At 70.2% G+C, this 230,686-nt stretch carries 206 protein-coding genes, 3 tRNA genes, 5 pseudogenes and 2 riboswitches (1 of these 216 running past the window's edge); of the genes and pseudogenes, 156 read left to right on the top strand and 58 right to left on the bottom strand.

Annotation, left to right across the window (positions count from 1 at the left end; all coding sequences use genetic code 11):
- Positions 1–82 precede the first annotated feature (82 nt).
- Positions 83–1,822, bottom strand: a complete 1,740-nt coding sequence (locus HC028_RS01975) for a DEDD exonuclease domain-containing protein (protein ID WP_168072272.1) — start codon at positions 1,820–1,822, stop codon at positions 83–85.
- A 230-nt stretch (positions 1,823–2,052) separates the two neighbouring features.
- On the opposite strand from HC028_RS01975, the gene HC028_RS01970 reads away from it, so the two are divergent.
- The 4 genes from HC028_RS01970 to HC028_RS01955 all read left to right on the top strand — a co-directional run bounded on the left by HC028_RS01970 (position 2,053) and on the right by HC028_RS01955 (position 6,139).
- On the top strand, positions 2,053–3,378 hold the full coding sequence (locus HC028_RS01970) for an NYN domain-containing protein (RefSeq protein ID WP_239075341.1): 1,326 nt from the start codon (positions 2,053–2,055) through the stop codon (positions 3,376–3,378).
- 66 nt (positions 3,379–3,444) lie between these two features.
- Entirely contained in the window at positions 3,445–3,717 is a 273-nt protein-coding gene (locus tag HC028_RS01965) for a hypothetical protein (protein ID WP_239075331.1), read from the top strand.
- A 44-nt stretch (positions 3,718–3,761) separates the two neighbouring features.
- Positions 3,762–5,018, top strand: coding sequence for a M48 family metallopeptidase (locus HC028_RS01960; RefSeq protein ID WP_168071950.1), 1,257 nt, complete (start codon positions 3,762–3,764; stop codon positions 5,016–5,018).
- Positions 5,015–6,139 (top strand): glycosyltransferase family 4 protein, encoded by a 1,125-nt coding sequence (locus HC028_RS01955; protein ID WP_168071949.1) that lies wholly within the window; start codon positions 5,015–5,017, stop codon positions 6,137–6,139. Before HC028_RS01960 ends, HC028_RS01955 begins: the two co-directional genes overlap by 4 nt.
- Before the next feature lie 52 nt (positions 6,140–6,191).
- Here the strand turns inward: HC028_RS01955 and HC028_RS01950 are convergent, their stop codons facing one another.
- The 3 genes from HC028_RS01950 to HC028_RS01940 all read right to left on the bottom strand — a co-directional run bounded on the left by HC028_RS01950 (position 6,192) and on the right by HC028_RS01940 (position 10,330).
- Entirely contained in the window at positions 6,192–6,860 is a 669-nt protein-coding gene (locus HC028_RS01950; protein WP_168071948.1) for a response regulator transcription factor, read from the bottom strand.
- Positions 6,861–6,888: 28 nt separating this feature from the next.
- The gene (locus HC028_RS01945; RefSeq protein WP_168072270.1) at positions 6,889–8,472 is read right to left on the bottom strand and encodes a sensor histidine kinase; all 1,584 of its coding nucleotides are present in this window, start codon (positions 8,470–8,472) and stop codon (positions 6,889–6,891) included.
- Between the two features lie 64 nt (positions 8,473–8,536).
- Complete coding sequence (locus HC028_RS01940) at positions 8,537–10,330, bottom strand: AMP-dependent synthetase/ligase (RefSeq protein WP_168071947.1); 1,794 nt, start codon at positions 10,328–10,330, stop codon at positions 8,537–8,539.
- A gap of 189 nt (positions 10,331–10,519) precedes the next feature.
- On the opposite strand from HC028_RS01940, the gene HC028_RS01935 reads away from it, so the two are divergent.
- The 6 genes from HC028_RS01935 to HC028_RS01910 all read left to right on the top strand — a co-directional run bounded on the left by HC028_RS01935 (position 10,520) and on the right by HC028_RS01910 (position 15,603).
- The gene (locus HC028_RS01935) at positions 10,520–10,972 is read left to right on the top strand and encodes an SRPBCC family protein (protein ID WP_168071946.1); all 453 of its coding nucleotides are present in this window, start codon (positions 10,520–10,522) and stop codon (positions 10,970–10,972) included.
- Positions 10,969–11,664, top strand: a complete 696-nt coding sequence (locus HC028_RS01930) for a hypothetical protein (RefSeq protein WP_168071635.1) — start codon at positions 10,969–10,971, stop codon at positions 11,662–11,664. The genes HC028_RS01935 and HC028_RS01930 overlap by 4 nt, the downstream gene beginning before the upstream one ends.
- A gap of 19 nt (positions 11,665–11,683) precedes the next feature.
- Positions 11,684–12,628 (top strand): ROK family glucokinase, encoded by a 945-nt coding sequence (locus HC028_RS01925; protein ID WP_168071945.1) that lies wholly within the window; start codon positions 11,684–11,686, stop codon positions 12,626–12,628.
- The gene (locus HC028_RS01920; RefSeq protein WP_203981180.1) at positions 12,625–13,332 is read left to right on the top strand and encodes an endonuclease/exonuclease/phosphatase family protein; all 708 of its coding nucleotides are present in this window, start codon (positions 12,625–12,627) and stop codon (positions 13,330–13,332) included. Before HC028_RS01925 ends, HC028_RS01920 begins: the two co-directional genes overlap by 4 nt.
- A gap of 67 nt (positions 13,333–13,399) precedes the next feature.
- Entirely contained in the window at positions 13,400–14,803 is a 1,404-nt protein-coding gene (locus HC028_RS01915) for a flavin-containing monooxygenase (RefSeq protein ID WP_168071634.1), read from the top strand.
- The gene (locus HC028_RS01910) at positions 14,800–15,603 is read left to right on the top strand and encodes an alpha/beta hydrolase (protein ID WP_168071943.1); all 804 of its coding nucleotides are present in this window, start codon (positions 14,800–14,802) and stop codon (positions 15,601–15,603) included. The genes HC028_RS01915 and HC028_RS01910 overlap by 4 nt, the downstream gene beginning before the upstream one ends.
- A gap of 5 nt (positions 15,604–15,608) precedes the next feature.
- On the opposite strand, the gene HC028_RS01905 is transcribed toward HC028_RS01910, so the two are convergent.
- Positions 15,609–16,511, bottom strand: a complete 903-nt coding sequence (locus HC028_RS01905; RefSeq protein ID WP_168071942.1) for a DUF308 domain-containing protein — start codon at positions 16,509–16,511, stop codon at positions 15,609–15,611.
- 212 nt (positions 16,512–16,723) lie between these two features.
- Here HC028_RS01905 and HC028_RS01900 point away from each other — a divergent pair, with 212 nt between their 5' ends.
- The gene (locus HC028_RS01900) at positions 16,724–17,458 is read left to right on the top strand and encodes a lysophospholipid acyltransferase family protein (RefSeq protein ID WP_168071941.1); all 735 of its coding nucleotides are present in this window, start codon (positions 16,724–16,726) and stop codon (positions 17,456–17,458) included.
- 3 nt (positions 17,459–17,461) lie between these two features.
- Here HC028_RS01900 and HC028_RS01895 read toward each other — a convergent pair whose 3' ends face one another.
- Complete coding sequence (locus HC028_RS01895; protein WP_168072268.1) at positions 17,462–21,028, bottom strand: ATP-binding protein; 3,567 nt, start codon at positions 21,026–21,028, stop codon at positions 17,462–17,464.
- Between the two features lie 181 nt (positions 21,029–21,209).
- On the opposite strand from HC028_RS01895, the gene HC028_RS01890 reads away from it, so the two are divergent.
- Positions 21,210–21,473 carry a hypothetical protein gene (locus tag HC028_RS01890; protein ID WP_168071940.1) on the top strand — a complete coding sequence of 88 codons (264 nt, stop codon included), beginning with the start codon at positions 21,210–21,212 and terminating at the stop codon, positions 21,471–21,473.
- Between the two features lie 102 nt (positions 21,474–21,575).
- Here the strand turns inward: HC028_RS01890 and HC028_RS01885 are convergent, their stop codons facing one another.
- Positions 21,576–22,268, bottom strand: a complete 693-nt coding sequence (locus HC028_RS01885; RefSeq protein WP_168071939.1) for a Crp/Fnr family transcriptional regulator — start codon at positions 22,266–22,268, stop codon at positions 21,576–21,578.
- A 227-nt stretch (positions 22,269–22,495) separates the two neighbouring features.
- On the opposite strand from HC028_RS01885, the gene HC028_RS01880 reads away from it, so the two are divergent.
- The 5 genes from HC028_RS01880 to HC028_RS01860 all read left to right on the top strand — a co-directional run bounded on the left by HC028_RS01880 (position 22,496) and on the right by HC028_RS01860 (position 26,834).
- Positions 22,496–23,005: a polyadenylate-specific 3'-exoribonuclease AS gene (locus HC028_RS01880; RefSeq protein WP_168072266.1), complete on the top strand. Its 510-nt coding sequence runs from the start codon at positions 22,496–22,498 to the stop codon at positions 23,003–23,005.
- A gap of 226 nt (positions 23,006–23,231) precedes the next feature.
- Positions 23,232–24,257, top strand: coding sequence for a 6-phosphofructokinase (locus HC028_RS01875; protein WP_168071938.1), 1,026 nt, complete (start codon positions 23,232–23,234; stop codon positions 24,255–24,257).
- 69 nt (positions 24,258–24,326) lie between these two features.
- Positions 24,327–25,133 (top strand): pyrroline-5-carboxylate reductase, encoded by an 807-nt coding sequence (gene proC, locus HC028_RS01870; RefSeq protein ID WP_168071937.1) that lies wholly within the window; start codon positions 24,327–24,329, stop codon positions 25,131–25,133.
- Between the two features lie 199 nt (positions 25,134–25,332).
- The gene (locus HC028_RS01865) at positions 25,333–26,421 is read left to right on the top strand and encodes an FHA domain-containing protein (RefSeq protein ID WP_168071936.1); all 1,089 of its coding nucleotides are present in this window, start codon (positions 25,333–25,335) and stop codon (positions 26,419–26,421) included.
- 41 nt (positions 26,422–26,462) lie between these two features.
- Positions 26,463–26,834, top strand: a complete 372-nt coding sequence (locus HC028_RS01860) for an NTP pyrophosphohydrolase (protein WP_168071935.1) — start codon at positions 26,463–26,465, stop codon at positions 26,832–26,834.
- Between the two features lie 58 nt (positions 26,835–26,892).
- On the opposite strand, the gene HC028_RS01855 is transcribed toward HC028_RS01860, so the two are convergent.
- Entirely contained in the window at positions 26,893–27,729 is an 837-nt protein-coding gene (locus tag HC028_RS01855) for a patatin-like phospholipase family protein (protein ID WP_168071934.1), read from the bottom strand.
- Entirely contained in the window at positions 27,726–28,178 is a 453-nt protein-coding gene (locus HC028_RS01850) for a MaoC family dehydratase (protein ID WP_168071933.1), read from the bottom strand. The genes HC028_RS01855 and HC028_RS01850 overlap by 4 nt, the downstream gene beginning before the upstream one ends.
- A 26-nt stretch (positions 28,179–28,204) precedes the next feature.
- Between HC028_RS01850 and HC028_RS01845 the strand changes: the two genes are divergently transcribed.
- The 5 genes from HC028_RS01845 to HC028_RS01825 all read left to right on the top strand — a co-directional run bounded on the left by HC028_RS01845 (position 28,205) and on the right by HC028_RS01825 (position 33,184).
- Complete coding sequence (locus HC028_RS01845) at positions 28,205–28,798, top strand: TetR/AcrR family transcriptional regulator (protein WP_239075330.1); 594 nt, start codon at positions 28,205–28,207, stop codon at positions 28,796–28,798.
- Between the two features lie 38 nt (positions 28,799–28,836).
- Complete coding sequence (fabG, locus tag HC028_RS01840; RefSeq protein ID WP_168071931.1) at positions 28,837–29,586, top strand: 3-oxoacyl-ACP reductase FabG; 750 nt, start codon at positions 28,837–28,839, stop codon at positions 29,584–29,586.
- Positions 29,587–29,676: 90 nt separating this feature from the next.
- Positions 29,677–30,651 (top strand): magnesium transporter CorA family protein, encoded by a 975-nt coding sequence (locus HC028_RS01835; RefSeq protein ID WP_168071930.1) that lies wholly within the window; start codon positions 29,677–29,679, stop codon positions 30,649–30,651.
- Positions 30,652–30,732: 81 nt separating this feature from the next.
- Positions 30,733–32,124, top strand: a complete 1,392-nt coding sequence (locus HC028_RS01830; protein ID WP_168071929.1) for a class II 3-deoxy-7-phosphoheptulonate synthase — start codon at positions 30,733–30,735, stop codon at positions 32,122–32,124.
- 40 nt (positions 32,125–32,164) lie between these two features.
- Positions 32,165–33,184, top strand: coding sequence for a threonine aldolase family protein (locus tag HC028_RS01825; protein WP_168071928.1), 1,020 nt, complete (start codon positions 32,165–32,167; stop codon positions 33,182–33,184).
- A gap of 44 nt (positions 33,185–33,228) precedes the next feature.
- Here the strand turns inward: HC028_RS01825 and HC028_RS01820 are convergent, their stop codons facing one another.
- The 3 genes from HC028_RS01820 to HC028_RS01810 all read right to left on the bottom strand — a co-directional run bounded on the left by HC028_RS01820 (position 33,229) and on the right by HC028_RS01810 (position 36,867).
- Positions 33,229–34,116: a deoxyribonuclease IV gene (locus HC028_RS01820; RefSeq protein WP_373313845.1), complete on the bottom strand. Its 888-nt coding sequence runs from the start codon at positions 34,114–34,116 to the stop codon at positions 33,229–33,231.
- On the bottom strand, positions 34,104–36,143 hold the full coding sequence (gene pknB, locus HC028_RS01815) for a Stk1 family PASTA domain-containing Ser/Thr kinase (protein ID WP_168071927.1): 2,040 nt from the start codon (positions 36,141–36,143) through the stop codon (positions 34,104–34,106). Before pknB ends, HC028_RS01820 begins: the two co-directional genes overlap by 13 nt.
- Before the next feature lie 61 nt (positions 36,144–36,204).
- Positions 36,205–36,867, bottom strand: a complete 663-nt coding sequence (locus tag HC028_RS01810; RefSeq protein ID WP_168071926.1) for a hypothetical protein — start codon at positions 36,865–36,867, stop codon at positions 36,205–36,207.
- A gap of 98 nt (positions 36,868–36,965) precedes the next feature.
- Between HC028_RS01810 and HC028_RS01805 the strand changes: the two genes are divergently transcribed.
- From HC028_RS01805 to HC028_RS01795, 3 genes are read left to right on the top strand one after another with little or no spacing between them, the layout of a single operon-like run.
- Entirely contained in the window at positions 36,966–37,313 is a 348-nt protein-coding gene (locus HC028_RS01805) for an Rv2175c family DNA-binding protein (protein WP_168071925.1), read from the top strand.
- A 12-nt stretch (positions 37,314–37,325) separates the two neighbouring features.
- On the top strand, positions 37,326–37,649 hold the full coding sequence (locus HC028_RS01800) for a lycopene cyclase domain-containing protein (protein WP_168071924.1): 324 nt from the start codon (positions 37,326–37,328) through the stop codon (positions 37,647–37,649).
- Positions 37,646–37,948: a lycopene cyclase domain-containing protein gene (locus tag HC028_RS01795; RefSeq protein WP_168071923.1), complete on the top strand. Its 303-nt coding sequence runs from the start codon at positions 37,646–37,648 to the stop codon at positions 37,946–37,948. The genes HC028_RS01800 and HC028_RS01795 overlap by 4 nt, the downstream gene beginning before the upstream one ends.
- Here HC028_RS01795 and HC028_RS01790 read toward each other — a convergent pair.
- Together HC028_RS01790 and HC028_RS01785 are read right to left on the bottom strand one after the other, a co-directional pair.
- Entirely contained in the window at positions 37,945–39,000 is a 1,056-nt protein-coding gene (locus HC028_RS01790; protein ID WP_239075340.1) for a polyprenyl synthetase family protein, read from the bottom strand. The genes HC028_RS01795 and HC028_RS01790 overlap by 4 nt on opposite strands.
- 32 nt (positions 39,001–39,032) lie before the next feature.
- On the bottom strand, positions 39,033–39,467 hold the full coding sequence (locus tag HC028_RS01785; RefSeq protein ID WP_168071921.1) for a helix-turn-helix domain-containing protein: 435 nt from the start codon (positions 39,465–39,467) through the stop codon (positions 39,033–39,035).
- Between the two features lie 184 nt (positions 39,468–39,651).
- On the opposite strand from HC028_RS01785, the gene metF reads away from it, so the two are divergent.
- Positions 39,652–40,578, top strand: coding sequence for a methylenetetrahydrofolate reductase [NAD(P)H] (gene metF, locus HC028_RS01780; RefSeq protein WP_168071920.1), 927 nt, complete (start codon positions 39,652–39,654; stop codon positions 40,576–40,578).
- Position 40,579: 1 nt separating this feature from the next.
- Here the strand turns inward: metF and HC028_RS01775 are convergent, their stop codons facing one another.
- From HC028_RS01775 to HC028_RS01765, 3 genes are all read right to left on the bottom strand, one after another.
- The gene (locus HC028_RS01775; RefSeq protein WP_168071919.1) at positions 40,580–41,134 is read right to left on the bottom strand and encodes a GNAT family N-acetyltransferase; all 555 of its coding nucleotides are present in this window, start codon (positions 41,132–41,134) and stop codon (positions 40,580–40,582) included.
- A 97-nt stretch (positions 41,135–41,231) separates the two neighbouring features.
- On the bottom strand, positions 41,232–41,720 hold the full coding sequence (locus HC028_RS01770) for a YbaK/EbsC family protein (RefSeq protein WP_168071918.1): 489 nt from the start codon (positions 41,718–41,720) through the stop codon (positions 41,232–41,234).
- A gap of 34 nt (positions 41,721–41,754) precedes the next feature.
- Entirely contained in the window at positions 41,755–42,720 is a 966-nt protein-coding gene (locus HC028_RS01765; RefSeq protein WP_203981168.1) for an EamA family transporter, read from the bottom strand.
- A 566-nt stretch (positions 42,721–43,286) separates the two neighbouring features.
- Here HC028_RS01765 and HC028_RS01760 point away from each other — a divergent pair.
- The 4 genes from HC028_RS01760 to HC028_RS01745 all read left to right on the top strand — a co-directional run bounded on the left by HC028_RS01760 (position 43,287) and on the right by HC028_RS01745 (position 49,663).
- Positions 43,287–43,763: an SAV_6107 family HEPN domain-containing protein gene (locus tag HC028_RS01760; RefSeq protein ID WP_239075329.1), complete on the top strand. Its 477-nt coding sequence runs from the start codon at positions 43,287–43,289 to the stop codon at positions 43,761–43,763.
- 185 nt (positions 43,764–43,948) lie between these two features.
- Positions 43,949–44,791 (top strand): hypothetical protein, encoded by an 843-nt coding sequence (locus HC028_RS01755; protein ID WP_373313844.1) that lies wholly within the window; start codon positions 43,949–43,951, stop codon positions 44,789–44,791.
- Positions 44,792–44,797: 6 nt separating this feature from the next.
- Positions 44,798–46,327: a DNA polymerase Y family protein gene (locus HC028_RS01750; RefSeq protein ID WP_239075328.1), complete on the top strand. Its 1,530-nt coding sequence runs from the start codon at positions 44,798–44,800 to the stop codon at positions 46,325–46,327.
- Between the two features lie 12 nt (positions 46,328–46,339).
- Positions 46,340–49,663 (top strand): error-prone DNA polymerase, encoded by a 3,324-nt coding sequence (locus HC028_RS01745; RefSeq protein WP_168071916.1) that lies wholly within the window; start codon positions 46,340–46,342, stop codon positions 49,661–49,663.
- Between the two features lie 64 nt (positions 49,664–49,727).
- Here the strand turns inward: HC028_RS01745 and HC028_RS01740 are convergent, their stop codons facing one another.
- Positions 49,728–50,708: an aldo/keto reductase gene (locus tag HC028_RS01740; RefSeq protein ID WP_168071915.1), complete on the bottom strand. Its 981-nt coding sequence runs from the start codon at positions 50,706–50,708 to the stop codon at positions 49,728–49,730.
- 86 nt (positions 50,709–50,794) lie between these two features.
- A riboswitch (TPP riboswitch) is annotated at positions 50,795–50,905 on the top strand.
- Between HC028_RS01740 and thiE the strand changes: the two genes are divergently transcribed.
- The 11 genes from thiE to HC028_RS01685 all read left to right on the top strand — a co-directional run bounded on the left by thiE (position 50,899) and on the right by HC028_RS01685 (position 60,337).
- A complete protein-coding gene (gene thiE / locus HC028_RS01735) occupies positions 50,899–51,525 on the top strand; it encodes a thiamine phosphate synthase (protein ID WP_168071914.1) in 627 nt (208 codons plus the stop codon). Its footprint overlaps the riboswitch before it by 7 nt.
- The gene (gene thiO, locus HC028_RS01730; RefSeq protein ID WP_168071913.1) at positions 51,522–52,595 is read left to right on the top strand and encodes a glycine oxidase ThiO; all 1,074 of its coding nucleotides are present in this window, start codon (positions 51,522–51,524) and stop codon (positions 52,593–52,595) included. The genes thiE and thiO overlap by 4 nt, the downstream gene beginning before the upstream one ends.
- On the top strand, positions 52,586–52,786 hold the full coding sequence (gene thiS / locus HC028_RS01725; protein ID WP_168071912.1) for a sulfur carrier protein ThiS: 201 nt from the start codon (positions 52,586–52,588) through the stop codon (positions 52,784–52,786). Before thiO ends, thiS begins: the two co-directional genes overlap by 10 nt.
- A complete protein-coding gene (locus HC028_RS01720; RefSeq protein ID WP_275408219.1) occupies positions 52,779–53,555 on the top strand; it encodes a thiazole synthase in 777 nt (258 codons plus the stop codon). The genes thiS and HC028_RS01720 overlap by 8 nt, the downstream gene beginning before the upstream one ends.
- Positions 53,549–54,112: a thiamine phosphate synthase gene (locus tag HC028_RS01715; protein ID WP_168071911.1), complete on the top strand. Its 564-nt coding sequence runs from the start codon at positions 53,549–53,551 to the stop codon at positions 54,110–54,112. The genes HC028_RS01720 and HC028_RS01715 overlap by 7 nt, the downstream gene beginning before the upstream one ends.
- Positions 54,109–54,900 (top strand): bifunctional hydroxymethylpyrimidine kinase/phosphomethylpyrimidine kinase, encoded by a 792-nt coding sequence (gene thiD / locus HC028_RS01710; RefSeq protein ID WP_168071910.1) that lies wholly within the window; start codon positions 54,109–54,111, stop codon positions 54,898–54,900. The genes HC028_RS01715 and thiD overlap by 4 nt, the downstream gene beginning before the upstream one ends.
- On the top strand, positions 54,897–56,525 hold the full coding sequence (gene thiC, locus HC028_RS01705; protein ID WP_168071909.1) for a phosphomethylpyrimidine synthase ThiC: 1,629 nt from the start codon (positions 54,897–54,899) through the stop codon (positions 56,523–56,525). The genes thiD and thiC overlap by 4 nt, the downstream gene beginning before the upstream one ends.
- A gap of 65 nt (positions 56,526–56,590) precedes the next feature.
- Positions 56,591–57,322 (top strand): methyltransferase domain-containing protein, encoded by a 732-nt coding sequence (locus HC028_RS01700; RefSeq protein WP_168071908.1) that lies wholly within the window; start codon positions 56,591–56,593, stop codon positions 57,320–57,322.
- A 1-nt stretch (position 57,323) separates the two neighbouring features.
- Complete coding sequence (locus HC028_RS01695) at positions 57,324–58,490, top strand: alkaline phosphatase family protein (protein WP_168071907.1); 1,167 nt, start codon at positions 57,324–57,326, stop codon at positions 58,488–58,490.
- A 21-nt stretch (positions 58,491–58,511) separates the two neighbouring features.
- Positions 58,512–59,777, top strand: a complete 1,266-nt coding sequence (locus HC028_RS01690) for a DNA polymerase IV (protein WP_168071906.1) — start codon at positions 58,512–58,514, stop codon at positions 59,775–59,777.
- A 176-nt stretch (positions 59,778–59,953) separates the two neighbouring features.
- Positions 59,954–60,337, top strand: coding sequence for a DUF3040 domain-containing protein (locus tag HC028_RS01685; RefSeq protein ID WP_168071905.1), 384 nt, complete (start codon positions 59,954–59,956; stop codon positions 60,335–60,337).
- 100 nt (positions 60,338–60,437) lie between these two features.
- On the opposite strand, the gene HC028_RS01680 is transcribed toward HC028_RS01685, so the two are convergent.
- The 4 genes from HC028_RS01680 to HC028_RS01665 form a co-directional block, all read right to left on the bottom strand.
- Entirely contained in the window at positions 60,438–62,921 is a 2,484-nt protein-coding gene (locus HC028_RS01680) for a transglutaminaseTgpA domain-containing protein (protein ID WP_168071904.1), read from the bottom strand.
- The gene (locus HC028_RS01675; RefSeq protein WP_168071903.1) at positions 62,918–64,216 is read right to left on the bottom strand and encodes a DUF58 domain-containing protein; all 1,299 of its coding nucleotides are present in this window, start codon (positions 64,214–64,216) and stop codon (positions 62,918–62,920) included. Before HC028_RS01675 ends, HC028_RS01680 begins: the two co-directional genes overlap by 4 nt.
- Before the next feature lies 1 nt (position 64,217).
- Positions 64,218–65,252, bottom strand: coding sequence for an AAA family ATPase (locus HC028_RS01670; protein ID WP_168071902.1), 1,035 nt, complete (start codon positions 65,250–65,252; stop codon positions 64,218–64,220).
- A gap of 195 nt (positions 65,253–65,447) precedes the next feature.
- The gene (locus HC028_RS01665; RefSeq protein ID WP_168071901.1) at positions 65,448–68,144 is read right to left on the bottom strand and encodes an MGH1-like glycoside hydrolase domain-containing protein; all 2,697 of its coding nucleotides are present in this window, start codon (positions 68,142–68,144) and stop codon (positions 65,448–65,450) included.
- Between the two features lie 43 nt (positions 68,145–68,187).
- Between HC028_RS01665 and HC028_RS01660 the strand changes: the two genes are divergently transcribed.
- From HC028_RS01660 to leuS, 3 genes are all read left to right on the top strand, one after another.
- A complete protein-coding gene (locus tag HC028_RS01660; RefSeq protein ID WP_168071900.1) occupies positions 68,188–70,101 on the top strand; it encodes an amylo-alpha-1,6-glucosidase in 1,914 nt (637 codons plus the stop codon).
- 220 nt (positions 70,102–70,321) lie between these two features.
- On the top strand, positions 70,322–71,605 hold the full coding sequence (locus HC028_RS01655) for a glycosyltransferase family 4 protein (RefSeq protein WP_239075339.1): 1,284 nt from the start codon (positions 70,322–70,324) through the stop codon (positions 71,603–71,605).
- Between the two features lie 275 nt (positions 71,606–71,880).
- Entirely contained in the window at positions 71,881–74,748 is a 2,868-nt protein-coding gene (leuS, locus tag HC028_RS01650; protein WP_168071898.1) for a leucine--tRNA ligase, read from the top strand.
- A 135-nt stretch (positions 74,749–74,883) separates the two neighbouring features.
- Here the strand turns inward: leuS and HC028_RS01645 are convergent, their stop codons facing one another.
- Positions 74,884–75,594: a type 1 glutamine amidotransferase gene (locus HC028_RS01645; RefSeq protein WP_168071897.1), complete on the bottom strand. Its 711-nt coding sequence runs from the start codon at positions 75,592–75,594 to the stop codon at positions 74,884–74,886.
- Complete coding sequence (locus HC028_RS01640; RefSeq protein ID WP_203981166.1) at positions 75,584–76,816, bottom strand: MurT ligase domain-containing protein; 1,233 nt, start codon at positions 76,814–76,816, stop codon at positions 75,584–75,586. Before HC028_RS01640 ends, HC028_RS01645 begins: the two co-directional genes overlap by 11 nt.
- A gap of 428 nt (positions 76,817–77,244) precedes the next feature.
- Between HC028_RS01640 and mraZ the strand changes: the two genes are divergently transcribed.
- From mraZ to HC028_RS01510, 26 genes and pseudogenes are all read left to right on the top strand, one after another.
- The gene (gene mraZ, locus HC028_RS01635; protein ID WP_168071896.1) at positions 77,245–77,676 is read left to right on the top strand and encodes a division/cell wall cluster transcriptional repressor MraZ; all 432 of its coding nucleotides are present in this window, start codon (positions 77,245–77,247) and stop codon (positions 77,674–77,676) included.
- A 214-nt stretch (positions 77,677–77,890) separates the two neighbouring features.
- Positions 77,891–79,024 (top strand): 16S rRNA (cytosine(1402)-N(4))-methyltransferase RsmH, encoded by a 1,134-nt coding sequence (gene rsmH / locus HC028_RS01630; protein WP_168071895.1) that lies wholly within the window; start codon positions 77,891–77,893, stop codon positions 79,022–79,024.
- A gap of 48 nt (positions 79,025–79,072) precedes the next feature.
- Positions 79,073–79,654, top strand: coding sequence for a cell division protein FtsL (ftsL, locus tag HC028_RS01625; RefSeq protein WP_168071894.1), 582 nt, complete (start codon positions 79,073–79,075; stop codon positions 79,652–79,654).
- Positions 79,655–79,657: 3 nt separating this feature from the next.
- Positions 79,658–82,015 carry a peptidoglycan D,D-transpeptidase FtsI family protein gene (locus tag HC028_RS01620; protein WP_239075326.1) on the top strand — a complete coding sequence of 786 codons (2,358 nt, stop codon included), beginning with the start codon at positions 79,658–79,660 and terminating at the stop codon, positions 82,013–82,015.
- A 65-nt stretch (positions 82,016–82,080) separates the two neighbouring features.
- Positions 82,081–83,649, top strand: coding sequence for a UDP-N-acetylmuramoyl-L-alanyl-D-glutamate--2,6-diaminopimelate ligase (locus HC028_RS01615; RefSeq protein WP_168071893.1), 1,569 nt, complete (start codon positions 82,081–82,083; stop codon positions 83,647–83,649).
- Positions 83,646–85,046: a UDP-N-acetylmuramoyl-tripeptide--D-alanyl-D-alanine ligase gene (locus HC028_RS01610; RefSeq protein ID WP_168071892.1), complete on the top strand. Its 1,401-nt coding sequence runs from the start codon at positions 83,646–83,648 to the stop codon at positions 85,044–85,046. The genes HC028_RS01615 and HC028_RS01610 overlap by 4 nt, the downstream gene beginning before the upstream one ends.
- Entirely contained in the window at positions 85,043–86,164 is a 1,122-nt protein-coding gene (gene mraY, locus HC028_RS01605; protein ID WP_168071891.1) for a phospho-N-acetylmuramoyl-pentapeptide-transferase, read from the top strand. Before HC028_RS01610 ends, mraY begins: the two co-directional genes overlap by 4 nt.
- Positions 86,161–87,555: a UDP-N-acetylmuramoyl-L-alanine--D-glutamate ligase gene (gene murD, locus HC028_RS01600; protein WP_168071890.1), complete on the top strand. Its 1,395-nt coding sequence runs from the start codon at positions 86,161–86,163 to the stop codon at positions 87,553–87,555. The genes mraY and murD overlap by 4 nt, the downstream gene beginning before the upstream one ends.
- 90 nt (positions 87,556–87,645) lie before the next feature.
- Positions 87,646–89,010: an FtsW/RodA/SpoVE family cell cycle protein gene (locus tag HC028_RS01595; protein WP_203981176.1), complete on the top strand. Its 1,365-nt coding sequence runs from the start codon at positions 87,646–87,648 to the stop codon at positions 89,008–89,010.
- Positions 89,011–89,035: 25 nt separating this feature from the next.
- Positions 89,036–90,139 (top strand): undecaprenyldiphospho-muramoylpentapeptide beta-N-acetylglucosaminyltransferase, encoded by a 1,104-nt coding sequence (murG, locus tag HC028_RS01590; protein WP_168071889.1) that lies wholly within the window; start codon positions 89,036–89,038, stop codon positions 90,137–90,139.
- Positions 90,140–90,170: 31 nt separating this feature from the next.
- Positions 90,171–91,637 carry a UDP-N-acetylmuramate--L-alanine ligase gene (gene murC / locus HC028_RS01585; RefSeq protein ID WP_239075325.1) on the top strand — a complete coding sequence of 489 codons (1,467 nt, stop codon included), beginning with the start codon at positions 90,171–90,173 and terminating at the stop codon, positions 91,635–91,637.
- Positions 91,638–91,642: 5 nt separating this feature from the next.
- Complete coding sequence (locus HC028_RS01580) at positions 91,643–92,398, top strand: cell division protein FtsQ/DivIB (protein WP_168071888.1); 756 nt, start codon at positions 91,643–91,645, stop codon at positions 92,396–92,398.
- A 314-nt stretch (positions 92,399–92,712) separates the two neighbouring features.
- Positions 92,713–93,825 (top strand): cell division protein FtsZ, encoded by a 1,113-nt coding sequence (gene ftsZ, locus HC028_RS01575; protein WP_168071887.1) that lies wholly within the window; start codon positions 92,713–92,715, stop codon positions 93,823–93,825.
- A 74-nt stretch (positions 93,826–93,899) separates the two neighbouring features.
- Positions 93,900–94,640: a YggS family pyridoxal phosphate-dependent enzyme gene (locus HC028_RS01570; RefSeq protein ID WP_168071886.1), complete on the top strand. Its 741-nt coding sequence runs from the start codon at positions 93,900–93,902 to the stop codon at positions 94,638–94,640.
- A gap of 122 nt (positions 94,641–94,762) precedes the next feature.
- Positions 94,763–95,374, top strand: coding sequence for a cell division protein SepF (locus tag HC028_RS01565; protein WP_168071885.1), 612 nt, complete (start codon positions 94,763–94,765; stop codon positions 95,372–95,374).
- 18 nt (positions 95,375–95,392) lie between these two features.
- Complete coding sequence (locus HC028_RS01560) at positions 95,393–95,686, top strand: YggT family protein (RefSeq protein ID WP_168071884.1); 294 nt, start codon at positions 95,393–95,395, stop codon at positions 95,684–95,686.
- A 54-nt stretch (positions 95,687–95,740) separates the two neighbouring features.
- On the top strand, positions 95,741–96,535 hold the full coding sequence (locus tag HC028_RS01555; RefSeq protein WP_168071883.1) for a DivIVA domain-containing protein: 795 nt from the start codon (positions 95,741–95,743) through the stop codon (positions 96,533–96,535).
- Positions 96,536–96,655: 120 nt separating this feature from the next.
- Positions 96,656–97,393: a hypothetical protein gene (locus HC028_RS01550; RefSeq protein ID WP_168071882.1), complete on the top strand. Its 738-nt coding sequence runs from the start codon at positions 96,656–96,658 to the stop codon at positions 97,391–97,393.
- A gap of 27 nt (positions 97,394–97,420) precedes the next feature.
- Positions 97,421–97,708, top strand: coding sequence for a DUF167 domain-containing protein (locus HC028_RS01545; protein ID WP_168071881.1), 288 nt, complete (start codon positions 97,421–97,423; stop codon positions 97,706–97,708).
- A 512-nt stretch (positions 97,709–98,220) separates the two neighbouring features.
- Complete coding sequence (locus HC028_RS01540; RefSeq protein ID WP_168071880.1) at positions 98,221–98,655, top strand: TraR/DksA family transcriptional regulator; 435 nt, start codon at positions 98,221–98,223, stop codon at positions 98,653–98,655.
- 14 nt (positions 98,656–98,669) lie between these two features.
- A complete protein-coding gene (lspA, locus tag HC028_RS01535) occupies positions 98,670–99,296 on the top strand; it encodes a signal peptidase II (RefSeq protein ID WP_168071879.1) in 627 nt (208 codons plus the stop codon).
- Positions 99,289–100,218 (top strand): RluA family pseudouridine synthase, encoded by a 930-nt coding sequence (locus HC028_RS01530; protein WP_203981165.1) that lies wholly within the window; start codon positions 99,289–99,291, stop codon positions 100,216–100,218. The genes lspA and HC028_RS01530 overlap by 8 nt, the downstream gene beginning before the upstream one ends.
- A complete protein-coding gene (locus tag HC028_RS01525; protein ID WP_168071877.1) occupies positions 100,215–101,033 on the top strand; it encodes a hypothetical protein in 819 nt (272 codons plus the stop codon). Before HC028_RS01530 ends, HC028_RS01525 begins: the two co-directional genes overlap by 4 nt.
- A 321-nt stretch (positions 101,034–101,354) precedes the next feature.
- Positions 101,355–102,155 (top strand): annotated as a pseudogene (locus HC028_RS01520) (MinD/ParA family ATP-binding protein); the annotation flags it as partial.
- A gap of 71 nt (positions 102,156–102,226) precedes the next feature.
- Positions 102,227–105,511: pseudogene (gene dnaE, locus HC028_RS01515) on the top strand (DNA polymerase III subunit alpha); the annotation flags it as partial.
- A gap of 218 nt (positions 105,512–105,729) precedes the next feature.
- Positions 105,730–106,482, top strand: coding sequence for a DUF2567 domain-containing protein (locus HC028_RS01510; protein WP_168071874.1), 753 nt, complete (start codon positions 105,730–105,732; stop codon positions 106,480–106,482).
- Here HC028_RS01510 and HC028_RS01505 read toward each other — a convergent pair.
- Positions 106,397–107,110, bottom strand: coding sequence for an LON peptidase substrate-binding domain-containing protein (locus tag HC028_RS01505; RefSeq protein ID WP_168071873.1), 714 nt, complete (start codon positions 107,108–107,110; stop codon positions 106,397–106,399). The genes HC028_RS01510 and HC028_RS01505 overlap by 86 nt on opposite strands.
- Before the next feature lie 135 nt (positions 107,111–107,245).
- Between HC028_RS01505 and hisD the strand changes: the two genes are divergently transcribed.
- The 7 genes from hisD to hisF all read left to right on the top strand — a co-directional run bounded on the left by hisD (position 107,246) and on the right by hisF (position 112,718).
- Positions 107,246–108,535: a histidinol dehydrogenase gene (hisD, locus tag HC028_RS01500; protein WP_168071872.1), complete on the top strand. Its 1,290-nt coding sequence runs from the start codon at positions 107,246–107,248 to the stop codon at positions 108,533–108,535.
- Positions 108,536–108,537: 2 nt separating this feature from the next.
- Entirely contained in the window at positions 108,538–109,611 is a 1,074-nt protein-coding gene (locus HC028_RS01495; RefSeq protein ID WP_203981175.1) for a histidinol-phosphate transaminase, read from the top strand.
- Positions 109,608–110,216 carry an imidazoleglycerol-phosphate dehydratase HisB gene (gene hisB / locus HC028_RS01490; RefSeq protein WP_168071870.1) on the top strand — a complete coding sequence of 203 codons (609 nt, stop codon included), beginning with the start codon at positions 109,608–109,610 and terminating at the stop codon, positions 110,214–110,216. Before HC028_RS01495 ends, hisB begins: the two co-directional genes overlap by 4 nt.
- The gene (gene hisH, locus HC028_RS01485; RefSeq protein ID WP_168071869.1) at positions 110,217–110,828 is read left to right on the top strand and encodes an imidazole glycerol phosphate synthase subunit HisH; all 612 of its coding nucleotides are present in this window, start codon (positions 110,217–110,219) and stop codon (positions 110,826–110,828) included. It abuts the gene before it with no gap.
- 10 nt (positions 110,829–110,838) lie between these two features.
- A complete protein-coding gene (locus tag HC028_RS01480; RefSeq protein ID WP_168071868.1) occupies positions 110,839–111,156 on the top strand; it encodes a hypothetical protein in 318 nt (105 codons plus the stop codon).
- Position 111,157: 1 nt separating this feature from the next.
- Positions 111,158–111,886: a bifunctional 1-(5-phosphoribosyl)-5-((5-phosphoribosylamino)methylideneamino)imidazole-4-carboxamide isomerase/phosphoribosylanthranilate isomerase PriA gene (gene priA / locus HC028_RS01475; RefSeq protein WP_168071867.1), complete on the top strand. Its 729-nt coding sequence runs from the start codon at positions 111,158–111,160 to the stop codon at positions 111,884–111,886.
- 70 nt (positions 111,887–111,956) lie between these two features.
- A complete protein-coding gene (hisF, locus tag HC028_RS01470; RefSeq protein ID WP_168071866.1) occupies positions 111,957–112,718 on the top strand; it encodes an imidazole glycerol phosphate synthase subunit HisF in 762 nt (253 codons plus the stop codon).
- 42 nt (positions 112,719–112,760) lie between these two features.
- Here the strand turns inward: hisF and yczE are convergent, their stop codons facing one another.
- Positions 112,761–113,450 carry a membrane protein YczE gene (gene yczE / locus HC028_RS01465; protein WP_239075324.1) on the bottom strand — a complete coding sequence of 230 codons (690 nt, stop codon included), beginning with the start codon at positions 113,448–113,450 and terminating at the stop codon, positions 112,761–112,763.
- A 59-nt stretch (positions 113,451–113,509) separates the two neighbouring features.
- Here yczE and yczR point away from each other — a divergent pair, with 59 nt between their 5' ends.
- The gene (gene yczR / locus HC028_RS01460) at positions 113,510–114,958 is read left to right on the top strand and encodes a MocR-like transcription factor YczR (protein ID WP_168071865.1); all 1,449 of its coding nucleotides are present in this window, start codon (positions 113,510–113,512) and stop codon (positions 114,956–114,958) included.
- 45 nt (positions 114,959–115,003) lie between these two features.
- Here the strand turns inward: yczR and HC028_RS01455 are convergent, their stop codons facing one another.
- Together HC028_RS01455 and HC028_RS01450 are read right to left on the bottom strand one after the other, a co-directional pair.
- Positions 115,004–116,794 (bottom strand): AMP-dependent synthetase/ligase, encoded by a 1,791-nt coding sequence (locus tag HC028_RS01455; RefSeq protein ID WP_168072239.1) that lies wholly within the window; start codon positions 116,792–116,794, stop codon positions 115,004–115,006.
- A 127-nt stretch (positions 116,795–116,921) separates the two neighbouring features.
- A complete protein-coding gene (locus HC028_RS01450; protein ID WP_168071864.1) occupies positions 116,922–117,554 on the bottom strand; it encodes a TIGR03085 family metal-binding protein in 633 nt (210 codons plus the stop codon).
- Positions 117,555–117,690: 136 nt separating this feature from the next.
- Between HC028_RS01450 and HC028_RS01445 the strand changes: the two genes are divergently transcribed.
- The 3 genes from HC028_RS01445 to HC028_RS01435 are packed head-to-tail and all read left to right on the top strand — an operon-like array spanning position 117,691 to position 121,907.
- Positions 117,691–119,571: an ABC transporter ATP-binding protein gene (locus tag HC028_RS01445; protein WP_168072237.1), complete on the top strand. Its 1,881-nt coding sequence runs from the start codon at positions 117,691–117,693 to the stop codon at positions 119,569–119,571.
- A complete protein-coding gene (locus HC028_RS01440; protein ID WP_168071863.1) occupies positions 119,568–121,346 on the top strand; it encodes an ABC transporter ATP-binding protein in 1,779 nt (592 codons plus the stop codon). The genes HC028_RS01445 and HC028_RS01440 overlap by 4 nt, the downstream gene beginning before the upstream one ends.
- Positions 121,347–121,382: 36 nt before the next feature.
- Positions 121,383–121,907 carry a hypothetical protein gene (locus HC028_RS01435; protein ID WP_168071862.1) on the top strand — a complete coding sequence of 175 codons (525 nt, stop codon included), beginning with the start codon at positions 121,383–121,385 and terminating at the stop codon, positions 121,905–121,907.
- On the opposite strand, the gene HC028_RS01430 is transcribed toward HC028_RS01435, so the two are convergent.
- The 4 genes from HC028_RS01430 to HC028_RS01415 all read right to left on the bottom strand — a co-directional run bounded on the left by HC028_RS01430 (position 121,901) and on the right by HC028_RS01415 (position 124,878).
- Positions 121,901–122,494, bottom strand: a complete 594-nt coding sequence (locus HC028_RS01430) for a TetR/AcrR family transcriptional regulator (RefSeq protein ID WP_168071861.1) — start codon at positions 122,492–122,494, stop codon at positions 121,901–121,903. The two genes, HC028_RS01435 and HC028_RS01430, sit on opposite strands and share 7 nt — an antisense overlap.
- A gap of 14 nt (positions 122,495–122,508) precedes the next feature.
- The gene (locus HC028_RS01425) at positions 122,509–123,246 is read right to left on the bottom strand and encodes an ABC transporter permease (protein WP_168071860.1); all 738 of its coding nucleotides are present in this window, start codon (positions 123,244–123,246) and stop codon (positions 122,509–122,511) included.
- Complete coding sequence (locus HC028_RS01420) at positions 123,246–123,968, bottom strand: ABC transporter ATP-binding protein (protein WP_168071859.1); 723 nt, start codon at positions 123,966–123,968, stop codon at positions 123,246–123,248. Before HC028_RS01420 ends, HC028_RS01425 begins: the two co-directional genes overlap by 1 nt.
- 172 nt (positions 123,969–124,140) lie before the next feature.
- Positions 124,141–124,878: a hypothetical protein gene (locus HC028_RS01415; protein WP_168071858.1), complete on the bottom strand. Its 738-nt coding sequence runs from the start codon at positions 124,876–124,878 to the stop codon at positions 124,141–124,143.
- Between the two features lie 153 nt (positions 124,879–125,031).
- On the opposite strand from HC028_RS01415, the gene hisI reads away from it, so the two are divergent.
- From hisI to trpA, 6 genes are all read left to right on the top strand, one after another.
- Entirely contained in the window at positions 125,032–125,487 is a 456-nt protein-coding gene (gene hisI / locus HC028_RS01410) for a phosphoribosyl-AMP cyclohydrolase (protein ID WP_373313843.1), read from the top strand.
- Entirely contained in the window at positions 125,484–127,010 is a 1,527-nt protein-coding gene (locus HC028_RS01405) for an anthranilate synthase component I (protein ID WP_168071856.1), read from the top strand. Before hisI ends, HC028_RS01405 begins: the two co-directional genes overlap by 4 nt.
- Positions 127,007–127,510, top strand: coding sequence for a Trp biosynthesis-associated membrane protein (locus HC028_RS01400; RefSeq protein ID WP_168071855.1), 504 nt, complete (start codon positions 127,007–127,009; stop codon positions 127,508–127,510). The genes HC028_RS01405 and HC028_RS01400 overlap by 4 nt, the downstream gene beginning before the upstream one ends.
- Before the next feature lie 149 nt (positions 127,511–127,659).
- Positions 127,660–128,463: an indole-3-glycerol phosphate synthase TrpC gene (gene trpC / locus HC028_RS01395; protein ID WP_168072234.1), complete on the top strand. Its 804-nt coding sequence runs from the start codon at positions 127,660–127,662 to the stop codon at positions 128,461–128,463.
- Entirely contained in the window at positions 128,460–129,668 is a 1,209-nt protein-coding gene (gene trpB / locus HC028_RS26945) for a tryptophan synthase subunit beta (RefSeq protein WP_203981163.1), read from the top strand. Before trpC ends, trpB begins: the two co-directional genes overlap by 4 nt.
- Positions 129,665–130,468, top strand: coding sequence for a tryptophan synthase subunit alpha (trpA, locus tag HC028_RS26940; protein WP_203981162.1), 804 nt, complete (start codon positions 129,665–129,667; stop codon positions 130,466–130,468). The genes trpB and trpA overlap by 4 nt, the downstream gene beginning before the upstream one ends.
- Before the next feature lie 12 nt (positions 130,469–130,480).
- Here trpA and HC028_RS01385 read toward each other — a convergent pair whose 3' ends face one another.
- Positions 130,481–131,032, bottom strand: coding sequence for an NUDIX hydrolase (locus HC028_RS01385; RefSeq protein WP_168071853.1), 552 nt, complete (start codon positions 131,030–131,032; stop codon positions 130,481–130,483).
- A gap of 79 nt (positions 131,033–131,111) precedes the next feature.
- Between HC028_RS01385 and lgt the strand changes: the two genes are divergently transcribed.
- Together lgt and HC028_RS01375 are read left to right on the top strand one after the other, a co-directional pair.
- Positions 131,112–132,209 (top strand): prolipoprotein diacylglyceryl transferase, encoded by a 1,098-nt coding sequence (lgt, locus tag HC028_RS01380; RefSeq protein ID WP_168071852.1) that lies wholly within the window; start codon positions 131,112–131,114, stop codon positions 132,207–132,209.
- The gene (locus tag HC028_RS01375) at positions 132,210–133,295 is read left to right on the top strand and encodes an FAD-dependent oxidoreductase (RefSeq protein ID WP_168071851.1); all 1,086 of its coding nucleotides are present in this window, start codon (positions 132,210–132,212) and stop codon (positions 133,293–133,295) included.
- A gap of 16 nt (positions 133,296–133,311) precedes the next feature.
- Here the strand turns inward: HC028_RS01375 and bsaP are convergent, their stop codons facing one another.
- From bsaP to HC028_RS01360, 3 genes are read right to left on the bottom strand one after another with little or no spacing between them, the layout of a single operon-like run.
- On the bottom strand, positions 133,312–133,494 hold the full coding sequence (bsaP, locus tag HC028_RS01370; protein ID WP_168071850.1) for a biotin synthase auxiliary protein BsaP: 183 nt from the start codon (positions 133,492–133,494) through the stop codon (positions 133,312–133,314).
- A 2-nt stretch (positions 133,495–133,496) separates the two neighbouring features.
- Positions 133,497–134,492 (bottom strand): biotin synthase BioB, encoded by a 996-nt coding sequence (gene bioB / locus HC028_RS01365; protein ID WP_168071849.1) that lies wholly within the window; start codon positions 134,490–134,492, stop codon positions 133,497–133,499.
- A 57-nt stretch (positions 134,493–134,549) separates the two neighbouring features.
- Positions 134,550–135,488 carry an aminoglycoside phosphotransferase family protein gene (locus tag HC028_RS01360; RefSeq protein ID WP_168072232.1) on the bottom strand — a complete coding sequence of 313 codons (939 nt, stop codon included), beginning with the start codon at positions 135,486–135,488 and terminating at the stop codon, positions 134,550–134,552.
- 251 nt (positions 135,489–135,739) lie between these two features.
- On the opposite strand from HC028_RS01360, the gene HC028_RS01355 reads away from it, so the two are divergent.
- From HC028_RS01355 to bioD, 3 genes are read left to right on the top strand one after another with little or no spacing between them, the layout of a single operon-like run.
- Positions 135,740–136,087, top strand: a complete 348-nt coding sequence (locus HC028_RS01355; RefSeq protein WP_168071848.1) for a hypothetical protein — start codon at positions 135,740–135,742, stop codon at positions 136,085–136,087.
- Positions 136,084–137,280, top strand: coding sequence for an 8-amino-7-oxononanoate synthase (locus HC028_RS01350; protein WP_373313836.1), 1,197 nt, complete (start codon positions 136,084–136,086; stop codon positions 137,278–137,280). Before HC028_RS01355 ends, HC028_RS01350 begins: the two co-directional genes overlap by 4 nt.
- The gene (gene bioD, locus HC028_RS01345) at positions 137,277–137,993 is read left to right on the top strand and encodes a dethiobiotin synthase (RefSeq protein WP_168071847.1); all 717 of its coding nucleotides are present in this window, start codon (positions 137,277–137,279) and stop codon (positions 137,991–137,993) included. The genes HC028_RS01350 and bioD overlap by 4 nt, the downstream gene beginning before the upstream one ends.
- Here bioD and HC028_RS01340 read toward each other — a convergent pair.
- The gene (locus HC028_RS01340; protein ID WP_168071846.1) at positions 137,990–139,261 is read right to left on the bottom strand and encodes a serine hydroxymethyltransferase; all 1,272 of its coding nucleotides are present in this window, start codon (positions 139,259–139,261) and stop codon (positions 137,990–137,992) included. The two genes, bioD and HC028_RS01340, sit on opposite strands and share 4 nt — an antisense overlap.
- Positions 139,262–139,290: 29 nt before the next feature.
- Positions 139,291–139,379, bottom strand: a riboswitch (ZMP/ZTP riboswitch).
- 34 nt (positions 139,380–139,413) lie between these two features.
- Here HC028_RS01340 and HC028_RS01335 point away from each other — a divergent pair.
- The 5 genes from HC028_RS01335 to HC028_RS01315 all read left to right on the top strand — a co-directional run bounded on the left by HC028_RS01335 (position 139,414) and on the right by HC028_RS01315 (position 141,955).
- On the top strand, positions 139,414–140,475 hold the full coding sequence (locus tag HC028_RS01335; RefSeq protein ID WP_239075323.1) for a CapA family protein: 1,062 nt from the start codon (positions 139,414–139,416) through the stop codon (positions 140,473–140,475).
- A 9-nt stretch (positions 140,476–140,484) separates the two neighbouring features.
- Positions 140,485–141,540, top strand: a complete 1,056-nt coding sequence (locus HC028_RS01330) for a CapA family protein (RefSeq protein ID WP_239075322.1) — start codon at positions 140,485–140,487, stop codon at positions 141,538–141,540.
- Between the two features lie 135 nt (positions 141,541–141,675).
- A tRNA-Gly gene (locus HC028_RS01325) sits at positions 141,676–141,748 on the top strand.
- Between the two features lie 33 nt (positions 141,749–141,781).
- Positions 141,782–141,852: transfer RNA gene (locus HC028_RS01320), tRNA-Cys, on the top strand.
- A 28-nt stretch (positions 141,853–141,880) separates the two neighbouring features.
- Positions 141,881–141,955: transfer RNA gene (locus HC028_RS01315), tRNA-Val, on the top strand.
- Positions 141,956–141,969: 14 nt separating this feature from the next.
- On the opposite strand, the gene HC028_RS01310 is transcribed toward HC028_RS01315, so the two are convergent.
- Positions 141,970–142,725, bottom strand: coding sequence for a tyrosine-type recombinase/integrase (locus tag HC028_RS01310; protein WP_239075321.1), 756 nt, complete (start codon positions 142,723–142,725; stop codon positions 141,970–141,972).
- 96 nt (positions 142,726–142,821) lie between these two features.
- On the opposite strand from HC028_RS01310, the gene HC028_RS27245 reads away from it, so the two are divergent.
- Complete coding sequence (locus HC028_RS27245) at positions 142,822–143,658, top strand: NsdA family TPR-like regulatory protein (protein WP_239075320.1); 837 nt, start codon at positions 142,822–142,824, stop codon at positions 143,656–143,658.
- Positions 143,659–143,731: 73 nt separating this feature from the next.
- Here the strand turns inward: HC028_RS27245 and HC028_RS01300 are convergent, their stop codons facing one another.
- Positions 143,732–144,199: a hypothetical protein gene (locus HC028_RS01300; RefSeq protein ID WP_168071844.1), complete on the bottom strand. Its 468-nt coding sequence runs from the start codon at positions 144,197–144,199 to the stop codon at positions 143,732–143,734.
- Between the two features lie 206 nt (positions 144,200–144,405).
- The gene (locus HC028_RS01295) at positions 144,406–144,729 is read right to left on the bottom strand and encodes a hypothetical protein (protein WP_168071843.1); all 324 of its coding nucleotides are present in this window, start codon (positions 144,727–144,729) and stop codon (positions 144,406–144,408) included.
- A gap of 62 nt (positions 144,730–144,791) precedes the next feature.
- Between HC028_RS01295 and HC028_RS01290 the strand changes: the two genes are divergently transcribed.
- Both HC028_RS01290 and HC028_RS01285 read left to right on the top strand, forming a co-directional pair.
- A complete protein-coding gene (locus tag HC028_RS01290; RefSeq protein WP_168072221.1) occupies positions 144,792–145,397 on the top strand; it encodes a type 1 glutamine amidotransferase domain-containing protein in 606 nt (201 codons plus the stop codon).
- Between the two features lie 80 nt (positions 145,398–145,477).
- Positions 145,478–145,912, top strand: coding sequence for a VOC family protein (locus HC028_RS01285; protein ID WP_168071842.1), 435 nt, complete (start codon positions 145,478–145,480; stop codon positions 145,910–145,912).
- Between the two features lie 195 nt (positions 145,913–146,107).
- On the opposite strand, the gene HC028_RS27240 is transcribed toward HC028_RS01285, so the two are convergent.
- The 5 genes and pseudogenes from HC028_RS27240 to HC028_RS01265 all read right to left on the bottom strand — a co-directional run bounded on the left by HC028_RS27240 (position 146,108) and on the right by HC028_RS01265 (position 154,290).
- A complete protein-coding gene (locus HC028_RS27240; RefSeq protein WP_239075318.1) occupies positions 146,108–146,746 on the bottom strand; it encodes a zinc-binding dehydrogenase in 639 nt (212 codons plus the stop codon).
- Positions 146,747–146,770: 24 nt separating this feature from the next.
- Positions 146,771–147,160: pseudogene (locus HC028_RS28645) on the bottom strand (alcohol dehydrogenase catalytic domain-containing protein); the annotation flags it as partial.
- Positions 147,161–147,620: 460 nt separating this feature from the next.
- Positions 147,621–148,631 (bottom strand): NAD(P)H-dependent flavin oxidoreductase, encoded by a 1,011-nt coding sequence (locus HC028_RS01275; RefSeq protein ID WP_168071841.1) that lies wholly within the window; start codon positions 148,629–148,631, stop codon positions 147,621–147,623.
- A gap of 416 nt (positions 148,632–149,047) precedes the next feature.
- Entirely contained in the window at positions 149,048–153,880 is a 4,833-nt protein-coding gene (locus HC028_RS01270) for a DUF5724 domain-containing protein (RefSeq protein ID WP_168071840.1), read from the bottom strand.
- 5 nt (positions 153,881–153,885) lie between these two features.
- On the bottom strand, positions 153,886–154,290 hold the full coding sequence (locus HC028_RS01265; RefSeq protein WP_168071839.1) for a hypothetical protein: 405 nt from the start codon (positions 154,288–154,290) through the stop codon (positions 153,886–153,888).
- A 304-nt stretch (positions 154,291–154,594) separates the two neighbouring features.
- On the opposite strand from HC028_RS01265, the gene HC028_RS27235 reads away from it, so the two are divergent.
- From HC028_RS27235 to HC028_RS28640, 14 genes are all read left to right on the top strand, one after another.
- The gene (locus tag HC028_RS27235) at positions 154,595–154,843 is read left to right on the top strand and encodes a hypothetical protein (RefSeq protein WP_239075317.1); all 249 of its coding nucleotides are present in this window, start codon (positions 154,595–154,597) and stop codon (positions 154,841–154,843) included.
- 60 nt (positions 154,844–154,903) lie between these two features.
- The gene (locus HC028_RS01260; protein ID WP_239075316.1) at positions 154,904–155,674 is read left to right on the top strand and encodes an integrase core domain-containing protein; all 771 of its coding nucleotides are present in this window, start codon (positions 154,904–154,906) and stop codon (positions 155,672–155,674) included.
- 524 nt (positions 155,675–156,198) lie between these two features.
- On the top strand, positions 156,199–157,392 hold the full coding sequence (locus HC028_RS01255) for a flavin reductase (RefSeq protein ID WP_168071838.1): 1,194 nt from the start codon (positions 156,199–156,201) through the stop codon (positions 157,390–157,392).
- Positions 157,393–157,948: 556 nt separating this feature from the next.
- Entirely contained in the window at positions 157,949–159,418 is a 1,470-nt protein-coding gene (locus HC028_RS01250; RefSeq protein WP_168071837.1) for an ABC transporter substrate-binding protein, read from the top strand.
- A 104-nt stretch (positions 159,419–159,522) separates the two neighbouring features.
- Complete coding sequence (locus HC028_RS01245) at positions 159,523–160,839, top strand: NtaA/DmoA family FMN-dependent monooxygenase (RefSeq protein WP_168071836.1); 1,317 nt, start codon at positions 159,523–159,525, stop codon at positions 160,837–160,839.
- 209 nt (positions 160,840–161,048) lie between these two features.
- Positions 161,049–162,026 carry an ABC transporter permease gene (locus tag HC028_RS01240; RefSeq protein WP_168071835.1) on the top strand — a complete coding sequence of 326 codons (978 nt, stop codon included), beginning with the start codon at positions 161,049–161,051 and terminating at the stop codon, positions 162,024–162,026.
- 1 nt (position 162,027) lies between these two features.
- Complete coding sequence (locus HC028_RS01235) at positions 162,028–162,993, top strand: ABC transporter permease (protein ID WP_168071834.1); 966 nt, start codon at positions 162,028–162,030, stop codon at positions 162,991–162,993.
- 15 nt (positions 162,994–163,008) lie between these two features.
- Entirely contained in the window at positions 163,009–163,929 is a 921-nt protein-coding gene (locus HC028_RS01230; protein ID WP_168071833.1) for an ABC transporter ATP-binding protein, read from the top strand.
- Between the two features lies 1 nt (position 163,930).
- The gene (locus HC028_RS01225) at positions 163,931–164,746 is read left to right on the top strand and encodes an ABC transporter ATP-binding protein (RefSeq protein ID WP_168072217.1); all 816 of its coding nucleotides are present in this window, start codon (positions 163,931–163,933) and stop codon (positions 164,744–164,746) included.
- Positions 164,747–165,019: 273 nt separating this feature from the next.
- Positions 165,020–166,246, top strand: coding sequence for an MFS transporter (locus tag HC028_RS01220; RefSeq protein ID WP_168071832.1), 1,227 nt, complete (start codon positions 165,020–165,022; stop codon positions 166,244–166,246).
- A gap of 52 nt (positions 166,247–166,298) precedes the next feature.
- A complete protein-coding gene (locus tag HC028_RS01215) occupies positions 166,299–167,087 on the top strand; it encodes an HpcH/HpaI aldolase family protein (RefSeq protein WP_168071831.1) in 789 nt (262 codons plus the stop codon).
- Positions 167,088–167,130: 43 nt separating this feature from the next.
- Positions 167,131–167,640, top strand: a complete 510-nt coding sequence (locus HC028_RS01210; RefSeq protein ID WP_168071830.1) for an NADPH-dependent FMN reductase — start codon at positions 167,131–167,133, stop codon at positions 167,638–167,640.
- 59 nt (positions 167,641–167,699) lie between these two features.
- The gene (locus tag HC028_RS01205) at positions 167,700–168,731 is read left to right on the top strand and encodes a LacI family DNA-binding transcriptional regulator (RefSeq protein ID WP_168071829.1); all 1,032 of its coding nucleotides are present in this window, start codon (positions 167,700–167,702) and stop codon (positions 168,729–168,731) included.
- 186 nt (positions 168,732–168,917) lie between these two features.
- Positions 168,918–169,202: a YrhB domain-containing protein gene (locus HC028_RS28640; RefSeq protein WP_168071828.1), complete on the top strand. Its 285-nt coding sequence runs from the start codon at positions 168,918–168,920 to the stop codon at positions 169,200–169,202.
- 144 nt (positions 169,203–169,346) lie between these two features.
- Here HC028_RS28640 and HC028_RS01195 read toward each other — a convergent pair whose 3' ends face one another.
- Positions 169,347–170,036 carry an IS6 family transposase gene (locus HC028_RS01195; RefSeq protein ID WP_168072215.1) on the bottom strand — a complete coding sequence of 230 codons (690 nt, stop codon included), beginning with the start codon at positions 170,034–170,036 and terminating at the stop codon, positions 169,347–169,349.
- A 208-nt stretch (positions 170,037–170,244) separates the two neighbouring features.
- Here HC028_RS01195 and HC028_RS01190 point away from each other — a divergent pair, with 208 nt between their 5' ends.
- On the top strand, positions 170,245–171,129 hold the full coding sequence (locus tag HC028_RS01190; protein WP_168071827.1) for a hypothetical protein: 885 nt from the start codon (positions 170,245–170,247) through the stop codon (positions 171,127–171,129).
- Between the two features lie 384 nt (positions 171,130–171,513).
- A complete protein-coding gene (locus tag HC028_RS01185; RefSeq protein ID WP_168071826.1) occupies positions 171,514–171,810 on the top strand; it encodes a hypothetical protein in 297 nt (98 codons plus the stop codon).
- Positions 171,811–171,816: 6 nt separating this feature from the next.
- Here the strand turns inward: HC028_RS01185 and HC028_RS01180 are convergent, their stop codons facing one another.
- The gene (locus HC028_RS01180) at positions 171,817–172,956 is read right to left on the bottom strand and encodes an ROK family transcriptional regulator (protein WP_203981366.1); all 1,140 of its coding nucleotides are present in this window, start codon (positions 172,954–172,956) and stop codon (positions 171,817–171,819) included.
- Positions 172,957–173,150: 194 nt separating this feature from the next.
- Here HC028_RS01180 and HC028_RS01175 point away from each other — a divergent pair, with 194 nt between their 5' ends.
- The 20 genes from HC028_RS01175 to HC028_RS01080 all read left to right on the top strand — a co-directional run bounded on the left by HC028_RS01175 (position 173,151) and on the right by HC028_RS01080 (position 194,021).
- Entirely contained in the window at positions 173,151–174,113 is a 963-nt protein-coding gene (locus tag HC028_RS01175) for an ROK family protein (RefSeq protein WP_168071825.1), read from the top strand.
- A 27-nt stretch (positions 174,114–174,140) separates the two neighbouring features.
- A complete protein-coding gene (locus tag HC028_RS01170) occupies positions 174,141–175,460 on the top strand; it encodes a M20 family metallopeptidase (protein WP_168071824.1) in 1,320 nt (439 codons plus the stop codon).
- Between the two features lie 4 nt (positions 175,461–175,464).
- Positions 175,465–176,595 (top strand): substrate-binding domain-containing protein, encoded by a 1,131-nt coding sequence (locus tag HC028_RS01165; protein ID WP_168071823.1) that lies wholly within the window; start codon positions 175,465–175,467, stop codon positions 176,593–176,595.
- A 105-nt stretch (positions 176,596–176,700) separates the two neighbouring features.
- Positions 176,701–177,879 carry a substrate-binding domain-containing protein gene (locus HC028_RS01160; protein WP_168071822.1) on the top strand — a complete coding sequence of 393 codons (1,179 nt, stop codon included), beginning with the start codon at positions 176,701–176,703 and terminating at the stop codon, positions 177,877–177,879.
- Between the two features lie 61 nt (positions 177,880–177,940).
- Entirely contained in the window at positions 177,941–178,912 is a 972-nt protein-coding gene (locus HC028_RS01155; RefSeq protein ID WP_168071821.1) for an ABC transporter permease, read from the top strand.
- A 9-nt stretch (positions 178,913–178,921) separates the two neighbouring features.
- Complete coding sequence (locus HC028_RS01150; RefSeq protein ID WP_168071820.1) at positions 178,922–180,136, top strand: alanine racemase; 1,215 nt, start codon at positions 178,922–178,924, stop codon at positions 180,134–180,136.
- A gap of 2 nt (positions 180,137–180,138) precedes the next feature.
- Positions 180,139–180,927 carry an ATP-binding cassette domain-containing protein gene (locus HC028_RS01145; RefSeq protein WP_168071819.1) on the top strand — a complete coding sequence of 263 codons (789 nt, stop codon included), beginning with the start codon at positions 180,139–180,141 and terminating at the stop codon, positions 180,925–180,927.
- Positions 180,928–180,948: 21 nt separating this feature from the next.
- Positions 180,949–182,142, top strand: coding sequence for an alanine racemase (locus HC028_RS01140; RefSeq protein ID WP_168071818.1), 1,194 nt, complete (start codon positions 180,949–180,951; stop codon positions 182,140–182,142).
- 1,280 nt (positions 182,143–183,422) lie between these two features.
- Positions 183,423–183,632 (top strand): hypothetical protein, encoded by a 210-nt coding sequence (locus HC028_RS01135; RefSeq protein WP_168071817.1) that lies wholly within the window; start codon positions 183,423–183,425, stop codon positions 183,630–183,632.
- A gap of 5 nt (positions 183,633–183,637) precedes the next feature.
- Positions 183,638–183,805, top strand: coding sequence for a hypothetical protein (locus HC028_RS01130; RefSeq protein ID WP_168071816.1), 168 nt, complete (start codon positions 183,638–183,640; stop codon positions 183,803–183,805).
- Between the two features lie 147 nt (positions 183,806–183,952).
- A complete protein-coding gene (locus HC028_RS01125; RefSeq protein ID WP_168071815.1) occupies positions 183,953–185,356 on the top strand; it encodes an amidase in 1,404 nt (467 codons plus the stop codon).
- A gap of 67 nt (positions 185,357–185,423) precedes the next feature.
- Positions 185,424–185,729 (top strand): cupin domain-containing protein, encoded by a 306-nt coding sequence (locus HC028_RS01120; protein ID WP_168071814.1) that lies wholly within the window; start codon positions 185,424–185,426, stop codon positions 185,727–185,729.
- Positions 185,730–185,795: 66 nt separating this feature from the next.
- Positions 185,796–186,575, top strand: a complete 780-nt coding sequence (locus tag HC028_RS01115; protein WP_168071813.1) for an IclR family transcriptional regulator — start codon at positions 185,796–185,798, stop codon at positions 186,573–186,575.
- A complete protein-coding gene (locus HC028_RS01110) occupies positions 186,572–187,561 on the top strand; it encodes an acetamidase/formamidase family protein (RefSeq protein ID WP_168071812.1) in 990 nt (329 codons plus the stop codon). Before HC028_RS01115 ends, HC028_RS01110 begins: the two co-directional genes overlap by 4 nt.
- A 176-nt stretch (positions 187,562–187,737) precedes the next feature.
- The gene (locus HC028_RS01105; RefSeq protein WP_168071811.1) at positions 187,738–188,994 is read left to right on the top strand and encodes an ABC transporter substrate-binding protein; all 1,257 of its coding nucleotides are present in this window, start codon (positions 187,738–187,740) and stop codon (positions 188,992–188,994) included.
- A 149-nt stretch (positions 188,995–189,143) separates the two neighbouring features.
- Positions 189,144–190,007: a branched-chain amino acid ABC transporter permease gene (locus tag HC028_RS01100; RefSeq protein WP_168071810.1), complete on the top strand. Its 864-nt coding sequence runs from the start codon at positions 189,144–189,146 to the stop codon at positions 190,005–190,007.
- Positions 190,004–191,146, top strand: a complete 1,143-nt coding sequence (locus HC028_RS01095; protein WP_168071809.1) for a branched-chain amino acid ABC transporter permease — start codon at positions 190,004–190,006, stop codon at positions 191,144–191,146. The genes HC028_RS01100 and HC028_RS01095 overlap by 4 nt, the downstream gene beginning before the upstream one ends.
- Entirely contained in the window at positions 191,143–191,991 is an 849-nt protein-coding gene (locus HC028_RS01090; RefSeq protein WP_168071808.1) for an ABC transporter ATP-binding protein, read from the top strand. The genes HC028_RS01095 and HC028_RS01090 overlap by 4 nt, the downstream gene beginning before the upstream one ends.
- On the top strand, positions 191,988–192,686 hold the full coding sequence (locus tag HC028_RS01085) for an ABC transporter ATP-binding protein (RefSeq protein ID WP_168071807.1): 699 nt from the start codon (positions 191,988–191,990) through the stop codon (positions 192,684–192,686). Before HC028_RS01090 ends, HC028_RS01085 begins: the two co-directional genes overlap by 4 nt.
- Before the next feature lie 45 nt (positions 192,687–192,731).
- Positions 192,732–194,021, top strand: coding sequence for a CynX/NimT family MFS transporter (locus HC028_RS01080; protein WP_338091262.1), 1,290 nt, complete (start codon positions 192,732–192,734; stop codon positions 194,019–194,021).
- Between the two features lie 656 nt (positions 194,022–194,677).
- Here the strand turns inward: HC028_RS01080 and HC028_RS01075 are convergent.
- A complete protein-coding gene (locus tag HC028_RS01075; protein WP_168071805.1) occupies positions 194,678–196,387 on the bottom strand; it encodes a protein kinase domain-containing protein in 1,710 nt (569 codons plus the stop codon).
- Between the two features lie 137 nt (positions 196,388–196,524).
- Here HC028_RS01075 and HC028_RS01070 point away from each other — a divergent pair, with 137 nt between their 5' ends.
- From HC028_RS01070 to HC028_RS01040, 7 genes are all read left to right on the top strand, one after another.
- On the top strand, positions 196,525–197,238 hold the full coding sequence (locus HC028_RS01070; RefSeq protein ID WP_168071804.1) for an FHA domain-containing protein: 714 nt from the start codon (positions 196,525–196,527) through the stop codon (positions 197,236–197,238).
- 258 nt (positions 197,239–197,496) lie between these two features.
- Positions 197,497–197,739: a hypothetical protein gene (locus tag HC028_RS01065; protein ID WP_203981364.1), complete on the top strand. Its 243-nt coding sequence runs from the start codon at positions 197,497–197,499 to the stop codon at positions 197,737–197,739.
- A gap of 1 nt (position 197,740) precedes the next feature.
- Positions 197,741–197,977, top strand: a complete 237-nt coding sequence (locus tag HC028_RS01060) for a hypothetical protein (RefSeq protein ID WP_168071802.1) — start codon at positions 197,741–197,743, stop codon at positions 197,975–197,977.
- Between the two features lie 13 nt (positions 197,978–197,990).
- Complete coding sequence (locus tag HC028_RS01055) at positions 197,991–198,281, top strand: WXG100 family type VII secretion target (protein ID WP_168071801.1); 291 nt, start codon at positions 197,991–197,993, stop codon at positions 198,279–198,281.
- Between the two features lie 6 nt (positions 198,282–198,287).
- Positions 198,288–198,575: a hypothetical protein gene (locus HC028_RS01050; RefSeq protein WP_168071800.1), complete on the top strand. Its 288-nt coding sequence runs from the start codon at positions 198,288–198,290 to the stop codon at positions 198,573–198,575.
- A 5-nt stretch (positions 198,576–198,580) separates the two neighbouring features.
- A complete protein-coding gene (locus HC028_RS01045) occupies positions 198,581–199,861 on the top strand; it encodes a WXG100 family type VII secretion target (RefSeq protein WP_168071799.1) in 1,281 nt (426 codons plus the stop codon).
- Entirely contained in the window at positions 199,861–200,445 is a 585-nt protein-coding gene (locus HC028_RS01040; protein ID WP_168071798.1) for a hypothetical protein, read from the top strand. The genes HC028_RS01045 and HC028_RS01040 overlap by 1 nt, the downstream gene beginning before the upstream one ends.
- On the opposite strand, the gene HC028_RS01035 is transcribed toward HC028_RS01040, so the two are convergent.
- Together HC028_RS01035 and HC028_RS28040 are read right to left on the bottom strand one after the other, a co-directional pair.
- Positions 200,438–204,928, bottom strand: coding sequence for an FtsK/SpoIIIE domain-containing protein (locus tag HC028_RS01035; protein ID WP_168071797.1), 4,491 nt, complete (start codon positions 204,926–204,928; stop codon positions 200,438–200,440). The two genes, HC028_RS01040 and HC028_RS01035, sit on opposite strands and share 8 nt — an antisense overlap.
- Positions 204,929–205,281: 353 nt before the next feature.
- The gene (locus HC028_RS28040) at positions 205,282–205,455 is read right to left on the bottom strand and encodes a DDE-type integrase/transposase/recombinase (protein ID WP_203981363.1); all 174 of its coding nucleotides are present in this window, start codon (positions 205,453–205,455) and stop codon (positions 205,282–205,284) included.
- A gap of 601 nt (positions 205,456–206,056) precedes the next feature.
- Between HC028_RS28040 and HC028_RS01025 the strand changes: the two genes are divergently transcribed.
- Together HC028_RS01025 and boxB are read left to right on the top strand one after the other, a co-directional pair.
- Complete coding sequence (locus tag HC028_RS01025; RefSeq protein WP_203981362.1) at positions 206,057–206,536, top strand: aldehyde dehydrogenase family protein; 480 nt, start codon at positions 206,057–206,059, stop codon at positions 206,534–206,536.
- A gap of 60 nt (positions 206,537–206,596) precedes the next feature.
- A complete protein-coding gene (gene boxB, locus HC028_RS01020) occupies positions 206,597–208,075 on the top strand; it encodes a benzoyl-CoA 2,3-epoxidase subunit BoxB (protein ID WP_168071796.1) in 1,479 nt (492 codons plus the stop codon).
- Positions 208,076–208,110: 35 nt separating this feature from the next.
- Here the strand turns inward: boxB and HC028_RS01015 are convergent, their stop codons facing one another.
- The gene (locus HC028_RS01015; protein ID WP_239075521.1) at positions 208,111–208,992 is read right to left on the bottom strand and encodes a PaaX family transcriptional regulator; all 882 of its coding nucleotides are present in this window, start codon (positions 208,990–208,992) and stop codon (positions 208,111–208,113) included.
- A 259-nt stretch (positions 208,993–209,251) separates the two neighbouring features.
- Between HC028_RS01015 and boxC the strand changes: the two genes are divergently transcribed.
- From boxC to HC028_RS00985, 6 genes are read left to right on the top strand one after another with little or no spacing between them, the layout of a single operon-like run.
- Positions 209,252–210,919 (top strand): 2,3-epoxybenzoyl-CoA dihydrolase, encoded by a 1,668-nt coding sequence (boxC, locus tag HC028_RS01010; RefSeq protein ID WP_203981361.1) that lies wholly within the window; start codon positions 209,252–209,254, stop codon positions 210,917–210,919.
- Between the two features lie 2 nt (positions 210,920–210,921).
- The gene (locus HC028_RS01005) at positions 210,922–212,523 is read left to right on the top strand and encodes a benzoate-CoA ligase family protein (RefSeq protein WP_203981360.1); all 1,602 of its coding nucleotides are present in this window, start codon (positions 210,922–210,924) and stop codon (positions 212,521–212,523) included.
- Positions 212,520–213,542 carry an NAD(P)/FAD-dependent oxidoreductase gene (locus HC028_RS01000; protein ID WP_168071795.1) on the top strand — a complete coding sequence of 341 codons (1,023 nt, stop codon included), beginning with the start codon at positions 212,520–212,522 and terminating at the stop codon, positions 213,540–213,542. Before HC028_RS01005 ends, HC028_RS01000 begins: the two co-directional genes overlap by 4 nt.
- Positions 213,543–213,572: 30 nt before the next feature.
- Positions 213,573–213,902 (top strand): ferredoxin, encoded by a 330-nt coding sequence (gene fdxA / locus HC028_RS00995; protein ID WP_168071794.1) that lies wholly within the window; start codon positions 213,573–213,575, stop codon positions 213,900–213,902.
- 12 nt (positions 213,903–213,914) lie between these two features.
- Positions 213,915–214,787 carry an amidohydrolase family protein gene (locus tag HC028_RS00990; RefSeq protein ID WP_168071793.1) on the top strand — a complete coding sequence of 291 codons (873 nt, stop codon included), beginning with the start codon at positions 213,915–213,917 and terminating at the stop codon, positions 214,785–214,787.
- 3 nt (positions 214,788–214,790) lie between these two features.
- Positions 214,791–215,318, top strand: a complete 528-nt coding sequence (locus HC028_RS00985; RefSeq protein WP_168071792.1) for a gamma carbonic anhydrase family protein — start codon at positions 214,791–214,793, stop codon at positions 215,316–215,318.
- Between the two features lie 11 nt (positions 215,319–215,329).
- Here the strand turns inward: HC028_RS00985 and HC028_RS00980 are convergent.
- Positions 215,330–215,898: pseudogene (locus HC028_RS00980) on the bottom strand (enoyl-CoA hydratase/isomerase family protein); the annotation flags it as partial.
- A 26-nt stretch (positions 215,899–215,924) separates the two neighbouring features.
- On the opposite strand from HC028_RS00980, the gene HC028_RS28635 reads away from it, so the two are divergent.
- The 3 genes from HC028_RS28635 to HC028_RS00965 all read left to right on the top strand — a co-directional run bounded on the left by HC028_RS28635 (position 215,925) and on the right by HC028_RS00965 (position 218,123).
- On the top strand, positions 215,925–216,017 hold the full coding sequence (locus tag HC028_RS28635; RefSeq protein WP_373313943.1) for a hypothetical protein: 93 nt from the start codon (positions 215,925–215,927) through the stop codon (positions 216,015–216,017).
- Positions 216,018–216,437: 420 nt separating this feature from the next.
- Positions 216,438–216,752 (top strand): hypothetical protein, encoded by a 315-nt coding sequence (locus HC028_RS00970; RefSeq protein ID WP_168071791.1) that lies wholly within the window; start codon positions 216,438–216,440, stop codon positions 216,750–216,752.
- A 180-nt stretch (positions 216,753–216,932) separates the two neighbouring features.
- On the top strand, positions 216,933–218,123 hold the full coding sequence (locus HC028_RS00965) for an acyl-CoA dehydrogenase family protein (protein ID WP_168071790.1): 1,191 nt from the start codon (positions 216,933–216,935) through the stop codon (positions 218,121–218,123).
- Between the two features lie 10 nt (positions 218,124–218,133).
- Here the strand turns inward: HC028_RS00965 and HC028_RS00960 are convergent, their stop codons facing one another.
- From HC028_RS00960 to HC028_RS00940, 5 genes are read right to left on the bottom strand one after another with little or no spacing between them, the layout of a single operon-like run.
- Positions 218,134–218,691 (bottom strand): GAF domain-containing protein, encoded by a 558-nt coding sequence (locus HC028_RS00960; protein WP_168071789.1) that lies wholly within the window; start codon positions 218,689–218,691, stop codon positions 218,134–218,136.
- A gap of 34 nt (positions 218,692–218,725) precedes the next feature.
- Positions 218,726–219,307, bottom strand: coding sequence for a GTP-binding protein (locus HC028_RS00955; protein WP_168071788.1), 582 nt, complete (start codon positions 219,305–219,307; stop codon positions 218,726–218,728).
- Positions 219,285–219,662: a DUF742 domain-containing protein gene (locus HC028_RS00950; RefSeq protein WP_168071787.1), complete on the bottom strand. Its 378-nt coding sequence runs from the start codon at positions 219,660–219,662 to the stop codon at positions 219,285–219,287. Before HC028_RS00950 ends, HC028_RS00955 begins: the two co-directional genes overlap by 23 nt.
- Positions 219,662–220,093, bottom strand: coding sequence for a roadblock/LC7 domain-containing protein (locus HC028_RS00945; RefSeq protein WP_168071786.1), 432 nt, complete (start codon positions 220,091–220,093; stop codon positions 219,662–219,664). The genes HC028_RS00950 and HC028_RS00945 overlap by 1 nt, the downstream gene beginning before the upstream one ends.
- 37 nt (positions 220,094–220,130) lie before the next feature.
- Entirely contained in the window at positions 220,131–221,678 is a 1,548-nt protein-coding gene (locus tag HC028_RS00940) for a sensor histidine kinase (protein WP_168071785.1), read from the bottom strand.
- A gap of 726 nt (positions 221,679–222,404) precedes the next feature.
- Between HC028_RS00940 and HC028_RS00935 the strand changes: the two genes are divergently transcribed.
- Complete coding sequence (locus HC028_RS00935; protein ID WP_168071784.1) at positions 222,405–227,384, top strand: diguanylate cyclase domain-containing protein; 4,980 nt, start codon at positions 222,405–222,407, stop codon at positions 227,382–227,384.
- Positions 227,385–227,499: 115 nt separating this feature from the next.
- Here the strand turns inward: HC028_RS00935 and HC028_RS27225 are convergent.
- Positions 227,500–227,631 (bottom strand): annotated as a pseudogene (locus tag HC028_RS27225) (IS6 family transposase); the annotation flags it as partial.
- 503 nt (positions 227,632–228,134) lie between these two features.
- On the opposite strand from HC028_RS27225, the gene HC028_RS00930 reads away from it, so the two are divergent.
- Positions 228,135–230,686, top strand: partial view of an MBG domain-containing protein gene (locus HC028_RS00930; protein ID WP_168071783.1) — the 5' portion only. It continues 2,140 nt past the right edge of the window; the window shows 2,552 of its 4,692 coding nt (coding positions 1–2,552); the start codon lies at positions 228,135–228,137; its stop codon lies beyond the right edge, outside the window.

Below are 230,686 nucleotides of genomic sequence, written 5' to 3'. Positions count from 1 at the left end.
CCAGAGAGTGGGGGGTGTACCAAGCCTAGTGAGCCGACAGGCCGCCGAACGGCCATTTGAGAATGTTCGTTCGTCCGATCGGCTAATCACCCAAGTGGGTGATATGGCCGCTGGCGGCCTCGGCGGTGGTGAGCAGCTCGCGCCACCGACCGGCACCGTCCACAGGGGACGCCCATCCGGCGTCGACCTGCACCAGTCGCGTCTCTGGGCGTTCCAGCCACGCCAGCACCCGCTCGGTCTCCTCCGGACTTGCGCAGGGTACCGGACCGGGGCCGGCCTGTACGGTCTCGGCCGTCGCGAGCAGCGCGTCGAGGGTCGGTCGTGGATGTACCCGGGGCGGGGAGGTGCCGGCTGCTGCCAGCCGGCCGTGGCGGATGACCGCCAGCTCCCAGCCGCCGGTCGCGGCGGGCCGGGCGGCGACCACCTCACGCAGCGACGTCAGCGACGCCAGTCGCTGCATGCGTACGGATGCCTTCAGGAACGCCACCAGGCGCCCGCGCATCGCCGCCGCCTCCTCGTAGCGTCGCGCCTCCGACAGCGAGCGCATCCGCGCCAGCAGCCGGCGGACCACCTCGCCGGGATTGCCGCCGGTGGCGGCGCGGAACGGTTCGGCAGCAGCCGCGGTGTACTCCTCCGGCGTGATCCGGTGCTCGCACGGCGCCGGGCAGCGCCCCAACTCGGCGAGGGCGCACGCCGCCACCGTGCGGCGGGTCGACAGGCGCTGGGTGCACTGGCGTAGCGGCAGTACCTCGTGCACGCCCGCAGCCGCGAGCTCGGCGAGGCGGCGGGAGCCGAACGGGCCGAGGTAGGCCGCGGCGTCGTCGGCGAGTTTGTTCACAATGGACAATCGCGGATAGGCCTCGGTGGTCAGCTTGAGCCAGACGATCCGCTCCGGAAACTTCGACCGACGGTTGTAGGGCGGCTTGTGGGCGGCGATGAGGCGCAGCTCGCGCACCTCCGCTTCGAGGGAGTGCGCACACTCGATCGCCTCCACCCGCTCGGCGGCGGCCAGCATCTCGGTGTTGATGCGGGCCCGTTTCTCCGAGGCGGTGAAGTAGCTGCGGACCCGCGTGGCAATGGCCGAACTGGTGCCGACGTACAGCGGGCGCTCGCGGCTGTCGCGGAAGACATACACCCCCGGGGTGTTGGGCAGGTTCTCGGCGAGATGCCGTTTCTTCCGCTGGGCCGGGCTGATCGCCTTGACGAACTCCAGCGCGTCGCCGAGCGAGTGGACGCGGTGCCCACCGAGCCGGCCGATGAGGGCGTGCAGCACGTCGACGGTGGCGCGGGCGTCGTCGAGGGCCCGGTGGCACGGCTGCCGGGCGTTCCCCAGCCACCGCGCCAGGGTGGCCAGCTTGTGGTTGGGCACTTCGTCGCGGGTCAGCACGCGCCGCGCGAGCGCGGCGGTGTCGAGGACGAGCGGCTTGGGCCATGTGTATCCGTGGGCCGCGCACGCCGCCTTCAGGAAGCCCATGTCGTAGGGGGCGTTGTGGGCGACCAAGACGGCGTCCTTGGCGAACTCCAGGAAACTGGGCAGCACGCTGTCGATACGCGGGGCCGGCAGGACCATCGCCTCGGTGATGCCGGTGAGCACCGTGATGTACGGCGGGATGCGCTCGCCGGGGTTGACCAGCGTCGCGAACTCGCCGAGCTCTTCTCCGCCCCGCACCTTGACCGCGCCGATCTCGGTGATGCCGCCCCCGTCCGGTGAACCACCGGTGGTCTCCAGATCGACCACCACGAACGTGGTCGCGAACAGCGAACGGGCTCGTGCGTCGTCGACCAGCGCGTCCAGGGTCTCCTGATGGAAGGTTTCACGCACTGCTTCGGCCACGGCGGGCACGCTACGGCCTCCCTCTGACACTTTGTCGGCGCCGCTCCTTTTATGGTGATCGGGGTCTCCCGGACCTCCTCGGTCACCGGGGCGGGGCGCGGGCCGAGGCAAGATCGGCCGGCTGGTGAGGGCGATCCCGGCGTCAGCAATGCGACACTTGTCGCATGCCCGCACCGGAGCAGTTCCCCGATGACGTAGCCGAGGCTACCGGCGCTCCTATGCGGGACCAGGACTTCGAGCCGGAGCCGGCGCTGCCGGAGCCGGTGCGGCAGCGCGTGATCACCCTGGCGGCCGCCGCGATCACCGGAATGCCGAGCGACGAGCTGCCCATGGCGCTGCGGCGGGTGGCCAAGTTCGCGCCCAACCGCCGCGCCCGGCTCGGTGGGCCGATCATCGCGACCCAGCTCAGTGGGGATCCGCTCCTGCGGCAGCGGCTGGCGACGCGGGTCGTCGAGGAGGCGGGCGAGCTCGGCGCGGCCATCGCCGGCGGGACCCCGCCGGCCGCCGCCGACCCGGTCGACGTCGCCGCCCTGGCGTACCTGGCCCGGCCGGAGGGCTGGCGGGACCTGATCGTGGCGGCCAGCAGCGCGGTACGCGCCGACACCGCGAGCGCGGCGGTCGAGGAGCGGATCCGCGAGATCGAACAGCGGGTCTCGCGCGCCGAGCACGATCGCGCCGTGGCCCGCGTGGAGGCCGACAAGCTGCGCGACGAGCTGGCGAGGCTGCGCGACGAGGCCGGCGGACTGCGCGAGGAGGTCCGCGCCCTCGGCAAGGCGATGCGGGAGGCGCAGGCGCGCGAGCGCAAGGCGAGCGAGATGCTGGCCACGGAGAAAGGGCGAGCCGCCCGCGCCACCGCGGACCACGAGGCGGAGGTACGCCGGCTGAAGTCGAAGCTGGCCGAGGCCGAGTCCCTGGCCGGGGCGGCCCGGCAGACCGCCAAGGACGCCCGGGCCGTCGACGACGCGCGGCTGTGGCTGCTGCTGGAGACGATCGGCCGGGCGGCCGTGGGGCTGCGCCGCGAATTGGCGCTCGAACCGGCCGACCGGCTGCCGGCGGACTTCGTCGCCGATGTGCACGCCGAGCAGCCCGGCGCCACGGGCGGCGCGACGGGCGCCCGCGCCCTCGACGCTGATGATCCGGTCCGGCTGGACCACCTGCTCGCGCTGCCCAAGGCGCACCTGGTCGTCGACGGGTACAACGTGACCAAACGCGGGTTCGCCGAGATCTCGCTGGAGCAGCAGCGGGGCCGGCTGGTCAACGGGCTCGGTGGCCTCGCGGCGCAGACCGGCGCCGAGGTCACGGTGGTCTTCGACGGTGCCGAGCGGGTCGTCGGCCTTCCACCGGCCCCCCGCGGGGTGCGGGTGCTGTTCTCCCGCAAGGGGGAGACGGCGGACGAACTGATTCGCCGGCTGGTACGTGCCGAGCCCGCCGGCCGCCCGGTCGTGGTCGTCTCGTCGGACCGGGAGGTCGCCGACGGGGTGCGCCGCCACGGCGCGTACCCGCTCGGCGCGGACGCCCTGCTGCGCCGCCTCGCCCGCTCCTGAGGTTTTCTGTCGTACCCCTGTTCTAGCGTCTGGTTACCCACGGTGGTGGACCGCTAGGAGGAGCCGATGCTCATCGACTGCGACACGTGCAAGGTGCGCGGGCAGGCATGCGGGGGATGCGTGGTGAACCTGCTGTTCGGCCAGGCGGCGCCGACGGTCGGCCCGGACGTCGGGGCCGGCTGGGGAGACGCCACGGCCGGCCTGGCCGACGAGGAGGAGCGCCGGGCGCTGCAGGCGCTGGCCGACGCCGGTTTCGAGGTGACCGTGCTCAGCCGCGAGGACAGCCCCCCGCGGTTACGGCTGGTCCCCCCGATGCGGCGCGGGCACCACGCCGCATAGCCCCCATTAAGATTGGCTCGCCCGATCAAGCGGGAGGAGCCGCGATGACCCCTCGGTGGTGGGCCGCCGCCGCGCTCGTGGCCTTGCTCGCCGCGTTGGCCCTGATCACGGCGCTGCGGGTGCCGTGGACCAGCCCGCCCGCACCCCGCGCCGACCAGATCGCCGCGCTGCGGGAACTGCCGGCCGACGCCGTCGCCCGTGGTCGGGAGTTCCGCTCCGCCCTGCGGCCGAGCATGTACGGCGGCATGGCGATCGGGCTCGTCGCCGCGCTCGCGCTCGGGCTCACCCCGCTTGGAGCCGCACTCGTCCGGTTGGCGGGCCGGCCGTTCGGCGGACACTGGCTGGCCCAGGCGCTCCTCGGCGGGCTGCTCGTGGTCTTCGCCGGTGAGCTCGTCGGCCTGCCGTTCGCCGCGTGGCGGCACAGCGTCGTGCGCCGGTTCGGCCTGTCCACCCAAGGGTGGGGCGGCTGGGCGGTCGACCTGCTCAAGGGGTACGCGATCGCCGCGGTACTCGGCGCGATCGTGCTGGTCGGGTTCTACACGATCACTCATTTCGCGCCCCGGTGGTGGTGGGCGTTCGGCGCGGCGGGCGCCGCCGGGTTGACGGTGCTGCTCACGTTCGTGTTCCCGGTCCTGATCGAGCCGGTGTTCAACAAGTTCACGCCGCTGGAGGCCGGTCAGCTGCGCAGCGACCTCGTCGCGATGGCCGACCGGGACGGTGTGCCGGTCTCCGACGTCCTGGTCGCCGACGCGTCCCGGCGCACCAGGGCGGTCAACGCGTACGTCTCCGGGTTCGGCCCGACCCGCCGGATCGTCGTCTACGACACCCTGCTGCGGGAGGCGCCGGCCGCCGAGGTGGAGTCGGTGGTCGCGCACGAGCTCGGCCATGCCAAGGACCGGGACGTGGTGACCGGCACGCTCCTGGCCGCGCTCGGGGCAGCCGCGGCGGTCTGCGCGTTCTACCTGCTCGGTTCGTGGGCCGGGCTGCTGCGCCGGGCCGGGGTCGAGTCGCTGGCCGAGCCGCGCGCGGTGGCGCTGCTGCTCGCGATCACCACGGTCGCCGGGCTCGTCGCCGGGCCGCTGCAGAACGCGGTGTCCCGGCGCATCGAGGCGCGCGCCGACCGGCACGCCCTGGCCCTCACCCGCGACCCGGCGACGTTCGCGGCCATGCAGGCCCGGCTGTCGCAGGTCAACCTGGGCGATCCCGACCCCAACCCGGTCGAGTACATGCTGTTCGCGTCGCACCCGTCGACGGTGCAGCGGATGGCCACCGCCCGAGCCTGGGCAAGGAGCGCACGATGAGCCGGACCCTGCTGGTCACCAACGACTTTCCGCCCCGGCCGGGCGGCATCCAGCAGTTCGTCCACAACCTCGCGGTACGCCAGCCGGCGGACTCCGTCGTCGTGTACGCGTCGACCTGGAAGGGCGCGGAGAAGTTCGACGCCGACCAGCCGTTCGAGGTGGTACGCGAGGAGACCGGGATCCTGCTGCCCACCCCGCGCGTCGCGCGTCGGGCGGCGGAGCTCGCGCGGGCGTACGGCTGTGACACCGTCTGGTTCGGGGCAGCCGCGCCGCTCGGGCTGCTCGCCGACGGCCTGCGCCGGCGGGCCGGCATCCGGCGGGCGGTGGCGCAGACCCACGGCCACGAGGTCGGCTGGGCGGCCCTGCCCGGCGCCCGCGGCCTGCTGCGACGCATCGGCTGCGGCACCGACGTGGTGACCTATCTGGGGGGATACACCCACGCCCGGCTGGCCCCGGTGCTCGACGACGTGACGGAGTTGCGCCGGTTGGCGCCCGGGGTGGATACCGACGCGTACCACCCGGACGTCGACGGTTCGCAGGTGCGCCGGCGGCACGGCCTGTCCGACCGGCCGGTCGTCGTCTGCGTGTCCCGGCTGGTGCCCCGCAAGGGCCAGGACGCGCTCATCCGGGCGTTGCCGGAGATCCGCCGCCGGGTGCCCGGGGCGGCGCTGCTGGTCGTCGGCGGCGGACCTTACCGGCCGTCACTGGAGCGGTTGGCGCGTGAGAACGGCGTGGCCGAGCACGTGGTCTTCACCGGCTCAGTGCCGTGGGAGGAGTTGCCGGCGCACTACGCGGCCGGCGACGTGTACGCGATGCCCTGCCGGACCCGTCGGGCCGGCCTCGACGTGGAGGGGCTCGGCATCGTCTATCTCGAGGCGTCGGCGACCGGCCTGCCCGTCGTGGCGGGCGACTCCGGTGGCGCGCCCGACGCGGTCCGCGAGGGTGAGACCGGCTACGTGGTGGGCGGACGGGACGTCGCGGCGATAGCCGACCGGGTGGTCACCCTGCTCGGCGACCCGGACCTGGCGCGCCGGCTGGGCGTGGCCGGTCGGGCCTGGGTGGAGGCCGAGTGGGGCTGGCAGCACCAGGCCGACCGGATGCGGGAGCTGTTGTATCCGTGATCCTGTAGAGAAAGCGGGGTTATCGGTCCACTTTCTCTACAGGATCATGCAATCAGAACTTCGGGGTGTCGGGGGCCTCGAGCAGGCCGAGCCGCAGCGCGGTCATCAGCGCCTGGGCCCGGTTGGCCGCGCCCAGCTTCTCGTACAGCTTCGAGATGTGGGTCTTCGCCGTCGACTCGGACACGAACAGCTGCTTGGCGATGCCCGCGACGCTCATGCCGTCGGCGAGCAGGCGCAGCACCTGGCCCTCGCGCGGGGAGAGCTGCGGGCCGGTCGGTGCCAGCCGGCGCTTCATCGCCTCGGCCAGGTCGGCGGCGGTGAACGCGCTGGGCGCCGACGCGGCGTGGCGGGCGGCGGCGACGACCTCGTCGGCCGGCGCGGTCTTGGGCACGAAGGCGCTGGCGCCGGCTTCGAGGGCGCCGAAGAGCTGGTCGTCACCGGCGTACATGGTCAGCACGACGATGCCCATGTTGGCGCTGGTCTTGCGCAGCGCGCGGGTGGCCTCCAGGCCACTCCCGTCGGGGAGACGCAGGTCCATGATGACGACGTCGGGCTGCAGTGCGCCCGCCTGGCGGATGGCCTCGGCCGCGGTTGCCGCCTCACCGACCACCTCGAACTGCCGGTCCCGCTCGAAGGCGTGCCGAAGCCCCCGGCGGATGAGGTCGTGGTCGTCGACGAGCAGGACCTTGGTCCGTGTGGTCGAGGTGACGGGTGTGGACATATCCGGAGCTCTCCCCTTTTAGTGTGACTCACACGCTACCGCGCCGAGGCGCTGAGCCGAGCACAACGGCCACCGTCGTGCCGTTGGGAACTCGCGGTCTGATCTCCAGACGGCCCCGGATACGTTCCGCTCGTTCCGCCATGATTGCAAGACCGTATCGGCCTTCTTTGGGCTGGTCCACCATTCCATGCCCATCATCTGATACTTCGATTTCGGCAAACGGTGGATCAATGGTGCAGGTGACCCAAAGGTTCTCGGCCCCGGCGTGCTTGCGTGCGTTTGTGATCGCCTCCTGGGCGATGCGCAGTAACTCGGCTTCGGTGGCAGCGGGCAGCCGCGCGGTCGATTCGTCCAGCGACAGGTGCACCCGCAACCCGGCGGACTGCCCGACTGTACGCGCGTAGTCCGCGATCGCCGTCGCCAGTCCGCCGTACCGGTCGACCTCGCTGCGCAGTTCGAAAAGCGACAGTCGCAGTTCGGTGATGACCCGCGTGACCTCCGAACGCAGGACCCGAAGCTCCTCGGTGGTCGCGTCGACGTCCGGGAGCGCGGCCAGAGCGTTGTCGATGCCGTACCCGACCATGACCAGTTCCTGCGCGACCCCGTCGTGGATCTCGCGGGCGAGCCGTTGCCGCTCCTCCGACGTCGCGATCGACCGGACCTCGTCGAAGAGCAGCGCGGCCTCCAGGCGCAGCGCCGCCGGTGCGGCGACCTGCGCTGCCTGCGAGATCATGGCCGGCGGGTACGCGGCGGGCGCGTCGATCTCCAGCACGATCAACCCGACCGTACGGACACCAGCGATCAACGGCACCACCAGTGCCGACACCTCGGTCCCCGGGGGCACGGCCGACCGCGCCTGCGACCGGTTGGCCGTCTGCGGCTGCTGGCTGGCCCACGCGTCGGCGATCGCCGAGTCGGCGTCCAGACCGGTCTCCCAGTCGACGCGGTCGGCCCCCATCTGGGCCAGTACGACCAGTCGCCCGCCGCCGCTCGCCGACAGGACCGCAGCCCGGGACGCCGGTGCCACCGCGCGTACCTCGTCGAGCAGGTGCTCGGCGAGCCCGCCCGGGTCGAGCGTCGCCCCGGGCAGTTGCCGGGCGACGCTGCGCAGCTGAGTCAACAGGCGGGTGGCCTCCGCGTACGGCTGGGGCGAGTCGCGCTGGGACAGCAGGCTGTGCTGCAGGGCGGTGGAGACCGCCGCGGCGACGGCGGTGAGGCCGAGCCAGTGGATGCTCGAGCCGGTGAACCCGGTGCGAGCCAGTTCGGGGTCGATGAGGCGGGCCGCGACGAGGACCACGGCGGCCGCCCCGAGCAGGACGGGCACCTCGTACCGGCGGCGCATCAGGGTGGCCGCCACGACCGGCACCCACAGGTAGGACAGCACGATGGCGGCGGTGCCGACGCCCGCACCGGGCCGGTCGGCGATGTGGGTGATCGCGGCCGCGGCGAGGCAGGTCGTGATGACCTCTGCCAGGCGCGCCAGCGGTCCGATGACCCGGTGGTCGGGCATCAGCAGAGCGGGGACGGCGGCCACGGCGATCAGCGCGATCCAGCCGAGCACGCCGAGGGTCGGTGCCGCCCGCAGCGACAGGGCCGCCATGAAGGCGAGCATCACGGCCCGGACCGCGATCCCCAGCAGGCGCGGCCGGGGCAGGAGCACCGGAGCCAGCGGCCCGTCAGCCACCATAGATAGCGGCGATCTCGTCGGCGTACTGCTTCATCACCACGTTGCGCTTCACCTTCAGGGAAGGGGTCAGCTCGCCGGTGGCATCGGTGAAGTCGCGAGGCAGGATCCGGAATTGCTTGATCGCTTCGGCCTTCGAGACCGCCTGGTTAGCGTAGTTGACCGCTTCCTGGATGGTGGCCCGTAGCTGCTCGTCGTCCCGGAGGTCAGCGACACCTGCGTCGGCGGGCTTGCCGTGCTCGGCCTTCCACGCGGGCAGCGCCTCCTCGTCGATCGTGACGAGCGCCGCGATGAACGGCTGCCGGTCGCCGACGACCATGCACTGGCTGACCAGTACGTGACCGCGCAGGCGGTCTTCGAGCACGGCGGGTGCGACGTTCTTGCCGCCGGCGGTGACGATCAGCTCCTTCTTGCGGCCCGTGATGCGCAGGAACCCGTCGTCGTCGAGGTCCCCGAGGTCGCCGGTGCGGAACCAGCCGTCCGCGTCGAGCGCTTCCGCCGTCGCGGCCTCGTTGTTCCAGTACCCCTTGAAGACCTGGTCGCCCTTGACGAGGATCTCGCCGTCGTCGGCGACGCGCACGGTGGTGCCGGGTACCGGACGGCCAACCGTGCCGAGGCGGACCCCGTCGTCGAAGTTGGCCGCGACGACCGGGGAGGTCTCGGTCAGGCCGTACCCCTCGCGGACGTCCAGGCCGATGCCCCGGTAGAAGTGGGCCAGCCGGGTGCCGAGCGGCGCCCCGCCGGAGATCGCGTGCCCGCACCGCCCGCCGAGGGCGGCGCGCAGTTTCCCGTACACCAGCTTGTTGAACAGCGCGTGCTGGGCGCGCAGCAGCAGGCCGGGGCCGCCGGCGTCGAGCGACTCGCTGTAGGCGATGGCGACCCGCTCGGCACGGGCGAAGATGCTGCCCTTGCCGTCGGCCTGTGCCTTCTGCGCCGCCGTGTTGTACACCTTCTCGAACACGCGCGGCACCGACAGGATGAAGGTCGGCTGGAACGACTGCAGGTCGGCGACGAGATTCTTGACGTCGGCGGTGTGGCCCATCCGGGCCCGCGCCAGCACGCAGCCGGCCTGGATGATCCGGGCGAACGAGTGGGCCAGCGGCAGGAACAGCAGCGTCGACGAGTTCTCGCGGAACAGCGACCGCAGCTTGGGTACCGAGTTGGCGATGTCGAAGTACAGATTGCGGTGGGTCAGCAGGCAGCCCTTGGGCCGCCCGGTGGTGCCGCTGGTGTAGATGATCGTGGCGATGTCGTCGGCGCCGACCGCCTTGCGGCGCCGCTCCACCTCGTCGGCAGGGACGCCCGAGCCGCCGGTGACCAGCTCGCTCACGGCGCCCGCGTCGATCGTCCAGAGGTGTGCCATCGCCGGGAACTGGTCGCGGACCTGCTCGACCGTGGCGCGGTGGGCGTCGGTCTCGACGAAGCAGCCGACTGCGCCGGAGTCGGACAGGATCCAGGCGACCTGCTCGGCGCTGGAGGTCTCGTAGATCGGGACGGTCACCGCGCCGGCCGCCCAGATCGCGTAGTCGATCAGGGTCCACTCGTACCGGGTCCGGCTCATCAGTCCGACGCGGTCACCGACCTGCACCCCCGCGGCGATCAGACCCTGGGCCAGGGCGACGACCTCGTTGCGGAACTGCCCACAGGTCACGTCCTGCCACTGGCCCTCGACGCGGCGGGCGAACTGGACATCGTCGGGCGCCACTGCGGCGTTTTCCCACACCGGGTCGGTGAGGGTGGCCGAATCGTCGATGATCGCGACCGGCGGTACGGAAAACTCCCGCACGTCGACTCCTCGGAGGTATGGCTGGGGGGTATCCGAAACCTACCGGCAACGCGGATGCAACTGTATGGGGGGTTCCATCAGTCGTTCCGGGTGGCGCGAGGCAGGTCACGTGAGACGGTGGTCGACCGCTCGGCACCTGCGGCGGAGCCTCGCGCGTGCGCGCGGGCCAGCGAGGGTAGCCTGCCGTTCATGACGGACATCTCGACGCAGTCGATTGTGATCGACGCGCCGTGCGAAAAGGTCGCTGAGGTTATCTGCGACTTCCTTCGTTACCCCGAGTGGGTGTCGGCGGTCAAATCCGCCGACGTGGTGGAGGAGTACGAGGACGGCTACGCCAGCCAGGTGCGCTTCGTCCTGGACGCGGGCGTCGTAGCCGACGAGTACACCCTCTCCTACGACTATGCCGACGATCTCTCCCGCATCGAGTGGCACCTGGTCAAGCCATCGAAGATGCAGAAATCGCAGGCCGGCTCGTACGATCTGGCCGACAACGGCGACGGCACCTCCACGGTGACGTACACCTTGGCAGTGGAGCTGTCGATTGGAATGCTGGGAATGTTCAAGCGCAAGGCCGAAAAAATGATCATGGATTCTGCGTTGAAGGAGCTCAAGCGCCGCGTCGAGTCCCAGGCGTCGGCATGAGTAAGGCGACCTCCCGGCCCGGCTCCGCCCGCGAGGAGGCCGAGCGACTGGTGACGGTCGGTCTGGCCGCCGCGTCGACGGCGCTGCACGGCATGGAGGCCAATCGCCAGCTTCGCGGCCTTGCCGAACAGGTGTTCAGCTCCGACCGGGTGCACGATCTCGCATCCGGGCTGGCGGGCTTCCTCGGTGGCTCCGGGAATAGCGAGCGCGATGGTTCGGTTGGCGATGGTCCGGTGGGAGGCTCCACCGGACCATCGACGGCCGGCTTCTCGACCGGCTCGGCCGATTGCTGTGTGTGCCCGGTGTGCCGGCTGATCGCCACGCTGCGGAATCCCAGTCCCGAGTTCGCCGAACGGTTGGCGTCGGCGGCGGGTGATCTTGCCGTCGGACTCAGCGGTTTTCTGCGGGCGTTGAACGGTGCCGTGCCCCGGCCGGGCCATCACGCCGGCGACGACCCGTGGCACGCGGCGACCACGGAGGCGGCAGCCACCGAGCCGGCGGCGACGCCGGCGCCGGCTCCGGAGGCGCCGGCACCGGAGCCGGTCGCGAAGAAGACCACCGCCAAGAAGGCCACCGCCAAGAAGGCGCCGGCCAAGAAGGCGCCGGCGAAGAAGGCGCCGGCGAAGAAGGCCGTGGCGAAGAAGGCTGTCCGGAAGGCGGTCCCCGGGGACGCCGACGACAGCCCCGCATGACAGACGAAAGCAGGCACGTGTGTCGTTGACCATCGGAGTCGACATCGGGGGGACGAAGGTGCTCGGCGGGGTCGTCGGGCCTGACGGCGAGGTCCTGGCCCAGGCCCGGCGACCCACGCCCGCCCACGATCCGACCGGTACGTTGATCATGATTTTCGACGTCATCTCGGAGCTGATCGCCGCTCATCCGGTCGACGCGATCGGCGTCGGCGCGGCCGGCTGGATCGACTCCACGCGTTCGAAGATCATGTACGCCCCCAACCTCGCCTGGCGCGACGAGCCGTTGCGCGATCACATCGCCGAGCGGTTCAACCTTCCGGTCGTGATCGAGAACGACGCCAACGTGGCCGCCTGGGCGGAGTTCCGGTTCGGCGCAGCCCGCGACGCGTCCGACTCGATGGTGCTGTACACCGTGGGTACGGGCATCGGCAGCGGCATCGTCCTCGGCGGTGAGCTGGTGCGCGGCGCCTTCGGCGTCGCCGCCGAGATCGGCCACACCCGGGCCGTGCCCGACGGTCAGCTCTGCGGCTGTGGGCGTCGGGGCTGCCTGGAGCAGTACGCCAGCGGCAGCGCCCTGGTCCGCTACGCCCGGGCCACCGCGCAGGAGGCGCCCGACAAGGCCGAGCTGCTGTTGTCACTGGCCAACGGCCTTCCGCAGGCGGTCAACGGCCCGATGGTCACCACGGCCGCGAGGCAGGGCGACCCAGCCGCGATCGCGGCGTTCGAGCAGATCGGGTACTGGCTCGGCAACAGCATGGCCGACATGGTGCAGGTCCTCGATCCGCAGGTGATCGTGATCGGCGGCGGGGTGATCGACGCCGGCGACCTGCTGATCGGACCGGCCGAGGCCAGCTATCGCGACGCCCTGGAGGCGCGCGGCCGGCTGCCGGTGGCGAACGTGCTCGCTGCGCAGATGGGCAATCTGGCCGGGGTCGTCGGCGCGGCCGATCTGGCCCGCCGCTGACGGCCATGGGGGACGGCCCACGGCTGCGCCTGTTGTCGTACAACGTGCACAGCCTGCGCGACGATCTCGACGCGCTCGCCGCGGTGGTCCGAGCCGCCGACCCCGACGTGGTCGTCGTGCAGGAGGCGCCGCGCCGGTTCCGCTGGCGCAGCAAATGCGCGGCGCTCGCGCACCGCTTCGGCCTCGTCGTGGCCGGCGGCGGCCTGCCCGCCCTGGGCAACCTGGTCCTGACCAGCCTGCGGGTACGCGTCCATGAGCAGACCTGCGTCCGGTACCCGCTGACGCCCGGCCGGCACATGCGTGGGGCGGTGCTCGTCCGGTGTGACGTCGGGGGCACCCGGTTCGCCGTCGCCGGCTCGCACCTGGCCACCGACTCTCGTGAGCGGCCGGCCCAGGCGGAGCACCTGCGGCGGCTGCTCGCCCAGGCCGACGAGCCGCTGCTGCTCGGCATCGACCTCAACGAGACCCCGGACGGCGGCGCCTGGCGTACCCTCGCCGGCGCCGGCCTGATCGACGCGGCCACGACCATGGGCCGCGCGGAGATCCCGACGTTTCCGGTGACGGAGCCGCGGCGCCGGATCGATGCGATCTTCGTCGACCCACGCTGCGAGGTCGGAGACTACCGCGTCTTCGACCCGCCGGAGGCCCGGCGTGCGAGCGACCATTTTCCGTTGCTGGCCGAGGTTGCTCTGCCCGGCAGCTGATCATGCCGCGAGGGTGGACAAGACGCTTCCTCTGCGGACAAGATGCCGTGCCGGGGAGGGAGTAATTGTGGACGACCAATACACGGTCCGGCCGGACACCGCGGCGTCCGCGGCGCGGGTCTGGCACGACGGTCAACCGGTTTACGACCGCGGGGACACCGTCTGCGTGATCGGCGCCGGCGGCAGCGGCCTGACCGTGATCAAGAACCTCCGCGAGGCCGGGTTCAGCGTCGACTGCTACGAACGCGAAACCAGCGTCGGCGGCGCGTGGAACTGGCGGCACGATCGCAGCCCCGTCTACGCCAGTACGCATCTCATCTCGTCCAAGCCCTTCACCCAGTTCCCCGACTTCCCGATGCCGGACGACTGGCCGGACTACCCCCACCACTCGCAGATGTTGACGTACTTCGAACGGTACGCCGACCACTTCGGGCTGCGGGAGCACGTCTGGTTCGGCACCGAGGTGGCCCGCGTCGAACCGCTGCGGGACGGCCGGCGCTGGGACGTCACGGTCCGCGGGTCCCGGGGCGGCCAGGAGCGCACGTTGCGCTACGCCGCCGTGGTCGTCGCCAACGGCCACAACTGGTCGCCGCGCTACCCGGAGATCGAGGGCCTGGACGACTTCCGCGGGCAGGTGCTGCACGCGAGCGCGTACTCCGACGCCGCGCAGCTACGCGGGCGCAAGGTGCTCGTCATCGGGGGCGGCAACACCGGCTGCGACCTCGCCGTGGAGGCCGCGCAGCAGGCGACGCGCTGCTGGCACTCGACACGCCGCGGTTACTGGTACGCCCCCAAGTACGTGCTGGGCCGCCCCGCCGACCAGGCGAACGACCTGCTTCGCTGGCTGCGGCTGCCGCTCGCGTTGCGGCGGTGGCTGTTCACCCGGCTGCTGAGGCTGACCGTCGGTGACTTCAGCCGGCTGGGCCTGCGCGAACCGGACCACAAGCCGTACGAGTCGCACCCGGTCGTGAACAGCCAGCTCATGTACTACATCGGGCACGGTGTGATCACGCCGGTGCCGGACGTCGCGCGGTTCACCCGCGGCGGCGTCGAGTTCGCCGACGGCACCAGCGCCGATCCGGACCTGGTCGTGCTGGCGACGGGGTACCAGCCGGTGTTCGAGTTCGCCAGCCCGGAACTGCTGGGCATCGACGCCGACGGGCGGCCCCGGCTGCGGCTCCAGCTGTTCTCCCGTACCCACCCGACGCTCGCCGTCGTAGGCCTCGTCCAGCCCGGCAGCGGCATGTTCTCGATCGCGCACTGGCAGGCCGTGACGGTCGCGCGCTGGCTGCGCCGGTGGGGCGCCGATCCGGAGCGGGCGGCAGCAGCCTGGGGGCGGCGGCAGGGCAAGCCGGAGCGGCGGTTCGTCCAGGGGCGGGTCGCCGACTCCAGCCGGCACTGGTTCGAGGTCGACCACGTCGTCTACCTGCGGGCGCTCCAGCGCTCCCTCGACGAGCTGGAGGCGGCGTGACGACCAAAATCGTGCGGCAGCGGGAGTGGGCGCTTCCACCCGCGCCGGTGCGCCGCGAGGTGCTCAGCGCCGCGCCGACCGACGCGGGCGCCGCGCCGCCCGTGCTCTTCGTGCCCGGCTTCGGCCATGGTGCGTGGGCGTTCGCCGAGTACTGGCTCGAGTACACGTGCGAGCGTGGCTTCCCGGCGTACGCGATGAGCCTGCGCGGGCACGGCGAGAGCGGCTCGGCGTCCAAGGCGACCCTCCGGGCGTACGTGCACGACGTCACCCAGGTCGCCGCGAGCCTGCCCCGCCAGGCCGTCCTCGTCGGGCACGGCGCATCGGCGCTGGTCGTGGCGATGGCCCTGGCGCGGTACCCGGCCCGGGCGGCGGTGCTGGTGTCGCCGGTGTTCGGTGGTCCCGGCGCGGCGTTCTCCGCCCTGCTGCGCAACCCGCTCGCCACCGTGCCGGCCGTCTTCGGCCGTCCCCTGCGGCCACGGCGTGGACAGCTGTTCAGCCGGGAGCTACCGGTGGCGGACCGTACGCGTCACGCCGCGCGGCTGGGCGGGGCGTCGGCGCGGGCCCAGTGGCAGTTGGTGGCCCACCGGGCGCCCGAGGACCCGGTCGGTGCCCCGCCGGTACTCGTGGTCGGCAGCCCCGACGACCGCATCGCGGGCCGGGCCGCGTTGACCGCGGTGGCTCGCCGGTACGGCGGCGCGCCCCTTTTGTTCCCCGGCATGGGCCATGACCTGATGCTCGACATGCGCTGGAAGGAACCGATCGCCGCGATCCTGGACTGGCTGGACAAACCCGACCAGTAAGCCGGTCAGACGACTGCGCCGTCGTCGTCCGGGTCTTCTTCCTCGTCGCCCGGGCGCAGCCGCCAGATCAGCGTGATGACGCCGGCCAGCAGCGCGCCGAACCCGAGCAGGAGGGCGACGTCCGCATCGATCGGCAGCAGTTCGGGCTTGAAGAACAGCAGCAGGCCGCTCACGATGCCCACGAGTGCGAGGACGACCGGGGCGGGCGGCCGGGGCACCGGCGGGGGAGGTGGCGGCGTGTAGCCCTCGTCGTTGTCGTCGGGCACGTCCGCGCCGAACGTGTCGAGCGCGTCCAGCAGCGTCGGCTCGTCCGGCGTACGCCGGACCGGCCGGTCGAGCGCCTGGCCGCTCCGGTCGCCGGTGCCGTCGGCCGCCTCGGCCTTGCCGGTGTCGAGCCCGAGCCGCTGACCCAGCTCAGGGTCGGTGTCGCTCAGGTCCCGCGCGGAGATGTTCTCCGCCTCCGGCCAGGGCGCGGTCGCCGTGTCGACCTCGGCGTCGTACGCGGCCACGATGCTCGCCCACGCGGCGTCGAGGTCGGCGGTGCCGGTCGTCCCGGTCCCGGTGGTCGAGTCGTGGACCGGCCCGGCCGCGTCGTTTGACGGTGCGGTGTCCGGCGGCGTGACCGGGGCTGCGTTCTCGTCGGCCCGCAGTCGGGCGAGGTAGTCGCGTGCCGTGGCCAGACGCTCGCGGTCGGCGTACAGTCGGTCGGTCGGCCGGGCCGGCAGTGTGGTGGTCCGGGTGACGGGGTGCAGGTCAGTGGCTGGCAGCAGATAGGCAGCGATGCCTTCGCCGGCCAGCACGTCGAGCAGGTGTTCGCCCACGCGCGGATCGACATCGCCCACCGCGGCATACTCGGCCGCGCTGAGCCCGTTGTCGCGCCTTCCGCGCCGGGAGCCACCTGCTGGCACCGGCTCTGCCCTCCCTCGCGGTCAAAACCCCGGCGAAGCGTACGCCGTGGCGGGCCGCTGACCGAAATCCTGACACGGTTGCCCGCTGTTCGGGGAGTGCGTTGTGGTGTGACGTGTTGGGTTCGTAGGCTCAAGTGCAAACCAGACGGATGCGGCCGGCGGGGTCGTAGTGCGTCGGTGGGCAGGCAACCGGTGCATCTGGAAGGACGCGTGTGCTCTACTCGCTGCTCAAATACATCATCCTCGGCCCATGGCTGCGGTTGATCTTTCGGCCGGTGGTTGAGGGCCGTGAGCACATTCCCGACGAGGGGCCGGCGATTATCGCGAGCAACCACCTGTCCTTCTCGGACTCGATATTTATGCCGCTGATGGTCAAGCGTCGGGTCACCTTCGTGGCCAAGCAGGAGTACTTCACTGGGCGCGGCCTCAAGGGTTGGCTGACCAAGATGTTCTTCGTGGGTACGGGCACCGTCCCGGTCGACCGGTCCGGTGGTCGGGCGGCCCAGGCAGCCATCGACACCGGGCTACGGGTGCTCCGCGAGGGCAACCTCTTCGGCATCTATCCCGAAGGGACCCGTTCCCCCGACGGCCGGCTCTACCGGGGCAAGACCGGGGTCGCCCGGCTCGCGTTGGAGAGCGGTGCGCCGGTCATCCCGGTGGCGATGCTCAACGCCGACGAGATCCAGCCGCCCGGCAAGATCCTTCCGAAGATCAAGCGGGTGCGGATCCGGTTCGGCGCGCCGATGGACTTCTCCCGCTACCAGGGGATGGCCGGCGACCGGTTCATCGAGCGTGCGGTCACCGACGAAATCATGTACGAGCTGATGGAGCTGTCCGGCCGCGAGTACGTCGATGTCTACGCCCAGAAGGTGAAGTCCGGTCAGGCCAAGGCCGCGCGGTCGGAGCCGTCCGAGCCGGCGGAGCAGTCCGCCGCCGTCGCCGCCTGACGGTCAGCCTGCCGCCGCACCGCTCGGCCCGGACTCGTCCAGGCCGGCCAGCCGCAGCAGCCCCGGCGCCTGGTTGCGGTCGGCGAACGTGACCACCTCCCGGCGTACCGATTTGCTCCGGTCGTCGTCTTTGCTCCGGTCGTCGTCGCCGAGGTGGCGCAGGGAACGGGCGGCGGCCGCCAGCGACAGCATCCGATTGGTCGTGTGGCCCATCTCCGCGTACCGATCCGCGGCCGCGAGGTGCAGGTCCGCGGCCCGATGGTGGTCGCCGTCGGCCGCGGCGACGCCGCCGGCGACGGTGCGCGCCGCGGCCTCCACCCAGGCCGTCCGGTGCGGGACCTCGCCAAGCATCTCCCGCAGCAGCGCGGACGCGTCCCGGCCGGCGACCGCAGCCGCGTGTGACGCCGCGTCCACCCACTCGCCGCTGGTGAGCGCGCGCACCGTCCGCCATGAAGCGACCAGCTCGGACAACAGGTCGGTGGCCTCGTCGCCCCGCCCCTGCAGTGTCCGGCACAGCGCGACGTGCGAGAGCGCGGTCCACTCCAGTCGGTAGAAGCCGCTGCGGCGGCCCGTCTCCAGCAGCGCGTCAACCTCGTCGGGGTCGGCGCAGCCGACGTCCTCGCCCCGCATGATCCGCACCTCGGCGCAAAGCCCGCGGACCTGCAGGTCCCACTCCCCGCCGCTGGTGGCCAGGTCGGCCTCGGCGGCGAGCATCTTGTCCCACTCGCCGTCGACGTGGGCGCACATCGCCTCGAAGGAGTAGCCGGTCACCAGGTTGTGCCCGCCGGGCATGCCGAGGCGCACCTCTTCCAGCAGTGCGAGCGAGCCCGCGTAGTCGCCCTCTTCGCGTACGGCGCACGACAGGTTCTGGATCGCCCGGCGCAGGGCGAGCAGGTGCCGGCTGCGGCACAGTTCGGTGACGGCCTGCAGTTCGGCCAGGCCCCGGCGATCACCGGCCTCGTAGCGGGCGGTCGCCACGGTCACCCGGGCGTTCGCGGCCACCTCGACCAGGCCGAGCCGCTCGGCCATGTCGGCCGCCTGCCCCGCCGCGGCCACCGCCGGGTCGTGCTCGTGGTTGAGCATGTGCAGCCGGCCGAGCTCGGCGAACGCGTCGGCCTTCTCCGGGGTGTCCGGCAGCCCGTCGAACAGGTCGACCGCGCGGTGCAGGCAGCTCAGCGCGGCCGGCCGGTCGGCCTGCAGCCAGGCCGCCTGGCCCAGGAGAGTCCACACGCGGGCCGCGTGCGGCCGGTCGCCGGCCGCGATCAGCTCGCGAGCGAGCCGACGCAGCCGCTCCTCACCGCCGCCGGTCAGGAACTCGTCCCGGTCGGCGTAGAACGCGATCTCGGTGGCGAGCAGTTCGACGCCGAGCCGTTCGCGTACCTGCGCCTGGTCGGTCTCGTCCAGGTCGAACAGTCCCAGCGCCCGCGCGGCGTGGGCGGCCGCCATCTCGTGCGCCTGCAGCGCGTACGCTCGGCGGGCCGCGCGGCGCAGCGCGTCCCGGGCGGCCGGGGCGTACCGGTGGGCGTCGACGCCGAGGGTACGGGCGATCTCGTGCGCGGTGTACCGGTGGTGGGCCACCACTTCGGCGAGGTCGGTGGACCGGTCGCCGCTCACCCGGTCGAGCCACTCGGCGGTCCGCTCGTGGCGGGCCATCCGCTCGGTCCGGGGCAGCCGCTGGTAGCAGACGTCGCGGACGAGCACGTGACCGAAGCGGTACTCGGGCTGGTCGGCCATCGTGGAGGTGGGCTGCTCGTGGATGAGGTCGCGCTTCTCCAGCCGCCGGAACGCCCGTTCGACCACCTCGGCCGGCAGGTTGAGCGCCGCGGCGACCGCGCCCGACCAGAACTGCATGCCGACCACGGCGGCGGCCTGCAGGACGGTCCGGTCGGCCGCGGCGAGCAGGTCGACCCGGTTGGCGATGACGGCGTGCACGCTGTCGGGCATCGGCAGCCCGTCGGGCAGGATCAGCGCCTCGGCCGGACGTAGCCGGCCCTGCTCGATGAGCATCCGGGTGTACTCGTGGGCGTAGAGCGGATTGCCGTCGGCGAGTTCGACGAGCGGGTCGAACATCTCGGCCGGGAACGCCGCCCGGCCCAGCAGGTGCGCGTACATCGTGGCGATCTCGGGCCGGCGCAGCGGCGGGAGCGCGATGGTCAGCGAGCCGGAGATCGTGCCGGCCCAGCCGGGGTTGCGGTCGACCAGCTCCGGCCGGGCGGTGCACAGCAGCATCAGCGGTACGTCGCGCACGGACGCGCCGAGCAGTTCGACGAACCGGAGCATTTTCTCATCGGCCCAGTGCAGGTCTTCGAAGACGAGTACGGTCGGCCGGCGGGACGCGAGCGCGACGACGAAGCGCCGCCAGGCCGACTCGGCATCCTCGGCGCCGAGTACGGATCCGCGCAGGCCGACCAGCGGGCTCAGGGCGTCCGACAGGCGCGCCATCTCCTCCGGCCCGACGAGGTCGTGCAGGGCCCGATCGAGTCGTTCGCGGGCGACCTCGGCGCTGTCGGTGTCGAGGATGCCGGCCTCGGCCTTCACGATGTCCGCGAGGGCCGCGTACGTGACGTTCTCGCCGAACGGGGGGCAGCGCCCGGTACGCCAGGCGACCGGTGTGTCGAACAGCTGCTCGCTGTGCTGGTAGAGCTCGCGGACGAGGCGGCTCTTGCCGATGCCGGCGCGGCCCAGGAAGCTCACCAGCTGAGGCGTGCGGTCCTGTAGCGCCCGGTGCAGGGCGTTGACGAGGAGCCCCAGCTCGTGCGTGCGGTTGACCAGCGGGGCGCCGTCGGCTTCCCGGTCGGGGTGGGTGCGCTGCAGCGGGGCGACCGCGAGCCACACCTCGGTCGGCGACGACCGGCCCTTCAGCGTGACCGGCGCCTGGGCGGAGTACCGGACGGTCGACTTCGTCATCGCGTACGTGGCGCCGTCGACGACGACCCCGCCGGGCGGCGCGACCGACTGCAGCCGGGACGCGGTGGTGACGACGTCTCCGGCGACGATCGCCTGGCCGCCGTCGCGGGCCGCCGCGACGTCGACGAGCGCCTCCCCGGTCGCGATGCCCACCCGGAAGCGCCCGACGAACTTGCCGGCGCGGGCCGGCCCCGCGGCCGGGTCGTCGGGGGCGTACCGCGCCAGGACCCGCTGGAGCTCCAGGCCGGCGCGTACGCACCGCACGGCGTCGGTCTCGGTGGCGATCGGTGCGCCGAACAGCGCCATCACCGCGTCGCCGATGTACTTCTCGACCACGCCGCCGTACTGGCCGATGACCCGCCGGGCGGTGGTGAAGAAGCCCTGCTGCATCTCACGGACCAGCTCCGGATCGGACTGCTCGACGTACGGTGTGAAGTCGATCAGGTCGACGAACAGGACGCTGATGCGCCGGCGGTCCTCGCTGGGTGCCCTGCCCGGGGCGGGGGACCGGAGCGGGTTGCCGCAACCGGTGCAGAACGCGACGTCGGTGCCGAGCGCCCGACCGCACTCAGGGCAGACGAGGGTCAGTTCAGCGCCACAGCCGCCGCAGAACCTGTCGTCGGCGGCGGCTGGGCGGGCACAGCGAGAGCACGAGGTGGCGATAGTGCCGCTCCTTCGACGATGCCTCTCCTTCTGTCTGGCGCCCGCCCATCTTCACACGCCACCGCCATCGAAACAGTTGCCCGTACGGTCTGCGCAGCTGTACGGAACAAGACAGTTTTCGCGGCCGTGGCGGGTCTAGAGTTCGAGCCGATGTGATCGAGCTAACCAGTGGGAGTCATGAATGGTCCAGGTGCGACTTGCCCAAGAGTGGACAGACGGCGAAGGCTCGACACACGCCGCTGGTGAGACGGTCGACGTCGATGCGGTAATGCTGGCGGAGCTTGAAGCGAACGGCATCGTCGCGCCGACGGACAAGCTGCCGACCGACAAGCTGCCGACCGGCGAGTCGCCGACCGATGAGCTGCCGGTCGTCAAGTCCGTGGCGCTGTCCGACCCGAAGCAGCCGAAGCCGGACTGGGCGGGCATGACGGGCGTCGAGGCCTGACCCCTACCGGGGCTTGACGCCTGTCGGGCGCGACCGTGGTCTCCGGGCTGGGGGCCACGGTCGCGGTTTGTCGGGCTGTCCTGGAGCGGACCGGGCGGGCGGTCAGCGTTCGCTCATGCCGGCCCGGCGCCGGAGCGCGCCGAGGTCAGTCACGACGATGCGCCGGCCCTCGGTGCGCAGCCAGCCGCGGCCGGCGAAGGATCCGATCGCCTGGTTGACGCTCTGCCGGGAGCCGCCGGCCATCTCGGCCAACTGGCTCTGGTTGAGTTCGATCGTGACCATCGGCGCGTGCGTGTCACCGGCCAGGCGTACGAGCGTCTTGGCCACCCTGCCCGGCAGGTCGAGGAAGACGTGGTCGGCGTTCTGCTCGGTCAGCCGCCGGATCAGGCCGCCCAGCGAGCGCATCACCGCATCGAGGATGCGCGGGTTGGCGTGCACGAGTTCCAGGAACGAGCCGCGGGACAGGGCGAGGGCCTGGCAGTCCTCGATCGCCTCCGCCGACGCCGACCGGGGTGAACCGTCCAATAGCGACACTTCGCCGAGCACGTCCGGTGGCCGGATCACGGAGAGCACGGCGCGCTCACCCGTCGGCGCGGTGCGGAACACCATGACCGCACCGCGTCTCACCACGATGAGCGACTCTCCAGGATCGTTCTCGACGAACAGCAGTTGACCCTTGCGGTACGTCCGCGGCACGGCCGCGGCGATGACCCGCTGGCGCACCTCCGGCTCGAGCACCGCGAACATCTCCACGCCGGTCAACGCATCGCCGGGATCCGGCAGCCGAACCTCCACGGTCCAACCCCTCCCCGGTAACAACCCGAACAGTTGCCCCAGATCATGACTGCTCGGTTGCCGCCGTGTACACCCCTGGGGCGGACTGTCCGATTCTCGGACCGTCGCAGGTTAGCCGCCCACCCGGTGGGCGGCGAGGATCAGGTGCCAGTGATCATGACCTGTTGCACAAAAGGGCGACGGGGCGCTGGCACGGCGGTCGTGGCCAGGGTGAAGGATGGGTGACGATGCCGTACCGCTACTTCTACGACTGCGAGTTCATCGAGGACGGGCGCACGATCGACCTCGTCTCCATCGGCGTGGTCGATGAGCGGGGCCGGGAGTTCTACGCCGTGTCCACTGAGTTCGACGAGGCCAAGGCGATCCCATGGGTGCGCCGGAACGTGCTCGACAAGCTGCCCTCGCCGGCCGACCGGGCGTGGCGCTCACGGGAGCGGATCCGCGAAGACCTCCACGACTTCCTGACCGAGCCGCTGCACACCGGCGACGCCGACGAGATCGAACTGTGGGCCTGGTACGCCGCGTACGACCACGTGGCGCTGGCCCAGCTCTGGGGGCCGATGACGGCGCTGCCCCGCGACCTCCCGCGCTTCACCAAGGATCTCCGGCAGTTGTGGGACGACCACGGCCGGCCGGAGTTGCCGACCATGTCCGACCGCCACAACGCGCTGGTCGACGCCAGGCACAACCTCGCCCGCTGGCAGGCCATGGGCCCCTGCGGACAGGGGCGCAGGTAGCGCCCGCGTTACCGCTTGGTAGGGGAAGCGCCGTCCTGATTCATCGACGTCCGTCGTGGGATTGTTGCGTTCGCGGCTGTGATGCGGACTACAGTTCGCAGTTGCGGCCCGCCCCGGGTCGGCAACGATGCCGAACGTGGGGCCGGACCCTTCGGATCGCGTCCGGTCTCCGCCCACGGGGCTCGCCTGTCGTTTATGCGCAAACAATTGGGAAGGACGACCAGTTATGCGTATCGGCGTGCTCACCGGTGGTGGTGACTGCCCCGGCCTCAATGCGGTCATCCGTGCCGTGGTCCGCAAGGGCGTCTCCACGTACGGCCATGAGTTCGTAGGTTTCCGGGACGGCTGGCGCGGCCCGCTCGAGGGGCTCACCCGCCCGCTCGGTATCCCGGACGTGCGCGGGATCCTGCCGCGGGGCGGGACGATCCTGGGCTCCTCGCGTACCAACCCGTTCAAGATTGAAAACGGCGTCGAGCGGATCAAGGCCAACCTGGCCGAGAACGGCGTCGACGCGCTCATCGCCATCGGCGGGGAGGACACCCTCGGCGTGGCGTCCAAGCTGACGGACCTGGGCGTCCACGTCGTCGGCGTACCCAAGACGATCGACAACGACCTCGGCGCGACCGACTACACCTTTGGCTTCGACACCGCCGTCAACATCGCCATGGAGGCGATCGACCGGCTGCACACCACGGCCGAGAGCCACCACCGCACGCTCGTCGTCGAGGTGATGGGCCGGCACGCCGGCTGGATCGCCCTGCACGCCGGCCTCGCCGGCGGCGCCAACGTGATCCTGCTGCCGGAGCGGCACTTCGACATCGAGCAGGTGGCCGCGTACGTGGAGAAGCGCTTCCAGACGCAGTACGCCCCGATCGTGGTGGTCGCCGAGGGCGCGACCCCCCTCGAAGGGCAGATGGTGCTGCAGGACCAGGGCCGGGACGCGTTCGGCCATGTCCGCCTCGGCGGCATCGGCCAGTGGCTGGCGGGCGAGCTCGAGGAGCGCACGGGCAAGGAGGCCCGGACGGTGGTCCTCGGGCACATCCAGCGCGGCGGCACGCCGACCGCGTTCGACCGGGTGCTCGCGACCCGGTTCGGTCTGCACGCGATTGACGCCGTCAACGACGGCGACTTCGGCACAATGGTGGCACTGCACGGCACCGACATCGTGCGGGTGCCGTTGGCTGAGGCGACCCGCGAGCTGAAGACCGTGCCGATGGAGCGGTATACCGAGGCCGAGGTCTTCTTCGGCTGAGCACTTTGGCAGGGTGGTCGCGGGGGCGCGAGCGCGTCCCCGCGACCAAGCGCGGGGGAGAGGTTGGGCATGCACACGATCGCGGTGATCGGCACCGGCAAGATGGGCGAGGTGCTCCTGTCGGGGCTGCTGCGCGCCGGCTGGCCGGTCGACCGGCTGCTGGTCACGACGCGGCGCGCCGAGCGCGCGGCCGAGCTGCGCGAGCGGTACGGCGTCGAGGTGGTCGACAACGACACGGCCGTCGAACGGGCCGACGTCCTGGCCATCGCCGTCAAGCCGCAGGACGCCGAGGTGCTGATGTCCGAACTCGGACCGGGGATCCCCGCCGACAAGCTCGTCGTGAGCCTCTGCGCCGGCCTGCCCACCTCGTTCTTCGCGAAGTGGCTGCCCACGGGCACCCCGGTCGTGCGCGTCATGACCAACACCCCGGCCCTGGTCGACGAGGCGATGACCGCGATCTCGGCCGGTGCCCACGCCACGGCCGCGCACCTGGCCCTCGCCGAGGAGATGTTCCGGCCGCTGGGGAACACGATCCGGGTACCGGAGTCGCAGCAGGACGCGGTGACGGCACTGTCCGGCTCGGGCCCGGCGTACTTCTACTACCTCGTCGAGGCGATGACCGACGCCGGCATCCTGCTCGGCCTGCCCCGGCAGGTGGCACACGACCTGATCGTGCAGACCGCGATCGGCTCGGCGATCATGCTGCGCGACTCCGGCGAACACCCGGTCAAGCTGCGTGAGGCGGTGACCTCACCCGCGGGTACGACGATCAGCGCGATCCGGGAGCTGGAGAACCATCGGGTACGTGCGGCGCTGCTCGCGGCGCTCGAGGCCGCCCGGGACCGCGCGCGTGAGATCGCCGACCAGAACCTCTGAGCCGAATTCACTCACGTGTTCACGCCTTCCGCCAGCCGCTGCGCTCTGTTTACGGTTGTAGACGTTCAGTAGTGCCTCGCCTCTGGGGGTAAGACGGCCGGCGCTTCCCCTCTCGCCGGCCGGTCCGCCGCCGGCCGCATGTGCGGCTGGCGGCGGTTTCTGCACAGGTAGAGCGGTAATCGCCGGTAGATTTCTTCGCGTGCGATTCGAAGTGACGCGGGCGCTGGACGCTATCGAGCGCCGCCTGAGTACGGACCCCCTGCGCACCGGAGCCGTGATCGATCTTGGCGAGATCGTCCGGCTCGTCGACCTCGACGGCGGCCGGCCGGCGCAGCTGATACGAGTCGGCCTGGTCATCGATGCCTTGAGTCGGCAGATGGGCGACGATGGCCTGGCGCTGTACCCGGTGGCGTCGCGCGGCCTGCTCTCCGACACGGATCTCACCTCCAACGAGCGGATGGTCATCCGCCGCTGGTCCGACGACGGGCTCGCCGAGGTGGTGCCGGCCGAGGTCGCCGCCCTCGTCCGGGTCTGCGAGGTCGCCGCCTCGATCGGCCAGCCGGTGATCAGCCGGGAGCCGCTGCCCGGGTACGCCGGCATCCGGTTCGCCCCGGCGACCGCGCCCGGTGGCGCTGCGCTTGAAGGCGGTCGCGGTACGACCCCGAAGCGCCCCGCCGCCGTCGGTCGCCGCTGGCAGTGCCCGGTACCCGACTGCGCGAGCTTCGGCTCGACGGCGGGCCCGTTCTCCGGCGGCGCGGCCCGCGACGGCCGCCAGCCACCGCCCCGGCTCGTACGCGGGGTGGCGCACTGCCCGCGCCACGGCGAGCGCCTGGAGGACAAGGGGTCGCTGCCGTTCGCGGTGCCGATGGTCGCCCGCGTCGGCGGCGCGGTGCGGGAGCGGTTCGTGGTGACCGAGGGGCAGTCGACGGTCGTCGGCCGCGCGCCCGACAACGGCGTGGTGCTCGGCCCGTACCTCGACGGCGAGGCGGTGCGCCGGGTCAGCCGGAACCACGTACGCCTGGAACTGCGCGGCGACGAGCTGCGCGTGACCGACCTGAGTACCAATGGCACGGTCGTCCTGAGCCGCCCCGGGCCGCAGACGGCGCCGCGCCCGGTGGGGCTCGCCCTCGAGCAGCCGTACGTGCTCGGGGAGTGGGACCTCGTCGAGCTGTTCGAGGGCGTGGAGGTGTGCCGGGCCGACCGGCAGAGCGCCTCGGACGGGATGGCACAGCAGCAGTCGGTCATGGGTGACGCGCCGACCATGGCGATGCGGCTGCCCCGCTCCTGACCTGGGGTCTTCAACGGCACGCTGCGGGGTAGAAAAAGCCTGTGCTCATCGTTGTGGACGGCGCGAACGTGGTGGGATCCGTGCCGGACGGCTGGTGGCGGGACCGGGCCGGCGCCACCGAGCGGCTGCGTGATGCGCTCGCCGCGGCCGGCCCCGGCGCGCTGGAAGGCGCCGCCCTCGATGACGAGGTGGTGCTCGTCGTCGAGGGTGCGGCCCGTCGGGTGCCGGCCGTGCCGGGGGTCCGCGTGGTCGCCGCCGACCGGTCCGGTGACGACGCCATCGTGGACCTGCTCCGGCGGGAGGGCACCGGCGATGAAGTCGTCGTCACCGCCGACCGTGGCCTGCGGGACCGGGTGACCGAGCTGGGCGCGCGGGTCGTCGGCCCGAGCGCGCTGCGGATCAGCCGCCGCTAGGCCGCCCGCGTTGCGCATCAGCCGCCGCTATGCCGCCCGCGTTGCGCATCAGCCGCCGCTATGCCGCCCAGCTCGCGCTCAGTGCGCCGTCACGGGCCAGCGCCATGCCCTGTGCCAGCCCCGCCTCCAGGGCCGCCACCCGCCGGGACGGGTCCAGCACGTTCGGCCCGATCGCCGTCCGTGCCCCGGCGTCTGGCTTGATGAGCACGACCGAGGACCGTTCACGCAGTGCGGCCACCTCCTCGATCGGCGCGCCGAACGGGGAGGTCTCGGCCATCGGCGCGATCACGACGATCTCGCGATGGCCGGCGGCCAGGTCGGCGTTGGTACCAGACCGTAAGCCGCCGTCGATGTAGTGCCGGCCGTTGATCGCCACCGGCGGGTACACGCACGGCACCGCGCAGCTCGCCGCCACGGCGCGCACCAGCGGTACACCCGAATCCCGGTCCCAGGTCACGGCCGCACCGGTCTCGGCGTCGACGCCCGTGATGACGAGGCGCCGCTGCGGCCAGTCGGCCTGCGGCATTCGCGAGGCGAACCACTTGACCTGCCGCTCCGGGTCGCCGAGTGGCGCGCTCATGGCGATCGCGCCGACCCGCGCCCGCGCCTCCCGAGGTTCGAGCGCCGGGTCGCGCAGGATGCCGAAGGTCCGCATGGCCAGCTTGAAGTCGATCGTGGGGGGCTTCTGCTCCTCGTCCTCCCGCTGCATCGCCGCCGCGACGTCCAGGTCCAGGCCGATCGCCACCATCGTGCCGACGATCGAACCGGCCGACGTGCCCACCACCAGGTCGGTGCCGGTCAGGTCGATGCCGGCCCGGCGCAGCCCGTACAGCACGCCGACCTCCCAGGCGATGCCGGTGATCCCGCCACCGCCCAGGACGAGCGCAGTGCTCACGCGTAGAACCTCGCAACGGTTTCGGCTACGCAGCAGGGCTTGGGTGCGCCCTCCACTTCGACGGTGACGCGGGCGACCACCTGCACGCCACCTTCCACCGGGGTCACCTCGACCAGTTCGACGCCGCCGCGCACCCGGCTGCCCACCGGCAGCGGCGCGGGGAAGCGGACCTTGTTGAGCCCGTAGTTGACCGCCATGCGTACGCCGTCGACCCGGTAGACCTGGGCGTTGAGCATCGGTACGAGCGACAGGGTCAGGAACCCGTGGGCGATAGTGCTCTTGAACGGCCCCTTGGCCGCTCGCTCCGGATCGACGTGGATCCACTGGCGGTCACCGGTCGCGTCGGCGAAAAGATCAACCCTCTTCTGGTCGATCTCCTGCCAGTCGCTGTACCCGAGGTGTTGGCCTACTGCATCGGCAAGGGCAGCCAAAGATGGGAACTCTCTCATGCACTCGGAGTGTAAGTTCCTTGGCTGTGAACGTCGATGGCCGTACGGCGCGGGCGATTCGCACCCGCCGGGCGGTCGTGGACGCGTTCCTCGCGCTCCTCGCAGAGGGCGACCTGCGGCCGAGCGCGGAGCGCATCGCCGAGCGGGCCAGCGTCTCGCTGCGCGCGCTGTGGACGAACTTCGCCGATCTGGAGACGCTGTACGCGGCGGCGGGGCAGCGTCAGCTCGAGCGCCAGACCGAACTGGCCCGGCGGATAAATCCCCGGCTGTCGCTGGAGCAGCGGGTGGCCTCGCTGTGCCGGCAGCGCGCGCAGGTGCTGGAGTTCCTGGCCCCGGTGGCGCGGGCGGCGCAGCTGCGCGAGCCGTTCTCCGCCCAGTTGCGGGCCAACCGCGCCCGTCAGTACGAGATAGCCCGCGACGAGCTGGCCCGGCTCTTCGAAGCCGAGCTCGCCGAGGCCGGCAGCGGCGCCGCTGAGCTGCTGAACGCGCTCACCGCCGCGACCACCTGGCCGGCGTGGTCGGCGTTGCGCGACGATCTGGGCCTGGGGGTGACCGCGGCCCGGCAGGCGATGGTGCGCACGGTCTATTCACTACTTTCCCAACGAGTTACCGATCAGTAGAGTGCACTTCGAGTGCACGTTCTTCGAAGGGACGGACCATGGCCCGAGTCGCGATCGTTACTGGCGCAGCCCGTGGGATCGGCGCCGCAACCGCCGAGCGGTTGGCAGCCGACGGGTTCGACGTCGCCGTGCTGGACCTCGACGAGGCGGCGTGCAAGGACACCGTCGACCGGATCGCCGGGGCCGGCCGCCGTGCGCTCGCGGTCGGTGCGGACGTCTCCGACGCGGGCGCCGTGGACGCCGCCGTCAGCCGGATCGCCGAGGAGCTGGGCGCGCCGGGCGTGCTGGTCAACAACGCCGGCGTGCTGCGTGACAACCTGCTGTTCAAGATGAGCGACAGCGACTGGGACACGGTCATGAACGTGCACCTGCGTGGTGCGTTCCTGATGAGCCGGGCGGCTCAGAAGTACATGATCGAGCAGAAGTGGGGCCGCATCATCAACCTGTCCAGCAGCTCCGCGCTGGGCAACCGGGGCCAGGCCAACTACTCGGCGGCAAAGGCCGGCCTGCAGGGCTTCACCAAGACCCTGGCCATCGAGCTGGGGCAGTTCGGCGTCACGGTCAACGCGGTGGCCCCCGGCTTCATCGTCACCGACATGACCGCCGCGACCGCCGCGCGGGTCGGGATGGACTTCGAGGAGTTCCAGGCCGCCGCTACCCGGCGGATCCCGGTGCGCCGGGTGGGCCGCCCCGAGGACGTCGCGCACACGATCTCGTACCTCGCCAGCGATGGCGCCGGCTTCGTGTCCGGACAGGTGATCTACGTCGCCGGCGGACCGCTCAACTAGTCACGGACGCCACCGCGTAGTCACGGACGCCACCGCGCCCAGCTGGCCAGATCGACCGACGTGGCCAGCTGGGCGCCTACTCTAGGCGGCATGGCACGCACCCGGCTGTATCGCAACGGAGTCCTGGAGGCCGAGGATTTCCCGGTCGAGACGATCGCGGAACGCCTCTCCGACGACGAGGCCGTGGTGTGGCTGGATCTGTGCAAGCCGACCCAGGCCGATTTCGACCTGATCAGCGAGGAGCTGGGCCTGCACCACCTGGCGGTCGAGGACGCCATGAAGTTCGGCCAGCGCCCGAAGCTCGACCGGTACCGCGACCACCTGTTCATCTCCGCGTATGCGGTCCAGCTGGACGGCAGGCTCGGCCGGCTCACCACCTCTGAGATCGGGGTCTTCGCCACGCCCCGGGTCGTGGTCACCGTTCGGCGCGACGACCGGTTCGACCTGGAGGAGGTGGTCGCCCGCTGGGACGACAACGCCGACCTCGCCAAGTACGGGGTGGCGTTCCTGCTGCACGGGCTGCTGGACACCCTCGTCGACGGGCACATGGCGGCGGTCGAGGAGCTCGACCAGTCCCTGGAGAGCGTGGAGGGGATGCTCTTCGACGGTGGCCGGACGTCCGCGCACGCCGTGCAGCGGCGCTCCTTCCAGCTGCGCCGCAGCCTGGTCATGCTCCGGCGGGTCGCGCTGCCGATGCGTGAGGTCGTCAACGCGCTGATGCGCCCCACGCTGCACGTCGTCGGCGAACCGATGCTGCCGTACTACCAGGACGTGTACGACCACGTGCTGCGCGCGAGCGAGTGGACCGAGTCGCTCCGGGACCTCGTGACGACGATCTTGGAGACGAACCTCACGGTCCAGGGCAACCGGATGAACCTGATCATGAAGCAGCTGACGGGCTGGGCGGCGATCATCGCAGTTCCTACGGCGGTCACCGGCTTCTACGGCCAGAACGTGCCGTACCCCGGCTTCGGCAAGTGGTGGGGCTTCGTCGCCTCCATCACGGTCACCGTCGTGATGTCTGTTGCGCTTTACATCACATTCAAGCGCAAAGACTGGCTCTAAGACTGTTTTGTCCCTGTCCACCCACCGGGATCACAGCAGTCCTCCGGCGGGTTCGTTGTCGGCGAAAGTACCCTGGTCGTCATGCCGGAGGAGTGGCACCACTTCAGTTACCCCGGGCCGGAGATCGGCCGTCAAGCGCTGACCCAGGAAGAGATCGACGCGTTCGGTCTCGACCGATGGCGCGAGCTTCCGCGTGCCCAGACGCCGCCGTGGTCCGACCCGTCGGTGGTCGACGAGGTGGCGTCGGTGCTCAACACCGTCCCGCCGATCGTCGCGCCGTACGAGGTCGACCAGTTGCGCGAGCGCCTCGCCCTGGTCGCCGACGGCAAGGCGTTCCTGCTGCAGGGCGGTGACTGCGCGGAGACGTTCGCCGACAACACCGAGAATCACCTGCTGGCCAACGCGCGCACGCTGCTGCAGATGGCCGTCGTGCTCACGTACGGCGCGAGCCTGCCGGTGATCAAGGTCGGCCGCGTGGCCGGGCAGTACACCAAGCCCCGCTCGTCAGCCCTCGACGCTCTCGGACTGCCGGCCTACCGCGGCGACATGATCAACTCGCTGGACCCGGACCCGGAGGCGCGGGTGGCCGATCCCCAGCGCATGATCCGGGCGTACGCCAACGCGTCGAGCGCGATGAACATGCTCCGGGCGTACCTCGGCGGCGGCATGGCCGACCTGCACGCGGTCCACGACTGGAACAAGGGGTTCGTGCGCGACTCCGCGGCCGGGCAGCGCTACGAGGCGATCGGGCGCGAGATCGACCGGGCGATGGGCTTCATGAAGGCCTGCGGCGTCAACGACGACGAGGCGCTGCGCACCGTCACGCTGTACTGCTCGCACGAAGCCCTGGCGCTGGAGTACGAGCGGCCGCTCACCCGCATCGTGGGGTCGAAGGCGTACGGGCTGTCCGGGCACTTCCTGTGGATCGGTGAGCGCACCCGGCAGCTCGACGGCGCGCACATCGACTACATCTCCCGCATCGCCAACCCGATCGGCGTCAAGCTCGGGCCGACCACCACGCCCGACTACGCGATCGAGCTGTGCGAGAAGCTCAACCCGGAGAACATCCCGGGCCGGCTCACGCTGATCGCGCGGATGGGTAACGGAAAGGTCCGCGAAGCGCTCCCCGCGATCGTGGAGAAGGTCACCGCCGCCGGCGCCCGCGTGGTGTGGCAGTGCGACCCGATGCACGGCAACACGATCGAGTCGTCCAACGGGTACAAGACCCGCCACTTCGACCGGATCGTCGACGAGGTGCTCGGCTACTTCGAGGTGCACCGCCAGCTGGGCACCCACCCGGGCGGCCTGCACGTCGAGCTGACCGGCGAGGACGTCACCGAGTGCCTCGGTGGCGCCCAGGCGATCGAGGAGCTCAACCTGTCGGAGCGGTACGAGACCGCGTGCGACCCGCGCCTGAACACCCAGCAGTCGCTCGAGCTCGCGTTCCTCGTGGCGGAGATGCTGCGGGGCTGAGGGCTCGCCACGGCACGCCAAGCGCGAAGAGGGAACACCAGTGATTGACCTTCGCTCCGACACGGTCACCAAGCCGACCCCGGCCATGCTCGCCGCGATGGCCGCGGCCGAGGTCGGCGACGACGTGTACGGCGAGGACCCGACGATCAACGCGCTGCAGGCCGAGGTCGCGGCCCTGTTCGGGCACGAGGCGGCCCTGTTCGCCCCGACCGGTTCGATGGCCAACCAGATCGCGATCCAGCTCGTGGTCCCGCCGGCCGAGGAACTGCTCTGCGACGCCGATGCGCACGTCGTCACGTACGAGATCGGGGCCGCGGCGGCCATCGGCGGCGTGTCCAGCCGCACCTGGCCGGCCCGCGGCGCCGATATCGACCCCGACGAGGTCGCGGCGATGATCCGCCCCGACGGGTACTTCGCGGTGCCGACCCGCGCGATCGCGGTCGAGCAGACCCACAACCGGGGCGGCGGCGGGGTCATCCCGCTGGCCACCCTGGAGCGGCTGCGGTCGGTCGCCGACTCCGCCGGCGTCGCCCTGCACTGCGACGGCGCCCGGATCTGGCACGCCCACGTCGCCGACCAGGTGTCCCTCGCCACCTACGGGCGGCTGTTCGACACCCTGTCGGTCTGCCTGTCCAAGGGGCTCGGCGCGCCGGTCGGCTCGCTCGTCGTCGGCTCGGCGGAGAAGATCGAAAAGGCCCGCTGGATCCGCAAGCGCATGGGCGGCGGCATGCGGCAGGCCGGGGTTCTCGCGGCCGCCGGGCAGTACGCGCTGCGCCACCACATCACCCGGCTCGCCGACGACCACGCCCGGGCCCGGCGCCTCGCGTCGGCTCTGGCCCCGTTCGGTGTGGTCGATGCCGAGTCGGTGCGGACCAATATTGTGCCGCTGGACCTGACCAAGGCCCCGGTGGACGCGCTCACGGTCGCCGCCGCCGCCCGTGCGGCGGGCGTACTCGTGTCTGTGCTGGGCCCGCGCACCGTACGCCTGGTCACGCACCTGGACGTCGACGACGCCGGAATCGACCGGGCGATCGAGGTGCTCACCCGCGTCTTGTCATGATCAGCGAGAGTTTAGGGCGCTATAACGCCCCAGACTCTCGCTGATCACGGGCGAGGGGCCAGGGACCGCAGCAGCGCGATGTCGGCGGGGTGCCCCACGCCGTCGTCGTTGGGCGTCTCCACGACGACCGGTACGCCCGCAGCCGCCGGATGCGCCAGCAACTCGCCGAAGGCAGCCGCACCGATCGTGCCCTTGCCGATCGACTCGTGCCGGTCGCGGGTGGAGCCGAGGGCGTCCTTGGAATCGTTGGCGTGTACGAGCCACAGCCGGTCCGGGCCGACGGCGGACACCAGCGCGTCGAGCGTCGCGGTCATGCCGCCCGGCGTGGCCAGGTCGTGTCCGGCGGCCCAGGCGTGGCACGTGTCGAAGCAGGTGCCCAGCCAGGGGTGGCGGTCGACCGCGTCGAGGTACGGGCTGAGGTCCTCCACCCGCGCGGCGAGGGAGCGGCCGCCCCCGGCGCTCGGCTCGACCAGCAGCTTGGGCCAACCGGCCGCGGCGGCTTTGTCGAGCAGCGGCAGCAGCGTCTCGCGTACCTGGTCGGCCGCCTTGTCGGCGTGCTCGGCGTCCACCGCGCTGCCGGCGTGGAACACGACGCCGCGGGCGCCGATCGCCGCCGCCCGGGTCAGCGCGTGCTCCAGCGTGGCGACGGAGCGCTCAACCGTGGCCGGCGTGGGCGAGCCGAGGTTGACCAGCAGCGACGCGTGCACGTACGCCGCGACGCCCCGGTCGGCGCAGCCGGTGGCGAACGCCTCGTCCTGGCGCGGATCGCCGGCTGCGAGGGCCCAGCCGCGCGGGTTGGACACGTACACCTGCACGGCCTCGGCCTCACTGCGCTCCAGGTAGCGCAGACCCGCCTTGGCCAGCCCACCGGAAACCGTCGCATGGCCGCCGATCAACGACCGGGGAACCGCATCCTGATCTACCCGAAGCACCACAGCACAATCGTCGTACCCGGTGGCACCTGCTGACCCTCCGGGGGGTTCTGAATGCGAACCGTGCCACCACCGATGACCTGTGCCTGCAGGCCCAGTCCGGCGAGGACCTGCCGCGCCTCGACGGCGTTGCGGCCGACCAGGCCGGGCACGGCGACGAGCGGGGGCCCCTTGCTCACCGTGAGCGTGATCGTCGTGCCGGGCTCGACGCCCGTACCGTCGACGGGGTCCTGGGTCAGTACGGTGTTCGCCGGTTTCGGGCTGTCCTGCTGGCTGGTGACGACCTTGAGGCCCATCGAGGTCAGCGTCGCCTGCGCCTGGTCGAGCGGTTGCCCGATCACGCCGGGCACGGTGACCGGCGCCCGACCGCGGCTGACCCTGAGCACGATCTTCGCGCCGGGCTTGACGGACGTCTGCGCGGGCGGGTCGGTGCTCACGACCATTCCGGCCGGCACCACGTCGTCGTACACCTGCGTGACCTGCACGACGAGCTTGAGCTTGGTCAACTCGTTCTGCGCGAGGACGGCGTCCTTGCCCGCCTCGTCGGGCACCAGGTAGCGCTCGGGGCCCAGCGACAGCGACAACGTGATCGTGCTGCCCCCGACGACCCGCCGGCCCGCCCCCGGGTCCTGCGCCACCACGGTGTCCTTGGGGACCTTCTCGTCGTAGCGCCCCGAGTCGAAGCGCACGCTGAACCCGTTCCTCTGCGCGAAACTGATCGCGTCCGCTTTCGTCAGAGCTACCAGCTCCGGCGCGGTGGTGAAGCGGCCGATCCCGAACCACCAGCCGCCGACGGCGACGAGCAGGCCGAGTACGGCCAGCATGGCGGCGATCGTCAGCCGTCCCCGAGGGCTGCCGAGCACCCGCTTCTTGAGGTTGCTGAGGCCACCCGCGGCCGGCTCGTCGTCCTCGATCTGGACCCGGCGTGGGCGGGGCGGCTGGGGACGGGCCTGGGGCAGCCGCGCCCACTCCGGCCGGTCCTGCGCCAGCGTCGGGTCCACGTGCAGCGGGGCGGTGGCCGTCGGAGGCGGCCCCAGATGGACCGTCGCGTCCATCGACACCGTCGCGTCGGCGTTCCGGCCGGTGTCGTACCGCGGGACCATCACCGTCGGTGCGGCCTCGGGCCGCGTCCGGGCGGGCTCGGCGGCGGCGCTGACGGCGTCGCGCGCCTCCTGAACCTCCGCCAACAGCGCGCCGGCGTCGGTGGGGCGGGCGTCCGGATCCCGGCGGGTCGCGTGCGTGACGAGGTCGTCGAGGACCGACGGCAGGGCGGGCACGTACCGCGACGGGGGCGGGACGTCCCGGTCGACGTGCTGCCAGGCGACCTCGACCGGCCGCTCCGCCTCGTAGGGCACCCGGCCCGTGAGCATCTCGAAGAGGACCAGGCCGGCCGAGTACACGTCGGCCCGCGGGTCGGCGCGCCCCTCGGTGACCAACTCCGGCGCGACGTAGGCGACGGTCGCGAGGAGCTGACCGGCGCTGCTCGGCGCGTCGGTGCTGGCCTCCTCGACGGCCCGGGCCAGCCCGAAGTCGGTGACCTTGACGACGCTGTCGAGCAGGCTCTGGTTGGGTGCCTCCGCGACCAGGACGTTCTCCGGCTTGACGTCGCGGTGCACGAGTCCGGCGCGGTGCGCGGCGGCGATCGCGGAGAGCATCTGCTCCATGATCGCTAGCGCGTCGGCCGGCTGGAGCCGCCGCTTGTCGGCGAGGATCTCCCGCAGTGTCCGGCCTCGCACGTACTCCAGCACCAGGTAGGGCAGGCCCTCGTGGGTGCCCTGGTCGTAGACGGCGACCACGTTCGGGTGGGTCAGCCGTGCGATCACTTTCGCCTCGTCGGTGAACCGCTCGACGAAGCTGGGCTTGTTGGCCTGCGTCGGATGAATGATCTTCAGCGCGATGGTGCGCTCCAGGCGCTCGTCCATCGCGGTGTAGACGGTCGCCATTCCGCCACGTGCGACCCGCGCGCGAACGCGGTAGCGTCCGTCAATGAGCGCCCCGATGAGGGAGTCGGCGACTGTCGTGTCCATCGGCAGCGAGTGTACGGCGGATGTAGGCCGTATGTTTGGTGAGACGTGCCGGGGTTGCTAATCAGGGCGTCGTGGTGGCTGACGGCGTGACGGCCGGTAGCGGGGTGTGGCTGACCGTACTTGCTGGCATCGGTTCCGGCGCCGGGCTGTGCGACGGCGGCGTGGTGGTCGCCGAGGCGGACGGGCTGGGCTTCGCTGTGACGGACGGGCGGGTCGCCGGGGTTGGCGACACGCGTACCGACGCGGACGGCGACGGCCGAGGCGGCGCCGTGGTCGGGAGCTGGCGCTGTGTGGCGGACGTCACGGACTGTGGCGCGCTGGCCGGTGCCGTCTGCGGGGCCGACGGCGTCGCGGGCGCGTCCACGAGCGTGATTCCCAGACTGCCCGTGACGGCGAAGAAAGCCCCCATGGCCGAGGCGGTGATCGCGCCCGTCACGCTCAGCGTGGCCACCAACCGGCGCGGGTCGCGCAGCGGCGTCCAGATGCTCTGCCGTTCCGCATCGCGCGACTGTTCTGCATCGCGCGACTGTTCCGCATCGCGCGACTGTTCCGCATCGCGCGCCCGGAGAACGGGCAGGGCGACGGTCGGCTCGAAGTCGACCTTGGACTCGAAGTCGGCCTTGGACTCGACGCCGGCCTTGGCCTTCGAATGGTGGTCGAGGTCGTAGCGGAGCGAACGCCACACACCGGTGACCTCCCGGCGCACTATGTCCCAGGGCTTCACGACGCTGTCCCTTTCAGTACCGTCTCTGGTTCTTCGTACTGTTGCGGTTGACGGGAATCTATTGGATCTCTACATGCGGGACATGGCAGGGTGAAAGGGTGACCGATCAGAGTGGGGAGCCGCAGCGCTGGCTGGTGCTTCCGGACATCGCCGAGTTGCTGGGAATTCCGATCACCAAGGTGCACCAGTTGCTGCGGGACGGCGAACTTATCGCGGTGCGGCGTAACGGTGTGCTGCGCGTGCCTGCGGAACTCGTAGCCGGCGACACCGTGCGCAAGCACCTCCCGGGAGTACTGACGTTGCTGCGTGACGCCGGGTACAACGACGAAGAGGCCATCCGGTGGCTGTATACGGAGGACGAAACGATTCCGGGGACCCCGGCGACGGCATTGTCGGGTGACAGGGCCAGAGAAGTCAAGCGCCGCGCGCAGGCGCTGGGTTTCTGACCGGTCGAATCGGTGCGCCACCTCATCTATCTCGGCGTCCTGCTCGGCTGCTTCGCGGCGGCGATCTGGCTGGAGCCGGTCCTGCGGGTGGGCGTGCTGCGTCGTTGGCGCCGCCTGTTGTTGACGTTGCTGCCCGTCGTCGTCGTGTTCACGGCGTGGGACCTGGCCGCGATCGCCGCCGGGCACTGGACCTTCGACTCGGACCAGACCACCGGGGTACTGCTGCCGGGCGGTCTGCCGCTGGAAGAGTTCCTGTTCTTCCTGGTCGTACCGGTCTGCGCGGTGCTCGGCTTCGAAGCGGTCCGCACGGTACTGGCCCGGTGGCGCCGGTCATGACCTACACCGCCGCCGCGGCGTTCGGGGTGCTCGCCGCGCTCGTCCTCGATGTCGCGGTGCTGCGTACCCGGCTCGTGGCCCGCGGGACGTTCTGGGCCACGTACCCGATCATCTTCGGGTTTCAACTGCTGTCCAACGGCCTGCTGACCGGGCTCGGAGTGGTGCGCTACGACCCGGAGACGATCCTGGGCCTGCGGATCGCGTACGCGCCGGTCGAGGACCTCGCGTTCGGATTCGCCCTCGTGCTCTCGACCCTGTCGGTGTGGGTGTGGCTGGGGCACCGGGAGGCGCATCCCTAGGTCAAGCGACGGGTGGCGGCCGAGGCCAACTGCGTCAGCACCTCGACACCCTCGGGGTCGAGACGCACGGTGCCCAGCGCCGCCAGGGCGGACCGGGTCAGCTCGGCGATGCGCTCCTCGGTGCGGGCCAACGCCCCGGTCGTGGTGATGATCTCACGAAGCCGCTGGATGCCCGCCTCGTCGAGGTTCGGATCGCCCAGCCCTTCGCGCAACTGCCGAGCCTGCTCCCCGTCGGCCGCCTCGAACGCCGCCGCCACCAGGTAGGTGCGCTTGCCCTCCCGCAGGTCGTCGCCGGCCGGCTTGCCGGTCACCGCCGGATCGCCGAACACCCCGAGGACGTCGTCGCGCAGTTGGAACGCCTCGCCGAGCGGCAGGCCGAACGCCTCGTACGCCCGGAAGATCTCTGGCGGCGCGTCCGCGAAGGCGGCGCCGAGCAGGAGCGGCCGCTCCACCGTGTATTTGGCCGACTTGAAGCGCGCCACCAGGCTGGCCCGCTGTAGCGACGTGTCGCCGGTGGCCTGGGTGTGGATGTCGAGGTACTGCCCGACGGTGACCTCGGTGCGCATGTCGTCGAAGACGCCGCGCGCCCGGGCCAGGGTCACCGGGTCCAGGCCGCTGCTGTGCAGCATGTCGTCCGACCACACCAGGCACAGGTCGCCGAGCAGGATCGCCGAGGCCGTGCCGAAGTCGTCCGGGTCGCCGAGCCACTTCGAGCCCCGGTGCAGCGACGCGAAGCGCCGGTGCATGGCCGGCTCGCCCCGGCGGGTGTCGGAGCCGTCCATCACATCGTCGTGGATGAGGGCGCTGGCCTGGACGAACTCGAGCGCGGCCGCGCCCGCCACGACCTCGTCGCGGTCGGCCCCGCCGGCGGCCCGGTAACCCCAGTAGGCGAACGCCGGGCGAAGCCGCTTGCCCCCGCCGAGCACGAACTGCTCGATCGCGTCGGCGACCGGCAGCAGCGCCTCGTCGATGCTCTTGAGGTGGTCACGCCTGCGGGCCAGGAACGTGCCGAGGGCCGCATCCACCCGCGTACGCAGGTCCGCCCGGTCCAACACAGCCGCCGTCACGACACCCGAACCTAGTCTCATCCGGCCCGGGCCCCGGCGGCACCCCCCGGCGACCCGCCGCTCGTGGTCGGCTGTGACCTGCGCGACCGTCCAGCTATGTGCAGTACGCCGAGCACCGGCGGCACGCAGCAGCTTCCCGACCGGAACATCCGTAATGTCCAGCCACGCCCGGCACCGTCACCGCGCCGGGCCCGGGCGACGGCGGTGGCGCGTTCCAGCTCGTCGAGCGGCACGTCGAGCACCACCGCCAGCCACCGCAGCCAGCGCTGGCTCGGGATGCGCTCCTCCCGTTCCCAGCGGGAGACTTCGTGGCGGGTCAGGGTCGGCACGCCCGACGCCGCGCACAACAACTCCGCCACGCGTAACTGCGACCGGCCCGACGCCAGCCGCACCCGTACGAGTAACGCTCCGATGGACTCCGGGTCGGAGTCCAGTCGTCGCGACGGCGTCATCACGCAACCTCCGTCTGGTTGACGCCTACGGTGTCGCGACCCCCGAATCTGTGCGGACCCCCGCGAGGACAGTGGTACCGCAGGGGTCTGACGGTTCGTCAGCGCCGGTACGCGGCGGAGATCACGCTCCACCTACCGGGACAACCAGGGCGGATACCGGCCCATCTTGGGTAACGTCCCAGCCATGGCTCTCGGACTCCCATCAGTGATGCCCGGTGAGAGGCCCTCGATCGGCGATCTGGTGCGTTCTTCGGGGCCGACGTTCTCGTTCGAGTTCTTCCCGCCCAAGACTCCCGACGGCGAGCGGCTGCTCTGGCAGGCGATCCGCGAACTGGAGTCGCTGAAGCCGTCGTTCGTGTCCATCACGTACGGTGCGGGCGGCTCGACCCGTGACACCACCATCGCGGTGACCGAACGCATCGCGACGGAGACGACGCTGCTGCCGCTGGCGCACCTCACCGCGGTCAACCACTCGGTCGCCGAACTGCGCCGTGTCATCGGCAACTACGCCGAGGCGGGCATCCACAACATGCTCGTGCTGCGCGGCGACCCGCCGGGCGACCCGCAGGGGGAGTGGGTGGCGCACCCCGAGGGCCTGCAGTACGCCGATGAGCTGGTTCGACTCGTACGCTCCAGCGGCGACTTCTGTGTGGGGGTGGCCGCGTTCCCGGAGAAGCACCCGCGCTCGCCCGACCTGGAGACGGACATCGACTACTTCGTGCGCAAGTGCCGGGCCGGCGCCGACTTTGCCATCACGCAGTTCTTCTTCCGCTGGGAGGACTGGGCCCGACTGCGTGACGGGGTCGCCGCCCGGGGCTGTGACGTGCCGATCATCGCCGGTGTCATGCCGGTGACCAACGTCAAGAGCATCGAGACGATGGCGAAGCTGTCGGGCGCGGCCTTCCCGGCCGACCTCGCCGAGCGGCTCCGCGCGGTCGCCGACGACCCGGCGGCGGTACGGGAGATCGGCGTCGAGGTCGCCTCCGAACTGTCCGCCCGGCTGCTCGCCGAGGGCGCGCCGGGCATCCACTTCATCACCCTGAACCGGTCCACGGCGACCCGGGAGATCTGGCACCACCTGGGAATGGGCGCCACCCCGGCGAACCGCTAGCTCAAGCGGCGATGTGCGCGGGTAGCGGCAGGGACCGGCCCAGGATCCCGAACGCGCGGTCGTCGCCCGGGAAGTAGAAGTCACGCAGGACGTCGACGAAGCCGAAACGGCGGTACAGCCGCCAGGCGCGAGAGACGTCCTCGTCGGCTTCCGGGGTCGACAGCAGGACGGTGCGGTGTCCGACGCCGGACAGCAGTGCCCGCAGTTGCCGCTGGCCGATGCCGTGCCCCTGCGCGGCCGGCCGTACGTGCAGTTCCACCAGTTCGAAGCAGTCCGACATCCACGCCTTGCCGTCGTCCCGGCGAAGCGCGGCCCTGATCTGGTCGTGCCACCACTGCCCCGGGGTCGAGGTGTAGCCGTACCCGAAGCCGAGCAGCGAGCCGTCGTCACCGAGCGTGGCGACCCCGCGGAAGCCGGGCCGGCCGGCGTGCGCCGCCACGTACCCGCGCCTGGTCTGCAGCAGCTCGGCGTTGTAGCCCATGGCCGATCCGTAGACCTCGATCACGTCGTCGAGCCGGTGGACCAGGTCTTCGGGCTGCCACCGCACCAGCCTCATCACCGGTCGTCCCTCCCGTTCCAGCCGCGCACGTCGTGGTCACCGTCGACATGTAGGACCGTACGCGAACCCGGTGAGACCGGTGGTGGGGAGGTTCTCACGCCACCTCGGCCGGGGCGCCTGACGTGATGCGGACGAGTTCGGCGTACGTGATCGGGAAGACGGCCTGCGGGATGCCGCCGGCGGCCCAGATCTGGTCGTACCCTGCCAGCGCGGTGTCCACGAGGGTGCGTACCGGCTTGGGGTGGCCCAGCGGGGCGACCCCGCCGATGACCTGTCCGGTGTGTCGGCGCACGAAGTCGGGGGTGGCCCGGCGTACCCTCATCGCCCCGACAAGGGTGGCGACCTTCGCGGTGTCCACCCGGTGCGCGCCCGACGTCAGGACGAGCAGCGCCTCACCGTCGGCGTCGAAGATCAGCGAGTTAGCTATCTGGCCGACCTCCACACCGAGCGCCGCCGCGGCCGCCACCGCGGTGTGGACCGCGTCGGGCAGCACCCGGACCGTGCTCGGTCGGCCCTCGGCGTCGCGTGCGCTGGCCTGGTCGAGCGCGTCCTGCACCGCCTGTGCGTTGGGGTGAAGCTGCATGGGTCCATCTTGGCTGATCAGTCGGCAAACTTCTTCAGGTAGGTGGCAGTTCGGGGACGGCCTCCGGCACGGCCGTCCGGGCGGTCTCGGCGAGCACGACGCCGGTGAGGATCAATGCGGCGCCTCCCAACTGGACCGGGGTGAGCGCCTCGCCCAGGGCGAGCCAGGCGACCGCGCTGGCGAACACCGGCTCGACCATCCCGATGATGCCGGTGCTGGTGGGCGGCAGGTGCTGCAGCGCCACCGTGAGCAGCAGGTACGGCGTGATCGAGCCGAGAATCACCACGTAGCAGCACAGCAGCCAGACCGGCAGGCCGCCGCTTTCGGCGCTCAGCAGGTGGGTGGGGAAGTGCCACCACGGCCGGACGGCGGCGCCCGCGAGCGCTGCCGTCCCGTATGCCAGACAGGTCAGCGACACCGGATCACGGCGGGCCGCGCCGCGGGTGCCGACTACGTAGTAGACGGCGAGCAGGGCTGCCGCGCCGAGGCCCGCGACGATGCCGACGGGGTCCAGGCGTAGATCGCCCCAGATCTCCGCGACCCCGGCCAGCCCCGCGAGGCTCAGACTCAGACCGATCCACAACCGTGCGCGTACGGGCTGGCGCTGGCCGAACCTGGCCCACAGCGCGACGAGCAGCGGCGCCGTGTACTCGAACAGCAGCGCGATGCCCACCGGCAGCCGGCTGATCGAGATGAAGTACAGCAGGGGTACGAGCAGGAAGCCCGACAGTCCGTACCCGAGCAGCAGTGGCAGTTCGCGGCGGGTGAAGCGCAGGCGGCGGGGGTTGAGTGCGAGGGTGAGCACCAGCAGGCCAATGAACGCGCAGGTGGACCGCAGCGTGGTGAGCTGGAGCGGATCCATTCCGGCACGGAGGACGAGCTTGGAGACGGTGCCGTTGACCGCGAACATTGCGCCGGAGACGACGACCAGGACGGCGCCGAGGGCGGGACGGGCCGCGCCTCGAGTGCCGGAGGCACTCAGCGCGCGTTGGGCCGTCACGCTTCCTCGGTGGTGAGCGCGTGGACCGGGTGGAGCAGGACCAACCCCGCCGTCATTCGTGCCTCCGGTCTGCGTTCGGATCTTCGCGTACCAGAGGTTAAATCCCGCTGGATCTCACCGCGGCGCGTACCGGTCCACGGCGCGCCGGGAGTCGACCAGGCCCCTGGCCACTCGCCATTGCCCGATCGGTGCGGTTCGAACTTCTGTTCGAAAATTTTCCGCGGCTCTTGAGTTTTCGTCGGGGGTCCGGTGTAGTCTTGCGTCAAGTTCGAACACTAGTTCGATCGCCGGAAGGGGCGATTCGCGGCGTCTCTTCCGACAGCGGTTCGCGACCGCTCGAGGTCCGGTCATCGCGGGCCGGCCTCACAGCGGGACCGCCAGCCGGCGCCCCCGACCCCCGGGCGGCGGCTGGCGGTCCGCTGGCCGGGCGTGGTGTGGGGAAGCTCCACGCCCGGCCGGCACGCTGCTGCGTCTTCCTCCGCAGCAGTCTTCGACAAGCACGCGCCCCTGAGGGAGACCTGATGCCGACGAGCCGAGCGACGAGCACGACGCGCCAAGCTAAGAGAGTGCCCGGCCCCAGGTCCGCTACCGACCAGGATGGGCGTCAGGAACTGCCCGTTCCGGCGCATGCGCTGCCTCACCGCAGCCCTCGGGAGCTGCTCTCGCTGGCCCGGCAAGGGCTGGAAGAGGCGGCCGAGACCCGCAAGGACGGGCTGCGTTACGCCACCGCCCACCTCGCCGCATTGCGCGCCGCCGCCGCCGTGCTCGCCGCCCGTGCCCGCCCCGCACCGGGCCGGCGCAGCCGCCTCACCAGCGTCTGGGAGCTACTGGTCCTGGTCGCGCCGGAGCTGAGCGAGTGGTCCTCCTTCTTCGCCGCCGGAGCCTCGAAGCGGGCCGCCGCCGAGGCCGGCATTCCCCGGGTCGTCACCGCTCGGGAGGCCGACGACCTGATCCGATCCGCGGAGCAGTTCATCGCGGTCGTGGAAGTAGCGCTCGGCCTGTCCTACCAGTCGCTGTTGGACGGCCGCCGCCTGGCCAGCTGACAACACACGCGCAGCGACACCTGCGCTGACGACGCGCGCGCTGACAAACGCACGCGCGCCTCATGTCACCCGGGCTGGGGGCTCGGGAGGGATCATCAACGGGGGGAGCAGCCGCGGTGGCTGGCCTATCCACAGCTACTTCGCCAGCATCGGCTTCGCTGGCGGTAACTCCGGCGCCGGAAGTGCTGAGACCGGCGACGCGAACATCGGGCGACCGGTCCGGCAAGGGGCTGGCCATCGTACGGGCGGCCGCTCTCACCGGCACGATCCGGCGGGCCAGCGACCACGCGGCCGAGGCGTTCGGCAGTGAGCGGCTCCTGCCGGTTCTGCCCGAGTTACGAGCGCTGCTGCCCGGTCGGGGGCTGCGCCGCGGCGCCACGGTCGCGATCGCCACCGTCGGCACCGCTCCCGAGGTCTCCGTCGAGGGCCTGGCCCGCCCGACCCACCAGGCCCACCAGACCCAGCAAGCCCGGTCCACCGGCGCGACCTCTCTTCTTCTCGCGCTGCTGGCCGCCGCGTCCGGGGCCGGCTCCTGGTGCGCTGTCGTCGGGGTGCCGACGCTCGGCGCCGTCGCCGCCGCCGAGGCGGGGATCGCCCTCGACCGGCTGGCCCTCGTCCCTTACCCGGGGCCCGACTGGGCCACGATCGTCGCGGCGCTGCTCGACGGCGTCGACATCGTGGTGGCCGCGCCGCCCGGTCCGATCGCCCCGTCGACGGCAAGCCGGCTGGCCGCCCGGGCGCGGCAGCGCGGCAGTGTCCTCGTGTCGTACGGGCGGTGGGACGGCGCCGACATCACCCTCGACGCGGTACGCGGGGTGTGGCACGGCCTCGGCCAGGGCCGCGGTCGGCTGCGCTGCCGGCAGCTCACCATCATGTCTCGCGGGCGCGGGGCCGCCGCCGCGCCCAAGCGGACCGAGGTGTGGTGGCCCAAGGCGTCCGGGCCGCTGGCCGCCCACCTGGAGCGGTCGTTGGCGCCTGCGCCGTCCACGATGGGCGCCGAGGGTGCCGCTCTCCGGGCGACTGGATAACCGGGCGTGCGGACGCTGGTGCTGTGGTGTCCGGACTGGCCGGTGATAGCCGCCGAGATCGTCGAGGGCGTGCCCGCCCACGGACCGGTGGCTGTCCTGCACGCGGGTCGGGTGCTCGCCTGCTCGCCCGCGGCCCGCGCGGACGGGGTCCGTCGAGGCCTGCGCCGGCGGGAGGCGCAGGGGCGCTGCCCGCAACTGGTCATCGTCGACCACGACGCCGGTCGCGACAGCCGCGCGTTCGAGCCGGTACTGGCTGCGGTCGAGCAACTCGCCGCCGGCGTCGAGGTGGTCCGGCCCGGCGTGTGCGCGGTCGCCGCCCGCGGCCCGGCCCGCTACTTCGGCAGCGCGGAGACCGCCGCGGAGCTGCTGGTCGAGCACATCGCGCAGGTGTGCGACGTCGAGGCGCAGGCCGGCATCGCCGACGGCGTGTTCGCCGCGACCCTCGCCGCGCGGGCCGGGCGGCTGATCCCTCCCGGCGGGACCGCCCCCTTCCTCGCCGGGCTCGACGTCGCCGCGCTGGGCCGGCCAAGCCTCGTCGACCTGCTGCGCCGACTGGGCATCCACACCCTCGGAGCCTTCGCCGCGCTGCCCGCGAGCGACGTGCTCGCCCGGTTCGGGTTCGACGCGGCGCTCGCCCACCAACTCGCCGCCGGACGGGACGAGCAGCCCCTGGCGCCCCGCCAGCCACCACCCGACCTCGACGTCAGCGAGGAGTTCGACGAGCCGGTCGACCGGGTCGACGCCGCCGCGTTCGCCGCCCGTACCCTCGCCGAGCGGCTGCACCAGCGCCTCGCCGGACACGGGTTGGCCTGCACCCGGCTGGGGATCGAGGCGCGCACCGTGCACGGCGAGGAGCTGTACCGCACCTGGCGCCACGACGGGCTGCTGAGCGCCGCCGCCATCGCCGACCGGGTGCGATGGCAGCTCGACGGCTGGCTGACCACGGCGGGAAAGCGCTCCGTGGCGACCTCCGGCCTGGTCGCGCTGCGCCTGGTCCCCGAGGGGGTGGTCGAGCATGCCGGCCTCCAGTTGGGGCTGTGGGGCGAGGCGGGCGAGGAGCGCGACCGGGCGCACCGCGCCCTGACCCGGGTACAGGGCCTGCTCGGGCCGGAGGCCGTCGTGCTCGCCGAACTCGGGGGCGGGCGGTCGGCCGCCGACCGGGTCCGGCTGGTGCCCTGGGGAGACGAGCGCGGTTCCGGTGGAGCAGGTGAGCCGTGGCCGGGCCGGCTGCCGCCACCCGCCCCGGCGACGGTCCTGCCCCAGCCGCTGCCCATCGGTGTCACCGCCGCCGACGGCACGCCGGTCGGGGTCACCGGCCGGCTGGCGGTGACCGGGGAGCCGGCACTGGTCACCATCGGCGACGCCCGGCCGGTGGAGGTGTGGGGCTGGGCCGGCCCGTGGCCGGTCGAGGAGCGCTGGTGGGCGCCGGCGGAGGCCGATCGGCGGGTGCGGTTCCAACTGCTGCTCTCCGACGGCCAGGCCCTGCTGGTGGCGCTGTCCGGCGGCCAATGGGTACTGGAGGCGGTCTATGACTGACGGGGAACGCTGATGGGCTTCAACAATCCGGATGTTCCGTGGTCCCGGATGGAGCGGGTGCTGTCCGGGCGCCGCATGCCACCGGTCATCGACCCGCTCGCCGACGGCCCCGACGGCGGGGACTCGCCGGCGTGGAGCCGCAAGCGGCCCGAGTACAGCGCACCGCCGCTTCCGCGCCGCGGGGGCGCCACCCCCTACGCGGAGCTGCACTGCCACTCCAACTTCAGCTTCCTCGACGGGGCGAGCCACCCCGAGGAGCTGGTCGAGCAGGCCGCCCGGCTGGGCCTGGAAGCGGTGGCGATCACCGACCACGACGGGTTCTACGGCGTGGTGCGCTTCGCCGAGGCGGCCCGCGCGCTCGACATCAGGACGATTTTCGGGGCGGAGCTGTCGCTGGGCCTGCCCGGTCCGCAGAACGGAGAGCTCGACCCGGTCGGCCGGCACCTGCTCGTCCTGGCGAAAGGCCCGGAAGGCTATGCGCGGCTGTCCCGGGTCATGTCCACCGCACACCTGCGGGGAGAGGAGAAGGGGCGCCCGGTGTACGACCTCGAGGAGGTCGCGGCCGAGCTGCGTGACCACGTGCTCGTGCTCACCGGCTGCCGCAAGGGCCACGTGCCCGCCGCGCTGCTCACCGACGGGGTCGACGCGGCGGCCAGGGAGCTGGACCGGCTGACCGCCCTGTTCGGGGCCGAACACGTCGCCGTCGAGTTGACCGACCACGCCCACCCGGGTGACGACGAGCGCAACGACGCCCTCGCCGACCTGGCAGCCGCCGCCGGGCTGGGATGCGTCGCCACCAACAACGTGCATTACGCGGCGCCCGCGCGCCGCCGCCTGGCCGCGGCCCTCGCCGCGGTCCGGGCGCGGCGGAGCCTCGACGAGATCGACGGCTGGCTGCCTGCCGCGGGCACCGCCTACCTGCGCAGCGGCGCGGAGATGGCCGAGCGCTTCGCCGCGTACCCCGGTGCGGTCGAGCGGGCCGCCGCTTTCGGCCGCGAGCTGGCCTTCGACCTCAAGCTGGTCGCCCCGCGGCTGCCCGACTACCCCGTCGGTGAGCCGGGCCTGTCCGAGATGGACTGGCTGCGCCACCTGACCATGCGCGGCGCGGCCCGCCGCTACGGCCCGCGCGGGGAGCACCCCAAGGCATATGCACAGCTCGAGTACGAGCTGGACATGATCGAGAAGCTGGACTTCCCCGGGTACTTCCTGATCGTCTACGACATCGTCGAGATCTGCCGCCGGCTCGACATCTTCTGCCAGGGCCGGGGCTCGGCGGCCAACTCGGCGGTCTGCTACGCGCTCGGCATCACCAACGTCGACGCGGTCCGGCACGGGCTGCTGTTCGAGCGGTTCCTGTCCGAGGAGCGCGACGGGCCGCCCGACATCGACGTCGACATCGAGTCCGACCGGCGCGAGGAGGTCATCCAGGCCGTCTACGCCACGTACGGCCGGCACCACACCGCCCAGGTCGCCAACGTCATCTCCTACCGACCGAAGTCGGCGGTACGCGACATCGCGAAGGCGTTCGGGTACTCGCCCGGTCAGCAGGACGCGTGGAGCAAGCAGATAGACCGGTGGAGCGAGGTCGAAGAGAACGAGGAGATTCCCGAACAGGTCGTCGAGTACGCCAACGAACTGCTGACATTCCCCCGGCACCTGGGCATCCACTCCGGCGGGATGGTCATTTGCGACCGCCCGGTGATCGAGGTGTGCCCGGTGGAGCACGCCCGGATGGCGGGCCGCACGGTCCTGCAGTGGGACAAGGACGACTGCGCATCGGTGGGGCTGGTCAAGTTCGACCTGCTGGGGTTGGGGATGCTGTCGGCGCTGCACTACGCGTACGACATGATCGGCCTGCGCTGGGATCTGTCCACGATGGACCTGACCGATCCCGAGGTGTACGAGATGCTCTGCCGGGCCGACTCGGTCGGGGTGTTCCAGGTGGAGAGCCGGGCCCAGATGGCCACCCTGCCGCGGCTCAAGCCCCGCAAGTTCTACGACCTGGTGATCGAGGTGGCGCTGATCCGGCCCGGGCCGATCCAGGGCGGCTCGGTGCACCCGTACATCCGGCGGGCCAACGGTCTGGAGCCGCCGACGGTGCCGCACCCACTCCTGGAGAACGCGCTGGCGAAGACCCTGGGGGTGCCGCTGTTCCAGGAACAGCTCATGCAGATGGCCATCGACGTGGCCGGGTTCTCGCCGCAGGAGGCTGACGAGTTGCGCCGGGCGATGGGCGCCAAGCGCTCTCTTGCGCGCATGAGCGCCATCCGGGACCGGCTCTACAACGGCATGGGGGCCAACGGCATCACCGGTGAGCTGGCCGACGACCTGTACAACAAGCTGGCGGCGTTCGCCAACTACGGCTTCCCGGAAAGTCATGCGATGAGCTTCGCCTATCTGGTGTACGCCAGCGCCTGGCTCAAGCGGTACCACCCGGCGGCGTTCTGCGCCGCGCTGCTCAACGCCCAGCCGATGGGTTTCTACTCGCCGCAGTCCCTTGTGGACGACGCGCGCCGGCACGGGGTGACGGTCCGCCGGCCGGACATCAATGCCAGCGGTGCGAAAGCTGTCTTGGAGCCGCCGATCGACGGGGAAGCGCCGGGGGAGCGGCCGTACGAGTGGGGGCGCGGCGGGCGGGTGGTGCGGCTGGGGCTGGGTTCCGTGCGTACCCTCGGGGTCGGCGTGGCCGAGCGCATCGAAGCGCGACGGGCCGACGGCGGCCCCTATCGTGACCTGGCCGATCTCGCCCGGCGGGCGGAGTTGACCACCGCACACCTGGAGGCCCTGGCGACGGCGGACGCGTTCGCGTGCTTCGGGCTGTCCCGGCGGGAGGCGCTGTGGGCGGCTGGCGCCGCCGCTCAGGAGAGGCCGGACCGGCTGCCGGGAACGGTGACCGGGATCGAGGCGCCGATGCTGCCCGGCATGGACGCCGTCGAACGGATGGTCGCGGACGTCTGGGCGACCGGCCTGTCGCCCGACTCCCATCCGGCCCAGTTCGCGCGTTCATATCTGGACCGCATGGGGGCGATCCCGGTCGCGCGGCTGCAGACGATCGAGCACGGACGGCGGGTGTTCGTCGGCGGCATCGTCACCCACCGGCAGCGCCCCGCGACCGCGGCCGGGGTCACGTTCCTCAACCTCGAAGACGAGACCGGCATGCTCAACGTCACCTGCTCGCCGGGGTTGTGGAGCCGTTACCGGAAAACCGCCCGGACGTCGTCCGCGCTCGTCGTCCGGGGAATCCTGGAGCGGGTCGAGGGGGTGGTCAACCTGCGAGCCGACCACCTCGCGCCGCTCAAGCTCCCGGTACGCCCGGCGTCGCGCGACTTCCGGTAAGGGTTCCGAGATCTTGGAAGATTTGACATCACATGCGATGTCAAATCTTCCAAGATCCTGAAATTCAGGAGTGGCCGCGGATCGGGTGCGGCCGGTACGGCGCCTCGAGCCGCTTGATCTCCTCGTCGGTGAGTTCGAGGTCGAGGGCGCCGAGGGCGTCCTCGAGGTGCTGGAGCTTGGTGGCCCCGACGATCGGCGCGGCAACGCCCGGCCGGGACAGCAGCCAGGCGAGCGCGACCTGGGCCGGCTTCACACCACGCTCATGCGCCACCTCCACGACGGCGTCCACGACCGCGAAGTCGTCGTCGGTGTAGAGGGTGTCGCCGAACTCGTCGTTGTTGGCGCGGACGGTGCGCTTCTCGCCGCCCCGGCCGCGCGTACCGGCGAGCAGCCCCCGCGCGAGGGGACTCCACGGGATCAGGCCGACGCCCTGGTCCAGACAGAACGGGATCATTTCCCGCTCCTCCTCGCGGTACACCAGGTTGTAGTGGTTCTGCATCGACACGAACCGCGTCCAGCCCTTGAGGTCCGCGGTGTACTGCATCTTCGCGAACTGCCAGGCGTACATGCTGGAGGCGCCGACGTAGCGGGCCTTGCCGGCGCGCACGATGTCGTGCAGTGCCTCCATCGTCTCCTCGACCGGCGTCTCCGGGTCGAAGCGGTGGATCTGGTACAGGTCGACGTGGTCGGTGCCCAGGCGCCGCAGCGAGGCGTCGATGCTGGCCATGATGTGCTTGCGGGACAGGCCCCGCTCGTTGGGGCCCGGCCCCATCGGGTTGAAGACCTTGGTGGCCAGCACGTAGTCGTCGCGTTTCGGGAAGAGCGCCGACAGCAGCCGTCCGGTCACCTCCTCGCTGGCGCCCAGTGAGTACATATCGGCGGTGTCGAAGAAGTTGATCCCGGCCTCGACCGCGCGGCGCACGATCGGCTCGGCCTGCTCCTGACCGAGCACCCATTCCCGCCAGGTGCTGGTGCCGTAGCTCATCATGCCGAGACAGATCCGGGAGACCTTGAGGCCGGTCGAGCCAAGTCGTACATACCTCATCGTTCGATCTTCGCGCTCGGGGACGATTCCGGCGACCCCGTCCCCCTCGTTGTGTCGGCTGCCGGAGGTGACTTAGGGTCGGCAGAGAACACACCCACGGGAGTCCGGTGCAACCGGGCTGAGAGGGGGGCTGTCAGCCCCCGACCGTCGAACCTGATCCGGGTCATGCCGGCGCAGGGAGGGAGGACTGATGCCCCCTGTTGGGCGGCTGCACCTGATCACGGACGCGCGTCCGGGACGCGACGCGCTCACCGTCGTCGTCGCTGCGCTCGCGGCGGGTGCCGACACCATTCAGGTACGCGTACCGGACGCCACCACCGACCGGGAAGCGTACGAGCTGACCCGCGAAGTCCTGCGGATGTGCCGGGACGCCGGTGCCGCCTGCCTGGTCAACGACCGCCTGCACATCGCCCTCGCGCTGGGCGCCGACGGCGGTCACGTGGGCGCGGACGACCTGCCGGTGGCGGCGGCCCGGCGGATCCTGGGCCCGGACGCGATTCTCGGTGCCACCGCCCGAAACCCGGAGACCGCGCGGCGGGCGGTCGCCGACGGTGCCACGTACCTGGGTGTCGGGCCGGCGTACCGGACGTCCACCAAGGACGGACTGCCCGACCCGATCGGCGTGGGCGGGGTCGCGGTGGTCGCGGGCGCGGTGACCGTACCCGTGATCGCGATCGGCGGGGTGACGGCCGAACGCGCAGGCGAGCTGACCAGAGCCGGCGCCCACGGCGTCGCGGTCGTCGGCGCGGTCAGCGAGGCCGACGATCCCGGAAAGGCCGTGACCGAACTACTGCAAGCCATAGGGGAGTCGAGATGACCACGCGGGTCGCCGTCGTCGGCGGCGGAATCATCGGTCTCGCCGTCGCGTGGCGCTGCGTCCAGCGCGGCCTCGACGTCACCGTTTTCGATGCCAGCGACGAGAAGGCGACCACCGTCGCCGCCGGCATGCTCGCCCCAGCCGCCGAGATCCACGCCGGGGAGGAGGAGGTGCAGCGCCTGCTGGCCGACTCGGCCGGGCGCTGGCCGCAGTTCGCGGCGGAGCTGGAGAAGGCGACCGGCATCGAGGTCGGCTACCGCGACGAGGGCACCCTGCTCGTCGCGCTCACCGACGACGACCTGCGCGAGGTCAGGCGCCTCTGTGGCGTGTACGAGCGGGCCGGCCAGCCCGTACACGAACTGACCGCACGCGAACTGCGGGAGCGGGAGCCGCTGCTCTCACCCCGGGTACGCGGCGGCGCGTACGCCCCGCAGGACCACCAGGTGGACCCGCGCCGGGTCCTCACCGCGCTGCGGACAGCCCTGAAAGGTCGGGTCGTCACCGAAATGGTGACCGACCTGGCCGGCGTGGACGCCGACGTGACCGTGGTCGCCGCCGGGGTGGGCACGCGGGCGCTGACCGGCCTTCCGGTCCGTCCGGTCAAGGGCCAGACCGTACGGGTGACGGCGCCGCAGCCACCGCTCCGGCACATCATCCGCGGCTACGCCCGCAACCGCCCGGTCTACCTCGTACCGCGCCGCGACGGCGAGCTGGTGATCGGGGCGACCGAGGAGGAGCGCGGCTTCGACACCTCGATCACCGTGGGTGCCGTCCTCGACCTGCTGCGCCCCGCCGCCGAGCTGCTCCCCGAGGTCGTCGAGTACCCGGTGAGCGAGATCGCGGTGGGGCTGCGCCCCGGTACGCCGGACAACGCCCCGATCCTCGGCGCGCTCAAGGGAGACATCGCGGACAGCGGCCACGGCCGCATCCTCGTGGCCTCCGGCCACTACCGCAACGGTGTCCTGCTCACGCCGCTCACCGCCGACCTGGTCGCCGAGCTGGTCACCAGCGGGGTGTCGCCGCAGGGGATCACACCTTTCGCACCGGACAGGGAGGCGCTGTGGACCTGATCGTCAACGGAGAACTCCGAACCCTGAGCGGCCCGGCGAGCGTCGCCGACCTCGTCAGGGAGCTGACCGACCGCCTGACCGGCGTCGCGGTCGCGGTCAACGGCGCGGTCGTGCCGCGGTCGGCCTGGGCAGCGACGTCGCTCAACAAGGGCGACGCGATCGAGATCCTCACGGCGGTGCAAGGTGGGTAGCGGCGACGACTTCGTCATCGCCGGGGAAGCCTTCGGCTCCCGGCTCATTCTTGGAACCGGTGGCGCTCGGAATCACGCGGTGCTCGACGAGGCGATCCGCGAGAGCGGCACCGGCCTGGTCACGGTCGCGCTGCGCCGGATCGACCCGAACGCGCCCGGCACCCTGCTGGACGTGATCGAAAAGGCTGGCGTGCGGGTGCTGCCCAACACCGCCGGCTGCTACACGGCTGTCGAGGCGGTCAAGCTGGCCCACCTGGCGCGGGAGGCGTTCGACACCAACTGGATCAAGCTTGAGGTGATCGGCGACGAGGACACCCTGCTGCCGGACGCGGTCGAACTGGTGAGCGCGGCGCAGACCCTGGTCGACGACGGGTTCACGGTCCTGCCGTACACCACCGACGACCCGGTGCTGGCCCGGCGGCTGGCCGACCTCGGCTGTGCGGCCGTGATGCCGCTCGGCGCGCCGATCGGCTCCGGCATGGGCATCCGCAACCCGTACAACATCGCCTTGATCCGGGAGACGGTGAACGTACCGGTGATTCTGGACGCCGGGATCGGCACGGCCTCGGACGCGGCGCTCGCGATGGAGCTCGGCTGTGACGGCGTGCTGCTCGCCTCGGCGGTGACCCGCGCCGAACGGCCGAAGGAGATGGCCGCGGCGATGCGGCACGCGGTGATCGCCGGCCGGCTGGCCTACCGCGCCGGGCGTATCGCGCGCCGGCTGTACGCCACGGCGTCGAGCCCCCTGGAGGGGATGCCGCAGTGGTGATCGTGTTCACCGACCGGCGCCAGGCCCGCCACCCGCTGCCCGACGTGATCCGGGCCGCGGTCGACGGGGGCGCGCGGACCGTCGTCCTGCGGGAGAAGGACCTGCCCGACGACGAGCGGGCCGCGCTCGCCGCACGCCTGCACGAGGTGCTCGCGCCGGTCGGCGGCCGGCTGCTGCTGGCCGGGCGTACCGCCGGCCCCGACGGGCAACACCTCGCCGCAGCCGACCCGTGGCCGCAAACGCCGCGCGGCCTGGTCGGGCGCAGCTGCCACGACGCGGATGAACTCGCCCGGGCCGTGGCGGAGGGCTGCGACTACGCCACGCTCTCGCCCGTGTTCGCGTCGACCTCCAAACCCGGGTACGGCCCGCCACTCGGCGTCGACCGCTTCCGCGAACTGTGCGCCGGTGCCGGCCTACCCGTGTACGCCCTGGGCGGGGTCGAGTCGGCCGACCGGGCAGCAGCGTGCCGCGACGCCGGGTCGGCCGGGGTCGCCGTGATGGGTGCCGTGATGCGCGCCGACGACCCGGCCGCCGTTGTGAAGGAGCTGATGCCGTGAACCCGCCCGTGGCGTTGACGATCGCCGGTTCCGACTCCGGCGGCGGCGCCGGCATCCAGGCCGACCTGAAGACGTTCGCGATGCACGGCGTCTTCGGCACCAGCGCGATCACGGCGTTGACCGCACAGAACACCGCGAAGGTACGCGCGGTGCAGGCGGTCGAGCCGGACTTCGTCGCCGAGCAGCTCTCGGCGGTCCTCGACGATCTGCCTGTCGCGGCGGTCAAGACCGGCATGCTCGCGACGGCCGAGACCGTCCACGTCGTGGCCCGCTGGGCCCGGCGGCTGCCGCGGCTCGTCGTCGACCCGGTCCTCGTCTCCTCCAGCGGCGACTCGCTCTTCGACGGGGCTGCTCGCCGGGCGTACCTGGAAGAGCTGTTCCCGTTGGCGACCGTGGTGACACCCAACTCCCGCGAGGCGGGGGTCCTGGTGGGCCGGGAGGTGGGATGCGTCGACGACGCGATCACGGCCGCCCACGAGCTGGGCGCGACCGGCCCCACCTGGGTCGTCATCAAGGGCGGTCACCTCGACGGCGGCGGGGAGGCGGTCGACGTGGTCTGGCACGACGGCCGGGTCGAACTGCTGCGTACGCCCTGGGTCGACACCGCGAACAACCACGGCACCGGCTGCACCTTCGCGGCCGCCACCGCCGCGCGCCTGGCCCGCGGCGACGACGTGCGTACGGCGCTGGAAGGCGCGAAGTCCTATGTCCACCGTGCCTTGGTCGAGGCCGCTGATTGGCGGCTCGGGGCCGGGCACGGCCCGCTCTCCTGGGAGGCTATTCAATGAGGCGCAAGGTCTACGCGACCGGTACCCGCTCGGATGTCCGGGTGCCGTTCGCGGAGGTGACGCTGTCCGGCGACAATCCGCCGGTCCGGCTCTACGACACGTCCGGGCCCGGCAGCGATCCGGTTGTCGGCCTGCCGGAGCTGCGCGCGGAGTGGATCGCTTCGCGAGGTGATGTCGAGGTGGGGCCGGCGTCCGGCCCCGCCAACGCGGGCCGGACGGTGCGGCGGGCCGCGGCCGGCCGGACCGTCACCCAGCTGCACTACGCCCGGCAGGGGATCGTGACCCCGGAGATGGAGTTCGTGGCGCTGCGGGAAGGCCTCGACCCCGAGGTGGTCCGCGAGGAGATCGCCACCGGTCGGGCCATCCTGCCCAACAACATCAACCACCCGGAGTCCGAGCCGATGATCATCGGCAACCGGTTCCTGGTGAAGGTCAACGCCAACATCGGCACGTCCGCGGTCACCTCCTCCATCGAGGAGGAGGTCGCGAAGCTGACCTGGGCCACTCGCTGGGGCGCCGACACGGTCATGGACCTGTCCACCGGCAAGCACATCCACGCCACCCGCGAGGCGATCGTGCGCAACTCGCCGGTACCGATCGGCACCGTGCCGATCTACCAGGCGCTGGAGAAGGTCGGCGGCGACCCGCTGAAGCTGACCTGGGAGGCCTACCGGGACACCGTCATCGAGCAGGCCGAGCAGGGCGTGGACTACATGACCGTGCACGCCGGGGTGCTGCTGTCGTACGTGCCGCTCACGGTCGAGCGCGTCACCGGCATCGTCTCCCGGGGCGGGTCGATCCTCGCCGCGTGGTGCCTGGCCCGGCACGAGGAGAACTTCCTCTACACGCACTTCCGCGAGCTGTGCGAGATCTTCGCGCAGTACGACATCGCGTTCTCGCTCGGCGACGGACTGCGGCCGGGCTCGATCGCCGACGCCAATGACGAGGCGCAGCTCGCCGAGCTGAAGACGCTCGGCGAGCTGACGAAGATCGCCTGGGAGTACGACGTGCAGGTCATGATCGAGGGGCCGGGTCACGTACCCATGCACAAGATCAAGGAGAACGTCGACCTGCAGCAGGAGTGGTGCCACCAGGCGCCCTTCTACACGCTCGGGCCGCTGACGACGGACATCGCGCCGGCGTACGACCACATCACGTCGGCCATCGGCGCCGCGATGATCGCCATGTACGGCACCGCGATGCTCTGCTACGTCACCCCGAAGGAGCACCTCGGCCTGCCCGACCGCGACGACGTGAAGGCCGGCGTCATCGCGTACAAGATCGCCGCGCACGCCGCCGACCTGGCCAAGGGCCATCCGGCGGCGCAGGCCTGGGACGACGCGTTGAGCAAGGCACGGTTCGAGTTCCGCTGGGAAGACCAGTTCAACCTGGCCCTCGACCCGGACACCGCCCGGGAGTACCACGACGAGACGCTGCCCGCGGAGCCGGCCAAGACCGCGCACTTCTGTTCCATGTGCGGCCCCAAGTTCTGCTCCATGCGGATCAGCCAGGACCTGCGCAAGTACGCCGACGAACACGGCGTCGACGCGGTCGGCGCGATCGACCTCGGGCTGAAGGAGAAGTCGGCCGAGTTCGTCGCCACCGGGGGAGAGGTGTACCGGTAGGCACCCCTGTTCAACAAGAGGGGAAGAACGCCGCCCCGTGCCCAACCGCGGGTAGGCTCCTGGACGTGGAGCCCAAGGGAAGCGCCTCGCCGCGTACCGCGGTGGTCTGGGCGGTGCTGCGTGCGGAGTTGGACCGGGCCACCGGGCCGCTGACCGTTCTCGACGTCGGCGGCGGCACCGGTGGTTTCGCCGTGCCGCTCGCGATCGCTGGCCACCAGGTCACCGTCATCGACGCCAGCCCGGACGCGCTCGCCGCGCTCACCAGGCGCGCCGCCGAGGCGGGCGTCGCCGACCGGGTACGGGCGATGCAGGGCGACGGCGACGACCTCGCCGATCTGGTCGCGCCGGAGAGCGCCGACCTGGTGCTGTGCCACAGCCTGCTCGAGGTCGTCGATGATCCGGCCACGGTGGTCAAGGCGCTCGCCGCGACGCTGCGCCCCGGTGGGGTCGCGAGCGTCCTGGTCGCCAACCGGGTCGCGGCGGTGCTGGCCCGTGCGGTCGGTGGGCACCTCGGCGTCGCGGCGGCGCTGCTGACGGACCAGGAAGGCCGGACCGGCGCCCGGGACACGCTGCGTCGCCGGTTCGACCTCGACACGGCGACCCGCCTGCTCACGGACGGCGGCCTGGTGGTCGAGCAGACCAACGGCGTACGTGTGGTCGCCGACCTGCTGCCCGGCGCTGTCCTGGAGGGGCAGACCGACGCGCTGCTCGCTTTCGAGCTTGCCGCCTCCGAACTGTCGCCCTACCGGGAGATCGCCACCCAACTTCACCTGTTCGCCCGCCGGCCGGCGGACTGAGATGGACGTCGTCCATCCCAGGTACGGCGCCGAAACCATCGCTGAGGTGCTCCCCGGGGTGCTCAGCGCGTTCGGTCTGCCCGGGGTAGCCGACCCGCTCGGCCTGGCCGGCGGCCCGCTCGCCGGGGTGCGCCGGGTGGCGATGCTGCTCGTCGACGGCCTGGGCTGCGCCCAGCTTCCGCTCGCGGCCCCGTACGCGCCGACCCTCGCGGAGTTCGCGGCCGGCCGGCTGGGCACGGTACGCACCATCACGAGCGGGTTCCCGTCCACGACGCCGACGAGCCTGGTGAGTATCGGCACCGGTGCCCCGCCCGGGCAGCACGGTGTGATCGGCTTCAACGTACGGGTCCCGGCGACCGGCCGGATCCTCAACCACATCCAGTGGTGGGACGACCCGGATCCGAAGGAGTGGCAGCCGGTGCCGACCCAGTTCGACCGGGCGGCCGCCGCCGGTATCCCGGTCACCGTGGTCAGCCGGGCCGAGTTCGCTGGCAGCGGCCTGACCGTGGCGGCGTACCGCGGAGCCGACTACCGGGGCGCGGCCGGCGTGGACGCGCTCGCCACCGAGATGCTCGCCGTGCTGAACTCCGAGGGTGGCCTGGTCTACGGGTACCACCCCGATCTCGACCGGGCCGGCCACACGTACGGGTTGGCGTCGAACGAGTGGGCCGCGGCGGCCGGCGACGTCGACCGGCTGCTGACCCGGTTGATCGAGGGGCTTCCCTCGGACGCGGCGCTGGTGGTGACAGCCGACCACGGTCAACTCGACATCCCCGCCGACGGGCGGCTGGATCTCGACACCGACCCGCGCCTGCGTACGGGGGTCGAGGCGGCGGCCGGGGAGCCCCGGGTGCGCTACCTGTACACGCTGCCGGGGGCCCGCGACGACGTCATCGCCGCGTGGCGGGCGGTGCTCGGTGACGGGGCCTGGATCGTGCCCCGCGAGGAGGCGGTCGCGGCCGGCTGGTTCGGGCCCGTACCCGAAGAGCACCTCGCTCGCGTCGGCGACGTCGTCGTGGCCTGCCACGACAGCAACGTGGTGGTGGCGACCCGGTCGGAGCCGGAGTTCGTGGCCCGGATGGTCGCCTTCCACGGTTCGTACACCGCCGCCGAGATGCGAGTCCCACTCTTCGTGGCGGGTGGCGCGTCGTCGCCGAACTTGTCATAGGTCGGCAGTAGCCTCCCCGTCGTGGGGCGCAGCCAGGCATTGCCGCGGGACGGCGGGACGGGGGAGTTTGGCCCCGACGCCGACGACACCGGCTGCCCGATGCTGCACGTGGACATGGACGCGTTCTTCGCGTCGGTGGAGATCCGTCGCCGGCCCGAGCTGCGCGGTAAGCCGGTGATCGTGGGCGGTGCCGGGCCGCGTGGCGTCGTCTCGTCGGCCAGCTACGAGGCCCGCGCCTACGGCGTCCGCAGCGCCATGCCGGGCGCGCGGGCCAGGCGGCTCTGCCCACACGCGGTGTTCCTGCCGGTCGACGGCCCCGCCATCGCGGCCGCCTCGCGCGCCGTCATGGCGATCTTCCGGGACATGACCCCGCTGGTCGAGCCGGTGTCGGTGGACGAGGCGTTCCTCGACGTGTCGGGCGCCGGGCGGCTGCTCGGCCGGCCGGCCGAGATCGCGGCGGCCATCCGCCGGCGGGTGCTCGACGAGCAGGGATTGACCTGCTCGGTCGGGGTGGCGCCGACCAAGTTCGTGGCGAAGTTGGCGTCGACGCGCGCCAAGCCGGACGGCCTGGCAGTGGTGCCGGTCGACCGGGTCCTCGACTTTCTGCACCCGCTGCCGGTGGAGGCGCTGTGGGGCGTCGGCGAGCGCAGCGCCGAGGTGCTGCGCCGGCTCGGGCTGGTCCGGGTCGGTGACCTGGCGCAGGCGCCGCCCGGCATGCTGCGCTCCGCGCTCGGCGAGGCGGCGGCGCAGCACCTGCACGAGTTGTCGTGGGGCAGGGACCCGCGCTCGGTGGTCCCGGAGCACGTCGAGAAGTCGATCGGGGCGGAGACGACCTTCGACGTCGATGTGTCGGACCAGGATGTCCTCCGCCGGGCCCTGCTGGCCCTGGCCGGCAAGACCGCCGGCAGGCTGCGCCGGGCAGGCCAGATCGGCCGCACGGTGGCGATCAAGGTCCGGCTGGCTGACTTCCGTACGTTCAGCCGGTCGCGCACTCTGCCGGTGGCCACGGACGTCACCCGGGAGATCTTCGAGACGGCCTGGGCGCTGTTCCAGGCCCTGGGCACCGGCGAGCGGATCCGGCTAGTCGGCGTACGGGTCGAGGGCCTGTCACCGGTCGATGCGGCGCCCCGGCAGCTCACGCTCGGCGAGAAGGACAGCGGGTGGCGGGAGGCGGAGCGGGCGGCCGACGCGGCGGCGGCGCGGTTCGGCGCGGGGGTGGTGCGCCCGGCCAGCCTGCTCGGGGGGCGTACGGAGCCGCAGTCCGGTCGACGTCCACCGGCAGTGTGATCTGACCCCGTAACATAGGACGGGGGTCCATTGAGCGGGGAAAAACAGTACGCTTGGACGGTCGTCCGGCTTTCCGACCCGCTTAGCCGCTCGTAAACTTGCGACTAAGCAGCCGGATGGCTGTCACGGTCTGTCGATCCGTGCGGATCGGCCCTCGAGGACCGGGGAGGAGTACCGTGCCGCTCTCGGAGCACGAGCAGCGGCTGTTCGAGCAGATCGAGCGGTCGCTAGCCGAGGACCCGAAGTTCGCCTCGGCGGTGCGCGCCACCGACCCGCGCTTTCACGCGCGTCGTCGGATAGTCATCGCTGCCGTGCTGTTCCTAGCCGGCATCGCGCTGTTGATCTATGGTGCGTTCAGCAAGGTAGCCCTGGTCGGTGTGGCCGGATTTGTCGTTATGCTCGGCTCGGCAGTCTTTGCGATGCAGTCGTACCGGCAAGGGCAGAACAGGGACCTGCGGGCGGTCGGTGGAACCGCGACCCGGCGCACTCGGCCGCGCCGCTCGTCACTGGTTGACCGGCTGGAGGAACGCTGGCGGCGTCGTCCCGAGGACAATCGCTGACTTTCAGACCCACAATGAAAGGGACCCGGGCGTTTTAGCCGGGTCCCTTTCATTGACTTTGGCGCTTTTGTCCTTAACCACGTTTCTGGACCGCGCGGCTTCAACGGCGCCCGCCGGGCAGCAGCCGGCGCGGGTGCAGCACTCGAACCAGTGAGTCCCGGCGCTCGCTCACTGCCACGGTCAGCCGCGTCGTCGCTTCGCCCGCGGCGGCCCGCCAGCGGCTCAGTACCGACGCCGGCAGGAAAGCCGCCCGCAGTCGGGTGCGCCACGACACCCGCTGCCGGATCGCGTCACGTACCGCCCGCAGGGAGCCGGTCAGATCGTCGCTTCGCAGCGGTTGGCGGGCATACCGGGCGCGCTCTTCGGCCTGTCCGAGGAGCCGCGCGCCCGTCGCCGCCCATTCGTCCAACGCCGCCGTCTTGACCAGGTGCTCGGAGGTCGCCCGGGGAGTGCTGGCCAGATCGAGCGGAAGCCGGTAGTCGACCATCGTGTCGATCAGTTCGTCCCACGCCGCGTGGGCCCGCCGGCGAGCCAGGCCGGCCGCGGCGTCGTCGGCGACCACCAGATCCGCGCCGCCCGCCGACCTCGTGGCCGGCGCGGACGCACCGGTCACCCGCGGATCGGCGATCCGGTCCGGGCGCCGGCGGCGCCGCAGCAGGGCGCGCCACAGGGCGGGGACGAGCAGCAGCGCCAGGGCCGCGAGCACGCCGAGCGTGGTCGGAATCGGTACGGGCGACGCGGGCGGGGTCACCGTCGCTCCGTTGCCGTCCGGACCGAAGCGGTCCTGCCGCGGGTCGCTGGTCGGCCCGGCCGCGGCGGCCTGGTCCGGCCCGCCGGGGATCGGAAGGTCGTCGCGGGGGGCGGTGGCGCCGGGGACGTCCGCCGGCCGGTTCGGGTCGGGCGCCCACGCCGAGTCGACCCCGCCGACGAACGTGGCCGGGGTGGCGTCGAAGGGCACCCAGCCGAAGCGTTCGAAGTACACCTCGGTCCAGGCGTGCAGGTTGCGGTTGGTGAGCGTCCAGGTGTCCCCGCTCTGGCTATTGCCCCGGCTGAACCCGAAGGCCACCCGGGCCGGGATGCCCGCCGCCCGTACCAGCCAGGCCATCGCCGCCGAGTACTGCTCACAGAAGCCCTGTTTGTTGTTGAGGAAGTCGACGATCGCGCTGCCGCTCGTGCCGCTCTTGGTCTCCAGGCTGTACCGGAAGCCGTTGTTGGCGGAGAAGTAGCTGTGGATCGCGCGCACCTTGTCGTACGGCGTGAACTTGCCGGAAATGATCTGCGCGAGTCTCCGCTCGACCTCGGGGATCCTCGGCACCGCCGTGTACTGCCGCTGGATGGGGTCGTCCGCGTTGAGGGCCCCCGCCTCGCGTAGGGCCTCGGGGCTGTACTCCGCGCGCACGTAGTCGAAGCCGTACTTCTTGTCCCGACTGCTGCTCTGGCGGGAGTAGATCAACTGGTCGTTGCGGTCGTAGAACCAGGACGAGTCCAGGCTGCTGGTCCTGGTCGGCTGCAGGTAGACCGGGAGCGTGTTCATGTTCAGCGCCACGATCTGCACCTGAGCGTGGTACGGCCGCAGGGCAACCCCCGGCCCCTGCTGGGCCGTCGGCCCCGGCAGGTTGGCGGTCGCCGCCAGGCCCCCGCCCGGTCTGCGGTTGCGGAACCCGGCCGGCGTCACCTCGTCGGCCACCCCGAACCGCAGGTAGTACGGGTTGGGATCGTTGGTCTGCACCTTCACCATGTCGAAGGTGCGGTTGTTGTTCAGTTCGCCGCTCAGTACGGCGTAGAGATCCACCGACGCGCCGTTGCCGCCCCGGCCGAGGCCGTTGCCGATGCCGCTGCCGTCGGTCGGACCGAACCGGTCGAGCAGGCCGGCGTTGCTGCCCGGTACGGCCATCGGCACCGTGACGGCGATGACCACCCCCACCAGCGCGAGCCGCCTCCCGGCCGCCGCGAGGGGCGAGGGTTCCCACGCGCTGACGTCCCGGCCGTCACCGGTGAACCGGCGCCCGAACCGGCGGACCCGGTGGACGTTGTCGGTGGCCATCAGCCACAGGAACCCGGCGGCGCCGGCCGCGAACGGCAGGACGTTGACGCTGTCCTCGCGTACCGCGACCGGAACGGAGTAGATCGCGAGCATCGGCAGGCCCGCGAGGGCCGGACGGCGCAACACCATGGTGAACAGGTCGATCACGATCGCGACGGCGCCGATACCGAGGGTAGACAGGAACAGCAGGCCTTGGCGGTCGGCCACCGGTACGCCCTGGTCGCGCATGTCCGTACCGGCGCTCACCAGCAATTCGTTGAAGTGGGCGAACGTCTTGGGCGTCGGGATCAACCCGAGGAGTTCATGTCCACTGTGGAAGACCCAGGTGAGTACAAAGAGGAGCGCCAGCGCCATCGCGGCCGTCGGGATCCAGGAGGCGACGCGCAGGTTCCGTACGACGAGCGCGACCCCGGTGGTCGTGATGACGACGATGAGCGCGTCGACGAACCACGTCCAGGTGGCGAACACACTCGTCAGCGGCAGCGCCGCGAGCAGCGTGGCCGCGGCGGCCACGAGGGTGACGTGACGGCGCTGGGTCACGGTCGACCCCCCGACACCGTTTCCGCCATGGCGGCGCGGTAGGCGAAGCCCTCCGTACCCCGCGCGACCTGGGGCCAGAGAGTGGGGAGCCGGGCGCCGTGGGTGACCGGTACGACCCGCCATCCGGAGCGGAGCAGGCTCAGCGCGGCGGCGGAGTGCCGGTCCGCGGACGCCGCGCGGTCGGCCGCCGACTGGCTGAGCCAGGTGGTGCTGTCCAGGAACAGCGCCACGCAGGTCGTGCCGTTGCCACGCAGCCCGGCCAGGAGTTCCGACTCGGCCGCCGACAGCGGGCCGAACAGGCCGATGACCAGTCCGGCGTCGGAACGCCGCCGGACCCGTTCGACCAGCGTTGCGAGGTCGCTGTCCGCCGACAGCTTCACCTCGGCGAGGTGCGTCAGCAGTGCCGCCGCGCCGTCGACCTCGCTGACCTCCACGTCCACGCCGGCGCCGGTGACGAGACGGAGCTTGTACCCGCTCTGCCGCAGGTGCAGCGCGATGCTGGCCGCGGCGGAGACCGCCCACTCGAAGCTCGCCGTCGGGCCCTCGCCGCGGTGGGCGCCGGCCCGGGTGTCGAGGACGATCGTCACCCGGCTCTCCCACGGCTGCTCCTCGCGGCGCACCATCAGCTCGCCCACCCGCGCGGTCGAGCGCCAGTGCACGCGCCGCAGGTCGTCGCCGTGGCGGTACTCGCGGGTCGCCGCGTCGTCGTCCCCGTGGACGGCGACCGCGCGGGCCCGGTTCTCGCCCGTGCCCGCGTACTCGCCGGCGAGCCGGACCATGGGGAGTCCGACGATCTGTGGGATGACGGTGAGCCGGTCGACCGTGGCGAACGAGCGGGCCAGCTCGCACAGGCCGAACGGGTCGGTCAGGCGGACGACCAGCGGGCCCACCTCGTAGCGGCCCCGCACGTCGGCGCGCACGCTGTACGCCACCGAGCTGGCCTGGTGGGCGCCGAGGCGCTCCAGGACGAGGCGCGGCCGGGTGCCCAGCGCGTACGGGAGGCGGTCTTCCAGCAGCAGGGTGCCGGTCAGCAGCCGGGACAGGTTCTGCAGGCGCAGCACGACCCGGGCGGTCGCGCCCACCTGTGCCTGGGGCGGGTCCAGCGTGCGGGTGCAGGCCAGCTTGTACCGGGTACGCCCGACGTAGCCGGCCGCGAGCAGCGGCAGCACGCCCAGCAGCACGGCGACCCGCAGGAGGTCCTTTTCCCCGAGGATCAGCGACGCGAGCGCCGAGGCCAGGGCCGCGGCCACGAAACAGCGCCCACGCGTGGTCAGTCCGCGCAGCGCCTCCCGCACCTCAGCGCCTCCCGGGGTCGTACTGGCCGCGGGTGTCGTACGGGGAGCGGTGCCGGTCGGTCGGCACCGGCAGGCGGCGCACGATGTCGGCCACGATCGCGTCCGTGGTGCGCCGCGACAGCTGCGATTCTGCGGTCGGGATGATGCGGTGCGCGAGCACCGGCACCGCGAGGGACTGCAGGTCGTCGGGGAGGACGTAGTCGCGCCCGTCGAGCGCGGCAACCGCGCGGCCCGTGCGCAGCAGTTGCAGCGTGGCGCGGGGGGAGGCGCCCAGGCGGAGGTCGGGGGACTCCCGGGTCGCGGTGACCAGGTTGACCGCGTACTGCCGGACGGCGTCGGCGGCGTGTACCTCGCGCACGGTGGCGATGAGCCGGCGCACGGTGCCCGCGTCCGAGACCGGCAGGAGATCGAGGACCGGGTCCTCGGCGCCGTGCCCGTCGAGCATGGCCAGTTCGGACTTGGCGTCCGGGTACCCCATCGCGATGCGGGCGGTGAAGCGGTCGCGCTGGGCTTCGGGCAGCGGGTACGTGCCCTCCATCTCGATCGGGTTCTGGGTGGCGACCACCATGAACGGCGTCTGCAGCGGGTAGGTCACGCCATCGACCGTCACCTGCCGCTCTTCCATGCACTCCAGCAGCGCGGACTGCGTCTTCGGCGAGGCCCGGTTGATCTCGTCGCCGACGACGATGTTGGCGAACACCGCGCCCGGTTTGAACTCGAAGTCGCGCACTTCCTGGTTGTAGACGCTCACCCCGGTGACGTCTGAGGGCAGCAGGTCCGGGGTGAACTGGATGCGCCGCACCGAGCAGTCGATGGAGCGGGCGAGGCTCTTCGCGAGCTTCGTCTTGCCGACGCCGGGGACGTCCTCGATGAGGAGGTGCCCCTCGGCGAGCATCACGGCCAGCGCGAGCCGGATGGTGGCGGTCTTTCCCTCGATGACCCTTTCGATATTCGCGACGATCGCTTCGGTGGCCGCGCGGAACTCCGAAGGGGGCAGGGGCCTGCCGAGGTCATCCTGGGTGCGCTGGGTCGTCACGGGCCTCCTCCTAGGCGTACGCGGTGCGGCCACCGTCGAACATGGCGACCGGACAGCCGGTGACGGAGGCCGGTCCGTTACGTTTCCCGCAGGACGTCCGCAGTGCTCAGGTTATCCGTGTTCGCCGGAGGGTGCCGGACACCCTTTCAGCGCGGGATGCTAACAGTACCCCTGCCAGCCACCTTCGTGATCACCTCAGCTGTCGGAATTCCTGCTCGTTGTACGGCCGCCGCGCAGCTGGAGGATCAGATCGACCACGAGCGCTGTCCAGCCGGTCTGGTGTGACGCGCCGAGGCCGGCGCCCGAGTCGCCGTGGAAGTACTCGTAGAACGGCAGCAGGTCGTGCCACGCCGGGTCACGCTGGAACAGCTCCTGGTCACCGAAGACCGGGCGCCGGCCGTCGGCGTCGGAGCGGAAGATGGCGATGAGCCGGCGGGACAGGTCGTCGGCGACGTCGCCCAGGCTGTGCCGCTCGCCGCTGCCAACCGGGTACTCGACTTGGAGATCGGCGTCGAAGAAGCTGCCGAAGCGCCGCAGCGCCTCGATGAGCAGGAAGTTGACCGGGAACCAGATGGGCCCGCGCCAGTTGGAGTTGCCGCCGAACAGCCCGCTGGTCGACTCGCCCGGCTCGTACCCGACGGTGAAGTCGGTGCCGGCGAGGTGGACCGTGAACGGGTGGTCGGCGTGGCTGCGCGACAGGGTGCGCAGCCCGTAGTCCGACAGGAACTCCTCCGGCGAGAGCATCCGTTCGAGGATCCGCACGAGCTGGTCCGGGCCGACCATCGACAGCAGCCGTAGCTCCTCGCCGCCGCGCGCCCGCTTCGAGCCCACCACGTCGCCGTACTCCGGACGCTTGGTGAGGAACCAGTGGATGCGTTTGGCGAGCTCGGGCAGCCTTTCCAGCGTCGCGGAGCTGACGAGGGTGGTGGCCGCGAGGGGCAGCAGGCCCACGACCGAGCGGACCTTCAGCGGTACGGTCTCGCCGCCGTCCAGCCGGAGCACGTCGTAGAAGAACGCGTCCTCGTCGTGCCACAGGTCGTGGTAGTACGCCGCCCCGGCGATGTAGGCGAAGTGCTCGAAGAACTTGACCGCGATGTCCTGGTACACCGGGTCGTGGATGGCCAGCTGCAGCGACATGTCGAGCAGGTTGAGCGCGTACATCGCCATCCACGCGGTGCCGTCCGACTGTTCCAGGACCCCGGCCACCGGCAGCGCCGCGGACCGGTCGAACGGGCCCACGTTGTCCAGTCCCAGAAAGCCGCCCTCGAACAGGTTGTTGCCGCGCAGGTCCTTGCGGTTGACCCACCAGGTGAAGTTGAGCAGCAGCTTGTGCATCACCCGTTCGAGGAAGTCGTAGTCGGTGCCGCCGTCCAACTCGAACACCCGCAGCGCCGCCCACGCGTGTACCGGCGGGTTGACGTCACCGAACGCCCACTCGTACGCCGGGATCTGGCCGTTGGGGTGCATGTACCACTCGCGCAGCAGCAGGAGGAGCTGCTCCTTGGCGAACTCGGGGTCGAACCGCGCGATAGTGACGCAGTGGAACGCCAGGTCCCAGGACGCGTACCAGGGGTACTCCCACGGGTCGGGCATGGAGATGATGTCCCGGCAGTTCATGTGCCACCAGGCGCTGTTGCGCCCGTTCCGGCGGCCGGGCGGCGGCGGCTCGGACGCCGGGTCGCCGGCGAGCCAGCGGCGCACGTCGAAGTGGAAGAACTGCTTGCCCCACATCAGCCCGGCCGCGGCCTGCCGGACGATCTCCGCCTCCTCCGGCGGGGTGCCGGCGCCGACCACATCGGCGAAGTACGCGTCGGCGTCGGCGCGGCGGTCGGTCATCACCCGGTCGAAGCCGCCCGCGAGGTCGAGGGGGGCGGCCGGGGCGGGGGTGCCCTCCGGATCGGTCAGCGTCAGGCGCAACCGGATCTCGACACGCTCGCCGGGCGCCGCGGCCAGCAGGTAGTGCAGCGCCCCCTTGGTGCCGACGACCGCCGGGTTCACCGTGTCGGCGCCGTTGACGACGTGATCGTTGATGCCGTCCTTGGAGTACTGCGACCGGCCGGGCTTCCCCCACAGGCGCTCGGCGTTGGTCTCGTTGTCACAGCACAGCGACTGCGGCGTGCCGTCGCCGATGAGGACGAGTCGGCCGAGCGACTGGTGCTCGGCCACCAGCGACCGGTCCTTGCCGCGGATCACCGGCACGTACTCGTGCCCAGGCAGCCCCCACGACCAGGTGTTGCGGAACCACAGCGTGGGCAGGACGTGCAGGGTTGCCGGGTCGGGCCCGCGGTTTTCGGCCACGATGCGGATGCACATGTCCGTCGGGGAGGCCTTCGCGTAGTCGACCTCGACCATCCAGTACCGGTCGGAGTCGAACACGCCGGTGTCGACCAACTCGTACTCGGGCTCCGTGCGGCCCCGGCGGCCGTTCTCGACGTCAAGTTCCGAGTACGGGAACTCGTTCTGCGGGTAGTGGTAGCGCCAGCGCATCCAGGAGTGGGTCGGCGTGGAGTCCAGGTACCACCAGTACTCCTTGACGTCCTCGCCGTGGTTTCCGCGGTCGCCGCCCATCCCGAACATGCGTTCCTTGATGATCGGGTCCTTGCCGTTCCACAGGCCCAGGGCGAAGCAGAACGTCTGCAGTTCGTCGCAGATGCCGGCCATGCCGTCCTCGTTCCACCGGTACGCCCGGGAGCGGGCGTGGTCGTGCGGGAAGTAGTCCCACGCGGTGCCCCACTCGCTGTAGTCCTCGCGGACGGTGCCCCAGGCGCGCTCCGACAGGTACGGCCCCCAGGCGCGCCACGGCCGCTCGCCGGAGTTCGCCTCGGCCAGTCGGGCGCGCTCGGCACGGGGGTTGTTTTCGATCACTGTCGGCTCCTCGATCACACTGGGCATTGTCCCCAATGCCGAATACGTCCGACCACCACGGAGGTTGTCGATGGCTGTCGTCCCATCGGTCACGTTCGGCCCGCAGGTCTGCGGCGACCTTGACGCGGGTACGGCCCGCGAATGGCTGGTCGCGGACGGCTGTGGTGGCTACGCCATGGGTACGGTCTCCGGCCTACGAACGCGCCGCTACCACGCGCTGCTCGTGGTGTCGGGGGAGACCGCTGCCGCCCGCCACGTCGGCCTGGTGGCGCTCGATCCGGTGGTGACGCTCCCGTCGGGAGCGGTGATCCGCCTGGGCACCCACGAATGGGCCGGTGGTGCGGTCGCACCGCAAGGATACCGGTTTCTGGAGTCGTTTTCCCTGGTAGACGGCCTTCCGACGTGGCGCTGGCGGATTGGTGACGTCGTCGTCGAGCGCGAGTTGGCGATGGTCCACGCCCAGGCCTCGCTGGCGGTCGTGCACCGGCTGGTCGCGGGCGAGGCGACGCTGACCCTGGAGGCGCTGTGCACGTGGCGCGACGCGCACGGCGAGCGGGGCGCCGACGCCGGTGGTCTCGCCATGACCCCGGCCGCCGACGGCGTGGTGATCGCCGATGCCTACCGGCTGGCCGGACCCAACTGGCGGCCGGCCGGGGAGTGGCACTTCGGGGCGTACGCCCGGGAGGAGGCCGCGCGGGGACTGGCAGCCGTCGAGGACCTCTGGTACGCCGGACGCTTTTCCGCGGCCTTGAAGGCCGGCGAGGTCCTCGAGGTCTCGGCCTGGGCCGGCGCTCTCGCGGCGCGGCCGCCACGGCCGACGATGGTGGTCGAGGCGGCGCGGCAGCGGGCCCGGGAGGTGGTCGAGGCGGCCGAGCCCAGCAGCGGCGCGGCGGCGACCCTGGCGCTCGCCGCCGACGCGTTCGTGGTCAGGCGCGACGTCCCCGACGTCGTCGCCGGCTATCCCTGGTTCGGCGCCTGGTCACGGGACACGATGATCTCCTACGAGGGGCTGTTCCTGGCGACCAACCGGATCGACGAGGGTCGCGAGCTGCTGCGCGGGTACGCGGCGACGATCTCGGAAGGGATGTTGGCCAACACCGCCGACACGGGCGCCACCGAGTACAACACCTCCGACGCGACGCTGTGGATGCTGCACGCCGTGGCCCGGCACGTCGCGCGGACCGGCGACACCGACCTCGCTGCCGAACTGGTCGAGCCGCTCGACGCCGTGGTCGCCGCGCACCGCGCCGGCACCCGGTACGGCATCCGGATGGATCCGGCCGACGGGCTGATTGCGCAGGGCGTGCCCGGCGAGGCGTTGACCTGGATGGACGCCCGGGTGGACGGGGTGGCGATAACGCCCCGGATCGGCAAGCCAGTCGAGATCAACGCGTTGTGGATCAACGGGCTGGGCGCGCTGGCCCGACTGCGCAACCTGCTCGGCCGCGAAGCCACCGACCTGAACCGGCTCCGCGACCGTGCCAGGGCCAGCTTCGCGCGCCGGTTCCCGGCGCCGACCGGCTGGCTCTACGACGTGGTCGACGGGCCGGACGGCGACGACCCGGCGCTGCGCCCGAACCAGTTGCTGGCGTGGTCGCTGCCGCACGGGCCGATGCCCGACGGGGGCGAGATCGCGTTTCGCGCGGTCAGCGAAAATCTGCTCACCCCGCTGGGGTTGCGCACCCTTGCGCCGACCGATCCGGCGTACCGGGACGTGCACCGGGGCGGCTCCGCGGAGCGGGACCGGGCGTACCACCAGGGCACCGTCTGGCCGTGGCTGATCGGCCCGTACGTCGACGCCGCAGTGACCTTGCGCTCAGTGCCGGCAAAGTTACTAGCTGGTATCGATGTACATCTGTCAGAGTGGGGAGTTGGGTCGGTCAGTGAGACCGCCGACGCCGATCCGCCGCACCGGGCGACGGGGTGCCCGTTCCAGGCGTGGTCGGTGGCGGAGGCTCTTCGGGTTCACGAAAGAATCGGGTAACCGTTACTTCGGGGAAACGCTTTTTGCTTCGTCGGTAACCCTCACCAGGCAGGATGAGCTCCGATCCCACCGACAGTTCACCGGTACGAGGGAATAAAAATTGCCCTAAATGCCGGAGAATCACGTCCGAACGGTGATCATTGGCGACAAAAGGGGCCGCGGCGTGGACACCATCACCAGTCTCGATGATCTGAAGAACTCCCGTCCGCTGCGTGTGCTGATGCTGTCCTGGGAATTTCCGCCGGTCGTCGTCGGCGGGCTCGGGCGGCACGTCCATCAACTCTCGACCGCGCTCGTCGCGGCCGGACACGAAGTCACCGTCGTTGCCCGGCACGCGCCGGGAGCGCCGCTGGAGGAGTACGTCGACGGCGTCCGGGTGGTGCGCGCCCCCGAGGACCCGCCGCTGTTCCCCCTGTCGACGCCGTCGCTGCTGGCTTGGACGATGGCGTTCAACCACTCGCTGACCCGGGCCGCGCTACGGGTCGCCGACGCCGGGGAGTACGACCTCGTCCACGCCCACGACTGGTTGGTCGCCCACACCGCGGTGACCTTGTCCGAGCACCTCGGGCTGCCGCTGGTCGCCACGATCCACGCCACCGAGGCCGGCCGGCACCAGGGATGGTTGCCCGGCGACATGAACAAGTGCATCCACTCCATCGAGTACTGGCTGGGCCACGAGGCCACGCGGGTGCTGGTCTGCTCGGCGTACATGCGCTGGGAGGTGGGCCGCCTGCTCGAACTGGACGCGGGCAAGGTCGAGGTCGTCCCCAACGGCGTCAACGCGGCCCAGTGGCGCCCGAAGCCACGGTCGGTCGCCGCGGTCCGGTCGCGCTACGCCGGCGAGGGCCCGGTGCTCGGCTTCGCCGGCCGTCTGGTGTACGAGAAGGGCGTGCAGGACCTGATCGCGGCCATGCCCCGGCTGCGGATGGCACACCCGGGCCTGCGGCTGGTCATCTCCGGCGACGGGCCGTACTCCGACGAACTGCGCGACGAGGTACGCGGACGCCAGCTCCAGCGCGCGGTCAGCTTCACCGGCTTCCTCGGCGAGGACCGGCTGCCGCCGATGCTCGCGGCCATGGACACCGTCGTGGTACCGAGCATCTACGAACCGTTCGGCATGGTGGCCCTCGAGGCCGCCTCGGCCGGGGCGCCGCTGGCCGTGGCCGTGACCGGTGGCCTGACCGAGATCGTCGAACCCGGCGTGACGGGCGTGACGTTCCCGGCCAAGGACCCGGACGGCCTCGCCGAGGCGGTCAGCAGCCTGCTCGCCGACGCGTCGTACGCCGGCAAGCTGGCTCAGGACGCCCGCGCCATGGTCGCCGAGCGGTACAGCTGGGCGACGGTCGCCCGGCGCACGGTGGAGGCGTACGGGAGCGCGCTCCGCCAGGCACCCGGGTTCTCGGCTGTTTCGGCGGAGGCTGTTTCGGCGGAGGCGCCGGCGGCGCTCGCCCGGGTCGTGCGTCCGCGCATCGTCGTCCCCGAGGGCAACCTGCTGTCGCTCTGATCGGCACGGCTCTGTCTGCGGGGATCTTCCCCTGTTCTGCGAGGCGGGCGCCCCAAGCGGGGCGCCCTCCTTCCGTACCATGTGCCTCCACCCGCTCCGGCGCGCTACACTCGCGACCATGACCCGGCAGTTCCGGCTTCTTAGCGGGCCGTGCTGATCGCTGAAGACGGTGAATGGCACGGCGACCCCTCCTGTGTGAGGGGTTTTTTCATGCCCTCCGACCGCTTTGACATGCTGACCGCGAAGAACCGGTAGACGAAGGTGGCGAAAACGAGATGAGCGAGGCAGCCGACACGACGGCGGTGCACGCGGCCGAGAACGCCGGCGACACCCCGCCGTTCCGGTACACGGCCGCGATGGCGAACGACATCGAGGCCCGCTGGCAGGACTACTGGGCGGAGCACGGCACGTTCCACGCCCCCAACCCGACCGGCCCGCTCGCTGACCCCAGCCACCCGCGCTTCGGGGCAGAGAAGCTGTACGTGATGGACATGTTCCCGTACCCGTCCGGGTCGGGCCTGCACGTCGGTCACCCGCTGGGCTACATCGGCACCGACTCCTACACCCGCTTCAAGCGGATGACCGGGTACAACGTGCTGCACCCGATGGGCTTCGACGCGTTCGGCCTGCCGGCTGAGCAGTACGCCGTGCAGACCGGCACCCACCCGCGCACCACGACCGAGGTCAACATCGAGCGGTACCGGTCGCAGCTGCGCCGGCTGGGTCTGGCGTACGACGACCGGCGCAGCTTCGCCACCACCGACGTCGCCTTCTACCGCTGGACGCAGTGGATCTTTCTGAAGATCTTCAACTCCTGGTACGACCCGGAGCAGCGAAAGGCCCGGCCGATCGACGAGCTGGTCGCGGAGTTCGAAGCCGGTGAGCGGCCCACCCCCGACGGCCGGCCGTGGGCGGAGCTGACCGAGGTGGAGCGCCGCGTGGTGATCGACGACCACCGGCTGGCGTACGTGGCCGAGGCCCCGGTCAACTGGTGCCCCGGGCTGGGTACCGCCCTGGCCGACGCCGAGGTCACCGCCGAGGGGCGCAGCGAGCGGGGTAACTTCCCGGTCTTCCGGCGCAACCTGCGGCAGTGGATGATGCGCATCACCGCGTACGGTGACCGGCTGCTGGAAGATCTGGACAAGCTGGACTGGCCGGACAAGGTCAAGACCATGCAGCGCAACTGGATCGGACGGTCCGTCGGCGCGCACATCGACTTCCCGTTCTCCGGCGGGGCGCTGCGGGTCTTCACGACCCGGCCGGACACGCTGTTCGGCGCGACGTACATGGTGCTGGCGCCCGAGCACCCGGCCGTTGACGGCATCGTCCCGGCCGCCTGGCCGGAAGGCACGCGGCCGGCCTGGACCGGCGGTCACGCCACGCCGGCCGAGGCGGTCGCTTCGTATCGTCAGTTCGCAGCGAGCAAGTCGGACGTGGAACGCCAGGCCGACGCCAAGGAGAAGACCGGCGTCTTCACCGGCGCGTACGCCACCAACCCGGTCAACGGCGCCCAGATTCCGATCTTCATCGCCGACTACGTGTTGGCCGGTTACGGCACCGGCGCGATCATGGCGGTGCCCGGGCAGGACGAGCGGGACTACGAGTTCGCGGAGGTCTTCGACCTGCCGATCATCCGTACCGTGCAGCCGCCGGCCGACTTCGAGGGCAAGGCGTACACCGGCGAGGGCACGGCGATCAACTCCGCCGCCCCTCACGGACTCAGCCTGGACGGGCTGAGCATCGCCGACGCCAAGGCGAAGATGATCCAGTGGCTGGAGGAGAGCGGCCACGGCACCGGCGCGGTCACGTACCGGCTGCGGGACTGGCTGTTCAGCCGCCAGCGGTACTGGGGTGAGCCGTTCCCGATCGTCTACGACTCCACCGGCCTGCCGGTCGCGCTGCCGGAGTCGATGCTGCCGGTCGAGCTGCCCGACGTGGAGGACTTCTCGCCGCGTACGTTCGACCCGGACGACGCCGACACCGACCCGGAGACCCCGCTGTCGCGGGTGCAGGACTGGGTCGAGGTCACCCTGGACCTGGGGGACGGGCCGAAGAAGTACTGGCGCGAGACGAACACGATGCCCCAGTGGGCCGGCTCGTCCTGGTACGAGCTGCGCTACCTGGACCCCGACAACGACTCCGCGCTGGTCGACCCGGAGAACGAGCGGTACTGGATGGGCCCGCGCGATCGCGGTGACGTCGGCGGCGTGGACCTGTACGTCGGCGGGGTCGAGCACGCGGTGCTGCACCTGCTGTACGCCCGGTTCTGGCACAAGGTGCTGTACGACCTGGGCTACGTCAGCAGCCGGGAGCCGTTCCGGCAGCTGTTCAACCAGGGGTACATCCAGGCGTACGCCTACGTCGACGCGCGTGGCGTGTACGTGCCGGCGGAGGAGATCGTCGAGTCCGACGGCCGCTACTTCTACGGTGACCAGGAGGTCAGCCGCGAGTACGGCAAGATGGGCAAGTCCCTGAAGAACGTGGTCACGCCGGACGAGATGTGCGAGGTGTACGGCGCCGACACGTTCCGGGTGTACGAGATGTCGATGGGTCCGCTGGACGTCTCCCGCCCCTGGGAGACCCGCGCCGTGGTCGGCGCGCAGCGGTTCCTGCAGCGGGTGTGGCGCCTGGTCGTCGACGAGCAGACCGGGGCGACCCGGGTGGTCGACTCCCCGGCCGACTCCGAGACCCGCCAGCTGCTGCACCGTGTGATCGCCGGGGTCCGCGAGGACGTGGACGCGATGCGGTTCAACACGGCCATCGCCAAGTTGATCGAGCTGACCAACCGGGCCACCACCGTTTCGGCGGCCGGCGCCGCGCGGGAGGTCGTGGAGCCACTGGTGCTGATGATGTCGCCGTTCGCCCCGCACGTCGCGGAGGAGCTGTGGCGCCGGCTGGGCCACGACGAGACCGTGGCGTACGTGCCGTTCCCGGAAGCCGATCCGGCGCTGCTGGTGGCGGCGACCGTCACCTACCCGGTGCAGGTCAACGGCAAGGTGCGCGGTCGGGTCGAGGTGCCGGCGGACGCCGATCAGGACGCCGTGCGGGCGGCCGCGTTGGCCGAGATCGCCGATCACCTGGCGGGCAAGGAGCCCCGGAAGGTCATCGTCGTACCGGGGCGGATGGTCAGCGTCGTCGTCTGAGCGCAGCCCGCAACGCGCAAGATCCGCGCAGTTTGGGCGAAACTGCGGCATCCCCCGGCGGGATAGCAGCAGTTAGGCCCAAACTGCGCGGATCTTGAGGGCGCGCTCAGCGCGCGACGGCGCTTGAGGGCGCGCTCAGCGCGCGACGGCGGCCAGGCGCTCCCGGCGCAGCCGGTCGGGCCAGGTGTCGTCGATCGGTGCGAGGTCGCCGCCGGTGGCCCAGCGCAGCAGCAGATCCGCCAGGTCGGGGTTGCGGGCCAGGGCCGGGCCGTGCGAGTACGTGCCCAGAATTCGGCCGTTCCAGGCGCCCTCGGTCTGCCCGTCGTTGCCGATGCCCGTGGTGACGCGGGCGAGCGGGTGAGCGCCGGGGCCGAGGTGGGTGCGCCCGCCGTGGTTTTCGAAGCCGGTCAGCGGCGGCAGGCCGAGCCGGGGGTCGATCTCGCCGGCGATCTCGCCGACGGCCCGGGTGGGGCCGCGGTCGGAGTGCAGGTCGAGCATTTCCAGGCCGCGGCACTGGGTTCCCTTGGCGTAGAACGAGTGGCCGAGAAGCTGGTACCCAGCGCAGACGGCGAAGACGACGGCGCCGCGGTCGACGGCCCGGTGCAGCCCGCCGTCGGCGGCCAACCGCTGGGCCGCGAGCGACTGCGGACCGTCCTCCCCGCCGCCGAGCAGGTAGATGTCGCCGTCTGCGGGCATGGGCTGGTCGGAGCGGACCTCGATGCACTCGACCGGGAGACCACGCAGGGCGGCCCGGTGCTCCAGGATCAGCAGGTTGCCCCGGTCACCGTAGGTCGACAGCAGGTCGGGGTAGACCCAGACCAGCCGCAGTCGGGATTCAGTTGACACGATCGAGCTCCGCTCGGATGTCCTGGAACGCGGTGTAGTTGGCGATAACTTCCAGCCGGCCCGGCGGCACCGAGGCCAACGCCTGGCTGAACGACGGTATGTGCTCGAACGGGATCGCGTTGACGGTCAGCCGTACCGCGAGGTCCATCGCCCGGTCGCCGGAGATGAGCACACGGCGCCCGCGCAGCGGTGAGAAGTCCACGTCGTACAGCCACGAGGTGTCCAGGCCGTCGGGGTCACGCGCGTTGATGGACAGCAGGGTCGGCACCTGCTCGGCCATGTCGAAGGCCTCCAGCCAGCCGGCCGGGTTCTTCGCCAGCAGCAGCCGGATCAGGCGCCCGTCGCGCTCCACCGTGGCGTAGCGGCCCGCGACCGACTTCACTTCGGCCAGCCGGGGCAGGGCGTCTTCGACGCGTACCCGGAAGTGGGCCGCGACGGCGAGCGCGGTAGCCGCGTTGGCCCGGTTGACGCGGCCGGGTAACTGCAGCTTCACCTCGTGGTACGTGCCGGTCGGGTCGACCACGCCGTCCTGCTGGACCGTCCACTCTGGAACGGGTCGGCGCAGCGGGCAGCCGTTGCACCACCAGGCGTCGCCGTTGCGTTCGATGGCGGAGCCGCACTCGGGGCACACCCACGAGTCGTCGTGCCAGCGCTGCCCGGCCGCGACCCAGGTGACGTGCTCCGCCGACTGGGCGGCCCAGGTGACCATGGGGTCGTCGGCGTTGGCCACCACGTGAACGTCGCGCCCGACGAGGGTCTCCCGCCACAGCGCGGCCATCATGGCGACCTCTTTGGCCCGGTCCAGCTGGTCGCGGCTCAGGTTGAGCAGGGCCACCACGCGTGGACGGGTGGTGTCGAGGACCTGCGGGAGGTAGTGCTCGTCGACCTCGAGCACCGCGTACGGCGTCGGGCCGGCCTTGGCGAGCGCGGACGTGTGCCCGGTGGGCATGTTGGCGCCGAGCGCATTGCTCGCGACCTCGCCGAGCACACTGACGGCCGCGGTGGTGAGCCTCGTCGTCGTGGTCTTTCCGTTGGTGCCGGAGATCAGCACGATCCGGCGGCCGGCGGCCAGTTCGGTGAGCAGGTTCGGGTCGATCATGAGCCCGATCCGCCCGCCGATGACCGAACCGTCACCACGTCCGGTGGCTCGAGACAGGGCGGCGGCGCCGCGCGTCGCCGACGTAGCGAGTTTGGCCCGCAGTGGCAGCTTCTTCGTCGTCATCACGCTCTCACGGGGTCGGCGATACGGCGACCCTACCGTCCGCCGACCGGGCGTGCTGGATCGGGAGGGGCGGACGGGGACGGCCGATCGGCGGCCCTCCATCGCGCCGGGCCGCGCTCCACTTCACCCCACCACGGGATGGGACGATCCACGACACGCCAGGAACAAAAACCCAAAAAACGACTTTTCGCCACGGTTCGTGGGGCACCATCGTGTCGGAATAGTGACGGGTGTTCCGGTCCCCGGTGGTGCCCTCCACCGCGCTCCACCCTCCCTGAACTGCGCTTTTTCGCGGCTCGACGCCGTTACTCGGCGCCATTCTGCGTTGACGGTGGAGGGAAGTGGAGTAGAGTGGGGCGCAATGGCGGAGCGGGGGGCTCTGCCGGCCCCGGGGGGGACCGCGGAGCGCGGGAGGGGGGTAGGGGTCGATGTTTCTCGGCACCCACACTCCTCGCCTGGACGAAAAGGGCCGGTTGATCCTTCCAGCGAAGTTTCGAGATGAGTTGGCGGGAGGTGTCGTGATCACCAAAGGGCAGGAACGATGCCTCTACGTGTTTCCCGTCTCCGAGTTCGCCCGCATCGCCAGTCAGCTGCGTGAGCAGCCGATGACGCACAAGGCCGCCCGGGCCTACAGCCGGGTGTTCTTCGCCAGCGCACACGACGAGGTGCCCGACAAGCAGGGCCGGGTGACCATCCCCGCGCATCTGCGGGAGTACGCCGGGCTGGACCGCGAGCTTGTCGTGATCGGGGCGAGCACCAGGGTGGAGATCTGGGACCGGCAAGCCTGGGATACCTACCTCGCCGAAAGCGAGGAGGACTTCGCCGGCATCGAAGAGGGGGTGCTGCCCGGCGGGCTGTGACCGATCGCGCAGCAGTCCACAAGGGACGCATTTCACGCACCGGTCAAGGCGCACCGCCAGATCTCCAGCCGCTAGGACTCCTGGCTCTACTTCCCCAGTGCCAGGCGGACGAGCGGATGGGGATCTGGCGGTACGTCGACCGGCCGGCAGCACAACCGCAGGTCTGATGGTGACCGCGAATCGCCATCAGGCCTGAGGCCACGAGGGGGTCGACATGGGGGAGCAGGGTATCCACGTACCCGTTTTGCTCGAGCGGTGTCTCGGGCTGCTCTCTCCCGCCCTTGATCGGCCGGGAGCGGTGTACGTCGATGCAACCCTCGGCCTCGGTGGTCACGCGGAAGCGGTCCTCGAGACTCATCCGCAAACGACCCTCATCGGACTGGACCGGGACCCGCAGGCGCTTGCGCTGGCGGGGCGGCGGCTGGAGCGGTTCGCCGACCGTACGCACCTGGTGCACGCGGTCTACGACGAACTGCCCGAGGCGCTCGAGCGGCTGTCGCTCGGCCCGGTCCACGGGATCCTCTTCGACCTCGGCGTCTCCTCGTTGCAGCTCGACGAGGCGGCGCGGGGGTTCGCGTACGCCCAGGACGCGCCGCTGGACATGCGGATGGACCAGAGCCGGGGGCGTACGGCCGAAGAGGTGGTCAACACCTACAGCCATGGCGAGTTGAGCCGGATCCTGCGGGTCTACGGCGAGGAGAGATTCGCATCACGGATTGCGGCGGCGATCGTTCGGGAACGGACGAAGGCACCGCTGACATCCTCGGCGCGGCTGGCCGAACTGGTCCGGGACGCCATCCCGGCACCGGCGCGGCGAACCGGCGGACATCCCGCGAAGCGCACGTTCCAGGCGCTGCGCATCGAGGTCAACGAGGAGTTGGCGGCGCTCGAACGGGCGTTGCCGGCTGCTCTCGACGCGCTCGCGCCGGGTGGCCGGGTGGTGGTGATGTCCTACCACTCCCTGGAGGACCGGTTGGTGAAGCAGGCGCTGGCGACGCGTACCAGGTCGACCGCGCCCGTGGACCTGCCGATCGAGCTGCCCGGCACCGCACCGACCTTCCGGCTGTTGACCCGGGGGGCGGAGCCGCCGAGCGAGGCGGAGGTGGAGGCGAATCCGCGCGCCGCTTCGGTGAAGCTGCGCGCGGCCGAACGGGTGGACCCGAACGCGACGGGCCAGCCACAGCAGGGAACAGGAACGGCCCCACAGGGGCGCAAGGACGGAGGGCGGCGGCCGGGGCGGGAACCCCGGCCGCCGCGCCGGCCGAAGGCAATGCATCAGCCCGGTGCACCGACCGCGAATCGGCGCACCGGGGAACTGAATGGACGGTCCACATCGGATCAGGACTGAGGATCGTCCACTACGCAACCCAAAAGTTGCGAAAAGGGGTGAAACTGTATGACGACAGCACTGCCGTACCGGCGGCAGCAGGTTACACCGCGCTCGGGGGGCCGGAGCGCGGGGGATCGGCGTGCGGCCATGGATCGGGAGTACGGCAGCGGAGCGCCTGTCACGGTGGGCAACACCGCGCTGGCGCCGCAGTCGGACAGCGAGGCGGCCGCGAACCGTCCGACGCTTCCGCGACTGCGGGTGGCTCCGCCGGCGCCGGTCAGTGTTCCCAAGGCGCCCTTCGTGGCCGGCGTACTGGCCGTGGTGGTGGCCGGCGTGGTGGGCATTCTGGTGCTCAACACCAAGATTAACGAAAATGCCTTCCGGCTGGAGGCACTGCAGAAACAGCAGGGCCGGCTCGACCGTACCGAGGCGCAGCTGACCCAGGACCTGGCCGAGAAGGAGTCGCCGACCAGTCTGGCGGCAGCGGCCCGGCGGCTGGGCCTCGTGCCCGCCGACAGCCCGGCGTTCATCACGCTGCCTGACGGCAAGGTCCTCACCGTGCCTCGGCCGGCGGCGGGCCAGTCGAGCGCTGCCGGCACGAGCACGCAGAAGAACAGCGGCGCTACCGCCGGTCAGCCCCGGCGGTAACACGTGCCGTCCCGCCCGACCGACCCACGTCGCGCCCCGCGTAGCGGCGTCACCGACCCGTCGATCGACCCGACGGGGGCGCCACCGCGCGGGGCCGTGGCGCGTGGGGCCAGCCAGGGCCGTTCGGGTATCAGCGACGCGCGTCGCTACACCCCGCGCGGGCGCAGCCTCCGGGAGGCCGACGCCGAGCGGGGGCAGCGCAGCCGCGGCGGTGACCCGTTCCGGCCGGCGCTGCAGGTGGTACAGGGCGGGGCGGGTGAGCCGGTACGGCGGGGTGGCCGGGGCGTCGTGGACGAACCGCCCCGGCGGCCTTCGGCGGCACGAAACAGTGACCGGTCCCCGGCTGGGAGCGCAGCGGCGGCAGCAGCGGCCAAGGCGCCGGCGGCTAAGGCGCCGGCGGCTAAGGCGCCGGCGGCTAAGGCGCCGGCGGCCAAGGCGCCGGCGGCCAAGGCACCGTCGCCCGGCGGCCGGCGAACGCCGCGCGTGCAGCCCCCTGCCGGTCGACCGCACGCGCCCGCACGCAGCGGTGGCACGGGCGGTGTCCGCGCGGGGGGTGTCCGCGCGGCGGTGAAAGCGGCTCAGGCGAAGCGTGGCGCGCCCGCGCGGCGGCCCAAGCGCCAGGTCCGGCTGCCCGAGCCGCGCCGGCGACTGCGGCTGGCGAGCGTGCTGATCCTCGCCATTTTCGTCGTGATCAGCGGTCGGCTCGTGGAGCTGCAGCTCATCGACGCCAAGGCGTACGCGGCCCGGGGGCTGGTCAACCGGATCGAGCGGGTACCCCTGCCCGCGCCGCGCGGCACCATCTACGACCGCGACCGCAACATCCTCGCCCACAGCGTCGAGGCGCGCCTGGTCTACGCCGACCCGGGCATGGTGGAGGACCCCCAGGCGGCGGCGCGGCAACTGGCCCCGCTGCTCGGCAAGCCGGTCTCGGAACTGCTCCCCAAGCTCGTCAAGCACGCCCGCGAGGACGGCACCCCGGTGCGGTTCGAGTATCTCGCGCGCGGGGTCGACGTGGCGGTCGGCGAGAAGGTGGACGCGCTCAAGCTCGCCGGCGTCGTCGTGAACAGCGACGAACGCCGCGACGTGCCAGGCCACGACCTGGCCGCGAACCTCATCGGGTTCACCGGCTACGACCTGCGGGGCGCGGCCGGGCTGGAGTTCCAGTACGACCGTGACCTGCGCGGGGTACCGGGTGAGCGGGCCTTCGAGGTCGGCGGCGGCGAGGTGAAGGCCGAGATCCCCGGCGGCTACCGCGTCGAGACGCCGGCCCGGCCCGGTTCGTCGCTGCAGCTGACCATCAACAGCGATCTTCAGTTCCGGGTGTACTCGGTGCTGTCGCAGCAGATGAAGAAGATCAACGCCGACTTCGGCTCGGCGGTGGTGCTCGACGTCAAGACCGGTGAGGTGCTCGCGCAGGCGAGCTACCCCGGCTACGACGCCGCCGAGCCGATGAAGGCGCAGCCGAAGCAGCGCCTGGACGCCAACACCGACCTCGTCGTCGACCCCGGCTCCGTGTCGAAGGTCATCGCGCTGGGCGGCGCGCTGCAGGAAGGGGTCGTCAAGACCGATACGGCGATCCCGGTCGGCCCGGCCATCCGCAAGGGCGACACCACGTACAGGGACACGCATCCCTTCCCGGAGGGCACCCGGCTGACGCTGCCCGGCATCCTCGCGTACTCGTCCAACGTCGGCACGATCCGGATCGCCGACCAGTTGGGACCGCAGAAGCTGTACGAGTACCAGCGCAAGTTCGGCCTCGGTAAGGCGACCGGCGAAGGGCTGCCGGGCGAGGCGTCCGGGCTGATCCAACCGCCGGAGAACTGGAGCGGGTCCAGCTACGGCTCGATCCCGATCGGCATGGGCATCTCGACCACCCCGCTGCAGATGGCCGCCGTGTACGCGGCGATCGCCAACGGCGGAGTGTGGGTGCAGCCGCACCTGGTGAAGGCGAAGGTCTCAGCCGAGGGTCAGGTCACCCCGGCGCCCGCGCCGCGTACTCAGCGGGTGCTGTCGACCCAGACCGCGGATGCGCTGCGGCAGATGCTCGAGGCGGTCGTGACCGTCGAGGACGCGACCGGGCGCAAGGCGGCCGTCCCCGGCTACCGGGTGGCGGGCAAGACCGGCACCGGCCAGTTCGTCGGGCCGAACGGCAAGTACGTTTCCGGCGAAGTCGGCTCGTTCATCGGTATGGCGCCCGCCGACGCGCCGCGCTACGTCATCGCGGTGTTCGCGCATACCCCCAAGGGTGAGGGGGGCACCGTCGCGGCGCCCGCGTTCTCCGACATGATGGCCTTCGCCCTCGGCCAGAGCCGCGTCCCGCCCAGTGCCACGCCGCCGCCGTCGTTCCGGATCACCGAGTGAGGTGGATGCGGACGTGGGCCGCCTTGTCCAACTGCCCGATGCCGTAACGGGTAGGGTCTAGCCCCGTGCCCGGCTACCCCCGCCCTCGCAACGTGCCGGCGACCCCACTCGATCAATTGGGTGCGCTGTTATCCGAACCTGTCGAGCCTTCCGCTACCGCCGCTGTCACCGGGATCACCCACGCCAGCGACGAGGTCCGGCCCGGTGACCTGTACGCCGCGCTGCCCGGCGCCCGCCGGCACGGCGCCGAGTTCATCGCGGACGCGAAAGCAGCCGGCGCGGTGGCGGTTCTCACCGACGCGGGCGGGGCCGACCGCGCCGCGGTGGCAGGGCTGCCCGCCCTGGTCGTCGCGGATCCCCGCGCGGTGCTCGGCGTCGTCGCGTCGCGGATCTACGGAGACCCCACCAATCGGCTCGCCGTCATCGGGATCACCGGTACGGCCGGCAAGACATCCACTGCCTACCTGATCGAGTCCGGCCTGCGGGTGGCCGGGCGTACCACCGGGCTGATCGGGACCGTCGAGACCCGCCTCGGTGACCTCACCATCGACAGCGCCCGCACCACTCCGGAAGCGACGGATCTGCACGCGTGCCTCGCCGTCGCGCTCGAGCGCGGGGTGGACGCGGTGGTCATGGAGGTGTCCAGCCACGCGCTCACCCTCGGCCGCGTGGGCGGGGTGCGGTTCGCCGTCGGCGGCTTCACCAACCTCGGCCTGGATCACCTGGACTTCCACGCCGACGTCGAGGACTACTTCGCGGCCAAGGCGCGGCTGTTCGACGGCCGGTGCGCGGTCGAGATCGTCAACATCGACGACGAGTACGGCCGGCGCCTGGTCCGTCCGGGGACCGTGACCTACTCGCTGTCGCAGGGGGACTGGTACCCCTCGGAGATCACCGATCTGGGTTTCGCGCAGCGTTTCGTGGCGCACGGGCCAGACGAGATCGCCGTCGAGGCGGGCGTCGCCCTGCCCGGGCGGCACAGCGTCGCCAACGCGCTGCTGGCGATCTCGTCGCTGGTGGCCGTCGGCGTCGACCCGGAGGTGGCAGCAGCCGGCGTGGCCGCCTGCCAGGGCACGCCGGGACGGATGGAACGGGTCCAGGTGCCCGGCCCGGTGCTCGGCATCGTCGACTACGCGCACAAGCCCGACTCGGTGGCCCAGGTACTCGCCGCCCTGAACGGCCGGGACGGCCGGGGCGGGGACGGCCGGGGCCGGGTCATCTGCGTGATCGGCGCCGGTGGCGACCGGGACCGGTCGAAGCGACCGCTCATGGGCGCGGCCGCCGCCCGGGGCGCCGATGTCGTGATCGTCACCGATGACAACCCGCGCACCGAGGATCCGGCCATGATCAGGGCCGAGGTGCTGGCCGGTGCGTGTGACGCCACGGGCGGTTCCGCCGCTCTCATAGAGGTGGCAGGCCGCCGCGCGGCGATCGCGGAGGCGGTGGGCCTGGCGGCCCCGGGTGATGTCATCGCGTTACTCGGTAAGGGACACGAGCGCGGACAGGAGGTAGGCGGCGAGGTGTACCCGTTCGACGACCGCGACGAGTTGGCGAAGGCGCTGGCCGTGAGGTTCGGACCGACCGCTGCCGGTACGGCGGATCAGGTACCGGCCGGGACGGGAGGCCCGCGATGATCCCGCTGACGCTCGCGGAGATCGCCGAGATCACGGGGGCCGACCTCGTCGGCGCCGCCCCGACGGACCGGGTGACCGGCACCGTCGAGTACGACTCGCGCAAGGTGGGTCGGGGCGGTCTCTTCGTCGCCTTCCCCGGCGAGAAGGTCGACGGCCACGACTACGCCGGGGTCGCGATGGCCGCCGGTGCCGTCGCGGTGCTCGGCAGCCGGCCGGTCCAGGGCGTACCGATGCTCGTGGTCGGTGACGCGCTGACCGCGCTCGGGCGGCTCGCCCGTGCCGTGCGCGACCGCCTGCCCCGGCTGACCGTCGTCGGCATCACCGGGTCGTCGGGCAAGACCACGACCAAGGACCTCATCGGGCAGACCCTCGCGCACCTCGGCGAGGTCGTCGCCCCCGCCGGCAGCCTCAACAACGAACTGGGCCTGCCGCACACGGTGCTCCGGGCGACCGCGGAGACCCGGTACCTGGTCCTGGAGATGGGCGCGCGGGGCGTCGGGCACATCCGCTACCTGTGCGACATCGCCCGCCCCGACATCGGGGTGGTGATCAACGTCGGCTCGGCGCACCTGGGCGAGTTCGGCTCGGTCGAGCGGATCGCGACGGCCAAGTCCGAGTTGGTCACGGCGCTGACCGCGGACGGCCTCGCGGTCCTCAACGCCGACGACCCGCGGGTGCGGGCCATGTCGGCGCTCGCCCGGGGACGCGTGACCCTGGCCGGCGAGGCGCCGGACGCAGCGGTGCGGGCCGAAGCGGTCGTCCTCGACGAGCGCGGCCGGGCGTCGTACGACCTCGTCGCGGCGGGGCGGCGGGCCGCCGTGAGCCTCGGCGTGACCGGCCGCCACCAGGTCGGCAACTCGCTACTCGCGGCCGCCGTCGCGACCTCGCTGGGCATGGCCGTACCCGACGTCGCCGCCGCGCTGAGTGAGCTGGAGCTGATGTCGAGCCGGCGGATGGACGTGTTCGACCGTGCCGACGGCGTCACGGTCATCGACGACTCGTACAACGCCAACCCGTCGTCCATGGCGGCTGCGCTGACCGCGCTGGCCGAGATGGGCCGGGCCCGGCGCACCATCGCGGTGCTGGGCTACATGGCGGAGCTGGGCGAACACGAGCGGGCCGGGCACGAAGAGGCCGGCCGACTGGCCGCCGAACTGGGTGTCGGCCTGCTCGTGGTGGTAGGGGACGCGGCCGCGCCGATCGGCGCCGGCGCCGACTCCGTAGCAAATTGGGGAGGGAAGTCCGTGCTCGTGACCGACCAGGACGCCGCTATCGCGGTCCTGCGCGACGAGCTGAGATCGGGTGACGTGGTCCTGTGCAAGGGATCGCGGTACCGCACCTGGCAGGTGGTCGACGCCCTGCGCGAGACGGCCGAGGCGGCAGGGGTGCAAGCGTGAGAGCGGTTATCGTCGCGGCGTTCGCGGCGTTCATCCTGTCGATCCTGCTCACCCCGATCGCCATCAAGGTCTTCACGCGGTTACGGGCCGACCAGCCGATCCGGGCCGAGGGCAAGGTCCCACCCCACCTGGCGAAGAAGGGCACCCCGACGATGGGTGGGGTGGCGTTCATCCTGGCCACCGTCGTCGCGTACATCGCCGGACACCTTGTCCTGAGCACGCTGCCGGACGTGCAGTTACGACTGACCCCAGCCGGGCCCACCGCGACCGGAATCGTGCTGCTCGGCCTGTTCATCTGCACCGGTGCGCTGGGCTTCCTCGACGACTACCTGAAGGTCAGCAAGAAGAACAGCCTGGGCTTGAACAAGCGGGGCAAGCTGATCGGACAGGCGCTCGTCGGCGCCGTGTTCGGCATCATCGCGCTGTACTTCCCGAACAAGGCCGGTGGGACGGTCGGCAGTACCTACCTGTCGTTCGTCAAGGAGATCTACTGGCTGGAGATCGGCAAGGTCGGCGCGGTCCTGCTGTTCATCTTCGTGGTCATGTCGATGTCGAACGCGGTCAACCTCACCGACGGTCTCGACGGTCTGGCCACCGGCGCCTCGGTGATGGTCATCGGGGCGTACGCGCTCATCGGCTTCTGGCAGTACCGGCACTGGGAGACGGACAAGGCGTACTCGGTCGGTGCGGCGTACTCCTACAACGTCCGGGACCCGCTGGAGGTGGCGATCATCGCCGCCGCCGCGGCGGGGGCGTTGGCCGGCTTCCTGTGGTGGAACACCTCGCCAGCCCGTATCTTCATGGGCGACACCGGTGCGTTGGCGCTCGGCTCGCTGATCGCCGGGCTGGCGTACTCGACCAACACCGTGCTGCTCGTACCGATCCTGGGTCTGCTCTTCCTCATCATCACGGTCACCTGGGTGATGCAGATCGGCTCGTTCCGCCTGACCGGCCGGCGCATCTTCCGGATGGTCCCGCTCCAGCACCACTTCGAGCTGGCCGGCTGGAGCGAGGTCAACATCGTCGTTCGATTCTGGATCATCGCCGGGCTCGGCGTGGCGATCGGCATCGGCCTGTTCTACGCCGACTTCCTGCGGGTGGTGACGAAGGCACCGTGAGCGAGGCCAGGTACGAGTACGCGGGGCGGCGGGTCCTCGTCGCGGGCGCCGGAGTCGCGGGCGTCGCGTCAGCCCAGGTGCTGATCGGTGCCGGCGCCGAGGTCACGGTCGTCGACCGGGCTGACAGCGCCGCGCTCGACCGGTTGCGTGCGGCGGGCGCGAAGGTGGTCGTCGGAGACGGGCAGGACCTGCTCGCCGGGGTCACCGACGTGGTGGTCTCGCCCGGGTTCGCTCCGCACCACCCGCTTGCGGCCGCGGCCGTCGGCGCCGGGCTCGACGTGTACAGCGAGCCCGAGCTGGCCTGGCGGCTGCGCCGGCCCGACGCGGCGCCGTGGCTGGCCATCACCGGCACCAACGGCAAGACCACGACGACGACGATGCTCGCGGCGATCCTTACCGCCGCCGGGCTGCGCACGGCCGCGCTCGGCAACATCGGTGAGCCGCTGGTCTTCGCGGCCACTGAATCCGCGGCGGCCTACGACGTGCTCGCGGTGGAGCTGTCGAGCTTCCAGCTGCACTGGTCGTCGAGCCTGGCGCCGGAGGCCGGCGCGCTCCTCAACCTGGCCGACGACCATCTCGACTGGCACGGCGGCTTCAACGCGTACGCCGGGGCGAAGGCGGCGATCTGGCGGTCGGCAGGCGGCGGCGCCGCCGTCGGCAACCTCGGCGGCGTCGCCGTCGGCAACCTCGACGACGCGCGGGTCGCTGGCCTGCTGTCACGGGTGGCGGGCCGCCGCGTGGGCTTCACCCTCGCCGAGCCGGCGCCGGGACAGTACGGCGTCGCCGACGGGTGCCTGATCGCCGACGGGGTGGAGCTGATCCCGGTCGACGCGATCCGCCCGCCGGGCGCGCACAACGTTGCCAACGCCCTCGCCGCGGCGGCCCTCGCAGCCGCGTACGGGGTCGGCCCGGACGCCATCCGGGCGGGTCTGGCCGGCTACGTGCCGCAGGGGCACCGCAACGCCTACGTCGCCACGGTCGCCCACGTGGCCTACGTCGACGACAGCAAGGCGACCAACCCGCACGCGGCCCTGGCTTCGCTCACGGCGTACCCGCGCGTCGTCTGGATCGCCGGTGGACAGCTCAAGGGCGTGGACATCAGTGACCTGGTACGCAGCGTCGCCGACCGGCTCGCCGGGGCGGTCGTGCTCGGCGTCGACCGCGCCGAGGTCGCCGCGGCGCTGGCGCGACACGCCCCGGGGGTACCGGTGGTCGAGGTCGCCAGGGCCGATGATGGGGCGATGGCCGAGGTCGTACGGGCTGCGGCGACGCTCGCGAGCCCCGGCGACACGGTCCTGCTCGCGCCGGCGGCGGCATCCCTGGACATGTTCGCCAGTTACGCCAAGCGCGGGGACGCGTTCGCCGCGGCGGTCCGAACGTTGGAGAGCTAGCACGTAGGAGGGGGTGTCGTGAAGACCCAGACGACCGTCGAGGACAAGGACATCCCCGCCGCGCCCGTACCCACGCCGGTACCCACGCCGGTGCCGGCGGCCGGGCGGCTGTCCGGGCCACTCGCCGCGCTGCGCGGGCTGCTCGACCGGCCGCTCGCGTCGTACTACCTGCTGCTCGCCAGCGTCGGACTGCTGCTGATCTTCGGGCTGGTCATGGTGTTCAGCGCGACCAGCGTGGAGAACTTCGCGGTCGGCCAGAGCGCATACGCCTCGGTGGCCAAGCAGGCCGGCTGGGCGGTGGTGGGGCTGTTCGGGTTCTGGATCTGCCAGCGCCTGCCGATGCGCACCTACCGGGCGATCTGCAGGATCGCGATCATCGGCTGCATCGTACTGGTGGTCGTGCTCGACACGCTGGCGTTCCTCACAGCCCTGAACACACCGCCCAACGCCGCCCCGGTGCCGTTTCGGATCGGCCCGCTGTACGCCAGGGAACTGTGGCTCTACGTCGGCCCGCTCTCGTTGCAGCCAGCTGAACTTGCCAAGCTGGCGCTGGCGCTGTGGGTGGCCGACGTCCTCACCCGCAAGGGTACGAAGATCACCAGCTGGCGTGAGCTGTTCCTCCCGCTGTTCCCCGTAGCGTTGTCGCTGTTCGCGCTGGTCGGCTACAACGACTTCGGCAGCATGACGATCCTGTTCGTGCTCTTCCTCGGCGTGCTCTGGGCCGCGGGCGTGCGTAAGCGCGTGTTCGCGGCGCTGTTCGCTCTCGCAGCGCTGGGTATGACCGCGCTGATCTCTCTGCAGCCGTACCGCCAGGAGCGGCTGACGGTGTTCCTCGACCCGGCGCGCGCCGACCGCAACGGGCCCGCGTACCAGTTCTTCCAGGGCCTGTATGCGATCGCCAACGGCGGCTGGTTCGGGGTGGGGCTGGGCAACGGGCACCTGAAGTGGGGGCGGCTGCCGGAGGCGCACAACGACTTCATCTTCGCGGTCATCGCCGAGGAACTCGGCGTCGTTGGCTGCGTGGTCCTGTTGGCAGTCTTCAGCGTGCTCGCCTATACCGGCCTGCGCATCGCCAGTCGGGTGGAGCACCCGTTCCGCCGGCTCGTCGCCGCCGGCATCACCTGCTGGCTGGTCGGCCAGGCGATGATCAACATCGGCGGGGTGACCGGCGTCATGCCGATCACCGGGGTGCCGCTGCCGTTCATCTCCGACGGTGGCACGGCTCTCGTCGTCGCGCTCGCCGCGGCCGGAATCCTGACGTCCTTCGCCCGCGCTGAGCCCGACGCCGCACGAGCGCTACACGCCCGTCCACCGCGTCAGTGGGTACAGCTAGTCTGGGCGCCGTTGCCACCGCTGCCCAGCGGTGGCGCGGGGCGTCGCGCGACGGCACCGGGTGGTGCCGGGCCGCGCGGTGACGGCGGTGGACGCGCCAAGGACCGCGTCCGGAACCGCTAGCCGGAAAAAGGGGAGGAGCGCACAGATGCCTGTACGGTCGGTCGTGCTGGCCGGCGGAGGCACCGGGGGGCACATCTACCCGTTGCTGGCATTCGCCGACTGTCTTCGACAGCACGATCCGCAGTTACGCATCACCTGCCTCGGCACGCCGAAGGGGCTGGAAACCGAGCTGATCCCGCCGAAGGGCTACGACCTGCGCAACGTCCCCGCGTACCAGTTGCCGCGCTCGATCAACATGAACCTCGTGCGCACTCCCGACCGCATGTGGCGCGCCGCGCGCGCGACCCGGGAGGTGCTCGACGAGGTCTCGGCGGACGTGGTCGTCGGCTTCGGCGGCTACGTGTCCGTCCCGGCCTATCTGGCGGCCTGGCGGCGCAAGACGCCGGTCGTCATCCACGAGGTCAACGTGCCGCCGGGCGTCGCCAACCGGATGGGCATGCGCTTCACCCGCAACCTGGCGGTGGGCTTCCCGCACCAGGTCGAGCAGGTGCCGGTGCTGCGCCAGGCGCGCGTCACCGGGGTGCCGATGCGGCGGTCGATCACCACGCTCGATCGAGCCGCCCGCCGCGCCGAGGCCCGCGCCCACTTCGGGCTCCGCCCCGATCTGCCGACGCTTTTCGTGTTCGGCGCCTCACAGGGTGCCCGGTCGATTAACCTCGCCATGGCCGGGGCGGCGAAGGCGATCACGGCCGCGGGCGTACAGGTGCTGCACATCATCGGCGCTCGCAACGAGCCGGTCGACATCCCGCCGGACCTGCCCGTGCCGTACGTGACCGTCAAGTTCCTGTCCGAGATGGAGCTGGGATATGCGGCCGGTGACCTGGCCTTGTGCCGGGGCGGCGCCATCACGTGCGCGGAGACCGCGGCCGTCGGGATGCCCGCCGTCTACGTGCCACTACCCTACGGAAACGGGGAGCAGCGCCGTAACGCGTTGCCGATCGTCGACGCCGGGGGTGGGTTGATCGTCGACGACGGCGAGCTGACCCCGGATTGGATCGAGCGGACGGTGGTTCCGCTGGTCCGCGACGAGGCCCGCCTCGCCGAAATGAGCAGGGCCGCCGGGGCGTACGGGCGCCGCGACGGCGACGAGGCACTACGTGCCTTCATGTATGAGGTGGTAGGGCAGTGAGCGGGAACGAGCCCAGAAAGGTGATGGGTCAGTGAATGCGGCCAAGCCGGATCAGCTCGCCGAGCTGACGGCGGAGGACCTGGGGACGGTACACCTCATCGGGGTCGGCGGAGTGGGCATGAGCGGGCTGGCCCGCCTGCTGCTCACCCGCGGCGTTCCGGTGTCCGGCAGCGAGCTGCGCGAGTGGCCGTCGCTCGCGGGCCTGCGGGCACTCGGCGGCACCATCCACATGCAGCACGTAGTGTCCAATCTGGACGGTGTCGACACGGTCGTGTACTCGACCGCGATCCCGGCCGACCACCTCGAACTGGTCGAGGCCCGCAGCCGGGGCCTGCGGATCCTGCACCGGTCCGAGGCGCTCGCGGCGGCGATGGCGGGGCGGCGCACGATCGCGGTGGCCGGCACCCATGGCAAGACCACGACCACGTCGATGACGACGATGATCCTCCAGCACGCCGGCCTCGACCCGTCGTTCTTCATCGGTGGCGAGATCTCCGAGGCCGGATCGAACGGCCACCACGGCAGCGGCGAGTTCTTCGTCGCCGAGGCCGACGAGAGCGACCGGTCGTTCCTGGTGTACCGCCCGCACGTCGGGATCGTCACCAACATCGACGCCGACCACCTCAACACGTACGGCGACCTGGCCGGCCTGGAGGACGCGTTCGTCCAGTTCTGCCAGCGGGTGGACCCGGACGGATTCGTGGTCACCTGCGCCGACGACCCCGGCGCGCGCCGGCTGGCCGAGCGGGTCCGGGCCGAGGGCATCACCGTGTACACGTACGGCGAGGCCGAGGACGCCGACCTGCGCATGACCGAGGTCGTCTCGTCGGTCAACGGCGTGCGGTACATGGCGGCGCTCGACGGCGAGTCGCTGGGTGAGATCTCGCTGCGGGTGCCAGGTCGCCACCTGGGGCTCAACTCCGCGGCGGGCGTTCTCACCGCGTTGAAGCTGGGGGTCGAGCCGGCGGCGGTCGTCGAGGCGCTCGCGGAGTTCTCCGGGGTGCGCCGACGCTTCGAGCTCAAGGGCACGGCGGCGGGCGTGCGGGTGTACGACGAGTACGCCTACCACCCGACGTCGATGACCGCGGCGATGAACACGCTGCGCGAGGTTGCCGGCGACGGGCGGCTGATCGTGGTCTTCCAGCCCTACCGGGTCTACCGCACCCGTGACAACGAGGCGGCGATCGCGGCGGCGCTGGCGATCGGTGACGAGGCGATCGTGCTGGAGGTGTTCGGGCCCGGTGAGGTCCGGGAGCCCGGTGCGGGCGGCGTGTCGCTGACCGCCGCGATCGGCCTTCCCGGCGACCGGAAGGTGTTCGTGCCCAGCTGGGACGACGTGCCCGCGGAGGTCGCCCGCCGGGCGCGCGAGGGCGATGTCGTCGTCACGATGGGTGCGCCGCCGATCTCGCTGATGGGCGACGAGTTGTTGGCCGCGCTGGAGGCCGCGGTCGAGTCCGGCGACAACGGGTACGTGGCGCGCCACGCCCGCTCCGAGTGACGTAGTTGAGCAGCAGATGGCGCCTGGTCCGGGCGCGCCGCGACGCCGTACCGGACTCGGTCCGTCTGTTCTCGCAGCGGGCCCGGCGGCGCCGGCTGCGCGCCGCGCTGCCCTGGCTGGTAGCGCTGGGTGCCGTCGTGCTCCTCGCCATCATCGGCGCCGTGGTGTACACGACGCCGCTGCTCGGAGTGGCCGGCATCCGGGTCACGGGTGCCCGGTTGGTGACCGCCGACCAGGTACGCGCGGCGGCGCGGGTGGCGCCGGGTACCCCGCTGGTACGGGTCGACGTCGACGTCGTGGCCCGCCGGGTCGGCGGGCTGCCCCCCGTTTCCCGGGTGACGGTCAGCCGGTCGTGGCCGCGCACGCTGGTCATCCGTGTCGTCGAGCGCACCCCGGCGGCGGTGGTGCCGATGGGCGACCGGTACGCGATCGTCGACGGTACCGGCACGGTGTTCGACTCGGCGCCGGTGCCACCCGCTGGTCTGCCCGTGCTCAAGCTGCGTACCCCCGGCCGGGACGACTCGGCGACGCGGGCCGCGCTGACCGTCCTCGCCGCGCTGCCGCCGGGGCTGCGCGAACCGATGGCGGCGTTGGTGGCGGACTCCCCGGCCCGGATCCGCCTGGAGCTGCGGGACGGCCGCCAGATCGTGTGGGGCGACGCGACCCAGAATGACGAGAAGGCGCGCGTGGCGCTCACCATCCTTGGCAACGGTCAGAAAGTGACGGATGTGAGTGCGCCGTCGGTGGTGACGACCCGCTGATCGAGGGTGTCCTCGTTGATTCAGGCATCGGCCGCGGGGGTGGGCGTGATACTTCCGGCGTTCGCGGCGCTGTAGAAGTTTATTGACGGTCGCGCGGCGACACGCCGACGCCGGTCCTTGGATCGCGGCGGGTCGGCACATACCTTTCCACCAGGCATTAGTTGACATAACTATAAGCCTCTAGTAAAGGGTGAGGGTTTAGCGACCCTCGCGCCGTCTGCAACAAGCGGACGCCGCCCGTGAGGGGCCGCACCCGATGCGGACGCCCGTACCGGACCGGCGCTCGACGATACTCAAGGGGAAAGGCACGTCCGATGACACATCCGCACAACTACCTGGCGGTCATCAAGGTCGTCGGCATCGGTGGTGGCGGCGTCAACGCCGTCAACCGAATGATCGAGGTCGGGCTCAAGGGTGTCGAGTTCATCGCGATCAACACGGACGCGCAGGCGTTGCTGATGAGCGACGCCGACGTCAAGCTCGACGTTGGACGTGAGCTGACGCGGGGCCTCGGTGCCGGCGCGCAGCCCGAGGTCGGAAAGAACGCCGCCGAAGACCACCGCGACGAGATCGAAGAGGTGCTCAAGGGCGCCGACATGGTCTTCGTGACCTGTGGCGAGGGCGGCGGCACCGGCACCGGTGGCGCTCCCGTGGTCGCCAACATCGCCCGCAAGCTCGGTGCGCTCACCATCGGTGTGGTCACCCGTCCGTTCTCCTTCGAGGGGAAGCGCCGGCAGGTGCAGGCCGAGGCGGGTATCGAGGAGCTGCGCAACCAGTGCGACACGCTCATCGTGATCCCGAACGACCGGCTGCTCGCCCTCGGCGACCGTGGCATCAGCATGATGGACGCCTTCCGCCAGGCCGACCAGGTGCTGCTCTCCGGTGTCCAGGGCATCACCGACCTGATCACCACGCCGGGTCTGATCAACCTCGACTTCGCCGACGTCAAGAGCGTCATGAGCGGCGCCGGTAGCGCTCTCATGGGCATCGGCAGCGCACGCGGTGACAACCGGGCGGTGGAGGCGGCCGAGGCGGCGATCTCCAGCCCGCTGCTGGAGCAGAGCATGGACGGCGCACGGGGCGTGCTGCTGTCCATCGCCGGCGGCTCCGACCTGGGCCTGTTCGAGATCAACGACGCGGCCCAGCTCGTCACCGACGCCGCGCACCCCGACGCCAACATCATCTTCGGTGCGGTCATCGACGACGCGCTCGGCGACGAGGTGCGGGTCACCGTGATCGCCGCCGGCTTCGACGGCGGGGCACCGGCCTACAAGCCGGCCGAGCCGCCGCGCAAGGTCGTCGCCGCCGCTCCGGTGGAGCCGCAGGCGCCGGCCGCCCCGCCGCGGCCGGCCGCGCCCCAGGCCACGCCGCGCCGCGTCCTGTTCGACGACGTGGACGTGCCCGACTTCCTCAAGAACGGCGCCTGACCACCGCAGAGGGGGAGGCGGCGTATCCGCCCCGGGCGTGGGCCCGGGGCGACCGCGCCGTATATCTGGTGACTATGACTATTGAGGAAGGCGCCGACCCGCGGCGGGCGGAGTTGGCGCAGCGGCTGTCGGACGTACGCGGGCGCATCGCCGCCGCCTGCGTCGAGGCCGGGCGCGATCCGGCGGAGGTGACGCTGATAGCGGTCACCAAGACCTACCCGGCAGCCGACGTCCGGCGACTGGTCGAGCTTGGCGTGCACGACATCGGCGAGAACAAGGACCAGGAGGCCGCGCCGAAGGCCGCCGAACTGGCGGCCGCCGGCGCGGCGGTGCGCTGGCACTTTGTCGGGCAGTTGCAGCGCAACAAGGCCAAGTCGGTCGTCAGGTACGCCGACCTGCTCCACTCCGTGGACAGCAGCACGCTCGTGGCGGCGCTCGACCGGGCCGCCACGGTCCACCGGGAGCGGCCGCTCGACGTGCTCGTGCAGGTCAGCCTGGACGCCGATCTGGAGCGTGGCGGCGCCGCGATCGGCGCGGGCGTCCCCGAGCGCGACCTCGAACGCGTGGTGGCGGCGGTGGCCGAGTCGGAGTCGCTCCGGTTGCGCGGGGTGATGGCGGTGGCGCCGCTCGCCTGGGATCCGCGGTCTGCCTTCGATCGACTCGCCGAGGTGGCAAGCGTCATACGGCGCGACCACCCGGATTCAACAGTGGTTTCGGCGGGTATGAGCGTCGATCTCGAAGCGGCTATTTCAGCAGGCGCGACACATGTCCGCATTGGTGCCGCGTTGCTCGGGAAACGAGCGGCGTTGAGGTAGCCTCGCGAGTGGGACATTGAAACTACACGAGTGTGGTTTTGTCAAGGTCGGCGCCGGCGGGCGCCGGCGCGAGTTTGGGGGCACGGCACAGGGCAGTGCCGCACGGAGGTAAGGGGCGCGGCATGGGAGCAATGCGGAGGGCCGGGGTCTGGCTCGGCCTCGTTGAGGACGAAGACGAGCGCGCGTACTCCGAACGCGGCTACGACGAGCGCGGCTACCGGTACGGCGAGGACTTCGGCGACGAGGACGAGGTCGACGAGCAGTCGGCCGTCTCGACCCGGAGCCGGGTCAGCGAACGGCTGGCCGCGGAGCGGGAGGCCCGCGTTGAGCGCTCGACCGTGCGGTCTATCGCCCGTTCGCCGCAGTCGACGGTCAGCTACCCCACGCGGGAGAACCTGGCGCTCGCGCCTCGGGTGAGCGAGCGCCCGGCCACCCAGGCCGAAGAGGACGAGCGCCGCTACCAGATAACGACACTGCATCCGACCACATATAACGAGGCCCGGACGATCGGTGAGCATTTCCGCGATGGCGTGCCAGTCATCATGAATCTCACCGAAATGGACGAGGCGGATGCTAAACGACTGGTTGATTTCGCGGCGGGGCTTGCGTTCGGCCTTCGCGGTACGATCGAGCGCGTCACTAACCGCGTGTTCCTGCTCTCGCCGGCCAACGTCCAGGTCACGGCAGAAGACAAGGCAAAGATCGCCGAGGGTGGGTTCTTCAACCAAAGTTGAGTGAGGATCCGGTCCACCGTGCTATCGGTCGCCATGCAGGTCGTCTACCTGGTGCTGTACGCCTTCTTCCTGGCCCTCCTCGCGAGGTTCGTGATGGGGGCCGTGCTGCAGTACGGTCGTCGATGGCATCCGGGGCGCGGAGCGGCCGCGGCGCTCGAGGTTGTCTGGAGCGTCACTGATCCCCCTCTCAACGCGTTGAGGCGAGTGATCCCGCCGCTTCGTGTTGGTACTGTGAGTGTCGACCTGGCCTCCCTTGTGCTGCTGGTTATTCTGTTCGTGCTGATGAACGTCGTGGTACGGCGTCTGATCTAGGTGACGGCCCGTAGTCACGACGCCACGCGGCCGCAACTGACCCGAGGAGTTTCGATGCCGCTGACCCCGGCCGACGTCCACAACGTCGCATTCAAGAAGCCCCCCATCGGCAAGCGGGGGTACGACGAGGAGGAGGTCGACGCCTTCCTGGATGAGGTTGAGCGCGAACTCGCCCGTCTGATCGAGGAGAACAACGAACTGCGGGCGCAGGCCGAGCGGGGCGGCGGTCGCAGCGTGGGTGGCGGGGGCGCGTCCGACGCCCGTCTGGCCGCCGAGCTCGCCGAGCTGCAGAGCCAGTTCGACCGCGTTCAGCGCGAGAAGGCGGCGGCGGAGCAGGCGGCCCGAGGCATGCAGGCCGAGCTCGAGCAGGTCCGCGCTCAGGGCCCCGGGGCGGTCACCGGTGACGGTGAGCAGCAGGCGCTGCGGGTGCTCATGATGGCCCAGCGCACGGCTGACGACCACGTCAACGACGCCCGCCGCGAGGCCGACAAGCTGCTGTCCGACGCGCGCACCAAGGCCGAAGAGGTCACCCGCGAGGCGCGGGCCAAGGCCGACGCCCTCGAGCGCGACGCGCGCCAGCGCCACCAGGAAGCCATCGCGGGCCTGGACACCAAGCGCACGGCGCTGCAGAAGCACATCGAGGAGCTCAAGCAGTTCGAGCGCGAGTACCGCACCCGCCTGAAGGCGTACCTCGAAAGCCAGCTGCGCGACCTGGACGGCCGGGCGCAGGGTCTTGAAGCGGACCTTACCCGGACCGAGAACGGCCGGTCGGCCGGCGGCAACTCCGGAAGCATGGCGACGCTCGCCGGTGCGTACGGCTCCCGGTCCGGCATCGACGCAACGCGCTAACAACCGGTTCACGGCGGCGAGCCGCAGCTCGCGATGCGCCGCCGTGTGGTCGCCCGTCCGGGGGCTCGTTCGTTAGACGTGCGAGACAGGTCAGGGACGATTACCCGCGGAGGATTGGCCGTGATCGTCGGAAGTCTGATCCTCATCGTCGGCGCTACCGTGTTTCTCGCGGTGGGCCTGGTCACCGGCTCCGACCCGTTTTTGGTCGGTTCGATCGCGGCGAGCCTGCTCGCCGCGATCGCACTCGTTGTCGGCGGCCGTCGGGCCGGTGCTGACCGGGAACCCGATGCGGAGGCGCCCACACTCGCCGAGACCGTGCCCGCTGATGCCGCGCCCGCGTCCGCTGACGCCGCGCCCGCGTCCGTTGCCGGCGGCGACCAGGAAGACCAGGCGGGCACCGGGTCGGACGGCTCGGTATCCGGTCAGCGTGAGCCGGCGACCGCGGTGATCCCGGCCGCCCGCGTCGGGGCGGACGAACCGGCGGTACTGGAAGAGGCGCGGGAGCGCGACCCGTCGGTCGTCGTGCCGGAGTCGGTGATCCCGGCCCAGGGGGGCGCCTCCGGTCGGCGCCGGGAGTTCCTGCTCGACAACGCCTCGGAAGCCACGGACGACGAGGACCCGCCGGATGAGCCGGTGGCCCAGCGGGTGCCGGACGGCGACGCGGCCGAGGTGGCCCGGATGAGCAATGAGGTGCTGGTCATCGATGGCCGCCCGCGTTACCACCTGGCCGGCTGCGTACACCTGCTTGGCCGGACCAGCGAGCCGTTGCCGGTCTCCGAGGCCGTCGAGTTGGGGTTCACCCCGTGCGGGCTCTGTGAGCCCGACCGTGCGCTGCTCGCCGAGGCCCGCGGGGTCTGACGCCCGCTACTCCGGCAGAATTGAGACGTGTTCACGATCGCCGTCCGGGTCAAGCCCGGCTCGTCGCGTACCCGGGTCGGGGGCTCCTACCCTGGCCCGCACGGTCCGGCGCTGGTGGTGGCGGTGAACGCGCCGGCGGTGGACGGCCGAGCGACGGAGGCCGCGCGCCGGGCCATCGCCGAGGCGCTGGAGCTGCGTGCCGGAGCGGTCACGCTGCGTACCGGAGCCGCGAGCCGGGACAAGGTGTTCGAGGTCGAGCAGCCCCCGCCTGATCTGGCGGAGCGGGTAAGCCGACTGCGCGATCCGGCCCGGTGAGGCTCCCCTCGGACTTGGCGCAGAGTCCGATTCCCGACACTGCGGGGTTCAACGCGCAGGGGTGTGGGTATGGGACGCCGATAATTCGACGGCGGGGCGGAAGCAAATAGCGCATAATTGCGCGTTCCGGCCGGCCGATGTTGCGTGGCAGGTTTGTCGGACGCACGTACGTTCCGTATTCTTGCCACTCTCTGGAGTGCGCGGCGTTTTCGTCGCGCGCCCGTTTTGCATTTTTGGAGGACGCCATGGCGGCTCGGGCGGGCGCGGTGCGGAGGGCCGGCGCAGCGACCAGTTCCGCCAAGAAGACTACGACGGGTAACCGTCGCGACGAAACCTCCAAAAGCGTGACTAAGGAAACTTCGGCACCCGCCGACCCGGTCGAGGCCACGCCCCCCGGCGTGACGTCGACCAGGACGTCCCGACGGCGTGCCCCCGGGCCGTCCGGAACGTCTGCACCAACCTCTGCGCAAGCACCGGTAACCGCCGCGACGACCGCGGCCGAGGGAGCGACGATGGCTAAGACCGCCGACAGCAAGACCGCCACCGACACGGCCGGCATCAAGACCGGCAAGGCGCCTCGCGCGCGCTCCGCGGCTGACACCGAGAAGATCCGGGCGGCTCTGTCCGAGCGCCGTGACGGGCTCAAGACCGAGTACGACCAGACCATGGCGGAGATCGCCGAACTGCAGCGCGACCGGTTGACCGATTCGGCCGGCGACGACCAGGCCGACACCGGTACCAAGACGTTCGAGCGCGAGCAGGAGATCTCGCTGGCCAACAGCATCCTGGAGCGGATCACCCAGGTGGAGCGGGCCCTCGAGCGCCTCGACGAGGGCACGTACGGCTACTGCGAGCGGTGCGGTAGCACCATTCCGGTCGAGCGGCTCGCCGCGTTCCCGTCGGCTACGCTGTGTGTCACCTGCAAGCAGCTGGAGGAGCGGCGCTGAACAGCGAGGAGACGTTGGCCAGCGGTCCGAGCCCGGAACTCGCGGCGCAGCAGTCCGCGCCGACCGCCGGGCCCGCGCCGGCATCGGAGACTCCGGCACGCCGGCACCGAACGATCGGGGTGCTCATCCTCGCCAGCGTCGTCGTGCTGCTGATCGACATCGTCACCAAGCAGCTCGCGGTGAGCGGGTTGAGCGGGCGCGAGCCCGTACGGCTGCTGGGTGGGGCGGTGTACCTGGACCTGATCCGCAACAGCGGGGCCGCGTTCAGCCTCGGGACCGGGTACACGTTCATCTTCCCGATCATCACCATCGCGGTCGTCGGCTGGATCGGCTGGGCGGCGGCCCGCCGGCTGCGGTCGGTGCCGTGGGCGCTCGCGCTCGGGCTGGTCGCAGGCGGCGCGCTGGGCAACCTCACCGACCGGATCTTCCGCGCGCCCGGTCCGATGGTCGGGCACGTGGTCGACATGATCAGTGTGTTCGCCCCGCGGGGTGAGTTCTTTCCCGTGTTCAACGCGGCCGACTCGGCTCTGTGCGTCGGCGTGACGCTCGCGGTGCTACTCGAGTTGACCGGCCGGCGCCTCGACGGTACCGGTACCCGAAACCGCGACCGCGAGAGTGTGCCAGACTCCGCAGGTGGCTGAGGTTCGTTCACTTCCCGTCCCCGATGGTCTTGACGGCCTGCGGTTGGACCAGGCGATCTCCCGGTTGTTCGGGCTCTCCCGGATGGCGGCCGCCGCGGTCGCCGAGGCCGGTGACGCGCTCGTCGACGGGGTGCCGCGGCCGAAATCCGAGAAGGTCAACGCCGGCGACTGGCTGGAGGTCACGCTGCCCGGCCCGGAAGCGCCGGTGCCCGTCAAGGCCGAGCCGGTGCCCGGACTGAAGGTCGTCTACAGCGACGACGACATCGTCGTGGTCGACAAGCCGGTCGGTGTCGCCGCCCATCCGAGCCCGGGCTGGAGCGGACCGACGGTGACCGCGGGCCTCGCCGCGATGGGCCACACCATCGCGACCAGCGGCGCCGCCGAGCGGCAGGGCGTGGTCCACCGCCTGGACGCCGGCACCACCGGGTTGATGGTGGTGGCCAAGAGCGAGCGGGCGTACAGCGTGCTCAAGCGCGCCTTCAAGGAGCGCACGGTGGACAAGCGCTACCACGCCGTGGTGCAGGGGCACCTCGACCCGTTGCGCGGCACGATCGACGCGCCGATCGACCGCCACCCCACCCACGACTACAAGTGGGCCGTGGTGTCCAGCGGCAAGCCCAGCGTCACCCACTACGACACGCTGGAGGCGTTCCCGGCGGCGAGCCTGCTCGACATTCACCTGGAGACGGGGCGTACCCATCAGATCCGGGTGCACTTCTCCGCGCTGCGCCACCCGTGCGTCGGCGATCCCATGTACGGCTCGGACCCGACGCTGTCGGCCAGGGTCGGGCTCAACCGCCAGTGGCTGCACGCGCGCCAGCTCGGGTTCGAGCATCCCGCGACCGGCGAGCACGTGCAGTTCACCAGCGAGTACCCGGAAGATCTGGCCCACGCCCTGTCGGTGCTGCGCGGCGAGGAATGAACCTGCTTTCGGAATTGGCCGAGGCGGCCGCCCGGCTCCGGCGTGGCGCCCGGCGCCTGCGCGGCCTGGTCATGGTGGCCATGCTCGCGGCGCTGATGATGACCGTGGCGACGGCCTGGTTCGTCGGTCGCGGCACTGGTAATGCGAGCGGCGGCGACCAGACCGTCGGTGACGTGGTCCGGGTCGGGGTCGTTGACGGCGCCTCCGTGCCCGACTACGAACAGCGCAGCCGTGCGGAACTTGCCGACCTGGTACGCGGCGGCAGCCCCGGTGAGCTCGTCGCCCTGGTGACGCTGCGCGGCTACCTGACCCCGGACCAGCTGGCGCCGGCGCTGGGTGGAGTCGCGCTGACCCAGGTGTACGCGCGGGTACCCGAGCCGCACCTGCAGACCCAGATCGTGCGGCTGGACGCGTACCGGGTGCCCGACGACGTCACCGGGGGGATGGACCGGGTGGCCGCGAAGAAGGACGCCGAGGCGGCCGACTACGCGCGCCTCGCGGCGAACCTCGGCACCACGGACTCCGAACGCGAGTTGCGTGCCGTGTACACGAAGGGTCATCAGATCGCCGCCGTGGAGGCGGCCGGGTACCGCTCCCACTGCGCCTGCGTGTACGCGGCGGTCGTACGCGCGACTCCCGCGGCACTGGATCAACTCGCCCGACGCGGCGAGGTGCGCGTGGTCGATCCCACGCCGGAAGTACGACGGCTGGATCGGGCGGTGTTCCTGCCACCCCTGCCCGAACAGCGGGAGCGGGTCACCGCTCCGGACAACTCTGGGCAACCGACAGCATCTCCGGCGGTTGCGCGCCGTTGAACCCGCAGGGCTTAGTTGCCCGTATGAACATTTCGAGTGGTCGTACATCGGTCCGGTCCGTAGCCTGATGGGGGCGGTACACAGGTGGCAGGAGGGCGGCGAACGTTGGAGCGCACCGGGGCCGGCTGGAGTCGAGCCGCCGAGCCGACTGGCCGGTGGCGGTCGCTCCTGGATCGCGCGCTCAACGGCCGATCGGGAGAACAGGCGCTCCTCGACGACGACCGGCTCGATCCCCGGGCGCCGCTACCCGAGCGCTTCGAGCCCGACCCACGTCCGCCCGCGCGCTGGCAGTCCGCGCCGGTGGCCGCGGCCGACGGCGACGACTGGGCGGCGGGCGTGCTCCGCGCGAACCTCGGTGGGCCGCGGGTGCTCGCCTTCGCCAACCCCAAGGGCGGCGTCCACAAGACGACCGCGACCGTGCTCGCCGCTGCCACCGCCGGGAGTGTTCGCGGGCGCGGCGTGCTCGCCTGGGACGACAACGAACTGCGCGGCACCCTCGGCCTGCGCGCCGGCAGCGCCCGCCACGCCCGTACGATCCGGCACCTGCTCCACGACCTGATGGAGATCGAGGCCACCGACGGGTACGAGCTGCGCGACCGCCTCGACGACTACCTGCGGCACGCCGCTGACGGCAGCTACGACGTGCTCGCCGGCGAGGAGGACTCCCGCTTCGCGCAGAAGCTCGACCCGCACATCGTGCGCAGGGTGCTCGAGCTGCTCTGCCGCACCCATGACGTGGTCTGCGTCGACACCGGTAACAACGTGGAGAGCCCCAACTGGCGCACGGTGATCCAGTCGGCGGACCAGTTGGTGGTCACCACCGTGCCCCGCGAGGACGCCGCGTTCACCGCGGACTGGATGCTCGACCTGCTCGAAGAGGCGGGCCTCGGCCGGATGGTCAAGAACGCGGTGACGCTGCTGTCGTGCCCGACGCCCGGCAAGTCGGCGCTGCTGGACGACCTCGCGGCGCACTTCGCCAACCGCACCCGCGCGGTCGTCGTCGTCCCGTACGACCCGCAGTTGGAGAGCGGCTCCAACATCGAGTACGGGATGCTGAGCCCCGCCACGAAGCGGGCCTGGCTGCGGGCGACCGCCGTGATGCTGGAGCCCTTCGCCCGCTGATCTCTCACCCCCGCCCGCTGTCGGTGGGTGGGGTTACCATCGCTCCCGTCGCAAAAGGGGGGGAGGTTGGCGTGGGCGACTCGTTCGTGCACCTGCACGTGCACACCGAGTACTCGATGCTGGACGGCGCGGCGCGGCTGAAGCAGCTCTTCGCCGAGACCGCCCGGATGGGCATGCCGGCCCTCGCCATGACCGACCACGGCAACCTCTACGGCGCCTACGACTTCTACCAGCAGGCCACCGCCGTGGGCATCAAACCCGTGATCGGGGTCGAGGCGTACGTCACGCCGGGCACCGACCGGCGCGACCGCAGCCGGGTGCGCTGGGCCTCCGGCGGGGAGAACGACGTCTCCGGCGGCGGCGCGTACACCCACCTCACCATGCTCGCGGCCGACGCCGACGGCCTGCGCAACCTGTTCCGGCTCGCGTCCCGGTCCAGCCTGGAGGGCTTCTTCTACAAGCCGCGGGCCGACCGGGAGCTGCTGCACGAGTACGGCAAGGGCCTCATCGCCACGACCGGCTGCCCCTCCGGCGAGGTGCAGACCTGGCTGCGCATCGGCGACTTCGCCAAGGCCTGTGCGGCGGCGGCGGAGCTCCGCGACATCTTCGGCCCGGACAACTTCTACCTGGAGTTGATGGAGCACGGGCTCGACATCGAGCAGCGGGTCCGGGCCGACCTGCTGCGGCTGGGCAAACGGCTGGGCTTGAAGCCGGTCGCGACCAACGACCTGCACTACACGTACGCGTCGGACGCCGACGCGCACGAGGCGCTGCTGTGCGTACAGTCCGGCTCGACCCTGGCCGACCCGAAGCGGTTCAAGCTCGACGCCCGCGACTTCTACCTGAAGTCGCCGGACGAGATGCGCAGGCTCTGGGACGCCGAGATCCCGGGCGCGTGCGACAACACCTTGGAGATCGCCGAGCGGATCGGTGACTACTCGGCGGTCTTCGCCCCGCGCAATCTGATGCCGCGCTTCCCGGTGCCGGCCGGGGAGACCGAGGAGTCGTTCCTGCGCGCGGAGGTCCACCGGGGCCTGGCCCGCCGGTTCCCCGGCGGGGTCCCCGCGACCCACCGCCGGCAGGCCTCCTACGAGCTCGACGTGATCTGCCAGCTGGGCTTTCCGGGTTACTTCCTGGTCGTGGCCGACCTGGTCGCGTACGCCAAGGCGAGCGGTATCCGGGTCGGCCCGGGCCGCGGCTCGGCGGCGGGGGCGCTCATCGCGTACGCCCTGGGCATCACGGAACTCGACCCGCTCGCGCACGGCCTGCTGTTCGAGCGGTTCCTCAACCCGGAGCGGGTGTCGATGCCCGACATCGACATGGACTTCGACGAGCGCCGGCGCGGCGACATGATCCGATACGCGACGGAGAAGTACGGCGCGGACCGGGTCTCGCAGATCATCACGTACGGCACGATCAAGGCCAAGGCGGCGATCAAGGATTCCGCCCGGGTCCTCGGCTACCCGTTCGCCGTCGGTGACCGGATCACCAAGGCGATGCCGCCCGCGGTGATGGGCAAGGACATCCCGTTGTCGGGGATCTTCGACCCGGCGCACCCGCGGTATGCGGAGGCGGTCGAGCTCCGCCAGCTGTATGCGGCCGAGCCGGACGTGCAGAAGGTCATCGACCTGGCCAAGGGGCTGGAGGGGCTGAAGCGGCAGTGGGGCGTGCACGCGGCGGGCGTGATCCTGTCCCGCGAGCCGCTGATCGACGTGCTCCCGATCCAGAAGCGCGAGCAGGACGGCGCGATCATCACGCAGTGGGACATGGGCGCCTGCGAGTCCATCGGCCTGCTCAAGATGGACTTCCTGGGCCTGCGCAACCTGACGATCATGGATGACGCGCTGGCGGCGATCAGGACCAACCGGGGCCTCGATCTGGTCCTGGCGGACCTGCCGCTCGACGACAAGCCGACCTACGAGCTGCTGGCCCGGGGCGACACGCTCGGGGTGTTCCAGCTCGACGGCGGCCCGATGCGCTCGCTGCTGCGCTCGATGGCGCCGGACAACTTTGCGGACATCTCGGCCGTGCTCGCGCTGTACCGGCCCGGCCCGATGGGCGCCAACGCCCACAACGAGTACGCCGACCGCAAGAACGGCCGTAAACCGGTGGTTCCCATCCACCCCGAGCTGGCCGAGCCGCTCGCCGACATCCTGGGCGACACCTACGGGTTGATCGTCTACCAGGAGCAGGTCATGGCGATCGCGCAGAAGCTCGCCGGCTACTCGCTCGGCGCCGCGGACCTCCTGCGCCGAGCGATGGGCAAGAAGAAGAAGGAGATCCTCGACTCCGAGTACGTGCCGTTCTCCGAAGGCATGCGCGCCAACGGGTACTCCGACGAGGCGATCAAGACGCTCTGGGACATCCTGGTCCCGTTCTCCGACTATGCGTTCAACAAGGCGCACACCGCCGGCTACGGCCTGGTGTCCTACTGGACGGCCTACCTCAAGGTCAACTACCCGGCCGAGTACATGAGCGCCCTGCTCACCAGCGTCGGTGACGACAAGGACAAGATGGCCGGCTACCTCGCCGAGTGCCGGCGGATGGGCATCAAGGTGCTGCCGCCCGACGTGAACGCCTCTTTAGCGCGGTTCGCGGCGGTCGGCGCGGACATCCGGTTCGGGCTGGGCGCGGTCCGCAACGTCGGCGCAGGAGTGGTCGAGGCGATCATCCGCTGCCGCAAGGAGCACGGCCGCTACGGCGACTTCTCCGACTTCCTGCGCAAGGTCGACGCGGTGGCCTGCAACAAGAAGACGATCGAGTCGCTGATCAAGGCCGGCGCGTTCGACTCGATGGGGCACACCCGCAAGGGCCTGCTGTCGGTACACGCCGACGCGATCGACGCGTACCTCGACGTCAAGCGCAACGAGGCGGTCGGGCAGTTCGACCTGTTCGCCGTCGTGTCCGGCGACGAGTCCGAGGGCGCCGGCCTGGTGGTGACGCCGCCGATCCCGGACACCGAGTGGGACAAGGCCGACCGGCTCGCGTTCGAGCGGGAGATGCTCGGCCTGTACGTCTCCGACCACCCCCTGAACGGGTACGCGCACGTGCTCGACCGGGTGGCCGAGCGGCAGATCGTGACGCTCTCGGCGGAGGGCGGCGGGGCTCCGGACGGTGCCGTCGTCACGCTCGCCGGCATCCTCGGCGGTGTCCACCGGCGGGTCACCAAGCAGGGCCGGCCGTGGGCCTCCGCGACGCTGGAGGATCTGACCGGTGCGATCGAGGTGCTCTTCTTCCCGAACACGTACGCGATGGTCGGCCAGCACATCGCCGAGGACGCCATCGTCGCGGTCAGGGGCCGGGTGGACCGCCGGGACGACCAGCCCCGACTCATGGCGATGGACCTCTCGTTACCCGGACCTCACCGTCCCCGATGACGCGCGGCCGGTGGTGCCGGCATACATGACAAAGACTTTGCGGGCGTCGGCGTCGGCCAGGTACCAGATTCGCCCGCCTGCGGTCACCTCGATCTGCCAAAGTGTCCCCGTGTCTACGGAGTGAGCAGTTGCCGTTCAGGTGTCACCGGAACGGTGTCGGCTGGGCGGTGCCGGCCGGGCGTGGCAGGATCGCCGCTGTGACGACCCCCGCCGTAGTCCCGGATCAAGCTTCCAAGCCGGCCTCCTCGGCCGAGCATGGCGGGGGGTGGCGGCGCGAGTCGCTGATCGCGCTCGCCGTCGCGGCCGTGATCGCCGCCCTCGGGCTGCCGCTGGGCCTGCTGTGGCGGGCGGTCGCCCCCAGGGTCGAGTTCGAGATGACCGACCTCGGGCCGACGCCGGTGCAGCCGGAGCCGGAGGGCTTCGTCGCCGGCGACGGGTGGTACGTGCTGATCACCTTCGCGACGGGGCTGCTCGCCGCGATCGTGGTGTGGGCGCTCGCGCGCCACCGCCGCGGTCCGCTGATCCTGCTCGGCCTGGCCGTGGGCTGCGTCGCGGGTGGTGTGCTGACGGCGTGGCTGGGCCACTACCTCGAGTACGCCCACTACCGGCAGCTGCTCACCAGCGCCCCGGTCGGCACGCACTTCCTGCGCCCGCCGTCCGTGCGGTCGGGCAGCGTCGGCCTGTGGTTCGGCTTCCTGCCCAGGGTGCAGGGCGCCGTCCTGGTCCAGGCGGTGACGGCCGTGATGGGGTACATGATGCTCGCGTCCTTCCACCTCGAGCCCGACCTGCGGCAGCCGGCGGACGACGACGCCGGTGCGGACGACGACGCCGGTGCGGACGACGAGGCCGGTGCGGGCGACGGCGTCAGTTCGGGGCCGACGGAGTCGCCAGCTCCGGCAGGCTCGCCGGCACGGCTTGAAGCTGATCCAGCAGCGCCACCTCGCGATTGAGCAGGGTGCGCTCGGCCCGTAGCCGGCTGACGGTGTCGGGCAGGGCGAGCAGCTGCTGGCGGTCGTCGGTGGTCAGCGAGGCCGTGGCGGCGATCAGGTGGGACAGCACGTTCGGGTCCTCGGGCAGTTGTTCGCCGGTGGGCGTGGACTCGCCACGCAGCATCCGGAGGTACCGCTGGAACACCGCGAGGACGCCGGGGGCGAGCGCGTCGGCCATGCCGGGCTCGCCCGGCTCCTCGTCCAGCCACTCCACCTGTGCGATCAGGTACGGCGCGGTCGTCGCGTCCACCTCGACGATGCGGAACCGGCGCCGGCCGACGGTCACGACGTCGAACTGACCGTCGGGGTGCTCGGTGACCTGTCGCAGGAGGGCGCTGCAGCCCACGTCGTACAGGCTGATCGAGGCGCCCGAGGTCAAGCCGACGGCCGGCTCGCCGCCGGGGCCGGTGTGCTCGACCTCCCAGCCGCTGCGGATGGCGACCACGCCGAATTCGCGGTCGGAGTCGGCGGGCAGGGCGATGATGTCGCGGATCAGTTCCCGGTAGCGGTCTTCGAAGACGTGCAACGGGAGCACCAGGCCCGGAAACAGGACGGTGCTCAGGGGGAACAGCGGTAGCGCTGCGGTCACGCCGCTGAGCGTATCCGACGGCCGTTTGCGTAATGTGCCGGTTACGTACCGTCCGTCCGATGCGAGAGCGCGGCGTGGATCTCATCCGCTGGACGGAACCGGTTCGCTTCCTGAGAGCCGCCTAGACTTCCCTATGTGCTGAACCGGATCGACCTGCGCGGCTCCACCGCTGACCCGCGCCGCCTGCTGCCCCGCGCCTCGCTCGACGTCTCGGCCGCCATGGAGCGGATCCGCCCGGTCGTCGAGGCGGTCCGCGAGCATGGGGCGAGCGCGGTCATCGAAGCAACCGAGCGCTTCGACGGCGTCCGGCTCGACACGCTGCGGGTACCCGCTGCCGAGATCGACGCGGCCGTCGAGGCGCTCGATCCGGCGCTGCGCGCGGCGCTGCTCGAGGCGATCAGCCGGGCCCGCAAGGTCCACTCCGACCAGCGTCGCGAGGACCACCTCACTCAGGTTGTGCCCGGTGGCACGGTCACCCAGCGCTGGCGGCCGGTGCGCCGCGTCGGCCTGTACGTGCCGGGCGGCCGCGCCGTCTACCCGTCGAGCGTGGTCATGAACGTGGTGCCGGCCCAGATCGCCGGGGTTGCGTCGATCTCCATCGCCAGCCCGCCGCAGCGCGAGACCGGCCGGCCGCACCCGCTCGTCCTGGCCGCCTGCGGCCTGCTCGGCGTCGACGAGGTGTACGCGGCCGGCGGCGCCCAGGCCGTGGCGATGTTTGCGTACGGCACGCAGGAGTCCGAGCCGGTCGACCTGGTCACCGGCCCGGGCAACATCTGGGTCACCGCCGCTAAGCGGCTCGTGCAGGGCACCGTCGGCATCGACGCCGAGGCCGGCCCGACCGAGATCGCGATCCTCGCCGACGACACCGCCGACCCGCGGCACGTCGCCGCCGACCTGATCAGCCAGGCCGAGCACGACCCCCTGGCGGCGAGCGTCCTCGTCACGCCGTCCGAGACCCTGCTGGCCGCCGTCGAGGCCGAACTGGACAGGCAGGTCGCCGCGACCAAGCACACCGAGCGGATCACCGAGGCGCTGACCGGCGAGCAGTCGGCCGTCGTCCTCGTCGACGACCTCGACCAGGGGCTGCGGGTGGTCGACGCGTACGGCGCCGAGCACCTGGAGATCCAGACGGAGAGCGCCCGCGCCGTTGCCGAGCGCGTCAACAGCGCCGGGGCGATCTTCGTCGGCGCGTGGTCGCCGGTGTCGCTCGGCGACTACTGCGCCGGCTCCAACCACGTGCTGCCCACCGGCGGGTGTGCCCGGCACTCGTCCGGACTGTCGGTGCAGACGTTCCTGCGTGGGGTGCAGCTCATCGAGTACTCGCAGGAGGCGCTGCGTGAGGTGTCCGGCCACGTGGTCACCCTCGCCGAGGCCGAGGACCTGCCGGCGCACGGCCAGGCGGTCAGTGTGAGGTTCAACCAGTGACTATCGACCTCAACGACCTCCCGCTCCGGGACGAGCTGCGGGGGATGCGGCCGTACGGCGCGCCTCAGCTCGACGTGCCGGTGCGGCTGAACACCAACGAGAACTCGTACGCCGTGCCCGACGTGGTCGTCGACGCCATGGCCAAGGCCGTCCAGGACGAGCTGCGCGACCTCAACCGGTACCCCGACCGCGACGCCGTCGCGCTGCGCACCGACCTGGCCTCCTACCTCGGCCACGGGCTGTCCGCCGCGAACACCTGGGCGGCCAACGGCTCCAACGAGATCCTCCAGCAGCTGCTGCAGGTCTTCGGCGGGCCGGGGCGCACCGCGCTGGGCTTCACCCCGGCGTACTCGATGCACCCGCTGATCTCGGTCGGCACGGGCACCCGCTGGGTCGACGGGAAGCGGGCCGGGGACTTCTCGCTGAGCGTGGAGCACGCGGTGGCGCAGGTCCGCGAGCACCGCCCCGACGTGGTGTTCCTCTGCTCGCCGAACAACCCGACCGGCACCGCCATGCCGATGGACGTGATCGAGGCGGTGGCGGCCGAGTCGACCGGCATGGTCATCGTCGACGAGGCGTACGCGGAGTTCGCCCGGCCCGGCACCCCGAGCGCGTTGACGCTGCTCTCCGCGTACCCGAGGTTGGTCGTCTCCCGCACGATGAGCAAGGCGTTCGCCCTGGCCGGCGCCCGCCTGGGCTATCTCGCGGCCGACCCGGCCGTGGTCGACGCGGTTCAACTCGTGCGGCTGCCCTACCACCTGTCGGCGCTGACCCAGGCCGCCGCCCGGGCCGCCCTTGCGTGCGCCGACACGCTGCTGGGCACGGTCGAGGCGATCAAGGAGCAGCGCGACCGGATCGTCGCCGAGCTGCGGACACGCGGGCTCGCCGTCGCGGACAGCGACGCCAATTTCGTCCTTTTCGGCGGGTTCGCCGACAGTGCCGGGGTCTGGCGACGGATGCTTGATCATGGCGTACTGATCCGCGACGTCGGCCTGCCCGGCTGGCTGCGGGTCACCGCCGGTACCCCCGAAGAGACCGACGCCTTCTTGGCCGCACTGGATCGGAGCATGTCGTGAGCCGCACCGGACGCGTGGAGCGCACCACCAAAGAGACCAAGGTGCTCGTCGAGGTCGACCTCGACGGCAGCGGCTCGGTCGAGGTCAGCACGGGCGTCGGCTTCTACGACCACATGCTCTCCCAGCTCGGCAAGCACGGCGGATTCGACCTGCGGGTGGTGACCGAGGGCGACCTGGAGATCGACGCCCACCACACCATGGAGGACACCGCGCTGGCGCTGGGCACCGCGTTCGCCCAGGCGCTGGGTGACAAGGTCGGCGTGACCCGGTTCGGCGACGCTGTCGTGCCGCTCGACGAGGTGCTCGTCCAGGCCGCCGTCGACCTGTCCGGCCGCCCGTACGTGGTGCACGACGAGCCGGCGAACATCGCGCCGTACATCGGGCAGATCTACGCGACCAGCATGACCCGCCACATCTGGGAGTCGTTCGGGCACACCGCGCGGATCACGCTGCACGTGAACGTGCTGCGCGCCGGCCGGCCGGGCGCCCAGCCCGACGCCCACCACGTCGTCGAGGCGCAGTTCAAGGCGGTCGCCCGGGCTCTTCGCCAGGCGGTGGCGCTCGACGGTCGGTCGGGCATCCCCAGTACCAAGGGGGTGCTGTAGGTGGCGCCGCGCGTCGTCGTCCTCGACTACGGCTCGGGCAACCTCCGCTCGGCGCAGCGGGCCCTCGAACGCGTCGGCGCCGACGTGACCGTGACCGACGACCTGGGGCTTGCCGCGGCCGCTGACGGTCTCGTCGTGCCGGGCGTGGGCGCCTACGCGGCCTGCATGGCCGGCATCGAGAAGATCGACGCCGGCCCGGCCATCGCCGAGCGGGTCCGCGGCGGCCGACCGGTGCTCGGCATCTGCGTCGGCATGCAGATTCTCTTCGAAAGCGGCGAGGAGCACGGCGTCGTGACGAAGGGGCTCGGTCTGCTGCCCGGCACGGTGACCCGGCTGACCGCGCCGGTCGTGCCGCACATGGGCTGGAACACCGTCGACTGGCCCGCTTCGTCGCTGCTGGGGCGCGGCGTGGAGCCGGGCACCCGGTTCTACTTCGTGCACTCGTACGCCGCTCCGCCGCTGGTGGAGGGCGCTGAGGTGGCGACGGCTGAGCACGGCGGGGCGTTCGCGGCGGCCATCGAGCGCGGCCCGCTGGCGGCGACCCAGTTCCACCCGGAGAAGTCCGGCGACGCCGGCGCGGCCCTGCTGGAGAATTGGGTCCGCTCGCTATGAGCAGCTCGCCATGAGCAAGGAGCGCGCCTTACGGCGGGCGGCGCGCGAGGCCGAGGCCCAAAAGGCGCGGGTACGCCGGGAGCGGGCCGCCCGCAGGCGCGACGCGCTGAACCGCCTCCGCCCGCGACTGCCCCGCCGGGGCCGCTCCGGCCGGCTGCCGTCCGGCCTGACCCGGGCCGAGCGGGCCGCCATCACGGTCGGTGCGCTGGCGGCGGTAACGTTCGTGTGGCTGCTGGTCGACGGAGTGTCGACCCGGATAGCCCTGACCATTTTGATCGCGCTCAGCGCGTCCATGTTGTTCGTACTTACTGTGAACCGGAGGACCTGACGTGGCCCTGACCCTGCTGCCCGCTGTCGATGTGGCCAACGGCCAGGCCGTACGCCTCGTCCAAGGAGCCGCCGGCAGCGAGACGGTCTACGGCGACCCGCTCGACGCCGCCCTCGCCTGGCAGCGCGACGGCGCCGACTGGGTGCACCTGGTCGACCTGGACGCGGCGTTCGGCCGTGGCTCCAACGCCGACCTGCTCGCCGACGTGATCAAGCGTCTCGACGTCGCCGTCGAGCTGTCCGGCGGTATCCGCGACGACGAGTCGCTGCAGCGGGCCCTCGCGACCGGCGCGGCCCGGATCAACCTCGGCACCGCGGCCCTGGAGAACCCGGACTGGACCGACCACGTCTGCGCCACCTACGGCGACCGCGTCGCGGTCGGCCTCGACGTGCGCGGGCACACCCTCGCCGCGCGGGGCTGGACCAAGGACGGCGGCGACCTGTTCGAGGTCCTCGACCGGCTCAACCGGGCCGGCTGCGCCCGGTACGTCGTGACCGACGTCCTGCGCGACGGCACGCTCACCGGCCCGAACGTCACCCTGCTGCTGCAGGTGTGCGAGCGCACCAAGAAGCCGGTCGTCGCGAGCGGCGGGGTCGCCAAGCTCGACGACCTGCGCCAGTTGGCGGCGCTCGAACCGGCCGGCGTCGAGGGCGTGATCGTGGGCAAGGCGCTGTACGCCGGGGCGTTCACCGTGGCCGAGGCGCTGGAAGTTCTGTCGGAGGAGCGGTGAGCGAGCGCAGCGAGCGAACCATGAGCTCAGTGCGTCGCGAATGCATCGCGGAGCGAAGCGAGGCGATGGTATGAGCGTAGCCGTACGGGTCATCCCGTGTCTGGACGTGGACGCCGGCCGGGTGGTGAAGGGCGTGCGCTTCGCCGACCTGCGCGACGCCGGTGACCCGGTCGAGCTGGCGGCCGCGTACGACGCCGCCGGCGCCGACGAGCTGGTCTTCCTCGACGTCACCGCGTCGGCCGACGAGCGGGCGACCATGCTCGACGTCGTACGCCGCACGGCCGAGAACGTGTTCATCCCGCTCACCGTCGGCGGAGGGGTCCGCTCGGTGGACAACGTGGACACCCTGCTGCGCGCCGGCGCCGACAAGGTCGGCGTCAACACCGCCGCCATCGCCCGGCCGGAGTTGATCGCCGAGATCACCGACCGGTTCGGCAGCCAGGTGCTCACGTTGTCGCTGGACGTGCGCCGCTCTGCGTCGGTGCCCAGCGGGTTCGAGGTGACCACGCACGGCGGGCGGCGCGGCGCCGGGCTCGACGCGGTCGAGTGGGCGGCCCGGGTGGCAGAGTTGGGCGCGGGGGAGATCCTGCTCAACTCGATGGACCGGGACGGCACCAAGGACGGCTTCGATCTGCCGCTGATCACGGCGGTACGGGCCGTGGTGGACATTCCGGTCATCGCCTCCGGCGGGGCCGGTGCGATCGAGCACTTCGCCCCGGCGGTTGGCGTCGGCGCCGACGCGGTCCTCGCGGCGAGCGTGTTCCACTTCGGGCAGTTGTCGATCGGCGAGGTCAAGTCCTCGCTGCGGGCGGCGGGCCACCCGGTCCGTTAGGTCGTCATGATCACCGAGAGTCTGTATCGCGAATCTCGGTGATCACCCTGAGTTTTGGGTGTCATAGCGCCCAAAACTCAGGGTGATCATGCGGACGTCGGTTTCAACCGCAGGCGCGCGGACCGAGAACAGTGGGATGAAGACGTGGGCCAGCGGCCCGATCGCCACCGCGTACAGCAGTGTCGCCCAGCCGACAGTGCCACCCAGCAGCCAGCCGACGACCAGGACGGTCACCTCGATCGTCGTGCGTACGAGCCGGATCGAACCCCCGGTGCGGGCCACGTACCCGGTCATCAGTCCGTCGCGAGGGCCCGGGCCGAGTCGGGCGCCGATGTACAGGCCGGTGGCGATCCCGTTGAGCACGATGCCGCCGATCAGGAAGGCCCACCGGGCGGCGAGCGGGTCGGGCGCGGGCAGCACCAGGAGCGCCGCGTCGACCGCCAGCCCGATCACGATCACGTTGGAGATCGTGCCGATGCCGGGGCGCTGGCGCAGCGGGATCCACAGCAGCAGGACGAGTACGCCGGTGGCGATGACCACGAGGCCGAACCGCAGGCCGGTGCGCCGGGCGATGCCCTGGTGGAACACGTCCCACGGATCCAGGCCGAGCCGGGCCTGAATCATGAGCGCCATGCTGAGCCCGTAGCAGACAAGGCCAATCTGTAACTGGATGAACCGGCGTACGAACTGGTGCCGCAGTGGTATGGCTACAGAGTTGCTAGTGGAGCCCATGCATGCCACTCTGAAGGCCAATCGGGGATGTAGATAGAGCCAATTTGGGGGGAGTGGCCTTGGCTGGCACCGTTCGTGGGTCTCAACTAGCGCGGCTTCTCGGCGGGTGGCAGGGCGCAGGCCGAGCGGGCGGGCCCGAGTATGCGCGACTCGCCGCCGCCGTCCGTGGCCTGCTCACCGACGGGCGGCTGGCGCTCGGCGTACGCCTGCCGGCCGAGCGCGAGCTGGCCCAGGCGCTCGGCCTGAGCCGTACCACCGTGACCGCCGCGTACCGGACGCTGCGCGAGTCCGGCCACCTGACCAGCCGGCGGGGCGCCGGCAGCTGGACCGCGCTGCCCAGCGGGCACCGTGTCGGCACCTCCGGGCTGTGGGGGCCGATCGAGGACGACGACACCATCGACCTCGGACAGGCGGCGCTACCGGCTCCGCCCGAACTGACCGCCGCGGTCGCCGCGGCAGCCGAGGACCTGCCGCCCTACCTCACCGGCGCCGGCTACCACCCGATGGGCCTGGCGGTGCTGCGTGAGGCCGTCGCCCGCGAGTACACCGAGCGGGGGCTGCCCACCCTGCCCGACCAGATCATGATCACGGCCGGCGTGTCGCACGCCCTCGACCTGGTGCTGCGGCTGCTCGTCGCGCCCGGACAGCGCGTACTGCTGGAGGCGCCGACGTACCCCAACGCCCTCACCGCGGTCGTCGCCAGCCGGGCCCGCGTCATCGGGTACGCCCTGGGCGATGCCGGCTGGGACTCTGACCTGCTGCTGAGCACCGTCCGGGACGCCCGGGCGCGGCTGGCGTACCTGATCCCCGACTTCCACAACCCGACCGGCCATCTCATGGAGACGGCGCTGCGGGAGCGGCTGCCGGCCGCGGCGCACGCGGTGGGCACCGACGTGGTCGTCGACGAGTCCTTCGCCGACCTGCGGCTGGACGGGCCGGAGCTGCCCCCGGCGGTGGCGACGTTCGACCGGGCGGCCCGGGTGCTCACCATCGGTGGGATGAGCAAGCCGTACTGGGGTGGCCTGCGTATCGGCTGGGTACGGGCGGCCACCTCGGTGACGGCCCGGCTGGCCGCCGCGCGGGTCGCGGTCGACATGTCCTCGCCAGTGCTCGACCAGCTCGTCGGGGCGCACCTGCTGGGCGCACGTCAGCAGGTGGTGGCGGCGCGCCGAGCCGAGCTGACCGCGCGCCGGGACACCCTCGTCGCCGCGCTGCGCGCGCACCTGCCCGAGTGGCGGTTCGTCGTACCGCACGGGGGCTTGAGCCTGTGGGTCGAGCTGGACGCGCCGGTCTCCAGCGCCCTCGCCCGCGCCGTGGAGGAGCTGGGCGTACGGGTGGCGGCGGGGCCCCGGTTCGGCGCCGACGGCACGATGGAGCGGTTCCTGCGGCTGCCCTACACCCTGCCGGAGGCCGACCTGGTCGAGGCGGTCCGGCGGCTGGCGCAGGCCCGGGAGAGCCTCGACCGGGTGCCGGTACGCCAACTGCGCGCCCCCGCGATCGTCGCCTGAGCAGCGTGCAGGGGAGGGCGTTCGCCCTCCCCTGCACCTTTGGCGTCAGATCTCGGCGAGCGCGCCCGCGTACATCTTCTCGACGTCGTCAGAGAACGTCTTCTCGACGACGCGGCGCTTCACCTTCAACGACGGCGTGAGCTCGCCGTCCTCGATGGACAGGTCGCGGGGCAGGATCTGGAACCGCTTGATGGTCTCCCAGCGGTTGAGCCGCTCGTTGAGTTGCTGCACGTAGCCGGCGACCATGTCGTGCGCCTCCTGGGAGGTCACGATCTCGGCGTACGGGCGACCGGCGAGCGGCCCGCCCGCGGCCCAGGCTGCGATGGCGTCGGGGTCCAGCGTGACCAGCATCGTGCAGTAGTTGCGCGCCTGGCCGATCACGAGCGCCTGCGAGGTGTACGGGCAGATCGACTTGAACATGCCCTCGATGTGGCTGGGCGCCACGTATTTGCCGCCCGACGTCTTGATCAGGTCCTTCTTACGGTCGGTGATGCGCAGGTATCCGTCGGCGTCGAGTTCGCCGATGTCCCCGGTGCGGAAGAACCCGTCCGAGGTGAACGCGGCGGAGGTCTCCGCCGGCAGGTTGTGGTAGCCGCGCATCACCGGGACGCCGCGAAGCAGGATCTCGCCGTCGGTGTCGAGCTTTACCTCCAGGTCGCCGAGGGACTGGCCGACGGTGCCGACGCGTACGTGGTCGGGGCGGTTGACGAACGAGCCAGCGAACGTCTCGGTCAGCCCGTACCCCTCGAGGATCGGCATGCCGGCGGCGTAGAAGAACTCGGCGATCTCCTTGGACAGCGGCGCCGAGCCGGACACCATGCCGCGCATCCGGCCGCCCATGCGCTCCTGCAACTTCACGAAGACGAGCTTGGTGGCGATCGCGTACTTGATCGACAGCCCGGCCGGGATCGGCTTGCCGGCCTGCTTCAGCGCTGCGACCTGCTTGCCCACGCGCAGCGCCCAGGTGAAGATCTTCCATTTCGCGCCGCCGCCGGCGCGGGCCGTGGTCACGACGGTGTTGTACACCTTCTCGAACACGCGCGGCGCGGCCGCCATGATGGTCGGCCGGATCTTGCCCAGGTTGTCGACGATCTTGTCGACCCGGCCGTCCACGTAGGTCGGCATGCCGACGTAGATGACCCCGCTCAGCAGCGTCTTGCCGAACGAATGCGACAGCGGCAGCCACAGGTACTGCAGGTCGTCGGGGAGCAGCAGGCCCATGTCGGCCTGGGACCGGCCCTGCCAGACCCAGCCGGCGTGCAGCAGTTCGACTCCCTTGGGCCGGCCGGTCGTGCCGGAGGTGTAGATCAGGGTGGCGAGGTGGTCGGGGCCGATGCCGTCGACGATCTCCTCGATCAGGCCGGGCCGCTGGGCGAGAAGCGTGTTACCGCGCCGCTCAAGCTCCGCGAGGCTGAGCGACAGCACGTCCGCCGTACCGGGCTCCCCGTCGATCACCACGATTGCGGCGAGGTCGGGCAGGTTGGCGTTCTTCATCTTCGCGGCCTGGTCGGCGTTTTCCGCGATGAGCACCTTCGAACCGGAGTCGCCGACGATGAAGGCGGCGTCCTCGGCCTCCGTCGTCGGGTACACGGTCGTGGTCGCCGCGCCCGCGCACATCACGCCGAGGTCGGCGAGCACCCACTCCAGCCGCGTGCTGGCCAGGATCGCGACCCGGTCCTCCGGCCGCACCCCCAGTTCGTACAGCCCGGCCGCGATCGCCTTGGCCCGCGTGCCGACCTGGGACCAGGTCAGCCACACCGGGTCGCCGACGTCTCCGGGCGCCGGGTGCGCGAACGCACGGGCGTCGGGAGTTGTTGCCACCCGCTTGAGGAACATGTCAGGGATGGACCGGTAGGGCAGCTCAGTCAACGGTGGCCTCCGCAGGGGTGTTCGTGATGAGGGTCACGGCCTGTGTTACCGAAGAGTAAGTTGCGGTGGGGCCTTTCGGCTAGTCCAGTCTGGCCTAGAGGCCGAATCGTGCTCTACGCACTTCGTCGACCAGGTCGTCCGGGCCGCTGGTATCGACCAGGGTCGCACGTTGCCGCCCGTAGAAGAAGAGAATGAGCTCACCCGGGTCGCCGCGCAGGGTGACCGCGGGTGTCCCGTCGCCCACCGTGAACGCGCCGTGACCGGGCGCCTCGACGCGGACGGTCGCGTCGAAGCGGCGAAGGTTGAGGCGGGCCAGCGTCGCTGCCCGCCGCCACAGCCGGGCCGCCAGGCCCGGGTCGAGGGGGCGGGGCTGCCAGCCGGGTTCGCCCCGGCGGACGTCCTCGGTATGCACGAAGAACTCGACGGTGTTGGCGGCCTCGTCCAGGGGCGCCAGGCTCATCGGGCTCCATCTCGGCGGGTGGCGCACCAGGTCGACCAGTTCGGTGTAGTCGTGGCCGTCGCGGTAGCCGCGCTGGACCCGCTCGGTCCAGCCGGCGAGCGGTCTGGCCAGGATGCCGACGACGGCGTCGGGGCGGCGGTCGCGCAGGGCCACGTGGGCGGCCAGGTCGCGCGCCGTCCAGCCGTCGCAGAGGGTCGGCGCGTCCGGCCCCACCTCCAGCAGGGCGTCGGCGAGGGCGTCGCGCTCCATCGGGGCGTACCTCGGCATGCACCCCATCATAGACGTAGATCATCATGTGACGCCGGACACAGTTGGTAACGAAGGTGCGGATCCGGCCGCGTCTGGTAAGGATGGACACCGCTAGCGATGACTTACCAGGGGAGCGGTGTTGAATAGCGACCGAGTGCTCGGCAAGGGATTTCGGGTACTCGGTCACAGCATCCGCGAGCAGCCCCGACTCTTCTCGATCGGCGTGGCCGGCAGCGTCCTGTTCAGCGTCCTCATCATCGCCGGGGCGTACATCGTCGGCGCCATCATCGGCCACGTGGTCGTACCGGCGATCGACCACCGTCACGTCGGCGTGGCGGCCCTGGCCGGCGGCGCCGGGGTGATCTTCGGTGTCAGTGCGGCCAAGGTGCTGGGCCTGTTCGGCCGGCGGCTCGGTGCCGGCGCGATGCAGTTCCGCCTGCAGGCCACCTACCGCCGTCGCGTCACCCGCCGGTACCTGGAACTTCCCCTGGCCTGGCACCACCGCAACGCCACCGGCACCCTCCTGTCCAACGCGAACGCCGACGTCGAGGCGGCCTTCTACCCGATCGCACCGCTGCCGTTCGCCGTCGGGACCGTCGTCATGCTGTTCGTCGCGGTCGCGTCGCTGTTCTTCACCGACTGGGTGCTCGCGCTCGTCGGGGTCGGGGTCTTTCTCGCGCTGCTGGGCATGAACATCGTGTACTCGCGGCTGATCTCGCCGCGGGTGTCGGCCGCCCAGCGGCTGCGGGCCGAGGTCTCCGCGGTCGCCCACGAGAGCTTCGACGGCGCGCTCGTGGTCAAGACGATGGGGCGGGAGGGCGACGAGACGCAGCGGTTCGCGGCGAAGGCCGGCGAACTGCGCGACGCGATGATCCGGGTGGGCCGGATCCGTGGCCTGTTCGACCCGGCCCTGGACGCGCTGCCCAGCTTCGGCACCCTGACCGTGCTGCTCGTCGGCGCCTGGCGGCTGCGTCAGGGCGCGATCACCGTTGCCGACCTTGTGAGCGTGGCCTTCCTGTTCACCGTGCTGGCGTTCCCGGTACGGGCGATCGGCTGGGTGCTCGCCGAGTTGCCGCGCAGCGCCGTCGGGTGGGAACGGGTACAGAACGTGCTGACCGCCACCGGCGACATGGCGTACGGGGAGGCCGAGCTGGCGGCCGATCCCAAGCCGGCGACCCTGCGCTTCGAGAACGTCGACTTCGCGTACGCCGCGACGGTGCCGGGTCGCGGCCCGTCAGGCACGAGCGAGCCGGCACCCTCGTTAGGGCAGCCCGTGCTGCACGGCGTGACGTTCGAGGTGCCGGCCGGGCGTACGGTCGCGCTCGTCGGGCCGACCGGATCGGGCAAGTCCACGATTGCCTCGCTCGCCGCCCGGCTGGTCGACCCGACCGCTGGCAGCGTGTACCTCGACGGGGTCGACGTGTCGGACCTGGCCCACGAGTCGCTCGCCGCGACCGTCGCGCTGGTGCCGCAGGTGCCGTTCGTCTTCGACGACACGGTCCGGGGCAACATCACCCTCGACCGGCCGGGCGTCGACGACGCAGGTGCCTGGGCGGCGCTGCGGGTGGCCCAGGCTGAGTCGTTCGTGTCCGCACTGCCGCAGGGGCTCGACACCACGGTCGGTGAGCGGGGCACGTCGCTGTCGGGCGGCCAGCGCCAGCGGCTGACCCTGGCCAGGGCCCTCGCCGGCGGCCCCCGGCTGCTCATCCTCGACGACGCCACCAGCGCGGTCGACCCGCGCGTGGAGGCGGCGATCCTGTCGTCCCTGCGCGACGGCGGGGCCGGAGCCTCCGTGCTGGTCGTCGCCTACCGCCGGGCCACCATCGCGCTCGCCGACGAGGTCGTCTACGTCGAGCACGGCCGGGTCGTCGCCCACGGCACCCATGCCGAGCTGCTGGCGACCGTCCCCGGTTACGCCGACCTGGTCACCGCGTACGAGAAGGCCGACGCGGAGCGGGAGCGCGAGAAGGCCTACGACGAGCCACCGGCGAACAGCAACAACCCCTCCGCAACCAACAACAAGGGGATCTCATGACGACCGCCGTGAGCCAGGCGTCCACCTGGTCCACCCTGCGGCGCGGGCTCGCGATGTCGCCCGAACTGCGCAGCGGGCTGGCCGGCACCCTCGTGCTCGCTTTCTTCGCGACGGCCGGCCGGGTGGCCGTCCCCATCGCGGTCCAGCGGGGCATCGACCACGGCCTGCTCGTGCAGGGCGGCCCGGACCTCGGCGCCATCGCGGGCGTCGTCGCCGTCACCGCCCTCGTGCTGCTGGTGACGATGATCAGCGCGTACCTGATGAACGTCCGCCTGTACACGGTCAGCGAGACGGCCCTCGCGGGCATCCGGACGAGGACCTTCCGCCACATCCACGACCTGTCGATGCTGCACCAGCAGAGCGAGCGGCGCGGCTCGCTGGTGTCCCGGGTGACCGGCGACGTCGACCAGATGAGCCAGTTCCTGCAGTGGGGCGGGGTGATCCTGCTGGTCAGCCTCGGCCAGCTCACCATCACCACGGTGGTCATGGCCACGTACTCCTGGCAGCTCACCCTGGTCGTCTACGCCGCGTTCGCCCCGGTCGTGTTCGTCATCCGGCACTTCCAGAAGCGGCTGACCGTCGCGTACGGGGTCGTGCGTGCCCACGTCGGCACGATGCTCGCCGCCATCTCCGAGAGCGTCGTCGGCGCGGCCGTGATCCGGGCGTACGGGGTGCGCCGGCGGACCGAGTCCCGGCTCGACGCCGCGATCGAGGACAACCGGCGCGCCCAGTTCACGGCGCTGCGGACCAGCGTCACCAGCTTCACGGCGGGGGAGTGGGCGTCCGGCCTGGCGACCGCGGCCGTGGTCGTCGTCGGTGTGCTGCTCGGGATCGGTGGGCACCTGACCGTGGGTCAGCTGACCGCGTTCCTGTTCCTGGTCACGCTGTTCGTCCAGCCGGTGCAGATCGCCACCGAGGTGCTCAACGAGGCGCAGAACGCGATCGCCGGCTGGCGCCGCGTGCTCGATGTGCTCGACCAGGCCCCGGACGTGGCCGACCCCGGCGAGGCAGGCCTCGATCTGCCACCCGGCCCGATCGACGTCCGGTTCTCCCACGTCCGCTTCGCGTACCCCGGCGGTCCTGAGGTCTTGAGCGACGTCGACCTCGCGATCCCGGCACAGATCAGGGTGGCCGTCGTCGGGGAGACCGGCAGCGGCAAGACCACCTTCGCCAAGCTGCTCACCCGGCTCATGGACCCCACGAGTGGGCAGGTGCTGCTGTCCGGCGTCGCGCTGACCGACGTACGCTTCGCGTCGCTGCGCCGCCGCGTGGTGATGGTGCCGCAGGACGGGTTCCTGTTCGACGCGAGCGTCGCCGACAACGTCCGCTTCGCCCGCCCGGACATCAGCGACGAGGACCTGTACCTGGCCTTCGCCGAACTGGGGCTCGCCGACTGGGTCGACGGGCTCGTCGAGGGCCTTTCCACGCAGGTCGGCGAGCGCGGCGAGGCGCTGTCGGTGGGGGAGCGCCAGCTGGTGGCCCTCGCCCGGGCGTACGTGGCCGACCCCGACCTGCTCGTGCTCGACGAGGCGACCAGCGCGGTCGACCCGGCCACCGAGGTACGGCTGCAGCGCACCCTCGACGCGGTCACCCGGGGGCGGACCACCATCGCGATCGCGCACCGGCTGTCCACCGCGCAGGCCGCCGACGAGGTGCTCGTCGTCGACCGCGGACGGGTCGTCCAGCGCGGACCGCACGACGAGCTCGTCCGCGACCCCGAGTCCGTGTACGGGCGGCTGTACGCGTCCTGGTTGGAACAGACCCGCGCGTCGTAACCGGGGCCCTTTGCGCCAAAGGTGCACCCTTGTGGCATGTCCAAAAGGTACGTCCAGCACTACCCGGTCGAGGAGTACGAGGGCGACTACGACGTCTACGGTGACCACGGCGATGACGAGTACGTGGAACCGGAGCCCGTCCGCCGTACCGCGCCCGCGTCGGTGCACCTCGTCGCGATCATCGGGTACGTGGCCGGGCTCGCGCTGCTCGCGGCCGGTGTCGCCGCCGTGGTGTATGCGCTGGGCGGTCACCGATACCTCGAAGGGCAGTTCGCGGTCGACCTGTCCGCGGTGACCGGCGCGGGCATCGCGGTCGGTGCGCTGCTCGTGTTCGCGGCGCTGTTCACGCTGGCCATCTCACGCAAGCTGCAGCGCGGCCGGCGGTGGGTACGGGTGCTCGTCCTGCTCCTCGCCGCGGCGAGCATCGCCCACACGCTCTACACCGGCCTGTTCGCCGTGGGCGGGTCGAACGTGCTGCTCGGGCTGGTCCTACCGGTGATCTACGTGGTGCTGCTGAACACGTCGGCGGCCCGGTCCTGGTTCCGCCGGCACACCTACTGATCCAGCGGGCCGCTGAGGTACCGCTGGATCGTCGGCGCGACGGTGGCGACGATCGTTTCGGGGGGCGCGCTCGCGAGCGGTTCGAGCTTGATGATGTACCGGGCCATGATCAGGCCCATCAGCTGCGACGCGACCAGCGACGCCCGCAGCGGCCCTTCGTTCGGGTCGAGTTCGAGGTTGCCGATGACGCGGCGCAGGATCTGGGTGGTGATGAACTCGCGCAGCATCCGCGCCGACCAGTCGTGGCTGACGGCGCTGCGGACCAGCGCGGCCGCCGGGGTGCCGGCGGGGGAGTCCCAGACGGTCACGAAAGTGCGCACGAGGCGCTCGCCGATCCCGTCGAGGCCGCCGGCGACGACCTGCTCGATCGCCTTGCCGGGGTCGATGGGCGCCTCCATGGCGGCCAGGAACAGTTGCTCCTTGGCGCCGAAGTAGTGGTGGACCAGCGCCGGGTCGACCCCGGCGCTGGTCGCGATCTGGCGGATGGACGCCTTGTCGTAGCCGCGCTCGGCGAACGCCTGCCGGGCCGCGGTGAGGATCGCCTCCCGGGTGTCGGAGTAGCCGGGCCGTCGGCCGGTGCGGGGCATGCCTCTCCTTGTTCCTACGAGGTCCGCCGGCGCAGCGTCGCCGCACCGAGCAGCAGCGCGACCACGATGCACCCGATCACCACGGCCACGTCGCGCCACATCGTGGCGGTCGGGTCGGCGTGCCGGCTCACTTCGGTGAGCGCGTCGACCGCGTACGTCATCGGCATCACGTTACTGATCGTTTCCAGCCAGCCGGCCATCTGGTCCCGCGGCCAGATCAGGCCGCACAGCAGCATCTGCGGCAGGACGAAGGCGGGCATGAACTGTACGGCCTGGAACTCGCTCTGCGCGAACGCGCTCACCAGCAGGCCGATCGCCATGCCGAGGACGGCGTTGCCGATGGCGAGCCCGGCGACGGTCCACGCGCTGCCGGCCGTAGCGAGGTCGAGCAGCGCGTACGCCAGCCCGGCCGCCACCGCCGCCTGTGCCGCGGCGGCGAGGGCGAACGCCAGGGCGTAGCCGAAGAGCAGGTCGAGCTTGTGCACCGGCGTGGTGAGCAGGCGCTCCAGGGTGCCGGTCGTCCGCTCCCGCAGCATGGCGACGCTGGTGATCAGGAACATCGCGATGAACGGGAAGACACCGAGCATGGTGACGCCGACCCGGTTGAAGATGGCCGGCTGGGAGTCGAAGACGTAGCGCATCAGGGTCAGCAGCAGCGCCGGCACGACCAGCAGCAGCCCGATGGTACGCGGGTCGTGGCGCAGTTGGCGCAGGATCCGCGCCGTCGTGTGCAGGGTGATCCGGGCCGACATCACGCCACCGCCTTCTCTTGCGCCAGCACGAGGCGCAGGAACGCCTCTTCCAGGTCATCGGTGCCGGTGGCGGCGCGCACCGCAGCCGGGGTGTCGTCGGCGACGATCCGCCCCTCGCGGAGGAGGATCAGCCGTTCGCAGCGCCCGGCCTCGTCCATGACGTGGCTGGAGACCAGCAGCGTGGTGCCGGCCCGCGCCAGGTCGTGGAACTGCTGCCACAGGTCGTTTCGCAGCACCGGGTCCTGGCCGACGGTCGGCTCGTCGAGGACGAGCAGTTCGGGCTTTGACACCCATGCGCAGGCCAGCGATACGCGGGCGCGCTGGCCGCCGGAGAGGGTCGTGACGAGCTGATCGGCGGCCTGCTTGAGCCCGACGTCGATGATCGCCTGGTCGGCCTGGCGGTGTCCGATGCCGTAGAGGGAGGCGAAGTATCGGGCGTTCTCGCGGACGGTCAGGTCGGCGTAGACGCTGGGCGCCTGGGTCACGTAGCCCACCCGGTGCCGCAGTGCTGGGCTGCCGGCCGGCTGGCCGAGCACGGTCACGCTGCCGGACTTGATCTTCTGTACGCCGACCACGCACCTTATGAGGGTGGTCTTGCCGCTGCCGCTGGGGCCCAACAGGCCGGTGACGCTGCCCCGCGGAACGGTGCAGCTCAGGCCGTGGAGCACCGGCCGCTTACCGCGTAGGACGACGAGGTCGTCGACGCCGATCGCGATCTCCATGGTGGCCTCCGAAACTCAACGAGCGTTGAAATCAACGGTAGGTGAATTCTTTGATCGGCACAAGACGATGTGACGGGGAGTGTGATCAGCTACAAGATCGACATGTACGGCTGTCCGGATCTTGGAGAGCAAGGCACCAATATTGATGCCTTGCTCTCCAAGATCTAAAGGATCAGAGCGCGAGTACGCGGTCGAGAAACTCCCGGTACCGCCGGATCGCCACCCGTAGCGACTCGGTGTCCGGATTGTCGGACGTGCGCCGGGGATCCAGGTCGGCGTGCTGGCGTTGCAGCGCCGCGGCGAGGGCGTCGACCGCGTCGGTCACGACGGCGGCCGCCGCCGTCACGGCGAAGTTCGGGTCGTCGACGAACAGGGTCCCGGCCGCACGGATGCGGGCGCGGAACGCCTCGGCCTCGGCGGAGGCGTCTCCCCACAGCGTGATGCGTGTCTCGGGTACGTCGCCGGGGCGCAGCGCGCCGGCCGACGGCGGCGCTGAGTCCGACCCGGTCTCCGGTTCATCGGTTTCGTCCGGCTCGGCCACCCAAGCGACCTCGGCAGGCTCGGCTGCTTCGGCCTGCTCGATGTCCGCTTCGTCGACGTCGGCCTCCGCATCGCGCGCCGGGGCGGTGACGGTCACCTGCTCGACGTCTGCGGCGGGCTCGGCCTCCCACGGCGCGGGCTCGGCCTCCCACGGCGCGGGCTCGGCCTCCCACGGCGCGGGACCGGCCGCAGGCTCCTCGTCGGCCGGCGCCGAGTGCGCGGGACGGAACGCGAACGGGCTGGGCTGCTCGTGCCATGGCTCGGTGGGCGGTTCCCACGGGGGGCGCTGGCTCGGTATCCCCGCTGTGCCCACCGCCCGTTGGGAGGGCAAGGTGTCGCCGAAGGGGTGCCCCGTCGTATCCGGGTCCATGATGCTCCTTATGTCCACTCGTCCGGCGGACTCGCGCCGCCGGGGCAGCACTGCTCGTGGGGAGCCGGGCAGGCAGATGCCATCGCCTCGGGTTAGATCTGGACGCGCCAACGCTTCGGTGCGGATCTCACGCATGCCGATGCGCCCCCACAAATTACCGCTGATGTCCCTGCCGCACACCCCCGCAAAAGGGGCTGTGGGGGCGGGCGTCCGGTGCACCCGGCGGATGGGAGAGAATCGGGCACTGTGCAGCTAGAACCCGACACGCAGCTCGATCCGGCCATCGCGACGCGGCTCAAGCGCGATCCGGCCGGCCTGATTCCCGCGATCGTCCAGGAAGCCGCCACCGGCACCGTCCTGATGCTGGCGTGGATGGACGACGAGGCGCTGCGGCGCACCCTGACCACCGGCCGGGCGACCTACTGGTCGCGCAGCCGACGGGAGTACTGGGTGAAGGGTGACACGTCCGGGCACCATCAGTACGTGCGCTCGGTGGCGCTCGACTGCGACGGCGACGCCCTGCTGCTGACCGTGGAGCAGGTCGGAGCGGCCTGCCACACGGGCGAGCACAGCTGCTTCTTCGACGTCCTCCGGGAGGAGAAGGCATGACGACCGGCGCCGTCGTACCCGACGAGGCGACCTTCCGCGCGCTGGCGCGTACCCGGCGGGTGGTGCCCGTGACGCGGCGGCTGCTCGCCGACGGCGAGACGCCGGTCGGGGTCTACCGCAAGCTGGCCGGCGGGCCGGGGACGTTCCTGCTGGAATCGGCCGAGCAGGGGGCCGGATCGGCCGGGGCGGTCTGGTCGCGGTACTCGTTCATCGGCGTGCGCAGCGCCGCCACGCTCGTGGAACAGGGTGGCGGCGCCCACTGGCTGGGTACCCCGCCTGACGGCGTGCCCACCGCCGGTGACCCGGCCGAGGTGCTGCGCGCGACGGTCGCGGCGCTGCACGCCCCGGAGCCCGACGAGATCGACCTGCCGCCGCTGTCCGGCGGGATGGTCGGCTTCATCTCGTACGACATGGTCCGCCGGTTCGAGCGGCTGCCCGAGCTCGCCGAGGACGACCTGGGGCAGCCGGCGCTGGGCATGATGCTCGCGACCGACCTGGTCGCGCTCGACCATTTCGCCGGCGCTGCGGTCCTCATCGCCAACGCGGTGCTGCCGGTCGATCCGTCCGACGACGACCTCAAGGCCGCCTACCACCAGGCCATCGGCCGGCTCGACGCGATGACGACCGCCCTGTCGCGCCCTACGCCGCCGATGGTGTCCACGGTGGACCGCGCCGATGTCGCCGGCGTGACGAGCCGGACGGCCCCCGGCGAGTACCCGAAGGCCGTTGAGGTGGCCAAGGAGGCGATCCGGGCCGGCGAGTGCTTCCAGATCGTGCTCGCCCAGCGCTTCGAGCGCCCGACCGACGCCGACCCGCTCGACGTGTACCGGGTGCTGCGCACCTCCAACCCCAGCCCGTACATGTACCTGTTGCGCTTCGACGACTTCGACATCGTCGGGTCGTCTCCCGAGGTGCACGTGAAGGTCACCGGTCGGCGGGCGATGCTGCATCCGATCGCGGGTACCCGCTGGCGGGGCGCGACGCCGGCCGAGGACGCCGCGCTCGCGGCGCAGTTGCTCGCCGACCCCAAGGAGCGCTCCGAGCACGTGATGCTGGTCGACCTGGCCCGCAACGACCTCGGCCGGGTGTGCAAGCCGGGCACCGTGGAGGTGCCCGAGTTCGCCACCGTCGAGCGGTACAGCCACGTGATGCACATCGTCAGCACGGTCGTCGGTGAGCTGGCCGACCGGTACTCGGCGTTCGACACCCTCGCCGCCACGTTCCCGGCCGGCACCCTGTCCGGGGCGCCCAAGGTCCGGGCGATGGAGATCATCGAGGAGTTGGAGCCGGTCCGGCGCGGCGTGTACGGCGGTGTCGTGGGCTACTTCGGGTTCGGCGGGGACATGGACACCGCCATCGCCATCCGTACCGCGCTGTTCCGTGACGGCATGGCGTACGTGTCGGCCGGGGCGGGCATCGTGGCCGACTCCAACCCGGAGGCCGAGGAGACCGAGACCCGTAACAAGGCTGCCGCGGTGCTCGCCGCGATCACGGCGGCGGAGACGCTGCGGCCGGCGCGATGAGCCCCAACCGGGTACGTGCCGTCGCGGTCCTGGCCTGTGCCGCAGGTGCCGGGCTGGCGCTGCTGGCCGCCGGCCGCACCTGGACGCACGTCACGGTGGTGCGCCCGGCGCCGCTGCCGGCCCTGAACGAGGCGAAGACCGGCGCCGCGCTGCTGCCGTGGTTGTCCGCCCTCGCCCTGGTCGCGCTCGCCGGGGCGGGCGCCCTGCTCGCCACCCGCGGGCTGGTGCGCGCCGCGGTGGGCGTACTGCTGGTGTTGTCGGGGTTTGGGCTGGCCGCCGGCGCGCTGTCGAAGCTGGGGGTCGCCACGCCGGCCTGGCCGGTGCTGACCGCGCTGGGTGGCCTGCTCGTCGCCGGCTCAGGCGTGTTGACGATGGTGTACGGGCGGGCGTGGCCGGGCATGAGCGCCCGGTACGAACGGCCGGCGGGAACGGCGACCGCGCCGCGCGGCGAGGCGCAGATCTGGGACGCTCTCGACCGTGGTGAGGACCCCACTCAATAGGGGGCTTGACATTATGCCGTACGCGCTGTGGTGACGACGCCCATACCCCGGACACCTACCCCGTTCGGACTCCGCTTAGCATCGGGCGCATGACAGCGGAAGAGGGGAGTCCGCAGAACCCCGAGCGTTTCCAGCCCGAGTCCGGCCACGTGCTGGATGAGATTCTGGCTGGCGTACGTGAAGACGTGGCCGTGCGCCAGGAGCGGGTTCCGCTGGAGCAGATCAAAGAGCTGGCCGCCGCCGCGCCGCCAGCCAAGGACGCGTACACGATCCTGCGCGCCCCCGGTGTGGGGGTGATCGCGGAGGTCAAGCGCTCGTCGCCCTCCAAGGGGCAGCTCGCGGAGATTCCGGACCCGGCAGAGCTGGCCCAGGAGTACGCGGCGGGCGGCGCGCGCTGTATCAGCGTGCTGACCGAGGGGCGCTGGTTCGGCGGCAGCCTCGAAGACTTCGCGGCGGTGCGGGCCGTGGTGGACGTTCCGTTGCTGCGCAAGGACTTCGTCGTCTCCAGCTACCAGGTGCACGAGGCCCGCGCGTACGGCGCCGACGTCATCCTGCTGATCGTCGCCGCGCTGGACCAGAACACGCTGACCGGCCTGCTCGACCGCGTCGAGAGCCTGGGCATGACGGCGCTCGTCGAGGTGCACAACGAGGAGGAAGCCGACCGGGCCCTGGACGCCGGTGCCCGCGTGATCGGCGTCAACGCCCGCAACCTGCGTACCCTCGAGGTGGACCGCTCGGTGTTCGAGCGGATCGCCCCCGGCTTGCCGGGGCACGTCGTCAAGATCGCGGAGTCGGGGGTGCGGGGCCCGCACGACCTGATTCGCTACGCGTCGGCCGGTGCCGACGCGGTACTGGTCGGGGAGGGCCTGGTGACCCACAAGAGTCCGCGGGAGGCGGTGGCTGAGCTGGTGACCGCCGGCAGCCACCCGGCGACGCCGAGGCCGACCCGATGAGCGAGACGGAGTTCGGCCCGGACGGAACAGGTCACTTCGGCCGCTACGGCGGCCGGTTCGTGCCGGAGGCGCTGATCGCGGCGCTCGACCAGCTCGACGTCGAGTACCGCAAGGCCATGACCGACGAGGTGTTCCAGGCCGAGTTCGGCCGGCTGCTGCGCGACTACGCCGGCACCCCGTCGATGCTCTACGACGCCACTCGGCTGTCGCAGCAGGCGGGCGCCCGGATCCTGCTCAAGCGCGAAGACCTCAACCACACCGGTGCGCACAAGGTCCGTAACGTGCTCGGCCAGGCGCTGCTGACCAAGCAGATGGGCAAGAAGCGGATCATCGCCGAGACCGGCGCCGGCCAGCACGGCGTCGCCAGCGCCACGGCGGCCGCCCTGCTCGACCTCGAGTGCGTGGTCTACATGGGCGAGGAGGACACCCGCCGGCAGGCCCTCAACGTCGCCCGCATGGAGCTCCTCGGCGCGACGGTCATCCCGGTGACCACCGGTTCCCGCACCCTCAAGGACGCGATCAACGAGGCGCTGCGCGACTGGGTCACCAACGTCGACGAGACGCACTACCTGCTGGGCACCGCGGCCGGGCCGCACCCGTTCCCGGCGATGGTGCGCGACTTCGTGCGCGGCATCGGCGTGGAGGCTCGCCAGCAATGCCTGGACGTCACCGGCGCGCTGCCCGACGCCGTCGCGGCCTGCGTGGGCGGCGGCTCCAACGCGATCGGCATCTTCCACGCGTTCGTCCCGGACACCGACGTGCGGCTGTACGGCTTCGAGGCCGGCGGCGACGGTGTGGAGACCGGCCGGCACGCGGCCAGCATCACCGGCGGCGGCCTGGGCGTGCTGCACGGCGCGAAGACGTACCTGCTGCAGGACGAGGACGGCCAGACGATCGAGTCGCACTCGATCTCGGCCGGGCTGGACTACCCGGCGGTCGGGCCGGAGCACGCGTGGCTGGCCGACACCGGCCGGGCGATCTACGAGCCGGTGACCGATGCCGAGGCGATGCAGGCGTTCCAGCTGCTGTGCCGTACCGAGGGCATCATCCCGGCGATCGAGAGCTCGCACGCCCTCGCCGGGGCGCTGCGGATCGCGCCGAGGCTCGCGGAGGAGCTGGGGCGTACCCCGACGATCGTGGTCAACCTGTCCGGCCGAGGCGACAAGGACGTGGAGACCGCAGGAAAGTGGTTCGAGGTCCTGTGAGCGTCAGTATCGCTTTTGAGAAGGCGAAGGCCGAGGGCCGCGCCGTCCTGGTCGGCTACCTGCCGGCCGGGTTCCCGACCGTCGACGGCGGGATCGCCGCCGTCCGGGCCATGGTCGAGGCCGGCGTCGACGTCGTCGAGGTCGGCTTCCCGTACTCCGACCCGGTCATGGACGGCCCGACCATCCAGCGCGCCGCGGAAGCCGCCCTCGCCGGCGGCGTACGCGCGGCGGACGTGCTCCGCACCGTCGCCGCCGTCGCCGACGCCGGCGCGTCCGTGCTGGTCATGTCGTACTGGAACCCGATCGAGCGCTACGGCGTCTCCGCGTTCGCCCGTGACCTCGCCGCCGCGGGCGGCGCCGGTCTCATCACCCCCGACCTGATCCCGGACGAGGCCGACGAGTGGATCGCCGCCTCCGACGAGCACGGCCTCGACCGGGTGTTCCTGGTGGCGCCGTCGTCGACCGACGAGCGGGTACGCATGACCACCGCGGCGTGCCGTGGCTTCGTGTACGCCAGCAGCGTCATGGGCGTCACCGGTGCCCGCGACCAGACCTCGACTGCCGCGCCCGTGCTGGTGGACCGGGTGCGGCGGCTGTCGGCCAACCCGGCCCTGCCGGTCTCGGTCGGGCTCGGGGTGCGCGACGGAGCGCAGGCCGCCGAGGTGGCGTCCTTCGCCGACGGGGTGATCGTCGGCAGCGCGCTGGTCGACGCTCTGCTCCGCGCGCCGGACCTCGATGCGGGCCTCGCCGCGCTGCGTGCGCTCGCCGCCGACCTCGCCGGGGGCGTACGCCACGCCTGACCCGCGTGGCGGTCAGCCCGCGGCGGCGACCGTGCTCGGCCGGGTGGCCCCGGTGACGTCGGTCCGCTCGCGCGCCAGATCCCGGCGCACCGTGCGCACGACACCGGAGCGGCCGGCGACGGCGTCGGCCAGGGCCGCCCGCGTGGTGGCGGTCAGCGACTCCGGCAGCGCGTCCGGCTCGTACCAGGACAGGCGGTGGACCCGGCCCGGCCAGTTCACCGCGACCTCGCCGGTGCGCAGCTTGCCGCGGAAGACGTGGACCGCCACGTCGGGTAGCTCGTCGTCGCCGCCGTCGTCGCCGGTGAGCTGGTAGAGGCCCACCAGGTCGATCAGTTCGAACTCCGCGCCGATGTCGGCGAAGACCTCGCGGGCGACCGCGTGGATCGGACTCTCACTGTCGCGTACCCGGCCCCCGGGCAGCGACCAGAGCGGATCCCCGAGGCGGATCTGGCACAACAGCAGGCGCCCGGCATCGTCGGAGAGGACGGCGGTGACCACTGATACGGACGGGCGGTCACTGATGAAACTAACGTCGGCGCTGACCGCCGAAGTGACCTGGCTCATATCGGAAGCCTAGAACCGGTCCCACGGCGTGACCACCGGGCGACGCAGATCGCGGGTGTTCGAGGTAGCGTGTCCACCTGTGACCCCTGTCGCGCTTACCTCCCTTGCCGCGATCCCGAGTCCGTCGCAGAGCGTGTGGCACCTCGGCCCGGTGCCGATCCGGGCGTACGCTCTGTGCATCGTGCTCGGCATCGTGGCCGCCTGTGCCATTACCGAGATCAGGATGCGCCGCCGCGGTGCGCCCGAATGGGCCGTCCTCGACATCGCCGTGTGGGCGGTGCCGTTCGGGATCATCGGCGCGCGGATCTACCACGTGATCACGTCGCCCGACGCGTACTTCGGTCCGGGTGGCCACCCGATGGGCGCGTTCCAGATCTGGAACGGTGGCCTGGGTATCTGGGGCGCCGTTGCCGGTGGCGCGGTGGGGGCGTGGATCGCCTGCCGCCGCATGGGCATCCCGCTGGCGTTCGTCGCCGACGCGCTCGCGCCGGGGCTTCCCCTGGCACAGGGGCTCGGGCGCTGGGGCAACTGGTTCAACAACGAACTGTTCGGCCGGCAGACCTCGCTGCCCTGGGGACTCAAGATCTACGAGTGGGACCCGGCGAGAGGCGCGGCAAAGACCGACTTCGCGGGCAACCCGGTCGTCCAGTCCGGGCTGTACCACCCGACGTTCCTGTACGAGTCGCTGTGGTGCCTCGGCGTGGCGATCCTGGTCTGGCAGTTGGACAGGCGTTATCGCTTCGGCCGTGGCCGGGCGTTCGCGCTCTACGTGATGGCCTACACCGTCGGACGGTTCTGGGTCGAGGCGATGCGCAGCGACGACGCGCACCAGATCCTCGGCATGCGGGTCAACAACTGGATGTCGATCATCGTCTTCGTCGGAGCGCTGATCTACTTCCTGCGGGTACGCGGCCCGCAGGAGCGCCTGGTCGTCGCGGAGTCCGGCGAGATCACGGTCGTGCCGGCCGACGGTACGGCCGCCGACCCGGCGGTCAGCGACGCACCGGTGCCGGCCGGCGCCGACGGAGCGGCCAAGGCCGCGGCGGCCGACGGAGCGGCCAAGGCCGAGGCGGCCGACGGAGCGGCCGACGTCGAGTTAGCCGATGCCGGGGCGCCCGGGAAGACCACCCCGGCCGCTCCCGCCACCGCCGGCGAGGCCCAGCCCTCCAAGCAGTAGATGCGCACGGCGGTCGTGGTCGGCGCCGGCATCGGCGGTCTCGCCGTCGCCGGCGCCCTGGCCCGGGCGGACTGGCAGGTCACGCTGCTGGAGCGGGAGGAGCGCATCCGTCTCGGGCGGGCGGCCCTGCTGCTGTGGCCGAACGGGGTACGTGCGCTGCGGACCCTGGGCCTCGACGACGGGCTCGACGCGATCGCGACGCCGGTGCCGGCGATCGGTGGTGAGGCGACGTACGTGGTGCACCACGAAGATCTGCACGACGCGCTCGTCGCCGGGCTCGGCGACCGCATCGACATCCGGACCGGGGTGACGGTGCGGACCGTACGCGCCGACGAGTACCGGCCCGCAGTCGGTGACGGGCGCAACACGTGGGAGGCCGACCTGGTCGTCGCCGCCGACGGGGTGCGCAGCGCGGTGCGGCAGCGACTCGTACCCGCCAGCGTTCCGGTCAGCAGTCGCGTCGCGTGGCGGGCGGTGATCCCCTGGTACCGAGCGCCGCAGTTGCCGGCCGGCGTGCCCGTGGCCGGAGAGATGCTGAGCGGGCGGCAGCGGTTCCTCCACGCCTCGCTGGGTGAGCGGGGTTCGGCCGGGGCGTCGAACCGGGGCGGCATCTACTGGATGGCGACGGTGCCGGGCGCGGCCCGCCCGGAGCCGCCGGAGGTCCAGCTTGCTCTGCTGCGGCGGTGGTTCGCGGGCTGGCACGAGACCGTAGGCACGCTGCTGGCGGCGACCGAGCCCGAGGACCTGGTCCAGGAGACGATCAGCGCGCTGCGGCCGATGCCGGAGTCGTTCGTGTTCCCCGGCGGTGGTGGCGGGTACGTGCTGCTCGGCGACGCGGCCCACGCCTTCGCGGACCATCCGGGACAGGGCGCGTGCCTGGCCCTGGCGGACGCGGTGGCGCTGCAGGCGCTCGTACGCGATGCCGCACCCGGCCCCGCACTGATCGACGCGCTGCGTGATTATCAGCGCGCCTGCCGGCCCCGAGTGGCACGCCTGGCCCGCCGGAACCGGCTCGCCCGGCTTGCGTTGCTGGGTTCATTGATCACCGAGAGTCTGGGGCGTCAAAGCACCCGAAACTCTCGGTGATCAAGGAAGGCGAGGGTCAGGCGGAGGCGCGGGTGCCGTGCTCCACGCAGCTGGCCCGCCAGCCGGCCGGCAGCACCTGCACCTTCATCCGGCGCCGGCACTGCCCGCAGTACCGGGGCGGCTCCAGCGCGCGGGCGGCCACGCACGTCTCATGGCCGCCGTCGGCGAGCGCCCGCCCGCATCGATCACACCACAGCATGGCTACAGGGTGGCAGAGAGAGCCTTGACCGGCATGCTCAGCTCCTCGAGCAGCGCGAGGTCCTCGTCCGGCCTGCGGCCGAGCGTGGTGAGGTAGTTGCCGACGATCACCGCGTTGACGCCGCCGAGGAGGCCGTCGCGGGTGCCGAGGTCGCCGAGCGTGATCTCGCGGCCGCCGGCGTACCGCAGGATCGTGCGCGGCAGCGCCAGCCGGAACGCGGCGATCGCCCGGAGCGCGTCCTTCGGGTCGAGCACCGGCTGGTCGGCGAGGGGGGTGCCGGGGCGCGGGTTGAGGAAGTTGAGCGGCACCTCGTGCGGGTCGAGCTCCTGCAGCTGGATCGCGAACTCGGCCCGCTGCTCGACGCTCTCGCCCAGGCCGAGGATGCCGCCGCAGCAGACCTCCATGCCGGACTCGCGCACCATCCGCAGCGTGTCCCAGCGCTCCTCCCAGGAGTGGGTGGTGACGACGTTGGGGAAGTGCGACCGGGCGGTCTCCAGGTTGTGGTTGTACCGGTGCACGCCGAGCTCGACCAGCTCGTCCACCTGCTCCTTGGTGAGCATGCCGATGGAGGCGGCGATGTTGATGTCGACGGCTTCGCGGATCGCGGCCACGCCCTCGCGCAGTTGCGCCATCAGCTTGGCGTCGGGCCCGCGGACGGCGGCGACGATGCAGAACTCGGTCGCCCCGGTGGCCGCGGTCTGCTTGGCCGCCTCGACGAGCGCGGGGATGTCCAGCCACACGGCGCGTACCGGCGAGGTGAACAGGCCGGACTGCGAGCAGAAGTGGCAGTCCTCCGGGCAGCCGCCGGTCTTCAGCGAGACGATGCCCTCGACCTCGACCTCCGGGCCGCACCAGCGCATCCGTACCTGGTGTGCCAGCTCGAGGATGGCCGGTATCTGGTCGTCGGGCAGCCGCAGCACCTCGAGCACGCCGGCCTCGTCGAGGCCCACACCGGTTTCCAGGACGCGCTCGGCGCGCGCGAGTACGGACTCAGGCATGGCCGTACCCTACAAGGCGCGTAGGACAGTCACCTGCGGACTCTCCTGTTTGCGCAGTTACTCACGCATCCGGGCGCGTACCCAGCGCAGCGTGGACTCGCCCTGGGCGCGTTGGAACCCCCGCAGGGTCGGCAGGCCGGGCGGGGACGGCCGCCGCGCGTAATCCAGGAAGAAGCCGGTCAGCCCGACCAGTACGCCGGTGAGGTCGCCCGGGTCGGCCGTCGCCGTCGTGTCCCGGGCGGCGAGGATCGCCTCGACGTCGACCCCGCCGTACAGGTGGACGTTGACCAGTACGGAGAGCGCGTCGAGCCACCGGGGGCCGGTCGCCGCCCACGGCCAGTCGACGATGCTGACGCCACCGTCCGGGCGCAGCAGCAGGTTGTCCGCCCGGACGTCGAGGTGGACAAGGGTGTCGCCGGTGAGCGCCGCCAGACCCCGGGCCGCCCAGCGCTGCAGGTCGTCCAGCTGGTCGACCGCCCAGGCGTCGAGGTCATCGGGCGTATCGGCGGCCAGTCGCCGCCAGCCGTCGAAGTCGTCGGCCAGTTGTGCGGCCGTGCTCGCCAGTTCGGGCAGCGGCGTCGGCGTGGCCTGCCGCGCCAGATCGTCCAGCGCGTCCAGGACGGCGGTCAGCTCACCGATCTCCCACGGAGTACGCGGATGGCGCCCCTCGACGTCCTCCAGGACCAGCACCACCCAGCCGTCGTGCTCGAACGTGCCGAGCAGCCGAGGAGCGGGAGCAGTGGGCGGGAGGGTGCCGGTGATCCGGGCCTCCCGGCGGTGCAGGTCCGGAGATTCGGCGTTCTGTGCCGGGCTGACCGCTTTGACGAACGCTCGCCGGCCGTTCGTGGTCCGTACCCGGTCGGCGCTGCCGGGGGAGAAGCCGCCGGGCTGGGAGACCGCCTCGCACACCTCGCCGCCGACGATGTCCTCGACGGCGGCACACACCTTCGCCGGGAGGTCAGCCCAGCCGATCCGGCTACCCGAGGCGCTGATCACGCCCGTCACGATGCCACCATCCGGCGGTCGCGGCCTCACCATTACCGGGTGGCCGGGGCATGGTCGACAGGATGGGCGTGATCTCGGCGAGCGCACCCGTACGCCAATCGATAACCTACTCGGTGCCATCATGGCGCAGACGGCCTGATGACGGCCGGAGCGGTGCTTGCAGTGGTAATTCCGCCGGTTAGACCTGCTTCGGGCGGAACAGGGCGCTTTGTGGAACTCAATACAACGCCTGGAGGCGTGCCATGAACTGGCTGGAACGCGACGCGGCGTCGATGTGGCAGCCATTCACCCAGGACAGCCCGTCGCAGCGCGATCGGCGGACCGTCATCACCCGGATCGAGGGATCCTGGCTGTACGACGTGGACGGTAACCGGGTCCTCGACGGCTCGTTGGCGGGCCCGACCGCTACCTCGGCGGGCCCGACCGCTACCAAGGAGCCCAGCCTCCCGCCGCCCGACCCGGACCTGCCGAGCGGCCCGAGCCCGACCGACCCGGAGGGGCCGACCGACCCCAAGCCCGACGAGCCGACCAACCCGACCGGCCCGGACGAGCCGCCCGCTGTCGGTCGCTTGCCCGAGGTGGTCGGGTGACCGCCGCCGAGATCAGCGCCCCGGTGACCGGGGCGCCCTCCTGCCACGACTGGCTCGACACCCTGACCGAGCAGGCCGCCGCACGCGAGACGGCCGGGCTGCGCCGCGACCTGCGCCCGCACGGGCCGGCCGAGGAGATGATCGACCTCGCCGGCAACGACTACCTCGGTCTGGCCCGGCACCCGGAGATCATCGAGGCCGCGGTGGCGGCGGTCCGGGCGTACGGGCTGGGCGCCACCGGCTCCCGGCTCGTCCGCGGGTCGACGAACGCCCACGACGACCTCGAAGCCGGCCTGGCCGACTGGCTCGGTACGCAGACCGCCCTGGTGTACTCGTCGGGGTACCTCGCCAACGTCGGCGCGGTCAAGGCGCTCGCCCGGCCCGGCACCCTCATCGTCTCCGACGCCTACAACCATGCGTCTCTCGTGGACGGCTGCCGGATGGCGAAGGCCGGCCGGGCCGGGGTGCAGACCGTCGTCACGCCGCACGCCGACGTGCCGGCCGTACGCGAGACGCTCGCCGCGCACCCCGGCCGCCCGGCGCTGGTCATCACCGAGTCGGTGTTCTCCGTCGACGGCGACCTCGCCCCGCTCCGGGAACTGCACGCCGCCTGCCGCGAGTACGGGGCGCTCCTGCTCGTCGACGACGCGCACGCCGTGGGGCTGCTCGGCCCGCGCGGCGCGGGCGGGGTCGCGGCGGCGGGCATCGCCGGCGAACCCGACGTCGTCGTGACGGCCACCCTGTCCAAGGCGTTCGGCGCGGCCGGCGGGCTCGTCGCGGGCCCCGCGCAACTGCGCCGGCACCTGGTCGACACCGGCCGTACGTTCATCTACGACACCGCGCTCCCGCCGGCCGTCGCGGCCGGCGCGCACGCGGCGCTGCGCGTGATCGCGGAAGGGGACGCGCTGCGCAAGGAGCTGGCTGACCGGGCCGCGTACGCGACCGCGCGTCTGCGCGCCGCCGGCCTGGAGGTGCCCACGCCGTCCGGCGGGGTCCTGTCCGTCACCGCCCCCGGGCCGCAGCAGGCCCTCGCCTGGGCCACCGCCTGCCGGGACCGGGGAGTCGCGGTCGGCTGTTTCCGGCCGCCGTCGACGCCGGACCAGCGGTCGCGGCTGCGGCTTACCATCAACGCCGGCGTGGCGCGGGCCGATTTCGAGCGCGCCATCGATGTGATCCTGGAGGAGCGCCCATGAGGCCATTGCGGGGGCCGGTCATCCTGACGGGTACCGACACCGCGGTCGGCAAGACGATCGTGACGGCAGCCATGGCGGCCGCCGCCACCCAGGCCGGCCTGCGGGTCGCCGTCGTCAAGCCCGGTCAGACCGGCACCGCTGAGGAGGAGGAGACCGACGCCGAGACCGTACAGCGCCTCGCCGGCCCGGCGACCGTGCGTACGCTCGCGTCCTACCCGGATCCCCTCGCGCCGCTGACCGCGGCCCGGGTCTCCGGTCTCGCCCCGCTCGTCCTCGCCGACGTGCTCAGCGCCGTCGAGGACCTCGCCGCCGACCACGAACTCGTCCTCGTGGAAGGGGCCGGCGGTCTGTTCGTACAGCTGGGTGACGGTGGCTGGACCGTCGCCGACCTCGCCATCACCCTCGGCGCCCCCGCGGTCGTGGTCGCGCGGCCCGGGCTCGGGACGCTCAACCACACCGCGCTGACGCTCGAAGCGCTCGACCGGCGGGGCGTGCCGGCCAGGGTCGTGGTCGGCTCGTGGCCGGATCAGCCGGAACTCGTGCACCGGACCAACCTGACCGACCTCACCGGCGAGCTCGCCGGGGTCGTGCCCGACGGTGTCGGTGGGTGGCAGCCCGCGCCCTTCCGCGAGCAGGCCGCCTACTGGCTGGCCCCGGAACTGCACGGCACCTTCGACGCCGAGAAGTTCCGGGGCGCTGTCGCCTCGCTCTAGCGGGTCGGCTCCCAACCCGGCATCGGGTACGCGGCGAGCATCTCGCGTACCTGACCGGCGATCGTGTTCAGGGTCGCCTCGTCGTCCTTGGTCGCGGCGTCGACCGCGTCGGACATCCACGCGGCGATCTGCGGCATCTGCGCCTCGGTGAGCCCCCGCGTGGTCAGCGCCGGGGTGCCGATGCGCAGGCCGGACGGGTCGAACGGCTTGCGCTGGTCGTACGGGACGGTGTTGTAGTTCGTCTCGATGCCGGCGCGGTCGAGCGCGCGGGCAACCGGCTTGCCGCCGATGCCCTTGTTGGTCAGGTCGATCAGGATCAGGTGGTTGTCCGTGCCGCCGGTGACCAGGTCGAAGCCGCGCTCGGTCAGGGCGGCGGCCAGGGCCTTGGCGTTGGCCACGATCTGGTGGGCGTAGCGGCTGAAGTCGGGCGTCGACGCTTCCTTCAGCGCCACCGCGATACCGGCGGTGGTGTGGTTGTGCGGGCCGCCCTGCAGGCCGGGGAAGACGGCCTTGTCGACCGCCTTGGCGTGCTCGGCGGTGGTCATGATCATTGCGCCACGCGGGCCGCGCAGGGTCTTGTGCGTCGTGGTGGTGATCACGTCGGCGTAGCCGACCGGGGACGGGTGCGCGCCACCGGCGATCAGGCCGGCGATGTGGGCGATGTCGGCGACCAGGACCGCGCCGACCTCGCGGGCGATCTCGGCGAACGCCGGGAAGTCGATGGTGCGCGGGATGGCCGTGCCACCCGCGATCATGATCTTCGGCTGCTCCTTGCGGGCCAGGTCGCGGACCTGGTCCAGGTCGATGCGGCCGTCCTCGCGGCGCACCTCGTAGCGCACCGGGCGGAACCAGGCGCCGGTCGCCGAAACGCCCCAGCCGTGGGTCAGGTGGCCGCCCATCGGCAGCGACAGGCCCATCACCGGGTCGCCGGGCTGGGCGAACGCCAGGTAGACGGCGAGGTTGGCCGGCGAGCCCGAGTACGGCTGGACGTTGGCGTGGTCGACGCCGAACAGCGCCTTCGCGCGGTCGATCGCCAGCTGCTCGATCTGGTCGATGAAGAGCTGGCCCTCGTAGTAGCGCTTGCCCGGGTACCCCTCGGAGTACTTGTTGGTCAGCACCGTGCCGGTCGCCTCGAGGACCGTGCGGGAGACGTAGTTCTCCGAGGCGATCATCCGTAGGACGTCGTGCTGGCGCTGGGCCTCGCCCTCCACCAGAGCGGCCAGCTCCGGGTCGGCGGCGTGCAGGGTCGGGATCGGCGGTACGTGCATGAGAGTCCTCCTGGCAGGGTCGGCCGAAGATCGGACACCCAGGCGCGCGGTGCCGCGATCGAGCTCGCTCCCCGGTGGTCGGTTCCACCTCTGTGATGCGCCAGTCACGAGTACGCCTTCGATCTTAGCCGGAGGCCCGTACGCTTGCGCCCGTGAGAACCCGGAGGTGGCTTGCGCTCGGTGTGGCGCTGCTGACTGTCGCTGGCTGCTCGTCGGGTACGCCGGGGGCCACGTGGAACTCCGCGCCCGTTGCGCCCGCTTCGTCGCCTTCGCCGGCTCTCTCCCAGGACATCACGCTCGCGTTCGCCGGCGATGTCCACTTCATGGACCGTACGGCTGACCTGTTGACCGACCCGGCGAGCGCCTTCGGCCCGATCGCGTCGACGCTGAAGGACGCCGACGTGAGCATGGTCAACCTGGAGACGGCCGTCACCGACCGGGGTACCCCCGAGTCCAAGCAGTTCCACTTCCGGGCGCCGGCCGCCGCCTTCGACGCCGTGCGTGGCGCCGGCGTGGATGTCGTGACGATCGCCAACAACCACTCGCTCGACTACGGCAAGGTCGGGCTGACCGACACCCTCGACAATGCCCGCAAGGCCGGCGTGCCGGCCATCGGGGCCGGTCACAACGCCGCCGAGGCGTACGCGCCGTGGGTGGCGAACGTGCGCGGCACCCGCATCGCCTTCGTCGCCGTCAGCCAGGTGCACGAGCTGGAGTACAGCTGGGCTGCGAAGGAGGACCGCCCTGGCGTCGCGATGGCCGTCGACCTCGCCCGCTCCGCCGCCGCGGTACGCGCCGCCCGTGCCGTCGCCGACGTCGTGGTCGTGTACGCGCACTGGGGCCAGGAGGGCAACAACTGCCCGACGGCTGAGATGAAGACGTTCGCGTCCCGGATGGCCGACGCGGGCGCGACCATCGTGCTGGGTACTCACTCGCACCTGCTGCTCGGCGACGGGTGGATGGGCAAGACCTATGTCGCGTACGGGCTGGGCAACTTCCTGTGGTGGCGCGACGACGCGTTCAGTAACGACACGGGGGTGCTGCGGCTGACGCTGCGGGGTGGCACCGTCACTCGCTCCGAGTTGGTGCCCGCGTCGATCTCGCGTACGACCGGGCAGCCGCTGCCGGTTTCGGGTACCGAGGCGGATGAAATCGGGAAAAAATTCGCGGATCTACATCCGTGTACGGGTCTGGGGCGTGTGCCCCGCAGCTAGCCTGTGGCCGTGATCAAGAGCAGGATGATCGGGTTTGCCGGGGCGTTGGCGGTGCTGGCCGGTGCCGTGGCAGGGTGCGGTGGTGGGGACGCCACGTTCCATTCGGCGGCTCCGTCCGCTCCTACGGCTCGTCCTGCTCCCGCCGGACCCCTCACCCTCGCGTTCGCGGGCGACGTGCACTTCACCGGCCGTACTGCTGGCCTGTTGAGTGACCCGGCGAGCGCCTTCGGTCCGATCGCGTCGGTGTTGCAGGACTCCGACCTGACCATGCTGAACCTGGAGACGGCGATCACCGAGCGGGGTACGCCCGAGCCGAAGCAGTACCGCTTCCGGGCGCCGATCACCGCGTTCGCCGCTCTGAAGGCCGCCGGGGTCGACGTGGTCACCTTGGCCAACAATCACGTGCTCGACTACGGCCAGGTCGGGCTCGCCGACACTCTCGTCAACGTTCGCCGCGCCGACTTCCCGTACGTCGGGATCGGGCGCAACGCTGAGGAGGCGTACGCCCCGCTGTACCTGACCGTGAAGGACGTCAAGATCGCGTTCCTGGCGTTCAATCAGGTGCACGAGTTGGAGTCGACCTGGGTGGCGCGCGACAACCGCGCCGGGGTCGCGATGACGCTGGACCTGGACCGTTCTGTGGCTGCGGTGCGCACGGCCCGCTCGAACGCCGACCTGGTGGTCGTGTTCAACCACTGGGGTCAGGAGGGCAAATCGTGCCCCACTGGTGAGCAGAAGAGCTTCGCAGCCAAGATCGCCGGTGCCGGGGCAGATCTGATCATCGGCTCGCACGCCCACACGCTGCAGGGCGACGGCTGGATGGGCGGCACGTACGTGGCGTACGGCCTGGCGAACTTCCTCTGGTACGGGGAATCGTTCAGTACGGAGACCGGGGTACTGAAACTGACCGTCGAGGGCCGCAAGGTGGTCAAGAACGAGTTCCTCCCGGCCGTGGTTTCCGCCACCGGCCAGCCGATTCCGTTGAAGGGCGACGCGGCCGCCAAGGTCAGCAAGCGCTTCGCCGGGCTGCGCCAATGCGCAGGGCTCGCTGCTGCGCCATCCTGAGAAACTCCTGGTCAGGGTTGGTTTCGGGGTCGATCGTGGGTGTCGGCGACGCGCCGAGGGGGGCCCGGTTTGGCAGTGGGGGGTTGGCTCGGCTAAAGTTCTCATCCGTCACCGGGAAACACAGCCGGTGGCGGTGCGGACGTAGCGCAGTTGGTAGCGCATCACCTTGCCAAGGTGAGGGTCGCGGGTTCGAGTCCCGTCGTCCGCTCGGAGGCCGCCAGAAATCTCGAGGCGACACCTCGGTGGAGTGGCCGAGAGGCGAGGCAACGGCCTGCAAAGCCGTGTACACGGGTTCAAATCCCGTCTCCACCTCGGAACGGCACAACAGAAGTACCGCCAAGGGCGATTGGCGCAGTGGGAGCGCGCTTCCTTGACACGGAAGAGGTCACTGGTTCAAACCCAGTATCGCCCACCAGATGAATCACCAGGTCAAGGCCCCTCTTCGGAGGGGCCTTCCGCGTTTCCTGATCTATCCGTGGCCGCCTCAGGCAGCAGAAAAGCAGCAAGAGCGTTCCTGATGCGCGCGTCACGGTCGTCCGAGCCGTGCGTGTACCGGTTCAGCGTCGTTGACGCCTGCTCGTGCCCCATGACCTTCTGCACGTCGTTGATCGGCACCCCGGACGACACCAACCAGGTCGCGTACGAGTGCCGCAGGTCGTGGAACCGCAGGCCGCCGGCCGCGTTCTTGGCGACGTGGGCCACCGCCTCCCGCTCGGTGGGGAACTCGGCCGACCACTCCAGCCCGGTCGTGTCCGGCCAGGCGGCGAAGTAGCTGCGCGGGCCGACCTCCACGACCTTGCCGAGCAGGCCAGCCCGGACCAGCGCCGGCCGCCAGACGCGAGCGCGGAACAGGGTCCGCCGCAGCGGGCCGCCGGCCTGGTTGGTGAAGACCTCTCCCAGAGGGCCGGACGCGAATTGCCGAGAGTGCTCGGCGAGCAGCTGTACGACGGCCGGCAGCAGCGGCACGGTACGGCGCCCGGCCTTCGACTTCGGAAACGGCTTCGCGGTGACGGTGCCGGCCACCTCGACGGCGACCCGGACCACGCGGACGAGGCCGGCGTCCAGGTCGACGGCGTCCCAGCGCAGGCCCACGCACTCACCCCAGCGCAGGCCGGTTCCCGCGGCGAGCCCGACGAGCGCCCGGTACCGCAGCGGGATTGCCGGAAGCAGCTGCTCGCCGAGCACTCTCGGCAATTCGCGTCCGGCCCTCTGGGAGAGGTCTTCACCAACCAGGCCGCCAGGCATCTCGCGGTCGGCTACCTGAGCAGCCCGCCGGCGCCGATGCTTCAGCAGGCCGTTGAGCTACGCAGCGAGGCACTTCGCCGGCGGCGCCAACACCAGTATCGCGCCGTCGAACTCAACGACCTGTACCTGATCGTCGGACGCCTGCAGGGCATCCTCGCCTACGCCGCGCTCGACCTCGGCGATCCGCATGCGGCGATGATCCACGCCGACGCCGCCTGGACCTGCGCCGAGCGCGCAGGCGACAACGAGCTGCGCGCCTGGACACGCGGCACGCAGAGCCTGATCTCACGCTTCGAAGGCGACTACGACCGCGCCACGGCCTACGTGCTCGACGGGCTGCCATACGGCACGCGCGGAACAAGCCGCCTGCGCCTGCTCTGCGGCTATGCCCAGTGCCACGCGAACCTGGGCGACTCGCAGGGCACCAACCGCGCCCTCGACCGCGCCCAGGACCAACGCGACCACCTGACCACGGCCGACTCCATCGGAGGCATCTACGAGTTCAGCGAGGCCAAACAGCGCTACTACGCCGGCAGCAGCCTGATCTGGCTCGACGGCGGACCAGACGCGCAACGAGCGGCACAGGAGGCGGCCCAGGCCATCGCCATGTGGGAGCACGAGCCGCCCGAGTCACGGTCGCTCGACGACGAGGCCTTGGCGCACGTCTACCAGGCCACCGCGCACCTACAGCTGCGCCAGTTCGACGTCGCAACGGCCGCGATCCGACCGATCCTCGACCTACCGCCCGAACGCCAGATCTCATGGATCCGCAAGCGCCTCGGCCGGTTCGCTGGCATGCTCCGTCAAGAGCCGTACGACAAGTCCAGGGAAGCCGTCGATCTGTACGACGAGATCCAGTCTTTCGCCGCGTAGCGCTGAACACCTGGCACATCGGAGGGCAAGTTCAACCAGTGCGCGCGAGCTACCTGGCTGGGCAGCTGGCCGACTATCGCCGTGATCTGCCGAACCGTGACCAGGGCTGAAGGACGAGCAGGCACACGAGGCAGATGCCGAATCCTCCAGCGGCAAACCCTGCGGAGCCCTTCCAACTCGGTGCGGCTTTGAGCGGGTAGATCTGGGCGAGGCTGCCGGTGTCACGAGCCTCAAGGGTGTCGCCGACCTTGGCGCCCGGTGGCAGTCCTCCGTCCAGCTCCATCCCCTGGCGTACGACCTTGCCGTCGTCGCTAACGAAGTCACCGAACCAGCCGCATCGCTGTCGTGGCGGCTGCCAACGGTCGCAGGACATCGGTTCGGTGAGGGTGAACGTGCCGGTGCGTCCAGCGCCATGAGCCGCCCGCCACTCCGGGACCGTCAAGACCAGGCCGCCGATCCCCATGACCGCCCCGAAGGCAACCCCAATGGCCGTTATGACAAGGACGACGGGGGTGCGGAACTTGAACGGATCTCCGGGCATGACGCGATCCTGTCGACGTGTGGTCAGGCAAGTGTTCGGTGCGACCGCACCCAGGCAGGGCCGGCGCGATGCGGTTGTATTGCCGCATTGTTCTCTACAGGATCAAGACGCCGCGCAAGCGTTGCCCGACCGTGCCGGCGCGGCGCGTCGCGCTCTGGACCTTCGGCCCGCCGCGCACGCGCCGGTCGGCCGCACCACGAGTGCCGTCACACCTGGCTTGAGCCACGGCCGGGCAACGCGTCACGGAGCACAGCGCGCCAGAGCGAGGACGACAACGCAGTTCGTGGTCGAAGCCCGAAGTCGCGGCGCAGCTGCCGCTGTGCGGTTATCCCCATGCCCCAGCCAATGACGGCCAGAAGCCAGGCCACAGGAATGACGAGCACCGCAGGATGGAACCCTGCGAACGTCACGGCGAAGCACACCATGAAGCCCAGCCAGCCAAGGCCGAAGCATCGCACGGCGACAACGGTCCGCCGGTACGCTCTCGTCTCCTGAATCTGGCCCAGGACAGCCTCAGTGGAATCGACCATCGTCCTTCCCCGCATGAGAGGTCGATCTTCCCTCATGCGACCGCCACTGCGCGACCCCGGAGATCCCTGGGCTCCGCCCAGACCCGGCCCTCCCTCAGAGATCGGGGCGGGACGGTCACCGGGCGGGCTCCCCTCGTCCGTGCACCGGGACGGCTGCCCGAGAACCCCCGGCCGGGCCAAGGCCGAGCCGCTTCGCGGTCGCCTTCGGCGAGCCTAGGCCCGGCCGGAGAACCTCGGGCAGGGCGCTGAAGGACGCCCGTCTGGACGACTATGACGCGGTGTACTACCCCGGCGGCCACGGGCCGATGGAAGACCTGGCATTCGACGCCGACTCGGGAAAGCTGTTGGTGGATGCGCTGGCGTCGGGCAAGCCGCTGGCCGTGGTGTGCCACGCGCCGGCGGCGCTGCTGGCCACCCGGGACGCGGACGGCACGTCGCCGTTCGCCGGCTATCGGATAACCGGCTTCACCAATGACGAGGAGGAGGCAGTGGGCTTGGCGTCCAAGGCGAAGTGGCTGATGGAGGACGAGGTCAAGAAGCTCGGCGTGGAGTTCTCCTGCGGCCCGATCTGGCAGCCGTACACCGTAGTGGATCGCAACCTGTACACCGGACAGAACCCCGCGTCCGCCGGACCGCTGGCCCAGGAACTTTTGAAGGTCCTCACCTAACCACAGTGCGGAACTGGCACGGCTGTCGCGTCCAGCGTTGCCGAGGAAGCTGTTCGGATTCAACCCCGAGGGAGACGACGATGACCCGAACAATGGCACCGTCATTCGACGGTGTGCATCACTTCGCGCTCACCGTCCGGGACCTCGACAAGAGTGTCGAGTGGTACAAGAAGGTCTTTCAGGGTGACTTGGTGGAGGGGAGAGTGCCGCATTACGGGCGAGAGTGGACCGGGTACGCCGAACTCGTTGTCGAGCCCCGAACGGGACTGGTGATCGGTCTGCATTACAACAATGCCAACAAGGGCGAGGAGATGGACGAGACACGCACCGGTCTGGACCACATCTCGCTGAAGGTCGACGGGCGTCAAGGCCTGGAGGCCTGGGTGGACTGGCTCGACAGCCTTGGTATTGCGCACTCCGGCATCCAGAGCAGGAAGGAGCCGTTCGCCTTCTCGACAATCGTGTTCCGCGATATCGACAACAACCAGCTGGAACTCATAGCCGTCGAGGTCTGACGGCAGAGTGACAGTTGGTTGGCGGCTTTGATCTCCTTGTCTATGGCGGCGACCTCGGTGATCAATTCCGAGGCCAGCTGCCGGCGGGTGCGGCCGACGATGCTTCGGGGCGGACCGTGCTCGCAGCGCCCCCAGCCGCGACCCAACCTCGCCAGCGTCCGCATACCGACGGCGTTGCCTCGTCGTGTCGTGTGCTCAGTCGAAGACGATGACCTGGCGGCCGACGACGCCGCCGCGGCCGAGGGTTTCCAGGTTTTCGTTGACGTCCTCGAGCCTGACCTTGGTCACGTTGTGCTTGATCTGTCCGGCGTTGGCGAGTGCCAGCACCTCGACGAGGTCGTTGTGATTGGACCAGAACGAACCGAAGTAGGACAGCTCTGTTCCGACGAAGGGGAACAGACGGTGTTCGACGCGGTCGCTCATCAGCCCGACGGACACCAGGGCGCCTTCGGCGCCCAGCAGGTCAAACCCCAACGAGACCGATGCCGTGGCGCCCGCACAGTCCAGGATCGCGTCGATCGTGCGCCGGCCGGTGAGTTTGGCGAGCTCGTCCTGGATGGCTTCGACGGACTTGTCCCTGGTGTTGATGCCGTGGTGTGCGCCGTTCTCCACCGCGACGGCCAGCTTGCTGTCGGTGCGGCCGAGTGCGACCACCGTCGATCCACCCGCAAACAACCTGGCGTACTGGACCGCATAGGCGCCCAGGCCGCCGATGCCGTTGATGGCGACCGTGCGCCCCGGCCCGAGCTTGCCCGCGTCCCGGAGCTTCTTTAACCCGCGGTAGGGGGTCACACCCGCGTCGGTCATCGGCGCGAGAATCTCCGGCGTCTCCACGCCTTCCCCTGACACCGGGATCGCGTGCCGGTACGGCACGGCAAGGTACTCGGCGAAGCCTCCCGGAGGGCCGAAGCCCACCCACCGTCCGTCGCCGCTGCACAACTGCTCGTTGCCCTCGCGACACTGCCGGCATGTACCGTCACCCCAGCTCGGGTAGACCACGACCATGTCGCCCTCGGAAAGGTGCGTTGTCGTCGGTACCGCGCTCCCCAACCCCGCCACGCGACCCGCGATCTCATGCCCGGGGATGTACGGAAACCTCACCGGGAACGGACCCTTGAAGTAGCCATCAACGAGCTGGTAGTCGCTTCGGCACATACCCGCCGCAGCGACCTTCACCAGGACCTCGTCAGGCCTGGTCTCGGGCACGGGAACCTCTTCGATCCGAAGGGGCTGCTGGTACCCGTACATCCGAGCGGCTCGCATCTGCACGATTCACTCGCTATCTCGCAAATCCAGGAATCACGCCATGCTCGTCGCCTGAGGAACTTCCGGAACGTCCGACGGCGGAACGCGGACGCCTCCCGCTCGCGCTACCCCGTGGTCGCGGCGTTATGCACACCATCCGCCAGGCCCGAACGGGTTTGCTGCACCGATGGGTGCCACCTGAGATGGCTTGCGCTATGGGCGGGCTGGAAGGATGTCGCTGGGCTGAGGCGGGGTCTCTGTTCCGTGATCGAGGGCATGATCCGAACCTGGGCGCCGACGAGTTCTGGGAGATGGCGCAGCCGCTGATCCCGGTACCGGCCAAGCGTCCCCAGGGCGGTGGCAAGCGGTGGGCCGACGGCCGGGCGGCGCTGGCCGCGATCGTGTACCTGGTACGGGCCGGCTGTTCCGAAAAGCGCTCGGCGCGTGCTTGCGGGCCTGGATGTCAAGGGTCCAGCAGGTTCTCCGCCTGCCTCATCATCTCATCGACGATTCTCGCTGCAGGTTCGATCGAGGTGATGGCGCCGACTCCGGTGCCAGCCGGGTAAACCATCAGATCCCAATCCCCGGTGGTGTCGACGCTCGGCGGCAGGTTGGAATACCTCGGAATGTCGTACGGCAACTTCGCCGAATGCGGAAACAACGTGGTATGCCCGATCGGAGCGCCCGGGGTGAACTCAGCCGGCGGGTTCGCATCCGCCTCGACGGCGAACGGGGTGGCCAGCACACGGTATGACTCGTCCGGCCATTCTGGTCCGAACACCTTCGTGACGATCGTCGCACCGTCCGACCGGACGAGCCGCTGCTTGTACTCCTCGTTCGCGTACGCCTCGACGGACGCGACGAAGCGGGTGCCGACCCAGACGCCGTCGGCTCCCTGGCTAAGGGTGGCGGCCACGTTCTCGCCGGTACTGATACCGCCCGCCCCGAGCAGCAACGCTTCCGGAAAACGTTGCCGGATCGCGCTCAGCAACTCCGCGCGAGACGAAACCGCCCGCACGTGCCCACCCGCCTCGCGCCCCTGCGCAATCAGGCCGTCGACGCCGGCCGCCATTGCCTGGACGGCGAGGTCGACGGAGGACACCTGCATCCACACCTTGATCCCGGCAGAGCGAAGCCGCGAGATCCACTCCGCAGGCGGAACGTCGTGGTGGAATACGACCAACGGGACTCGAAGCTCCACGCAGGCGGCGACGTGCTCCGGCGTGCTGGCCGGGCCGAATGCGGTCTCCGCGCAGATAAGGCCAACGCCCCACGGCTTGTCGGTGAGATCGCGGATCCGGCTGACCATGGACTGCAAACTCGGCACCGGATCGGGCGATGCGCCCAGCACACCCAGGCCGCCCGCATTCGACACCGCGGCCGCGAGACCTTCGTACGAGACGAATCCCATGCCCGCACTGACCAGCGGGTGACGTATCCCGTACTCCCTGGTCAGTCTCGTTGAAATCGGCATCTCACTTCCCAACCGCCGATCGGCGGAGACGGTCTACCGGCTTCTCGCCGGACGGTCGAACAACTCACCTGTGTACCCGCACGCCGCGCGCGCTCACGAAGAACGGGCCATACCCGCGATCGGACGGCTCCGCGCCTCGCGCCCGATCGGCGCCGAGGATCCGCCCGCCCCTCAACGGCCATAGCCGGCCAGCAGGTGCCGGCCGGCTATGGCCGTTGTGCGCGGTGGCACGGCGGCATCGATTGGGCCGACCGGGCGGTGCTGGTCGGCTTGGCGCGGCTGCTGCCTTGGCGGGAGCGGGGAGGTTCGCGGTGGGTGGCGGCGCCGTAGCCGAGTGGCAGCGTTGCTGCGGCGCCGTGCGAGCCTCCGGCACGACCACCGTCGCAGTCGCCGCGGTGTTGACGGGGTGCTAGGGCTCAGGTCAACTGCTGAAGGATCGTGGGATCTTGGATACGGTCGTCGCGGGCCAGGAGCAGAACCTTCGAGATGACCTCAGCGGTGCGGGGGTCGTCGTCGGCGAACGGCAGGAAGATCCGTCCCCGGTGCTGTGCGCTCACGGGGATGATGCAGATCGCGTTGCCGGGGATGCGGTGGACGACTCCGGAGCCGAGCTGTACCGAGTAGGTGCCGAGCTTGCCCTTGATTCTCGCGTGATGTCCGGTGACCTCGACGTTGTCGAGGCCGAGCAGGTCGGCGGTCTCCTCGACCAGGCGGCGTCGCATCTCGATCGATGACTCGGTGGTCTCCGGATCGACGCGGCCGGCGTGTGCCACGGAGACGACCAGGTCGAGGTCGCGCATCGTCTCACTGAACAGACGGGGCGGCACGTCGCCGACCGGGATGACCTTCCAGGTGCCGGCCTGAACGAACGTGACGTCCTCGACGGCGGCGTCTTCGACCTCGGCGGCGGTGCCGAGGCCGTTGAGTACCGAGCACCAGGCGGTGATCTTCTCCTGGTGGTATGTCCGGCTGAAGCCGACCTCGAAGTCGGCGACCCAGCCGCGGCTGGTGAACAGCCCGGCGGCCTGCCGCGCCTCGATCTGCTGACCGCTGTAGCGGCGTGACCGGGGCCCGTCGTCGAGTTCGGTCGCGGTCGGTATGTACAGCTCGCGGAACAGCTGCCGGAACGGTTGGACCCGCCGGCGGGTGAACAGCGCGTGTTGCAGTTGCGGCCATTCGCCGGAGGCGAGCAGATCCACCGGGTGCGCGACCCGCAGCGCTGACCCGTCGACGGGACGTTCCTCGTCGTCCGGGCCGACCAGCAGCCGGGCGTCCGGGGAGGCGAAGCCCACGACCCCCTCGTCGGAGACGAAGACCAGGTCGCGCAGCATCGGTGCCAGGACGGGATGCAGCAGCAGGTCGGCGAGCTCGTCGACGTTGAATCGTTCCCCGCGGACGCAGGACTGCTCCAGCGAACGCCGCATCCGTCGGGCCTGCTGGCGCAGCGTTGTCACACGGGTTTTCAGCTCGGCGACGGCCGGCACCTTTGCACTCGCGGCCGGTACCGACTTCATTGTCTTGCCGGCTCGGTCGACGGTCAGCTGCGGTGCGCCGTCAGCGTCGAGCGTGAGGGTGACGGTCACGTCGCCGTCCCGGGCGGTGACCGGGCCGGCGGCTAGGTCGCGGACGGCTTCCGCCTCCATTGCCCAGGTCAGCCGGCCGGGGTCCCGGTAGCCGGCGGTGCGGGCCAGGTTCTCCAGCCCGATCTCGGCTGCGGTCGTCTCAGAGGCGCGGCGCTGCGAGCCGGATGTGCGGTCGGAGGCGACGAAGCCGCGGATCAGCTCGTAGCGGGCCAGCAGTGCCGGGTCGGTCCGGCCGGAAAGGGGTAGCAGACCGAGAGCCCGCACCGAGTCCTGGTGGCGCTTGCCGCGGATGCGTTCCAGCAGCGCTGCCTCGTCCACCCTTCCGAGCAGGGCCTGCGCGAACAGTTCGGCGCGCTTGTGCCCGCCCGCCGAGGAGGCGTATTTCGCGGCGGCGAGTACGGTCTTGAACCGGTCGACGCCAAGCTCGGTGATCAGCTCGTTGAACCAGTCGACGTCGGCGGCGCCGCGGACCAGGTCGACGGCGTCGAGTGGGGTGCGTTGGCTGACCGCGGCGTTCCACTCGTCGCGGATCTCCCGGTCGACGCCCCAGGAGTCATCCTTGGTGTGGGCATGTACCCACCAGACGGCGGACTCGAAGCCGGGCCAGCCGAGGTGGGCCTCGATCAGACCTGCCCATTGTGGGGCGTACACGCCGAACTCGATGGCCCGTCTCGGGGTGATGCCGGCTGCGGCGAACGCCGCGGACAGCCGCTCGGCGGTGTCGTCCGGTCGCGGCGCATGGATGCGGACCAGGTGCGACAGCGAGCTTTCCCGGCTTTCGGTCCAGCTGTAGCCGCGGGTCAACGGGCGCCTGCCGAGGGCTGCCAGGACGGCGGTGACGCTCGGGATGCCGTAGGCCGAACGCAGCCGCTTCGCGATCGGCGTCAGCGGTACGGGCAGGTCGCCGCGGCGGAACTCACCGGATATGGCGGCATCCCGTACCTCGCTGACGACGTCTTGCACCGACGACGGCTGTGCCCACGCCGGAAGGCGCCGTGCGGTCAGCTGCGGCAGATCGTCGGCGTGGCGAACGGGTCCGCTGCGCCGGATGTCGCCGTCACCGAGCCGCAGTAGGGCGTCCAGCAGGTCGCCGCGGGTCGCGGTGCCGGCGTCGACCGCCCGGGCGAGTAGCTCGACCGAGGGATGGTGCCGCCACGGCTGGTCGAGCACCAGCTGGGCCGCCTGCTTGCCCCACCCCGGTGGCTGGTCGCTGACTCGCGGCCCGTCGAACACGTCGAGCGTGCCTTCGGGCTCGTCGACATACCGGGCCAACTGCCACAGCCGCCGGAGCTGTTCGGGTGTCAGTTCGGCCAGCGGCAGCAGGTGCGCGACGTCAGCGAATGCGGTGCGCGCGTCGCCGCCCTGGACATAACCCCACTGGTCGACCTCGACCCGGCGGCCGCGGCGTTTCATGGATTCGGGCGGGCCGAGCAGTTTGCTGAGCGGAAGGTCGTGCACGACGGCGCTGGCCGCATCGAGTGCGATGTCGATCCACGACGGCCGGAATTCGCGGCGGGCCAGCCGGGTGATGATCTGCCAGGTCAGCGGGGGCGCGTCCAGATCGGCTGGGCCAAGGTCGACGACCCGGCGCGAGGCGCGCAGCGCCCAATCTTCCCTGATGCTCGGGACGGCGAGCTGGAGGAGTAACAGCTCGACGCCGCCATCGGTCAAGGTGGGGGAGGTGCGCTCCCACCATGGGCCGATGATCTGGGCCAGCGGCAGCGGTGAACCCGCGGGCGCCGGTGGCAGCCAGCGCAGGTTCGCCAGTAGTTCGACGCCGTTGCCGGTCTCGACCTCGACATCGGAGTGCTCGGCGAGCCACGCGCGCAGTGAGCTGACGAGATGCTTGCAGCCTGGCTGGTAGCGCGCGAAGTGGTCAGCCGGAGGCGGGGCTGGTGCCACGGCGGGGGTCCGATCGGCCACGCGGTAGCGCAGCGCCACCGGGATCTCGTCGTCGGCCGCCGCAGGACTGCCGGCAACGGTGGCATCCGGGATGGAGGCTTGGTCGGTCACGGCGTCGTGCTGAGTCGACAGGCCCGCCAGCTTGGCCAGCTCCGCGGCCGCCCGTACCTGATCGGCGGTCCCGGCCCGCAGCGTGGCCGCCGAGGCGGCGACAGCCTCCGGCGGTTGCCGCAGCAGCAGCGTGATGGCGTGCTGGCGCAGGTCACTGCTCTTGCGGCGCAGCGCCCCTTCCAGTTGCCCGGCCTCGTCCGGGGTGATCACCGGCAGGGTGGCCAACGCGTCGAACACCTGTCGGCGGACCGAACTTGAGCCGTCGGTCAGGAGACCGAACAGGGCGGCCCGGTTGGTGCCGGGGTCCTTCGCCAGCCGGTGGGCGGCGCCCCACCGTCCCTGGGCGGACGCGGCCGCGAGTGCCTCGACCGGCGCGGCTGCGATCGTCCGGTTGGCCAGGATCACGTCGGCGGCGTGCGCGGCGCCGACGGTCAGCAGGCGGCTGCCGATCACACCGGTGTCGACCTGCTGCGGTTTGCCGAGTGTACGCACGCGCCGCAGGAGCACCTCGACGGCGTCGTCGTCGAGGGTGGCGTCGGTGTCACGGGCGTGCGGGCTGGTCGGCCAGGCGGAGACAGCCGTCGCGTAGACCGAGAGGTCCGGATCGTCCAGCGCAGGCAGGAGCGCATCGCGGGCGTCGTCGAGCCCGAGCTCGGCCAGCAGTCGCGCCGCGGACCGCCGGGTTCCGGCGTCCGTGGACCGCAGCAGGTCCGCGGCCACCGGGATCGCTTGTCGGGCATCGACGAACGCGGCTGCCCACAGCCGAGTGAACGTCTCCGCCGGATTACCCGGCCGGGGTGGTGCGGCAGACGAGTCCAGGGACTGCGCCAGGTCGGTCAATACGGTGGTGAGCTGACCGCTGGTCCGCACGGTGAGCTCCTCGCCGAACCACACCCCGGCCGCCCGGACGGTTCCAGCGAATCGCGTCAGGCCGTCGGCGACGACGACGTCCAGAATCCGGCGGAACGATCCCGGGCAGGCGAGGTCGGTCGCCTCGAGGATCGTCGACCGCAGGCCCTCCTGCCGTCCGGCCGTACGCAGCAGCGTGACCACCGGCTCCCAGCACTCGGGCCGGTCGCAGCCCAGCAGCGCCTGGATACCCGTCGTGGTGATCCCGCTGATCGGATGCCGGCCGAACGCGCTCGCCGTGAGCGTGTCGGCGATGTCGGACCTCCCGGAGCTGATCTCGGAGGCCAGCAGGCCAGCCAACGGTTCCAGGTACCCCGGCAGGTGTGACAGCCAGGTCGCGAACCACGCGACATCCTGTGGCCACTCCCTTCCGAGCCGAAGCAACTGCCGCAGCGACTCCATCCGAGTGAATCGGCTGTCGTCCAGATTCGAGCTACGGAATCCCCGGCGCTGCCATCCCAGCTGGTAGGGCGCGACCATCGACCACCGCCACCAGCGCGCCAGCGGATCACCGAGCGGCGGGCACACGGCCCCGAACGTCCGGGCCAATTGCCGGTCGTCTAGACCATCGAGCTCCAGGCCCAGCGCGCGCGTGCCGGTGCGCCGTGGGTCGCTCGACCACTCGTGCACCTTCTTGACCAGCGGCCCGGCGAACAGCCGCCGGGTCAGGCTTACCAGTGCCGGCTTGGTCGCGTCGCCGGCGAACGCCGTCAGCTGCTCCTGGGCCTCTTCACGTCTGAGCATGGCGATCAGCCACCAGCCAGCGCGACCAGGCGGACCAGACGCAGTCGGGAGGACGGCGTCACCACCACGCGCGCGTCCAGCTCGGTGACCTGCTCGCCGTCCAGCACGACGAAGTACAGCCCGTCGGTGAACGCCTCCAATGCCCGGTCGATCGCCTCATCCGCGGAGGGCGCCGGTGGCGTGTGGTGGCCGCCGCTGACGAACCGGCCGCTGGTATGGCCGGTGGCCAGGTCACCCGGCGTCAGGACCGACAGCAGCTGCTGTGCCTGCCGACGCGATTCGTACCCGGCGATCTCTGCCCGGACCAGGCTGGTCAGCAGGGCCCGCAGCGTGACCTCACCGGACAGGCCCGCGAACTCCCGGTCGACGACTTCACCCGGACGCCCGACGACCTTGACCTCGACAATCACTCACTGCCTCCAGCTGCGCCCGTTGGTGACGGTGCTCCCCGTGTCGGTCCGGTGTGAGTCGGCGCTCGATAGGTGTCGCCCGTTGTACCTCACGGTTCCGCCGCGAGCGCGGCCGGTTATGCAGCCGCGACCGGCAAGTGGATCACCGCGATGATGGTAGCCGCCATTTCAGCGATCATGGCTACACCTGAAGGCGGAGTGCTGCCCGCATCTCGGGTGCGAACCTTCGTCCTCCGCGTGAAGGGTGCCAAGTCAGAGTCAACGCTGTGACCAGCAAGGACGGTTTCCTGGCAGGCTGGCTGTCATGATGGTTCGCGCGCTGGCGTTCATGATCCTTCGGCGCGTTCTGAGCTTGGTCAGCTTGGGTCCTACGCCAGATGCCAAGGACGTGGAGATAGCCGTGCTGCGGCATCAGATGATGGTGTTGTGGCGTCAGGTCGCGCGGCCGCGCTACACGCCGATCGACCGGATGGTGTTGGCCACGTTAGCGAGGTTGCTGCCACGGGAGCGCTGGCGGGTCTTTTTGGTCACGCCCGCGACGCTGCTTCGGTGACACCGCGAGTTGGTGGCCCGCCGGTGGACTTACCCGATCACCGGACGAGACCGACGGGAGTTGGACCCGGAGGTCGTCGACCTGGTCGTGCGGATGGCACGGGAGAACCCGCGATGGGGATACCTGCTGATCGTGGGGGAGTGCCGCAAGCTGGGCGTGTGGGTGTCGGCGACGTCGGTGCGCCGGATTCTGCGTCGCCATCGGCTGGGGCCGGCACCGCGGCGCGGCGGGCCGGGTTGGACGGCTTTCCTGCGAGCCCAGGCCGGAGGGATGCTCGCGTGCGATTTCCTGACCGTGGAGACGGTGGGGCTGACCAGGCTGTACGTGCTGTTTATCGTCGAGCTTGAGCGTCGCCGGGTGCATCTGGTCGGGGTCACAGCGCATCCCACCGGTGCGTGGGTGAGCCAGGTGGCCCGTAATGTGTTGATGGACTTTGACGGCCACGTCGACCGGTTCCGTTTCCTGATCCGTGATCGCGACACCAAGTTCACGGCCGGGTTCGACGCGGTGTTCGCTGCGGCGGGTATCGAGACGATCAAGATTCCGCGGCGGGCGCCGAGGGCGAACGCGTACGCGGAACGCTGGGTACGGACCGTACGGACCGAGTGTCTGGACTGGACACTGATCTGGAACCGTCAGCATCTGCAGCGAGTGCTCACCGCTTATCTGGAGCATTACAACGCCGCTCGTCCGCACCGCGGCATCGGACTGGAAGTACCGGTACCGGCCGGTGCGCTCCGGGCTGTCGAGGCGTGCGCCGATCCGGACCTTCGTATCGAACGCATCGACGTCCTCGGCCGGCTGATCCACGAATACCGCCGCGCGGCCTGACCCTAATCACCGAGCCGGCTCTGCGCCCCGCCGGGCAACGTCCTCCCGTGCGGACCTCCATCACCCGCCCGGATGCGGCGGCGTCACGATCGACGCCGACATACCGTGCAACGCCGTCCAGCTGACCGGGCCACGCGCACCAGGCAGCCGATTGTTGCTTCACGCCCGCCCGGCCGATCGTCCAGGACGTGGTTGCCAAGCACGCCGTATGGCTAACCAATACCTTGGTCCCTGAAATGGCACCCTTCACCGACCGGTTCGGAATCCGGTGCCACGACCCCGGTTTCGACCATCCTGCTCTGCTGGGAAGGAGAGCAGGATGCCGCCCTACCGGGAGCCCGAGACCACGTCCACGGCATGCCTGACGCGCCTGTCGTGTCGCTCCTGAGTGGAACGATCAGGTCGGAAAGACTCATTGACACTTGCGCTGCCGCGTGTTTATGGTCGTGGTCATCTCCACGTTGATCTCTCCGCGAATTCGGATTGGAATGCAGTTTCGGCTCTAAACAGAGGGTACTGAAATCATGGCCGAGCAGGCACCGCAGAGACCGTTCGACAACGCTCGGTTCAGGGAAGTGCTAGGTCACTATCCCACGGGTGTCGTTGTCGTCACGGCGATACTCCAAACCGGCGAGCCGATCGGCATGGTGGTCGGTTCGTTCACCTCGGTCTCGCTGGACCCGCCGCTCGTCGCATTCTTGCCCGACCGGTCCTCGTCAACCTATGCGCGACTGCGCGGCACGCAGAAGTTCGTCATCAACGTCTTGTCTGCCGAACAGGAGCACCTCTGCAGGCTCTTTGCATCGAAGAGTATCGTGGATAAGTGGGCCGATGTCTCGTGGACTCCGGCGCCTTCGGGGGCACCGATTCTGGAGAACGCCGTCGCCTGGATCGCCTGTGAGCTCGAGTCGACCACCGAGGCCGGCGACCACGACATCGTCCTAGGCCGGGTCCAGGACCTTCAGGTACACAATCCCGCTTTGCCGCTCCTTTTCTTTCAAGGCGGCTACGGGCGGTTCGCTCCGTCATCTCTCGTGATTCCGACGGAGGCGGACCTGCTCGCCCCAATTCGAATCGCAGAGCTTGCCCGGTCACAGATGGAGCAGCTTGCCAACGAGCTGAACGTCGAATGCATGGCCCAAGCCAGGGTCAAGGACGACCTGATTTTCGTCGCCAGTTCGGGGCGCACCCGGGACGGTCTTTCCCCGAAGCGGGTAGGCCGCCGCGTCCCCGCCGTCCCGCCCCTAGGGGCGTTGTTCGTGGCGTGGGCCGATGACTCCGCCGTCGAGAACTGGCTGCGTCGGCTGCCCGCGCCGCTGGAGGAGACGCAGCGGGTCCAGTTGATAGACGGGCTGAGCCGGGCCCGCGAGCGAGGCTACTCCGTTGCGCTCCAGTCGCCGGTCTTCCGGGAGATCGAGGTCGCCGTGGATCCGTTCGCCAAGGGGCGGTTCACCCCGGCGCAGGAGCGTGACCTGGTGCGTCTCATGGCCGGGCTGAACGGCCTGTATGAGCCTGCGGACCTGAACCTCCCGGCCGGGGCCGCGGTCCGGTTGATCAGCGCCCCGGTGTTCGGGCATGAGGGCGCGGTCGAACTGGTTCTCCAACTCTGGGACCTGCCGGCAGGCCTGCCTGCCGCGGAGATCCAGCACTACGCCGACCGGCTCAAGGCGGCAGCCGATGCCGTGACGAAGTCGATGGCTTGGTCGGGAGTCAAGTAGGCCTGGAACGGGGCCGCATTCACGTACGAGAAACCTCGCCCTGATATGGCGATTGCGATTTCGCGGGATTATCTGGCCGATTCACATATCCCGGCGGATTCTGAGTTGCCGGCTGCATTCGCGGGGCGAAGACCGGCCCCGCGCGCCTTTTCGACGCCTCGCAGACGCCCATTGCCAATGATAGGAAACGTCTGGATGCGGCGGCCCTCGGTGGAATGTCTCTAGCCGTTCCGCGGCCAGGGCACCCGCCGGCGATCCTGGTCTGCTCGCGGTGAGTGCCACCCTCGCGACGGTCGGTGGAGCGATTCCGTGCCGAGGGTGATCATTGGGCTACTTAGTGTTACGAGGCATCGCCTGATCGGCTGAAAAAGACCCGCGGAAAGCGCTTGCCCGCCGCCGCTGTCGACTGTAGCGTGACGCCGCATACGTGACTGGAGTCACAGAGAGGCAGCCTATGTCTGGCAAACGGCTCAGGGCACTTTTAGCGCTAGGACTTGTATCTGCGCTCGGATTGGCGGGGTGTTCGACGGAGCCGAAAGGTGCGGCGAGCAAAGTCTTGGTCAGTGCGATCGGGACCAACCCGCCGCATTTCAACCGGCACCTGACGACCGAGATCGGCACCATGCTGGTCGGCAGCACGATCTACGAAACCCTCGTGCGGCTGGACGCCGACTATGCGCCGAAGCCGGGACTCGCCGAGAAGTGGTCCAGCAATACAGAGGCCACCGAGTACACCTTCAACATCCGTAAGGGCGTCAAGTGGCATGACGGCAAGCCACTGACGGCCAAGGATGTGAAGTTCACGCTCGACAAGTACATTCCGCTCAGTCCGCAGAGCTCGGCATACGCCAAATTCATCGACTCAGTCACGGCGCCCGACGACAGCACCGTCGTCGTGAAGTTCAAGACTCCTTACGCGCCATTCGTCGAAGCGCTGGCCAGCACCTGGATACTGCCGGAGCACATCTTCGGTGACGGGCAGCCGCTCGCGACCCACCCCGCCAACTCGAAGCCGGTGGGGACCGGGCCCTTCAAGTTCGAGAGCTTCGTCTCGGGTGACCGGGCGACCGTCGTGCGTAACCCCGACTACTGGGGCGACAAGGCTGACGTGGAGAAGATCGTCTTCAAGGTCATGCCGGACTCGAACGCGCGGCTCCTTGCGCTCGAGAGCGGGGAAGTCGACTACGTCTACGGCACCTACGTCGACAAGGCTTCCTACGATCGGCTCAAGAAGAACAAGAACCTCGCGTTCCTGCCCAACCTCGGTGGCGTGTCGACGGTCACCGCGCACGTGAACACGCAGAATCCCATGCTCTCGGACGCCCGCGTGCGACGTGCGATCTACCAGGCGCTGGATCGTGAATCCATCGCCAAGAAGGCGTACTACGGCTACGCCACCGCGGCGCGCGGACCGATCCCGAAGGACATGACGTGGGCGGTGAACGGCAAGGTCGACTTCACCAAGGAGCTTCCGTTCGACCCGAAGGCCGCCGGGCAACTGCTTGACGAAGCGGGCTTCATCACCGGCAAGCGCGGCCGTCTCCGCCTCGCGTACCCGTCCGAGTACCCCACTCTCGTCGCGGCCGCCGGCGTCATCAAGTCGAACCTCGAGGAGATCGGTATCGGCGTCGACCTGATCGCCGAGGACTTCCAGGTCTGGACGGAGCGGACGTACAAGAAGAACGACTACGACCTGTCCATCGTGTTCTACACGACGTTCGAGGACCCCAGCCTCGGTGTCACGCGGGCGTACATCTGCAACCCGACCAAGATTCCGTACCGCAACGCCTCCGGCCTCTGCGACACGCAGCTGGACGCGGCGTTCGCGGCCGCCGGCCAGACCACCGACCGCGCGAAGCGGGCAGAGTTGTTCGCCACGGCCGAGAGCCGGGTCAAGGAACTGCTCCACACCTACCCGATCGTGGTCGAGCAGCAGTTCCAGATCGGGCGGAAGGACCGCTGGTCCTTCGAGGAGGCCCACACCAGTCACCCCGTGTCCTGGGGACTGATCAAGTCCAAGTCGTAACGGTCTTTTCGCGGCGGGCACCGCTGCATCAGCGGTGCCCGCCGGTGGGGCTCCAGATGCACAGACGCTGACAGACGCATTTGAACCAAGTGAGGACCAGGTCCATGCGAAACGAGAAAATGATCCTGAGCGCCTTCCTGCTCCCGGGCGGGTACGACTGGCGTGCCTGGCGTCTGCCGGGAAGCCGGTCGGAGGAGCTGGGTCAGTTCGAGATCATCGCGGAGATCGCCCAGGCGTACGAGCGGGCGAAGCTCGACTCGATCTTCATCGCGGACATCATCTCCGCGGCGCCGCTTCTCGAGGGCGACGTCAAGATGGGCAGCCCGTACGAACCGGTGACCGCACTGTCCGCGCTGGCGTCGGTGACCAGCCGGATCGGTCTGATCGGTACCGTCTCGACGACCTTCAACCACCCCTTCACGGTGGCGCGGCAGCTGGGCGCGCTGGACGTGTTGAGCGGAGGCCGTGCCGGCTGGAACATCGTGACCTCCTCCCGGGCCGAGGAGAACTACGGCATCGAGATGCCGGCGAAGGAGGTCCGCTACCGTCGCGCCCTCGAGTTCGTCGACGTGGTCAAGCAGTTGTGGACGTCCTGGAGCGACAAGGCGGTCATCAACGACCGGGAGAACGGTCGCTGGGTCGACCCGGAGCTGATTCGGCTGATCGACCACGAAGGTGAGTTCTTCAAGGTAGCGGGCTTCATCAACCAGCGCCGTTCGCCGCAGGGGCACCCGGTGCTGGTCCAGGCCGGTCAGTCCTCCGGTGGCCTGAACCTGGGCGCCGAGGTGGCCGAGGCCATCTACACCGCCCAGCCGCAGCGTGAGAAGGCGATCGAGTACTACGCCGACTACAAGGCCAACATCCAGTCGAAGGGCAGAAACCCCAACCACACCAAGATCCTGCCGGGGCTGATCCCGTACGTCGGTATGACCGAGGACGAGGCCCGCGACGTGCAGAACAGTCTGGCGCGGTTCGTCGACTTCGACGCGCTGCGCGCCGACCTGGCGACCCAGTACGGCCTGAAGCTGGACGACGTGGACCTCGACGACCGGATCCCGGAGGAGCGGTTCGAGGGCAAGAACGACGACAACGCCGGCACCCGGTTCATGGCCTACCGTCACCTCGCCGTCGAGGAGAAGTACACGCTCCGGGAGATCCTGATCAACCGCAGCAGCGTCGGCGGCCACCTGATGCTGTCGGGCACCCCGTCGAAGATCGCCGACCGGATGATCGACTGGTTTGAGAACCGCGCGTGCGACGGCTTCAGCCTGAACGCCCCGGCGATTCCCCAGTCGGTCACGCAGATCTGCGAACTGCTCATCCCCGAGTTGCAGGAGCGGGGTTACTTCCGCACCGAGTACGAGGGCGAGACGCTTCGCGAGCACCTGGGTCTTCCCATCCCGCCCGCCTGGGACGTCTGACGCACCCTCGAGTCGACAGTCGACTAACTGGAAGACGTTGAGCTGCACGCGTCGTAGCCATATTCACGGTTGGAGCCGAACATGAGCCCGAACAGATATGCGCTGCGACGCGGCAGCTCACCACACGCTCAACTGCGGGGTTGATCCGGAATGAACAGTGCTTCTCCGCCTGCGGGCATCCAGGCGGTCTTTGATGAACGGTGCGCCTCATGAAAATAGCTTTCGTCGGCCACTACCTGAGACTGCTCGCATCGTCGATGCTGCTGGTCTTCAGCGTGGTCGTCATCATGTTCCTGCTGCTGGAACTGGCGCCAGGCGACCCCATTCAAGGCCTGGTCGGTCAGATGCCCGTGACCGACGAGTTCCGGGCGAGCATGGTCGAGGCGTACGGGTTGGACCGGCCGATTCACGAGCGGTTCATCGCCTACGTGGCCAACGTCGCGACCGGCAACCTGGGCTACTCCTACGCCAACCAGGCGTCGGTCGGCGGGCTCATCGTCGATCGGCTGGGAAACACCTTGCTCCTCACCGTGCCGGCCCTTGTTCTCTCGTCCGTGGCCGGGATCGTGCTGGGTGCCATCGCGGCGCGTACCCGTTCCCGCCGCGTCGACGGTGCCCTGTCGTTCACCGCGATCGCCGGGTTCTCGGTACCCAGCTTCTGGCTCGGTCTACTGCTCATTCTGATTTTCGCGTCGATGCTCGGCTGGCTGCCGGCCCAGGGCATGTCGTCCTACACCTCTACCGGCGTGTCGATTCGTCACATGGTCCTGCCGGTGATCGCGCTGGCGGTGACCGAGACCGCCTTCAAGCTGAGAGTGATGCGGTCCAGCATGATCGAGGTCCTCGGCCAGGACTACATCGACACCGCGCGGTCTAAGGGTCTGACGGGCAATCAGGTGTTGTGGCGTCACGGCATTTTGAACTCGATGCTGCCGATGGTGAGCGTCATCGGGTACAGCACGGGCTTCACCCTGGCCGGTTCCGTGCTGGTGGAGAAGGTGTTCGGCTGGCCGGGCATGGGCCTGCTGCTCTACGAGTCGATTCAGCGAAGCGAAAACATGGTCGTCATGGGCGTGCTGCTGGTCATCGCCGTGACGGTTGTGGTCGTGAACATTTTGACCGACGTCGTCTACGGCATCGTCGACCCACGAGTTCGGGCGCGACTCCACAGGGCCAGGAGTGCATGACATGTCCACAACTCCTACTTCACGCCAGGTCGAGACGGGCGACGGGGCCGAGCGCCCCGCGCACGCCGAGTCCCCGCGGGCGGTTGCGGCGACCGGAGACGGTGCCGTATCCCTATCGCCGCCGGCGGCCAGGCGCACGAGCAATAGTCTGCTCCGGCGGTTCTTCCGCCGGCCGATGGCCGTCGTCTTCGCGGCCTTCCTGGTGGCGACCGCGGTTGCCTGCTTCGTCGGGCCGTTCTTCGCCCACCCGCCGAACGCCGCCCGATTCGAGGTGCTCCAGGGACCGAGCGCGGCGCATCCGATGGGGACGGACCCGCTCGGTCGCGATCTCCTTGCCCGTGTCCTGGCGGGCGGCCAGGTGTCACTCATCGTCGGCATCTCGGTCGCGGTGCTGTGCCTGACGATCGCGATTGTCGTCGGCGGCTTCGCCGGCTACTACGGCGGTCTCGCGGACACGCTGCTGATGAAGGTGGCCGAGCTGTTCCAGGTCGTGCCGGCCATCATCCTCGCGCTGGTGGTCGCCGCGATGCTGGGCAGCAGCATGACGATGATCATCTTCATCCTGAGTTTCACCATGTGGCCTCAGGTGGCGCGAATCGTCCGGGTCGAGTCCATGAAGGTGGCGGAACTCGGGTACGTGGAGTCGGCGCGGACGGTCGGGTTCGGTTCGCTGAGAATCTTCTTCTCCGACGTCCTTCCGAACGCCATGCCGCCCGTGCTGGTCGCGACGACCATGACGGTCGGACGGGCGATCCTCCTCGAGTCGGGACTCGCGTTCCTGGGTCTGGGCGATGCGAACACCCCCAGCTGGGGCGCCCTGTTGAACACGGCTCAGTCGCACATCCAGACCGCGTGGTGGCTGACGTTCTTCCCCGGCCTGGCAATCTTCCTCGTCGTGCTGTCGACCAACATGCTCGGCGACATGCTCAACGACACTCTCAATCCGACACTGAGCCGCGTGAAGTAGGGGGTTGTCTCAGACATGAGCGTCGAGCTGAGTGATTCAACGCTGGGTGGCGGTTCACCCGCGAATGGCGTCGCGCCGTCCGGGGGTGCGCTGGTCGAGGTGAAGGGGCTGGCCGTCCGTCTTCCCACCGGCCCGAAGGACAGCGTCCAGGCGGTGCGGTCGGTCAACCTGACCATCCGGCCGGGCGAGCGCGTCGGGATCGTGGGGGAGTCGGGATCGGGTAAGTCGATCACCGGCCGGACGATCGCGGGCCTGCTCCCGGAGTCGAAGCGGGTACAGGTAGCGGGATCCGTCACCTTCCGGGGCAAGGAGATGATCGGTGCCCCGGCGAAGGAGTGGCGGGACATCCGCAGCCGCCGCGTGTCGATGATCTTCCAGGATCCACTGAGCTTCCTGAACCCGACGATGCGCGTGGGCCGGCAGGTGCAGGAGGCGTGCAGACGGGAGGGCTCCGCGTCCCGCCAGGAGATCCGCGACGAGGTCTACTCGTTCATGGAACTGGCCGGCCTGGCCCAGCCGGCCGAGGTGGCCAGGAAGTTCCCCTTCGAGCTGAGCGGTGGGATGAGACAGCGGGTGCTCATCGCGATCGCGCTGGCCAAGCGGCCGGAGCTCATCATCGCGGACGAGCCGACCACCGCGCTCGACGTCACCGTGCAGGCACGCGTACTGGCCTCCCTCAAGCGAAGCGTCGACGAACTCGGTATGTCGCTGCTGATGATTTCGCACGACCTCGCCGTGGTGGCCGGCCTGTGCGACCGGGTCTATGTGATGTGCGACGGTGCGGTCGTCGAGGAGGGTGACACCCACAGTGTCTTCACCGAGCCGAAGGAGGCGTACACCCAGGGGCTGCTCCGTAGCGTACGGAGCCTCTCGAGCCCGACCGGGGAACTGTACGCCGACAGCGAACGCCAGTCGTCGAGTAGAGGGGGTGCGTGACATGCGGCTGAGCGCAGAGTCCGTCACGAAGACGTTCGGGAAGACCAATCGGCTGGCAGGGAAGAGCACCGCCGTCCGCGCGGTGGATTCGGCGAGTGTGCACGTCGAACCGGGCGACTTCGTGGCGATCGTTGGTGAGAGCGGCAGTGGCAAGAGCACGCTGGCGCGCATGCTGCTCGGTCTCATTCCTGCGGACTCCGGCGTCGTTCAACTCGACGGCGTCCCGATCTCGGCAATGAACCGGCGGCAGCGGCAGCAGTACCGGGCCGCGGTGCAGTGTGTCCTGCAGGACCCCTCGGGCTCCCTGAACCCGAGGAAGACCGTGCGTACGTCGCTGGCGGAGGTCATCCGGTTCCATGGCATCGCCCAGGGGCGGGAGGCCGTCGAGCAGAAGGCGATCGAGACCCTGTCGCTGGTCGGGCTCAAGCCGGAGACCACCTACCTCGACCGGTACCCGCACGAGCTCAGCGGTGGACAGCGGCAGCGTGTCCTCATCGCGCGCGCCATCGTGCCGAATCCACGGATCATCATCGCTGACGAGGCGGTCTCCGCCCTCGACGTCTCGGTCAAGTCCGGAATCCTAAAGCTGATGAACGACCTCCGGGTGCGCCTGGGAATCGGTTACATCCTCATCACGCACGACCTTCCGGTGGTGAAGAAGGTCGCGGACTACGTGTACGTCATCAAGTCCGGGCAGGTCGTCGAAGAGGGCCCCACCGCTCAGATCTTCGCCGACCCGCAGCACGAGTACACGAAAACCCTCTTGGCAGCAGCCCCCGACCTGGATCTCGTACTCGCCGACAGGTTCGGGGAGTAGGTGCGTGCTCCGGGCCGCGCCCGCGATTCGAGTCCGGCCGCGCGGATTCGTCAGCGACGTCGCGCGGCACCCGTGACGCCGCCGGGTGCCGCGTAGCCGAGGCGTCCGGAAGGGGGCATCGCCGGGCCGGCCCTGCCCGCCGGTACGTGGCGTGCCCGAACGTAGGTCTTTCTGTCGGTGGAGTGATCCATCGTCATCCGAATCGGAGCGGAGCTAGCGGTGCGAAGAGTCGGAAATATGCCGCAACGGGCATCGCTTCAGTCGCGTTTCGCGGTGATCGTGACCGTCATCGCCACGGGCATCATGATCATTGCCTGCTTCGCCGAGTACGCGCTCGGCACGCTCGGCCCGGTGCTGGGGAAGGAGATGGGAATCTCCACCTCGTTCGTGGGGATTCTGACGTCGGTCATGTTCGCGTCGGCAGGTGTGGCATCGCTGCCTACCGGCTGGGTGGTGGACCGTTTCTCCGCGAGCGTGCTCGTTCTGATCCAGATCCTGCTGTCCACAGTCGCGTTCGCGGCGCTCGCGTTCCTCGAGACCTCCCGCGCATTCCTCGTGGTCGTCGTCATCACCGGGCTGATCATGGCGATGAGCAATCCACTCACGAACCGGCTCGTCCGGGTTCACTTACCGGCCGCCTTACACGTGCGGTCGGTCGGCTGGAAGTCCATGGGCCCTCAGATGGCCGCGTTGCTCGCCGGCATCGTGTACGGCCTCTCCGCGCACGGGATCTCATGGCGGGCCCTCACCCTTGTCATCGCCGTGGGCATGGCGGCATTCGGAGTGCTCTCGTTCGTGCTCATCCGCAGACCCGTCATGCCGGAAACCGATTGTCCGTCCGCAGCCGCCGCTGACGAACCCGACCTGCCTCAGGAGACCCGTCCGATCGTGTGGTGGCTCGTGCCGTTCGGCTTCTTCTCCGGCGGTGCGATCGCCAGCATCGGCGCCTACATCCCGCTGTACGCCTACCAGGATCTGCGGATGTCGTTCGTCCAGGCGAGCGCCGCAGGTGCCGTGATCGCGCTGGCCAGCATTGTCGGCCGCGTGCTGTGGCTGCGCTTCCTGACGTACGACAACGGGCCGGTTCTTCTGATCAAGGCGAGCGTCAGTTCGGCGGTGGCGGTCGCCCTGCTCGCCGTCTCGGTCGGCCTCCACCCGGTGGTCTTCTGGACAGCGGTGGTGCTCACCGGTGCCACCGCGCTGGTAATGGCGCCGCTCACCCAGATCATCGTGGTCCGCAACGCGAGTGCCCGGCACATCGGGGTCGCGAGCGCCTGGGTCGGCATCGGACTGTACGCCGGGTTCGCGTTCCAGCCCTGGCTCGTCGCCAGCCTGATCGACACCGTCGGGCTCGCGTACAGCTGGTATGCGGTATCGGCGAGCGGGATGATCGCTGCCCTGATCATGGCCGCGTACGTGACCTCGAACGCGAAGCGAAGAACTCAGGCGCTGCCGTGTCCTGCCGCTACCGCGGCTGTCGTGGACCACGTTTCGTCCTAGGCCCTTACCGCAATGACGCAGTCACAGTCTCCGACAGTGATGGAGGTTCCAGATGCCGGGCAGTTTGGCGCAGAGAATGCGAGACGGGGAGATCCTGCTCGGGTCTTTCCATGCTCTCCGCGATCCCACGCTCATCGAGTTGGTCGCCTACTGCGGGTTCGACTTCGTGATGATCGAGTACGAGCACGGCGTCCGGGACGTCGAGACGGTTCAACACCTGATCCGCGCCGCTGAGGTCGGTGGCGTCGAGGTTCTGGTCAGGATCGCTGTGGACGACGTCGGGTTGATCGGGCGGTTCCTCGACGCGGGCGCCTCCGGCGTGATGGTCGCCCACGTGTCCGACGCGGCAGCCGCGGAGGCAGCGGTCCGGGCCGCGATGTATCCCCCGGAGGGTTCCCGGGGTCTGGGCTTCGGGCGCAGGCAGGCGCGGGACGGCGTCAGCCGCGGTGACTGGGGAGACCCCGTTCGTTTGAACCAGGACACTCTTGTCTTCGCGATAGTCGAGGATCCCGAAGGGGTGCAGAACATCGACTCCATCGTGCGGGTTCCCGGCCTGTCCGGTATCACGCCCGGGTCTGGTGACCTCGCGCTGAGCCAGGGCCTGGACCGCGCCCATCCGACGGTGCTCGGCCAGGTCGACCGGATCTATGACGCCGTCCGGTCCAAGGACGACCAGTTTCTGATGGCGTTCCTGGTGGACGACCCGTCGGCGGTCGCGCACGCCGTCAGCCGCGGGGCGACGCTCCTGCTCTTCGGCCTCGACTCGATGATGATCCCGAAGATGTACAAGCAGCTGATCGCTGCGGTGAGGGACGCGCTGGCGTCTCCCGAGCCGGCCTGACGGCGGGAAGAACGATCGAACTCAGCAGAAAGGGAGCAGCGGAATGAAAGTCACTGTCGTTGTCGGCAACCCCAAACCGCAGTCGCGTACCGCAGATGCCGGTGCGCTGCTGGCCAAGGACCTCACCGACGTCGAGCCCGAGGTCATCGACGTCGTGGACTTCGCGCCCCGCCTGCTGGGCTGGGGCGACGAGCAGGTCGCGGACATCATCCAGCGGGTTCAGGGTTCCGACCTCGTCGTCGTGGCATCGCCCACCTTCAAGGCGACCTATACCGGTCTGTTGAAGCTCTTCCTGGACCAGTTCGCCACCGGCACCGGCCTGGCCGGGGTCGTCGCCGTTCCGATGATGCTGGGCGCCGGCCCGGCACATCACCTCGCTCCGGAACTGCTCCTCAAGCCGGTACTCGTCGAGCTGGGGGCGACCTGCCCGACCCAGGGGCTTTACCAGCTAGACAGCTCGTACCGCAAGGATCCGAGCTGGGAGGCGTGGCTGAAGCAGTGGCGTCCCGTCGTGACGTCGCTGCTTGACGGCGCCTCCACGCCGACGGGGTGAGCGCTTGGCGAAATGGAATAGGCTTTCCGCGTCCAGGCGCAACGGATGGAGGTGCCTCGATGGTTGCGCAGGAGGCGCGGACGGTAACCCTCTTCGACGTCGCCACGGAGGCGGGGGTGTCGCTGGCTACGGCGTCTCGGGCGCTGAACGGCAGTGCCCGCAGGGTCCGTGAGGATCTCCGGCTGCGAGTCCTGGAAGCTGCGGCGGCCCTGAACTACAGCCCCAACGCCGCGGCCCAGGTTGTGGCCAGGGGGCGTAGCAATCTCGTGGGGCTCCTGGTGCACGAGATCGCCGACCCCTACTTCTCGGCGATCGCCTCCGGCGTCATGGGGGCCGCGGAGAAGAGCGGCCTGCTGGTGACGGTGGCGAGCACCGGCCGTGACGCCGATCGGGAGGCGGTGCACATCGCGGCGTTCCGTGGTCAACGGGCCCGCGCCGTCATCCTCGCCGGGAGCCGGCTCGACGACACGGTGAGTCTGGAGCGGCTCGGCCAGGAGCTGGTGGCGTTCGAGGGTACCGGCGGCCGAGTCGTGATGATCAGCCAGAGCAAGCTGCCGGTGGACACCGTGGTGGTGGAGAACCACGCCGGCGCGCGGAATCTGGCCGAGACGCTCGTGGGGCTCGGCTACCGGCGGTTCGCCGTCCTCGCGGGTCCCCCCGGGCTGCTGACGGCGAGGGACCGCCTCGCCGGATTCCGGGCGGGTCTGGCCGGTGCCGACATCCACGGCGATTCCGTGGACGTGGTCCGCGGTGGGTTCGACCGCGAGGGCGGATACTCCGCGATGAACCAGCTCCTGGACCGGGGCACCGAGGCCAGATGTCTCTTCGCCGTCAACGACGTGATGGCGATGGGGGCCATCGCAGCCATGCGGGAACGCGGCCTGGAAGTACCGCGAGACATGGCCATGGCGGGGTTCGGAGACTTCAGCATGCTCCGCGACATCACCCCGACGTTGACGACCGTCACGCTCCCGCTCGAAGACATCGGAGCCTCGGCGCTCGACCTCGTTTTCCTGGAGCGCGCCGACAAGCCACGCTCGCGACGGATCCGAGGCGAAGTCGTTGTGCGCGCCAGCACGCCCCAGCGCTGACCCAGCTGTGGATACCGCGGCGGCAGGCATCCACATGATCGTTCTCGACGCCGGCATTCAGCCTTCTGCGGCGTCGTCTGCGCATTTCCGCAACGGCGGATTCAAGCGGTCGTCGCAACGCCTCGATCCGGAGGTGTCAATCCCCTGGAACCGTGGAGGACTCCGTTATATGTGGACGAATAGGCCATGATTGATAGAAATGAAGCCCATCGAATTGCCGTTGCCCAGCTCGAGTTAATCCCGACAAGATGGCTGCCTCCAGGTGATACATTGATGCTGGTCGAGAATGCAACGTTGGAGTTCCCTAAGGGTTGGGTATTCTTCTATCAATCTAGGCTATACCTCCAGACGGGTGAATTCAGTCACAAGCTCCTTGGTAATCGCCCATTCCTGGTCAAGCGATTCGATGGCGAGGTGTGTTGGTTGCCCATATTGAAGCCAATCGAAGAATCTGTATCGGAGGTGAATTGATGCTCCGCCGGCTGGTAATCGCGATGGCAGTCGGGCTGGGCGTATGGTAGAACCATTGATCCGGTTGGCCCCTTCTATTGTCGACATTGGGCGCCGTTGCATTGTCTGATTAGCGGACGTGTTGAACCTCGGTTTGGCCCAAGCTCAGATTGCGTGGGCGAGTTCGGTGAATGCGGCGGTGACCCGCAAGGTGGGTGGGGCGTCGAGTTCGAGTTCGTAGTGGCCGCGGCGAAGGTTCTGCAGGAAGGTGTGTCCGGCGATGACCGTCTGCGCGGTGTGGTCAGTTCGTAGGCCGCGCATCGGGCGTAGCCGGTGTTTGAGCCTGCTGTGATCAGCCTCGATCGGGTTGTTCGCGTACTGCTCGATGTGATGCCACGCGGCGGGGATGAGCTCGTCGAGCACCGCGGGATAGACCGCGGCGGCGTCGGTGACCACCTCGGTCGGCGTGACCTTCAACGCCGACAACGCCCGCCGGAAGAACCGCCGAGCCGCATCAGCGTCCCGGCGGGCAGCGACGAGCACGTCGATGACCTGCCCGTACTGATCTATCGCCCGGTATACGTAACGCCACACACCGTTGACCTTGACGTAGGTCTCGTTGACGAACCACCTGTCACTTGGCGCGTGGCGGCAGTATCGGGGAGCGTCGGCCAGCAGCGGCGTGAATCGTTGCACCCACCGGTAGACGGTGACGTGGTCGACCTCGATGCCGCGTTCGACCAGCAGTTCCTCCGCATCCCAGTAGGACAGATTGAACCGTAGGTACCAGCGGACCGCGACCACGATCACCTCCGACGGGAACCGGAACCCGGTGAACGCCGATCGCGGTGGCAGCCAAATGCGGGAATGGATCGACGACTTCACATCCCAAGTGTGTCTCGATCATGCCGGCGCTCAACGCAACGGACCCCGTCTGGATGACCGACGTAGCCTCGTTCTCCAGCCCGTACGCCTGGGTCTACTACCTCTACTGGCGGCGACCGGGAAGCTGGATCAGGATCAAGTGGTCCGTATGGGTCTTCTGAGCCGGGAGGGGAGTCTAGTGAGGTCGTTGCCCGCGGCTGCCGGTGGCCGTCGTCGCCAGCTCGTCCCGGTCCTCGTCGGGCTGCTCACTGGCCTGATCTTGGCTGCCGTCGGCGCCGCCTTCGGGGGGTGGCTCGGCTGGCGAGGGGGCGGGCCGCTGCCGAGCGACGCCGACGCGGTGGCCAGGGTGCAGCGGCTCGTGCCGCAGGCGACCGTGGTCAAAGTGGACCGCTGGGATCACGTGTTCGCCTATGAAGAACCTGGCGACGGCGCCGGACGTGTGCTGGTCGCGCTCGTCGGCAACGACGACTACAACGCCGGTTACGTCCAGGTGCTGCTGGCGGGCGGCGACGACGCCGGGACGGTGGCGCAGATGCGCCACCGGCTCGCGACCGAAGGCTGGCGGGTCGGGGCCAGCCCGTGGGATGACGGCGTGACGGCCCGGAACGGAACGCTGTCGATCACGTCCTACCCGGCCACGGAGAGCGGCTCACCGCTCCTGCGGAGCACCGGCAGCGGCCGGATCGCCGTAGAGGTGGGCCGCGACGAGCCGGCGCGGGTCTGGCCGTTCACCCTCGGTGGGTGGGTGGTCGGCTTCGTGCTGGGCGGTGCGCTCGGGGTCTTCACCGTTCGGCGGCTGGCCCGGATGCCGAGAATCGCCGGAACCGTCGTCGGGATCGTGGGCGGCGGGGGGCTCGCGGCGCTGCTGCCGGGTACCGTGCTCACGACCGTCGACCTCGTCCACTCGTACGCCGGATTGCCGGACACGGTGACCCCGCCGGCGATCTGGGGCGCCTACATGTTCTTCGGCATTAAGGCGCTCAGTCTCCTCGGTGCGTTGGCGATTTTGGTAACCACCGTTCTCGCGGCATTCATGAGATATGATGTCCAAAAATTGCGATAACGGTTGCGTGCCGACTTTGTAAGTCGGGGGAGCAACTCGGCTGGCAGAGGCAACGGTGGGCCAGCGCTCACGCGTGGATGGATCGGCAGGGACTGGCCGGACCGGGCGAGATCCACCTGATAGGGCGTCGCGGGTACTGCTCGTCGACTACTGGCAGCGGCCGGGACGTCGTATTACCGGAGGGGATCGTTGTCCAGAACTCTGATTGTCGGGCGAGCTGAGCTAGCGGCGCTCTCCTTCCCCTCGAGGGCGATTACTGATGGCACAGAGAACCCAACCTGGATTACCGTCCACTGCCTGCCCGTGCCTGCAATCGGGCGCGCCACGAAAATTCGCCTACCAGTGGACGCTACGTCCGCCAGGCGAATGCGTAGGACTTCCGCATTGGCTTATGTGAAGGGCAAGCTGGTCGATTCGTTGGTGGGGGTGTATGCGGCCGGTTTGTTGTGTGCGTACGCCTATCTCCACCTTCAGCACCGCGCTGTTCCCGATTGGGCATGGGTGACCGGCTTGGTGGCGGCGAACGTCGGCGGGTGGATGTCGGATCGAGTCCTTGACCGCACAGCCGGTGCCCAGTACCCGCGCTGCGCGACCAAGAAGCGCATCCGCCTGGCTGGGGTCGACGACACCGTTGCGGAGGAGTTGGCTGAACGGAATCCGGGTGTGGTGTTTGGGTACTGAGCTTCGTCAGGAGCCGAGGCGTGCCGTGAAAACGGCCTCTCGGGCGATCGCGACGCCCGTCGCGATAGCCCCGCGCAGCACCGCGTCGGTGCCCAGTTCGCCCACCGCGAGCCGGGCGCGCAGCGGCGTGATCCGCTGCAGTGCGGTCTGCAGGTCCGACTCGAGCATGTCGAGGTTCTGTCCGACACCTCCGCCGATGACGATCAGTTCGGGGTCGAGGAAGGCGCACACGGCGGCGATGAGCTGCGCGAGCCGCTCGGCCTCGCGCCGTACGGCGGTCAGCGCGGGCTGGACCCCCTCGCGGGCCGCGGCGAAGACCGCTGCCGCCGTCAGCGGATCGGACATGCCAGCCGCGCGGGCGTAGGCGACGACCGCGTCGGCAGCCAGCGCCTCCTCCAGGATTCCGCGTTCCGGATTGCGCGCCTGGTCGTACGGGGGTTCGCCGAGCGGGATGTAGCCGACCTCGCCGGCGGCGCCGGAGAAGCCACGGTAGATGTGGCCGTTCAGGATGAGGCCGAGACCGACACCGGTGCCGACGTGCAGGTAAGCGAAGTGGGTCACCCCTCGGCCGGCGCCCTCGCTGTGCTCGCCGAGCGCCGCGAGGTTCGCGTCGTTGTCGATCGTGACCGGGGTGCCGATCTGCGCCGTGAGCGCTTCTGCGAGGCCGGGTCGTTGCCAACCGGGGAGGTTGGCCGCGTACGCCACGCTGCCCTGCTGTGGTCGGAACACGCCGGGCGATCCGATCACGGTGTGGGTGATGGCGGTCGTGGGCAGGCTCGCCTTCGCGGCCGCGTCCGCCACGGCGGCGCTGACCCGCTCGACCAGGGCACGGGCCGACCGCGCATCGTTGCGGACGTCGATGCGGCTGAGTTGGTTGCTGGCGAGGTCGGTGACGACCAGGCGCAGCCAGTCGTGCCCGATGTCCACCGCCGCGACGGTCCCGGCGCTGGGGTCGGCTTCGTACAGCTGTGCCGGACGGCCGTGCCCGGTCTCCGGCCGGCCGGCCGCCCGGGCCAGTCCCGCCTGCTCGAGATCGGCCAGGGCCGCATGCACGGTCGGCTGCGATAGGCCGGTATCGCGGGCCAGTTGCGGACGCGTGGCCGGGCCGTTGGTGAAGAGGCGGTCCAGCAGCAGGCGCTGGTTCATCGTCCGCATCAACGAGGGGGCCACGGCGGGGGTGAGGCCTGCGGGGGTCTGGCCAGCCGACCGCATTGTTGCCCTCCAGGTGTCGGGTACGGATGTGCAGTTTAGGTAACGAATGACCAGTTAACGTAACGGAAAGATCTCGGGATTTGAACCGGTACTTGACCTTGAGGAGAGTTTAATAAATTCTCCTAAACATGTTGCACCTCGACCAGCTGTCGCAGGGGGCGCCACGGTCCACAGCGGTCATCGGTGTCGACTTCGGCGGCACCAAGATTGATGTGGCGTTGGCGTCCGCCACGGGCTCCATCCTGGAACGGCTCCGGCTTCCGACCCTCGCGCGCGAGGGTCCCGACCAGGCGTTGCAGCGGGTGGCTGAGGTGGTCCGCAAGCTCACCGCCGGTGCGGAGGAGCACGGGATCGCCGTCGTCGGTCACGCGGCGGTCTGTCCGGGAGTCGTCCAGGACGACCGGATCCAGCTGGCGCCCAACCTCCCCGGCTGGGAGGACCTGGCCATCAGCCGCCGGCTGGCGCAAGCGTTCGAGGTCGATTCCGTTCCGGTGTGGAACGACGTCCGGGCCGGAGCCCTCGCCGAGGCCCTCCGTGGGAACCTCCGGGGCGCCGACCCCGGCCTCTACCTCAGTCTCGGCACGGGAATCGCCGCGGCGATCACGATCAATGGAAGCGTGCTCGCCGGCGCCCATCACGCGGCGGGCGAGATCGGTTACGTCGGCATCGAGATGGCTCCATCCTCGTCGACCGACCGCGCCCCGCTCGAAGAGGTCATCGGGGGCAAGGCGCTCGGGGAACGGGCGTCCCGTCTGCTCGGCGAGGACGTCGACGCCGAGGCTCTGTTCAACCGCACGGACCCGGAGGCCCAACAGATCCTGCACCACGCCCTCGGCGTGCTGGCCGCCGCGGTGGCGAACTTCGCCGTCCTCATCGATCCCGCCCGCGTCGTCGTCGGCGGGGGAATGATGGCCTCCGCCGCGCCGCTGCTGGCGGTGCTGCGGGCCCAGCTCAACCGCACGGTGCCGTTTCCGCCCGAGGTGCTGGCGGCGCGGTTCACCGAGGACGCCTCCCTGCACGGGGCCGTCACCCTGGCGTTGAACGCCGCCGAACGCCGGCCCGGCCCGCTCCGGGCCGCTCTGACCCACTGACTCCACCCACGACCAGAGAGCACATCCATGAACCTGAGCGACGAGCTTGTAGCACGGGTGAACGCGGCCAGGGACGACGACGCCGCGGTCGCCATCCTGCGTGACCTGGTGTCGATCCCGAGCGTCACGGGCGACGAGGAGGCAGCCGCGCGCTGGGCCGCCGACCAGTTGCGCGGCGTCGTGTCCGCCGTCGAGGTCGACGTGTTCGCGCCGAACCGCGCGAACACCTGGGCCACCTGGGGCACCGATACGGAGTCGGCGAGCGGAGGCCTGCTGTTCCTGGGCCATCTGGACACGGTGCACGTTCGCGGCTGGACGGAGCACTGGGCCGGGACCGAGCGGGAGAGCCCCTACGGCGCCCCGATCATCGACGGGGCCGTGTGGGGTCGCGGTGTCGCCGACTGCAAGGGCGGCATCGCCGTCCTCATCGCCGCGCTGCGACAGCTTCACCGGTCCGGCCTCGCGCCGGTCAAGCCGGTGACGGCGCTGTTCGTCGCCGACGAGGAGAGCGGCGAGGAGGGGTCCGGCACCAGCGAGGGAATCAAGCGGGCGATCGCCGTCGCCGACCGGATGCCGATCCGCGCGGACCTGGCGATCTACGGCGAGCCGACGACGATGCAGGTCTACACGTCGCACATGGGCTTCTTCATCACCGACATCGTCCTGACCGGCAAGTCCGCCTACTTCGGCCGCCCGGAGCTCGGCGTCGACGCGCTGCGCGCCGCGGACGAGGTGCTCCGGGCGCTGTGGGCGCACGACGAGGACCTGCGGACCCGGGCCGCTGACCCGCTCATCGGCACCCCGTCACTGCTGGTCACCGGCGTGACCGGCGGCGGGTCCGTCGCCGTGCCGGGGGAGTGCCGGCTGAGCATCATCCGCAAGCTGACCCCGGACGAGGACCTCAGCGCGGCGCGCGACGAGCTGGAGGCGGTCATTCGCGGCGCGATCAGCGACCCGCGGGTCACGGTCAGCACGTCGTACCCGGCGAGCCGCGACCACGAACTTGGCGGTACGCCGCACGTCACCGACCCGGAGTTCGAGCCGGTGCGGATGCTGCAGCAGATCGTCAAGCGGCACCTGCCCGACCGCGGCGACATCGACGCCGGCCCGTACTGGTCGGAGGGGCCGTTCCTGCGCAGGGACCTCGGCATCCCGACGGTCTACCTCGCACCCGGCGACATCAGCCACTGCCATACCTTCGACGAGCACATGAACGTCGACGAGTATCTCGCCGCCGTATCGGTCTACCTACAGTTCATTGTGGATTACTGCGGTGTCCGCGACCTCGGCCACCCATCCGGGACCGCGCCACACCACACCTCAGCCAACCCAGGTCGCGAAGGGTAAGGAAATGAACCGTAAACGTTTAACGATTGGTGTCGTCGCGCTCGCCGCCAGCCTGGCGCTCGCCGCATGCGGTGGCGGGGCGGGCGGTGAGAAGTCGAGCAGCTCGGCGGTGCCGTCGAACACCGTCATCGACAAGAAAATCACCGGGACGGTCGGGCCGAAGGGCGAGCAGCCGACCCACGTCACCGATCTCAAGCTGACCGACGCCGAGGTCGCCCAGGTCAAGGCGGGCCACTTCAAAGCGGCGCTGCTCTGGCACGAGATGTCGGCGTGGTCGGGTGCCGTGCAGCAGGGCGCGCTGGACGAGTTCGCCCGGCTCGGCATCGAGGTGGTCGCCACCGCGGACGCGAAGTTCGACCCGGCGACCCAGGCCAACCAGATCCAGACCGCGCTGGCGCGCAAGCCGAACGTGATCCTCGGCCAGGCCGTCGACCCGACGACCGGTGGCGCGGCGTACCAGGCCGCCGTGGACCAGGGCGTGAAGCTGATCTACGCCGACCAGGCGCCGGAGGGGTACACCTGGGGCAAGCAGTACCAGGCCATCGTCACCGGTGACCTCTTCCAGCTCGGCAAGCGCGCCGCAGAGGCGCTCGGTAAGGCCATGGGCGGCAAGGGCGAGGTCGGCATCATCTTCTACGACGCCCAGTTCCACGTCACGAACATGCGTGACGCCGCGTTCAAGGTGACGCTCCAGAAGGAGTTCCCCGACATCAAGATCGTGGCGCAGCAGGGCTTCTCGGACCCCAACAAGGCCGAGGAGATCGCCAACGCGGTCATCGCTCAGCACCCGAACCTCGGCGGCATCTACACCAGCTGGGCCCAGCCCGCCCAGGGCGTGCTCGCCGCCCTCAACAACGCCGGCAACACGACGACGAAGCTCGCCACCATCGACCTCGACGACACCATCGCCACCAACATGGCCGCGAAGGGCGCCACGGTCGGGCTCGTCTGCGACAAGGCGTACGAGTTCGGCAAGGCCATGGCGGTCTCGGCCGCGTACTCGCTGATCGGCAAGCAGGCGCCGGAGTTCGGCATCGTCGACGCCGTCACCGTGACCCGCGACAACATCGCCGAGGGCTACGCGGCCTGGCACCAGGACGTGCCCAAGGCCGTCAAGGACGCCCTCAACAAGTAGTCGAGACGGATACGGCGCGAAGCCGCGCCGTATCCATCCGACCGTGACCACGGCGCCCTCTCGCGCCGACAAGCAGGACTTTCAACGAACAAGGAGCAGCACTCTATGAGAAGACGGGCTTTCGTGTCGCTAGCCGCCGCGGCGGGGGCGGGACTGCTGATCGGCGGTTGCAGCGTCGACAGCAACAAGTCGTCGACGGCCGCCAACTCCGGCAAGACGGTGGACTCCGTCATCGAGACCGACGCGGGCGGCCTCAAGCGCTACAAGTCGCCCGTCCCGCTGGCCGACACGATCGAGACGCGCGGACCGGACGGCGAGACCCCGGTGTGGTACCGCGACGTGAAGCTGACCCCCGAGGAGGTCGAGAAGGTCAAGAAGGGCAACTACCGCGCCGCGATCGTCTGGCACACCTCCTCGCCCTTCATGAACGCCCTCGCCACGGGCGTCAAGGAGACGTTCGAGCAGCTGGGCGTGCAGGTCATCGCCACCACGGACGCCAACATGGACCAGCCGCGGCTGGCCAACGACGTGCAGAGCGTGCTGGCCCTCAAGCCCGACCTCATCGTCACCATCGCGCTCGACCCGGTGGCCGACTTCGCGACCTTCAAGCCCGCGGTCGACCAGGGCGTCAAGCTCGTGTTCGCGAGCGTCAAGCCGAAGGACTTCAAGGCCGGCAAGGACTACATCAGCCTGGTCACCTACGACCTCAAGGGGCTCGGCGACGTGACCGCCAAGGCCCTCGGTGACGACCTGGGCGGCAAGGCCAAGATCGGGCAGATCTTCTACGACGCCAACTTCTTCGTGGTGAACGAGCGCGAGCGCGCGTTCGAGCAGACGCTGAAGGCGAAGTACCCGGGCATCGAGGTTGTGGAGCGGGCACCGATGGCCGACCCGGCCAAGGTCGAGGACATCGCGTCGGCGATGATCGCCCGGCACCCCGACATCAAGGCCATCTTCGCGCCGTGGGACACGGCCGCCGAGGGCGTGGTCGCCGCGCTGCGCAACGCCGGCCGCCAGGACATCGGCGTCTACACGATCGACCTGGGCAACACCAACGCCCTCGACATGGCTCGGGGTGGCCTGATCAAGGAGATGACCTCCACCCTGGCGGTCGAGTTCGGCCACACGCTCGCCATCTCCGGCGCCTACGGCCTCCTCGGCAAGCAGGCTCCGCCGATGGCCGTCGTGCCGGCCTTCCCGGTCACGAAGAAGAACCTCAAGCAGGGCTGGGAGTCGACGTTCGGCGTGACCCTGCCCGCCGACATCGCCGCCGCCAGCAAGTAGTCCGGCAAGCCGCCGCCCCGACAGCTCTGAAGGCATACGAAGGACGAGAAGGAGCATCGCCATGACCGTCAGCACCCAGGCGAGTCCGAGGGGGTGGATGAAGAAGTTCGACGCCAAGAACTACGTGGTCTACATCGGATTTGTGCTGGTGTTCGCGTTCTTCGCGGTCACCCAGACGCAGTACTTCCTGACCCCGGAGAACCTGGCGAACATCGTCATCCAGGCCGCGCCGGTGACGGTCATGGCGATCGGCATGGTCTTCGTGCTCAGTGCCGGCGAGATCGACCTGTCCATCGGTTCGGTCGTGGCGCTGTCGGCGCTCGCCGCCGCGGTGACGGCGCGCGAAACTGAACAGTGGTGGCTCGCGGTGCTCGTCAGCCTGGCCGTCGGTCTGGCCGTCGGCCTGGTCAACGGGCTGTTCGTGACCCTCGTGCGGCTGCCGTCCTTCCTCGTCACGCTGGCCACGATGGGGCTGGTGGCGGGCCTGGCGCGGCAGCTGACCAACCTGCAGTCGGTCCCGGTGACCGACAGCACGCTGGTGACGTTCTTCGGTGGCGGGGAACTGCTCGGCCTGCCGATCCTGGTGTGGTGGACCGCCGCGGCCGTCTTCGTCGGCTGGGTCCTGCTGCAGCGGAAGCGGTACGGCGCGCACGTGCTCGCTGTCGGCAACAACGCGTCGGCGGCGCGGGTCAGCGGTATCAAGGTGAACCGCGTGCGTGTCATGGTGCTCGTCGGGAGCGCCATGACCGCCGCGGTCGCTGGGCTGCTCTACGCCGGGCGGCTGCAGGGGGCCCGGTACACGTTGGGCGAGGCGGATCTGATGACCGTCATCGCCGCGGCGATCGTCGGCGGTACGAGCCTGTTCGGTGGCAAGGGCTCCGTTGTCGGCGCGCTGATCGGCAGCCTGCTGATGAGCATGCTCAACAACGGCCTGGTCCTCGCCGGGCTGTCGGTGTCCCAGCAGATGGTCGCCCGGGCGATCATCATCCTCATTGCCGTCTCCTTCTCGCTGCGCGGCAAGAAGAACCAGTAAGGAGACCCCATGTTCCTCGATCTTCTCCGCCGCCGGAACCCGGCACTGCTGGAGGCCGCGGCGACCCTCCACCGGGACGGCAAGCTGCCCCCCAACTGCTACGCCATCGACCTCGACGCGGTGGGTCGCAACGCCGCGGCGATCCGCGCCGAGGCGGACCGCCTCGGGCTCAAGGCGTTCGCGATGACCAAGCAGATCGGGCGCAATCCCGACGTGTCGCGCCGGCTGGTCGAGTCGGGGATCAGCCACTCGGTCGCCGTCGACCTGGAGTGTGGCGTCGCCGCCGCGTCCGGCGGCCTGCGGACCGGCCACATCGGACACCTGGTTCAGATCCCGCGACACTCCGCAGGGGACGCGGCGGCGCTGGAGCCGCTGTACTGGACCGTCTTCAACGACGAGAAGGCGCGGGAGGCGGCCGCAGCGGCCCAGGCTCTCGGCCGTACGCAGGACCTGCTGGCGCGGATCATTTCGCCGCAGGACAAGTTCTACCGCGGACACGAGGGCGGCTTCCCCGCCGACGAGGTGGTGGCCGTCGCCGACCGGCTCGACGCCCTGCCCGGTGCCCGGTTCGCGGGGATCACCACGTTCCCCACCGCGCTGTTCGACGCGGAAGCCGGCAAGGTACGCACCACGTCGAACCTGGAGACGCTGCGCGCGGCGGCCGCCGCGCTGCGTGCCGCCGGTCGTACGGACATCGAGCTGAACACGCCCGGCACGACGTCCACCGCGATGCTCGAACTCCTCGCCGAGGCCGGAGCGACCCAGGTCGAGCCCGGTCACGGCCTCACCGGTACGACCCCCTGGCACGCGGTCGAAGACCTCGTCGAGGACCCCGCGATCGTGTACGTCAGCGAGGTCTCCCACCTGTGGAACGACTCGGCGTACGTGTTCGGCGGTGGCCTGTACGTCGACCCGGTGCTCGGCAGCTCCCACACCTCCGCGCTCGTGGTCAACGACGCTGTGGAGCGGGCGCCGGTCCTCGCGGTGGACATGCCCGCGCCGGAGGCCATCGACTACTACGCGACGATCCCGCTCGACGGCCGGCGCGTCGCCGTCGGCGACACGGTGCTGTTCGGGTTCCGCCCCCAGGTGTTCGTGACCCGCGGCCTCACGGCCGCGATCTCGGGCATCTCGACCGGCACTCCGAAGGTCGAAGGAGTGTGGGCGGCCAACGGCGCGGCGCCGCTGTCGGCCCACGATGTCATCGCGCGCGGGAGGATCTGACGATGAACGCACCCCTGGTCCCGAGCGAGGTCGGCGCACCCGAAGGGTCGACGCCGCAGTTGCGCCTCGTCGGCCTCTCGAAGCACTTCGGCGGTGTGGTGGCCGTCAACCGATTCGATCTCGAGGTGGCCGCCGGCGAGATCGTCGCGTTGGTGGGCGACAACGGCGCCGGCAAGTCGACGCTCGTGAAGATGATCTCCGGCCTTTACCAGCCGAGCGCGGGCGAGATCTGGCTCGGCGGCAAGCAGGTCTCGTTCGCCGACGCGTCCGACGCCCGCCGGCAGGGCGTCGAGGTCGTCTACCAGGACCTCGCGCTCGTCGACGACCAGCCGGTCTACATGAACATGTTCCTCGGGCGCGAGCTCGTGAAGGGACCGCTGCGGCTGCTGGACCGCAAGCGGATGGCCCGCGAGACGCAGGAGCTCGTGGACTCCCTCGACGTACGGATCCCCTCGGCGAAGGCGACGATCAAGGAGCTGTCCGGCGGGCAGCGCCAGGGCGTGGCGATCTGCCGGGCGACGCACTGGGCGAGCAACCTCGTTCTGATGGACGAGCCGACCGCCGCCCTCGGCGTCGCGGAGACGGCCAAGGTGGAAGAGCTCATCCTGCGGCTGCGCGAACGTGGCGCCGCGGTGCTGGTCGTGAGCCACAACCTGGACCAGGTCTTCCGCATCTCGGACCGGATCACCGTGCTCCGCCGGGGCACGCAGATCGGTACCCGGTCCACCGCGACGACCAGCAAAAACGAAATCGTGTCGATGATTACGGGCCTGCAGCACGCGGACGCCTGACCTGCTCATACGGAGAAACGCATGTTCCTCAACAACCTGGTATCCCAGAACCCGGCGTTCGCCCGCGCGGCGATCGAACTGCACCAGTCCGGAGAACTGCCCCCGGACACGTACGTGATCGACCTGGACATGCTGGGCATCAACGCCGAGACGCTGTGCGGGGAAGCGCACCGGCTCGGACTCGACGTCATCGCCATGACCAAGCAGTTCGGGCGCAACCCGGTCGCGCTCGAGAAGCTGCGCGCCAGCGGGGTGGACTCCTTCGTGGCGGTGGACATGACCTGCGCCCGTGCCATCCGCGACGCCGACCAGCCCGTCGGCCACATCGGTCACCTGGTGCAGATTCCCCGCCACTCCGCGCCGGAGGCGGCGGCGATGGCGCCGCAGAACTGGACCGTGTTCGACGACACGAAGGCCGCCGAAGCGGCCGCCGCGGCCGCCGCCATCGGCCGGGACCAGCGACTGCTCGCGCGGGTGTACGACGAAGACGGGCTCGTCATCGAGACCCACGCCGGCGGCTTCGACGCCGATGACATCGAAGCGGTGGCCCAGCGGCTCGACGCGCTCGAGGGCGCCCACTTCGGCGGCATCACCAGCTACCCGGCGCTGGTGTTCGACCGGGAGGCACACAAGGTCGTGCCGTCGCCGAACCTGCGTACGCTCTCGCGGGCCGTCGAGCGGCTGCACAAGGCGGGCTGGACCGACGTCGCGGTGAACGGCCCGGGGGAGACCTCCACGGTCAACCTGGCCATGCTCGCCGACGCGGGCGTCACCCAGGTCGAGCCCGGCCACGGGTTCACCGCCACGGGTGCGTACCACGCCTTCGCCGAACTGCCCGAGCGCCCCGCCATGCTCTACCTCAGCGAGGTCAGCCACCTCGACGGGGACACCGCCTTCTGCTTCGGTGGCGGGCTGTACCTGTGCATCGGATCGGTCGACTACCAGCCGCAGGCGCTCGTGGGCGCGGACTACGAGACGGCGGTGAAGCAGCGGGTGGACGCCACCCTCAGCCAGAACCACCAGGTCATCGACTTCTACGGCCGGCTCGCGCAGACGCCGCAGCGTTCCCTGCGGCCCGGCGACTCGGTGGTGTTCTGCTTCCGGGCACAGGCGTTCTACACGCGCAGCCTCGTGGCTCCCGTCTCCGGTATCCAGAGCGGAAATCCGCGGGTCGAAGGCTTGTTCACCGTTGACGGGCGGAAAGTCTCGGTCTGAGTCGAGGAACAGCCGCGCGGATGCTGCGCCATGCGTGACCGCCGCTGCGGCGAAGGCGGCGGTAGTAGCTACGGCTGTAGCGGTTAATCGCTGATCGCGGCTCACATATGGGGTGATCGGCGGGGGAGCAGATTGGGAGCAGCAGGGCGTGCCGAACGGTGCCGAACCGCGCCGGACCGGGCTGAGCTGCTCGCATCGGCATACCGTGACCTGCGGCTTCTCCTGTTTGTGCTGGCCAGGGTGGCGCGGACCGTTCGTTTCTTGACCCGAAAGAGGTCACTGGTTCAAACCCAGTATCGCCCACCAGAGAAACAGCAGGTCAAAGGCTCGTTACCGGATCTTCGGTAACGAGCCTTTCGCGGCGCCGAAAACACCGCCCGGGCAGATCAAGCGGCATGTCGGTACTCGTGGAGGATGCCGTCGAGTCGGTCGCGTCGTCGGATGTCGAGGCGGGCGAGTCGGTCCGGTGCGGTTATCGGTTGGGGGGAGCGGGCGCAGGGGCGCCGCGGCGCGGAGCGAAGACGTACAGCCGTGCTCCGGTCAAGGGCTGGATCTCGAAGAAGTCGGCAGCGAGGATCGCGTGTGCTTGGCCGCGCAGGAAAGTGGCCCAGGTCTGCGGTCACGCTGGGGTGCGGGCTCGATCCCGTTGCGCCGCAGGATCTCCCCGACCGTCGAAGGGGCGACCTTGCGGGGGTAGTCAGCTCGCCGTGGATTCGCCGGTAGCCCCAGCTGGAATTCTCCGTCGCGGGAATCGGCAGGTCACAACCCGTGGATGGCGTTTTCGGCACCCACAGGGTTGACGAAGTCTGTGGTGCGTGGTTTCCGGCCGATCGCTTGCACCGTCGGCTGGTACGTCGTCGGAGTCGATTACCTTCCGGCCGAATCTGGTCGCCAACCAAAAGTTCGATGCTCAGTCGTACCCGCGTCCGAGGCTCGCGTCCTCCATCAGCACCGGATCCTGCTAATGGACCGTAGTGCAGGTCTGGACGAGGCGTACGTGAACCCGAATTTTCCACGCCTACGACTGAAACTGTTGACGTGTCGATCATGGCGTGGTTAAGGTTTGCGTATACGTAAGTGAACTTTCATATCCTGAAAGTTGAACACGGCCAGAGATGCGAGCCCCCAACCCGGGCTAGGGATCTTGGGTGCGTGGGAGTACGTCAGTTGGCTCCGAAAGCTACCGCTGGAGCAACTGTCCAGTAAGGTTCGGCACGCTACCGCATGCCGTATCCGTGACGTCCTTGTCTGATCATTGTCGCGCTAGAGGCTGTCCACCCATGGCAAAGTTGCCTCCGGTTGGTAGCAGCGTTTTGTTCGAAAACGAGTTGGTACGGGTCTGGCAGGTCGGCCTGGATCGTCGCGAGGAACTGCCGCTGCACCAGCACGAGGTGCCGCACCTGGCGATGCAGCACACGGATGGCCATCTGGGAGTGGCCGACGCCGACGGCTCGCGCGCACGGGACGTGACGGCAGACTCCTTCGAATAGCACCCGTGGGCGCATTGCGCGCACTGACGAACGTCAGCGACGCGCGGTACCGCAATATTCTGATCGGGCTCTGGGCTGAGGGAAAAAACGGCTGCACGACTAGCCGCATCCTGAATTTGAATATCGTTCAACGCCATACGGCGGGGTCGAACACCTCGCCAATGGCCGGCTGAATTACCAGCATTAGATAACGCGCGACCAAATCCGGTTAGCGCGTCGATGAATCCTGTCCTGAATTCCCCTGATTAATCGCGATCGTGGCGTGGCCACGAACTATTAAGCGTGGCATAACCGGCGCCGCGTAGAACGAGGAGAGTCAGATGGACGCACGACCGCTGTGGCAGATTCCGGCGACGCAGTTAGCCGCGATGATCCGTTCCCGGGACGTTTCGCCGGTAGAAGTCGTCGAGGCGGTGCTCGGCCGGATCAATCAGTTCAACCACGTGCTCAACGCGTACGTCGATGTGCACGCCGAGCGTGCCCTCGTCCAGGCGAAGGCCGCGGAGGCCGCCGTCGTCGCGGGGGAACCCCTCGGGCCGCTCCACGGCGTTCCCGTGTCCATCAAGGACAACCTGTGGCTCAAAGGCGATGTCAGCACCTCGGGGTCGCGGCTGATGAAGGACTTCGTCGCCCCCGACGACTCGCCGACGGTACGCCGGCTACACAGTGCCGGTGCGATCGTCATCGGTCGCACCAGCATGCCCGAGTTCGCGTGGCGGGGAACGACCGACAATCCGTTGCACGGCGAGTGCAGCAACCCCTGGGACACCACGAAGACGGCCGGCGGATCCAGCGGCGGTGCGGGCGCGGCGGTCGCGGCCGGCATGGGACCGCTCTCGGTCGGGTCCGACGGCGCCGGTTCCATCCGGATCCCGGCGAGCTTCTGCGGCATCGTCGGACTCAAGCCCACGTTCGGGCACGTCGCGCACTACCCTGCGCTCGGCGGCAGCGAACTCCTTGCTCACGTCGGGCCGATGACGCGTACCGTCGACGACTGCGGTCTGCTGTACCGGACGATCCGTGGCTACGACCCACGCGACCCGCTGTCCACTCTCGACCCGTCGAGCGGCGAAGAGTCGTTGCTGGACGGGACGAGCGGGCTGCGCGTGGCCTGGGCCCCGCACCTCGCCGACGTACCGGTGGAGCCGGAGGTCCTGGAGATCGTCACGCGGGCGGTCCGCACCCTGTCGACGCTCGTGCTGTCGGTCGAGGAGGCTACGCCGAAGCTGGAGTCGATCAACGAACTGCTCGACACCCTCTACGGCGTGGCGCAGGCGGGCGGGCACGCGAGCCGTCCGGCGGAGCAGAAGGCGCTGATGGACCAGGAACTCGTGGCGTACGCCGAGGCTCACCAGCACATCACCGCGGTCGACTATGTCGCGGCGGTGCGGCTGCGGCAGCAGAACGTCGCGATCCTGAACCAGTTCTTCACCGAATACGACCTCTTGGTCACGCCGACGGTGGGACTGTCAGCGTTCGGGCTTGGCGCCGTGAACCCGCCGGAGGTCGCCGGTCGCAAGGCCGACCATCTCGCCTGGGCACCGTGCTACCCGTTCAATTTCTCCGGTCAGCCGGCCATTTCCGTACCAGCGGGGCAGACCGCGCAGGGTCTACCCGTTGGCCTGCAGATCGTCGGCCGCAGGCACCAGGACGCCCTCGTGTTGGCGCTGGCCGCGGCCTTCGAGCGCATCCAGCCCTGGGCTCACCTCTGGCCCGCACTGTAATTCCGGATCGACGAAAACGATCGTTACACAACCGAAATTTCTCTCACGAGTAGAAGGTGGATCTCTGATGCAGGAGTTGCATCCGATCGGCAACAAGGTGTTGTTCGAAAACGAGTTGGTGCGGGTCTGGCAGGTCGACCTGGACAGCCGCGAGGAACTGCCGCTGCACCAGCACGAGGTGCCGTACCTGGTGATGCACCAGACGGATGGCCACCTGGGAGTGGCCGACGCCGACGGCTCGCGCGCACGGGACGTGGCGGCGGACACGTTCGAATGGCACGCCGTGGGCGAATTGCACGCGCTGACGAACCTCGGGGACGCGCGGTACCGCAACCTCCTGATCGAGTTGCGGACATTGCGCTCGAATCCTTGAGGCGATCTACCGCGCCGCGCGTCGCACACGTGTCATGTCAGCGAATCCTCAAGGTGAAGGTGGGTCATGAGTCCCCCCGAGGCACGAGTCGTCCAATCCGCGCTGAAGGTGCTGAAAGCGTTGGAGTACCTGTGTCGCGCTCCGCAAGCCGTATCGCTGGAGCAGTTGGCGCAGGAACTCTCGGTAACAGCGCCCACGGCGTACCGGGTCGTGAACACGTTGATCGAGACGGGATACGCGCGGACGAACGGCTTTCACAACGGGTACGTCGCGACGCTGAAGGTGATGGAGCTCGGCTCGCACGTCTACGGGTCTTTCGATCTGCGGGACGCGGCGCGGGCCGCATTCAGGCCGGTCGGAATGCGGTTTGGTGAAACGATCACCATCGCTAAGTCAGAGGGATCCGAAGCGGTCTTCATCGAGAAGATGCGGGCCGGCGCCAGTCTGGTGTTCTACTGCGACGTCGGGCGGCGCCTGCCGGTCCATATCGGTGCCGCCGGCAGATGCATCATGGCCCACCTCGACGACGAGGAGTTCGAGAACTACCTCGAGGGTGAGCTGATCGCGCGCACGCCCGAGACGCACACGTCACCCGACGTGTTGCGAGCACTCCGAGCGCAGACCGTCGAGGACGGTTACGTCTTGAGCGTCGACGAGGTCGACATCGGTGTTTCCGCGATCGCGGTGCCCCTGCTGGCCTCCGGTGGTCGCCTCCTTGGCGCAGCGGCCATCGCCAACACCTCGACGGCGTGGACCGCCCAAGACCGGGCCGACCGCGTCGCGGCGATGAAGATGGCCGCGGCCAGTATGGTCACGGCCGTCCCTGACAGGGAGGGGGCGCGGTGAGCGAGGCGGGTGCCACGGCCGGAGGTGAGCGCAGGCCTACTGACGGGCGCATCATCGATGATTGCGTGTATTCCCTCGGACCGGATACGCCCCACGCCGTCACGGTGCGGCCCGGCGAGATGTTCACCCTGCGAGCTCTCGACGCTTCGGGTAACCAGTTGCGTCCGGGGGTGGCACCCGACGCTATCGACCCCGCGAGGCTCTTCCCGGTGGCGGGTCCGGTAGGGATCGCCGGTGCGGGTGTCGGAGACGCGGTAGGAGTCGCGGTCCTCGATGTCCGGCCGGCACCCCACGGTCACGTCTGGACCCGGCCAGGGCTGGGATTCCGCAACCCCGGCTGGTTGGCCGTGCGCGAATTCGATACGCACGTCCTGTCGACCGGCGGGGTGAACGCACGGACCGTGCCCGCGCAGCTGCACCTCGGGACCCTGGGTGTACTGCCGGAAAGCTCGGCGCCGCCGCGAACGCTCGGTTCGTACGGGGGGAACCTCGATGTACCGTTCCTCGGCCCGTCGGCAATGCTGTGGGCGCGGGCCGCGGTAGCCGGGGGCGGCGTCTTCTGCGGGGACGTGCACGCCGCCATCGGTGACGGCGAGGTCTGCGGAACCGGTATCGAAGTGGCAGCAGAGGCCGACCTCGTCGCCACTTCACTCGCGTCCTGGCAGCTGCAGCACCCCGTCGTCATGGCCGAGGATCGGTGCTGGATCATCGGCATCGGTGCCAATTTCGAAGAGGCCGTCGCCGCTGTTCTGCCCACCGCCATTGCGGCGGTACGCGCGGCGTTGCGGGAAAGCGAAGAGCAGGCCTACCTTATCGCGTCGCTGCTCCTAGAGATCAAAGTCTGCCAACTGGTGAATCCGCTGACGAGCGTGGCGGTATCGCTTGGCGCGGGACTGGACCGGCATCTCGCGCCCGAAGCAGCGTGGCTGGCATACCAGGACCTCGTCCCGGTGAACACCCGTCACGACAAGCAATCCCCGGTGTGACGCCGACCGGCACCGACTGCTCACCAGCCGCCGTGCGGCGGCCCACGTTTCATCCGAAGTTCTGAAAGCCCATGCGCGGTTACGGGCAATCGCCGGCCACCGCAAGCGCGGGCCGCAACAAGCTGCGGTCGTGGTGAACACCAATGACGAACGAATGAAAGCGAGGTAGCCAAGGAATGCCCAGAATTGAACGCAGGCTGCGCGTCGGGTTGGCGGTGACGGCGGCGCTGGTCGTAGCGGCGACCAGTGCGTGCGCGTCAAAAGCCGGCGGGAGCACCAGCGACCCGATCAAGGTTGCGCATCCGCTGCCGTTGACGGGCGTGTACGCCGCTAACGGCAAGGACTTACAGAGTGGTTTCGAGATCGGGCTCAAGGAGTTCGGCTCCGAGGTCAACGGACGCAAGATTGAGGTGACGTTCGCCGACACGCAAGGGGACCCGGCGACGGCGCTGACCACCGTCCGCAAGCTGATCCAGGACGGCGCCCAGGTCGTCCAGGGCCCGATGGCGACCAATGAAATCGCCGCGGTCGCTCCGCTTCTGGCTCAGAACGGCATCCCGGTCAACGACCTTGGGCTGTGCAGTGCGGCCCAGTTGGACTCCTGGGCGAAGACGGGCAACGGTTTCACCTCGGGGTACTCCTGCGACCAGACCGCGTTGGTCGCGGCGGAATGGGCCTACAACGAGATGAAGTGGCGGCACATCACCCTGCCTGCCCTGGACTACTCGTGGGGTTGGGCGACCGCCGGCGGTTTCAAGTCGGCGTTCGAGAAGCTCGGTGGCAAGATCGATAAAGAGATCTGGATCCCGAACACCGCAGCGGACCTCAGCTCGTACGTCACGCAGATCCCGAAGGATACGGACGCGGTCTTCGCCGCGGTGGCCGGCGCCTTCTCAGTCAAATTCATCAACGCCTACAAGTCTTTCGGCCTCACCGGAAAGATCCCGGTGTTCGGCGTCACGCCCCTAATCGACGGCTCGATTCTGCCTACTATGGACCCGGCGGCCACCGAGGGCGTCTACGCGGGCGCGCAGTACTGCGACGGCATCGACACCCCCGAGAACAAGAAGTTCGTGGAGACCTACCACGCCGCGAACAAGCGTTACCCGGGCTACTACGCGGAGGCCGCGTACGTGCGGGCGCAGGTTCTCGTGTCCGCGTTGAAGGCCCGCAACGGCGACGCATCGGATCACAAGGCGATGGCCAAAGCCATGAAGCAGGTCACCATCAACGCTCCACGCGGGCCGGTGTCGATCAGCGACAAGTCCTTCTCGCCTATCCAGAACATCTACATCTGCCAGGTGAAGATGGTCAACGGGGAGCTGCGCAGCATCCCGATCAAGACCTACGAGAAGGTACCGCCGCAGGGCAACGTGCTCGACTACGCGACCTGGGAGAAGAACTTCAAGCGCTACACGCAGGCGCGGCCGTAGTAAGCGGCAGCCGCAACGCCCCGCGCTGATCCGCCTGGCGCGGGGCGTTGCCCAAACCATGGCTCGTCCGTCGACCACGCCGACGCGGCAAGTGAATTCGCAAGACCTGGGTCCGTCGGGACAATGAAGCATTCTGGGGGGCATCGATAGTGCAACTGTTAGTGCAGACGCTGAACGGGTTAACGCTGGCCGGCATCATGTTTCTTGTCTCCAGCGGCTTCACGCTCGTGTTCGGCGTCATGCGTGTGGCGAACCTCGCGCATGGCGCGTTCTATCTGCTGGGCGGTTACATCGCATTCTCGACTGTCCAGGTGATCGGTAACTTCTTCCTCGGTGTGCTCGTCGCGGCTGTCACCACCGCCGTGCTGGGCCTGGTGCTGGAGCGCACGCTGATCAACCGCATCCGCGGCAACGTCATGGCCGAGGTGCTTCTCACCCTCGGGCTGGTCTTCGTCATCGACGATGTCGCGTTGGCGATCTGGGGCGGCGATCCGCTGTCACTCAAGCTGCCGGGTCTCCTCGCCGAATCATCTACGCTGCCGGGGTCGCACCTCGTGTACCCGAATGCGCGGCTGCTCATCCTGGGCGTGGCGGTGCTGGTCGGTCTCGGGCTGTACTACCTGCTGCGTCGCACCCGGGTCGGCGCGATCGTGCGTGCCGGGGTCGACGACCGCGAGATGGTCGGCGCGATGGGGATCAACGTACGCCTGGTCTTCACCGCGGTGTTCGCCCTCGGCGCGCTGCTCGCCGGCATGGGCGGGGCGCTCGGCGCCACCGTGCTCACTCTCGGTCCCGGTAGTGACGCCACGATCCTGACGTTCGCGCTCGTGACCGTGATCGTCGGGGGCCTCGGCAGCTTCGAAGGTGCCGTGCTGGGAAGCCTCATCGTCGGCCTGTTGTCCAACTACGGCGAGGCCTACTTCCCGTCCCTGGCGCACTTCGCGCTGTTCGCCCCCCTCGTCGTTGTTCTGCTGATCAGGCCGCAAGGTGTTCTAGGAAGGACAACCGCATGAACGGGGTTCATGGGTCGGCGGACCGCGCCCAGCCGGCGAGACGGCCGAGACTTGGCGGTCGCGCGCAGTCCGTCCCGCTGGTTGCTCGACCGCAGGGCCCGATGCTGTGGATCGGGGCAGCCGCTTTCATCGCGCTGACGGCCCCGCTGCTGTCGCAGGGTGGCTTCTACGGCGGGCTGGTCACGCAGATGCTGATTTTCGCCATCGCCGCGATGGGGCTCGACTTCCTCGGCGGCTTCGGGGGCCTGGTCTCTTTCGGGCAGGCCAGCTACCTGGGGCTCGGGGCGTACGGCGTCGCGGTCTCCATGCGGTACGGGTACGGACCGTGGACCGCCGTCGGTATCTCGCTCGTCGTGATCCTTCTCGTCGCATTGATCGTCGGTCCACTGGCGGTCCGGGTGAGCGGCATCGGGTTCGTCATCATGACGCTCGCCCTGGGACAGATACTCTTCGGGCTCGCCTTCTCGTGGGTCGGCGTGAGTGGCGGGGACAACGGACTGCCCATCCTGAGCGCCCCGGTGCTCGGACCGATCGATCTGAACAAGCCGAGCCACATGTCGTTTGCCGTACTGGCGGTGTTCATCCTGTCCGCCTGGCTCCTACGCACCTTCGTCACGTCTCCGTTCGGGTTGTCGCTGCGCGGCATGATGTCGAACGAGCAGCGCCTCCGGACCCTCGGGTACGCCACCAGGCTGCACCGGTACGTCGCCTACGTGATCTCGGTGTTCTTCGGCGGACTCGCCGGCATCCTGTTTGCGTTCAGTAACGGTCTGATCAGTCCGACCGCGATGGACTTCCACCACAACGGCGTAATCACGATCATGGCGGTACTCGGCGGCCTCGGCACGCTGTGGGGACCGGTGCTGGGCGCGGTGATCATCATCCTGTTCCAGCAGTACCTGAGCATCTACGTCGACCGTTGGGCGACGGCGATGGGCGTCGTCTTCATCGCGATCATGCTCTTCGTCCCGGAGGGCGTATGGGGGCTCGCGCGCAAGGGGGCCCGCAGGCTCGGGCGGCAGTTGGGGCGGCCCGCCGCCGATGGTGCAACCACCCGCGCGCTCTCCGCTGAAGCGCGCGAGCCGCACCGCGATGGACAGAACGACGGTTCGGGCGACGAAGCGGAGGTCCGGGCATGAACACGACAGCGCCAGCACAGGCCGCGTCCACCGGCGAGGTGGCTCTGCGAGTGGAGAGCCTCGGGCGCCAATTCGCCGGGGTGAAGGCGGTCGACGGTGTCACGCTCAGCGTCAGTCGGGGCGCGCGTCTGGGCATCATCGGCCCGAACGGGGCAGGGAAGACCACGTTCTTCAACATGCTCTCCGGCGAACTCAAGCCGACGAGCGGTCGCATCGAGATGTTCGGCCAGGACGTCACCCGGCTACCGGCCCACCGGCGGGTGGCGTTGGGCCTTGGCCGTACCTACCAGGTCACGCGCGTGCTGCACGGTCTGACCGTACGCGAGAACCTGACGGTGGCCGTCCACGGTCTCAGCCGCTCAAAACTGGGTCTGCTGCGGTCGTGGCGTGCGTACCGACGGCAGATGGAGCAGGTAGAGGAGCTCGCCGCGTCCTTCGGCCTGGAGAACCGCCTGGACGTACTGGCCGAAGCGCTGTCGCATGGCGAGGTTCGCCAACTGGACGTGTGCCTGGCCCTAGCGCTTAAACCATCCATCCTTCTGCTCGACGAGCCGGCAGCTGGACTCTCCCCGGCTGAGCGGGTCGATATCCGGGCGCTGCTCAATCGACTGCCACCGGAGCTGACCCTGATCCTGATCGAGCACGACATGGACGTCCTCCGCAGCGCCGTGGACGAGATCGCGGTCCTGCACCACGGCGAATACGTCGCCCGCGGCAGCGTCGCCGAAATCCAGCAGAACGAGCTAGTCCGCGAGTTGTACCTGGGCAAGCAGGCGGAGGGCGCCGAGCTGCCCAAGGAAACGGCCCTGAACGCAGGCACAGAGAGCGGGGGTGGCCTCGTATGATCACCGTCCAGAACCTCCATACCTACCGGGGCCTTAGCTACGTCCTCCAAGGTGTCGGCCTGACCGCCGAAGGCGCTAGTTGCACCACCATCCTGGGCCGTAACGGCATGGGTAAGACGACGCTGGTTGAAACCGTCATGGGGCTGCTCCCGGCGCGAGAGGGGTCGATCGACCTAGACGGCAACGAGCTCGCGGGCAAGAGCCCCTATCAGATCGCGAGGCAGGGGGTCGCGCTCGTGCCGCAGGGCCGGCGTGTGTTCTCCTCCCTGACCGTCGAGGAAAATCTCACCCTCGGTGCGCGACGTGGCGGCAGTGCGAACCCATGGACGCTCGAGCGGGTCTACGACCTCTTCCCGAACCTCAGCCGGCGGCGACGTAACCGCGGCAGCGATCTGTCGGGTGGGGAGCAGCAGATGCTAGTCATCGGGCGTGCCGTGATGACGAACCCGCGGGTCTTGGTGATGGACGAGCCTTCCGAGGGCTTGGCCCCGGTCATCGTTGATCTCGTCGGAACGGTGATCGACCAACTGCGACAGCAGGGACTGTGCGTGCTGTTGGTGGAGCAGAACTACGGGTTGGCGGTGGACGTCGCCGACAAGATCTACATCCTGTCCGGCGGCCAGATCGTGTGGGACGGGACCTCGCGAGAACTCGAGCAGTCGCCCGACGTCCGCCATGAGCATCTGGGCGTCTGACGCTGTGGTTCGGGCGCGGAGCCGTGCGTCGATGGGGCGTGTCAGGTGATCTCTGATGCGCCTCAGAGACGCCATCGGAAGCGATGGGCGTGGGACGGGCTGGTCGATCCGTCCGCGCGCGGCCGCAGGACGGGTGCGCTTGTCTTGGTAGGCGTACTGCTCGTGGGCCTCAACCTCCGACCCGCGGTCACGAGCCTGGGCGCCGTGCTCGAGGAAGTGCAACGGGACCTGCACTTCTCCGGGACCGGCTCAGGCTTCCTGACAGCCCTTCCGGTGCTCTGCTTCGCGCTGGTCGGGGCCGGTACGCCGTTGCTCCTGCGCCGGTTCAACCACGAGAAGGTCGTCGCGGGTTCCTTGACGATGCTGGTGGCCGGGCTGGTAATCAGGCCATTTACGTCGCTGCCCGTCGTGTTCGCGGTGGCTAGCGCACTGTCGCTAGCCGGAATCGCAATCGCGAACGTGGTGCTCCCCGGTGTGGTGAAGGAGTACTTTCCGGACCGGGCCGGGCCCATCACAGGAATGTTCAGTGCCTTCGTCGCGCTCGGCACCTCGGCGGGCTCGGCGTTCACCGTTCCTTTTGGACACAGCGTCAACGGCGGATGGCGTGCCGGTTTGGGCCTCTGGGCGGCGGTCGGCGCTCTCGGCCTGGCCCCGTGGGTGGTCACGGCGTATCGCGCGGCTCGCGTACGGCGCGGCGGGACGCTCGGTGACGGGGTGAGCGCGTGGCGGTCACCGAGAGCTTGGGCTCTCATGGGATTCTGGGCGCTCCAGTCCGCCCAGGCGTACGTACTGCTCGGCTGGCTACCGGCGATCCTGCAGAGGTCGGGGCATACCCCCGGTGAAGCCGGCTGGTTGGTGGCGCTGATGGGCGCACTCGGTGCGCCCGTCGCCTTCGCAGTGGCCGTGATGCAACGACGCCGCGCCGACCAACGCGTGACCATGCTGGGCGTGATGCTCTGTTACGCGGGTGGGTACGTCGGCCTGCTGTACTACCCCGGTCCGCTCGCCGTTCTCTGGATGTGCCTGCTCGGACTCGCATCGGGGGCGTTTCCGCTGATGCTCTCACTGCTCGGCACGCGCAGCGCCACCCCGGCCAGCACCCATTCGCTGTCCGCCTTTGTCCAAAGCACCGGTTACCTGTTGGCGGGTGCCGCCCCGGTCGTGGCTGGATGGTTGTCATCGCAGACCGCGTCGTGGCGACCCCTGTTGATCATGATGATGCTCTTGCTCGTTCCCCAGACCGTGACGGGGATGATCGCAGCCGGGCCGTGGGTGCTGGACAGGGAGGTGCGCAACCGTGGTAGCTCAGGACACCAGCTACCTAGGTCAACGTGAAGGGCAGGACCATTGTGACCGGACGCGCCGTCCTTCGGCCTGAAGGGGCGAAGTGTTGTTGGTGACGCGCGAGCGGCGGTACCGGGAAGACATCGCCTGGGAATAGCGGCGCTCGCCGGCACGCCGCTTAGATGAGCGGTGCCTGCCGACCGGCGCCGGGGACAAGACGCGTCGAATTTTGCAGCGGGTAGGAAACCGGGCCGCCGCGTGCAAGGTGGGAGCTGTGTCGGCCGCGGGCTGGGGTTATCGGTGGGGGAGCAGAATGGGAGCAGCGGGGCGCGTTCAACGGGGCTGAACCGCGCCGGACGGGGTTGAGCTGCTCGCATCGTCGCGCCGCGACCTGCGGCCCCTCGTGTTCATGCTGGTCACAGCGTTACGGGCCGTTCGTTTTTGACACGGAAGAGGTCACTGGTTCAAACCCAGTATCGCCCAGCAGAGAAACAGCAGGTCAAAGGCTCGTTACCGGATCTTCGGTAACGAGCCTTTCGCTTTGTGCCCATTAAATTGGCAGCAAAATGGGAGCACCTGATCGTCTGCCTCTCTGGGGTCCCGATGGGCGTGCACCGGGTGGCCAGCCAGCGGTCCTGAAGCGCGCCGGAGACCGTCAGCAGCCCGGCGAAGGTGGCCAGGCGCCAGCGTGACATGGATCCTCCCGGTCAGAAGTCGACCGTGGGATCGCCGATCGCGGCCCGGGCCGAGTTCAAGGGACCCTTGAACACGATCCGCAGTCGGAGCACGTTCGTCACGTCCACGTTCAGATCCTCCGACTGGCCGAGCTTCACGCTGCTTTCCTTGATCACCCCTCGGTCGTCGGCCAGGATCTGCACGGTTACCGGTGCGCTCGAGCGGCTGAGGTCGTTGATCCCGAGGCGCCCGGTCAACGTCTTGTACTTGCGCCCGAGGTTGAGGTCGATGGACGCCTCCACGGCCGCCGTGCCGTTACAGCAGTAGCTGGTCTCGAAGGCGCTGACCGCCGCCTGGCCGTTGATCCCGACGTTGGTTGCGGCGTAATTGACCGCGGAGCTCGTGGCGATGAAGCCCTTGGACTGGGCGTCGTAACCGGAGATCGGTATCCCCGCCTTGATCCCGCCCGGCCAGCTCCGCGACGGCGACCCCGAGGCCGAGGCGCTACCACTGGGCTCGGCGCTACCCGAGGCCGACGGTGAGTCCGACGGCGACGGTGACGGTGACGCGGTCGGCGCGCCGGTCGGGGTGGGCGCCGCGAGGGCCGCCTGCTGCGGGGTCGACCCCGTGGTCGGAGGGTTGCCCGAGTCGTGCCCGGTCAACGCGTACGCGGCGCCGCCGATGGCCAGCAGCGCGACGACGCCCGCCGCCACGCCCACGAGTAGCCGCTGGCGCGAGCGCGCTTTCGGCGCCGCCGGTGCGGCCGGCGGCGCGGCCGGCGGCGGCGAGGGCAGGAAGCCGGCGGTCGCGGTCTGGTCGGCCGCCGTCAGCGTGGGCGGGAACATGCCGACGCCGCCGCCGGTCTCGGTGACCTGCGAGAGCGTGTCGGTGAGCGAACCCAGCCAGGTGCGCAGGTTGATGGGGCGGTTCGGTGGTGGTACGGACAGCGCGGCCAGCAACTGGTCGACCAGGATCGGCCGGCGCATGGTGATCGGGCTGGCCCGCAGCTTGGCCTCGACCGCGGCCAGGTCCGGACCGCCGACCTCGCCGACCGGCGGCGGCTCACCGAGGACCGCGTGCACGACGGTGGCCGCGAACGCGAACCGGTCCGCCTCGGGTGTGCTGCGCGCCCCCGCCTGGAACAGCTCGGGCGCGGCGTACGGGCGGCTGCGCCCGACTCGGCCGGCGCCGTCGGCGAGCCGGGTCAGGCCTAGGTCCACGAGTACGGTCGAGCCGTCCGGGCGCATCACGATGTTGCTCGGCTTGACGTCACCGTGCGCCACCGGCACCGCGGTCTGGCTGCCCGAATGCATCTCGTCCAGGGCCGCGGCGACTGTGGTCAGGGTCCGCAGCCGCGCGGACACGGTGGCGCCGGGGTTCTCGTCGAGCCATTCGCGCAGCGTCATGCCTTCGATCAGGTCCATGACGACGTACCGGCTGGAGCCGGCCGGCACCGTTCCCGTCCGGTGTCGCGGCGGTCCGGTGAACACCTCGAGGACGCGCACCAGGCCGGGGTGGCTGATGCTGCGCAGCAGGTGCCCGTGCCGCACCCAGGCTTCCTCGTCACCGGTGTCCGCCCCGGCCGGCAGGATCTTCACGGCGACGCTGCGCCGCCCCTCCGCCGACAGCGGCAGGACAGCCGTCCAGACCTCGCCCTCGGCGCCGCCGCCGAGGCAGCTGATCAATTGGTATGTCTCCGGCGCTGACGGCGGCCCCACCCAGAACCGGTCGTCGTCGGTCATGACGTCTCCCCAGAAGCAATTTGCGGCAACGCTAGCCACACTGTCAGCCATGTCAATTCATGAAAAGGTACATTCGTACTGTTACTACTATCCGGACAGCCTAGGTGGACAGTCGGCTGCCGGGAGACAGTGCAGGGATGACCGCACGGATCCGCGTGCTGTGCCGCGATCAGAACGGCACCCTGACGCTCTCCGCCGACCAGCCGCTCGAACCGGATCAGCCGGTGCTCCTGGGCCGGGAAGGCGACCTCGGCGTGGGCATCAGCCCGGTGGACCCGAAGGTGTCCAGGCAGGCCGTGCAGGTTACGCGTACCGATGCGGGCTGGCGCATTGTCGTGACCAACCGTAATGGCGTCATCGTCCATCCGTGGGGTCAGCCGCCCGGTATGGCCGAGCCGGAATCGGTGTTCTCCTGGCCCCGCCTGGCGCTGCGGGTCGTCGGTCGGCCGCAACTTCAGCACTGGATCCTGCTCGACGACCCAGCGCTGCAACCGCGCCGGCCCGAGCCGCTGCCCGGCACCGAACTGACCGAGAGCGCCGAGCAGCCCCGCCCGCTCACGGTGCCGCAGGAGCTCGCGGTCCGCGCACTCTTCGCGGAGCTGCTCACCTGGCCGCCGCTGGTGCCGGCGACCCCGCGCCAGATCAAGCAGGTCGCCTCCAGGCTCGGCGTGCGTACCGAGTCGATCCAGCGCCGGCTGGAAGAGGTCCGCAAGAAGGCCGGCATGGTGGGTCTGTCCCGCACCAGCCTGCTCACCGACCCCGAGTACCTCTACGTCCTCGTCCGCGCCGGTTACCTGGCGCCGGACGAGGACGACCTGCACCCAATCCTGACGGCGGCGGGCGCGGTCTGACAAATATCCACTCACGATTCCACGATCGGGCCCGCGGCCGGTACCGCCAACCCTGCTGTACAGCAGTCTCGTGGCCGCCGGCTATTCATGGTGACCTTGTTGGGCAAGCGAAACAGCGGAGCGGAAAGTGAAATCGGCTGATCGGTCAGCCGATTGAGCCACGAGCGGGAAGTAGGGCCGAAACCCGAACCCTACGCTTCGCTAACAATCGATGGCCCACTAATTAAGGGGTGGACGGTGCACTGGGGAGCGTACGAGGTGTTCTCCGTACTGTCGGGTCTAGCCATGGTGGTTCTTGCCGTGGTTCCCGGCATCAAGGCCAAAGACCGGATGTGGGCGCTCATCGCCGGCGCGCTCTACATCGGCTACGGAATCTACGTGGCCAAGCAGACGAGCGGGACGTTCGTGTTCCCTGTGTGGATCTTCATTATTCCATTCGGCGTGGTCATTTACCTCATCGTCACTCTGGCCAAGCGCTACGGGGCCAAAGAAGGAGAGTGACATGTCCGTCAACGAACCGACCTCTCGCCCCGCACCCCGTGCGGGCGATATCGTCAGCCGGGTGATCTTCGGCGGTTTCTGGTCCGTGGTCACGGTCGCCGCGCTCATCGCCGGCATCGTGGGGTTCTCGCACGGCCAGGCCGGCGTCGGCTTCGGCGCGCTCATCGTCGCCGTGCTGACCGGCCTGTACGCCCGGTACATCTTCCGGGGCGGACGCTTCCGGATTCTGTTCTGGTAAAGGAGAAACGACAATGGCAACGGGTACATTCGACAGCGCGGAAATCGCCAACCATGCGCAGCTGACCCAGCAGCGCGCGGCCGATCTGGAGCAGGCGGTCGTTAACCTGCGCTCGGCGGCGGCACAGCTCGCCGCGGTCTGGACCGGCCCGGGTGCGGCCGCCTTCCAGAACGCCCGGGAGCAGTGGGAGAAGGCCGTGGTGCCGCTGCAGGAGAGCCTGGTGAACATGGGTGCCGCGCTCAGCCAGACCAGCACCGCCTACGAGTCCAACGAGACGTCGATCGCCCGGGCGTTCGGCGCCTGACCGACGATGGCCAGGGGCAGCTACAACATCGAGGCGATGCGTCGAGCGGCGGCCAACCTCGACGCCGCAACCGCTTCGCTGTCCGAGTTGGCTCGAAACCTGACCGCGCTTCCCGCCGGGGCGGTGCCAGCCGTCGTGCACCACGCGCTGGACCGCCTCGGCCGGCGCGGGCACGACGTCCTCGCCGAGATCACGCAGGACAGCGCCGCCACCGCGAGCGGGCTCAGCCAGGCCGCCGAGTGCTACGACGACCTGGACCGCTCCCTGCTGCGCGGCTTCGGCGGTGGAGGGTGATGGCAATGCGCACAACGTCACTGCTGCACGGCGGCGATCCCTGCCCGGGTGACCCCGCCGGCGTGCATCAGGTCGTCGGACAGCTGCGCGCCGCCGCCGAGAACGTGTCGGACGCGGCCACGCTCATCCGGCGGGTCGCGAGCGACACGACCATGTGGACGGGCGCCGCCGCGGACGCCTTCGCGCAGCGGCACGACGAGCTGATCAGGCAGTTGTCGAGGGCGCGAGCCGCGTACGAGTCGGCGGCCGACGCGCTCGGCAGCTGGGTGCGCCAGCTGGAGCACGCACAGGCCGAGGCCGCCTCGATCGTGTACCGGGCCCAGGCTGCCGCGCAGGCCGCCGCGGCCCAGGCCGGTACCCACCACCTCGTTGGCGCGCGCCCACCGGCGCTGGCGGCGCTGCAGAAGGCCCGGGACGCCCTGGAACACCGGGCCCAGCAGGACGCGAAGCGGTGCGCGCAGGCGCTGGACGAGGCGAGCCAGCAGTTCGGCAACGTCCACCACGACCTGGGCCGGTGGGTCGCGCACGCCTGGGAGGACGTCCTCACTGAGGCGGCGGCCGCCAGCAAGATGCTGCACGTGGTCGACGACGTCGTCGGCATCGTCGCCCTCGTGACCGGGCCGATTCCCGTCGTCGGCCAGGTCGTCGGTGCTGTCGCCCTGCTGGCCCTGGCTGCGACGGTCGTGTGCGACGTGACGCTCGCCGCGTCCGGCCGCCAGTCCTGGTGGATCGTTGCCGAGGACGGCGTCTCGATCGCCTTCGCCGGTGCCGGGAAGGTCGCCGGACGGGTACTCCGGGAGGCCAAGGCGGCCGAGCAGTTCGGCGCGTCGGCGAGATCGGCCAGTCGCCTGGGCGGCGGCTTCACCCGGAGCCTGCGACCGGCGGAGGCCCGGTTGGCCACCGGCCAGGGCAGCATCAACGAGGTGAAGCTGTGGGCCGGCGCCCGCCGCGCCGCCCTCGGCGACGCCGCAGAGCTGAGGGCGCTCGCGCGCAACGCCCAGGCGCACGCGGAGGTGCGCGACGCGATCCGCGCGGTGCTCCGCAACCCGCTGGCGGAGCTGGCTTCGGGGGAGAAGGAGGCGCTCGCGGGCGCCAAGGCTTTCAAGCAACTGCCGCTGTTGTCACAGTGGACGCCCCAGGGCACCCGGCAGGCCGTCTCGATGGGCGTCTACGACGGGCTGAACGTCAAGGACGGCAAGGAAGCCATCGACACCCTGCGCAAGATCGACATCTGGGTGAACTGTGAACTGACCGGGCAACCCGTACCCGACTGGGACTCGATGTGATGGATTGGCAGCCCTGCGAATTCACCGCCCGCGACGGGGCTTCGGTACGGCTCAGCCTGCCGCCCGGCTGGTGGGCGCTCCCGCTGATCGGCGACGACCTGGCCGACCAGGTGCGGCGGTTCACCGACGCGAACATTCCAGCGGAGGCTCAGCCGTCGGTCCGGTCCGAGCTGAGCGCCGAGTGGCAGCGGCTGGCCCGCGCCGCCGCGACAGCGGCTGCCGTGCTGCTCGCCGGCGGAGCCGCCTACGACGAGGACGCCGACCAGATCGTCACCGCGTCGCTGACGGTCGTCCCGCTGCGCCTGTACGATCTGGCCGCCGACCCGGACGAAGACGGACCGGTCGGGCCAGCGGAGGTGCTGCGCCTACCGGCCGGCGCGGCGGTGCGCGGAGTACGGCTGGGTCGTTCCCCCAGCCCGGTCGGCGACGTGCTGCAGCTGCATGTCGAGTACCGCGTCGCCGACGCCTGGATGCTCGCGTTCTCGACGCCGGCGCTGCACCACGTCGAACAGCTCCTCCCTGCCTTCGACGCGATCGCCGCGACCCTCCAGCTGCCAGTGTCCGACGCGGCACCGTTCAGCTGACCGCCTTGACCAGCTCGGCCGGGCCGCCGCTCCAGCCCTGCCGGGCCAGGCCGACCGCACGCTGCACCGCCGCCTCGTCCAGGCTGGTGAAGCCGGCCCCGCGCAGCTCCGCCACGATCGCCCGCAGTCTGTCCGCGGTGGCCGGCATCGGGCCGGCGAGCGCGTCGGTCACCTCCAGCAGCGCCGGCACCCGGCTGGACCCGCCGCCGAGCCCGCCGCCGGTCGGATCGGCGACCTGCACCGGCGCCATGGCATGCCGGCGCAGCAGTACCGCCCGGCCCACCGGCTCCCCGCCGAGGTAGGCCTGCGGGATCCGGGTGAACGCGCCGAACAGCTGTATCCGCGGTGCCCGCGGACCGAGCAGCAGCCCCGTCCCGCCGGCGCCCACGTCGGCGAGGAACGTGCCGGGCGCGGGTGCGGCCACCTCGTCGTACCCGGTCGCCACCACCATGCCGGTCCCCGCGTGGTCGGCGTTGGAAAGGAAATCCCGTAGGACCGCATTGGCCTCGGTACGCACCAGCCGCTCCGCGTCGTCCACGAGGACCACGGTCGGGGCGTCACCCGCTGCCGCGAGCGCGAGCTGAGCCTGCCGCAGGGTCGGCTGCGGCGCGCTGAGGATGGCCGCGACCCCCGGTACGCCGGACAGGTCGCGCAGCGGCGAGGAGCGTACCGGCGACAGCACGACCACCTCGACGCCCCGGCCGACGAGTTCGAGGGCGATGCCGAGCAGGGTGCTGCTGCGGCCGCTGCGCCGCTCCCCCACCACGAACAGGCCGGGCCCGTCCGCGTGTAGGTCGCCTCCGAGCAGCGACAGCTCGTCGCCGCCGGCACCGAACGGCACCCACAGCGCACTGTCGGCCTCCGGCGGTCGGGGCAGGGCGTCCGCCTCGGCCACCGTGAGATACGCCGGGAGCCGGTCGACGCGCCAGGGTCCGGGCCCGTCATCAGCGCTCGCCGCCATCGCGCGCAGCGCCCGGATCTGGGCGTCCGGGTGCGGGTCGGTGCCGACCACGGCGACCTGGACGGTGCGGTAGGGCGGGGTGACCCGTACGGCCTGGCCGGGTCGGGGCTCGGCGGGCAGGGCGGTGGCCGGTACCCCGAGATAGGCGTAGTCCGCCGGGTCGAACGGCAGCGCGAGCCGGTCGTGGGACGCCTCGACGAGCGGCCGCGCCCGGCCGGACGAGAGCAGGGTGCTCGTACCCGTGATCGCGACGTGCACGCCCGCGGCCGGGCCCTTGCGGACGATGCGTACCAGCTGGTCGTGCAGTGCGCCGCTGTCGACCTCGCCGAACGTCTGCTGCCAGGTCTCCCAGTCGTCGATGAGCAGGACCGTGTACCCGTCGGCGCCGGACCGCTCCCGGAGGTTCACGGTCTGCTCGAGGCGCGCCAGCAGCCGCGCGCCCCGGTCCAGTTCGGTGTGCTCGACGACGGCGCCGCAGTGCGGCAGCTCGGCCAGGTCGGCGAGGCCCCCGCCGCCGCAGTCCATCACGTACAGCGCGACCTCGTCCGGCCGGTAATGGGCGGCCGCCGAGGCGGCGAGCGTGCGCAGCAGCGTGGTGCGCCCCGAGCGGGGTCGCCCGGCAACGAGGAGGTTGGTGCCACCGGTCAGCCGCCAGCCGGCGGTGGGCTGGGCGCGCTCCTCCGGGTGGTCCTCGCGGCCGTAGCCGAGACTCACCCCGGTCGGCTGCGGCGGGTCCACCTCGGACAGCGGGAGGACCGGCGGCGGCTCCGGCAGCCACGGGCGGGCCGGACCGTTGAGCGAGCCGATCCGCGCCGCGGCGCGCACCGCCTCGACGAGAACGTCGATGTCACGTACGTCGACGACCCCGGCCGCGGGCGGCGGGTACCCCAACAGCTCCCACGGCGCGCGGATCACCCGTACCGGCTGGCCCGGCGCGCGGCGGGTCTGCCCGCCGAGGAACGCCGACTGGAACAGCGTCACGGCCGCGTCCTCGCCGCGGCGCAGGTACCCGCGCCCCTTCACGGTCAACGAACCGGCGTCGGGAATCCCGACCACGTCGATCGAGTGCTCGGTGGGCAGGTGGAGCGCGATCTGCAGGTTGATGTTCGGCCGGATCTCGGACGGGATGACGCCGCGCGGCGTCTGGGTACCAATGATCAGGTGCAGGCCGAGCGAGCGGCCCTGGGTCGCGACGTGCACCAGCCGGGTCAGGATCTCGGGCGGGAGCTCCTCTTTGAGCATCGCGAACTCGTCGATGACGACGAGGAGCCGGGGCAGCCGCCGCGGGCACTCGGGCGGGAGGGCGCCCGTATCGCCGAGCTGCTGGTACTGCTCCAACTTCTCGACCCCGGCGGTGGCCAGGTAGCGCTGGCGGCGCCGCATCTCGCCCGCGAGCGAGTCCAGCGCGCGCATCACCTGATGGCCGTCGAGGTTGCTGATGCTGCCGACGGTGTGCGGCAGCCCGGCGAACGCGTTGAACGCGGCGCCGCCTTTGAAGTCGACCAGGATGAAGCCGAGCTCGTCCGGCCGGTTGGCCAGCGCGAGGCTACCCACGAGACTCTGGAGCAGCGCCGACTTGCCCCAGCCGGTGGCGCCCGCCACCAGCGCGTGCGGCCCGTTGGCGGCCAGGTCCACCAGCAGCGGACCGTCGCCGGTGCGGCCGAGCACCACGCGGGTCTGCCGCGGGGTACGGGCCCACTGCTCGACGAGCACCGGCAGGTCGAGGGTCGGCACCAGGTCGAGCAGCGCCACCTCGGACGGCAGGGCCACCGCCGCGGCCTGCGCCTCCGGGTCGTGCAGCGGGGCGAGGGCCCGCCCGATGCGTTCCGCGACGACCGGGCTGAGCTGGTCGGCCAGTACGGTCAGATCCGGTTGGCCGGTGCGGCGTAACTGGAGGTACCGGGCGTCGGCGCAGGTCACGGTGGCAGGGCACCGGTAAGGGAGCTGGTCGACGGCCACGACGAAGACCCCCACCTCGGGCCCGTGGCTGAGCACGTCGGCGAGGCCGGGGTGGTCGTACTCGGGCAGATCGTCCACGACGACCAGCCAGTTGTGCTGGTAGCGACGCGGACCGTGGGCCGCGGACTCCCGGCGGGCGGCGACAACCGCCGCGAGCGCGTCGATCTGCCCGCGCAGCGTGGCCTCGTCGCAGCCCACCCGTGCCAGCGGTCCGGTTGGCGGCCGGGCGTGCGGCAGCCAGCGAACCCAGTCCCATGTGGACCGCGCGTCGGCGTTGCCGGGGCGGGCGAGCACCACGATGCTCAGGTCCGCCGGCCCGGTCTGCACGGCGGCCTGCGCCACGATCCAGCGTGCCACGGCGCGGGTCTGCGCCCGTGGCCCGGTGAGCCCGATCGTGCCGAACGTCGCGAGGCTGACGGTGACCGGGGCGCCGGGAATCACCGGTGCCGGCGCATCCTCGGCGTCCGGATCGCGGACGGCCACCGCGCTGGGCTGGTCGGCCATGCCGAGGCGGACCTCCAGGAAGTCCTCGTGCCCCGGGCGTCGCTCCCACAGCCGTTTACCGGTGCGCTCAGCGGTGAGCACGACCCGCAGCACGTCCGGCGCCTGTCGGGCGCGGCGCGCCTGCTCGTCGGTGAGCAGGCCGGCCAACTCACTCTGCCGGCGCGACATCGTCTCCTCGTACCGCCGCTCCGCCTTCGCCCGCGTCCGGCGGCCCTGCCACCAGGTGGCGAAGCTGGACAGCGCCAGCGTCGCGGTGCCGACCGCGGCGAACAGCAGGAACATGAGGTTGTGCCACACGACGTACGCCACCGCGCCGAGGACCAGGCCGCTGACCGCGCCCAGGCCCATGGCGAAGCTGGCCCGGGACGCGGTCTGCGGCCGCCTGGGCAGCTCCACCACAGCCGGGACGGAAGGCTCCACGAACCGGTGCTGGCGTACGAAGCGCAGGCGGCCGTCGGGCAGTGGGGTGACGGCTGCGGCCTCCGGGTCGTCCGGATCGTCGCCGTTGGAGAGGACCAGCCGGTCGTCACCGATCTGCGCGACCATGCCGGGTAGCCAGCCGACCGGCCGGGTCAGCCGCTCGCCGTCCAGCAGCGTGCCGTGCCTCGAGCCGATATCGGCCAGCTCCACACCGTCCACCCGGCACCGCAAGGCGGCATGCCGGCGGCTGGCCTCTGGCACCGAGAGGCGGATCTCGTTCTCCGGCGACCGGCCGATCGTCACCGTACCGGTCGCCGGCAGCGCCATGATCAGCCCGGCGTCGGCGCCGGAGATGACCCGTAGCTGCCGTCTCCGGAGTGGCGGCTGAGACCCGCCCGCCTCGGCGTCCGAACCGTGCTGCCGTGACAGGTGGAGCACGCTGCCCGCGCGCACACCCGCGGCGACCACGGTCGCCGCGGGGTCGACCGGGCCGGCGTCCGTGCTGAGCCGGGCCTGCGCCGTCACGTCGAAGTGCCGCGCCAGTGCCACCCGCAGGTCGTCCACCCGCGCCTCGCCCGCGATGTCCACGTATAGGTCGTGCCTGGCGCCTGACAGCATGACGGTCAGCGGAATCCGCACCCGCGCCCCCTTCGTATCCGGTGGTCACCAGATAACGGGACACGTGCCGATTCGACAACCACCCATCCGTGCGGTCCGGGCGGTCATCCAGCCAGGCCACTGGCGTCGACCGTCGGGACAGGTACTTTTGCCGCAAATCCGCAGCACTGAATCAGGCCGGCATCATGGTTTCGCACCACCCGCTGTCCAAATAAATCGGCATGACAATCACATCGGGCGGTCTGCGGACCAACCGCCTGTCACTAACGGTGGTTTGTTGAGGCTGGTGGGGGTAGGGCGGACGGTAGTGGTTGTTTGGGCGCCGTTGCGTTGTGGGATCGGTGGACGTGTTGAACCCGTGTCGGGGTCCGCGGTCAGATCGCTTGGGCGAGTTCGGCGAACGCGGCGGCGTCGGTGACCACCTCGCTGGGTGTCACCTTCAGTGTGGACAGTGCCCGGCGGAAGAACCTGCGGGCCGCGCTGGCGTCGCGGCGGGCCGAGACCAGCGCGTCGATGACCTGTCCGTACTGGTCGACCGCGCTGCTCAAGTCTGCCTCGATCTTGCCAACGCTTAACGCAACGGAGCCAGACTCCCTGCCCGGGTCCAGTGCGGTGCCGGCAAACACTACAAGTGATTGGCGTTCTCCCGTACATCACGTAGCAGAAGGTATCGCCGCAGCGTGGCGTGGCGTTCCTGGTTCATGCGGTGCCGAGCTGTCCTTCGGTGCTCGTCCAACGTCGCGGCTGGCGCGCCCCGGCTGCTGATCCGTCGGGATCGATCGCGCAAGAATGTTGCTACTTATATCTTCCGCTACGCAATAGAAGTGTGGCAGGTTGGGGGTATGCACGTACGTCTAAGTGATGAATGGCCATGACCACGTCCAGCGCCTTGGTGCTCGGCGGAGCGGGAGGTATCGGCGCTGCGGTGAGCCGCCGGCTGCCGAGCTACCTCGAGGGTGCCTGGCGCAGCGGCGTTGGTGAGGGTGCCCCGGTCGCCGACGCCGTGACGGGTGAGCTCGTCACCCGGGTCAGCAGTGCCGGGCTCGACCTCACCGCGGCCGTGGCGTACGCGCGCGGCACCGGCCTGGCCGCGCTCAGCGCGACGACGTCCGGGCCGCGGCCGCGCGGCTCGCTTCGGCTGGATCCATTGTGTACGGCGACCCGGAGAAGGTCGACGTGGTGGGCGCCGACGCCGAGCGCGGCGCGTTCCTGTCGCCGGTGCTGGTGCGGGTGGACGACGTGGCCCGCCCGCAGCCCCACGAGGTGGAGGCGTTCGGGCCGGTGAGCACGCTCATGCCGTACCGCGGTGTCGGTGACCTGCTCGACCTGGTCGCCCGCGGCGAGGGATCCCTGGCCGGCTCGGTCGTCTCCTACGACCGGGGCTTCGTCCGCGAGGTCGTGCTCGGGGCGGCCGCCCACCACGGCCGCATCCTCGTCCTCGACCGCGACAGTGCGGGGGAGTCCACCGGGCACGGCACCCCGCTGCCCCAGCTCGTCCACGGTGGACCAGGCCGTGCCGGCGGCGGCGAAGAGGAGGGCGGCCTACGGGCCGTCTACGCCCACCTCCAGCGCACCGCCGTACAGGGCAGCCCCGCTGTCCTCGAGGCGATCACCGCGGACGGCAAATAGTCGACATAACGTCTCATTATGGTCAAGAATGTGTAGAACTTTCGAGACAGGAGAGCAGCGATGAGCATCCACTCTCGCACCGGCGCCGCCCCCACACCCACCGGGCCGCTCAGTCGGGTGGACTACAGCGAGCGCATCCCGAACAACGTCGACCTCGCCAGCGACCGGCGCCTGCAGCGCGCGCTCGAAGGGTGGCAGCCGAAGTTCCTCGACTGGTGGAAGCAGCTCGGGCCGGCCCTGCCGACCAAGGACGTCTACCTGCGCACGGCCATCGCTGTCGGCCGGGACGGCTGGGCACACTTCGACCACGTGCCCATGGACCAGTACCGCTGGGGCATCTTCCTCGCTGAGCGCGACCCCGACCGCAAGGTCAACTTTGGCAAGCACAAGGGCGAGCCGGCCTGGCAGGAGGTCCCGGGCGAGCACCGCGCCGACCTGCTGCGGCTGATCGTCGTGCAGGGCGACACCGAGCCCGCCTCGGTCGAGCAGCAGCGCACCCTCGGCCGCACCGCGCCGAGCATCTACGACCTGCGCAACCTCTTCCAAGTCAACGTGGAGGAGGGGCGCCACCTGTGGGCGATGGTCTATCTCCTGCACGCCTACTTCGGCCGGGAGGGCCGCGAGGAGGCCGAGCAGCTGCTCAAGCGCAACTCCGGCGACCTCGACGCGCCGCGCATTCTCGGCGCGTTCAACGAGGAGACCACCGACTGGCTGCAGTTCTTCATGTTCACGTACTTCACCGACCGGGACGGGAAGTACCAGCTCGGCACGCTCAAGGAGTCGGCCTTCGACCCGCTGGCGCGCACCTGCGAGTTCATGCTCAAGGAGGAGGCCCACCACATGTTCGTGGGCACCACCGGCGTCCAGCGGACGGTGGAGCGCACCGCCGAGCTGATGAAGGAGCACGACACCGCCGACATCTTCCCGTACGGCGGCATCCCGCTGGACGTGATCCAGAAGTACCTCAACTTCCAGTTCTCGGTCTCGATGGACCTGTTCGGTTCCGAGCAGTCGACCAACGCCGGCAACTACTACACCTCCGGGCTGAAGGGCCGCTGGATGGAGATCCGGCGCTCCGACGACCACGTGTTGCTGGACGCCACCCGTGAGATGCGCTACGTCGAGGACGGCGCGATCAAGACCAAGACCGTGCCGATGCTGAGCGCGCTCAACCTCGACCTGCGCGACGAGTACGTGGCCGACTGCGCCAACGGCGTCCGCCGCTGGAACCAGGCGCTCGAGGATGCCGGCCTCGACGAGCGGCTGTACCTGCCGCACGAGGGCTTCAACCGCAAGGTCGGCGTTTACGCCGGGCACCGGATCACCCCGCAGGGCGAGGTCATCGACGAGGCCATCTGGCAGGACCGGGTCGGTGACTGGCTGCCCACGCGGCAGGATCGCGAGAACGTGGCGGCTCTCATGGTCCCCGAGTACGAGTACGGCAAGTTCGCCGGCTGGATCGCCCCGCCGAAGGTCGGCATCAATGACCAGCCGGTCGAGTTCGACTACGTACACCTGGCCGAGGAAGGGCTCGTTTGACCCACCCTTTCGGCGATCACGCGTAAGGGGAGTGCTCAGTTCCGGGCGGCCGCGCTGTCGTCCATGCGGTTCCATTCGTCCTGGGCGCGCCGGTGCCACCGGTCGTGCAGGTCGTGGAAGGCAGCCGCCGCCCGCGGGCCCGGCCAGTCGTGGTCCAGCAGTTCGGCGGGGAGGTCGGGGTCGAGGAACGGGAAGAGCCGCCATTCCTGGATGAGAAGCACCTGGTTGACGAAGGCCTCCTGGTCCGACGACACCGTCAGTCCCTCGAAGCGTTCGATGAAGGTCAGATACCGCTTCTCCACGTCGTCGAGGTCCCAGGCGTCCGTGATCAGCTTGGCGGCGTCGCCGATTCCGGCGGACGGGCCCGTCCAGGCGTACGCGCGGTCGGTGAGATCGAGTTCGCGGATGATGTCGCGGACCGCGGCCTCCTTCGACGCATCGGGTACCACCCACAGGCTGGGGGCGGGTGAGCCCAGGCCGAGCCAGGTCAGTCGGGTGCGCAGCCGATGGCGGAGCTGGCGCTGGGTCTCCGGTACGCCGACGGTGAGGACGAGCCAGCGGCCGTCCCACCCGTGCGGCCTGCGCATGAAGCCGTAGATGCGGTCGGTGCCTTCTCTCAGTAGCCGGTCGCCGGCCGGCGTCAGGTTCCAGCGGACCCTCCGGCCGTGCCGGGTCGAGGTGAGCAGGCCCTCGGCGGCGGTCCGGGCGAGGGCCTGCCGCGCGGACTTCTCCTCGATGTCCAGGGCGTCGAGCGCGTCGACCAGCGTGCCTGTCCAGACTTCGCCCCCGCGCGGAAGGACGAACTCGCCGAGGATCGTCAGCAGGATCGAGCGTGCGCTGGCGGACGCCTTCTCGCGTTGGCGTTCTGCCGGCTCGGCCGCCCGGCCGGTCGCCGTGCGCGGTTGGCGCGGGGCCACGTCTGCTCTCCTGTCGTTCGACATTTTCGTGACGCGCATTCTGCCAGGTTAGGGCCCGACTCCAGGTAAAGGGCTCGGACCGGTTTCTCATCGAAAAGTAGCGCTCCATAAATGCTACAAACTCTTGACGTAGCACGGAAGGCCCGTCGAATATGAGGGGCACAAGCCTTCAGGCCATCCATCGCCCACGGAGTGCGCATTGACTGTCACCGAGAGTGCTGAAACGTTGCAGAGCGCGGCGAGTGCGGAGGCTTCACCGGTGACGCCTCCGGTGGTCCGCTTCGCCACCTCGCCAGACCGCTACCGGCACTGGGAACTCGAGCTGGACGGGGAGGTCGCCACCGTCACGCTGCGCGTCGACGAGCAGGGCGGCCTGGTCGGAGGCTACGAGCTGAAGATGAACTCCTACGACCTCGGGGTCGACATCGAGCTGTACGACATCGTCCAGCGGCTGCGGTTCGAGCACCCGGAGGTCAAGTCGGTCGTGATGACGGGCGGCCTGGAGCGGATGTTCTGCGCCGGCGCCAACATCCGGATGCTCGCCCAGTCCTCCCACGCGTGGAAGGTGAACTTCTGCAAGTTCACCAACGAGACCCGCAACGGCATCGAGGACGCCACCGAGAACTCCGGCCAGACCTGGATCGCCGCGCTCAACGGCACCGCCGCCGGCGGCGGGTACGAGCTAGCGCTCGCCTGCGACCAGATCGTCCTTGTCGACGACGGATCCTCGGCCGTGTCCCTGCCGGAGGTACCGCTGCTCGGCGTGCTCCCGGGTACCGGTGGCCTGACCCGTGTCGTGGACAAGCGCCACGTCCGCAAGGACCGTGCGGACCTGTTCGCCACCAAGTCCGAGGGCTACCGGGGCAGCACCGCCGTCGAGTGGGGTCTGGTGGACGCGACCGTACCGCGCAACGCCTTCGACACCGAGATCGCCCGGCGCGCCCGGGAGGCGGCGTCGTCGTCGAAGCGTCCCTCCGGGGCCACCGGGGTCACTCTGACGCCGCTGGACCGCAGGGACTCCGGTGACACCATCACCTACCCCTACGTTTCTGCGAGGATCGATCGAACGGCGCACCGTGTCGAGATCACCGTCGAGGGTCCGAGCGAGGCCCCGCCGGCCGACGCCGCAAAGGTGCTCGCCCAGGGCGTGGACTACTGGCCGCTCGCCGTGACCCGCGCGCTGGACGACCTGATCCTGCACCTGCGTACCAACGAACTCGAGCTCGGCATCTGGGTGCTGCGCGCGGTCGGCGACGCCGAGCGGGTGATGGCCTACGACGCCCAGTTGCGGGAGCTGGCGGGCGACTGGTTCGTCAACGAGGTGCGGCACTACTACAAGCGCACGCTCAAGCGCCTCGACGTGACCAGCCGCAGCCTCATCGCCGTCATCGATCCGGGCACGGCGTTCGTCGGCCTGCTGCTCGAACTGGCGCTGGCTGCCGACCGGCAGTACATGCTGGAGGGCATCTACGAGGATCGCGACGAGGAGGCCGTCCCCGCCACGATCCGGGTGAGCGAGTCGAACGACGACGATTTTCCGATGGGCAACGGCCTGTCCCGGCTGCAGTCGCGCTTCTGGGGTGACGAGAAGGGACTCACCGCCGTCCGCGACAGGATCGGCGAGCCGCTCGACGCCGCCGCCGCGGTCGACCTTGGCCTGGTCACCTTGGCGCTCGATGACATCGACTTCGAAGACGAGCTGCGCATCGTGCTGGAGGAGCGTGCGTCGCTGTCGCCGGACGCGCTGACCGGCATGGAGGCCAACCATCGCTTCGTGGGCCCGGAGACGCTGGAGACGAAGATCTTCGGACGGCTCACCGCCTGGCAAAATTGGATCTTCATTCGTCCGAACGCGTCCGGTCCTGACGGGGCCTTGCGCCGCTACGGCAGCGGTCGCAAGGGCGACTACGACCTCAAGCGGGTCTGACCATGGGCGACACAGAGTTCAATGCGGGCACCTGGCTCGTCCACCGCCACGTGACTGAGGGCCGTGGCGACCGGGTGGCGGTCCGCAGGGGCACGAGGCTACTCACCTACGCGGAGCTGGAGAACCTCGTCGGGACCGTCACCGCCGCCCTGCGCGCTCTGGGGCTCCGGCGCGACGACCGCGTCCTGTTTGTCGCCAACGACGACGTGCCCCTGTTCGCCGGCATCCTCGCGGCGTTCTGCGGCGGGTTCGTGGCCGTGCCGATCTCCACGATGCTGGGAGAGAAGGAGCTGGGTCAGACCATCGCCGATTCCGGCGCCGCGGTGGTGGTGGCAAGCGCAGAGTACGCGCCGCAGGTGCAGCAGGCGGTCGCCGCGGCGCCTGAACTGCGGCACCTGGTGTGCGACGGCGACACGGTGCTCACGGCTCCCGCTGGCGTCACGTCCTGGACCTGGGCGGAGCTGGTAGCAGCGGGGGAGCGGGAACCGCAGCAACGGCGCGAGCCTGCCAAGACCGGAGAGGACGCCTGGGCGCTGTGGCTCTACACCTCCGGCACCACCGGATCGCCGAAGGGGGCGATGCACCGACACGCCAACATCCGCCACGTCTGCGAGACCTATGGTCAGCAGGTACTGGGCATCCGGCCGGACGACGTCTGCTTCTCCATCGCCAAGCTCTTCTTCGCGTACGGCATCGGCAACTCGATGTTCTTCCCACTGTCCGTGGGAGCCTCCACAGTGCTCGAACCGCGCCGCCCCGCGCCCGCCGTGACCGCGGAGCGGATGCCCGCTGACCGGCCGACGCTGTTCTTCGGCGTCCCCACCTTCTACGCGGCGCTGCTCGGCAGCGACCTGCCCGACGACACCTTTGCCTCCGTACGGCTGGGCACCTCTGCGGGGGAGCCGCTGCCCGCGCCGCTGCAGCAGCGCTTCACCCGGCGCTTCGGCGTCGAGATCATCGACGGCATCGGCTCCACCGAGGCGCTGCACATCTTCCTGTCCAACCGACCCGGCGAGGTCCGCCCGGGCACCACCGGCCGTCCGGTGCCCGGCTACGACATCGAGCTTCGCGACGGTACGGGCGCGCGCGTGGCCGACGGCGAGCCCGGCGCGCTGTACGTGCGTGGAGAATCGATCGCCCTCGGCTACTGGCGCCGTACTGACGCCAGTCGCACCGTGTTCGCGGGCGAGTGGCTCAACACCGGCGACACCTACGTACGCGCGCCGGACGGCTTTTACACCTGTATGGGCCGCAGCAACGACCTGCTCAAGGCGGGCGGCATCTGGGTGTCGCCGGCCGAGGTCGAGAGCCGTCTGCTGGAGCACCCGGCGGTCGCAGAGGTCGCTGTCGTCGGCATCACCGACGCGTACGGTCTCGACAAACCGGTCGCCTGCGTGGTCCCCCGCGGTGAGGTCACCGCCGAGGAGCTCATCCAGTGGTGCCGCGACGGCCTGGCTTCGTTCAAGCGCCCCCGCCAGGTCGTCTTCCTCGACACGCTACCCAAGACCGCCACCGGCAAGCTCCAGCGCTTCCGGGTGCGCGAACTGGTGACGGGTCTCGCGGGAGATCAGCAGCCCATGATCATGCAAGGAGCCGGTGGATGAGTTCCCTCGACGTCGACCTGCTCATCGTCGGAGCGGGGCCGGTCGGCCTCTTCGGCGCCTACTACGCCGGTGTGCGCGGCCTCAGGACAGCGGTCGTCGACTCGCTGAGTCAGGTCGGCGGCCAGGTCAGCGCGATGTACCCGGAGAAGCAGATCTTCGACATCGCCGGGTTCCCCGCGGTCTCCGGTCGGCGGCTCATCGCCAACCTGGTGGAGCAGGCCGCGCCGTACGAACCGGTGTACCTGTTGGGCCAGGAGGCGCAGCGGCTCGACCGCGTCCCCGGCGACGGCCGGTCCGACCTGCTCGTGGTCAAGACCAGCGCCGGGACCGAGATCACCGCCGGGGCGATCGTGGTGACCGGAGGCATCGGCACGTTCACCCCGCGCCCGCTGCCGGCCGGCGAGGAGTTCCTCGGCCGGGGCCTGGCGTACTTCGTGCCGGACAGCGCCGACTACCTCTCTAAGAACGTGGTGATCGTTGGCGGGGGCGACAGCGCGGTGGACTGGGCCCTCATGCTCCAGCCCATCGCTGCAACCGTCACGCTCGTGCACCGCCGCGCCGCGTTCCGGGCTCACCCCGGCTCGGTCGAGCGGCTCAAAGCATCACCTGTGGACATCATCACCAACGCCCAGGTCACCGCAGCCCACGGGGACGGCCGGCTCGAACGGGTAGAGATCAGCGTGACCGGCGAGGAGAGCCCGCGCACGCTGCCGTGCGACAAGCTCGTCGCGGCCCTCGGCTTCACCGCCAACCTCGGACCGCTGCACGAGTGGGGCCTTGAGCTGCACGACAACCGCCACCTTGTGGTCGACTCCGCGATGCGTACCAACGTGCCCGGCATCTTCGCCGCCGGCGACATCGCCGACTACGACGGCAAGGTCCGCCTGATCGCGGTCGGCTTCGGCGAGGTGGCGACCGCGGTCAACAACGCCGCGGTGCACATCGACCCCGATGCTCAGCTGTTCCCGGGCCACTCGACCGACAGCCCGGCGTCGGCCCCGCTGCCCGTCCAGGCCTAGCGCGCACGTCTTCCATCAGGAGATCCACATATGCCGTACATCATCGCCGAGCCCTGCATCGACGTCATGGACAAGTCGTGCGTGGAGGAGTGCCCGGTCGACTGCATCTACGAGGGGGAGCGCAAGCTCTACATCAATCCCAAGGAGTGCATTGACTGCGGCGCCTGTGAACCGGTATGCCCGGTCGAGGCGATCAGCCAGGACCGGCGGGTCGCGCCGGAGCACGTCGACTTCGTCGAGGACAACCGTCGCTTCTTCGTCGAGGTGCTGCCGGGCCGCGACGCGCCGATCGGCGCGCCAGGAGGCTCACACAAGGCGGGCCGCATCGGCATGGACACCCCGTTGGTTGCGGGCCGGTAGGAGGACGACGACATGCTCGACGGCACCCCACTCATCGATGCGCACGTCCACGTGCCGATGCTGGACACGCTGCGGCCGGCTTGGCTGCAGTGGGCCCGCGACTTCGGTGTGGAAGGCATCCTGGAGGACGTCTGGGACGGCGACGGCGCGCCGCGCCCGGCGCGCCTCGACGAGGTCTTCGCCGCCCAGGGCGTCGACGTGGCGCTCCTGTTCTGCGAGTACAGCCCCAAGGCGACCGGAATGCAGACCTTCGAGGACCTGCTGCCGACCGTCGAGTACAACCCCGCCAGGTTCCGCCCCGTCGCCAACGTCAACCCGCACCTGCACTTCCCGATCGCGGCCGAGCTGCGCCGGCAGCTCGACCTCGGGGCAGCCGCGCTGAAGCTGCATCCGGTGCACGGCGGTTTCCGCTGCGACGACGCGGCGCTGTACCCGGCGTACCAGGTGCTCGAAGAGCGGGGCGTCCCACTCGTCGTGCACTGCGGCACCAGTTCGTTCCCGGGAGCGGCGAACGAGAACGCTGACCCGCAGTTCCTCATCCCGGTCGTGCGGGACTTTCCCGGGCTGAACGTCGTGCTCGCGCACGGCGGGCGGGGCTGGTGGTACGACGCGGCGGCCTTCCTCGCGCTGTCGAACGACACCGTCTGGATCGAGCTGTCGGGGCTGCCGCCCAAACGGCTGCCCGAGTACTACGCCAAGTTCGACCTCGGCCGCCTGGCCCGAAAGTGGATCTTCGGGACCGACTGGCCGGGCGTGCCGGGTACGGCGGTCAACGCCCGCGCCGTCGCCGGGCTGCTGCCCGACGAGGTCGCCGCGGCCGTTCTCGCGGGGAATGCGATGAAGGTGTACGCCGGCCTGCCGTCGATTCAGCCAGTGGGGGAGTGAGCAATGCCTGTCTACGCCCTTGGTGATCTGGTGCCCCGCATCCACCCGGACGCCTATGTCCACCCGGACGCCGTCGTCATCGGCGACGTCACCATCGGCGCCGAGTCGTCGGTGTGGCCGACGGCGGTGCTGCGGGCCGACTTCGGCCGCATCGAGATCGGCGAGCGTACGTCCATCCAGGACGGCACGATCCTGCACACCACCGCGCAGTGGCCGACCGTGGTCGGCAGTGACTGCGTAGTCGGACACAACGCTCATCTGGAGGGGTGCACGATCGAGGACCGCTGCCTTATCGGTTCGGGCTCACTGGTTCTCAACCGCGCCGTTGTGCGCGTGGGATCGGTGATCGGCGCCCAGGCGCTCGTACCCGAGGACCGGGAGGTCCCTGCCGGGCACATGGCGCTCGGCGTACCCGCCCGTACCCGGCCGATGGACACCGCCGTGCAGGCCGAATGGATCGCCCACGGAGTACGCGAGTACGTCGGCAACGCCAAGCGCTACCGGGATGAGCTGCGCAGGCTCGACCTATGAGGCTGGACCCGTCAGCGGCGGCGCTCCAGGAACGCGGTCATGTGGTCGTATTTGTCCGCGGTCTCGAACAGCACGGCCTGCGCCACGTCATCGAAGCGAGGGTGAGCGCCGGGCGGTGCGGCCAGGGCGAGCTTTGTCAGGCGCAGCGCCAGCGGTGCGTTCCGAGCGATCCGGGTGGCCAGCCGGTCCGCCGTGGCCAGCAGCTCGTCCTCGGGTACCAGCTCGTTGACCAGTCTGACCGCCAGCGCCTCCTCGGCGGACACCGTCTTCCGGCGAGCAGAATCTCCTTCGCGAGGGGCTCGCCGACCAGCTCACGCAGGCGCCAGCAGGCACCGGCGGCGGCCATGATGCCAAGCCCCGCCTCCGGATTGCCGAACCGGGCGCGCGAGGTTGCGATGCGGAAGTCGCAGGCATAGGCCAGCTCCGCGCCGCCGCCGAGGGCCGGGCCGTCGACGGCGGCGATCGTGGGTAGCGGCAGCCGGGCGATCCGGTCGGACAGGCCGCTGTTGATGCCCGCGAGCGCATCCTCGCGGCGGCGTTCGCGCAGCTCGCGAATGTCCGCGCCGTCGCCGGTACAGCCCACAGTTCAAGGCCGAGGCCGTGCAGATGGTGATCGAGACCGGCAAGCCGATCGCCGTGGCGGCCCGTGACCTCGGTTGGGGGCGGGACGCAGCCCGCCACCTTTCGCCGCTGGCATAGGCGCTCACGATTCCGGCCGATGTCAGTACCGCCAGCACCCGCGATCATGATTCGTCGGACGTGCTGACGTCCCTGTGTGTTGCCCTGCCTGTCGGTAACCACCGGACTTCCCCGTCGCCTTCTGTCCTTATTGGACGGTATGCGGGGCACCTTCCGCTGTCAGGTACATCAACAGGCGGAGACTCCGAAAGGCGGTGCCGAGCGCCCGCGACCGAAAATTGTGCTGTTTCTCACATTAACGCTCCGCTGGAACGCCTTCATCGACACATCTCATTTTGCAAAGTCGCACACCAGCGGCCTGTGGTCCGGCTTCACCGGGGCGTCCGGAAGGCGGTCGAGGGGCGTGACTGCGATCAATACGGTCGTGACCTAATGAACATTGATCAATACAATCAGTGCGCGTCTAGGAAAGGGGGACCGGTGGCGACGGGCATCTCTTCCGGACTACTGGACGAGCGACGCGTTCAGTCCCTGTTCAAGCAGACGATCCTCGGCCCACATGCCGGGCCGTTCGCGGTGACGATCGGGTTTACGGTGGCCGGCCAGTGCGTCGCGGCCCCGGACGCGTTCTCTGGCCAACGTTTTGACCCCGACGGTGGGTCTGCCTTCGCATCGGCACCGAAGGCGTCGGTGAATGCCTCGTGGCTAGTTGACGAGCCTGCGCTGGTGGCCACGGAGTGGTCGGCCGCGGCGCAGATGATGGGCAACGCACACCCCGGGCACCTGCCGTGCTGACCCGACGGCGGTCGACGCACTGTCCGGTGGACGGCGCCGACCTGGCTCGTCGGCTCACCGGGGCGTTCACGCCAGCCCGAGAATCCGCTGCCCCGGCGGCGACCACGACTTCGCAGCCTGGGCCGATGTCCACCCGCAGCCGACCGCGGCTGGCGGGCGACAGATGAGGAGGATCTGCACATGGGCAGCTACTTCACCACCGAGGGTCACGAGAGACTACGAGACGAGGTCCGCACCTTCGCGGAGGCCGAGGTGCGGCCCCGGATACCGGAGATGGAGGCGTCCCGGTCGGTCCAGCACGAGCTGTCCCGGTTGATCGCGCGCCAGGGCTGGATCGGTGTCACGATCAGCCCACAGTACGGCGGAATGGGCCTGGGGCACCTGGCGAAGACCATCATCATCGAGGAACTGTCGCGGGTCAGCGGTGCGATGGGCGCGATGGTGCAGGCCTCCCAGCTTGGCGTGGCGAAGATCGTGAACTTCGGCACGGAGGATCAGAAGAAGACCTGGTTGCCCGCGATCTCGGACGGGAGCTGTCTGCCCACCATCGCCGTCACTGAGCCGCAGTCCGGCGGCCACGTTCTCGGAATGGAGGCGAGTGCCGTCCGCGACGGCGACGACTACATTCTCAACGGCCGGAAGGTGTTCGTCGGCAACAGCCACGTCGGCGACCTGCACGGCGTCGTCGTACGCACCGGCCCGGGCTCCAGGGGGCTGTCGGCGTTCCTGGTGGAGTCCGATCGACCGGGCTTCTCGCTCGGCCCGCACCGGGTCGCGATGGGCCTGCACGGGTTCAGCTTCGGTGAGCTCGTCTTCGACAACTGCCGGGTCCCGGCGACGAACCTGCTCGGCGCCGAGGGGGACGGGCTGGCCGTGGCGTACTCATCCAGTGTCCTGTACGGCCGGCCCAACCTGACGGCCGTCTCGCTGGGCATCCACCAGGCCCTCATGGAGGAGACCTCGGCGTTCGTCGCCCAGCGGTACCGCTACGGCAAGCCGCTGTACGAGCTGCCCTCGATCAAATTGAAGGTGGGGCAGATGCAGTCCCGGCTGATGACGGCCCGGCTGGCCGCCTACCACGCGGTCCACCTGCTCGACCGGGGACTGCCCTGCGACGCGGAGCTGATGAACGCCAAGCTCATCAATGTCGAGTACGCGCTGGACTCGGCGCGTAACGCGATGGAGGTACACGCCGCCACCGGGCTGTTCACCGACCGGCCGGTGGAGCGGTACGTGCGCGACGCCTACCACATCTTTGCCCCGGCTGGCACCTCCGACGTGCAGTTGCTTCGCCTGGGCGAGGTGGCGCTGGGCGCGTCGAAGGGGCAGTGGTCCCAGCGGCTCGCCGCGGTCGTGGCGGCGGCGTCGTGAGGCCCAGGACCTAGCGGCGCTGTCCTTCGCGCTGGTGGATGCGCTCCGTCAACTCGGCGGCCAGCGCCTTGATGGTCTTGAGCCCCGTGCGGCCCCACGGTCGCGGCTCGGTGTCCACCACGCAGATGGTGCCGAGGGTCGTGCCGGTGTGGTCGATGAGTGGAGCGCCGAGGTACGAGCGGATGCCGATCTCGTCGACCACCGGGTTTCCGGCGAATCGCGGGTAATCGCAGACGTCGTCGAGCACCAGCGCCTTACGTCGGACGACGACGTGCGGGCAGTAGCCGTGGTCGCGGGACATGACCCGACCCGGCTGCCCGGCAGCCGCGGTCTCGGGGTTGGCGCCGGCCGGCGGGGTGTGCAGGCCGGCGAAGTACTGACGGTTCTCGCTGATGAAGTTGACCATTGCGTAGGGAGCGCCGGTGATCTGGGCGAGCTTGTGGGCGAACTCGTCGAACTCGGGGTCCGGGGTTTCTCCGATCCCTAGTTCGCGCAGTCGCTGTACCCGATGCGGCGCCTCACGGTCTACAGGGGTCAGAGACTGGCGGCTGGCAAGGTCGTAGATCATCGTGGGCTCCTCAGCTGGCATGTGCGATGACGGGTTACGTGGAAAGGGATGTGGTGGCGCTGAGCAGGTGCTGGATCAGGGAGATCAGGGTGGAGGTCGCGGAGTGGGGTTGGCGGGCGTCGCACAGCACGACCGGGATATGCGGCTTCAGGTCGAGTGCCGCTCGCACCTCGTCGGGCTCGTAGTGGAAGGCGCCGTCGAAATCGTTGACCGCCACCAGGAAGTTGATGCCCCGGGATTCGAAGAAGTCCACCGCGGCGAAGCAGTCCTGCAGTCGGCGGGTATCGGCCAGGACGACCGCACCGAGCGCGCCGTCGGACAGTTCGTCCCACATGAACCAGAAGCGGTCCTGGCCCGGGGTGCCGAACATGTACAGAATGAGCTGGTCATCGATGGTGATCCGGCCGAAGTCCATGGCCACGGTCGTGGTGGACTTACTCTCCACCCCGGCCAGGCTGTCGGTCGCGGCGCTGGCCGTGGTGAGGATTTCTTCCGTGCTCAGGGGTTCTATTTCGCTGACCGAGCCGACAAAGGTCGTCTTGCCCACGCCGAAGCCACCAGCGATCAAGACTTTGAGCGCCGTAGGCAGTGGCTCAGAGTCGTCGTTGTAGGCCATTGAGAACTGCCTCCAGTACGATGCGATCGGACGGACCGGCGACAGGGCCGGGGGATGTCGTCGTCACTGCTCCCCAGTCGATCAGATCCGACAACAGCACCTTGGTGACGACGACAGGCAACTTCAGATGCGCGGCGACCTCCGCGACCGTGGTCGGGCCGGCGCACAGGCCAAGGGTCTGGGCGTGATCGGGCTCCAGGCGCGCCTGATGTACCCGTCCGGTGGACATGACCATGGAAACCAGATCCAGTTTGGTCGTCGGTCGGGTGCGTCCGTTACTCACGGTGTACGGGCGCACCAGCCGTCCAGCATCAGCGTCGAGCCAGCGCTCGTCCCTCGGGCCCGCCATACCCATCAGGCCGCGGTGTCAGGGGTGCTGGCCGAATGCCGTGCCGGCGTGGCCAGGTAGGGGCGGACGCTCTTGACCAGTTGCGACATTTCATAGCCGAGGACACCCGCATCCGCGCCGCGGGCCGCCAGCACGGCCAGGACCGCGCCGGAGCCGGCAGAGGAGACGAACAACAGGGTCTCGTCGAGCTCTGCCAGCACCTGTCGGACTCCGTTACCACCACTGAAGCGGTTTCCGGCGCTGCGAGCGAGAGAGAACAGCCCGGAGGCGATCGCGGCCAGATGGTCGGCGCTGTCGGGATCCAGGCCGTGGGCGGCCTTCTTCAGGCCGTCGGACGACAGCAGCAGGGCACTGCGGGTGTGGGGGACGCGCTGGACCAAGCTGGAAAGCAACCAGGTGAGATCGGTGGCCTGGCCCGCGGGGACATCGCGCAGCATGATGGGTGAGCTCTCCTTGGAGGAATGGCGATGCTTGTCAGCTGATGCTGTCGGTACGCCCGTGCGGGCCGTCTTCTTGGTCAGGTGCGGTCTCGGCGCGGCTCACGCCCCGCATGAACGAGGCGATCAGGCCCGGATCGTGGCCGACGACCGGCTCCTCGCGGGGGGTGGGGAGCTGCTGCAGTTGGGGCGCAAGGTGCGTTTGCCCGCGACGCTGTGGTAGTTGCGGACGGATGTCGTGACGGGTGGCCTGATCGGCGACCGGGGTAGGCGGGGACGTCGCCGGCCGGTGCTGGGCTTCCCGCATGCCCGGTTCAGGCGTCGACCCGGGGTTGTTGTCGACGGCGGGCATCGCGACGTCGGCCGGCTTGGCAAGCGGCTGTGGTGCGGAACCAGGCACCGTCGCCGAGGCGTAGGCGGGCAGGGCCGCTACCGGCTGCCGAGGTGCCGCTTGAGGCATCTGGTGCGCAGCCGCCTGCGGTCGGGGCTCGCCGGCCGGTGGCGACGCACCGAGCAGCCCATGGGGCACGATCACGACGGACTGGAGACCGCCGTAGATGTTGGTCTGTAGCCGCACGGTGATGCCATGCCGACGGGCGATGGCGGCGACCACGAACAGCCCGATCCGGCCGTCACGCAACAACTCTTCGATGTCTACCCGCGTGGGGTCCGCGAGAAGGGCGTTGGCTCGCTCCTGGTCCTCCAGCGCCATGCCGAGGCCCCGGTCCTCCACCTCGACGGCCAGGCCGGAAGTGACGCTCTGGGCGCGCAGCAGCACCTGGGTATGGGGCGGGGAGAACATGGTGGCGTTCTCCACGAGCTCGGCGACCAGATGGATGATGTCGGCGACGGCGTGACCGCTGAGCATGCCCTCGATCGGCGGCACCAGTTTGACCCGCGAATACTGCTCCACTTCGGCGATGGCTGAGCGCAACACCTCAGTCACGGCTACTGGTCTGCTCCACTGGCGCCGCGAGGCCGCGCCGCCCAGCACGGCGAGATTTTCGGCGTGGCGGCGCATGCGGGTGGCGAGATGGTCTACCTGGAAGAGTCCTTTGAGGAGATCCGGGTCCTCCACCTCGTTCTCCAGCTCGTCCAGCAGCTGGATCTCGCGGTGTACCAGCGACTGCAACCGACGAGAGAGGTTGACGAAGACCTCCACTCGCTGGTCAGGCCGCCCGGCAGGCATGAGGGTCGATGCTTGGATGACGGTCGCCTGGGCTACGAGCTGCGTTCGGTTCAGGTCATACTCGAGCAGCGCAAATATGTCGTCACCCTTGGTGGGGCGGCTTTCCGGGCCGCGTAGCGCGGGGCGTTCGCCGGCGCGTACCCGCTCGAGTAGCTGCTGGATCTCCGTGCCGCCCTGGGTGGCTGACGATCGTAGGGCGCTGACCCTCCCATGTAGAGCGTGCGCGAAACTGACGGCCAGGCGTTCGGCTGCGACCAGGACGATCGCACACCCTGCGAGGCCCGCGCCCAGCACCGCGCCCGTCGCGGGCGAGACGGGTCGGGCCGAAGCGGCGAGCACATAGGCCACCGTGGCCGCACCGAGCAGCGCGACAACGGCGGTGGGGAGTACGGCCATCCATCGGAGACGGGATCGTATGCCGTCCTCAGCGTGCGATTGGCGGGCCGTGGACCTGTCGTACCGTTCGCCTTCCCGGCGAACCGCACCCAGGTCAGGTGAGGAGAGTTCAGACATCAGCGTCCTCGGAACAGGGAGACCGGCCGACAGTGCAGGACACAGCGGTGGAACCTGCGCTTAGATAGGGGCAGTTCCATTTTTGTATGCCATCACCCTAGTGAAGGTGGCTCAGCTCACGCAAAGACGCTGGCAGGAGCGCAGGGCGCAACCATCCGGCCCGGCGTCCGGCATTGGCGGCGGCCTGTCTGGGTGGCATCTGGCAGGTCGGTGTCGGTACTGCGGACTCGACGTCGACCTGGACGTACGACACCGCCAACCGGGTCACCACCGTGGGGTACACCTACGACGCGCTCGGCCGTACCACCGCCATGTCGACCCACCGCATCGTTCCGGGCCGCCGTAGGCAGTCAGCCAGTCATCGACGGGCAAGCACCCTGTCCTCAATGCAGGCAATGTCAGATTTGCGAATTTAGTGCCTATTTAGCGTCTGTCGCGGCCATGGTGCTTGCACGTTGTGCATTGATCGCGTGACTTTTTCTTAGTTCCATTGACTGCTAGCCGAAGTGCTTACGATGACGGACCTCAGGTCAGCGTTCGGGTCCGCACCGGGTTCAATCAATGCCGGGCTCTCCTTGGCTCGACGGGTGAGGAAAGGGCGCGATAACTATGTCCTCCGAGCTGTGGGTCGGCTCGGCGCTGCCCACCTCCGCGGATGACCGGCCTGTGGTCCTCTATCAGAGTGACCGTACCCGGGTCACCCGGGTACGCCTTCCCGGCGTGACCGCGATCCGTAAAGAGGCCCTCGGTCGGAGCGCGACAGCCCGAATCCAGCACGAGCTTTCGATCATGCAACGGCTCGCCGCGGTTCCAGGAGTGATCCGGCCGGTCGCCGAGGCGTACCCCGACGGGCACTCGATCGTGTTCGAGGACGTGGCCGGTCGGCCGCTGGCCGACGTCCTGCGATCAGGCCACCTGCTCCCGGCTGCCCTGCCGCAGTTAGCGCTCGCGCTTGCCCGGATCATCGCGGACGTCCACCGGGCGGGTGTCGTGCATCGGGACGTGAACCCCGCAAACATTCTGCTGGCCGGCACCGGGTCCGATCTGTTGCTCATTGATTTCGACCTGGCCACGACGTTCGCCGAGGTGCGACCGGGCTTCACGCACCACCGTGACATCGTGGGCAGGCTGCCGTACCTGGCGCCGGAGCAGACCGGCCGCACGGGCCTTCCGGTGGATCTGCGCGCGGACCTGTACGCGCTCGGCGCGACGTTGTACGAGGTCGCCGCCGGGTATCCGCCGTTCGGCGACGGAGACCCGCTCCAGCTGGTACGGGACATTCTCGCGCGGGAGCCGCAGCCACTGGCTGAGGTCGTGCCCGGCATTTCCCAGGGGCTGTCGGATGTCGTGGCGCGGCTGCTGGAGAAGGAGCCCGAACGGCGCTATCAGAGCGCGGACGGCCTCGCGCACGACCTTTCCCTGCTGTGTGAGAACCCGAGCGTATCGCTGCGGCTCGGCGAACGAGACTTTCCCACCCGGCTGTCGCCACCGTCCGGTCTGGTCGGTCGGGACACCGAGCTCAACATGGTTCGGACGGCGCTCGACAATGCCCTGACCGGCCCGTCGCGGGGCCTGCTCGTCACCGGGGCGCCGGGGGTCGGCAAGTCGGCGCTGATCGCTGCGCTTCGGCCGATGGTGACGGCACGTGGAGGCTGGTTCGTGTCCGGCAAGGCCGACCAGTACCGTCGCGACACCGCATCCGGGGTGGTCGTTCAAGCGCTGAGTGGGCTGGGCCGGCTGCTGCTGGCCGAGCCGGAGGCGGAGTTGGCCGCCCAGCGGGAAGGGATCCTGCAGGCCCTCGGCGTCAACGCCGGGCTGATCACCGCCGCAGCCCCGGAGTTCGCCACGCTACTGGGGGCGGACCACCAGGTTGTCGGCGACGACCCGGTCGAGGTCGAGGCCCGGCTGCGCCAGGCGGCACTGGACCTGCTCGGTGTGGTCGCGTCGCCCGACCGGCCGATCGTGCTGTTCCTTGACGACCTGCAGTGGGCGAGCGCGTCCGCGATCGGGATTCTGGACGCGATCCAGACCGATGCGGACCTGCGCGGTCTCCTGCTGGTCGGCGCCTACCGGGAACGGGAGGTCGACGCCGCGCATCCGCTGACCGCTGTGTTCTCCCGCTGGGAGCAGTTGGGCGTTGCACCGCAGTTGGTGCGCCTGGACAACCTCCCCGCCGGGGACTTGAGCGCGCTGGTGGGGCAGATGCTTCGACTGCCCGCCGCTCAGGCAGCGGCGCTCGCCACCCTTCTCGGCGAGCACACCGGCGGCAACCCTTTCGATACGGTCGAACTGGTCAACGCGTTACGCCGGGACGGCGCACTGGTGCTCAGCGAGAGTGGCTGGAGCTGGGAGGAAGCGTCCATTCGCCGCTACGTGGGCCACGGTGACGTCGTCGATCTGCTCAAGGACCGGATCGAGCGTCTTGCGGGCGCCGACCGCGAGACGCTGGAGATCATGGCGTGCCTCGGCGGTGAGGTGAGCCGCGATCTGCTCGCTGCGGCGAGCGGCCGTCCCCCTTCGGCCGTACCGGACCTGCTCGCGGCCGCACTGGAGGATGGGCTGCTCGTCATGGACGAGGCCGACGGGGCGGACCCGGCCGGTGGCTCGGGCGCGGTGCGTTTCCGCCACGACCGGGTGCAGCAGGCGGCCCGGGCCGGGCTCGATCCGGGCGCCCGGAGCACGCTGCAGCTGGCCATCGCGCGCCGGCTCGCCACCCGACCCGAGTTCCGGGCCCAGGCCGCGGAGCAGTACCTGGTGACGGTGGACGCGCTTCACGACGGAGAAGAGCAGCGACTGGCGGCCGCCCTGTTCGAGGAGGCCGCCACCGGTGCGACCCGGATCAGCAACCACGCGATCGCCGAGCGGTACCTGGCCACGGCGGTCCGCCTGCGGCGATCGTTCGATGACGCCCCGGCCAACCGGTCGCTGGTGCGGTTGGAGACCGCGTGGCATTCGGCGCTGTACAGCCTCGGCCGCCTTGATGAGGCCGACGACGTGTACCGGTCGATCGAGCGGCGGTGCGACGATCCGATCGACCTGGTGGACGCAGCCGGCATCCAGATCTGCAGCCTGACCAACCGGCAGCGGCCGGCCGACGGGGTCGTGCTCGGGTTCGCCCTGCTCGAGCGGCTGGGTTTCGCGGTGCCGGGAGAAAACGTCCACGAAGAGATCCAGAAGCGCAATGCCGTCATGTACGAGTGGATCGACCACGTGACGGTTGACGAGGACCTGCGTCGGCCCGAGCTCAGCGACCGGCGGGCACTCGCCGCCAGCCGGCTTCTCGCACGGATCAAGCAGCCCGCGTTTTTCGCCTTCATGAGCGACCAGACGGCCCTGCCGTGGCTGATCACCGAGGCCCAGCGACTGTGGGACGAGTACGGCCCGTGCGCCCCGCTGGTGTCCACCATCGCTGCCGCCTGCTTCAGCACCATCATGGTGGGCGACGACTTCGCTACCGGTGTCCGGCTGACCCGGCACGCGTTGGCGGTGGGTGAGGGACGTCGCTACGGGCCCGTCATCGCCGAGGCGCGTTACCTGTACGCCGTCAGCGGCTGCCACTGGTTCGAGCCGATCGAGGAGGAGATCCGGCAGGGCCGGGCGGCCCGGGAGGCGCTGCAGCGCATCGGTGACCTGCAGTCGACGTGCCTGGCGTTCTGGCCGTCGATCTTCTCGTTGCTCGACTGCGGGCCGACCCTTGCCGACCTTGACAGCGAGGTCGATGCCGCCGTGGCGTTCGCGGAACGCACGGGCAACGATGCGGCGGCCGTGATCCAGCGCGGTGTCTACCGGCAGTTCGTCCGGGCCTTGTCGGGCGAGACCGTCGCACCCGGCAGCTTCACCGACGCCACGTTCGACGAGAGCACCGACCTCGGCGAAAACCCGCGGTTGCTGGCGCACTACCACGTCTACCGGGCCCTGTCCGCAGCCCTGTTCGGCGACGCGGAGGCGCTGGCCCGGCACGCCGAGATGGCGATGCGGCTGAACCTCATCATCAAGAATCTGTATCCGAGTGCGGTGGCTCATCTGCTCCGGGCGCTGGCCATGGCGCACCGGATCCAGACCGTCGCGCCGGATGAGCGATCGGACCTACTGTTCGAACTGGACCGCTGCCGGGAATGGCTGGCGCAACGGGCCCAGGACGCGCCCGAGAACTTCGGACATCTGCTGCGGCTGGTCGAGGCCGAACGCGCCTGGGCGGTCGACGACTTCCGCGGGGCCGCCACCGCCTTCGACGCGGCCCTGCGCGAGGCGGAGCTTCGGCAACGCCCCTGGCACCGGGCGCTGATCGCCGAACGGGCCGCGCTGTTCCACCTTGCGCACGGCCTCGAGCGGACCGGCCGTGGCCTGCTTGCCGAGGCCCGCCAGCGGTACGCGGAGTGGGGCGCGGCCGGGAAGGTGCGCGAGCTGGACCGGACGCATCCGTTCCTGCGGCACGCCGATGCGGCAGCCGAGGACACCCGGCCCCGCCGGGACCGGATGACCGGCAGCAGCGTCTCGTCCGACAACATCGACATGCTCGCCATCCTGCGGGCTTCGCAGGCCCTGAGCTCGGAGACCGACCTGGGCCGCCTGTACACCAGCGTCACCGAGCAGATGCGGTCGATCACGGGCGCGACCGGTGTACGGCTGCTGCTCTTCGACGATGAAGCCGGGGACTGGGTCATGCCGGTGACCGGCGCCGACGGCGGCGGTACGGCGATCCCGGTGCAGGAAGCCGGCGAGCGTGGCCTGCTGGCGCTGACGGCATTCCGGTACGCGGAGCGCACCCGGGAACCATTGCTGGTCGAGAACGCCGCCCGTGACGACCGCTTCGCCCGGGACCCCTACTTCGCGGGCCTGGACCGGTGCTCGATGCTCGTGGTGCCCATCCTCAACCAGGGCACCATGCGGGCGGCCCTCCTGCTGGAAAACAGGCTCAGCAGTGGTGCTTTCTCCGCCGACCGTCTCGACGCGGTGATGCTCATCGCCGGTCAGCTCGCGGTGTCACTCGACAACGCGCTGCTGTATCGACGTCTGGAGGACAAGGTCGCCGACCGTACCAGGGCTCTGCAGGCAGCCAACGAGCAACTGGAAGCCCTCAGCTTGACCGATCCGCTCACCGGACTCGCCAACAGGCGCCGGTTCGATGACGTCCTGGAGGCTGCTTGGCAGAGCGCCGCGGCCACTGGTACGACGATCGGTATCGCCATGATCGATATTGACCACTTCAAGTGGTACAACGACGAGTACGGCCACCTCGCGGGCGACGAGTGTCTGCGAATGGTCGCCCGTGCCCTGGCCGGCAGTGTGCGGGAGGGCGTCGATCTCGTCTGCCGATACGGCGGAGAAGAATTCGCCATCATCTTGCCCGGCGCAGACGCGGCTCGGGCCAATGAGATCAGCGAACGTGCCCGCTCGGCCGTTGCCGCACTCGCGCAGCCCCATGCCAGGTCGGAACTTGGATTCGTCACCCTCAGCGCCGGCGCAGCGATCATGACGCCCGCCGCCGGGTACTCCGCAGACGCTCTCGTCAACGCCGCCGACACAGCCCTGTACCAGGCGAAGCAGTATGGCCGTAACCGGGTGCGGGTGGCCGGGTTATCCGTGTGAGGGGGGCGACTGACAAGCTTCCGTCGGAGCTACTTTAGTGGCACCGATGCGTTGTGGGACCGGGGACGTGTTCAACCCCCGCCGGGTCCGCGGTCAGATCGTACTGCTCGACGTGGTGCCACACCGACGGGATCAGCTCGTCCAGGACGGCGGGGTAGACCGCCGCGGCATCGGTAACCACCTCGGCGGGCGTTACCTCCAATATCGACAGCGCCGGTCGGAAGAATCGCCGGGCCGCGTCGTCGTCGGAAGCGTCACCTGGCGAGCAAGCCCGGGTGGGGTGAACTGCTCCAGGGTCGGTAGCGGCTCGAGTCCTGGGAAGGATCACGCCGACCGATGCTAATGGACAGAGGTACGGATAGAGCCGCCTAAATGGAGAGCTGACGGCGACGGAAGGCGGACGAGGGTGTCGATGTGGGCCGATATGGACGGCCGTCCGTGTAGCCGATGACCCAGCGTTAGGTCCGTCTATTGACAGGTGACACAGCGCGTATTGACAGGTGAAACGGCGCCTACCAGTATTCAGCCGACAAATCGGGGGAGGGGCCCAAATCCATGCTGTCTGCTTCGCTTCGCGCTGCCCAGAAACTTCGCCAACGGAGCAGGCGGGTCGTGTCTGACGCTCCCGCGTCGCCTACTCGCCGTCGTGCGGTCGCCTTGAGTACTGCGGTGTCGCTCTTCGGTCTTGCAACGGTCCCCGCGACCCCGGCCGCGGCGTCCGTCACGTCGCCGAGCGGGAGCACTGCGCCGATGACCATTGCGCGCGCTCTCGCCGCGCCGCAGACGACGATCACCGGCGCCTCGTACGTCATCGTGCCGTCCTCGGGTACGCCGAACGGGGTTTCGGACAGCGCGCTGGCGGGCTTCCCGTCCAGCGGGTCGTCGTCGTTCGGCATTCTCACCACCGGCAACGTCGCCGACGTGCCGAAGCCGGGTGTGTTCGGCAGCAGCTCGCTCAGGACGACGGCAGTGTCGGGGCGCGGCAACTCCGCCTTCGATGTGACCGTGCTCAAGGTCGACCTCACCGTGCCGCCGTCCGCGAACTGCCTGACCTTCGACTTCAAGTTCCTGTCGCAGGAGTACCCCGTCTACTCCGGTGGCAGCTATAACGACGCGTTCATCGCCGAACTGGACAGCAGCACCTGGACTACCAACGGCACGACGATCAGCGCGCCGAAGGACTTCGCACTGGATTCGTCGAAGAAGGTCGTCAGCATCAACTCGGCCGGCCTCGGCGGACTGAGCCCGGCCAACGGGGCGGGTACCGAGTTCAACGGCGCAGCCAAATTCCCGGCAGGGTGGGGAACCGACTCGGGGAAGGCTGCCGGTGGTGCCACCGGCCTGCTGCAGGCCTCAACCCAGGTCACGCCCGGCGCGCACTCGGTGTACTTCTCGATCTTCGACAACGGCGACAGCCAGGTCGACTCCGCTGTGTTCCTGCACGGTCTGATCGCCGGCTTCGTGCCCGACCCGGCGACCAACTGCGTCCCCGGCGCCACGCCGGTCAACTACCAGCTCGCGATGGCACCCGCCGCCGGTACCGGAAACATCGGCATCGCCCAGTCGGTCGCCGCGACGCTGACCACCGCCGACGGTGCCCCCTACCAGAACGCCCCGGTCAACTTCACCGTCGCGGGCGCGAACCCGACGACCGGTACCGTGACGACTGACGCGTCCGGCAACGCGGTGTTCAGCTACACCGGTTCGACCTATGGCACCGACCAGATCTCTGCTTGTTACCAGCCTTCAGGCGCCACGTCGTGCATCGCCCGCGCGTCGGCGACTCGCACCTGGACCGCGCCGCTGAACATCACCGCGGACAACCAGACGATCACCTATGGCGACGAGGATCCGGTCTTCACGTACCGCACGTCGGGGTTACTCGGCACCGATCAGCTGACGACCGCGCCGACCTGTGGGGTGAGTGGGGCGCACGCCGCGGCCGGGACCTACCCGATCGTCTGCTCCGGCGCGTCCGCCAAGACCGGCTACGTGACCACCTACACCGCCGGCACCCTCACCGTCGCCAAGGCGGCGGCGACGATCGTGGCGAGTAACGCCAGCCAGACCTACGGCGAGGCCACCCCGAAGCTCGATTACACCGTCAACGGCCTGCGCAACGGTGACACCCTCACCACGGCGCCGACCTGCGCCGCCCAGGGCAGCCACACTGCGGCGGGCACCTACCCGATCAATTGCTCCGGCGCCGATGCGGGTCCGAACTACACCCTCAGCTACGCGCCCGGCACCCTGACCGTCGGCACCGGGGTCGTCACCGTGACGCCCGACAGCGCTTCGGTGGTCTACGGCGACGCCGACCCCACGTTCACCTACAAGATCAGCGGCTTGGTCGGGGGCGACCAGCTGACCAGCGAACCCACCTGCGGCGTGCAGGGCCCGCACACCGACGCCGGCACCTACGACATCACCTGCACCGGTGCCGACGCCGGGGGCAACTACACGGTTCGCTACGCGCCGGCGACGCTTGCGGTGGGCAAGAAGGTCGGGCTGATCACCGCCGACCCGAAGCGCAGCACGTACGGCCAGAGCGACCCGTCGTTCAGCTACACCGTCGCCGGCCTGGTCGGCGCTGACAAGCTCGCCAGCGAGCCGACCTGCGGCGTGGCCGACAAGCACGCCGACGCCGGGACGTACCCCATCACGTGTTCCGGCGGTGACGCAGGCGGCAACTACACGTTGCAGTACGCGACCGGCACGCTCACCGTGGACAAGGCTCCGCTCGTGGTCATCGCCGACAACCAGGCTCGGCAGTACGGCGGCGACGACCCGACGTTCACCTCGAGCGTCGCCGGCCTGGTCGGCGCCGACCAGCTCACCACCCCGGCCTCCTGCCAGGTCGCGCCCGCGCATTCCAACGCCGGCAGCTACGAGATCACCTGTGCCAACGCCGCCGCCAACAGCAATTACACGATCAGTTACGCACCTGGCACGTTGACGGTGACGCAGGCTCCGGTGGTGATCACCGCGAACCCAGCCACCCGCGAATACGGCACTGCCGATCCGGCTTTCACCTACCAGGTGCAAGGCCTGCTCGGCACGGACGATCTGTCCAGCGAGCCGACCTGCGGCGCGGCCGACGGCCACCAGCACGTCGGCAGTTACGGCATCGCCTGCGCCGGCGCCGACGCCGGGAACAACTACGCGATCAGCTACTCGCCTGGCACCTTGACCATCACCGCCGCGACCGCGACCGTGACGGCGAACGACCAGGGCGCCACGTACGGCGGCAGCGAGCCGGCCTTCACCTACACCGTGACCGGTCTGGTCGGCGCCGACAAGCT

Origin of the sequence: Planosporangium flavigriseum, assembly GCF_011947225.1 — a bacterium.
Classification (GTDB): Bacteria; Actinomycetota; Actinomycetes; order Mycobacteriales; family Micromonosporaceae; genus Planosporangium; species Planosporangium flavigriseum.
Note: the sequence above shows the minus strand (reverse complement) of the source record. Positions and strands in the feature narration are given on the sequence as shown.

Bases quoted from the DNA above. Each gene is read 5' to 3' on its own strand.
- HC028_RS01665 (WP_168071901.1), bottom strand. From the start codon at position 68,144: ATGCCCAGTGTGATCGAGGAGCCGACAGTGATCGAAAACAACCCCCGT.
- thiO (WP_168071913.1), top strand. From the start codon at position 51,522: ATGACCACGCGGGTCGCCGTCGTCGGCGGCGGAATCATCGGTCTCGCC.
- HC028_RS01340 (WP_168071846.1), bottom strand. From the start codon at position 139,261: ATGCACGTACCGCCGATCCCGACCCTGCACGCCGCCGACCCGGAGCTG.
- HC028_RS01125 (WP_168071815.1), top strand. From the start codon at position 183,953: ATGGACGCACGACCGCTGTGGCAGATTCCGGCGACGCAGTTAGCCGCG.
- HC028_RS01455 (WP_168072239.1), bottom strand. From the start codon at position 116,794: ATGTTCCTCAAGCGGGTGGCAACAACTCCCGACGCCCGTGCGTTCGCG.
- HC028_RS01245 (WP_168071836.1), top strand. From the start codon at position 159,523: ATGCGAAACGAGAAAATGATCCTGAGCGCCTTCCTGCTCCCGGGCGGG.
- HC028_RS01950 (WP_168071948.1), bottom strand. From the start codon at position 6,860: ATGTCCACACCCGTCACCTCGACCACACGGACCAAGGTCCTGCTCGTC.
- HC028_RS01420 (WP_168071859.1), bottom strand. From the start codon at position 123,968: ATGGAGATCGCGATCGGCGTCGACGACCTCGTCGTCCTACGCGGTAAG.
- leuS (WP_168071898.1), top strand. From the start codon at position 71,881: ATGAGCGAGGCAGCCGACACGACGGCGGTGCACGCGGCCGAGAACGCC.
- trpB (WP_203981163.1), top strand. From the start codon at position 128,460: ATGAGCGAGACGGAGTTCGGCCCGGACGGAACAGGTCACTTCGGCCGC.
- rsmH (WP_168071895.1), top strand. From the start codon at position 77,891: ATGGGGGAGCAGGGTATCCACGTACCCGTTTTGCTCGAGCGGTGTCTC.
- HC028_RS01300 (WP_168071844.1), bottom strand. From the start codon at position 144,199: ATGCCCGGAGATCCGTTCAAGTTCCGCACCCCCGTCGTCCTTGTCATA.
- HC028_RS01660 (WP_168071900.1), top strand. From the start codon at position 68,188: ATGGCTGTCGTCCCATCGGTCACGTTCGGCCCGCAGGTCTGCGGCGAC.
- metF (WP_168071920.1), top strand. From the start codon at position 39,652: ATGGCTCTCGGACTCCCATCAGTGATGCCCGGTGAGAGGCCCTCGATC.
- bioB (WP_168071849.1), bottom strand. From the start codon at position 134,492: ATGCCTGAGTCCGTACTCGCGCGCGCCGAGCGCGTCCTGGAAACCGGT.
- HC028_RS01275 (WP_168071841.1), bottom strand. From the start codon at position 148,631: ATGCCGATTTCAACGAGACTGACCAGGGAGTACGGGATACGTCACCCG.
- HC028_RS01055 (WP_168071801.1), top strand. From the start codon at position 197,991: ATGGCAACGGGTACATTCGACAGCGCGGAAATCGCCAACCATGCGCAG.
- fdxA (WP_168071794.1), top strand. From the start codon at position 213,573: ATGCCGTACATCATCGCCGAGCCCTGCATCGACGTCATGGACAAGTCG.
- HC028_RS01400 (WP_168071855.1), top strand. From the start codon at position 127,007: ATGAGCCCCAACCGGGTACGTGCCGTCGCGGTCCTGGCCTGTGCCGCA.
- HC028_RS01240 (WP_168071835.1), top strand. From the start codon at position 161,049: ATGAAAATAGCTTTCGTCGGCCACTACCTGAGACTGCTCGCATCGTCG.
- HC028_RS01570 (WP_168071886.1), top strand. From the start codon at position 93,900: ATGACTATTGAGGAAGGCGCCGACCCGCGGCGGGCGGAGTTGGCGCAG.
- HC028_RS01270 (WP_168071840.1), bottom strand. From the start codon at position 153,880: ATGCTCAGACGTGAAGAGGCCCAGGAGCAGCTGACGGCGTTCGCCGGC.
- HC028_RS01045 (WP_168071799.1), top strand. From the start codon at position 198,581: ATGCGCACAACGTCACTGCTGCACGGCGGCGATCCCTGCCCGGGTGAC.
- HC028_RS00950 (WP_168071787.1), bottom strand. From the start codon at position 219,662: ATGGGTATGGCGGGCCCGAGGGACGAGCGCTGGCTCGACGCTGATGCT.
- HC028_RS01090 (WP_168071808.1), top strand. From the start codon at position 191,143: ATGAACACGACAGCGCCAGCACAGGCCGCGTCCACCGGCGAGGTGGCT.
- HC028_RS01075 (WP_168071805.1), bottom strand. From the start codon at position 196,387: ATGACCGACGACGACCGGTTCTGGGTGGGGCCGCCGTCAGCGCCGGAG.
- HC028_RS01610 (WP_168071892.1), top strand. From the start codon at position 83,646: ATGATCCCGCTGACGCTCGCGGAGATCGCCGAGATCACGGGGGCCGAC.
- HC028_RS01120 (WP_168071814.1), top strand. From the start codon at position 185,424: ATGCAGGAGTTGCATCCGATCGGCAACAAGGTGTTGTTCGAAAACGAG.
- HC028_RS01740 (WP_168071915.1), bottom strand. From the start codon at position 50,708: ATGAGGTATGTACGACTTGGCTCGACCGGCCTCAAGGTCTCCCGGATC.
- HC028_RS01565 (WP_168071885.1), top strand. From the start codon at position 94,763: ATGGGAGCAATGCGGAGGGCCGGGGTCTGGCTCGGCCTCGTTGAGGAC.
- HC028_RS01555 (WP_168071883.1), top strand. From the start codon at position 95,741: ATGCCGCTGACCCCGGCCGACGTCCACAACGTCGCATTCAAGAAGCCC.
- HC028_RS00945 (WP_168071786.1), bottom strand. From the start codon at position 220,093: ATGCTGCGCGATGTCCCCGCGGGCCAGGCCACCGATCTCACCTGGTTG.
- HC028_RS01450 (WP_168071864.1), bottom strand. From the start codon at position 117,554: ATGCCGAGGTACGCCCCGATGGAGCGCGACGCCCTCGCCGACGCCCTG.
- HC028_RS01180 (WP_203981366.1), bottom strand. From the start codon at position 172,956: ATGAACCAGCGCCTGCTGCTGGACCGCCTCTTCACCAACGGCCCGGCC.
- HC028_RS01405 (WP_168071856.1), top strand. From the start codon at position 125,484: ATGACGACCGGCGCCGTCGTACCCGACGAGGCGACCTTCCGCGCGCTG.
- fabG (WP_168071931.1), top strand. From the start codon at position 28,837: ATGGCCCGAGTCGCGATCGTTACTGGCGCAGCCCGTGGGATCGGCGCC.
- HC028_RS01215 (WP_168071831.1), top strand. From the start codon at position 166,299: ATGCCGGGCAGTTTGGCGCAGAGAATGCGAGACGGGGAGATCCTGCTC.
- HC028_RS00965 (WP_168071790.1), top strand. From the start codon at position 216,933: ATGGGCAGCTACTTCACCACCGAGGGTCACGAGAGACTACGAGACGAG.
- HC028_RS01525 (WP_168071877.1), top strand. From the start codon at position 100,215: ATGAACCTGCTTTCGGAATTGGCCGAGGCGGCCGCCCGGCTCCGGCGT.
- ftsZ (WP_168071887.1), top strand. From the start codon at position 92,713: ATGACACATCCGCACAACTACCTGGCGGTCATCAAGGTCGTCGGCATC.
- HC028_RS27245 (WP_239075320.1), top strand. From the start codon at position 142,822: ATGCTTCAGCAGGCCGTTGAGCTACGCAGCGAGGCACTTCGCCGGCGG.
- HC028_RS01150 (WP_168071820.1), top strand. From the start codon at position 178,922: ATGTTCCTCGATCTTCTCCGCCGCCGGAACCCGGCACTGCTGGAGGCC.
- HC028_RS01155 (WP_168071821.1), top strand. From the start codon at position 177,941: ATGACCGTCAGCACCCAGGCGAGTCCGAGGGGGTGGATGAAGAAGTTC.
- HC028_RS01935 (WP_168071946.1), top strand. From the start codon at position 10,520: ATGACGGACATCTCGACGCAGTCGATTGTGATCGACGCGCCGTGCGAA.
- HC028_RS01965 (WP_239075331.1), top strand. From the start codon at position 3,445: ATGCTCATCGACTGCGACACGTGCAAGGTGCGCGGGCAGGCATGCGGG.
- HC028_RS01355 (WP_168071848.1), top strand. From the start codon at position 135,740: ATGAACTGGCTGGAACGCGACGCGGCGTCGATGTGGCAGCCATTCACC.
- HC028_RS01050 (WP_168071800.1), top strand. From the start codon at position 198,288: ATGGCCAGGGGCAGCTACAACATCGAGGCGATGCGTCGAGCGGCGGCC.
- HC028_RS00960 (WP_168071789.1), bottom strand. From the start codon at position 218,691: ATGATCTACGACCTTGCCAGCCGCCAGTCTCTGACCCCTGTAGACCGT.
- HC028_RS01775 (WP_168071919.1), bottom strand. From the start codon at position 41,134: ATGAGGCTGGTGCGGTGGCAGCCCGAAGACCTGGTCCACCGGCTCGAC.
- HC028_RS01295 (WP_168071843.1), bottom strand. From the start codon at position 144,729: ATGGTCGATTCCACTGAGGCTGTCCTGGGCCAGATTCAGGAGACGAGA.
- HC028_RS28635 (WP_373313943.1), top strand. From the start codon at position 215,925: ATGGTGATCGAGACCGGCAAGCCGATCGCCGTGGCGGCCCGTGACCTC.
- thiE (WP_168071914.1), top strand. From the start codon at position 50,899: ATGCCCCCTGTTGGGCGGCTGCACCTGATCACGGACGCGCGTCCGGGA.
- HC028_RS01135 (WP_168071817.1), top strand. From the start codon at position 183,423: ATGGCAAAGTTGCCTCCGGTTGGTAGCAGCGTTTTGTTCGAAAACGAG.
- HC028_RS01425 (WP_168071860.1), bottom strand. From the start codon at position 123,246: ATGTCGGCCCGGATCACCCTGCACACGACGGCGCGGATCCTGCGCCAA.
- HC028_RS01255 (WP_168071838.1), top strand. From the start codon at position 156,199: ATGGCCGAGCAGGCACCGCAGAGACCGTTCGACAACGCTCGGTTCAGG.
- boxB (WP_168071796.1), top strand. From the start codon at position 206,597: ATGAGCATCCACTCTCGCACCGGCGCCGCCCCCACACCCACCGGGCCG.
- HC028_RS01960 (WP_168071950.1), top strand. From the start codon at position 3,762: ATGACCCCTCGGTGGTGGGCCGCCGCCGCGCTCGTGGCCTTGCTCGCC.
- HC028_RS01140 (WP_168071818.1), top strand. From the start codon at position 180,949: ATGTTCCTCAACAACCTGGTATCCCAGAACCCGGCGTTCGCCCGCGCG.
- HC028_RS01285 (WP_168071842.1), top strand. From the start codon at position 145,478: ATGACCCGAACAATGGCACCGTCATTCGACGGTGTGCATCACTTCGCG.
- HC028_RS01175 (WP_168071825.1), top strand. From the start codon at position 173,151: ATGTTGCACCTCGACCAGCTGTCGCAGGGGGCGCCACGGTCCACAGCG.
- HC028_RS01835 (WP_168071930.1), top strand. From the start codon at position 29,677: ATGGCACGCACCCGGCTGTATCGCAACGGAGTCCTGGAGGCCGAGGAT.
- HC028_RS01970 (WP_239075341.1), top strand. From the start codon at position 2,053: ATGCGGGACCAGGACTTCGAGCCGGAGCCGGCGCTGCCGGAGCCGGTG.
- mraZ (WP_168071896.1), top strand. From the start codon at position 77,245: ATGTTTCTCGGCACCCACACTCCTCGCCTGGACGAAAAGGGCCGGTTG.
- HC028_RS01210 (WP_168071830.1), top strand. From the start codon at position 167,131: ATGAAAGTCACTGTCGTTGTCGGCAACCCCAAACCGCAGTCGCGTACC.
- HC028_RS01225 (WP_168072217.1), top strand. From the start codon at position 163,931: ATGCGGCTGAGCGCAGAGTCCGTCACGAAGACGTTCGGGAAGACCAAT.
- HC028_RS01060 (WP_168071802.1), top strand. From the start codon at position 197,741: ATGTCCGTCAACGAACCGACCTCTCGCCCCGCACCCCGTGCGGGCGAT.
- HC028_RS01640 (WP_203981166.1), bottom strand. From the start codon at position 76,816: ATGACGACGAAGAAGCTGCCACTGCGGGCCAAACTCGCTACGTCGGCG.
- HC028_RS01415 (WP_168071858.1), bottom strand. From the start codon at position 124,878: ATGGACCCGGATACGACGGGGCACCCCTTCGGCGACACCTTGCCCTCC.
- HC028_RS01170 (WP_168071824.1), top strand. From the start codon at position 174,141: ATGAACCTGAGCGACGAGCTTGTAGCACGGGTGAACGCGGCCAGGGAC.
- HC028_RS01160 (WP_168071822.1), top strand. From the start codon at position 176,701: ATGAGAAGACGGGCTTTCGTGTCGCTAGCCGCCGCGGCGGGGGCGGGA.
- HC028_RS01850 (WP_168071933.1), bottom strand. From the start codon at position 28,178: ATGAGAGAGTTCCCATCTTTGGCTGCCCTTGCCGATGCAGTAGGCCAA.
- HC028_RS01005 (WP_203981360.1), top strand. From the start codon at position 210,922: ATGGGCGACACAGAGTTCAATGCGGGCACCTGGCTCGTCCACCGCCAC.
- HC028_RS01145 (WP_168071819.1), top strand. From the start codon at position 180,139: ATGAACGCACCCCTGGTCCCGAGCGAGGTCGGCGCACCCGAAGGGTCG.
- HC028_RS01945 (WP_168072270.1), bottom strand. From the start codon at position 8,472: ATGCTCGCCTTCATGGCGGCCCTGTCGCTGCGGGCGGCACCGACCCTC.
- HC028_RS01440 (WP_168071863.1), top strand. From the start codon at position 119,568: ATGACGACCGCCGTGAGCCAGGCGTCCACCTGGTCCACCCTGCGGCGC.
- HC028_RS00940 (WP_168071785.1), bottom strand. From the start codon at position 221,678: ATGGCCGTACTCCCCACCGCCGTTGTCGCGCTGCTCGGTGCGGCCACG.
- HC028_RS01085 (WP_168071807.1), top strand. From the start codon at position 191,988: ATGATCACCGTCCAGAACCTCCATACCTACCGGGGCCTTAGCTACGTC.
- HC028_RS00985 (WP_168071792.1), top strand. From the start codon at position 214,791: ATGCCTGTCTACGCCCTTGGTGATCTGGTGCCCCGCATCCACCCGGAC.
- HC028_RS00955 (WP_168071788.1), bottom strand. From the start codon at position 219,307: ATGGCCTACAACGACGACTCTGAGCCACTGCCTACGGCGCTCAAAGTC.
- HC028_RS01435 (WP_168071862.1), top strand. From the start codon at position 121,383: ATGTCCAAAAGGTACGTCCAGCACTACCCGGTCGAGGAGTACGAGGGC.
- yczE (WP_239075324.1), bottom strand. From the start codon at position 113,450: ATGGGCTCCACTAGCAACTCTGTAGCCATACCACTGCGGCACCAGTTC.
- thiC (WP_168071909.1), top strand. From the start codon at position 54,897: ATGAGGCGCAAGGTCTACGCGACCGGTACCCGCTCGGATGTCCGGGTG.
- HC028_RS01880 (WP_168072266.1), top strand. From the start codon at position 22,496: ATGCCGTACCGCTACTTCTACGACTGCGAGTTCATCGAGGACGGGCGC.
- HC028_RS01830 (WP_168071929.1), top strand. From the start codon at position 30,733: ATGCCGGAGGAGTGGCACCACTTCAGTTACCCCGGGCCGGAGATCGGC.
- HC028_RS01040 (WP_168071798.1), top strand. From the start codon at position 199,861: ATGGATTGGCAGCCCTGCGAATTCACCGCCCGCGACGGGGCTTCGGTA.
- HC028_RS01165 (WP_168071823.1), top strand. From the start codon at position 175,465: ATGAACCGTAAACGTTTAACGATTGGTGTCGTCGCGCTCGCCGCCAGC.
- HC028_RS01875 (WP_168071938.1), top strand. From the start codon at position 23,232: ATGCGTATCGGCGTGCTCACCGGTGGTGGTGACTGCCCCGGCCTCAAT.
- bsaP (WP_168071850.1), bottom strand. From the start codon at position 133,494: ATGCTGTGGTGTGATCGATGCGGGCGGGCGCTCGCCGACGGCGGCCAT.
- pknB (WP_168071927.1), bottom strand. From the start codon at position 36,143: ATGGACACGACAGTCGCCGACTCCCTCATCGGGGCGCTCATTGACGGA.
- HC028_RS01745 (WP_168071916.1), top strand. From the start codon at position 46,340: ATGGGCTTCAACAATCCGGATGTTCCGTGGTCCCGGATGGAGCGGGTG.
- HC028_RS01430 (WP_168071861.1), bottom strand. From the start codon at position 122,494: ATGCCCCGCACCGGCCGACGGCCCGGCTACTCCGACACCCGGGAGGCG.
- HC028_RS01930 (WP_168071635.1), top strand. From the start codon at position 10,969: ATGAGTAAGGCGACCTCCCGGCCCGGCTCCGCCCGCGAGGAGGCCGAG.
- bioD (WP_168071847.1), top strand. From the start codon at position 137,277: ATGAGGCCATTGCGGGGGCCGGTCATCCTGACGGGTACCGACACCGCG.
- HC028_RS01230 (WP_168071833.1), top strand. From the start codon at position 163,009: ATGAGCGTCGAGCTGAGTGATTCAACGCTGGGTGGCGGTTCACCCGCG.
- HC028_RS01770 (WP_168071918.1), bottom strand. From the start codon at position 41,720: ATGCAGCTTCACCCCAACGCACAGGCGGTGCAGGACGCGCTCGACCAG.
- murG (WP_168071889.1), top strand. From the start codon at position 89,036: ATGCCTGTACGGTCGGTCGTGCTGGCCGGCGGAGGCACCGGGGGGCAC.
- HC028_RS27235 (WP_239075317.1), top strand. From the start codon at position 154,595: ATGATGGTTCGCGCGCTGGCGTTCATGATCCTTCGGCGCGTTCTGAGC.
- HC028_RS00935 (WP_168071784.1), top strand. From the start codon at position 222,405: ATGTCCTCCGAGCTGTGGGTCGGCTCGGCGCTGCCCACCTCCGCGGAT.
- HC028_RS01890 (WP_168071940.1), top strand. From the start codon at position 21,210: ATGGTCCAGGTGCGACTTGCCCAAGAGTGGACAGACGGCGAAGGCTCG.
- HC028_RS01105 (WP_168071811.1), top strand. From the start codon at position 187,738: ATGCCCAGAATTGAACGCAGGCTGCGCGTCGGGTTGGCGGTGACGGCG.
- HC028_RS01655 (WP_239075339.1), top strand. From the start codon at position 70,322: ATGCTGTCCTGGGAATTTCCGCCGGTCGTCGTCGGCGGGCTCGGGCGG.
- HC028_RS01785 (WP_168071921.1), bottom strand. From the start codon at position 39,467: ATGACGCCGTCGCGACGACTGGACTCCGACCCGGAGTCCATCGGAGCG.
- hisF (WP_168071866.1), top strand. From the start codon at position 111,957: ATGAGCGTAGCCGTACGGGTCATCCCGTGTCTGGACGTGGACGCCGGC.
- HC028_RS01385 (WP_168071853.1), bottom strand. From the start codon at position 131,032: ATGAGCCAGGTCACTTCGGCGGTCAGCGCCGACGTTAGTTTCATCAGT.
- HC028_RS28640 (WP_168071828.1), top strand. From the start codon at position 168,918: ATGATTGATAGAAATGAAGCCCATCGAATTGCCGTTGCCCAGCTCGAG.
- HC028_RS01795 (WP_168071923.1), top strand. From the start codon at position 37,646: ATGACCTACACCGCCGCCGCGGCGTTCGGGGTGCTCGCCGCGCTCGTC.
- HC028_RS01095 (WP_168071809.1), top strand. From the start codon at position 190,004: ATGAACGGGGTTCATGGGTCGGCGGACCGCGCCCAGCCGGCGAGACGG.
- HC028_RS01375 (WP_168071851.1), top strand. From the start codon at position 132,210: ATGCGCACGGCGGTCGTGGTCGGCGCCGGCATCGGCGGTCTCGCCGTC.
- HC028_RS00990 (WP_168071793.1), top strand. From the start codon at position 213,915: ATGCTCGACGGCACCCCACTCATCGATGCGCACGTCCACGTGCCGATG.
- proC (WP_168071937.1), top strand. From the start codon at position 24,327: ATGCACACGATCGCGGTGATCGGCACCGGCAAGATGGGCGAGGTGCTC.
- HC028_RS01955 (WP_168071949.1), top strand. From the start codon at position 5,015: ATGAGCCGGACCCTGCTGGTCACCAACGACTTTCCGCCCCGGCCGGGC.
- HC028_RS01000 (WP_168071795.1), top strand. From the start codon at position 212,520: ATGAGTTCCCTCGACGTCGACCTGCTCATCGTCGGAGCGGGGCCGGTC.
- HC028_RS01235 (WP_168071834.1), top strand. From the start codon at position 162,028: ATGTCCACAACTCCTACTTCACGCCAGGTCGAGACGGGCGACGGGGCC.
- HC028_RS01540 (WP_168071880.1), top strand. From the start codon at position 98,221: ATGGCTAAGACCGCCGACAGCAAGACCGCCACCGACACGGCCGGCATC.
- HC028_RS01115 (WP_168071813.1), top strand. From the start codon at position 185,796: ATGAGTCCCCCCGAGGCACGAGTCGTCCAATCCGCGCTGAAGGTGCTG.
- ftsL (WP_168071894.1), top strand. From the start codon at position 79,073: ATGACGACAGCACTGCCGTACCGGCGGCAGCAGGTTACACCGCGCTCG.
- HC028_RS01070 (WP_168071804.1), top strand. From the start codon at position 196,525: ATGACCGCACGGATCCGCGTGCTGTGCCGCGATCAGAACGGCACCCTG.
- HC028_RS01480 (WP_168071868.1), top strand. From the start codon at position 110,839: ATGAGCAAGGAGCGCGCCTTACGGCGGGCGGCGCGCGAGGCCGAGGCC.
- HC028_RS01695 (WP_168071907.1), top strand. From the start codon at position 57,324: ATGGACGTCGTCCATCCCAGGTACGGCGCCGAAACCATCGCTGAGGTG.
- HC028_RS01205 (WP_168071829.1), top strand. From the start codon at position 167,700: ATGGTTGCGCAGGAGGCGCGGACGGTAACCCTCTTCGACGTCGCCACG.